The organism is Bacillus sp. FSL K6-1033 (genome assembly GCF_038630765.1).
GTDB classification, from domain to species: domain Bacteria; phylum Bacillota; class Bacilli; order Bacillales; family Bacillaceae; genus Bacillus; species Bacillus altitudinis.
On record NZ_CP152041.1, the window covers coordinates 57,672 to 288,357 of the forward strand.

Annotated in this window: 225 protein-coding genes, 18 tRNA genes, 9 rRNA genes, 1 pseudogene, 1 riboswitch and 2 other annotated features (1 of these 256 running past the window's edge); of the genes and pseudogenes, 215 read left to right on the top strand and 38 right to left on the bottom strand. The window is 42.5% G+C overall.

Going from position 1 to position 230,686, the window contains the following annotated elements:
- The first annotated feature begins 12 nt into the window (after positions 1 to 12).
- From ridA to MHH31_RS00925, 124 genes are all read left to right on the top strand, one after another.
- Positions 13 to 390, top strand: a complete 378-nt coding sequence (gene ridA, locus MHH31_RS00310) for a 2-iminobutanoate/2-iminopropanoate deaminase (protein ID WP_008341860.1) — start codon at positions 13 to 15, stop codon at positions 388 to 390.
- Between the two features lie 224 nt (positions 391 to 614).
- Positions 615 to 911 carry a septation regulator SpoVG gene (gene spoVG / locus MHH31_RS00315; protein WP_008357439.1) on the top strand — a complete coding sequence of 99 codons (297 nt, stop codon included), beginning with the start codon at positions 615 to 617 and terminating at the stop codon, positions 909 to 911.
- Positions 912 to 1,109: 198 nt separating this feature from the next.
- Positions 1,110 to 2,480, top strand: a complete 1,371-nt coding sequence (gene glmU / locus MHH31_RS00320) for a bifunctional UDP-N-acetylglucosamine diphosphorylase/glucosamine-1-phosphate N-acetyltransferase GlmU (protein WP_045035090.1) — start codon at positions 1,110 to 1,112, stop codon at positions 2,478 to 2,480.
- A gap of 22 nt (positions 2,481 to 2,502) precedes the next feature.
- Positions 2,503 to 3,456: a ribose-phosphate diphosphokinase gene (locus MHH31_RS00325; protein WP_003217907.1), complete on the top strand. Its 954-nt coding sequence runs from the start codon at positions 2,503 to 2,505 to the stop codon at positions 3,454 to 3,456.
- Positions 3,457 to 3,594: 138 nt separating this feature from the next.
- Positions 3,595 to 4,221 carry a 50S ribosomal protein L25/general stress protein Ctc gene (locus tag MHH31_RS00330; RefSeq protein ID WP_008341853.1) on the top strand — a complete coding sequence of 209 codons (627 nt, stop codon included), beginning with the start codon at positions 3,595 to 3,597 and terminating at the stop codon, positions 4,219 to 4,221.
- A gap of 140 nt (positions 4,222 to 4,361) precedes the next feature.
- Positions 4,362 to 4,928, top strand: a complete 567-nt coding sequence (gene pth / locus MHH31_RS00335; protein WP_007496201.1) for an aminoacyl-tRNA hydrolase — start codon at positions 4,362 to 4,364, stop codon at positions 4,926 to 4,928.
- Positions 4,929 to 4,983: 55 nt separating this feature from the next.
- Positions 4,984 to 5,214 (top strand): anti-sigma-F factor Fin family protein, encoded by a 231-nt coding sequence (locus tag MHH31_RS00340; protein ID WP_003217967.1) that lies wholly within the window; start codon positions 4,984 to 4,986, stop codon positions 5,212 to 5,214.
- 67 nt (positions 5,215 to 5,281) lie between these two features.
- Positions 5,282 to 8,815: a transcription-repair coupling factor gene (gene mfd / locus MHH31_RS00345; RefSeq protein ID WP_058337194.1), complete on the top strand. Its 3,534-nt coding sequence runs from the start codon at positions 5,282 to 5,284 to the stop codon at positions 8,813 to 8,815.
- 139 nt (positions 8,816 to 8,954) lie between these two features.
- Positions 8,955 to 9,491: a stage V sporulation protein T gene (gene spoVT, locus MHH31_RS00350; RefSeq protein WP_007496196.1), complete on the top strand. Its 537-nt coding sequence runs from the start codon at positions 8,955 to 8,957 to the stop codon at positions 9,489 to 9,491.
- Between the two features lie 204 nt (positions 9,492 to 9,695).
- The gene (locus MHH31_RS00355; RefSeq protein ID WP_058337195.1) at positions 9,696 to 11,288 is read left to right on the top strand and encodes a polysaccharide biosynthesis protein; all 1,593 of its coding nucleotides are present in this window, start codon (positions 9,696 to 9,698) and stop codon (positions 11,286 to 11,288) included.
- A 1-nt stretch (position 11,289) separates the two neighbouring features.
- A complete protein-coding gene (gene mazG, locus MHH31_RS00360; protein WP_058337196.1) occupies positions 11,290 to 12,774 on the top strand; it encodes a nucleoside triphosphate pyrophosphohydrolase in 1,485 nt (494 codons plus the stop codon).
- Complete coding sequence (locus MHH31_RS00365) at positions 12,771 to 13,031, top strand: RNA-binding S4 domain-containing protein (RefSeq protein WP_008341839.1); 261 nt, start codon at positions 12,771 to 12,773, stop codon at positions 13,029 to 13,031. The genes mazG and MHH31_RS00365 overlap by 4 nt, the downstream gene beginning before the upstream one ends.
- Before the next feature lie 74 nt (positions 13,032 to 13,105).
- A complete protein-coding gene (gene yabP / locus MHH31_RS00370) occupies positions 13,106 to 13,414 on the top strand; it encodes a sporulation protein YabP (RefSeq protein ID WP_007496190.1) in 309 nt (102 codons plus the stop codon).
- Positions 13,411 to 14,049: a spore cortex biosynthesis protein YabQ gene (yabQ, locus tag MHH31_RS00375; RefSeq protein ID WP_024719361.1), complete on the top strand. Its 639-nt coding sequence runs from the start codon at positions 13,411 to 13,413 to the stop codon at positions 14,047 to 14,049. The genes yabP and yabQ overlap by 4 nt, the downstream gene beginning before the upstream one ends.
- 18 nt (positions 14,050 to 14,067) lie before the next feature.
- Positions 14,068 to 14,442: a septum formation initiator family protein gene (locus tag MHH31_RS00380; RefSeq protein ID WP_007496186.1), complete on the top strand. Its 375-nt coding sequence runs from the start codon at positions 14,068 to 14,070 to the stop codon at positions 14,440 to 14,442.
- Positions 14,443 to 14,524: 82 nt separating this feature from the next.
- Complete coding sequence (locus MHH31_RS00385) at positions 14,525 to 14,923, top strand: S1 domain-containing RNA-binding protein (protein WP_003217901.1); 399 nt, start codon at positions 14,525 to 14,527, stop codon at positions 14,921 to 14,923.
- A gap of 179 nt (positions 14,924 to 15,102) precedes the next feature.
- Positions 15,103 to 15,176 (top strand) — tRNA-Met (locus tag MHH31_RS00390).
- 25 nt (positions 15,177 to 15,201) lie between these two features.
- Positions 15,202 to 15,273: transfer RNA gene (locus MHH31_RS00395), tRNA-Glu, on the top strand.
- Positions 15,274 to 15,477: 204 nt separating this feature from the next.
- Positions 15,478 to 17,961 carry a stage II sporulation protein E gene (gene spoIIE / locus MHH31_RS00400; protein ID WP_342495145.1) on the top strand — a complete coding sequence of 828 codons (2,484 nt, stop codon included), beginning with the start codon at positions 15,478 to 15,480 and terminating at the stop codon, positions 17,959 to 17,961.
- A gap of 76 nt (positions 17,962 to 18,037) precedes the next feature.
- Positions 18,038 to 18,772 carry a VWA domain-containing protein gene (locus MHH31_RS00405; RefSeq protein ID WP_008341829.1) on the top strand — a complete coding sequence of 245 codons (735 nt, stop codon included), beginning with the start codon at positions 18,038 to 18,040 and terminating at the stop codon, positions 18,770 to 18,772.
- Positions 18,756 to 19,766, top strand: a complete 1,011-nt coding sequence (locus MHH31_RS00410; RefSeq protein WP_135009440.1) for a protein kinase — start codon at positions 18,756 to 18,758, stop codon at positions 19,764 to 19,766. Before MHH31_RS00405 ends, MHH31_RS00410 begins: the two co-directional genes overlap by 17 nt.
- Positions 19,767 to 19,862: 96 nt before the next feature.
- The gene (gene tilS / locus MHH31_RS00415) at positions 19,863 to 21,266 is read left to right on the top strand and encodes a tRNA lysidine(34) synthetase TilS (protein ID WP_039170108.1); all 1,404 of its coding nucleotides are present in this window, start codon (positions 19,863 to 19,865) and stop codon (positions 21,264 to 21,266) included.
- Between the two features lie 15 nt (positions 21,267 to 21,281).
- On the top strand, positions 21,282 to 21,821 hold the full coding sequence (gene hpt, locus MHH31_RS00420) for a hypoxanthine phosphoribosyltransferase (RefSeq protein WP_007496175.1): 540 nt from the start codon (positions 21,282 to 21,284) through the stop codon (positions 21,819 to 21,821).
- Between the two features lie 95 nt (positions 21,822 to 21,916).
- Entirely contained in the window at positions 21,917 to 23,821 is a 1,905-nt protein-coding gene (gene ftsH, locus MHH31_RS00425; protein WP_024719367.1) for an ATP-dependent zinc metalloprotease FtsH, read from the top strand.
- A 164-nt stretch (positions 23,822 to 23,985) separates the two neighbouring features.
- The gene (locus MHH31_RS00430; protein WP_008341820.1) at positions 23,986 to 24,762 is read left to right on the top strand and encodes a type III pantothenate kinase; all 777 of its coding nucleotides are present in this window, start codon (positions 23,986 to 23,988) and stop codon (positions 24,760 to 24,762) included.
- A gap of 15 nt (positions 24,763 to 24,777) precedes the next feature.
- Positions 24,778 to 25,653 (top strand): Hsp33 family molecular chaperone HslO, encoded by an 876-nt coding sequence (gene hslO, locus MHH31_RS00435; RefSeq protein ID WP_007496169.1) that lies wholly within the window; start codon positions 24,778 to 24,780, stop codon positions 25,651 to 25,653.
- A 52-nt stretch (positions 25,654 to 25,705) separates the two neighbouring features.
- A complete protein-coding gene (locus MHH31_RS00440; RefSeq protein WP_025206605.1) occupies positions 25,706 to 26,608 on the top strand; it encodes a peptidyl-prolyl cis-trans isomerase in 903 nt (300 codons plus the stop codon).
- 77 nt (positions 26,609 to 26,685) lie between these two features.
- Positions 26,686 to 27,609 (top strand): cysteine synthase A, encoded by a 924-nt coding sequence (gene cysK / locus MHH31_RS00445; RefSeq protein ID WP_017359310.1) that lies wholly within the window; start codon positions 26,686 to 26,688, stop codon positions 27,607 to 27,609.
- A 124-nt stretch (positions 27,610 to 27,733) separates the two neighbouring features.
- Positions 27,734 to 29,152, top strand: a complete 1,419-nt coding sequence (locus MHH31_RS00450; protein WP_327855354.1) for an anthranilate synthase component I family protein — start codon at positions 27,734 to 27,736, stop codon at positions 29,150 to 29,152.
- A 13-nt stretch (positions 29,153 to 29,165) separates the two neighbouring features.
- Entirely contained in the window at positions 29,166 to 29,759 is a 594-nt protein-coding gene (gene pabA, locus MHH31_RS00455; RefSeq protein ID WP_008341810.1) for an aminodeoxychorismate/anthranilate synthase component II, read from the top strand.
- Positions 29,756 to 30,604 carry an aminodeoxychorismate lyase gene (gene pabC / locus MHH31_RS00460; protein WP_061417642.1) on the top strand — a complete coding sequence of 283 codons (849 nt, stop codon included), beginning with the start codon at positions 29,756 to 29,758 and terminating at the stop codon, positions 30,602 to 30,604. The genes pabA and pabC overlap by 4 nt, the downstream gene beginning before the upstream one ends.
- Before the next feature lie 9 nt (positions 30,605 to 30,613).
- Complete coding sequence (gene folP / locus MHH31_RS00465; protein WP_047946846.1) at positions 30,614 to 31,471, top strand: dihydropteroate synthase; 858 nt, start codon at positions 30,614 to 30,616, stop codon at positions 31,469 to 31,471.
- Positions 31,464 to 31,826 (top strand): dihydroneopterin aldolase, encoded by a 363-nt coding sequence (gene folB / locus MHH31_RS00470; RefSeq protein ID WP_041506531.1) that lies wholly within the window; start codon positions 31,464 to 31,466, stop codon positions 31,824 to 31,826. The genes folP and folB overlap by 8 nt, the downstream gene beginning before the upstream one ends.
- Positions 31,823 to 32,326 (top strand): 2-amino-4-hydroxy-6-hydroxymethyldihydropteridine diphosphokinase, encoded by a 504-nt coding sequence (folK, locus tag MHH31_RS00475; RefSeq protein ID WP_007496156.1) that lies wholly within the window; start codon positions 31,823 to 31,825, stop codon positions 32,324 to 32,326. Before folB ends, folK begins: the two co-directional genes overlap by 4 nt.
- Positions 32,278 to 32,511 carry a helix-turn-helix transcriptional regulator gene (locus tag MHH31_RS00480; protein ID WP_008341798.1) on the top strand — a complete coding sequence of 78 codons (234 nt, stop codon included), beginning with the start codon at positions 32,278 to 32,280 and terminating at the stop codon, positions 32,509 to 32,511. The genes folK and MHH31_RS00480 overlap by 49 nt, the downstream gene beginning before the upstream one ends.
- On the top strand, positions 32,504 to 33,505 hold the full coding sequence (gene dusB / locus MHH31_RS00485) for a tRNA dihydrouridine synthase DusB (protein ID WP_008341796.1): 1,002 nt from the start codon (positions 32,504 to 32,506) through the stop codon (positions 33,503 to 33,505). The genes MHH31_RS00480 and dusB overlap by 8 nt, the downstream gene beginning before the upstream one ends.
- A gap of 90 nt (positions 33,506 to 33,595) precedes the next feature.
- Positions 33,596 to 35,095 (top strand): lysine--tRNA ligase, encoded by a 1,500-nt coding sequence (gene lysS, locus MHH31_RS00490; protein WP_057078729.1) that lies wholly within the window; start codon positions 33,596 to 33,598, stop codon positions 35,093 to 35,095.
- A gap of 342 nt (positions 35,096 to 35,437) precedes the next feature.
- A 16S ribosomal RNA gene (locus MHH31_RS00495) occupies positions 35,438 to 36,986 on the top strand.
- Between the two features lie 182 nt (positions 36,987 to 37,168).
- Positions 37,169 to 40,099 (top strand): 23S ribosomal RNA (locus MHH31_RS00500).
- 61 nt (positions 40,100 to 40,160) lie between these two features.
- Positions 40,161 to 40,276 (top strand): 5S ribosomal RNA (rrf, locus tag MHH31_RS00505).
- Positions 40,277 to 41,058: 782 nt separating this feature from the next.
- Positions 41,059 to 41,134, top strand: a tRNA-Val gene (locus tag MHH31_RS00510).
- Between the two features lie 33 nt (positions 41,135 to 41,167).
- Positions 41,168 to 41,243, top strand: a tRNA-Thr gene (locus MHH31_RS00515).
- 37 nt (positions 41,244 to 41,280) lie between these two features.
- Positions 41,281 to 41,356 (top strand) — tRNA-Lys (locus MHH31_RS00520).
- Between the two features lie 7 nt (positions 41,357 to 41,363).
- Positions 41,364 to 41,446 (top strand) — tRNA-Leu (locus MHH31_RS00525).
- Positions 41,447 to 41,476: 30 nt separating this feature from the next.
- Positions 41,477 to 41,548: transfer RNA gene (locus tag MHH31_RS00530), tRNA-Gly, on the top strand.
- A 12-nt stretch (positions 41,549 to 41,560) separates the two neighbouring features.
- A tRNA-Leu gene (locus MHH31_RS00535) sits at positions 41,561 to 41,646 on the top strand.
- Between the two features lie 11 nt (positions 41,647 to 41,657).
- Positions 41,658 to 41,734, top strand: a tRNA-Arg gene (locus MHH31_RS00540).
- A gap of 7 nt (positions 41,735 to 41,741) precedes the next feature.
- Positions 41,742 to 41,818: transfer RNA gene (locus tag MHH31_RS00545), tRNA-Pro, on the top strand.
- 8 nt (positions 41,819 to 41,826) lie between these two features.
- A tRNA-Ala gene (locus tag MHH31_RS00550) sits at positions 41,827 to 41,902 on the top strand.
- Positions 41,903 to 42,029: 127 nt separating this feature from the next.
- A 16S ribosomal RNA gene (locus tag MHH31_RS00555) occupies positions 42,030 to 43,578 on the top strand.
- Positions 43,579 to 43,760: 182 nt separating this feature from the next.
- Positions 43,761 to 46,691 (top strand): 23S ribosomal RNA (locus MHH31_RS00560).
- Between the two features lie 61 nt (positions 46,692 to 46,752).
- Positions 46,753 to 46,868: ribosomal RNA gene (gene rrf, locus MHH31_RS00565) — 5S ribosomal RNA — on the top strand.
- The 16S, 23S and 5S rRNA genes sit together here with 9 tRNA genes alongside, the layout of an rRNA operon.
- Before the next feature lie 177 nt (positions 46,869 to 47,045).
- Positions 47,046 to 47,510, top strand: coding sequence for a CtsR family transcriptional regulator (locus MHH31_RS00570; protein ID WP_003217184.1), 465 nt, complete (start codon positions 47,046 to 47,048; stop codon positions 47,508 to 47,510).
- 14 nt (positions 47,511 to 47,524) lie between these two features.
- Positions 47,525 to 48,082, top strand: a complete 558-nt coding sequence (locus MHH31_RS00575) for a UvrB/UvrC motif-containing protein (RefSeq protein ID WP_007496258.1) — start codon at positions 47,525 to 47,527, stop codon at positions 48,080 to 48,082.
- Between the two features lie 4 nt (positions 48,083 to 48,086).
- Positions 48,087 to 49,178 carry a protein arginine kinase gene (locus tag MHH31_RS00580; protein ID WP_008345444.1) on the top strand — a complete coding sequence of 364 codons (1,092 nt, stop codon included), beginning with the start codon at positions 48,087 to 48,089 and terminating at the stop codon, positions 49,176 to 49,178.
- Positions 49,175 to 51,610, top strand: a complete 2,436-nt coding sequence (gene clpC, locus MHH31_RS00585; protein WP_007496263.1) for an ATP-dependent protease ATP-binding subunit ClpC — start codon at positions 49,175 to 49,177, stop codon at positions 51,608 to 51,610. Before MHH31_RS00580 ends, clpC begins: the two co-directional genes overlap by 4 nt.
- A gap of 93 nt (positions 51,611 to 51,703) precedes the next feature.
- Positions 51,704 to 53,083 (top strand): DNA repair protein RadA, encoded by a 1,380-nt coding sequence (gene radA, locus MHH31_RS00590; protein ID WP_017359160.1) that lies wholly within the window; start codon positions 51,704 to 51,706, stop codon positions 53,081 to 53,083.
- 2 nt (positions 53,084 to 53,085) lie between these two features.
- The gene (gene disA / locus MHH31_RS00595; RefSeq protein WP_007496267.1) at positions 53,086 to 54,165 is read left to right on the top strand and encodes a DNA integrity scanning diadenylate cyclase DisA; all 1,080 of its coding nucleotides are present in this window, start codon (positions 53,086 to 53,088) and stop codon (positions 54,163 to 54,165) included.
- A gap of 153 nt (positions 54,166 to 54,318) precedes the next feature.
- A complete protein-coding gene (locus MHH31_RS00600) occupies positions 54,319 to 55,419 on the top strand; it encodes a PIN/TRAM domain-containing protein (RefSeq protein ID WP_047946821.1) in 1,101 nt (366 codons plus the stop codon).
- 13 nt (positions 55,420 to 55,432) lie between these two features.
- A complete protein-coding gene (gene ispD, locus MHH31_RS00605) occupies positions 55,433 to 56,122 on the top strand; it encodes a 2-C-methyl-D-erythritol 4-phosphate cytidylyltransferase (RefSeq protein WP_008345432.1) in 690 nt (229 codons plus the stop codon).
- A 3-nt stretch (positions 56,123 to 56,125) separates the two neighbouring features.
- The gene (gene ispF, locus MHH31_RS00610; RefSeq protein WP_007496273.1) at positions 56,126 to 56,602 is read left to right on the top strand and encodes a 2-C-methyl-D-erythritol 2,4-cyclodiphosphate synthase; all 477 of its coding nucleotides are present in this window, start codon (positions 56,126 to 56,128) and stop codon (positions 56,600 to 56,602) included.
- A 94-nt stretch (positions 56,603 to 56,696) separates the two neighbouring features.
- Complete coding sequence (gene gltX, locus MHH31_RS00615) at positions 56,697 to 58,148, top strand: glutamate--tRNA ligase (protein WP_039169429.1); 1,452 nt, start codon at positions 56,697 to 56,699, stop codon at positions 58,146 to 58,148.
- Positions 58,149 to 58,378, top strand: a binding site (T-box leader).
- Positions 58,379 to 58,459: 81 nt separating this feature from the next.
- Complete coding sequence (cysE, locus tag MHH31_RS00620; protein ID WP_017366453.1) at positions 58,460 to 59,113, top strand: serine O-acetyltransferase; 654 nt, start codon at positions 58,460 to 58,462, stop codon at positions 59,111 to 59,113.
- Positions 59,110 to 60,510 (top strand): cysteine--tRNA ligase, encoded by a 1,401-nt coding sequence (gene cysS, locus MHH31_RS00625; protein ID WP_212357611.1) that lies wholly within the window; start codon positions 59,110 to 59,112, stop codon positions 60,508 to 60,510. Before cysE ends, cysS begins: the two co-directional genes overlap by 4 nt.
- Positions 60,511 to 60,513: 3 nt before the next feature.
- On the top strand, positions 60,514 to 60,945 hold the full coding sequence (locus tag MHH31_RS00630; RefSeq protein ID WP_008345428.1) for a Mini-ribonuclease 3: 432 nt from the start codon (positions 60,514 to 60,516) through the stop codon (positions 60,943 to 60,945).
- The gene (gene rlmB / locus MHH31_RS00635; protein ID WP_017359163.1) at positions 60,929 to 61,678 is read left to right on the top strand and encodes a 23S rRNA (guanosine(2251)-2'-O)-methyltransferase RlmB; all 750 of its coding nucleotides are present in this window, start codon (positions 60,929 to 60,931) and stop codon (positions 61,676 to 61,678) included. Before MHH31_RS00630 ends, rlmB begins: the two co-directional genes overlap by 17 nt.
- 2 nt (positions 61,679 to 61,680) lie before the next feature.
- Positions 61,681 to 62,193, top strand: coding sequence for a ribosome-dependent mRNA decay endonuclease Rae1/YacP (rae1, locus tag MHH31_RS00640; protein ID WP_007496285.1), 513 nt, complete (start codon positions 61,681 to 61,683; stop codon positions 62,191 to 62,193).
- A 63-nt stretch (positions 62,194 to 62,256) separates the two neighbouring features.
- Positions 62,257 to 62,913 carry an RNA polymerase sporulation sigma factor SigH gene (sigH, locus tag MHH31_RS00645; protein ID WP_008345424.1) on the top strand — a complete coding sequence of 219 codons (657 nt, stop codon included), beginning with the start codon at positions 62,257 to 62,259 and terminating at the stop codon, positions 62,911 to 62,913.
- Positions 62,914 to 62,989: 76 nt separating this feature from the next.
- On the top strand, positions 62,990 to 63,139 hold the full coding sequence (gene rpmG, locus MHH31_RS00650; RefSeq protein ID WP_008356502.1) for a 50S ribosomal protein L33: 150 nt from the start codon (positions 62,990 to 62,992) through the stop codon (positions 63,137 to 63,139).
- Positions 63,140 to 63,173: 34 nt separating this feature from the next.
- Positions 63,174 to 63,350 (top strand): preprotein translocase subunit SecE, encoded by a 177-nt coding sequence (secE, locus tag MHH31_RS00655; protein WP_008345422.1) that lies wholly within the window; start codon positions 63,174 to 63,176, stop codon positions 63,348 to 63,350.
- A 171-nt stretch (positions 63,351 to 63,521) separates the two neighbouring features.
- Positions 63,522 to 64,055, top strand: a complete 534-nt coding sequence (nusG, locus tag MHH31_RS00660; protein WP_003217197.1) for a transcription termination/antitermination protein NusG — start codon at positions 63,522 to 63,524, stop codon at positions 64,053 to 64,055.
- Positions 64,056 to 64,226: 171 nt separating this feature from the next.
- A complete protein-coding gene (gene rplK, locus MHH31_RS00665; protein WP_003216956.1) occupies positions 64,227 to 64,652 on the top strand; it encodes a 50S ribosomal protein L11 in 426 nt (141 codons plus the stop codon).
- Between the two features lie 99 nt (positions 64,653 to 64,751).
- Positions 64,752 to 65,450: a 50S ribosomal protein L1 gene (rplA, locus tag MHH31_RS00670; protein ID WP_017359164.1), complete on the top strand. Its 699-nt coding sequence runs from the start codon at positions 64,752 to 64,754 to the stop codon at positions 65,448 to 65,450.
- Between the two features lie 46 nt (positions 65,451 to 65,496).
- Positions 65,497 to 65,637, top strand: a sequence feature (ribosomal protein L10 leader region).
- Positions 65,638 to 65,706: 69 nt separating this feature from the next.
- Positions 65,707 to 66,207: a 50S ribosomal protein L10 gene (gene rplJ / locus MHH31_RS00675; RefSeq protein WP_003217048.1), complete on the top strand. Its 501-nt coding sequence runs from the start codon at positions 65,707 to 65,709 to the stop codon at positions 66,205 to 66,207.
- Between the two features lie 42 nt (positions 66,208 to 66,249).
- Positions 66,250 to 66,615, top strand: a complete 366-nt coding sequence (gene rplL / locus MHH31_RS00680; protein WP_008345418.1) for a 50S ribosomal protein L7/L12 — start codon at positions 66,250 to 66,252, stop codon at positions 66,613 to 66,615.
- A gap of 96 nt (positions 66,616 to 66,711) precedes the next feature.
- Positions 66,712 to 67,317, top strand: coding sequence for a class I SAM-dependent methyltransferase (locus tag MHH31_RS00685; RefSeq protein ID WP_007496296.1), 606 nt, complete (start codon positions 66,712 to 66,714; stop codon positions 67,315 to 67,317).
- A gap of 255 nt (positions 67,318 to 67,572) precedes the next feature.
- Positions 67,573 to 71,154 carry a DNA-directed RNA polymerase subunit beta gene (rpoB, locus tag MHH31_RS00690; RefSeq protein WP_024425866.1) on the top strand — a complete coding sequence of 1,194 codons (3,582 nt, stop codon included), beginning with the start codon at positions 67,573 to 67,575 and terminating at the stop codon, positions 71,152 to 71,154.
- Between the two features lie 61 nt (positions 71,155 to 71,215).
- Positions 71,216 to 74,815, top strand: coding sequence for a DNA-directed RNA polymerase subunit beta' (gene rpoC, locus MHH31_RS00695; protein WP_007496298.1), 3,600 nt, complete (start codon positions 71,216 to 71,218; stop codon positions 74,813 to 74,815).
- Positions 74,816 to 74,961: 146 nt separating this feature from the next.
- Positions 74,962 to 75,210, top strand: coding sequence for a 50S ribosomal protein L7ae-like protein (locus MHH31_RS00700; RefSeq protein WP_008345416.1), 249 nt, complete (start codon positions 74,962 to 74,964; stop codon positions 75,208 to 75,210).
- A 113-nt stretch (positions 75,211 to 75,323) separates the two neighbouring features.
- Complete coding sequence (gene rpsL / locus MHH31_RS00705) at positions 75,324 to 75,743, top strand: 30S ribosomal protein S12 (protein WP_003216962.1); 420 nt, start codon at positions 75,324 to 75,326, stop codon at positions 75,741 to 75,743.
- 121 nt (positions 75,744 to 75,864) lie between these two features.
- Positions 75,865 to 76,335, top strand: a complete 471-nt coding sequence (gene rpsG, locus MHH31_RS00710; protein ID WP_003216884.1) for a 30S ribosomal protein S7 — start codon at positions 75,865 to 75,867, stop codon at positions 76,333 to 76,335.
- Positions 76,336 to 76,389: 54 nt separating this feature from the next.
- Positions 76,390 to 78,468, top strand: coding sequence for an elongation factor G (fusA, locus tag MHH31_RS00715; protein ID WP_007496301.1), 2,079 nt, complete (start codon positions 76,390 to 76,392; stop codon positions 78,466 to 78,468).
- A 117-nt stretch (positions 78,469 to 78,585) separates the two neighbouring features.
- Positions 78,586 to 79,776 carry an elongation factor Tu gene (tuf, locus tag MHH31_RS00720; protein ID WP_007496302.1) on the top strand — a complete coding sequence of 397 codons (1,191 nt, stop codon included), beginning with the start codon at positions 78,586 to 78,588 and terminating at the stop codon, positions 79,774 to 79,776.
- 109 nt (positions 79,777 to 79,885) lie between these two features.
- Positions 79,886 to 80,845, top strand: coding sequence for an alpha/beta hydrolase (locus tag MHH31_RS00725; RefSeq protein ID WP_058337231.1), 960 nt, complete (start codon positions 79,886 to 79,888; stop codon positions 80,843 to 80,845).
- A gap of 218 nt (positions 80,846 to 81,063) precedes the next feature.
- Complete coding sequence (rpsJ, locus tag MHH31_RS00730) at positions 81,064 to 81,372, top strand: 30S ribosomal protein S10 (protein WP_003156464.1); 309 nt, start codon at positions 81,064 to 81,066, stop codon at positions 81,370 to 81,372.
- A gap of 37 nt (positions 81,373 to 81,409) precedes the next feature.
- Complete coding sequence (gene rplC / locus MHH31_RS00735; protein ID WP_007496311.1) at positions 81,410 to 82,039, top strand: 50S ribosomal protein L3; 630 nt, start codon at positions 81,410 to 81,412, stop codon at positions 82,037 to 82,039.
- 27 nt (positions 82,040 to 82,066) lie between these two features.
- The gene (gene rplD / locus MHH31_RS00740; protein WP_007496312.1) at positions 82,067 to 82,690 is read left to right on the top strand and encodes a 50S ribosomal protein L4; all 624 of its coding nucleotides are present in this window, start codon (positions 82,067 to 82,069) and stop codon (positions 82,688 to 82,690) included.
- Positions 82,690 to 82,977: a 50S ribosomal protein L23 gene (gene rplW / locus MHH31_RS00745; RefSeq protein WP_003217016.1), complete on the top strand. Its 288-nt coding sequence runs from the start codon at positions 82,690 to 82,692 to the stop codon at positions 82,975 to 82,977. Before rplD ends, rplW begins: the two co-directional genes overlap by 1 nt.
- Before the next feature lie 28 nt (positions 82,978 to 83,005).
- Complete coding sequence (gene rplB / locus MHH31_RS00750) at positions 83,006 to 83,839, top strand: 50S ribosomal protein L2 (RefSeq protein WP_007496314.1); 834 nt, start codon at positions 83,006 to 83,008, stop codon at positions 83,837 to 83,839.
- 57 nt (positions 83,840 to 83,896) lie between these two features.
- Positions 83,897 to 84,175: a 30S ribosomal protein S19 gene (gene rpsS, locus MHH31_RS00755; protein ID WP_003216920.1), complete on the top strand. Its 279-nt coding sequence runs from the start codon at positions 83,897 to 83,899 to the stop codon at positions 84,173 to 84,175.
- Between the two features lie 17 nt (positions 84,176 to 84,192).
- Positions 84,193 to 84,534, top strand: a complete 342-nt coding sequence (gene rplV, locus MHH31_RS00760; RefSeq protein ID WP_007496316.1) for a 50S ribosomal protein L22 — start codon at positions 84,193 to 84,195, stop codon at positions 84,532 to 84,534.
- A 3-nt stretch (positions 84,535 to 84,537) separates the two neighbouring features.
- Positions 84,538 to 85,194: a 30S ribosomal protein S3 gene (gene rpsC / locus MHH31_RS00765; protein WP_003217241.1), complete on the top strand. Its 657-nt coding sequence runs from the start codon at positions 84,538 to 84,540 to the stop codon at positions 85,192 to 85,194.
- Between the two features lies 1 nt (position 85,195).
- Positions 85,196 to 85,630: a 50S ribosomal protein L16 gene (gene rplP, locus MHH31_RS00770; RefSeq protein ID WP_003225801.1), complete on the top strand. Its 435-nt coding sequence runs from the start codon at positions 85,196 to 85,198 to the stop codon at positions 85,628 to 85,630.
- Complete coding sequence (rpmC, locus tag MHH31_RS00775; protein ID WP_003217155.1) at positions 85,620 to 85,820, top strand: 50S ribosomal protein L29; 201 nt, start codon at positions 85,620 to 85,622, stop codon at positions 85,818 to 85,820. Before rplP ends, rpmC begins: the two co-directional genes overlap by 11 nt.
- A 25-nt stretch (positions 85,821 to 85,845) precedes the next feature.
- Positions 85,846 to 86,109: a 30S ribosomal protein S17 gene (rpsQ, locus tag MHH31_RS00780; protein WP_003216906.1), complete on the top strand. Its 264-nt coding sequence runs from the start codon at positions 85,846 to 85,848 to the stop codon at positions 86,107 to 86,109.
- Positions 86,110 to 86,148: 39 nt separating this feature from the next.
- Positions 86,149 to 86,517 (top strand): 50S ribosomal protein L14, encoded by a 369-nt coding sequence (gene rplN, locus MHH31_RS00785; protein WP_003216882.1) that lies wholly within the window; start codon positions 86,149 to 86,151, stop codon positions 86,515 to 86,517.
- 35 nt (positions 86,518 to 86,552) lie between these two features.
- Positions 86,553 to 86,864: a 50S ribosomal protein L24 gene (gene rplX, locus MHH31_RS00790; RefSeq protein ID WP_007496325.1), complete on the top strand. Its 312-nt coding sequence runs from the start codon at positions 86,553 to 86,555 to the stop codon at positions 86,862 to 86,864.
- Positions 86,865 to 86,889: 25 nt separating this feature from the next.
- A complete protein-coding gene (gene rplE / locus MHH31_RS00795; RefSeq protein WP_003217159.1) occupies positions 86,890 to 87,429 on the top strand; it encodes a 50S ribosomal protein L5 in 540 nt (179 codons plus the stop codon).
- Between the two features lie 22 nt (positions 87,430 to 87,451).
- Complete coding sequence (rpsN, locus tag MHH31_RS00800) at positions 87,452 to 87,637, top strand: 30S ribosomal protein S14 (protein WP_008356542.1); 186 nt, start codon at positions 87,452 to 87,454, stop codon at positions 87,635 to 87,637.
- A 31-nt stretch (positions 87,638 to 87,668) separates the two neighbouring features.
- Positions 87,669 to 88,067, top strand: a complete 399-nt coding sequence (gene rpsH / locus MHH31_RS00805) for a 30S ribosomal protein S8 (protein WP_007496327.1) — start codon at positions 87,669 to 87,671, stop codon at positions 88,065 to 88,067.
- Between the two features lie 31 nt (positions 88,068 to 88,098).
- Positions 88,099 to 88,635 carry a 50S ribosomal protein L6 gene (gene rplF, locus MHH31_RS00810; protein ID WP_008345395.1) on the top strand — a complete coding sequence of 179 codons (537 nt, stop codon included), beginning with the start codon at positions 88,099 to 88,101 and terminating at the stop codon, positions 88,633 to 88,635.
- Between the two features lie 32 nt (positions 88,636 to 88,667).
- Positions 88,668 to 89,030, top strand: coding sequence for a 50S ribosomal protein L18 (rplR, locus tag MHH31_RS00815; RefSeq protein WP_003216951.1), 363 nt, complete (start codon positions 88,668 to 88,670; stop codon positions 89,028 to 89,030).
- A gap of 24 nt (positions 89,031 to 89,054) precedes the next feature.
- Entirely contained in the window at positions 89,055 to 89,555 is a 501-nt protein-coding gene (gene rpsE, locus MHH31_RS00820; protein WP_007496332.1) for a 30S ribosomal protein S5, read from the top strand.
- 13 nt (positions 89,556 to 89,568) lie between these two features.
- The gene (rpmD, locus tag MHH31_RS00825; protein ID WP_003217067.1) at positions 89,569 to 89,751 is read left to right on the top strand and encodes a 50S ribosomal protein L30; all 183 of its coding nucleotides are present in this window, start codon (positions 89,569 to 89,571) and stop codon (positions 89,749 to 89,751) included.
- Between the two features lie 30 nt (positions 89,752 to 89,781).
- Positions 89,782 to 90,222: a 50S ribosomal protein L15 gene (rplO, locus tag MHH31_RS00830; RefSeq protein WP_003216888.1), complete on the top strand. Its 441-nt coding sequence runs from the start codon at positions 89,782 to 89,784 to the stop codon at positions 90,220 to 90,222.
- A 1-nt stretch (position 90,223) separates the two neighbouring features.
- On the top strand, positions 90,224 to 91,516 hold the full coding sequence (gene secY, locus MHH31_RS00835) for a preprotein translocase subunit SecY (RefSeq protein ID WP_007496334.1): 1,293 nt from the start codon (positions 90,224 to 90,226) through the stop codon (positions 91,514 to 91,516).
- A gap of 55 nt (positions 91,517 to 91,571) precedes the next feature.
- On the top strand, positions 91,572 to 92,225 hold the full coding sequence (locus MHH31_RS00840; RefSeq protein WP_007496336.1) for an adenylate kinase: 654 nt from the start codon (positions 91,572 to 91,574) through the stop codon (positions 92,223 to 92,225).
- Entirely contained in the window at positions 92,222 to 92,968 is a 747-nt protein-coding gene (gene map / locus MHH31_RS00845) for a type I methionyl aminopeptidase (protein ID WP_017359166.1), read from the top strand. Before MHH31_RS00840 ends, map begins: the two co-directional genes overlap by 4 nt.
- 310 nt (positions 92,969 to 93,278) lie before the next feature.
- Positions 93,279 to 93,497 carry a translation initiation factor IF-1 gene (gene infA / locus MHH31_RS00850; RefSeq protein ID WP_003217190.1) on the top strand — a complete coding sequence of 73 codons (219 nt, stop codon included), beginning with the start codon at positions 93,279 to 93,281 and terminating at the stop codon, positions 93,495 to 93,497.
- Positions 93,498 to 93,528: 31 nt separating this feature from the next.
- Positions 93,529 to 93,642 carry a 50S ribosomal protein L36 gene (gene rpmJ, locus MHH31_RS00855; protein WP_003156543.1) on the top strand — a complete coding sequence of 38 codons (114 nt, stop codon included), beginning with the start codon at positions 93,529 to 93,531 and terminating at the stop codon, positions 93,640 to 93,642.
- 21 nt (positions 93,643 to 93,663) lie between these two features.
- Complete coding sequence (rpsM, locus tag MHH31_RS00860) at positions 93,664 to 94,029, top strand: 30S ribosomal protein S13 (RefSeq protein WP_003217023.1); 366 nt, start codon at positions 93,664 to 93,666, stop codon at positions 94,027 to 94,029.
- A gap of 20 nt (positions 94,030 to 94,049) precedes the next feature.
- A complete protein-coding gene (gene rpsK / locus MHH31_RS00865) occupies positions 94,050 to 94,445 on the top strand; it encodes a 30S ribosomal protein S11 (RefSeq protein ID WP_003217231.1) in 396 nt (131 codons plus the stop codon).
- Between the two features lie 175 nt (positions 94,446 to 94,620).
- Positions 94,621 to 95,565 (top strand): DNA-directed RNA polymerase subunit alpha, encoded by a 945-nt coding sequence (locus MHH31_RS00870; protein ID WP_003217009.1) that lies wholly within the window; start codon positions 94,621 to 94,623, stop codon positions 95,563 to 95,565.
- 75 nt (positions 95,566 to 95,640) lie between these two features.
- Entirely contained in the window at positions 95,641 to 96,003 is a 363-nt protein-coding gene (gene rplQ, locus MHH31_RS00875; RefSeq protein WP_003216944.1) for a 50S ribosomal protein L17, read from the top strand.
- Positions 96,004 to 96,127: 124 nt separating this feature from the next.
- The gene (locus tag MHH31_RS00880; RefSeq protein WP_342495146.1) at positions 96,128 to 96,970 is read left to right on the top strand and encodes an energy-coupling factor ABC transporter ATP-binding protein; all 843 of its coding nucleotides are present in this window, start codon (positions 96,128 to 96,130) and stop codon (positions 96,968 to 96,970) included.
- Positions 96,946 to 97,815, top strand: coding sequence for an energy-coupling factor ABC transporter ATP-binding protein (locus tag MHH31_RS00885; RefSeq protein ID WP_024718300.1), 870 nt, complete (start codon positions 96,946 to 96,948; stop codon positions 97,813 to 97,815). The genes MHH31_RS00880 and MHH31_RS00885 overlap by 25 nt, the downstream gene beginning before the upstream one ends.
- Positions 97,812 to 98,609, top strand: coding sequence for an energy-coupling factor transporter transmembrane protein EcfT (locus tag MHH31_RS00890; RefSeq protein ID WP_008345215.1), 798 nt, complete (start codon positions 97,812 to 97,814; stop codon positions 98,607 to 98,609). Before MHH31_RS00885 ends, MHH31_RS00890 begins: the two co-directional genes overlap by 4 nt.
- Positions 98,610 to 98,620: 11 nt before the next feature.
- A complete protein-coding gene (gene truA, locus MHH31_RS00895; protein WP_008345213.1) occupies positions 98,621 to 99,364 on the top strand; it encodes a tRNA pseudouridine(38-40) synthase TruA in 744 nt (247 codons plus the stop codon).
- A 164-nt stretch (positions 99,365 to 99,528) separates the two neighbouring features.
- Complete coding sequence (rplM, locus tag MHH31_RS00900) at positions 99,529 to 99,966, top strand: 50S ribosomal protein L13 (RefSeq protein ID WP_003217042.1); 438 nt, start codon at positions 99,529 to 99,531, stop codon at positions 99,964 to 99,966.
- Positions 99,967 to 99,986: 20 nt separating this feature from the next.
- A complete protein-coding gene (gene rpsI, locus MHH31_RS00905; RefSeq protein ID WP_007496354.1) occupies positions 99,987 to 100,379 on the top strand; it encodes a 30S ribosomal protein S9 in 393 nt (130 codons plus the stop codon).
- A gap of 176 nt (positions 100,380 to 100,555) precedes the next feature.
- Complete coding sequence (locus tag MHH31_RS00910; RefSeq protein WP_058337232.1) at positions 100,556 to 101,071, top strand: GNAT family N-acetyltransferase; 516 nt, start codon at positions 100,556 to 100,558, stop codon at positions 101,069 to 101,071.
- A 97-nt stretch (positions 101,072 to 101,168) separates the two neighbouring features.
- Positions 101,169 to 101,915: an amidohydrolase family protein gene (locus MHH31_RS00915; protein ID WP_144668503.1), complete on the top strand. Its 747-nt coding sequence runs from the start codon at positions 101,169 to 101,171 to the stop codon at positions 101,913 to 101,915.
- Between the two features lie 36 nt (positions 101,916 to 101,951).
- The gene (locus MHH31_RS00920) at positions 101,952 to 102,425 is read left to right on the top strand and encodes a GNAT family N-acetyltransferase (protein ID WP_342495147.1); all 474 of its coding nucleotides are present in this window, start codon (positions 101,952 to 101,954) and stop codon (positions 102,423 to 102,425) included.
- A gap of 110 nt (positions 102,426 to 102,535) precedes the next feature.
- Entirely contained in the window at positions 102,536 to 103,534 is a 999-nt protein-coding gene (locus MHH31_RS00925) for a serine hydrolase (RefSeq protein ID WP_342495148.1), read from the top strand.
- Between the two features lie 37 nt (positions 103,535 to 103,571).
- On the opposite strand, the gene MHH31_RS00930 is transcribed toward MHH31_RS00925, so the two are convergent.
- On the bottom strand, positions 103,572 to 104,141 hold the full coding sequence (locus tag MHH31_RS00930; protein ID WP_342495149.1) for a DUF4825 domain-containing protein: 570 nt from the start codon (positions 104,139 to 104,141) through the stop codon (positions 103,572 to 103,574).
- 148 nt (positions 104,142 to 104,289) lie between these two features.
- Between MHH31_RS00930 and MHH31_RS00935 the strand changes: the two genes are divergently transcribed.
- The 3 genes from MHH31_RS00935 (at position 104,290) to MHH31_RS00945 (ending at position 106,667) form a co-directional block, all read left to right on the top strand.
- Complete coding sequence (locus MHH31_RS00935; protein ID WP_035389125.1) at positions 104,290 to 104,733, top strand: YbaK family protein; 444 nt, start codon at positions 104,290 to 104,292, stop codon at positions 104,731 to 104,733.
- 58 nt (positions 104,734 to 104,791) lie between these two features.
- Positions 104,792 to 105,505, top strand: coding sequence for an N-acetylmuramoyl-L-alanine amidase CwlD (gene cwlD / locus MHH31_RS00940; RefSeq protein WP_017359175.1), 714 nt, complete (start codon positions 104,792 to 104,794; stop codon positions 105,503 to 105,505).
- Positions 105,506 to 105,608: 103 nt separating this feature from the next.
- The gene (locus tag MHH31_RS00945) at positions 105,609 to 106,667 is read left to right on the top strand and encodes an Mrp/NBP35 family ATP-binding protein (protein WP_110487782.1); all 1,059 of its coding nucleotides are present in this window, start codon (positions 105,609 to 105,611) and stop codon (positions 106,665 to 106,667) included.
- Positions 106,668 to 106,705: 38 nt separating this feature from the next.
- Here the strand turns inward: MHH31_RS00945 and gerD are convergent, their stop codons facing one another.
- Complete coding sequence (gerD, locus tag MHH31_RS00950) at positions 106,706 to 107,284, bottom strand: spore germination lipoprotein GerD (RefSeq protein ID WP_007496366.1); 579 nt, start codon at positions 107,282 to 107,284, stop codon at positions 106,706 to 106,708.
- A gap of 90 nt (positions 107,285 to 107,374) precedes the next feature.
- Here gerD and MHH31_RS00955 point away from each other — a divergent pair, with 90 nt between their 5' ends.
- Positions 107,375 to 107,977: a KinB-signaling pathway activation protein gene (locus MHH31_RS00955; RefSeq protein WP_008345196.1), complete on the top strand. Its 603-nt coding sequence runs from the start codon at positions 107,375 to 107,377 to the stop codon at positions 107,975 to 107,977.
- Here MHH31_RS00955 and pdaB read toward each other — a convergent pair.
- Positions 107,970 to 108,734 carry a polysaccharide deacetylase family sporulation protein PdaB gene (pdaB, locus tag MHH31_RS00960; protein ID WP_039170433.1) on the bottom strand — a complete coding sequence of 255 codons (765 nt, stop codon included), beginning with the start codon at positions 108,732 to 108,734 and terminating at the stop codon, positions 107,970 to 107,972. The genes MHH31_RS00955 and pdaB overlap by 8 nt on opposite strands.
- Before the next feature lie 374 nt (positions 108,735 to 109,108).
- On the opposite strand from pdaB, the gene MHH31_RS00965 reads away from it, so the two are divergent.
- From MHH31_RS00965 to MHH31_RS00995, 7 genes are all read left to right on the top strand, one after another.
- Positions 109,109 to 110,657 (top strand): 16S ribosomal RNA (locus MHH31_RS00965).
- A gap of 182 nt (positions 110,658 to 110,839) precedes the next feature.
- Positions 110,840 to 113,770 (top strand): 23S ribosomal RNA (locus MHH31_RS00970).
- A 61-nt stretch (positions 113,771 to 113,831) separates the two neighbouring features.
- A 5S ribosomal RNA gene (gene rrf / locus MHH31_RS00975) occupies positions 113,832 to 113,947 on the top strand.
- Positions 113,948 to 113,990: 43 nt separating this feature from the next.
- Positions 113,991 to 114,065: transfer RNA gene (locus MHH31_RS00980), tRNA-Asn, on the top strand.
- Position 114,066: 1 nt separating this feature from the next.
- A tRNA-Thr gene (locus tag MHH31_RS00985) sits at positions 114,067 to 114,139 on the top strand.
- Between the two features lie 364 nt (positions 114,140 to 114,503).
- A complete protein-coding gene (locus MHH31_RS00990; RefSeq protein WP_342495150.1) occupies positions 114,504 to 115,943 on the top strand; it encodes a SulP family inorganic anion transporter in 1,440 nt (479 codons plus the stop codon).
- A 61-nt stretch (positions 115,944 to 116,004) separates the two neighbouring features.
- Positions 116,005 to 116,970 carry a bile acid:sodium symporter family protein gene (locus tag MHH31_RS00995; protein WP_268413466.1) on the top strand — a complete coding sequence of 322 codons (966 nt, stop codon included), beginning with the start codon at positions 116,005 to 116,007 and terminating at the stop codon, positions 116,968 to 116,970.
- A 38-nt stretch (positions 116,971 to 117,008) separates the two neighbouring features.
- On the opposite strand, the gene MHH31_RS01000 is transcribed toward MHH31_RS00995, so the two are convergent.
- The 6 genes from MHH31_RS01000 to murQ are packed head-to-tail and all read right to left on the bottom strand — an operon-like array spanning position 117,009 to position 124,738.
- Positions 117,009 to 118,256 carry a DUF1343 domain-containing protein gene (locus tag MHH31_RS01000; RefSeq protein ID WP_342495151.1) on the bottom strand — a complete coding sequence of 416 codons (1,248 nt, stop codon included), beginning with the start codon at positions 118,254 to 118,256 and terminating at the stop codon, positions 117,009 to 117,011.
- A gap of 11 nt (positions 118,257 to 118,267) precedes the next feature.
- Positions 118,268 to 120,187: a glycoside hydrolase family 3 protein gene (locus tag MHH31_RS01005; RefSeq protein ID WP_342495152.1), complete on the bottom strand. Its 1,920-nt coding sequence runs from the start codon at positions 120,185 to 120,187 to the stop codon at positions 118,268 to 118,270.
- 13 nt (positions 120,188 to 120,200) lie between these two features.
- The gene (gene pbp4b, locus MHH31_RS01010; protein WP_168948421.1) at positions 120,201 to 121,556 is read right to left on the bottom strand and encodes a penicillin binding protein PBP4B; all 1,356 of its coding nucleotides are present in this window, start codon (positions 121,554 to 121,556) and stop codon (positions 120,201 to 120,203) included.
- Positions 121,557 to 121,568: 12 nt separating this feature from the next.
- Complete coding sequence (locus tag MHH31_RS01015; RefSeq protein ID WP_342495153.1) at positions 121,569 to 122,948, bottom strand: PTS transporter subunit EIIC; 1,380 nt, start codon at positions 122,946 to 122,948, stop codon at positions 121,569 to 121,571.
- A complete protein-coding gene (locus tag MHH31_RS01020) occupies positions 122,945 to 123,814 on the bottom strand; it encodes a MurR/RpiR family transcriptional regulator (protein WP_007498558.1) in 870 nt (289 codons plus the stop codon). Before MHH31_RS01020 ends, MHH31_RS01015 begins: the two co-directional genes overlap by 4 nt.
- Before the next feature lie 12 nt (positions 123,815 to 123,826).
- A complete protein-coding gene (gene murQ / locus MHH31_RS01025) occupies positions 123,827 to 124,738 on the bottom strand; it encodes an N-acetylmuramic acid 6-phosphate etherase (protein WP_342495154.1) in 912 nt (303 codons plus the stop codon).
- A gap of 223 nt (positions 124,739 to 124,961) precedes the next feature.
- On the opposite strand from murQ, the gene MHH31_RS01030 reads away from it, so the two are divergent.
- From MHH31_RS01030 to MHH31_RS01180, 31 genes are all read left to right on the top strand, one after another.
- Positions 124,962 to 125,036: transfer RNA gene (locus MHH31_RS01030), tRNA-Glu, on the top strand.
- 6 nt (positions 125,037 to 125,042) lie between these two features.
- A tRNA-Val gene (locus MHH31_RS01035) sits at positions 125,043 to 125,118 on the top strand.
- 3 nt (positions 125,119 to 125,121) lie between these two features.
- A tRNA-Thr gene (locus MHH31_RS01040) sits at positions 125,122 to 125,194 on the top strand.
- A 28-nt stretch (positions 125,195 to 125,222) separates the two neighbouring features.
- Positions 125,223 to 125,307: transfer RNA gene (locus MHH31_RS01045), tRNA-Tyr, on the top strand.
- 4 nt (positions 125,308 to 125,311) lie between these two features.
- Positions 125,312 to 125,383 (top strand) — tRNA-Gln (locus MHH31_RS01050).
- A 137-nt stretch (positions 125,384 to 125,520) separates the two neighbouring features.
- The gene (gene rocF, locus MHH31_RS01055) at positions 125,521 to 126,432 is read left to right on the top strand and encodes an arginase (protein WP_039170230.1); all 912 of its coding nucleotides are present in this window, start codon (positions 125,521 to 125,523) and stop codon (positions 126,430 to 126,432) included.
- 184 nt (positions 126,433 to 126,616) lie between these two features.
- Positions 126,617 to 127,180 carry an RNA polymerase sigma factor SigW gene (sigW, locus tag MHH31_RS01060; RefSeq protein WP_007498553.1) on the top strand — a complete coding sequence of 188 codons (564 nt, stop codon included), beginning with the start codon at positions 126,617 to 126,619 and terminating at the stop codon, positions 127,178 to 127,180.
- A gap of 14 nt (positions 127,181 to 127,194) precedes the next feature.
- Positions 127,195 to 127,821 (top strand): anti-sigma-W factor RsiW, encoded by a 627-nt coding sequence (rsiW, locus tag MHH31_RS01065; protein WP_008344028.1) that lies wholly within the window; start codon positions 127,195 to 127,197, stop codon positions 127,819 to 127,821.
- Between the two features lie 203 nt (positions 127,822 to 128,024).
- Positions 128,025 to 128,846 carry a diadenylate cyclase CdaA gene (gene cdaA, locus MHH31_RS01070; RefSeq protein WP_008344027.1) on the top strand — a complete coding sequence of 274 codons (822 nt, stop codon included), beginning with the start codon at positions 128,025 to 128,027 and terminating at the stop codon, positions 128,844 to 128,846.
- Positions 128,839 to 130,245, top strand: a complete 1,407-nt coding sequence (locus MHH31_RS01075; RefSeq protein WP_178929571.1) for a YbbR-like domain-containing protein — start codon at positions 128,839 to 128,841, stop codon at positions 130,243 to 130,245. Before cdaA ends, MHH31_RS01075 begins: the two co-directional genes overlap by 8 nt.
- 25 nt (positions 130,246 to 130,270) lie before the next feature.
- Entirely contained in the window at positions 130,271 to 131,617 is a 1,347-nt protein-coding gene (glmM, locus tag MHH31_RS01080; RefSeq protein ID WP_008360584.1) for a phosphoglucosamine mutase, read from the top strand.
- A gap of 576 nt (positions 131,618 to 132,193) precedes the next feature.
- A complete protein-coding gene (gene glmS, locus MHH31_RS01085) occupies positions 132,194 to 133,996 on the top strand; it encodes a glutamine--fructose-6-phosphate transaminase (isomerizing) (RefSeq protein ID WP_007498541.1) in 1,803 nt (600 codons plus the stop codon).
- 238 nt (positions 133,997 to 134,234) lie between these two features.
- Entirely contained in the window at positions 134,235 to 135,395 is a 1,161-nt protein-coding gene (locus tag MHH31_RS01090; protein ID WP_342495155.1) for a DNA cytosine methyltransferase, read from the top strand.
- Between the two features lie 19 nt (positions 135,396 to 135,414).
- A complete protein-coding gene (locus MHH31_RS01095) occupies positions 135,415 to 137,562 on the top strand; it encodes an ATP-binding protein (protein WP_342495156.1) in 2,148 nt (715 codons plus the stop codon).
- The gene (locus MHH31_RS01100) at positions 137,559 to 138,413 is read left to right on the top strand and encodes a hypothetical protein (RefSeq protein ID WP_342495157.1); all 855 of its coding nucleotides are present in this window, start codon (positions 137,559 to 137,561) and stop codon (positions 138,411 to 138,413) included. Before MHH31_RS01095 ends, MHH31_RS01100 begins: the two co-directional genes overlap by 4 nt.
- 406 nt (positions 138,414 to 138,819) lie before the next feature.
- Positions 138,820 to 139,176, top strand: a complete 357-nt coding sequence (locus MHH31_RS01105; RefSeq protein ID WP_342495158.1) for a DUF2200 domain-containing protein — start codon at positions 138,820 to 138,822, stop codon at positions 139,174 to 139,176.
- A gap of 160 nt (positions 139,177 to 139,336) precedes the next feature.
- A complete protein-coding gene (locus MHH31_RS01110) occupies positions 139,337 to 139,528 on the top strand; it encodes a PLD nuclease N-terminal domain-containing protein (protein ID WP_017358881.1) in 192 nt (63 codons plus the stop codon).
- Between the two features lie 14 nt (positions 139,529 to 139,542).
- A complete protein-coding gene (locus MHH31_RS01115; RefSeq protein WP_058336267.1) occupies positions 139,543 to 140,460 on the top strand; it encodes an ABC transporter ATP-binding protein in 918 nt (305 codons plus the stop codon).
- On the top strand, positions 140,457 to 141,221 hold the full coding sequence (locus MHH31_RS01120) for an ABC transporter permease subunit (RefSeq protein ID WP_058336268.1): 765 nt from the start codon (positions 140,457 to 140,459) through the stop codon (positions 141,219 to 141,221). Before MHH31_RS01115 ends, MHH31_RS01120 begins: the two co-directional genes overlap by 4 nt.
- A gap of 155 nt (positions 141,222 to 141,376) precedes the next feature.
- Positions 141,377 to 142,096: an ABC transporter ATP-binding protein gene (locus MHH31_RS01125; RefSeq protein WP_024719122.1), complete on the top strand. Its 720-nt coding sequence runs from the start codon at positions 141,377 to 141,379 to the stop codon at positions 142,094 to 142,096.
- Positions 142,065 to 144,530 carry an FtsX-like permease family protein gene (locus tag MHH31_RS01130; RefSeq protein WP_342495159.1) on the top strand — a complete coding sequence of 822 codons (2,466 nt, stop codon included), beginning with the start codon at positions 142,065 to 142,067 and terminating at the stop codon, positions 144,528 to 144,530. Before MHH31_RS01125 ends, MHH31_RS01130 begins: the two co-directional genes overlap by 32 nt.
- A gap of 5 nt (positions 144,531 to 144,535) precedes the next feature.
- Entirely contained in the window at positions 144,536 to 145,048 is a 513-nt protein-coding gene (locus MHH31_RS01135; protein WP_041508142.1) for a PadR family transcriptional regulator, read from the top strand.
- Between the two features lie 126 nt (positions 145,049 to 145,174).
- A complete protein-coding gene (locus MHH31_RS01140) occupies positions 145,175 to 145,573 on the top strand; it encodes a RidA family protein (RefSeq protein WP_058336270.1) in 399 nt (132 codons plus the stop codon).
- A 263-nt stretch (positions 145,574 to 145,836) separates the two neighbouring features.
- The gene (gene skfA / locus MHH31_RS01145) at positions 145,837 to 146,004 is read left to right on the top strand and encodes a sporulation killing factor (RefSeq protein WP_017366484.1); all 168 of its coding nucleotides are present in this window, start codon (positions 145,837 to 145,839) and stop codon (positions 146,002 to 146,004) included.
- A gap of 64 nt (positions 146,005 to 146,068) precedes the next feature.
- Entirely contained in the window at positions 146,069 to 147,304 is a 1,236-nt protein-coding gene (gene skfB / locus MHH31_RS01150) for a sporulation killing factor system radical SAM maturase (RefSeq protein ID WP_058336271.1), read from the top strand.
- Positions 147,297 to 148,787, top strand: coding sequence for a type II CAAX endopeptidase family protein (locus MHH31_RS01155; RefSeq protein WP_058336272.1), 1,491 nt, complete (start codon positions 147,297 to 147,299; stop codon positions 148,785 to 148,787). Before skfB ends, MHH31_RS01155 begins: the two co-directional genes overlap by 8 nt.
- Positions 148,788 to 148,804: 17 nt before the next feature.
- Complete coding sequence (locus MHH31_RS01160) at positions 148,805 to 149,527, top strand: ABC transporter ATP-binding protein (protein ID WP_039169389.1); 723 nt, start codon at positions 148,805 to 148,807, stop codon at positions 149,525 to 149,527.
- Positions 149,520 to 150,941, top strand: coding sequence for a sporulation killing factor system integral membrane protein (gene skfF, locus MHH31_RS01165; RefSeq protein ID WP_058336273.1), 1,422 nt, complete (start codon positions 149,520 to 149,522; stop codon positions 150,939 to 150,941). The genes MHH31_RS01160 and skfF overlap by 8 nt, the downstream gene beginning before the upstream one ends.
- 18 nt (positions 150,942 to 150,959) lie before the next feature.
- Positions 150,960 to 151,475 carry a HEAT repeat domain-containing protein gene (locus tag MHH31_RS01170; protein ID WP_024719127.1) on the top strand — a complete coding sequence of 172 codons (516 nt, stop codon included), beginning with the start codon at positions 150,960 to 150,962 and terminating at the stop codon, positions 151,473 to 151,475.
- A complete protein-coding gene (locus tag MHH31_RS01175) occupies positions 151,475 to 151,894 on the top strand; it encodes a TlpA disulfide reductase family protein (RefSeq protein WP_041091719.1) in 420 nt (139 codons plus the stop codon). The genes MHH31_RS01170 and MHH31_RS01175 overlap by 1 nt, the downstream gene beginning before the upstream one ends.
- 23 nt (positions 151,895 to 151,917) lie before the next feature.
- Entirely contained in the window at positions 151,918 to 152,115 is a 198-nt protein-coding gene (locus MHH31_RS01180; protein ID WP_058336274.1) for a hypothetical protein, read from the top strand.
- 119 nt (positions 152,116 to 152,234) lie between these two features.
- On the opposite strand, the gene MHH31_RS01185 is transcribed toward MHH31_RS01180, so the two are convergent.
- Positions 152,235 to 155,237: an amino acid adenylation domain-containing protein gene (locus MHH31_RS01185; protein WP_342495160.1), complete on the bottom strand. Its 3,003-nt coding sequence runs from the start codon at positions 155,235 to 155,237 to the stop codon at positions 152,235 to 152,237.
- Positions 155,238 to 155,619: 382 nt separating this feature from the next.
- On the opposite strand from MHH31_RS01185, the gene MHH31_RS01190 reads away from it, so the two are divergent.
- The 12 genes from MHH31_RS01190 (at position 155,620) to MHH31_RS01245 (ending at position 165,310) form a co-directional block, all read left to right on the top strand.
- Positions 155,620 to 156,747, top strand: coding sequence for a DUF418 domain-containing protein (locus MHH31_RS01190; RefSeq protein ID WP_058336276.1), 1,128 nt, complete (start codon positions 155,620 to 155,622; stop codon positions 156,745 to 156,747).
- A 168-nt stretch (positions 156,748 to 156,915) separates the two neighbouring features.
- Positions 156,916 to 157,287: a GntR family transcriptional regulator gene (locus MHH31_RS01195; RefSeq protein ID WP_017366490.1), complete on the top strand. Its 372-nt coding sequence runs from the start codon at positions 156,916 to 156,918 to the stop codon at positions 157,285 to 157,287.
- Positions 157,288 to 157,292: 5 nt separating this feature from the next.
- Complete coding sequence (locus MHH31_RS01200) at positions 157,293 to 158,168, top strand: ABC transporter ATP-binding protein (RefSeq protein ID WP_024719131.1); 876 nt, start codon at positions 157,293 to 157,295, stop codon at positions 158,166 to 158,168.
- Positions 158,152 to 158,757: an ABC-2 transporter permease gene (locus tag MHH31_RS01205; RefSeq protein WP_058336277.1), complete on the top strand. Its 606-nt coding sequence runs from the start codon at positions 158,152 to 158,154 to the stop codon at positions 158,755 to 158,757. Before MHH31_RS01200 ends, MHH31_RS01205 begins: the two co-directional genes overlap by 17 nt.
- Before the next feature lie 195 nt (positions 158,758 to 158,952).
- Entirely contained in the window at positions 158,953 to 159,171 is a 219-nt protein-coding gene (locus MHH31_RS01210; protein WP_017358703.1) for a helix-turn-helix transcriptional regulator, read from the top strand.
- The gene (locus MHH31_RS01215; RefSeq protein WP_058336278.1) at positions 159,168 to 159,467 is read left to right on the top strand and encodes a hypothetical protein; all 300 of its coding nucleotides are present in this window, start codon (positions 159,168 to 159,170) and stop codon (positions 159,465 to 159,467) included. The genes MHH31_RS01210 and MHH31_RS01215 overlap by 4 nt, the downstream gene beginning before the upstream one ends.
- Positions 159,468 to 159,522: 55 nt before the next feature.
- Complete coding sequence (locus MHH31_RS01220; protein WP_058336279.1) at positions 159,523 to 160,470, top strand: alpha/beta hydrolase; 948 nt, start codon at positions 159,523 to 159,525, stop codon at positions 160,468 to 160,470.
- A 93-nt stretch (positions 160,471 to 160,563) separates the two neighbouring features.
- The gene (locus tag MHH31_RS01225; protein WP_050826867.1) at positions 160,564 to 161,454 is read left to right on the top strand and encodes an AraC family transcriptional regulator; all 891 of its coding nucleotides are present in this window, start codon (positions 160,564 to 160,566) and stop codon (positions 161,452 to 161,454) included.
- A 129-nt stretch (positions 161,455 to 161,583) separates the two neighbouring features.
- Positions 161,584 to 162,216 carry a TetR/AcrR family transcriptional regulator gene (locus MHH31_RS01230; RefSeq protein ID WP_144679769.1) on the top strand — a complete coding sequence of 211 codons (633 nt, stop codon included), beginning with the start codon at positions 161,584 to 161,586 and terminating at the stop codon, positions 162,214 to 162,216.
- A 28-nt stretch (positions 162,217 to 162,244) separates the two neighbouring features.
- Complete coding sequence (locus tag MHH31_RS01235) at positions 162,245 to 162,916, top strand: hypothetical protein (RefSeq protein ID WP_045034667.1); 672 nt, start codon at positions 162,245 to 162,247, stop codon at positions 162,914 to 162,916.
- Between the two features lie 27 nt (positions 162,917 to 162,943).
- Positions 162,944 to 163,702: a DUF4097 family beta strand repeat-containing protein gene (locus MHH31_RS01240; RefSeq protein ID WP_342495161.1), complete on the top strand. Its 759-nt coding sequence runs from the start codon at positions 162,944 to 162,946 to the stop codon at positions 163,700 to 163,702.
- Positions 163,703 to 163,921: 219 nt separating this feature from the next.
- Positions 163,922 to 165,310 (top strand): amino acid permease, encoded by a 1,389-nt coding sequence (locus MHH31_RS01245; RefSeq protein ID WP_008343901.1) that lies wholly within the window; start codon positions 163,922 to 163,924, stop codon positions 165,308 to 165,310.
- 38 nt (positions 165,311 to 165,348) lie between these two features.
- On the opposite strand, the gene MHH31_RS01250 is transcribed toward MHH31_RS01245, so the two are convergent.
- The 5 genes from MHH31_RS01250 to MHH31_RS01270 all read right to left on the bottom strand — a co-directional run bounded on the left by MHH31_RS01250 (position 165,349) and on the right by MHH31_RS01270 (position 171,958).
- Positions 165,349 to 166,230, bottom strand: coding sequence for a glycerophosphodiester phosphodiesterase (locus MHH31_RS01250; protein WP_017358710.1), 882 nt, complete (start codon positions 166,228 to 166,230; stop codon positions 165,349 to 165,351).
- Positions 166,231 to 166,322: 92 nt separating this feature from the next.
- Positions 166,323 to 167,657 (bottom strand): glycerol-3-phosphate transporter, encoded by a 1,335-nt coding sequence (gene glpT / locus MHH31_RS01255; protein ID WP_342495162.1) that lies wholly within the window; start codon positions 167,655 to 167,657, stop codon positions 166,323 to 166,325.
- 218 nt (positions 167,658 to 167,875) lie between these two features.
- Positions 167,876 to 168,646: a SurA N-terminal domain-containing protein gene (locus MHH31_RS01260; RefSeq protein ID WP_008359353.1), complete on the bottom strand. Its 771-nt coding sequence runs from the start codon at positions 168,644 to 168,646 to the stop codon at positions 167,876 to 167,878.
- Positions 168,647 to 168,798: 152 nt separating this feature from the next.
- A complete protein-coding gene (locus MHH31_RS01265) occupies positions 168,799 to 170,862 on the bottom strand; it encodes a thioredoxin domain-containing protein (protein WP_342495163.1) in 2,064 nt (687 codons plus the stop codon).
- A gap of 115 nt (positions 170,863 to 170,977) precedes the next feature.
- Positions 170,978 to 171,958, bottom strand: coding sequence for a DUF4917 family protein (locus MHH31_RS01270; protein ID WP_041091708.1), 981 nt, complete (start codon positions 171,956 to 171,958; stop codon positions 170,978 to 170,980).
- A 168-nt stretch (positions 171,959 to 172,126) separates the two neighbouring features.
- Here MHH31_RS01270 and MHH31_RS01275 point away from each other — a divergent pair, with 168 nt between their 5' ends.
- The 10 genes and pseudogenes from MHH31_RS01275 (at position 172,127) to MHH31_RS01320 (ending at position 177,648) form a co-directional block, all read left to right on the top strand.
- On the top strand, positions 172,127 to 172,441 hold the full coding sequence (locus MHH31_RS01275) for a metalloregulator ArsR/SmtB family transcription factor (RefSeq protein ID WP_008343888.1): 315 nt from the start codon (positions 172,127 to 172,129) through the stop codon (positions 172,439 to 172,441).
- Between the two features lie 83 nt (positions 172,442 to 172,524).
- The gene (locus tag MHH31_RS01280) at positions 172,525 to 172,953 is read left to right on the top strand and encodes a DMT family transporter (protein ID WP_008343887.1); all 429 of its coding nucleotides are present in this window, start codon (positions 172,525 to 172,527) and stop codon (positions 172,951 to 172,953) included.
- 13 nt (positions 172,954 to 172,966) lie between these two features.
- Positions 172,967 to 173,431, top strand: a complete 465-nt coding sequence (locus MHH31_RS01285) for a DMT family transporter (RefSeq protein WP_342495164.1) — start codon at positions 172,967 to 172,969, stop codon at positions 173,429 to 173,431.
- Positions 173,432 to 173,553: 122 nt separating this feature from the next.
- The gene (locus MHH31_RS01290) at positions 173,554 to 173,814 is read left to right on the top strand and encodes a metal-sensitive transcriptional regulator (protein ID WP_003217059.1); all 261 of its coding nucleotides are present in this window, start codon (positions 173,554 to 173,556) and stop codon (positions 173,812 to 173,814) included.
- A 125-nt stretch (positions 173,815 to 173,939) separates the two neighbouring features.
- Entirely contained in the window at positions 173,940 to 174,422 is a 483-nt protein-coding gene (locus MHH31_RS01295; protein WP_008343885.1) for a DsrE/DsrF/DrsH-like family protein, read from the top strand.
- Positions 174,423 to 174,436: 14 nt separating this feature from the next.
- Positions 174,437 to 174,792 (top strand): annotated as a pseudogene (locus MHH31_RS01300) (rhodanese-like domain-containing protein).
- Positions 174,793 to 174,844: 52 nt separating this feature from the next.
- Positions 174,845 to 175,405, top strand: a complete 561-nt coding sequence (locus MHH31_RS01305) for a sulfurtransferase TusA family protein (protein WP_342495165.1) — start codon at positions 174,845 to 174,847, stop codon at positions 175,403 to 175,405.
- Positions 175,406 to 175,420: 15 nt separating this feature from the next.
- Positions 175,421 to 176,548: an MBL fold metallo-hydrolase gene (locus tag MHH31_RS01310; RefSeq protein WP_342495166.1), complete on the top strand. Its 1,128-nt coding sequence runs from the start codon at positions 175,421 to 175,423 to the stop codon at positions 176,546 to 176,548.
- A gap of 34 nt (positions 176,549 to 176,582) precedes the next feature.
- Entirely contained in the window at positions 176,583 to 176,813 is a 231-nt protein-coding gene (locus MHH31_RS01315) for a sulfurtransferase TusA family protein (RefSeq protein ID WP_008343881.1), read from the top strand.
- Positions 176,814 to 176,871: 58 nt separating this feature from the next.
- Positions 176,872 to 177,648, top strand: a complete 777-nt coding sequence (locus tag MHH31_RS01320) for a sulfite exporter TauE/SafE family protein (RefSeq protein ID WP_342495167.1) — start codon at positions 176,872 to 176,874, stop codon at positions 177,646 to 177,648.
- Between the two features lie 52 nt (positions 177,649 to 177,700).
- Here MHH31_RS01320 and MHH31_RS01325 read toward each other — a convergent pair whose 3' ends face one another.
- Positions 177,701 to 177,877 (bottom strand): hypothetical protein, encoded by a 177-nt coding sequence (locus tag MHH31_RS01325; protein ID WP_017358723.1) that lies wholly within the window; start codon positions 177,875 to 177,877, stop codon positions 177,701 to 177,703.
- Between the two features lie 308 nt (positions 177,878 to 178,185).
- Positions 178,186 to 179,619: a proline--tRNA ligase gene (gene proS / locus MHH31_RS01330; RefSeq protein ID WP_274660737.1), complete on the bottom strand. Its 1,434-nt coding sequence runs from the start codon at positions 179,617 to 179,619 to the stop codon at positions 178,186 to 178,188.
- A gap of 398 nt (positions 179,620 to 180,017) precedes the next feature.
- Positions 180,018 to 180,117, top strand: a riboswitch (purine riboswitch).
- A 77-nt stretch (positions 180,118 to 180,194) separates the two neighbouring features.
- Here proS and MHH31_RS01335 point away from each other — a divergent pair.
- Positions 180,195 to 181,367, top strand: a complete 1,173-nt coding sequence (locus tag MHH31_RS01335) for an MFS transporter (protein WP_342495168.1) — start codon at positions 180,195 to 180,197, stop codon at positions 181,365 to 181,367.
- Positions 181,368 to 181,420: 53 nt separating this feature from the next.
- On the opposite strand, the gene MHH31_RS01340 is transcribed toward MHH31_RS01335, so the two are convergent.
- Together MHH31_RS01340 and MHH31_RS01345 are read right to left on the bottom strand one after the other, a co-directional pair.
- On the bottom strand, positions 181,421 to 181,798 hold the full coding sequence (locus tag MHH31_RS01340; protein WP_045034653.1) for a hotdog domain-containing protein: 378 nt from the start codon (positions 181,796 to 181,798) through the stop codon (positions 181,421 to 181,423).
- Positions 181,799 to 181,936: 138 nt separating this feature from the next.
- Complete coding sequence (locus MHH31_RS01345) at positions 181,937 to 182,704, bottom strand: GNAT family N-acetyltransferase (RefSeq protein ID WP_342473831.1); 768 nt, start codon at positions 182,702 to 182,704, stop codon at positions 181,937 to 181,939.
- A gap of 207 nt (positions 182,705 to 182,911) precedes the next feature.
- Between MHH31_RS01345 and MHH31_RS01350 the strand changes: the two genes are divergently transcribed.
- From MHH31_RS01350 to MHH31_RS01360, 3 genes are all read left to right on the top strand, one after another.
- Positions 182,912 to 183,370 (top strand): MarR family transcriptional regulator, encoded by a 459-nt coding sequence (locus MHH31_RS01350; RefSeq protein ID WP_024719151.1) that lies wholly within the window; start codon positions 182,912 to 182,914, stop codon positions 183,368 to 183,370.
- 348 nt (positions 183,371 to 183,718) lie between these two features.
- Positions 183,719 to 184,180 carry a DUF523 domain-containing protein gene (locus MHH31_RS01355; RefSeq protein WP_342495169.1) on the top strand — a complete coding sequence of 154 codons (462 nt, stop codon included), beginning with the start codon at positions 183,719 to 183,721 and terminating at the stop codon, positions 184,178 to 184,180.
- Positions 184,181 to 184,360: 180 nt separating this feature from the next.
- Positions 184,361 to 185,188 (top strand): aldo/keto reductase, encoded by an 828-nt coding sequence (locus MHH31_RS01360; RefSeq protein ID WP_008343867.1) that lies wholly within the window; start codon positions 184,361 to 184,363, stop codon positions 185,186 to 185,188.
- Positions 185,189 to 185,434: 246 nt separating this feature from the next.
- Here MHH31_RS01360 and MHH31_RS01365 read toward each other — a convergent pair whose 3' ends face one another.
- Both MHH31_RS01365 and MHH31_RS01370 read right to left on the bottom strand, forming a co-directional pair.
- Positions 185,435 to 185,572 carry a hypothetical protein gene (locus MHH31_RS01365; RefSeq protein ID WP_156409652.1) on the bottom strand — a complete coding sequence of 46 codons (138 nt, stop codon included), beginning with the start codon at positions 185,570 to 185,572 and terminating at the stop codon, positions 185,435 to 185,437.
- 253 nt (positions 185,573 to 185,825) lie between these two features.
- On the bottom strand, positions 185,826 to 186,908 hold the full coding sequence (locus MHH31_RS01370; RefSeq protein ID WP_342495170.1) for an iron-containing alcohol dehydrogenase family protein: 1,083 nt from the start codon (positions 186,906 to 186,908) through the stop codon (positions 185,826 to 185,828).
- 199 nt (positions 186,909 to 187,107) lie between these two features.
- Here MHH31_RS01370 and MHH31_RS01375 point away from each other — a divergent pair, with 199 nt between their 5' ends.
- Both MHH31_RS01375 and MHH31_RS01380 read left to right on the top strand, forming a co-directional pair.
- Positions 187,108 to 188,076: a rhodanese-related sulfurtransferase gene (locus tag MHH31_RS01375; RefSeq protein ID WP_007498459.1), complete on the top strand. Its 969-nt coding sequence runs from the start codon at positions 187,108 to 187,110 to the stop codon at positions 188,074 to 188,076.
- Between the two features lie 343 nt (positions 188,077 to 188,419).
- Positions 188,420 to 190,039, top strand: coding sequence for an APC family permease (locus tag MHH31_RS01380; protein ID WP_024719047.1), 1,620 nt, complete (start codon positions 188,420 to 188,422; stop codon positions 190,037 to 190,039).
- 34 nt (positions 190,040 to 190,073) lie between these two features.
- Here MHH31_RS01380 and MHH31_RS01385 read toward each other — a convergent pair whose 3' ends face one another.
- Entirely contained in the window at positions 190,074 to 190,274 is a 201-nt protein-coding gene (locus tag MHH31_RS01385) for a hypothetical protein (protein ID WP_035390601.1), read from the bottom strand.
- 185 nt (positions 190,275 to 190,459) lie between these two features.
- Between MHH31_RS01385 and MHH31_RS01390 the strand changes: the two genes are divergently transcribed.
- From MHH31_RS01390 to MHH31_RS01400, 3 genes are all read left to right on the top strand, one after another.
- Positions 190,460 to 191,296 (top strand): PRD domain-containing protein, encoded by an 837-nt coding sequence (locus MHH31_RS01390; RefSeq protein ID WP_008343858.1) that lies wholly within the window; start codon positions 190,460 to 190,462, stop codon positions 191,294 to 191,296.
- Positions 191,297 to 191,533: 237 nt separating this feature from the next.
- Positions 191,534 to 193,393 carry a beta-glucoside-specific PTS transporter subunit IIABC gene (locus MHH31_RS01395; protein ID WP_008343857.1) on the top strand — a complete coding sequence of 620 codons (1,860 nt, stop codon included), beginning with the start codon at positions 191,534 to 191,536 and terminating at the stop codon, positions 193,391 to 193,393.
- A gap of 18 nt (positions 193,394 to 193,411) precedes the next feature.
- Positions 193,412 to 194,833: a glycoside hydrolase family 1 protein gene (locus tag MHH31_RS01400; protein ID WP_008343856.1), complete on the top strand. Its 1,422-nt coding sequence runs from the start codon at positions 193,412 to 193,414 to the stop codon at positions 194,831 to 194,833.
- Positions 194,834 to 194,854: 21 nt separating this feature from the next.
- Here the strand turns inward: MHH31_RS01400 and MHH31_RS01405 are convergent, their stop codons facing one another.
- Positions 194,855 to 195,172, bottom strand: coding sequence for a hypothetical protein (locus MHH31_RS01405; protein WP_342495171.1), 318 nt, complete (start codon positions 195,170 to 195,172; stop codon positions 194,855 to 194,857).
- Between the two features lie 294 nt (positions 195,173 to 195,466).
- Here MHH31_RS01405 and arr point away from each other — a divergent pair, with 294 nt between their 5' ends.
- The gene (gene arr, locus MHH31_RS01410; protein WP_041508172.1) at positions 195,467 to 195,883 is read left to right on the top strand and encodes an NAD(+)--rifampin ADP-ribosyltransferase; all 417 of its coding nucleotides are present in this window, start codon (positions 195,467 to 195,469) and stop codon (positions 195,881 to 195,883) included.
- A 61-nt stretch (positions 195,884 to 195,944) separates the two neighbouring features.
- Here arr and MHH31_RS01415 read toward each other — a convergent pair whose 3' ends face one another.
- Genes MHH31_RS01415 through MHH31_RS01440 form a run of 6 tightly spaced genes read right to left on the bottom strand, consistent with a single transcriptional unit; the run spans position 195,945 to position 203,434 of the window.
- A complete protein-coding gene (locus MHH31_RS01415) occupies positions 195,945 to 197,864 on the bottom strand; it encodes a BglG family transcription antiterminator (protein WP_342495172.1) in 1,920 nt (639 codons plus the stop codon).
- On the bottom strand, positions 197,861 to 198,745 hold the full coding sequence (locus tag MHH31_RS01420; RefSeq protein ID WP_284724758.1) for an ROK family protein: 885 nt from the start codon (positions 198,743 to 198,745) through the stop codon (positions 197,861 to 197,863). Before MHH31_RS01420 ends, MHH31_RS01415 begins: the two co-directional genes overlap by 4 nt.
- A gap of 57 nt (positions 198,746 to 198,802) precedes the next feature.
- Complete coding sequence (gene mngB, locus MHH31_RS01425; protein WP_342495173.1) at positions 198,803 to 201,466, bottom strand: mannosylglycerate hydrolase; 2,664 nt, start codon at positions 201,464 to 201,466, stop codon at positions 198,803 to 198,805.
- A 28-nt stretch (positions 201,467 to 201,494) separates the two neighbouring features.
- Positions 201,495 to 202,613, bottom strand: coding sequence for a PTS fructose transporter subunit IIC (locus tag MHH31_RS01430; RefSeq protein WP_017358746.1), 1,119 nt, complete (start codon positions 202,611 to 202,613; stop codon positions 201,495 to 201,497).
- Positions 202,614 to 202,649: 36 nt separating this feature from the next.
- Positions 202,650 to 202,979 carry a fructose PTS transporter subunit IIB gene (locus MHH31_RS01435; protein ID WP_007498438.1) on the bottom strand — a complete coding sequence of 110 codons (330 nt, stop codon included), beginning with the start codon at positions 202,977 to 202,979 and terminating at the stop codon, positions 202,650 to 202,652.
- Positions 202,976 to 203,434 (bottom strand): PTS sugar transporter subunit IIA, encoded by a 459-nt coding sequence (locus MHH31_RS01440; protein ID WP_024719036.1) that lies wholly within the window; start codon positions 203,432 to 203,434, stop codon positions 202,976 to 202,978. Before MHH31_RS01440 ends, MHH31_RS01435 begins: the two co-directional genes overlap by 4 nt.
- A 242-nt stretch (positions 203,435 to 203,676) precedes the next feature.
- On the opposite strand from MHH31_RS01440, the gene MHH31_RS01445 reads away from it, so the two are divergent.
- On the top strand, positions 203,677 to 206,343 hold the full coding sequence (locus MHH31_RS01445) for a S8 family serine peptidase (RefSeq protein WP_342495174.1): 2,667 nt from the start codon (positions 203,677 to 203,679) through the stop codon (positions 206,341 to 206,343).
- A 108-nt stretch (positions 206,344 to 206,451) separates the two neighbouring features.
- On the top strand, positions 206,452 to 206,934 hold the full coding sequence (locus tag MHH31_RS01450) for a hypothetical protein (RefSeq protein ID WP_342495175.1): 483 nt from the start codon (positions 206,452 to 206,454) through the stop codon (positions 206,932 to 206,934).
- A gap of 346 nt (positions 206,935 to 207,280) precedes the next feature.
- On the opposite strand, the gene MHH31_RS01455 is transcribed toward MHH31_RS01450, so the two are convergent.
- From MHH31_RS01455 to mmuM, 3 genes are all read right to left on the bottom strand, one after another.
- Entirely contained in the window at positions 207,281 to 207,901 is a 621-nt protein-coding gene (locus MHH31_RS01455; RefSeq protein WP_017360397.1) for a hypothetical protein, read from the bottom strand.
- Positions 207,902 to 208,013: 112 nt separating this feature from the next.
- Complete coding sequence (mmuP, locus tag MHH31_RS01460) at positions 208,014 to 209,417, bottom strand: S-methylmethionine permease (protein ID WP_138278049.1); 1,404 nt, start codon at positions 209,415 to 209,417, stop codon at positions 208,014 to 208,016.
- A 46-nt stretch (positions 209,418 to 209,463) separates the two neighbouring features.
- The gene (gene mmuM, locus MHH31_RS01465; RefSeq protein ID WP_046526612.1) at positions 209,464 to 210,402 is read right to left on the bottom strand and encodes a homocysteine S-methyltransferase; all 939 of its coding nucleotides are present in this window, start codon (positions 210,400 to 210,402) and stop codon (positions 209,464 to 209,466) included.
- A 336-nt stretch (positions 210,403 to 210,738) separates the two neighbouring features.
- Here mmuM and MHH31_RS01470 point away from each other — a divergent pair, with 336 nt between their 5' ends.
- The 4 genes from MHH31_RS01470 to MHH31_RS01485 all read left to right on the top strand — a co-directional run bounded on the left by MHH31_RS01470 (position 210,739) and on the right by MHH31_RS01485 (position 212,731).
- Positions 210,739 to 211,569 (top strand): YitT family protein, encoded by an 831-nt coding sequence (locus tag MHH31_RS01470; protein WP_025206673.1) that lies wholly within the window; start codon positions 210,739 to 210,741, stop codon positions 211,567 to 211,569.
- Positions 211,570 to 211,666: 97 nt separating this feature from the next.
- The gene (locus MHH31_RS01475; protein WP_008342169.1) at positions 211,667 to 211,984 is read left to right on the top strand and encodes a PadR family transcriptional regulator; all 318 of its coding nucleotides are present in this window, start codon (positions 211,667 to 211,669) and stop codon (positions 211,982 to 211,984) included.
- On the top strand, positions 211,977 to 212,564 hold the full coding sequence (locus tag MHH31_RS01480; RefSeq protein WP_342495176.1) for a DUF1700 domain-containing protein: 588 nt from the start codon (positions 211,977 to 211,979) through the stop codon (positions 212,562 to 212,564). Before MHH31_RS01475 ends, MHH31_RS01480 begins: the two co-directional genes overlap by 8 nt.
- Complete coding sequence (locus MHH31_RS01485) at positions 212,561 to 212,731, top strand: hypothetical protein (RefSeq protein WP_162835678.1); 171 nt, start codon at positions 212,561 to 212,563, stop codon at positions 212,729 to 212,731. Before MHH31_RS01480 ends, MHH31_RS01485 begins: the two co-directional genes overlap by 4 nt.
- A gap of 13 nt (positions 212,732 to 212,744) precedes the next feature.
- Here MHH31_RS01485 and MHH31_RS01490 read toward each other — a convergent pair whose 3' ends face one another.
- Positions 212,745 to 213,962: a multidrug effflux MFS transporter gene (locus MHH31_RS01490; RefSeq protein ID WP_342495177.1), complete on the bottom strand. Its 1,218-nt coding sequence runs from the start codon at positions 213,960 to 213,962 to the stop codon at positions 212,745 to 212,747.
- 211 nt (positions 213,963 to 214,173) lie between these two features.
- On the opposite strand from MHH31_RS01490, the gene MHH31_RS01495 reads away from it, so the two are divergent.
- Positions 214,174 to 214,710 carry a GNAT family N-acetyltransferase gene (locus MHH31_RS01495; protein WP_008342165.1) on the top strand — a complete coding sequence of 179 codons (537 nt, stop codon included), beginning with the start codon at positions 214,174 to 214,176 and terminating at the stop codon, positions 214,708 to 214,710.
- A gap of 57 nt (positions 214,711 to 214,767) precedes the next feature.
- Here MHH31_RS01495 and MHH31_RS01500 read toward each other — a convergent pair whose 3' ends face one another.
- The gene (locus MHH31_RS01500) at positions 214,768 to 214,974 is read right to left on the bottom strand and encodes a hypothetical protein (RefSeq protein WP_008342164.1); all 207 of its coding nucleotides are present in this window, start codon (positions 214,972 to 214,974) and stop codon (positions 214,768 to 214,770) included.
- A gap of 114 nt (positions 214,975 to 215,088) precedes the next feature.
- Between MHH31_RS01500 and MHH31_RS01505 the strand changes: the two genes are divergently transcribed.
- The gene (locus MHH31_RS01505) at positions 215,089 to 215,625 is read left to right on the top strand and encodes a DUF402 domain-containing protein (RefSeq protein WP_342495178.1); all 537 of its coding nucleotides are present in this window, start codon (positions 215,089 to 215,091) and stop codon (positions 215,623 to 215,625) included.
- A 37-nt stretch (positions 215,626 to 215,662) separates the two neighbouring features.
- Here MHH31_RS01505 and MHH31_RS01510 read toward each other — a convergent pair whose 3' ends face one another.
- Positions 215,663 to 217,276: a S8 family serine peptidase gene (locus MHH31_RS01510; protein ID WP_342495179.1), complete on the bottom strand. Its 1,614-nt coding sequence runs from the start codon at positions 217,274 to 217,276 to the stop codon at positions 215,663 to 215,665.
- A gap of 188 nt (positions 217,277 to 217,464) precedes the next feature.
- On the opposite strand from MHH31_RS01510, the gene MHH31_RS01515 reads away from it, so the two are divergent.
- From MHH31_RS01515 to MHH31_RS01530, 4 genes are all read left to right on the top strand, one after another.
- The gene (locus MHH31_RS01515; protein ID WP_326241381.1) at positions 217,465 to 218,949 is read left to right on the top strand and encodes an amidase; all 1,485 of its coding nucleotides are present in this window, start codon (positions 217,465 to 217,467) and stop codon (positions 218,947 to 218,949) included.
- Between the two features lie 45 nt (positions 218,950 to 218,994).
- Positions 218,995 to 219,558, top strand: coding sequence for a TetR/AcrR family transcriptional regulator (locus MHH31_RS01520; RefSeq protein ID WP_024719023.1), 564 nt, complete (start codon positions 218,995 to 218,997; stop codon positions 219,556 to 219,558).
- A gap of 80 nt (positions 219,559 to 219,638) precedes the next feature.
- Entirely contained in the window at positions 219,639 to 220,661 is a 1,023-nt protein-coding gene (locus MHH31_RS01525; protein WP_159145358.1) for a quercetin 2,3-dioxygenase, read from the top strand.
- A gap of 161 nt (positions 220,662 to 220,822) precedes the next feature.
- Positions 220,823 to 221,956, top strand: a complete 1,134-nt coding sequence (locus MHH31_RS01530) for a zinc-dependent alcohol dehydrogenase (RefSeq protein ID WP_058336307.1) — start codon at positions 220,823 to 220,825, stop codon at positions 221,954 to 221,956.
- A 21-nt stretch (positions 221,957 to 221,977) separates the two neighbouring features.
- Here the strand turns inward: MHH31_RS01530 and MHH31_RS01535 are convergent, their stop codons facing one another.
- Positions 221,978 to 222,415 (bottom strand): MarR family transcriptional regulator, encoded by a 438-nt coding sequence (locus MHH31_RS01535; protein WP_007498406.1) that lies wholly within the window; start codon positions 222,413 to 222,415, stop codon positions 221,978 to 221,980.
- A gap of 262 nt (positions 222,416 to 222,677) precedes the next feature.
- On the opposite strand from MHH31_RS01535, the gene MHH31_RS01540 reads away from it, so the two are divergent.
- From MHH31_RS01540 to MHH31_RS01555, 4 genes are all read left to right on the top strand, one after another.
- Complete coding sequence (locus MHH31_RS01540; RefSeq protein ID WP_061417791.1) at positions 222,678 to 224,186, top strand: AMP-binding protein; 1,509 nt, start codon at positions 222,678 to 222,680, stop codon at positions 224,184 to 224,186.
- 67 nt (positions 224,187 to 224,253) lie between these two features.
- Entirely contained in the window at positions 224,254 to 225,636 is a 1,383-nt protein-coding gene (locus MHH31_RS01545) for an amino acid permease (protein ID WP_019743569.1), read from the top strand.
- A gap of 100 nt (positions 225,637 to 225,736) precedes the next feature.
- Positions 225,737 to 226,102: a VOC family protein gene (locus MHH31_RS01550; protein WP_008342155.1), complete on the top strand. Its 366-nt coding sequence runs from the start codon at positions 225,737 to 225,739 to the stop codon at positions 226,100 to 226,102.
- Positions 226,103 to 226,215: 113 nt separating this feature from the next.
- The gene (locus MHH31_RS01555; RefSeq protein WP_284724771.1) at positions 226,216 to 227,076 is read left to right on the top strand and encodes an alpha/beta hydrolase; all 861 of its coding nucleotides are present in this window, start codon (positions 226,216 to 226,218) and stop codon (positions 227,074 to 227,076) included.
- 39 nt (positions 227,077 to 227,115) lie between these two features.
- Here the strand turns inward: MHH31_RS01555 and MHH31_RS01560 are convergent, their stop codons facing one another.
- Both MHH31_RS01560 and MHH31_RS01565 read right to left on the bottom strand, forming a co-directional pair.
- Entirely contained in the window at positions 227,116 to 228,543 is a 1,428-nt protein-coding gene (locus tag MHH31_RS01560) for an alanine/glycine:cation symporter family protein (RefSeq protein ID WP_017358609.1), read from the bottom strand.
- Positions 228,544 to 228,576: 33 nt separating this feature from the next.
- Complete coding sequence (locus MHH31_RS01565; protein ID WP_008342152.1) at positions 228,577 to 229,557, bottom strand: glutaminase; 981 nt, start codon at positions 229,555 to 229,557, stop codon at positions 228,577 to 228,579.
- A 517-nt stretch (positions 229,558 to 230,074) separates the two neighbouring features.
- On the opposite strand from MHH31_RS01565, the gene MHH31_RS01570 reads away from it, so the two are divergent.
- On the top strand, positions 230,075 to 230,686 hold the start of the coding sequence (locus MHH31_RS01570) for a sensor histidine kinase (protein WP_286069453.1). 675 nt of this gene lie beyond the right edge of the window; the window shows 612 of its 1,287 coding nt (coding positions 1–612); its start codon is at positions 230,075 to 230,077; its stop codon lies beyond the right edge, outside the window.

The following is a 230,686-nucleotide window of genomic DNA, read 5'->3' on the forward strand; positions in this document are numbered from 1 at the left end:
GGAGAGATTGATATGACAAAAGTTGTTCAAACCAAAAACGCGCCAGCAGCCATTGGACCTTACTCTCAAGGGATTATCGTCAATAACATGTTTTACAGCTCAGGGCAGATTCCGTTAACGCCAGCTGGAGATTTTGTGAATGGAGATATTAAAGAACAAACACATCAAGTGTTTCATAATCTTAAAGCCGTCCTTGAAGCAGCGGGTGCTTCCTTTGAAACAGTCGTGAAAGCAACGGTTTTCATTAAAGATATGGAACAATTCGCTGAAGTGAATGAAGTGTACGGTGAATACTTCCATACACATAAGCCAGCTCGTTCATGTGTAGAAGTAGCCAGACTTCCAAAAGATGCACTTGTAGAAATTGAAGTTGTGGCATTAGTGAAATAAACAGGCCATCTCTTTGGAGACCGTTTGGTTTCATTATATGTATGAAAAGGCATCGTCATGATGTCTTTTTTCACGCAACCGATGTAAGCGTCGTCATTAAAATGACAAAAAATGTATAAATATCCCGATATTTCAAAAAAAGTTTAAAAAAAGAGCAGGAGAATCACCACAATCGTTGAATACCTAATTAATGCTTTTATATTGGGAAAAGGTGGTGAACTACTGTGGAAGTTACTGACGTAAGATTACGCCGCGTGAATACCGATGGTCGCATGAGGGCGATTGCATCCATCACGCTGGACCACGAATTTGTTGTTCATGATATTCGTGTGATTGATGGAAACAATGGCTTGTTTGTTGCAATGCCTAGCAAACGTACGCCTGATGGAGAGTTTCGCGACATTGCACATCCAATTAATTCAAGCACTCGGGGTAAAATCCAAGATGCTGTTTTAAATGAGTATCATCGCTTAGGCGAAGAGGAAGAGACAATTGAATATGAAGAAGCTGGAGCTTCTTAAAGATATGTGAACCTAAAAAGACAGCTTTAAGAGAAAATGAATGTTTTCTTTTAAATGCTGTCTTTTTTGCGTTTTTTCTCTTGTTCCTTATGTCTCCCGTTCATTAGAAAATTAATGCACTTCCTCTTGTATCCTTGAAATCAGTCCTTATTTAGGATATATTTTTCTATGGATAATAGGGATATTGGAGGCCAATCAATGGATAAGCGGTTCGCAGTGATTTTAGCAGCGGGAAAAGGAACAAGAATGAAGTCAAAGTTATACAAAGTACTTCATCCAGTTTGCGGAAAGCCAATGGTCGAGCATGTGGCAGATCAAGCGTTAAAGCTATCTTTAGCCAAGCTTGTGACGATTGTCGGTCATGGAGCAGAGGACGTCAAGAAGCAGCTTGGGGACAGAAGTGAATATGCACTTCAAGAAGAACAGCTGGGAACAGCGCATGCCGTCAAACAAGCCAAATCGTTCCTCGCGCAGGAAAAGGGAACAACCATTGTCATTTGTGGAGATACACCATTATTGACAGCGGAAACAATGGAAGCCATGTTAAGCGAGCATCAAAAACAACAAGCGAAAGTGACGATTTTGACAGCACACGCGGATGATCCAACAGGTTATGGACGTATTATTCGTGATGAAACAGGTGCTGTAGTAAAAATCGTCGAGCATAAAGATGCAAATGATGCTGAACGTCAAGTGAATGAAATTAATACTGGGACCTATTGCTTTTCAAATGAAGATCTCTTCCGTGTGATTGAGCAAGTGTCAAATGAAAATGCACAAGGTGAATACTATTTGCCGGATGTCATTGAAATTTTAAAGAATGAAGGACAGACGGTTGCGGCGTATCAAACACCGCATTTTGAAGAAACACTTGGAGTCAATGATCGTATCGCTCTATCACAAGCAGAGCAATTCATGAAGCGACGTATTAATCATCAGCATATGAAGAATGGTGTAACCTTGATTGATCCTGAGAACACGTATATCTCGCCAGATGCAGTCATCGGTGAAGATACAATGATTTATCCTGGGACGGTCATCAAAGGGAATGTAAAGATTGGTGCAGATGCCACAATCGGTCCGAACACTGAAATTGTTGATAGCGTAATTGGAGATCGGACAGTCATTAAGCAGTCTGTTGTCTGTGATAGTGAAGTTGGGGTAGATGTGACAATTGGACCGTTTGCTCATATTCGCCCGTTGTCGAAAATTGGCGATGAAGTGAAGATCGGAAATTTTGTCGAAATCAAGAAAACAGTTTTCGGTGACCGAAGCAAAGCGTCTCATCTTAGCTATATTGGAGATGCAGAGGTCGGAGCGGATGTAAACCTTGGTTGTGGATCCATTACAGTTAATTATGATGGGAAGAACAAATTCTTAACGAAGATTGAAGATGGCGCATTTATTGGCTGCAATTCAAATCTCGTTGCACCAGTCACTGTCGGAAAAGGGGCATATGTTGCAGCCGGTTCAACGGTTACAGAAGATGTACCGCAGGATGCATTGTCTATTGCTAGAGCAAGACAAGTCAATAAAGAAGATTATGTGAAAAATATTCATAAAAAATAATCCAAATACCCGGAGGTTTACCATGTCTAATCGTTATGCTGATGCGAATTTAAAGATATTCTCTTTGAATTCAAACCCTGAACTTGCCAAAGAAATTGCCGATCGTATCGGAGTTGATGTAGGAAAGAGCTCTGTTAAACGTTTTAGTGACGGTGAAGTCCAAATCAATATTGAAGAAAGTATCCGTGGCTGTGATTGTTATGTTATTCAATCTACTAGTGCGCCAGTCAATGAGCACATTATGGAGCTACTCATTATGGTAGATGCACTAAAACGCGCTTCTGCGAAAACGGTCAATATTGTCATCCCTTATTACGGATATGCACGTCAAGATCGTAAGGCGAAACCTCGTGAGCCAATCACAGCGAAGCTTTTTGCGAACTTACTTGAAACAGCAGGTGCTACACGTGTCATTGCACTTGATCTTCATGCGCCGCAAATCCAAGGTTTCTTTGATATTCCAATCGATAACTTAATGGCTGTGCCAATCTTAACAAACTATTTCGAACAGAAAAACTTGAATGATATCGTTGTTGTGTCTCCTGACCACGGTGGTGTTACGCGTGCGCGCAAAATGGCGGACCGCCTGAAAGCACCAATCGCAATTATCGACAAACGTCGTCCGAAGCCGAACGTGGCTGAAGTGATGAACATCATTGGGAACATTGAAGGCAAAACGGCGATTCTCATCGATGATATCATTGATACAGCTGGTACGATTACACTTGCTGCAAATGCACTTGTGGAAAATGGAGCGGCTGAAGTCTATGCTTGTTGTACTCACCCAGTATTGTCTGGACCAGCAGTAGAACGTATTACAAACTCTAAAATTAAAGAATTAGTTGTGACAAACAGTATTCACTTAACAGATGACAAGAAAGTTGGAAAATTCATTCCGCTTTCAGTTGGGCCTTTGCTTGCAGAAGCCATCATCCGTGTACATGAAGAAGAATCTGTGAGCTACCTTTTCAGCTAATTTTCTGATTGAAAAAGGCCCTAGGCATCAGCTTGGGGTCTTTTTGCTGTGATAAATGAAAGACAAACATGTTTAAAATGATTCAGTTATGGGTATTTATGAAAGTAGTGACAAAAAAGAAATAGGATGGTGCTGAATATGGCAACTTTAAAAGCAAATAAAAGAACTGATTTCAAACGTTCCACACTGCAAAAAATCCGTCATTCAGGACACGTTCCTGGTGTCATATACGGAAAAAATACAGACAACCTTGCTGTTTCATTAGACAGTATTGATTTATTAAAGACATTACGTGATGAAGGAAAAAACACAATCATCACATTAGACGTTGGCGGTGAAACAAAATCTGTGATGGTAACAGAATTGCAAACAGATCCGTTGAAAAATGAGCTTGTCCACGCTGATTTCCAAGTGGTCGACTTACAGCGAGAAATTGACGCAGATGTACCTGTACAACTCATTGGCGAATCCAAAGGTGTAAAGGATGGCGGTGTGCTTCAGCAGCCACTATTTGAGCTATCCATTACAGCGAAACCAAAGGATATCCCGCAAAATATTGAAGCTGATATTACAAACTTAGAAGTAAATGACGTACTAACAGTTGGTGATCTGTCTGTTCAGTCTACGTATCAAATTAATAATGATCCAGAAGAAGTTGTTGCTTCGATCTTACCGCCTCAGCAATCAGAGGTTCCAGAGCCAGATAGTGAAGAGGAAACGCAAGAGCCTGAGGCCATTAAAGAAAAAGATGACAGCGAAGAATAACTGGTCAATTAGAGACGTAACCCTCCCGCGGTTACGTCTTTTGTGCTAGAATGAAAAGAATTCATACGTTTTGCATGAGGCAATCACATTGGCTCATTTTTTAGGCGTGTGCATGTGCGACAAAGGAGGTTATTGGTTTCATGATTGCGTTCGTTGGATTGGGTAATCCAGGAAAAGAATATGAAAAAACAAGACATAACGTCGGGTTTATGACAATAGATGAACTATCAAAAAAATGGGACATCCCATTAAATCAATCAAAATTCCATGGACAATATGGAACTGGGTTTGTTTCGGGGCAAAAGGTTCTACTTGTGAAGCCTCTTACATATATGAATTTATCAGGGGAATGTGTGCGTCCGCTGATGGATTACTATGATATTCCCCTTGAACATTTGAAGGTCATCTATGATGATCTTGATTTGCCAACGGGCCGAATTCGTTTGCGTACAAAAGGAAGTGCAGGCGGACATAACGGAATCAAATCGTTGATTCAGCATTTAGGTTCACCAGAGTTTGACCGATTCCGTATCGGCATCGGCCGTCCACAAAACGGCATGAAGGTCGTCGATTACGTACTAGGACGCTTCTCAGAGGAAGAACAGCCTGATATCTCATCTGCTATTCAAGCATCTGTTGAAGCTTGTGAAGCGGCTTTAACAAAGCCATTTTTAGAAGTGATGAATGATTTTAACAAGAAGGTATAAGAATGATAAGCAAAGCACATACTGATCATAAAATCTCAGCATGGGAGGATCACGTATGGCTTTGCACTATTACTGCCGGCACTGTGGTGTAAAGGTTGGCAGTCTAGATGAATCCGCTGTCCAAAGTGAAGCACTTGGATTTCATCACTTAACAAATGAGGAAAGAAACGATATGATTTCTTATAGGGAAAATGGTGATTTACATGTACAAACCATTTGTGAGGATTGCCAAGAGGCGCTCGAAAGAAATCCTGATTACCATCAGTATCATACCTTTATTCAATAAAAAGCTTTGGTGTAGATAATAGACCAAAGCGTTTTTCTGTTTTAAACAAGCAGGGAGGAGGAGCCAAATGAAAAATATACAATCATTTATCAAACAAAGTGATGATTTTCAGTCCATTTTTAATGGGCTAAAGGAAGGTTTAAAAGAACAACTGCTCGCCGGACTATCAGGCTCCGTCAGATCTTTATTTACAGCCGCCATATCAGACGAATTAAAGCGGCCGATGTTTATTGTGACACACAACTTATATCAAGCGCAGAAGGTCACAGATGATCTAGCAAGTGTGATGCCGGATCACTCGGTCCTTCTTTATCCTGTCAATGAACTCATTGCATCTGAAATTGCTGTGGCAAGCCCTGAGCTTAGAGCGCAGCGTCTTGATGTATTGAATCGTCTCGCAAATGGAGAAAATCCGATTGTCGTGACCCCAGCAGCTGCAGTGCGTAGAATGCTTCCTCCTGTTGAGCTCTGGAAGGAGAGTCAGATCCATTTAAAGGTTGGTGAAGAAATTGATTTGGAGGCGTTTTCAAAACAACTCGTGCAAATCGGTTATGACCGGACGTCCATGGTCGCTGCGCCCGGAGACTTTAGTGTGCGCGGAGGAATCATTGACATTTATGCGTTAACGGAAGACCACCCGATCCGTATTGAGCTGTTTGATACAGAAGTGGATTCTATTCGGTCCTTCCACTCTGACACGCAGCGTTCATTGGAAACACTTCAAGAAATCAAGATTGGCCCGGCGAAAGAGCTGATTGTAAGAGGGCCTGAACGAGTGAGAGCGATTGAACAGCTTGACGAAGGTCTTGCCAGTAGCTTAAAGAAATTCAACTCGGATAAACAAAAAGAACTGCTCCATCAGAATATTTCTTCTGATCGTGAGAAGCTGCTAGAAGGTATTGTGACACAAGAAATGACGAAGTATCTGTCCTATTTCTATGAAAAGCCTGCTAGTTTGCTAGATTATACATCGCAGGATACGATTATCATTCTAGATGAAATCAGCAGAATTCAGGAGATGGAAGAACAGCTTGAACAGGAAGAAGCAGATTGGACAATTAGTCTGCTGGAAGAAGGGAATATCCTGCATGATCTAGCCCTTTCCTTCCCATTTCAAGAGCTGTTCAATCAGCAATCGAGATCGATTCTGTACTATTCCTTATTTTTGAGACATGTTCAGCAGACCAATCCGCAAAATATCGTCAATGTATCTAGTAAGCAAATGCAGAATTTCCATGGGCAGATGAATGTGCTTGCAAGTGAAATTGAACGCTACAAAAAGCAGAATTATACGGTTGTCTTTTTAGGTGCGGATGAAGAGCGGACAGAGAAGCTGTCATCTGTCTTGCATGATTATGACATTGAAGCAGCTCTTGCTAAACCTGATGCTGAGCTTGTCAGCGGGCAAGTATATATTTTACAAGGTGAGCTGCAAACCGGTTTTGAACTGCCTTTATCCAAAATTGCTGTCATTACAGAGGGTGAACTTTTCAAGAAACGTGTGAAGAAGCAGGCACGTAAGCAAAAGCTGACGAACGCAGAGCGAATCAAAAGCTATTCAGAGCTGCAAGTGGGCGATTATGTGGTGCACATTAACCACGGGATCGGTAAGTATTTAGGAATTGAAACGCTTGAAATTGGCGGCATTCATAAAGATTATTTAAATATTCATTATCAAGGAAGCGACAAGCTTTATGTCCCTGTTGAACAAATTGATCAGGTGCAGAAGTATGTAGGGTCAGAAGGAAAAGAACCAAAGCTATACAAACTAGGCGGCAGCGACTGGAAACGCGTGAAGAAAAAAGTAGAATCATCTGTGCAGGACATTGCGGATGATCTGATTAAGCTGTACGCAGAACGTGAAGCAAGCAAAGGGTATGCTTTCTCGCCTGACCATGAGATGCAGCGCCAGTTTGAATCTGCATTCCCTTACCAAGAAACAGATGATCAAATTCGCTCGATTCATGAAATCAAGCAAGACATGGAGCGGGAGCGCCCGATGGATCGTCTGCTTTGTGGAGATGTGGGCTATGGAAAAACAGAGGTGGCGATTCGAGCAGCCTTCAAAGCCATTGCTGACGGGAAGCAGGTGGCACTGCTTGTACCAACAACGATCTTAGCGCAGCAGCATTTTGACACGATTATGGACAGATTCCAAGACTATCCTGTTAAAATCGCTCAGCTTAGCCGCTTCCGTACACGAAAAGAAACAACAGAAACCTTAAAAGGGCTGAAAAATGGAACGATTGATATGGTCATTGGGACGCATCGTCTTCTTTCAAAAGACATTGTGTACAAGGATTTAGGACTGTTAATTATCGATGAAGAGCAGCGCTTTGGTGTGACGCATAAAGAGAAAATTAAACAAATGAAAGCCAATATTGATGTGCTGACGTTAACGGCAACGCCAATTCCTCGTACGCTTCATATGTCGATGCTTGGCGTACGTGACTTATCTGTTATTGAAACACCACCTGAGAACCGTTTCCCAGTTCAAACCTATGTTGTCGAGTACAATGGTGCGTTAGTTAGAGAAGCCATTGAGCGAGAACTGGCAAGAGGCGGTCAAGTGTACTTCCTTTATAACCGAGTGGAGGATATTGAACGAAAAGCAGATGAAATCTCGATGCTTGTTCCAGACGCAAAAGTAAGCTACGCACACGGGAAAATGAGTGAGAACGAGCTGGAATCCGTGATGATTAATTTCCTAGAAGGTGAATCGGATGTACTCGTCAGTACAACCATTATCGAAACGGGCGTAGACATACCAAATGTGAACACGCTCATTGTTCACGATGCTGATAAAATGGGGCTTTCGCAGCTGTACCAGTTAAGAGGACGAGTTGGGCGCTCGAATCGTGTGGCCTATGCTTATTTCACTTATCGAAAAGACAAAGTGCTTTCTGAAGTAGCTGAGAAAAGACTTCAAGCTATTAAAGAATTCACCGAGCTTGGGTCAGGCTTTAAGATTGCGATGCGTGACTTAACGATTCGAGGAGCAGGAAATTTACTTGGTGCACAGCAACATGGATTTATTGATTCTGTTGGATTCGACCTTTACTCTCAAATGCTGAAAGAAGCCATTGAAGAAAGAAGAGGCGATACAACTGCTCAAGAAAAATTTGAGCCGGAAATTGATCTCCAAATTGATGCCTACATTCCAGATACTTATATTTCTGACGGCAAGCAAAAAATCGAGATGTATAAACAGTTTAGAGCGATTGGATCAATAGAAGAGCGGAAAGAGCTTCAAGATGAAATGATTGACCGATTCGGAGAATATCCGCAAGAAGTGGCTGATTTGTTCACGATTGCGACGATGAAGGTGTACGCTGTGCAGGAACGTGTCGAGTTGATCAAGATGGAGAAAGGCATTGTCAGACTCACTCTCGATGAAAAAGCAAGCAGCGACATCGATGGTCAAAAATTATTTGAGCTTGGCAGTCAATATGGACGTGATATCGGTCTTGGCATGGAAGGCAGCAAGCTGATTATTTCTGTCCAAACAAAAGGCAAGAAAACGGAGGAGTGGCTTGAAGTCGTTCTTCGTATGCTTCGAGGTCTTCAAGATGTGAAAAAAGAAACCATTCCATCTTCATAAAATTTTGTTGGTCTCTCGTGTATATTACGTTTGATGTGACAGATACTAATCTCAGGGTCAAGTGGTGAATGTTGCATAAAGTGGACGCTTTTGTTCCATTCACCCAACACATCATCAAACGAAAGAGAGGCAGCAGTGAATGAAAGCAACTGGAATTGTACGCCGCATCGATGATCTAGGTAGAGTGGTTATACCGAAGGAGATTCGCAGAACATTGCGCATCCGGGAAGGAGATCCACTTGAGATTTTTGTCGACCGCGATGGAGAAGTCATTTTGAAGAAGTATTCACCGATTAGTGAGCTAGGAGACTTTGCGAAGGAATATGCTGATGCTTTATTCGACAGTTTGGGTCATTCTATCCTCATCTGTGATCGTGATACGTATATTGCTGTATCCGGCAGTTCAAAAAAAGAGTACTTAAACAAATCCATTAGTGATTTACTTGAACGAACAATGGATCAGCGTAATTCTGTATTAGAGGACAGCAAGAAAGAAATTCAGCTTGTGGATGGTATTGATGATGATGTATCAGCTTATACCATTGCACCTATTGTTGCAAACGGAGATCCAATTGGCGCCGTCGTTTTATTTTCTAAAGAGCGTTCAATGGGAGAAGTGGAGCATAAAGCGGCAGAAACGGCAGCTGGCTTCTTAGCCCGTCAAATGGAACATTAGGTCTAATAATTCTATATCATCTTGATAAAAAGAAAGAATGCCGATGAAATCATCTGATTTTGTCGGCGTTTTTTATATGGGATGAAACAAAATAATGAATGTATCGTCTACTCCTTAGAAAGAAACGGCTTGCCAGTCACATATGATATAATGAGTGCGTTTAAATGCAGGTATATTTTTTGATTGAACATAAAGGAGTCACCCATGAAAAATGCTGTGAATCAGCCGCATTGGCTTTTCCAAGGTGCGGTGATTTTAACCATCGCAGGCTTGTTATCAAAGGTACTGAGTGCCGTATATCGTGTCCCTTTTCAAAATATCATAGGAGACACAGGTTTTTATATTTATCAGCAGGTCTATCCCTTTCTTGGCATTGCGATCATGCTCGGCACCACTGGTTTTCCTGTGATGGTGTCCAAGCTCCTGAGCGAGCATGGTGCGGAGAATCGCCGAATCATTACAAAGGTATCCTTGGTGTATATCACTTTGCTGAGCTTGGTCTTATTTCTTTGTTTATATATAGGAGCAGGCACACTTGCGAATCTCATGGCAGACAGTCAATTAATGCTTCTCATCCAGATGAGTTCGTTTGTGTTTCTATTTCTGCCGCTTACCGTGATGCTGAGGGGTGTTTTTCAGAGTGATGGGCTGATGCTCCCCACTGCGGTCTCTCAATTGGCTGAGCAGCTCATCAGAGTAGGCGTCCTGCTTGTTTTATCTTTCTATTTTGTGAGACATGGCTATTCGCTTTATGAAACAGGAGCGGGTGCGGTGTTCTCTTCTATAGCTGGAAGTGCTGCTTCACTCCTTTTGCTTCTTTTCCTTTGGCTGACCTATCGGAAGCGGTTGTCAGCGAGCAAGACATTAAAACAGGCTACACTGCGGAAAAAAGATGTGCTGAAGAGTTTGGTGCTGTATACATTGACGATTTGTGTGAGTGGATTGCTGATCCTATGGATGCAAATGATCGATGCTTTTCACTTGTATGCGCTACTGCGCAGTGAGGGACTGAGTGAAGCAGCTGCAAAGGCGGCAAAAGGCGTATATGACCGAGGTCAGCCGTTCCTGCAGCTCGGGACGGTGTTTGCAATTAGTATCGGGACGTCTCTTGTTCCGTTTTTGTCGTCGGCCTTAAGAAAAGGGCAGCATGAAGCAATTCGTGAAAAAGTACGTACATCGTTTAAGGCAACATCGGTGCTGGGGATTGGTTCAGCTGTCGGGCTTATATGTATTTTATCGTCTGTAAACATTATGCTTTTTCGTAATGACTTAGGGACAGATGCGCTGCAAATATTTTGCATATCCATTGCCTTTACATCAATGGCGATTACGCAAACCGCTTTACTTCAGGGTCTGGGACATACCGTGTACCCGGCTATTGTGGTCCTGATCAGTGTACTGGTGAAATGGGGGCTGACGCTGGCTCTTGTCCCGTTATTCGGCATTTATGGAGCCGCATGGTCGACTGTTTGTGGGTTTCTCGCCGCCGCTGCGCTCAATGCGGTGTATTTGAAGCATAAAGGGTGGATTTCAATAAGAGAGCTATTCCCAGTGAAAATTCTTTTATCAGCAGCATTCATGGCTGTCGTTTTAATTGGATATCAGGCATTGTTTTCTTGGGTCATTCCCTTTGAGAAACGTCCGTTTTCTGTTTTAGAGAGCCTGACTTCAGTTTTTATTGGTGGTTTCGCCTTTTTATATAGTATTCTTAAGCTAGACGTATTTACGGAAGAGGAATGGAGACTCATTCCATTAGGAGAAAAGATTTTATATTTTAAACAGATGAGAGGGAATTGAAATGGCAGGTAAGATTACAGTCGTTGGTCTTGGGGCAGGCGACATGGATCAGCTGACGCTCGGTGTATATAAGCAGCTGAAGCAGGCGAAAGAAGTATACATGAGAACGCAGGATCATCCACTCACCGCAGAATTGATGCAGGAAGTCCCGTCTCTGACCTTTTTTGATGAGATATATGAAAAGCATGATCAGTTTGATGCAGTGTATGAGGAAATCACAGACATTCTCTTCCGAGAGGCTGAGGAGAAAGATATTGTTTATGCAGTACCAGGTCACCCGTTTGTAGCGGAAAAGACAGTGCAGCTTCTTGTTTCACAACAGAAGGAGCGCGGGGTTGAGGTGTACGTGGCTGGTGGACAAAGCTTTTTGGATGCGACGTTTAATTCCTTACAGATTGACCCAATTGAAGGGCTGCAATTCGTTGACGCAGGGGATATGAGAGCGGATGATCTAAAGTTGACCCAGCATGTGCTGATCTGTCAAGTATATGATCAGATGACAGCCTCGAATGTGAAGCTGACCCTCATGGAAAAGCTACCTGACGATTATGAAGTCTTTATCGTAACGGCAGCTGGAAGCAGTCAGGAACAGATTACAGGTGTTCCTTTATTTGAACTTGATCGAGATGTGTCGATAAATAACTTAACGAGTGTTTATGTGCCTCCAATCCAAGATGAAAAGCTACTCTATCAACAATTTGACACTTTCCGTGAAGTCATTCGTACATTAAGAGGTCCTGGCGGCTGTCCTTGGGATCAAAAACAAACGAATGAGTCGCTCAAACCATATTTAATTGAAGAATGTTATGAGCTGCTGGAAGCCATAGATGAAGACGATCCAGATCATATGGTTGAAGAACTCGGAGATGTACTGCTTCAAGTTTTACTCCATGCTCAAATTGGTGAAGATGATGGTTACTTCTCAATGGATGACGTCATCCAGCATGTCACAGAAAAAATGATTCGACGACATCCGCATGTGTTTGGTGATACGGATGTGTCTGAAGCATCAGATGTCGTCGCCAACTGGGAAAAAATCAAGCAGCAGGAAAAACCGGAGCGTGCAGCATCTATTTTGCAATCCATTCCAACGACTCTTCCAGCTTTAACAAAAGCCTATAAGCTCCAAAAGAAAGCAGCGAAAGTGGGCTTCGATTGGACAGAAGTAGAGGATATTTGGAACAAATACGAAGAGGAAAAGCAGGAATTCCTTGTGGAAGTGGCAGAGAAAACGGATGAAGGTGCAACAAAGCAGATGAAGGATGAATTTGGGGATCTTTTATTTGTTCTCGTCAACATCGGCAGATTTTATCACCTAGAGCCTGAAACCGCCCTCTCTTCTGCAAACACAAAATTTATGCGGCGCTTTCAGCATATTGAACAAAAAGCAAAGGACATAGGGCGTTCACTAGAGGACTTGACCCTAGAAGAAATGGACGATCTGTGGAACGATGCCAAACGCATAGAAAGAGGTGAACATACATGAGACTAGATAAATTCTTAAAAGTGTCTCGTTTAATCAAAAGAAGAACATTGGCAAAAGAAGTAGCCGATCAAGGGAGAATTTCCATTAATGGCACTCAGGCGAAAGCCAGCTCTGACGTGAAAGAAGGAGACGAGCTTCAAATCCGCTTCGGCCAAAAGCTTGTGACCGTTCAAGTCAACGAGTTAAAAGACACAACGAAAAAAGAAGAAGCTGCTGGCATGTATACCGTGCTAAAAGAAGAGAAAACAGCAGAGTAGGGCTTGTTCTAAATGTCCCGCCTGTCACATACAATGCAGTAACAATGCAAGTATGAGATATGGGGGATGTATAAATGAATCAATATTATAATCAACCTCAAGGCACGAAGTTGTCATCAGAAGCCGAGCATCATGTCACAATGCGCAACAGAAAGCATTTAGATATTACCGGGGTCAAACAAGTCGAGAGCTTTGATAATGAAGAATTTCTGCTTGAGACTGTCATGGGAGTCCTCGCCATTCGCGGAGAAAATCTGCAAATGAAAAACTTAGATGTAGAAAAGGGCGTTGTGTCCATTAAAGGGCGTGTCTTTGACTTAATCTATGTAGATGAGCAGCACGGGGAGAAAGCTAAAGGATTTTTTAGCAAGCTGTTTAAATGACACTGACGGTCCAGTTTTATACGATGCTTTCGATGGCGGCGATGGGCATCTGGCTGGGCGCATCGCTGGATACGTACAAGCTGTTTGTGAACCGTGAAAAAACAGCAAAATGGCTGCTGGTCATTCACGACCTCCTTTTTTGGGTGGTGCAGGGTCTCTTATTCTTTTATGTCCTGCTGCTGACCAATGAGGGAGAATTCAGGCTTTATATTTTTCTAGCTGTTGCTTTAGGTTTCTCGATGTACCAGGCATTGATGAAACAGCTGTATATGAACATCCTCAAGTTTGTAATGAGGTGTATTTATCAGACTGTTCTCGTCCTGAAAAGGCTGATCATGTCGATGGTTTTCCAGCCCATTCGCTGGATCGTTGGTTTGATCATAAGTGCTCTTCTGTTCTTGTTCCACTCGCTCTTACGCCTTGTTCGTTTTGCGTTTCGACTCGTGTGGAAGGTGCTGTATATTGTTTGTTATCCGCTTATTTGGTTACTTAATGTAACCATTATTCATCGAATTCCCGAAAAATGGCGAACATCAATGAGGTTGTTTTTCTCAAAAGGAGCAGGAATTTTACAAGGGATCAAGAAAGTATCTCGTACCATGAAAACGAAATGGAAACAATTCTGGACAAAGTAAGAGAGGAGGCCTTCATCCTTGAACGAGAGAAAAAGAAATATCGCACAAATTCAAAATGATTATCAAAAACAAATGGAACAGCAAGCGCAGCGCCTAAAACGCAAACGCCGGGGACTCCTTAGAAGGCTTACCGTGTTTGGAGTCATTGTGCTCATGTTTGCTGTTTTGGTAACAAGTGCCCTCTGGTCGCAATCGTCTGCATTGAAAGAAAAAGAAGAGAAGAAGGTTGCGCTTGAAAAAGAATTGAAGCAATTACAAACAAAGCAGGAAGATATTTCTGATGAAATTAAAAAGCTGAAAAGCAAGGAATACGTACTCGAACTGGCACGACGGGACTATTATATGTCCAAAAAAGGCGAAAAAATCTTTGATGTGGGCAATAAGAGCGATTAGCCTTGTTGACACTTAAAATTCAGTTTATGTATAATTGAACAAATGAGATTTTTTTATAAGTCTAAGGAGGAGCACTTTTTTTATGTCGATTGAAGTTGGCAGCAAGTTACAAGGGAAAGTTACGGGCATTACAAATTTTGGAGCTTTTGTGGAGTTGCCAGGCGGTTCAACTGGTCTCGTTCATATCAGTGAGGTAGCCGATAACTATGTAAAAGATATTAATGAGCATTTAAAAGTCGGTGAACAAGTTGAAGTGAAAGTGATTAACGTTGAAAAAGACGGTAAAATCGGCTTGTCCATTAAAAAAGCAAAAGATCGTCCTCAACAACAACAATCAAGACCGAGCAGAAATGATTTCCGTCCGAAGGAATCGTTTGAGCAAAAAATGAACAAATTCTTAAAAGATAGTGAAGACCGCTTAACATCTTTAAAACGTAACACGGAATCAAAACGTGGGGGACGCGGAGCAAGAAGAGGTTAACTTGTTGCTGCTTTCTATATATCTTTCACAACAAAGCACCTGCTGTTTAGCGGGTGCTTTTTTTCAATACAAATTCAACGTTTTTTGTGATTTCGCCATTTAATTTAAAACTTTCTATTGACGGACAAGCGAATCCTTTGTATTATAGTTCTTGTGCTTCTTAGCGCATTTTATATTATGGCGGTGTAGCTCAGCTGGCTAGAGCGTACGGTTCATACCCGTGAGGTCGGGGGTTCGATCCCCTCCGCCGCTATCCTTTTAAAAAGAACAATAAGCAAGGCCCGTTGGTCAAGCGGTTAAGACACCGCCCTTTCACGGCGGTAACACGGGTTCGAATCCCGTACGGGTCATCTTCAAAACAGCTTTCTATAGGAAAGCTGTTTTTTTTGTGCTTTCGTAAAATTCTGATGAAAGACATCGACTTTCAAGAAAGTATGCCTTTTTGGCAAATAAAGCGTCGAACGTTTTATGGAAACGACAACTTCTTTTGACAAAATTTCTTTTTCACCTTCGCTATAATGACAAGCAACGAATATCAGGTGGGGGATGAAAAGATGGAAAAACTAGAAAGAAGAACTGATTTAACGGGAGCCGGGTTTGAAAGAATCAGTGCAGGGTTAAAAAAGATGAAAAACCTGTTTCTTCATCATACGCATTCTCTTTTTTTCTATAAAGGGTTTATTTATGTTGTTCTGGGCTTTTTATTGGGACGAGCCTTTATCTTATCTGAAATTATGCCGTTTGCATTGCCTTTCTTTGGGTCCATGGTGCTCATTAAAAGGGATAAAGCCATGCTTGCTTGTCTTGCTTTACTTGCTGGAGCGATGACGATATCACCTCAAAATGCATTATTCGTGTTTGCGTCATTGATCGTGTTCCTTCTCATGTCAAAGGTCGTTTCATTCATCATCAAAGACCCAGTGAAAACATTACCGGTTGTGATTGTGCTCTCAATGCTGATGACAAGGGGAGCTTTTGTATACCTCGAGCAGGGTGCGGTTCAAAGCTATGACTATGTGATGGCAGGGGTTGAAGCTGGACTTGCCTTCATTTTGACACTGATTTTTCTTCAAAGTTTGCCGATATTTACAGTCAGGAAAATCAAACACTCTTTAAAGGTTGAAGAAATTATTTGCTTTATGATATTAATCGCTTCAGTTTTAACAGGTCTGGCTGGGATCACATTTCAAGGAATGCAGGCAGAGCATATTTTGTCACGATATGTAGTGCTGAGCTTTGCCTTTATTGGAGGAGCGAGTATTGGTTGTACAGTGGGTGTTGTAACTGGATTAATTCTTGGTCTCGCCAACATCGGCAACCTTTATCAGATGAGTCTGCTTGCCTTTTCGGGCTTATTAGGCGGATTATTAAAAGAGGGGAAAAAAGCAGGAGCAGCCATCGGCTTGATTGTGGGTTCTTTACTAATCTCCCTCTACGGTGAAGGGTCAGCAGGGCTAATGACAACGCTATATGAATCACTCATCGCAGTTGCACTGTTTTTGCTCACGCCACAGTCAGTAACGTCCAAGGTGGCAAAATATATTCCTGGTACGGTAGAGCATGTACAGGAACAGCAGCAATATGCCAGAAAAGTACGAGACGTGACAGCAAAAAAGGTAGATCAATTCTCTAATGTATTTCATGCGCTGTCTGAGAGTTTTGCGACATTTTACGAATCCATTCCTGAGGAGAAGAAGCAGGAAGAGGATGTAGATCTTTTTTTAAGTACGATCACAGAACGTTCCTGTCAAACGTGCTATAAGAAAAATAAATGCTGGGTGCAGAACTTTGATACAACCTATGAACTCATGAAACAAGTTATGCATGAATCTGATGAAAAAACGTACGAGCATAACCGGAAGTTGAAAAAGAAATTCAGTCAGCACTGCTCAAAATCAAAGCATGTAGAAGAATTGATTGAAGAGGAGATAGCTTACTATAAAGCAAATCAGACCTTAAAGAAAAAGGTCCAAGACAGCAGGCGCCTTGTGGCCGAACAACTTATGGGTGTCTCACAAGTCATGGAGGATTTTTCCCGGGAAATAAAACGAGAAAGAGAGCAGCATTTTATTCAGGAAGAGCAGATGATAGAAGCACTTCAGAACTTTGGAATTGAAATTCAGCAAGTTGAAATTTATAGCTTAGAACAGGGAAATGTTGATATAGAGATGAGAATTCCCTATTGCCAAGGTCATGGGGAATGCGAAAAAATCATCGCTCCAATGCTCTCGGATATTTTAGAAGAACAAGTTTTAGTCAAAGCAGAGCAGTGTGCGGATCATCCAACAGGTTATTGTCATGTTGTATTCGGTTCTGCAAAATCGTATCGAGTGTCTACAGGTGTAGCACATGCAGCGAAAGGCGGAGGATTAGTATCTGGAGACAGCTACAGCATGATGGAGCTGGGTGCAGGTAAATATGCCGCAGCTATTAGTGATGGGATGGGAAATGGAGCAAGAGCCCATTTTGAAAGCAATGAAACGATCAAGCTGTTAGAAAAAATCTTGGCGTCTGGTATTGATGAAAAAGTAGCGATTAAAACGATTAATAGCATTTTATCTTTACGGACAACAGATGAAGTCTATTCCACATTAGACTTATCTATCATTGATTTACAGGATGCGAGCTGTAAGTTCCTCAAGATTGGCTCCACCCCAAGTTTTATTAAACGTGGTGATCAAGTGATGAAGGTACAGGCCAGCAACTTGCCTATTGGCATTATTGATGAATTTGAAGTAGAAGTGGTGAGTGAACAGATGAAGGCAGGAGATCTCCTTATCATGATGAGCGACGGTATCTTTGAAGGACCAAAGCATATCGAAAATCATGATTTGTGGGTCAAACGAAAAATGAAGAGCTTTAAAACAGAAGATCCGCAAGAGATTGCTGATTTATTAATGGAGGAGGTCATTCGCACAAGAGCAGGTCAAATCGATGACGATATGACGGTTGTCGTTATTAGGCTCGACCACAATACACCAAAATGGGCATCCATTCCGACCGGTACATTCTATCTCCAGAAACAAGAGATTTCTTGAAATATCGTATAATATGAATTTCTTCTGGCGATGATGGGGATATAAGCATTCAGTTACAATCCCAGGAGGAATGAAGATGCGAAAAGGTCACGTAAACCAAATCTTACTGATTACAGATGGCTGCTCAAATCATGGGGAAGACCCACTTGCGATTGCCGCATTGGCAAAGGAGCAAGGAATCACAGTCAATGTCATTGGCATTATGGAAGAGAACAGACACGATCATGAAGCGATGAAAGAAGTAGAGGGGATTGCTCTAGCAGGCGGAGGCATTCATCAGGTTGTCTACGTTCAGCAATTGTCTCAAACCGTACAAATGGTTACAAAAAAGGCGATGACGCAAACGTTACAAGGTGTTGTGAATAAAGAATTGCAGCAAATTCTTGGCAAAGATACTGAAATTGAAGAACTTCCCCCAGATAAGCGTGGAGAAGTGATGGAAGTTGTGGACGAGCTCGGTGAGACTGTTCATCTTCAAGTGCTTGTGCTTGTGGATACGAGTGCAAGTATGAAACCGAAGTTGCCAACGGTCAAAGAAGCACTCATCGATCTCTCTATTAGTCTAAATTCGAGAATTGGTGAAAATCAGTTTGGGATGTGTGTATTTCCCGGGAAAAACTCAGATGCAGAAATTGTGTTGAACTGGACGCCACGGTTCGATTCGTTATCATCGATTTTCCCGAAGCTGACAACAGGAGGAATTACACCGACAGGACCAGCAATTCGAGAAGCACTCCAGCATTTCAAATCAGTTCGTTCACGAAAAGGGCTGCTTGAAGCGAAGGAAGAACATGATGAATTCGGCTTCTAACATCCCATTAGGTACAATGATAAAAGGAAAGTGGCATCATCAACATTACCGCATTGTAAAAGAGCTGGGAAAAGGGGCGAACGGTGTGGTTTATCTGGCCGAATCGCCAAAGGGACAAGTGGCCCTTAAAGTGAGTGATGACAGTATGCTCATTGCATCTGAAGTCAATGTATTAAAATCCTTTTCAAAGGCTCCTGTGAAAACCATGGGGCCTTCTTTTTATGATATGGATGATGCTCTTTATCCTGGAATGTCAGAGAAACGGTCGTTTTATGTCATGGAGTATGTCAGAGGTCCATTGCTGCTTGAATTTGTGAAACAAAAAGGCGATGAATGGATCGTCGTTCTCATGATTCAACTGTTGTCTAACCTTGCTCACTTACATAAGGAAGGCTGGATCTTCGGTGACTTGAAGCCTGATAATCTCATCGTTTCAGGACCCCCAGCTACGATTCGATGTATTGATGTTGGAGGAACAACGAAGGCAGGAAGGGCGATTAAGGAATACACCGAGTTTTTTGACCGCGGCTACTGGGGCTTCGGTACAAGAAAAGCAGAACCTTCTTATGATCTATTTGCCTTAAGTATGGTCATGGTGAACTGTGCCTATAAAAAAGAATTTAAAAAAGGGGCAGAACCAGAAAAGCAGCTTTATCGAGCGATTGAAGGACATCCTTTATTAAAGCGATATGAGAGGGTGTTAAAAGCGGCTCTCCAAGGCAAATATCAATCAGCGGCAGACATGAAAAGCGCGATGTTGAAAGAAGGACAATTGCTTGCTTCAAGAAAATCACGACAGAAGAAGCCATCACAGCCAAATAGGCAAAAGCCAGCTGTTCCCCAACATCAACAGGCCGCACCTTCACGATCAAGAGCTGCTGCTGCGAAAAGAACATCAGTACGCAAAAAATCAGGCGGTCTTTTTGAAACCATTCTCATCTTATGCAGTGTGCTCGCTCTTTACTGTGCCTATGTGGTTTTATTCCTATTATAGAGCTGTAAAAAAGCAGGCTTCTTCTTTGCTTGGAGCTAATGAAAGTGATAGGATATGTATATCTTTAAATTACCTGCTCTTTGTGAGGAGGAAGTTGTGAATAGAATTGAATCTTTTTTGAAAAAACATGATGTTTTCCTTGAAAATACGACAGTCATTGTCGGGGTTTCTGGCGGACCAGATTCTATGCTCTTGCTGCATGAACTAAACAAACGTCGAAAAGGTTCCTTTCAGCTGATTGCAGCCCATGTAGATCACATGTTCAGAGGAGAAGAATCCTTTGCTGATTTGGCATTTGTTGAAGCGTACTGTAAAGAGCATGAGATCCTTTTTGAATCGGCTCGTATACAGGTCACCCAATATGCAAAAGAAAACCGCTTAAACAAACAGGCAGCTGCAAGAGAGTGCAGATATGCTTTCTTTCGTCAATTGATGGAACAGTACAACGCTCAATTTATAGCGCTTGCACATCATGGAGACGATCAAGTAGAAACAATGGTGATGAGGCTGACAAGAGGGACTGTTGGAATAGGACTCGCAGGTATGCAAGCAAAGCGCCCTTTTCAAGAAGGGTGGCTGATTCGTCCGCTGATTGGATATTCTAAGGATGATGTACTCACTGCTTGCGAAAAAGAACAAGTTCCTTATGTCATTGATCAAAGCAATCACACCGATGATTACTTGAGAAACCGGATCAGAAGACACGTTCTTCCCGTGTTAAAAGAAGAGGCACCTCATGTGCATGAAAGCTTTCAGTTTGTAAGTGACATGCTGACTGAGGATGAGCAGTACTTGCAGGCATTAACAAAGGATCAAATGCATCAAGTCATTACGAATCAAACGCCTAAGCAAATTGAGATCAAAACGAAGCCTTTGCTTGACCTGCCTTTGCCTTTACAAAGAAGAGGCATTCAACTAATATTAAACTATCTTTATGAAAACACTCAATCAGCGTTTTCAAACCAGCATATTCTAGGGACTTTGGACTGGTTATCTCATACTGATCAACCGTCTGGATCATTAGATTTGCCAAAAGGTTTACAAGCTGTCAAATCTTATGATCACTGTATGTTTACCTTTGAACGATCGCTTGTCATAGATCAGTCATATACTCATCATTTAAGAGGTGAGCTTGGCGAGGAACTTTTTCTCCCGAATGGACAGTCTATCTTGGTATCAAATCATGTTCCGGAGGATGCACGGAACGGAAACCATTTTTTCTTGCTTCAAAAAGATCATGTTCGTCTTCCTTTGATCATTCGCTCACGAAAAAACGGTGATCGAATCAAACTTAAAGGGATGAATGGATCAAAAAAGGTGAAAGATATATTTATTGATAAAAAAGTGCCTCTTGCAGAAAGAGACAGCTGGCCGATCGTCACTGACTCGGATCATCAAATCATCTGGATCCCAGGTCTGAAAAAATCCGTTTTTGAAGAAATTGATATGACAAACAGCGATCTCATTGTATTACAATATAGACAGCACGAAAATTTGTAGGGGGCAAGCAAAAGCATGAAACAAGATATTGAAAAGATTTTGATCTCAGAAGAAGAGATCCAGCTAAAAGTGAAAGAACTGGGTGCAACATTAACCAGCGATTATGATGGTAAATTTCCCCTGGCTATTGGTGTTTTGAAAGGGGCTCTTCCATTCATGGCAGACCTGATCAAACACATTGATACATATTTAGAGCTTGATTTTATGGATGTATCTAGCTACGGAAAGTCTACCGTATCTTCTGGAGAAGTGAAGATCATCAAAGATCTAGATACTTCTGTTGAAGGAAGAGATATTCTAATTATGGAAGATATCATCGACAGTGGGTTAACTTTGAGTTATCTGGTAGAGCTTTTCCGATACCGTAAAGCAAACTCCATTAAAATTGTGACATTGCTTGATAAACCAAGCGGCCGCAAAGCAGACATCAAAGCAGATTATGTTGGGTTTGAAGTACCAGATGCATTTGTTGTTGGCTATGGATTGGATTTTGCCGAACGTTACCGAAACCTCCCGTATATTGGAGTGTTAAAACCATCTGTTTACGAAGGCTAATGAGCACACGTTTACATGAGGTTATTGGTTGTGTTGGAATGATTTTCTATGATACTATTGAACATAGTTGTGCTTACTGTGGGAGGAGGTAAGGAATGAATCGGGTTTTTCGTAATACGATTTTTTATATACTTATTTTATTACTTGTGATAGGGGTTGTCAGTTGGTTAGGATCCCCTAATCAAAAGCCTGAGAACATGTCTTACAGCAAATTTTCGCAAAATTTAAGTGCGGGAAAAGTGGAGAGTATCTCCATCCAGCCTGTAAGAGGGGTTTATGAAATTCGTGGTCAATTAGATGGCGCGAAGAAAGATGAATACTTCATTACCCATGTTCCAGATGGTCAAGGTGTTGACCAGATTTACAGTGCACTGAAGAATACAGATGTAAAAGTAGAACCAGCACCTGAAACAAATGGATGGCTGCAAGTTCTGACAACCATCATTCCATTCATCATCATCTTTATCCTGTTCTTCTTCTTATTGAACCAAGCTCAAGGCGGTGGAAGCCGTGTCATGAACTTTGGTAAGAGTAAGGCAAAGCTTTACACAGAAGAGAAGAAACGTGTGAAATTTAAAGATGTTGCCGGTGCGGATGAAGAAAAACAAGAGCTCGTAGAAGTGGTTGAATTCTTAAAAGATCCACGTAAATTTGCGGAGCTTGGCGCAAGAATCCCTAAAGGGGTTTTACTAGTAGGACCTCCAGGTACAGGTAAAACATTGCTTGCGAGAGCATCTGCAGGAGAAGCAGGCGTTCCTTTCTTCAGCATCAGTGGTTCTGACTTCGTCGAGATGTTCGTCGGTGTCGGTGCATCACGTGTACGTGATTTGTTTGAAAATGCGAAAAAGAATGCACCTTGCTTAATCTTTATTGATGAGATTGATGCAGTGGGTCGTCAGCGTGGAGCAGGTCTTGGCGGTGGTCATGATGAGCGTGAACAAACGCTTAACCAGCTTCTTGTTGAAATGGATGGTTTTAGTGCCAACGAAGGGATTATCATCATTGCTGCAACGAACCGTGCAGATATCCTAGATCCTGCATTGCTACGTCCGGGACGTTTTGACCGTCAAATTACGGTTGACCGCCCAGATGTCATTGGTCGTGAAGAAGTACTGAAGGTTCATGCGAAAAACAAACCGCTTGATGATACAGTCAACTTGAAAGCCATTGCAAGCAGAACACCAGGGTTCTCTGGGGCAGATCTTGAGAACTTACTAAACGAAGCAGCACTTGTTGCTGCCCGTCAAAACAAAAAGAAAATTGATATGCGTGATATCGACGAAGCAACTGACCGTGTCATTGCTGGACCGGCTAAGAAAAGCCGTGTCATTTCGAAGAAAGAACGTAATATCGTGGCGTACCATGAAGCAGGTCATACCGTCATTGGGCTTATCCTAGACGAAGCGGATATGGTGCATAAAGTAACGATCGTTCCTCGTGGTCAGGCAGGCGGATATGCGGTCATGCTTCCAAGAGAAGACCGTTATTTCCAAACGAAGCCAGAGCTTCTTGATAAAATCGTCGGCTTGCTCGGCGGCCGTGTTGCAGAGGAAATTACGTTTGGTGAAGTAAGTACAGGCGCACACAACGACTTCCAGCGTGCAACAGGCATTGCAAGAAGAATGGTCACAGAGTTCGGTATGTCTGATAAACTTGGTCCTCTACAATTCGGTCAAGCACAAGGAGGTCAAGTATTCCTTGGCCGTGATTTCAACAACGAGCCGAATTATAGTGAAGCGATCGCTTATGAAATTGACCAAGAAGTTCAGCGCTTCATCAAAGAAAGCTACGAACGTGCGAAACAAATTCTCACTGAGAATAAAGATAAGCTAGAAATCATCGCACAAGCTCTTCTAGAAGTGGAAACATTAGATGCTGAACAAATTAAATCTCTTTACGAAACTGGAAAGCTTCCAGAGCGTGTATACGCAGATGACGAAGAGAAAAACGATGATGTGAAAGTGAACATCAAGAAAAAAGAAGAAGACGAGGAGATCTAATCTCCTTCTATAAAAAGCTGTCGGGCTCACCGGCAGCTTTTTTTTATTTCGATTCATGAATGGATCGGTTTCGAATTGTTTACAAATGGAACTCAATTCGTGTATGGTATGATAGAAAGTCGAAAAATGCTCTTTTTGAGACACTATTCAAAGTGGTGATGAAGTTGTTACTCGTGATAGATGTAGGAAACACAAATACCGTTTTAGGTGTTTATCATAATGGCGATTTGAACTACCATTGGCGGATTGAAACAAGCCGTCATAAAACAGAAGATGAATTTGGTATGGCAATCCGATCCTTATTTGACTATGTAGGGCTGATGTTTGACCAGATAGAAGGGATTATCATTTCTTCTGTTGTCCCGCCAATGATGTTTGCTCTGGAAAGAATGTGCGAAAAGTATTTTCACATTACTCCTCAAATCGTTGGGCCTGGCATGAAGACTGGATTAAACATTATGTGTGACAATCCAAAGGAAGTCGGCGCTGATCGAATTGTGAACGCAGTGGCGGCCATTCACCTGTATGGGGCACCTCTCATTGTGGTAGACTTTGGAACAGCCACAACCTACTGCTATATCAATGAACAAAAACAATACATGGGTGGGGCGATTGCACCTGGTATTACCATCTCAACAGAGGCTTTATATACAAGAGCGGCTAAGCTGCCAAGAATTGAAATTGTCCGTCCAGATCACATTGTTGGAAAAAATACCATCAGTGCGATGCAATCCGGCATCCTTTATGGATATGTTGGGCAAGTCGAGGGCATAGTGAAACGGATGAAGCAGCAAGCCAAACAAACACCGAAAGTCATTGCAACAGGCGGTTTGTCTACATTGATTGGAAATGAATCAGACTGTATTGATATTGTCGATCCGTTCCTCACATTAAAAGGACTTCAATTAATTTATGAACGCAATCGTGTCGGTGTATTATAGGAGGGTTTAATCAAAATGGATTATTTAGTTAAAGCGTTAGCATATGACGGGAAAGTCCGTGCGTATGCTGCGAACACAACAGATACAATCAACGAAGCGCAGAGAAGACACCATACGTGGCCAACTGCTTCAGCTGCTATCGGCAGAACCATGACAGCGACTGTCATGATGGGAGCCATGCTGAAAGGCGAGAATAAATTAACTGTCAAAATTGAAGGCGGTGGGCCGATCGGAGCCATCATTGCGGATGGAAACGCAAAAGGTCAGGTGCGCGGATATGTCTCAAACCCACAAGTTCACTTTGATTTAAATGAACATGGGAAGCTGGACGTTAGACGTGCTGTTGGAACATCTGGAACGTTAAGTGTTGTCAAAGATATCGGACTGAAAGACCACTTTACAGGGCAAACGGAAATTGTCTCAGGTGAAATTGGAGATGACTTTACTTATTACCTGGTCTCCTCTGAACAAGTGCCATCCTCTGTAGGTGTGGGTGTTCTTGTCAATCCAGACAACTCGATCCTTGCAGCAGGCGGTTTCATCATTCAATTGCTGCCTGGAACAGAAGATGCAGTCATCGAAAGACTCGAAAAGAGATTATCAACCATTGAACCGATCTCTAAACTGATTGAAAAAGGGATGACTCCTGAAGAAATTTTAGAAGAAGTGCTCGGTGAAAAACCTCAAATCTTAGAAACTGTACCTGTCGAATTTTCTTGTAACTGCTCAAAAGAACGGTTTGCCAACGGTATTATCAGCCTAGGGAAAGCCGAAATTGAGGATATGATTGAACAAGACGGACAAGCAGAAGCTCAATGCCATTTTTGTAACGAAACGTATGTATTTACAAAAGAAGAGCTAGAAGAGCTACGTGAAGAAATAACCCGCTAAGCTCTAAGCAGCGGGTTTTCTTTTTAGAATGGAAAGGAGACGAAAGATGAGACTGAAAGCAAGAGTGGTATGGACATTTATCCTCGTTCTGCTCATGATTAATGCCGTTGTCATTGCATATGTATTAACAAAGTCACAAATGTCGCAGGCTTCTTCAAATGGGAAGAGCGGTGAAGAAATTGCTTCTATTGGGAAAGAGAAAGTCACACGTCAAGAATGGTTAAAGAAAATGGAAGACCGCTACGGAAAGGCAACACTTGAACAAATGATTAATCAGAAGGTAGTCAATCAGCTTGCGAAAGAAAACAAGCTGGAGGTATCTTCAAAAGAGATCAATCGTGAGCTGCTGATGCTGAAAGCGGTATCTAATAATTTCTACGAAGACGGTCATACAAGTGAAAAGGAATGGAAAGAGCAGATTCGTTATCAAATTTTATTAGAACAGCTTCTAACGAGAGATGCGGTCGTTTCTGAAAAAGAAGCCAAATCCTTTTATGAAAAAAACAAAGACTTGTATCAATATGATGACTCATACCGAATTCGACACATTGTTGTGAAAACAAAAGACGAGGCACAAAGTGTATTAAAAGATTTAAAGGGCGGATCTAGTTTCGAAGCTGTAGCAGCTGAACGATCCACCGATCGATATACCTCTCCTTACGGCGGAGATCTTGGATTTGTCACAGAAGAGCAAGAAAGCATTCCAGCCCTATACATACAAGAAGCCCAAAAGCTTCAGCCGGATGAATGGACGAAAGAGCCGATCGAGATCAAAAACGGTTATGCCATCATACAATTAAAAGAAAAATTAAATGGCCGCTCCTTCTCTTATGAAGAAGTCAAAGATCAGATCAAAAGACAGATCGCCATGGAAGATCTGGGTGAAAAGGCGAATGTCAAAACCCTGTGGAAAGAAGCAAAAGTCACATGGTTTTACGATGGAGAGCAGGACTAAAAGCATTGACAAAATTTTTCGAAATTGATAATTTAATATTAATGCAATAAAATTACTCGGAGATAGAGGTGTTAGTGATGGCTCGTATTGCAAATTCAGTTTTTGAACTAATAGGAAATACACCAGTCGTTAAATTAAACCGTTTAGTAGATGAAGACAGTGCGGATGTCTACTTGAAACTTGAATATATGAACCCAGGCAGCAGTGTAAAAGATCGTATTGCGTTAGCGATGATCGAAGATGCTGAAGCAAAAGGTACATTAAAAGCTGGTGACACACTCATTGAGCCAACAAGCGGAAACACAGGAATCGGTCTTGCGATGGTCGCGGCTGCAAAAGGAATCAATGCGATTTTAGTTATGCCGGATACAATGAGTCAGGAGCGCCGCAACCTTTTACGCGCTTACGGTGCAGAACTTGTATTAACACCGGGTGCAGAAGGAATGAAAGGTGCCATCAAAAAAGCAGAAGAATTAGCAGAAGAGCACGGATACTTCATGCCTCAGCAGTTCAGCAATGAAGCCAACGCTGAGATTCACCGCCGCACAACAGGGAAAGAGATTCTTGAACAGTTTGACGGCGAACTTGATGCATTTATTGCAGGAGTTGGTACGGGTGGTACGATTACAGGTGCTGGTGAAGTCCTGAAAGAAGCCATTCCATCTATTCAGCTTTATGCGGTAGAACCAACAGATTCTCCTGTACTATCAGGCGGGAAACCAGGTCCGCATAAAATTCAAGGCATCGGAGCAGGGTTTGTTCCATCTATCTTGAACACAGAAGTATATGACGGCATTATCCAAGTGAAAAACGAAGATGCATTTGAACTTGCAAGAAAGGCAGCGAAAGAAGAAGGAATCCTTGGTGGTATATCTTCAGGAGCAGCCATTTATGCAGCGCTTCAAACAGCGAAGAAGCTTGGTAAAGGGAAAAAGGTTCTAGCGATTATTCCAAGTAACGGTGAACGTTACCTTAGTACGCCGCTTTATCAATTTGATTAAACAATACACCCCAGCATTTGCTGGGGTTTTTTTATGAATTCTGAAGATGGAAAGCAAATACTATTTTCTAATTAAAATGGATTGCATTACAATAAGATTAATGAAAATGAAAAAGGATGATAACATGACACAACGTAGGCCGATGGGCATCAAAATTCCTTTTACGAAAGATGCATTCTTGAAACGATACGAACAATTAACGGCTCATGAATCACATCACGTCCTTCTTGAAAGTGCACGTGGCGGAGAATACAGTATTGCTGGTATTCATCCGATCGCTAAAGCGAAAGGGAAGGACGGGATGACCACCATCCATTATCAGAATGAGGTGTTGTTCAAAGAGGGAGATCCTTTTAGGGCATTTGCTGATTGGTTTCAAACCCTACAAACCGAAACGAACGACGAATATCCTGACTTCCAAGGTGGAGCGATTGGATTTTTAAGCTATGATTACGCAAGATATATCGAGCATTTTAAAATGCTGTCCATCGATGATTTGAAGACGCCTGATTTGTATTTCCTCGTATTCAATGATGTCGCTGTCTTTGATCATAATAAAGACGTCCTCTGGCTGATCACTCATACAGAAGGAGACGAACCTGTCAGTGAAGTTCATCAAAGACTCGAAGAATTAAAGCAAAGCTGGACAAGCACATCAGAAGAATCAGCACATTCACCTGTCAACGTGTCTTCTTCGGAATGTGTACCTGCTGCACCTTTTACTGAAGAAGCTTTCGGGGAAGCTGTAGAAACGATTAAACAATATATCGCGAACGGTGACGTGTTCCAAGTGAACCTATCCATTAGACAAGATGAACAACTTCATACCCACCCATATCATTTATACAAAACATTACGTCACGTGAATCCATCTCCATATATGTCATATCTGCACACGCCAGATTTCCAAATTGTCTGTGGATCTCCAGAACTGCTTATTAAGAAAAAAGGCATTCAGCTCGAAACAAGACCGATCGCTGGCACAAGATCAAGAGGCAAGGATGATGCGGAAGATCAAGCGCTGGCAAAAGAACTCATTGAAGATGAAAAAGAACGCGCAGAACATGTGATGCTCGTTGATCTTGAGCGGAATGATCTTGGACGAGTGTCTACTTATGGCTCAGTCAAGGTGAACGAGTTTATGGCCATTGAGAAATATTCACACGTGATGCACATTGTATCAAATGTCCAAGGGGAGCTGCGTGATGATTGTGATGCAGTAGATGTCATGAGAGCTGTATTCCCAGGCGGCACAATTACAGGTGCGCCAAAAGTGAGAACAATGGAAATCATAGAAGAGCTTGAGCCGACAAGGCGTGGGCTTTATACTGGATCTATAGGCTGGTTTGGATTCAATCAAGATATGCATTTTAATATCGTCATTCGTACGGCTTATTGTACAGGGGGCAGAGCCTTCATGCAGTCAGGTGCAGGCATTGTCATCGATTCTGTACCAAAGCACGAATACAAAGAATCGATTAAAAAAGCCTATGCAGTGAAAAAAGCATTACAGTTGAGCAAAGAAGAGACTATTTTGAGTTAGAGGTGAGCAGAGTATGATATTAATGATTGATAATTACGATTCATTTACGTACAACCTGGTCCAGTATTTAGGTGAGCTTGGGGAAGAACTGATTGTAAAACGAAACGATCAAGTCACTATTCAAGAAATCGAAGAGCTTAAGCCAGACTTTCTGATGATTTCTCCAGGACCTTGCAGTCCGGATGAAGCAGGAATTAGTATGGAAGCGATCAAACATTTTGCTGGGAAGATTCCGATCTTCGGTGTCTGCTTAGGTCATCAATCCATTGCACAAGTATTTGGTGGAGATGTCATTCGTGCGGAGCGGTTAATGCATGGGAAAACATCAGAGATTGAACACGACGGCAAAGGTGTCTTCACGGGACTCCAAAATCCGCTCGTCGCAACGAGATATCATTCATTAATTGTTAAAGACGAGACGCTACCGGAGTGCTTTGTCAGAACAGCGAGCACAAAGGAAGGCGAACTCATGGCCATTCGCCATAAAGAACTTCCGATTGAAAGTGTTCAATTCCATCCAGAATCGATTATGACGTCCTTCGGTAAGGAAATGCTCAGAAATTTCATTGAAACCTATCGTAAAAAGGGGAATGAAGTAAACGCATGATCATTTACCTGAACGGTCAGTATATAGAGGAGAAAGACGCGACTCTTTCTCCTTTTGATCATGGTTTTCTATATGGCATCGGTGTATTCGAAACATTTACCTCTCTAGCAGGACAAGTCTTCTTGTTAGACTGGCATCTTGAAAGGCTCAATCAATCATTGCGTGACCTTTGCATCGAATCCACAATAGAGAAACCATTTGTACTCGACATCATTCATACATTATTCAATCAAAACCAAATAACGGACGGTCATGCGAGGATCCGCTTCAATGTTTCTGCGGGCAGAGGCAATGGATTTTCTGCAGACCCTTATGAGGAGCCTGTTGTTTTTGTGATGATCTCCCCATTCCGGCCTGAATCAATAGTAGATGAAAAACAGGGAATCATTCTTGATACAAGAAGAAACACACCGGAAGGTCCAAGACGGCTCAAGTCGCATCATTACATGAACAACCTGCTGGCGAAAAGAGAAGTAGGGAACGATCCGTCTGTAGAAGGGATCTTTTTAACAAAAGAAGACGATGTGGCAGAAGGAATTACGTCAAATCTATTTTGGCGAAAAAAAGATGTGATCTATACACCTTCACTTGATACCGGCATTTTAAACGGGGTTACCCGTCGATATTGTATTGAAACGCTGCAAGCTTCGGGGATCCCACTAATAGAAGGAAGATATCCACTCTCGCACTTGCTCTCAGCTGATGAGGCGTGGATGACCAATTCGGTTCAGGGAATTGTGCCTTTTAAAAATATCGGAGACACCGTCCTGCAAAACCACAACCGAACGATTTCGACCAAGCTGAGAACAGAATATACAAAAGAACGTCTAGAACATAAAGAGTAGGTGGACACAATGACACAACAATTGATAAAACAGCCTAAAATCATACAAGCCAAGCACCATACCCTTAGTTATGAAGAGAAGACATTGGTCATGGGCATTTTAAATGTCACACCGGACTCTTTTTCAGATGGAGGAAAATTCAATCAAATTGATAAAGCGCTGGCTCATGCAACGCAGCTCATAGAAGATGGGGCGCATATTATTGATATTGGCGGTGAATCGACTCGGCCGGGAGCGGCACTTGTCTCAGAGCAAGAGGAGCTTTCAAGGGTCATTCCTGTCATTGAGAAGATCACAAAAGAATTGGACATACCTATTTCTATTGATACGTATAAAGCCCATGTCGCAGATGAGGCAGTGAAAGCGGGAGCCTCAATCATTAATGATGTATGGGGGGCGAAAGCTGATCCTCAAATGGCGCATGTGGCAGCGAAGCACAACGTGCCAATCATCTTAATGCACAATCGACCAGAGCGGAATTACACCCATCTGATTTCAGATATGATCGCAGATCTGAAAGAAAGTGTTCACATTGTGAAACAAGCGGGTGTCCGTGATGACATGATTATATTAGACCCTGGTGTAGGATTTGCGAAAAATAAAACTGACAACCTCATGGTCATGAATGAACTTGAACATTTTTGCCACCTAGGGTATCCGCTGCTGCTAGCAACATCCCGCAAACGATTCATCGGTGCAGTTTTAGACCTGCCGCCTGAAGAACGTACTGAAGGAACGGGTGCAACGGTCTGTCTTGGGATTCAAAAGGGCAGCGCGATGGTCCGAGTGCACGATGTAAAAGAAATCGCAAGAATGGCAAAAATGATGGATGCCATGCTGAATAAAGGAGGCGCTTATCATCGATAAAGTATATGTAAACGGAATGGAATTTTACGGCTATCACGGTGTATTTGCAGAAGAGAATAAACTAGGCCAGCGCTTTCGTGTGGACCTAACAGCTTCACTTGATTTAAGTAAGGCAGGACAAACGGATGACCTAAATGAGACCATCAACTATGCTGAGCTCTACAACATCTGCAAAAATATTGTAGAAGGGGACCCAGTGAACCTCGTTGAAACGCTGACAGAAAGAATTACAAATCAAGTGTTAAAGGACTTTCCGACAGTTCAAGAATGTACAGTAAAAGTAATCAAACCAGATCCGCCAATTCCAGGACACTATCAGTCCGTTGCCATTGAAATGACGAGATCACGCGCATGAACAATACAGCATATATCGCTTTAGGCTCAAACATAGGAAAAAAGGAAACCTACTTAAAAGAAGCTGTCAAAAAACTTCACGAACATCCAGGTGTTCAAGTTGAATCCATTTCATCTATATATGAGACAACACCTGTAGGTTACGAGAATCAGGATGACTTCTTGAACATGGCTGTGAAGATTTCCACCTCGCTTCGTCCTGAAGAACTTCTATCACTGACTCAGAACATTGAGCAGGAGTTAGGCAGAACAAGAGAAGTGAGGTGGGGTCCACGGACAGCTGACCTTGACATTTTACTTTATAATCGTGAAAATATTGAAACAGAACAACTTGTAGTGCCGCATCCTAGAATGTACGAACGTTTATTCGTTCTTGTTCCGATGAGTGAGATTTGCCCAGAAATCGGCGAAGCCCAGATAAACGCCGTAACAGACCAAGAAGGTGTAAGCATATGGAAAAAGACATGTGGGGTAGAAGAATTCGTGCATACCGAAAGCTAAAAGGGTATACTCAGGAAGGGTTCGCCAAAAGACTGGGCATCTCTGTCTCTGTCTTAGGGGAAATTGAGCGAGGCAATCGATTACCAACAAACCAAATGGTTGGTCAAATAGCAGATGCTTTAAATATAACGGTGGAAGAACTTTCACCAATACTTGAAGAAGAAAGGAGGGGACATGATGTTTAAAATCGGAGATATCGAAATTAAAAACAAAGTAGTGCTCGCACCAATGGCTGGTGTGTGTAACTCTGCTTTCAGACTCACTGTGAAAGAGTTTGGAGCGGGCTTAGTCTGCGCTGAAATGGTCAGTGACAAAGCGATCTTGATTAATAATGCCAGAACGATGGGCATGCTGTACATTGATGAGCGTGAAAAACCGTTGAGCCTTCAGATATTTGGGGGAGAAAAGGACACGCTCGTAGAAGCGGCCAAGTTTGTAGACCAGAATACAACGGCGGACATTATTGATATTAATATGGGATGTCCTGTACCAAAGATCACGAAATGTGACGCAGGAGCGAAATGGCTGCTGGATCCAAACAAGATTTACGAAATGGTATCCGCAGTCGTAGAAGCTGTAGATAAACCTGTTACTGTGAAAATGAGAATGGGTTGGGACGAAGACCATATTTTCGCTATCGACAATGCCCGTGCTGTTGAACGAGCAGGTGGCCAAGCGGTTGCGCTTCACGGACGGACACGTGTGCAGATGTACGAAGGAACAGCGAATTGGGATATTATAAAAGAGGTCAAACAATCTGTTTCCATTCCAGTCATCGGCAATGGAGATGTCAAAACCCCTCAAGATGCAAAACGTATGCTTGATGAAACGGGTGCAGATGCTGTCATGATCGGAAGAGCCGCACTAGGAAACCCGTGGATGATTTACCGGACGGTTCATTATTTAGAAACGGGTGAACTAAAAGAAGAGCCTAATGTGCGTGAGAAAATGTCTGTGTGCAAACTTCACTTAGACAGACTCATAGACCTGAAAGGCGAGCATGTGGCTGTCAGAGAAATGAGAAAACATGCAGCATGGTACTTAAAAGGTGTCCGAGGCAATGCAGATGTAAGAAACCAAATCAATCAAAGTGAAACGAGAGCGGAGCTTGTAAAAGTTCTAGATGACTTTACGATCGAAGCCGAGGCAAAAGAGCTTCAAAGAATAAAAGTAGGATAAGACTATCTTTCTTTTTGTAGCTCACTGCTAGTGCACGTACTGGCAGTTTTTCTGCTTTTCTCTGCAAAATACATTATTGGAGTGATATAAATGAGTAATGAAGGGCTTAATAACGAAGAATTAAATGATCAATTCCAAGTAAGACGTGACAAAATGAATAAAATGAGAGAAGAGGGTATCGATCCATTCGGTGAACGATATGACCGTTCTCATCAATCCGCACAAATTATTGCTGAATATGACGAGTTTTCAAAAGAAGACTTAGAAGAAAAAGCAGCTCAAGTAACAATTGCTGGCCGTATGATGACAAAACGCGGAAAAGGGAAAGCTGGCTTTGCACACATTCAAGACTTAGAAGGACAAATTCAAATCTATGTACGTAAAGATAGTGTAGGAGAAGAAGCTTACGAATTATTCAAAAGCTCGGACCTAGGCGATATTATCGGTGTGACGGGAACCGTATTTAAAACGAATGTAGGAGAACTTTCAATTAAAGCGACTAGCTTTGAGGTTCTTACAAAAGCACTTCGCCCGCTCCCTGATAAATATCACGGACTAAAAGATGTAGAACAACGCTATCGTCAGCGTTACCTTGACCTGATTGTCAATCCAGAAAGTAAGCAGACGTTCATCATGCGAAGCAAAATCATTCAATCAATGAGAAGATACTTAGATTCAAAAGGATACCTAGAAGTTGAAACACCAACAATGCATAGCATCCCTGGTGGTGCATCAGCTCGTCCTTTCATTACTCATCACAATGCACTTGATATGCCGCTTTATATGCGTATTGCGATCGAGCTGCATTTAAAACGTCTAATTGTCGGTGGTCTAGAGAAAGTATACGAGATTGGCCGCGTATTCCGTAATGAAGGAGTCTCAACTCGTCATAACCCGGAATTTACTATGATTGAGCTGTATGAAGCATATGCAGACTATAAAGACATCATGAACCTAACGGAAAACTTGATTGCTCATATTGCCCAAGAGGTACTAGGAACAACAACGATTCAATATGGAGAAGATGAAATTGATCTAAAACCTGAATGGAAGAGACTCCATATGGTTGAAGCAGTCAAAGAAGCAACAGGTGTAGACTTCTGGCAGGAGATGTCTGTAGAAGAAGCAAAACAGCATGCTGCTGATCACGATGTTGAAATCACAAAAAACATGACAGTAGGTCATATTATCAATGAGTTCTTCGAGCAAAAAGTAGAAGAAACACTGGTTCAGCCTACCTTTATTTACGGGCACCCAGTCGAGATTTCTCCATTAGCTAAGAAAAATCCTGAAGACCCGCGCTTCACGGACCGCTTTGAGCTATTCATCGTGCGCCGCGAGCATGCAAATGCATTCACTGAACTGAATGATCCAATCGACCAAAGAGAACGCTTTGAAGCTCAATTAAAAGAACGCGAAGAAGGAAATGACGAAGCGCATCTCATGGATGACGATTTTGTTGAAGCATTAGAATATGGCATGCCGCCAACAGGCGGACTAGGAATCGGTATCGACCGATTAATCATGCTGCTAACAAATTCTCCATCAATCAGAGATGTACTGCTTTTCCCGCAAATGAGAAACCGTTAATATATCAACAAAAGCGCCATTTGATCTGTGGCGCTTTTTATTTTTCATAAAATGAAACTTTTTTCAAAAAAACTATTGCAAGAAAAGAATCCAGATGGTATATTATTATTCGTTGCCGCAAAACAGCAACGAGGTTGAAAAAAGAAAACGAAAAAAGTTCTTGACTTCAACCGAAGCGAAATGTTAAGATATTAAAGTCGCTTACGAGCGATAACGAAAATGATCTTTGAAAACTAAACAAGACAAAACGTACCTGTTAATTCGAGTTTTTATAAAAAAATCCTATGATACATCATAGGTAGTCAGTCAAACTGGCGAAAAGCAAAACTTCGGTTTTGTACTTTTTCGGAGAGTTTGATCCTGGCTCAGGACGAACGCTGGCGGCGTGCCTAATACATGCAAGTCGAGCGGACAGAAGGGAGCTTGCTCCCGGATGTTAGCGGCGGACGGGTGAGTAACACGTGGGTAACCTGCCTGTAAGACTGGGATAACTCCGGGAAACCGGAGCTAATACCGGATAGTTCCTTGAACCGCATGGTTCAAGGATGAAAGACGGTTTCGGCTGTCACTTACAGATGGACCCGCGGCGCATTAGCTAGTTGGTGAGGTAACGGCTCACCAAGGCGACGATGCGTAGCCGACCTGAGAGGGTGATCGGCCACACTGGGACTGAGACACGGCCCAGACTCCTACGGGAGGCAGCAGTAGGGAATCTTCCGCAATGGACGAAAGTCTGACGGAGCAACGCCGCGTGAGTGATGAAGGTTTTCGGATCGTAAAGCTCTGTTGTTAGGGAAGAACAAGTGCAAGAGTAACTGCTTGCACCTTGACGGTACCTAACCAGAAAGCCACGGCTAACTACGTGCCAGCAGCCGCGGTAATACGTAGGTGGCAAGCGTTGTCCGGAATTATTGGGCGTAAAGGGCTCGCAGGCGGTTTCTTAAGTCTGATGTGAAAGCCCCCGGCTCAACCGGGGAGGGTCATTGGAAACTGGGAAACTTGAGTGCAGAAGAGGAGAGTGGAATTCCACGTGTAGCGGTGAAATGCGTAGAGATGTGGAGGAACACCAGTGGCGAAGGCGACTCTCTGGTCTGTAACTGACGCTGAGGAGCGAAAGCGTGGGGAGCGAACAGGATTAGATACCCTGGTAGTCCACGCCGTAAACGATGAGTGCTAAGTGTTAGGGGGTTTCCGCCCCTTAGTGCTGCAGCTAACGCATTAAGCACTCCGCCTGGGGAGTACGGTCGCAAGACTGAAACTCAAAGGAATTGACGGGGGCCCGCACAAGCGGTGGAGCATGTGGTTTAATTCGAAGCAACGCGAAGAACCTTACCAGGTCTTGACATCCTCTGACAACCCTAGAGATAGGGCTTTCCCTTCGGGGACAGAGTGACAGGTGGTGCATGGTTGTCGTCAGCTCGTGTCGTGAGATGTTGGGTTAAGTCCCGCAACGAGCGCAACCCTTGATCTTAGTTGCCAGCATTCAGTTGGGCACTCTAAGGTGACTGCCGGTGACAAACCGGAGGAAGGTGGGGATGACGTCAAATCATCATGCCCCTTATGACCTGGGCTACACACGTGCTACAATGGACAGAACAAAGGGCTGCGAGACCGCAAGGTTTAGCCAATCCCACAAATCTGTTCTCAGTTCGGATCGCAGTCTGCAACTCGACTGCGTGAAGCTGGAATCGCTAGTAATCGCGGATCAGCATGCCGCGGTGAATACGTTCCCGGGCCTTGTACACACCGCCCGTCACACCACGAGAGTTTGCAACACCCGAAGTCGGTGAGGTAACCTTTATGGAGCCAGCCGCCGAAGGTGGGGCAGATGATTGGGGTGAAGTCGTAACAAGGTAGCCGTATCGGAAGGTGCGGCTGGATCACCTCCTTTCTAAGGATATATGGAGCAGCGTACGTTTTTCGTCTTGTTTAGTTTTGAAGGATCATTCCTTCAAACATGTCTCTAGCGAGACAGGATTGTTCTTTGAAAACTAGATAACAATAAGTAATACATTCACATTGAATGCAATGCAAAGTTCATCACACATAGTGATTCTTTCTAAAGTAAGAAATGGTTAAGTTAGAAAGGGCGCACGGTGGATGCCTTGGCACTAGGAGCCGATGAAGGACGGGACGAACACCGATATGCTTCGGGGAGCTGTAAGCAAGCTTTGATCCGGAGATTTCCGAATGGGGAAACCCACTGCTCGTAATGGAGTAGTATCCATACTTGAATACATAGAGTATGAGAAGGCATACCCGGGGAACTGAAACATCTAAGTACCCGGAGGAAGAGAAAGCAAATGCGATTCCCTGAGTAGCGGCGAGCGAAACGGGAACAGCCCAAACCAAGAGGCTTGCCTCTTGGGGTTGTAGGACACTCTATACGGAGTTACAAAGGAACGATATAAGCGAAGAGGTCTGGAAAGGCCCGCCAAAGAAGGTAACAGCCCTGTAACTGAAATGTTGTTCTCTCCAGAGTGGATCCTGAGTACGGCGGAACACGTGAAATTCCGTCGGAATCCGGGAGGACCATCTCCCAAGGCTAAATACTCCCTAGTGACCGATAGTGAACCAGTACCGTGAGGGAAAGGTGAAAAGCACCCCGGAAGGGGAGTGAAATAGATCCTGAAACCGTGTGCCTACAAGTAGTCAGAGCCCGTTAACGGGTGATGGCGTGCCTTTTGTAGAATGAACCGGCGAGTTACGATCCCGTGCAAGGTTAAGCAGAAGATGCGGAGCCGCAGCGAAAGCGAGTCTGAATAGGGCGCATGAGTACGTGGTCGTAGACCCGAAACCAGGTGATCTACCCATGTCCAGGGTGAAGTTCAGGTAACACTGAATGGAGGCCCGAACCCACGCACGTTGAAAAGTGCGGGGATGAGGTGTGGGTAGGGGTGAAATGCCAATCGAACCTGGAGATAGCTGGTTCTCTCCGAAATAGCTTTAGGGCTAGCCTCAAGGTAAGAGTCTCGGAGGTAGAGCACTGATTGGACTAGGGGCCCCTACCGGGTTACCGAATTCAGTCAAACTCCGAATGCCGATGACTTATCCTTGGGAGTCAGACTGCGAGTGATAAGATCCGTAGTCGAAAGGGAAACAGCCCAGACCGCCAGCTAAGGTCCCAAAGTATACGTTAAGTGGAAAAGGATGTGGAGTTGCTTAGACAACCAGGATGTTGGCTTAGAAGCAGCCACCATTTAAAGAGTGCGTAATAGCTCACTGGTCGAGTGACTCTGCGCCGAAAATGTACCGGGGCTAAACGTATCACCGAAGCTGCGGACTGTTCTTACGAACAGTGGTAGGAGAGCGTTCTAAGTGCAGTGAAGTCAGACCGGAAGGACTGGTGGAGCGCTTAGAAGTGAGAATGCCGGTATGAGTAGCGAAAGACGGGTGAGAATCCCGTCCACCGAATGCCTAAGGTTTCCTGAGGAAGGCTCGTCCGCTCAGGGTTAGTCGGGACCTAAGCCGAGGCCGAAAGGCGTAGGCGATGGACAACAGGTTGATATTCCTGTACCACCTCCTCACCATTTGAGCAATGGGGGGACGCAGGAGGATAGGGTAAGCGCGGTATTGGATATCCGCGTCCAAGCAGTTAGGCTGGGAAATAGGCAAATCCGTTTCCCGTGAAGGCTGAGCTGTGATGGCGAGCGAAATTTAGTAGCGAAGTTCCTGATTCCACACTGCCAAGAAAAGCCTCTAGCGAGGTGAGAGGTGCCCGTACCGCAAACCGACACAGGTAGGCGAGGAGAGAATCCTAAGGTGATCGAGAGAACTCTCGTTAAGGAACTCGGCAAAATGACCCCGTAACTTCGGGAGAAGGGGTGCTTCTTAGGGTGTTAAAGCCCCGAGAAGCCGCAGTGAATAGGCCCAGGCGACTGTTTAGCAAAAACACAGGTCTCTGCGAAGCCGTAAGGCGAAGTATAGGGGCTGACGCCTGCCCGGTGCTGGAAGGTTAAGAGGAGCGCTTAGCGTAAGCGAAGGTGCGAATTGAAGCCCCAGTAAACGGCGGCCGTAACTATAACGGTCCTAAGGTAGCGAAATTCCTTGTCGGGTAAGTTCCGACCCGCACGAAAGGCGCAACGATCTGGGCACTGTCTCAACGAGAGACTCGGTGAAATTATAGTACCTGTGAAGATGCAGGTTACCCGCGACAGGACGGAAAGACCCCGTGGAGCTTTACTGCAGCCTGATATTGAATGTTGGTACAGCTTGTACAGGATAGGTAGGAGCCTTGGAAACCGGAGCGCTAGCTTCGGTGGAGGCATCGGTGGGATACTACCCTGGCTGTATTGACCTTCTAACCCGCTGCCCTTATCGGGCAGGGAGACAGTGTCAGGTGGGCAGTTTGACTGGGGCGGTCGCCTCCTAAAATGTAACGGAGGCGCCCAAAGGTTCCCTCAGAATGGTTGGAAATCATTCGCAGAGTGTAAAGGCACAAGGGAGCTTGACTGCGAGACCTACAAGTCGAGCAGGGACGAAAGTCGGGCTTAGTGATCCGGTGGTTCCGCATGGAAGGGCCATCGCTCAACGGATAAAAGCTACCCCGGGGATAACAGGCTTATCTCCCCCAAGAGTCCACATCGACGGGGAGGTTTGGCACCTCGATGTCGGCTCATCGCATCCTGGGGCTGTAGTCGGTCCCAAGGGTTGGGCTGTTCGCCCATTAAAGCGGTACGCGAGCTGGGTTCAGAACGTCGTGAGACAGTTCGGTCCCTATCCGTCGCGGGCGCAGGAAATTTGAGAGGAGCTGTCCTTAGTACGAGAGGACCGGGATGGACGCACCGCTGGTGTACCAGTTGTTCTGCCAAGGGCATCGCTGGGTAGCTATGTGCGGACGGGATAAGTGCTGAAAGCATCTAAGCATGAAGCCCCCCTCAAGATGAGATTTCCCATTCCGCAAGGAAGTAAGATCCCTGAAAGATGATCAGGTTGATAGGTCTGAGGTGGAAGCGTGGTGACACGTGGAGCTGACAGATACTAATAGATCGAGGACTTAACCTATATTCTAATGTGAAAAATGAACATTGTTATCTAGTTTTGAGAGAACATTCTCTCCATCAGGTTTGGTGGCGATAGCGAAGAGGTCACACCCGTTCCCATACCGAACACGGAAGTTAAGCTCTTCAGCGCCGATGGTAGTTGGGGGTTTCCCCCTGTGAGAGTAGGACGCCGCCAAGCTTTTCAAAGGATCAGTTCCAGTCGGAACTGGTCTTTTTTGTGTTTTAATAAATGATATATCTATTTATATTGAAAATAGTGGTCTTTCACTACATTCTCAATAACTCATTCATTTCATCCCCTTCACTGGAATTCTAGACATTCTATAAAATTCTTATCATCCAACCTCGTCGCTCGCTCATCTTGCTAAGAGTCAACATCGAAAGAGTAAACATGTCTAAAAAGGGTCTTCTCCTCTGGCAACCATATGTAGCGAACTGCGCTTGCTGCTAGATCATTGAAACCTACATAAGAGAGCAAAGGGCATCTTGGTTTGCTAATGAGAGAGGGGAGGAAGATTTGAGTTAAGCACCACAATGTTTGATGAGGCAGGGGAACACTGAGACGAATTTTTGGAAAATGACCAGGATCAATTTAATATAAAGCAAATATACAAAATGGTTTCTCGGAAAAATAAAATAATAAAAAAATTCGTTTCTATATGCACGTTATCTGAGGATTTAAGGAATAAAACAAACATTTTTCAGCTTTAAAAGAGCTGTTTTTACATTGAAAAAGCGCTATTAATGCCCTTTTTAACAAAAAAACATAAAAAAATGAAAAAAAGACTTTTAAAATGAAGAGACAAGTGGTAAACTTCTTTAGGTGCCTTAACGAAAAGATGTGAAAAAATAGCTTTAAAATAAATTCAAAAATTATTTTAAAAAAGTCTTTACAAACAATATCTTATCGTTATATAATACTATTTGTCAGATCGAGAGGCATTCGAAACGACATGATATGGAGGATTAGCTCAGCTGGGAGAGCATCTGCCTTACAAGCAGAGGGTCGGCGGTTCGAGCCCGTCATCCTCCACCATATTTATTCTTACATAATGTTAGGATAGATAAAGCCGGTGTAGCTCAACTGGTAGAGCAACTGACTTGTAATCAGTAGGTTGGGGGTTCAAGTCCTCTTGCCGGCACCACTTTCATATGGTAAGATAGACAAGTCGCTTTAAAAGCGAGCCATTAGCTCAGTTGGTAGAGCATCTGACTTTTAATCAGAGGGTCGAAGGTTCGAGTCCTTCATGGCTCACCATTTTCATGCGGGTGTGGCGGAATTGGCAGACGCGCTAGACTTAGGATCTAGTGTCTTTATGACGTGGGGGTTCAAGTCCCTTCACCCGCATTGCCAAACAACATAAAGAAATCCTGTAATGCGGAAGTAGTTCAGTGGTAGAACACCACCTTGCCAAGGTGGGGGTCGCGGGTTCGAATCCCGTCTTCCGCTTATACCATCCACGCCGGGGTGGTGGAATTGGCAGACACACAGGACTTAAAATCCTGCGGTAGGTGACTACCGTGCCGGTTCAAGTCCGGCCCTCGGCATTATAAAATAAGCGCCCGTAGCTCAATTGGATAGAGCGTTTGACTACGGATCAAAAGGTTAGGGGTTCGACTCCTCTCGGGCGCGCCATTAAGATCGGGAAGTAGCTCAGCTTGGTAGAGCACTTGGTTTGGGACCAAGGGGTCGCAGGTTCGAATCCTGTCTTCCCGACCATCTTTTATGGGGCCTTAGCTCAGCTGGGAGAGCGCCTGCCTTGCACGCAGGAGGTCAGCGGTTCGATCCCGCTAGGCTCCACCAATATGATCTTTGAAAACTAAACAAGACAAAACGTACCTGTTAATTCGAGTTTTTATAAAAAAATCCTATGATACATCATAGGTAGTCAGTCAAACGCTGACGAAAAACAAAACTTCGGTTTTGTATTTTTTCGGAGAGTTTGATCCTGGCTCAGGACGAACGCTGGCGGCGTGCCTAATACATGCAAGTCGAGCGGACAGAAGGGAGCTTGCTCCCGGATGTTAGCGGCGGACGGGTGAGTAACACGTGGGTAACCTGCCTGTAAGACTGGGATAACTCCGGGAAACCGGAGCTAATACCGGATAGTTCCTTGAACCGCATGGTTCAAGGATGAAAGACGGTTTCGGCTGTCACTTACAGATGGACCCGCGGCGCATTAGCTAGTTGGTGAGGTAACGGCTCACCAAGGCGACGATGCGTAGCCGACCTGAGAGGGTGATCGGCCACACTGGGACTGAGACACGGCCCAGACTCCTACGGGAGGCAGCAGTAGGGAATCTTCCGCAATGGACGAAAGTCTGACGGAGCAACGCCGCGTGAGTGATGAAGGTTTTCGGATCGTAAAGCTCTGTTGTTAGGGAAGAACAAGTGCAAGAGTAACTGCTTGCACCTTGACGGTACCTAACCAGAAAGCCACGGCTAACTACGTGCCAGCAGCCGCGGTAATACGTAGGTGGCAAGCGTTGTCCGGAATTATTGGGCGTAAAGGGCTCGCAGGCGGTTTCTTAAGTCTGATGTGAAAGCCCCCGGCTCAACCGGGGAGGGTCATTGGAAACTGGGAAACTTGAGTGCAGAAGAGGAGAGTGGAATTCCACGTGTAGCGGTGAAATGCGTAGAGATGTGGAGGAACACCAGTGGCGAAGGCGACTCTCTGGTCTGTAACTGACGCTGAGGAGCGAAAGCGTGGGGAGCGAACAGGATTAGATACCCTGGTAGTCCACGCCGTAAACGATGAGTGCTAAGTGTTAGGGGGTTTCCGCCCCTTAGTGCTGCAGCTAACGCATTAAGCACTCCGCCTGGGGAGTACGGTCGCAAGACTGAAACTCAAAGGAATTGACGGGGGCCCGCACAAGCGGTGGAGCATGTGGTTTAATTCGAAGCAACGCGAAGAACCTTACCAGGTCTTGACATCCTCTGACAACCCTAGAGATAGGGCTTTCCCTTCGGGGACAGAGTGACAGGTGGTGCATGGTTGTCGTCAGCTCGTGTCGTGAGATGTTGGGTTAAGTCCCGCAACGAGCGCAACCCTTGATCTTAGTTGCCAGCATTCAGTTGGGCACTCTAAGGTGACTGCCGGTGACAAACCGGAGGAAGGTGGGGATGACGTCAAATCATCATGCCCCTTATGACCTGGGCTACACACGTGCTACAATGGACAGAACAAAGGGCTGCGAGACCGCAAGGTTTAGCCAATCCCACAAATCTGTTCTCAGTTCGGATCGCAGTCTGCAACTCGACTGCGTGAAGCTGGAATCGCTAGTAATCGCGGATCAGCATGCCGCGGTGAATACGTTCCCGGGCCTTGTACACACCGCCCGTCACACCACGAGAGTTTGCAACACCCGAAGTCGGTGAGGTAACCTTTATGGAGCCAGCCGCCGAAGGTGGGGCAGATGATTGGGGTGAAGTCGTAACAAGGTAGCCGTATCGGAAGGTGCGGCTGGATCACCTCCTTTCTAAGGATATATGGAGCAGCGTACGTTTTTCGTCTTGTTTAGTTTTGAAGGATCATTCCTTCAAACATGTCTCTAGCGAGACAGGATTGTTCTTTGAAAACTAGATAACAATAAGTAATACATTCACATTGAATGCAATGCAAAGTTCATCACACATAGTGATTCTTTCTAAAGTAAGAAATGGTTAAGTTAGAAAGGGCGCACGGTGGATGCCTTGGCACTAGGAGCCGATGAAGGACGGGACGAACACCGATATGCTTCGGGGAGCTGTAAGCAAGCTTTGATCCGGAGATTTCCGAATGGGGAAACCCACTGCTCGTAATGGAGTAGTATCCATACTTGAATACATAGAGTATGAGAAGGCATACCCGGGGAACTGAAACATCTAAGTACCCGGAGGAAGAGAAAGCAAATGCGATTCCCTGAGTAGCGGCGAGCGAAACGGGAACAGCCCAAACCAAGAGGCTTGCCTCTTGGGGTTGTAGGACACTCTATACGGAGTTACAAAGGAACGATATAAGCGAAGAGGTCTGGAAAGGCCCGCCAAAGAAGGTAACAGCCCTGTAACTGAAATGTTGTTCTCTCCAGAGTGGATCCTGAGTACGGCGGAACACGTGAAATTCCGTCGGAATCCGGGAGGACCATCTCCCAAGGCTAAATACTCCCTAGTGACCGATAGTGAACCAGTACCGTGAGGGAAAGGTGAAAAGCACCCCGGAAGGGGAGTGAAATAGATCCTGAAACCGTGTGCCTACAAGTAGTCAGAGCCCGTTAACGGGTGATGGCGTGCCTTTTGTAGAATGAACCGGCGAGTTACGATCCCGTGCAAGGTTAAGCAGAAGATGCGGAGCCGCAGCGAAAGCGAGTCTGAATAGGGCGCATGAGTACGTGGTCGTAGACCCGAAACCAGGTGATCTACCCATGTCCAGGGTGAAGTTCAGGTAACACTGAATGGAGGCCCGAACCCACGCACGTTGAAAAGTGCGGGGATGAGGTGTGGGTAGGGGTGAAATGCCAATCGAACCTGGAGATAGCTGGTTCTCTCCGAAATAGCTTTAGGGCTAGCCTCAAGGTAAGAGTCTCGGAGGTAGAGCACTGATTGGACTAGGGGCCCCTACCGGGTTACCGAATTCAGTCAAACTCCGAATGCCGATGACTTATCCTTGGGAGTCAGACTGCGAGTGATAAGATCCGTAGTCGAAAGGGAAACAGCCCAGACCGCCAGCTAAGGTCCCAAAGTATACGTTAAGTGGAAAAGGATGTGGAGTTGCTTAGACAACCAGGATGTTGGCTTAGAAGCAGCCACCATTTAAAGAGTGCGTAATAGCTCACTGGTCGAGTGACTCTGCGCCGAAAATGTACCGGGGCTAAACGTATCACCGAAGCTGCGGACTGTTCTTACGAACAGTGGTAGGAGAGCGTTCTAAGTGCAGTGAAGTCAGACCGGAAGGACTGGTGGAGCGCTTAGAAGTGAGAATGCCGGTATGAGTAGCGAAAGACGGGTGAGAATCCCGTCCACCGAATGCCTAAGGTTTCCTGAGGAAGGCTCGTCCGCTCAGGGTTAGTCGGGACCTAAGCCGAGGCCGAAAGGCGTAGGCGATGGACAACAGGTTGATATTCCTGTACCACCTCCTCACCATTTGAGCAATGGGGGGACGCAGGAGGATAGGGTAAGCGCGGTATTGGATATCCGCGTCCAAGCAGTTAGGCTGGGAAATAGGCAAATCCGTTTCCCGTGAAGGCTGAGCTGTGATGGCGAGCGAAATTTAGTAGCGAAGTTCCTGATTCCACACTGCCAAGAAAAGCCTCTAGCGAGGTGAGAGGTGCCCGTACCGCAAACCGACACAGGTAGGCGAGGAGAGAATCCTAAGGTGATCGAGAGAACTCTCGTTAAGGAACTCGGCAAAATGACCCCGTAACTTCGGGAGAAGGGGTGCTTCTTAGGGTGTTAAAGCCCCGAGAAGCCGCAGTGAATAGGCCCAGGCGACTGTTTAGCAAAAACACAGGTCTCTGCGAAGCCGTAAGGCGAAGTATAGGGGCTGACGCCTGCCCGGTGCTGGAAGGTTAAGAGGAGCGCTTAGCGTAAGCGAAGGTGCGAATTGAAGCCCCAGTAAACGGCGGCCGTAACTATAACGGTCCTAAGGTAGCGAAATTCCTTGTCGGGTAAGTTCCGACCCGCACGAAAGGCGCAACGATCTGGGCACTGTCTCAACGAGAGACTCGGTGAAATTATAGTACCTGTGAAGATGCAGGTTACCCGCGACAGGACGGAAAGACCCCGTGGAGCTTTACTGCAGCCTGATATTGAATGTTGGTACAGCTTGTACAGGATAGGTAGGAGCCTTGGAAACCGGAGCGCTAGCTTCGGTGGAGGCATCGGTGGGATACTACCCTGGCTGTATTGACCTTCTAACCCGCTGCCCTTATCGGGCAGGGAGACAGTGTCAGGTGGGCAGTTTGACTGGGGCGGTCGCCTCCTAAAATGTAACGGAGGCGCCCAAAGGTTCCCTCAGAATGGTTGGAAATCATTCGCAGAGTGTAAAGGCACAAGGGAGCTTGACTGCGAGACCTACAAGTCGAGCAGGGACGAAAGTCGGGCTTAGTGATCCGGTGGTTCCGCATGGAAGGGCCATCGCTCAACGGATAAAAGCTACCCCGGGGATAACAGGCTTATCTCCCCCAAGAGTCCACATCGACGGGGAGGTTTGGCACCTCGATGTCGGCTCATCGCATCCTGGGGCTGTAGTCGGTCCCAAGGGTTGGGCTGTTCGCCCATTAAAGCGGTACGCGAGCTGGGTTCAGAACGTCGTGAGACAGTTCGGTCCCTATCCGTCGCGGGCGCAGGAAATTTGAGAGGAGCTGTCCTTAGTACGAGAGGACCGGGATGGACGCACCGCTGGTGTACCAGTTGTTCTGCCAAGGGCATCGCTGGGTAGCTATGTGCGGACGGGATAAGTGCTGAAAGCATCTAAGCATGAAGCCCCCCTCAAGATGAGATTTCCCATTCCGCAAGGAAGTAAGATCCCTGAAAGATGATCAGGTTGATAGGTCTGAGGTGGAAGCGTGGTGACACGTGGAGCTGACAGATACTAATAGATCGAGGACTTAACCTATATTCTAATGTGAAAAATGAACATTGTTATCTAGTTTTGAGAGAACATTCTCTCCATCAGGTTTGGTGGCGATAGCGAAGAGGTCACACCCGTTCCCATACCGAACACGGAAGTTAAGCTCTTCAGCGCCGATGGTAGTTGGGGGTTTCCCCCTGTGAGAGTAGGACGCCGCCAAGCTTTTCAAAGGATCAGTTCCAATCGGAACTGGTCTTTTTTGTGTTTTTGGGACGTTTGGCACCAGATAAATGTGGAAATAATATTGTTAGTTGAGCGATTATCTTGAAAAATCGATCGAAAAAATTTATAGTAAGATTAAAGTCAAATATAGTCAAAGTCAATGGAGGAGGAGGCGGAGTGGCACAAAATATTTCTGATATCATCGAGCAGTATTTGAAGGAAGTCTTGGATCAGAATGGTCGAGAAATATTAGAAATTAAACGCAATGAAATTGCAGATAAGTTTCAATGCGTACCTTCACAAATTAACTATGTTATCAATACACGCTTTACGAGCGAAAGAGGTTATATCGTCGAAAGTAAGCGTGGCGGCGGTGGCTATATCCGAATCATTAAAGTCAAAATGAATGATGAAGTCGATTTATTGAACAACATTATTTCCCAAATATATCATCGTTTATCACAGGCTGCATCTGATCATATCATTATGCGTCTTGTTGAGAACAACATTTTATCCGAAAGAGAAGCAAAGATGATGATTAGTGTCATGGACCGTTCTGTTTTACACATTGATTTACCTGAACGAGATGAACTGCGGGCTCGGATGATGAAAGCGATGTTGAATGCTTTGAAATTAAAGTAAAGCGGGTGAAAAGATTGATTTGTCAAGAATGCAATGAGAGACCAGCCACTTTTCACTTTACGAAAGTAATAAATGGAGAAAAACAAGAAATGCACATATGTGAACAATGTGCAAAAGAAAACAGTGATTCATATGCTATGAGTGGAAACCAAGGTTTCTCGATTCACAACTTATTATCAGGCTTATTGAATATTGATCCTAGCTTTACCACAAGTGCGAATAAAGGATCATCTATTTTTCAAGAGGCAAGAGAAGTGGATCAATGTCCTAAGTGTGGCTTAACTTTTCAGCAATTCAGGAAAACAGGCCGTTTTGGCTGTGCAGAATGTTATCGAACCTTTGATCAGTATTTAAATCCTGTTTTAAGGAAAGTCCATAGTGGAAATACAGTCCATAATGGAAAAGTCCCTAAACGGATTGCCGGCAGTCTGCATGTTCGCCGGAAACTTGAGTTAATGCAGCAAGAACTGAAGCAGCTGATTGAACAGGAAGAGTTTGAAAAAGCAGCGGAAGTTCGAGATCAAATTCGTGCGTTAGAGCATGAGCAATCTCAGCAGAGGGAGGGAGATTAACGACATGTCGCTCCAGCATTTTATTCAAGACGCATTAAGTCAATGGATGAAACAGAAAGGACCAGAAAGTGACATTGTTCTAAGCAGTCGTATTCGGCTGGCACGCAATCTAGAGCATGTTCGTTTCCCAACTCAGTTTTCTCAAGAGGAGGCTGAAGCTGTTCTTCAGCAATTCGAGCAAAAGTTTGCGAGCCAGGAAGTGAAGGACATTGGAAACTTTGTTCTGATTCGAATGAATGACACGCAGCCTTTGGCTAAAAGGGTACTTGTTGAAAAGCACTTGATTAGCCCCAATTTAGCAGAATCAAGATTTGGCGGCTGTTTGCTTTCAGAAAATGAAGAAATCAGTGTCATGCTGAATGAGGAAGACCATATTCGTATTCAATGCTTGTTCCCAGGATTTCAGCTGGCTAATGCACTAAAAGCAGCTAACCAAATAGATGACTGGATTGAAGAGCAAGTGGATTATGCATTTTCTGAAAAGCGAGGATACTTAACGAGCTGTCCGACCAATGTAGGTACAGGTATTAGGGCTTCAGTCATGATGCACTTACCAGCATTAGCCCTGACAAGACAAATGAATCGCATTATTCCTGCAATTAATCAATTAGGTCTTGTGGTCAGAGGAATTTATGGTGAGGGTAGCGAAGCAATAGGGAACATCTTTCAAATTTCAAATCAAATGACACTGGGTCAATCAGAAGAAGATATTGTAGATGACTTGAATAGTGTGACGGCGCAGCTCATTGAACAAGAGCGATCTGCACGTAAGGCATTATATCAGACGTCTAAAATTGAACTTGAAGACAGAGTGTACCGTTCCTTGGGGATTTTGGCTAATTGTCGCATGATTGAATCTAAGGAAACGGCTAAGTGTTTGTCAGATGTGCGACTTGGAATTGATTTAGGTATCATTAAGGGGCTTTCAAGTAATATACTGAATGAACTCATGATTTTGACACAGCCTGGCTTCCTTCAGCAATATTCAGGAGGAGCCTTGGAACCAAATGAAAGAGATATAAAACGAGCAGCAATTATCAGAGAAAGGCTGCGCTTAGAAATGCATAGGAATGGACAGGAGGATGAAACGATATGATGTTTGGAAGATTCACTGAAAGAGCTCAAAAGGTATTAGCACTTGCACAAGAAGAAGCCATTCGCCTAGGCCATAAGAACATCGGTACAGAGCATATTTTACTTGGTCTTGTACGTGAAGGTGAGGGCATCGCCGCAAAAGCATTAGAAGCACTGGGCCTTGTTTCAGATAAAATCCAAAAAGAAGTCGAGAGCTTGATTGGAAGAGGGCAAGAGGTGTCTCAAGCTATTCCTCATTACACACCTAGAGCGAAGAAGGTTACGGAGCTTTCTATGGATGAAGCGAGAAAGCTTGGTCATTCCTATGTAGGGACAGAACATATTCTTTTAGGTCTTATTCGTGAGGGAGAGGGTGTAGCTGCCCGTGTCTTAAATAACCTCGGAGTGAGCTTAAATAAAGCACGCCAGCAAGTATTGCAGCTTCTAGGCAGCAATGAAACGGGTGCATCTGCGGCAGGATCTAATAGCAATGCCAATACACCAACTTTAGATAGCTTGGCAAGAGACTTAACGGCTATTGCGAAAGAGGACAGCTTGGACCCTGTGATTGGCCGCAGCAAAGAAATTCAGCGTGTCATTGAGGTCCTAAGTAGAAGAACAAAGAATAACCCTGTCTTGATTGGTGAGCCTGGTGTTGGTAAAACAGCGATCGCAGAAGGCCTCGCACAGCAAATTATTCACAACGAAGTGCCTGAAATTCTGCGTGATAAACGAGTCATGACACTTGATATGGGAACCGTTGTAGCGGGAACGAAATATCGTGGTGAATTCGAGGATCGTTTGAAAAAAGTCATGGACGAAATCCGTCAGGCTGGAAATATCATTCTCTTCATTGATGAGCTTCATACACTGATTGGTGCAGGTGGAGCAGAGGGTGCGATTGATGCCTCTAATATTCTAAAACCATCTTTAGCACGTGGTGAGCTTCAATGTATCGGGGCAACAACGTTAGATGAGTACCGTAAATATATTGAAAAAGATGCTGCACTTGAACGTCGATTCCAGCCAATTCAAGTGGACCAGCCATCTGTTGATGAAAGTATTCAGATTTTAAGAGGGCTTAGAGACCGTTATGAAGCACATCACCGTGTGTCTATTACAGATGAAGCCATTGAGGCGGCGGTAAAGCTTTCTGATCGTTATATCTCCGATCGTTTCCTTCCAGATAAGGCGATCGACTTAATTGATGAGGCGGGTTCAAAAGTTCGCTTACGTTCTTTCACAACACCGCCTAATCTAAAGGAACTTGAGCAAAAGCTGGATGAAGTACGCAAGGAAAAGGATGCAGCTGTTCAAAGTCAAGAATTTGAAAAAGCCGCTTCTCTTCGTGATACGGAGCAACGTTTGCGTGAAAAGGTAGAAGTGACGAAGAAATCTTGGAAAGAAAAGCAGGGACAAGAGAATTCAGAGGTTTCTGTGGATGATATCGCAATGGTTGTTTCTAGCTGGACGGGAGTACCTGTTTCAAAAATTGCTCAAACAGAAACAGATAAGCTTCTAAACATGGAACAATTGCTCCACTCTCGCGTCATTGGACAGGATGAAGCAGTTGTTGCTGTTGCAAAAGCTGTAAGACGTGCCCGTGCTGGACTAAAAGATCCGAAACGTCCGATTGGCTCCTTTATTTTCTTAGGGCCAACAGGTGTTGGTAAGACTGAGCTTGCAAGAGCACTCGCCGAGTCTATCTTCGGTGATGAAGAAGCGATGATTCGTATTGATATGTCTGAGTACATGGAAAAACACTCGACTTCAAGACTTGTTGGATCACCTCCAGGCTATGTGGGCTATGATGAGGGCGGTCAGCTGACTGAAAAAGTGAGAAGAAAGCCGTATTCTGTCGTGCTTCTAGATGAGATTGAAAAGGCGCACCCTGATGTGTTTAACATCTTACTTCAAGTGTTAGAAGATGGTCGTCTCACTGATTCTAAAGGTCGTACTGTTGACTTTAGAAATACGATTTTGATTATGACTTCAAACGTTGGAGCTAGTGAGCTGAAGCGCAATAAATATGTTGGCTTTAACGTGCAGGATGAAAGTCAAAATTACAAAGATATGAAAGGCAAAGTAATGGGTGAGCTGAAACGTGCGTTTAGACCAGAGTTCATCAACCGTATTGATGAAATCATTGTCTTCCACTCACTCGAAAAGAAACATCTAAAAGAGATTGTGTCTCTCATGTCTGATCAATTGACAAAACGACTAAAAGAGCAGGACCTTTCAATTGAATTGACGGAAGCAGCAAAAGCCAAGATTGCCGACGAAGGTGTAGATCTTGAGTATGGTGCTCGTCCGTTAAGAAGAGCGATTCAAAAGCACGTCGAGGATCGACTTTCTGAGGAATTGCTGAAAGGCAATATTGAAAAGGGCCAACATATCGTATTAGATGTAGAAGATGGAGAAATTGTCGTAAAAGCAACGGCTGCTACGAACTAATATAGTAAGAAAAAAGTGTGAGGCATACCAGAAAGTTGGATGCCTCCCTTTACTTATTTTCTGACCAGTATAAGGAGTTGTATTCTTCAATCTATGGCTAAGTCAAAATCAAAATTTATATGCCAATCGTGCGGTTATGAGTCAGCCAAATGGATGGGGAAATGTCCCGGCTGCGGCACTTGGAACAGTATGACAGAAGAGGTCGTTCGTAAAGAGCCGGCAAATCGTCGAAGTGCGTTTAATCATTCTGTTCAAACCATTCAAAAACCTTCACCTATATCTGCAATTGAAACATCCGAAGAACCCCGAATTAAAACGAATTTAGAAGAATTTAACCGAGTATTAGGAAGTGGAATTGTCAAAGGTTCACTCGTTCTTATTGGCGGTGATCCTGGGATTGGGAAGTCCACACTATTATTACAAGTTTCAGCACAGCTATCAGATCAAAATCAGAATGTGTTATACATATCTGGTGAGGAATCAATCAAACAAACGAAGCTTAGGGCGGACCGTCTCGGTATTGAAAGTGCCTCTTTACATGTTTTGGCTGAAACCGATATGGAGTATATAACGTCTGCTATACAAGAGATGAAACCCGCTTTTGTTGTGGTCGATTCAATTCAAACCGTTTATCAAAGCGATATCACGTCAGCTCCTGGATCTGTTTCTCAGGTGAGGGAATGCACTGCCCAGCTGATGAAAATTGCCAAGACGAATGGTATTCCTATTTTTATCGTTGGTCACGTGACGAAGGAGGGCTCGATTGCTGGGCCGCGCCTTTTAGAGCATATGGTAGATACAGTTCTTTATTTTGAAGGGGAGCGCCATCATACGTTTCGTATTTTACGGGCAGTGAAAAACCGTTTTGGTTCAACGAATGAATTAGGAATTTTTGAAATGAGAGAGGAAGGGCTCACAGAGGTATTAAACCCATCAGAAATCTTCTTAGAAGAGCGGTCAGCAGGTGTATCTGGATCGTGTGTTGTTGCCTCAATGGAAGGAACAAGACCTGTTCTAGTGGAGATACAAGCACTTATTTCACCGACGAGCTTTGGGAATCCACGGAGAATGGCTACTGGCCTTGATCATAACCGAGTGTCATTGCTTATGGCCGTTTTAGAAAAACGGGTAGGGCTGCTACTGCAAAACCAAGATGCCTACTTAAAGGTCGCAGGTGGTGTGAAACTTGATGAACCAGCGATAGACTTGGCTATTGCCGTTAGTATTGCATCAAGTTTTAAAGATGCAGCGCCGCATCAAGCAGATTGCTTTATAGGAGAAGTGGGTCTGACGGGAGAAGTCAGAAGAGTATCAAGAATTGAACAGCGTGTGCAGGAAGCTGCTAAACTAGGATTTAAGCGAATGTTTATTCCTCAGGCGAATATAGATGGATGGAAAAAACCGAGAGGGATTGAGTTAGTCGGTGTAGAAAATGTAGCAGAGGCACTTCGTATTTCACTAGGGGGATCATAGAAATGGAAAAAGAGAAAAAAGGAGCGAGAGAAGTCGATCTCTTAGATATTGTCCAGTTTGTGGCACCGGGGACACCCCTGCGGGCAGGGATTGAAAACGTCCTAAGAGCCAATACTGGAGGGCTCATTGTTGTTGGTTATAATGATAAAGTGAAAAGTGTGGTAGATGGAGGATTTCATATTAATTCTGCTTTCTCCCCAGCACATTTATATGAATTGGCGAAGATGGATGGGGCGATTATTTTAAGTGACTCTGGTCAAAAGATCTTGTATGCGAATACACAGCTCATGCCGGATGCAACCATTCATTCATCAGAAACAGGTATGAGACACCGAACGGCTGAACGTGTAGCAAAGCAGACAGGTTGCTTAATCATTGCCATTTCTGAACGTCGGAACGTCATTACCTTATACCAAGGGAATCGACGATATACGTTGAAAGATATTGGTTTTATTTTGACGAAGGCCAACCAAGCGATACAAACACTTGAGAAATATAAAACCATTTTAGATCACGCCATTTCTGCGTTAAGCGCCTTAGAATTTGAAGAGCTTGTGACCTTTGGTGATGTATTATCCGTGCTACATCGTTATGAAATGGTACTTAGAATCAAAAATGAAATCAATATGTATATCAAAGAGCTTGGGACAGAAGGACACTTGATCCGTCTGCAAGTCAATGAGCTGATTACAGATATGGAGCAGGAAGCGGCGTTATTTATTAAAGATTACGTGAAAGAAAAGATCAAAGATCCATATGTGCTGCTGAAACAGCTCCAAGATATGTCGAGCTTTGAACTTTTAGATGATTCCATTTTGTACAAGTTACTCGGCTATCCAGCATCTACAAATATTGACGAATATGTGTACACTAGAGGATACAGATTACTTCATAAAATCCCTAGACTGCCTATGCCAATCGTTGAAAACGTGGTCGAAGCATTTGGTGTGCTAGATCGAATTATGGAAGCAGATGTACAAGATTTGGATGAAGTAGAAGGAATTGGAGAAGTAAGAGCGAAAAAGATAAAAAAAGGATTAAAAAGACTGCAAGAAAAACATTATATCGACCGTCAGCTATAAAAAGAGAAATTTTTCTTAAATACGGTTAAAAATGGATGAATATGGGTATATTAATGATGGTTTTGTTTTCTGTTCATGATGATAGGAAACTTAAGCATATATCAATGTCAGATGAAGGTGGATTGACAGATGAAAAATAAAGGAGGTGAAGGTATGTTAAAAAGAATCGTTCAGGCGTTTTTTATCATTTTCGGTGCAGTTGTAGGGATTTTTATCATTCCAGAGTTATTTCTGCTGTTAAATTTGAAGGACATACCTTTCATAACAAATGCTTACTCTTCAGCACTAATAGGAGCCGCTGTGTTCTTTATCATTGGTAAATGGTGCACAGGCTATGTGGTTAATTGGGTGAAATGGATCGAGGATTCTCTATTGAAGGCGCCTCTTCCTGATCTTATATCTGGAAGTTTCGGTTTAGTATTTGGACTTATTCTAGCATATCTTATTGTAAACGTGATCCCGCTAAACAATATCCCATATCATATTTTTGGTACCATTATTCCGATTTTCCTGGCTTTCTTTTTAGGATACCTTGGATTTCAGGTAGGGTTTAAGAAGAAGGATGAAATGATGGGGCTGTTCTCCCGATCTGCAAAGGTCACAAAGAAAAAAGGAGCAGCTGATGATGAACCTGAAATAGAAGATAAAAAGCTGAAAATTTTAGACACAAGTGTTATCATTGATGGAAGAATCGCAGATATTTGTCAAACTGGATTCCTAGAAGGTGTGATGGTCATTCCTCAATTTGTACTCGAGGAATTACAGCATATTGCAGACTCTTCTGATGTATTAAAGAGAAATAGAGGCCGAAGAGGTCTTGATATTTTAAATCGTATCCAAAAAGAACTGGATATTAAAGTTGAAATTTACGAAGGTGACTTTGAAGATATTCAAGAGGTTGACAGCAAGCTTGTGAAACTCGCTAAGTTAACTTCAGGTGTTGTTGTGACAAATGATTTTAATTTAAATAAAGTATGCGAACTTCAAAAAGTAGCAGTGTTAAACATCAATGATCTAGCCAATGCAGTCAAACCGGTTGTGCTGCCTGGGGAAGAAATGAAGGTACAGGTCATTAAAGATGGGAAAGAGCATAACCAAGGTGTTGCTTACTTAGATGACGGTACGATGATTGTGGTCGAAGAAGGACGCAATTATATTGGAAAAGACATTGATGTGCTCGTCACGAGTGTGCTGCAAACTGCTGCTGGAAGAATGATTTTTGCGAAGCCAAAACTTCTGGAGAAGGCGCTCTAAAGGGAGAACGAACATGTATTATGAAGTAGTTATTCCGGCTGCGGGGCAGGGGAAGCGAATGAAGGCCGGCCGCAATAAACTTTTTATTGAATTGAAAAGAATGCCGGTCATCATCCACACACTGAAGGTGTTTGACGCTCATTCGCAATGCAGACGCATGATCTTAGCGATCAATGAAGAAGAGCGTCGTGACTTTGAAAGGCTACTGAAGGTACACGCTTTTCAAACGCCTGTTTCACTTGTCACTGGCGGTGAAGAACGGCAGCAAAGTGTATACGAAGGATTGAAGGCTGTGCAAGATGCGGACATCGTGCTTGTTCATGATGGCGCAAGGCCTTTTATTAAGCATACACAGATTGACTTGCTCGTTAAAGCAGCGATTGAAAAAGGCTCCGCAGTCGTAGCGGTACCAGTGAAAGACACAATCAAACGCGTTCAAGAAGGCAAAGTGGAACAAACCATTGAACGTCAGAGCTTGTGGGCAGTCCAGACCCCACAAGCTTTTCGTCATTCTATTTTAAAAGAAGCGCATGAACATGCGGAGCGGACAGGCTTTCTTGGAACAGATGACGCCAGTCTTGTGGAACAATTACACGGTGAGAGTGTGTATATTGTCCAAGGAGACTATACCAATATTAAACTGACAACACCGGATGATTTATTGGTTGCCAAGGCAATTATGGATGCGGAAAGAGGGTACTAGAACATGTTTAGAATAGGACAAGGTTTTGATGTGCATCAATTAACAGAGGGAAGACCTCTTATTATTGGCGGTGTGACGATCCCTTATGAAAAGGGTCTACTTGGGCATTCAGATGCGGATGTACTGCTTCATACTGTGGCGGATGCCTGCCTAGGTGCGATTGCAGAAGGAGATATCGGCAGACATTTCCCAGACACGGATCCGGAGTTTAAAGATGCAGACTCTTTTAAATTACTTCAACACGTGTGGGCACTTGTAAAAGAAAAAGGCTATACACTGGTGAATATCGATTGCACGATCATGGCGCAAAAGCCAAAGATGGCACCATACATTCAGCCAATGTGTGAGAAAATCGCAGAAGCCCTTGAGGCAGATGTCACACAGGTGAATGTCAAAGCAACAACAACAGAGAAACTTGGATTTACAGGAAGAGGCGAAGGAATTGCCTCTCAAGCAACCGTACTTCTTCAGAAAAAGTAAAATCCGTTTTGATGAGAATGGGTTTTGATGATAAAATACGTTTATAAAAAATTGGTGTCAGACAACATGATGCAGATGAAAGGAAGTTAAACTCATGGGAAATGAAGTGCGTGTTCGTTATGCACCGAGTCCAACTGGTCATTTACATATTGGGAATGCTAGAACGGCTCTTTTCAACTATTTGTTCGCACGCAGTCAAGGCGGCAAATTTATTATTCGAATCGAGGATACGGATCAAAAGCGTAATGTAGAAGGCGGAGAAGAAAGCCAGCTTCGCCACCTGCAATGGCTCGGGATTGATTGGGACGAGAGCATTGATAAAGATGGCGGCTACGGTCCTTACAGACAATCAGAGCGTAATGATATTTACAAAAAATATTATGACGAGCTACTAGCGAAAGATTTGGCATATAAGTGCTATTGTACGGCTGAAGAACTAGAAGAAGAGCGTGAAGCACAAATTGCCCGCAGTGAAATGCCACGATATTCTGGTAAATGCAGTCATTTATCAAAAGAAGAAGAGGACAAGCTGATTGCGGAAGGAAGAGAGCCAAGCATCCGCTTCCGAGTGCCTAAAGGAGAAATCATCAAATTTGACGATATGGTCAAAGGCGAGATTTCATTTGAAACAGACGGCATCGGTGACTTTGTTATTGTGAAGAAAGATGGTACGCCAACGTATAACTTCGCTGTAGCGGTGGATGATCATTTGATGAAAATGACTCACATTCTTCGCGGTGAGGATCACATCTCGAATACACCTAAACAAATTATGGTCTTCAATGCATTTGGCTGGGATGTTCCGCTGTTCGGACATATGACGCTGATTGTAAACGAGAACCGCAAGAAATTAAGCAAGCGTGATGAATCAATTATCCAGTTCATCGAACAGTATAAGAACTTGGGCTATTTACCAGAAGCTTTGTTTAACTTCATTGCACTGCTTGGATGGTCTCCAGTTGGTGAAGAGGAACTATTTACAAAAGAGCAGTTCATCGATATTTTCGATGTCAATCGACTTTCTAAGTCACCAGCTCTATTTGATATGCATAAACTAAAATGGGTGAATAACCAATACGTGAAAGCACTTGATCTTGATCAAGTTGTGGCACTTACTCTTCCACATCTTCAAAAGGCGGGCAAGGTAAGCGAGCAGCTGACAGAAGAAGAAAACACGTGGGTGCGCAAACTCATTTCTCTATACCACGAGCAATTGAGCTACGGAGCAGAAATTGTTGAGTTAACAGAGTTGTTCTTTAAGGAACAAATTGAGTATAATCAAGAGGCAAAGGAAGTTCTTGCAGAAGAGCAAGTACCAGAAGTGATGGCTTCGTTTGCAGGTCAGCTTGAACGTCTTGAGTCTTTCACACCTGATGAAATCAAAGCTGCCATTAAAGCGGTACAAAAAGAAACAGGGCATAAAGGTAAGAAACTATTCATGCCAATTCGTGTGGCTGTCACTGGACAAACGCATGGCCCAGAGCTTCCGCAAAGTATTGAACTACTAGGTAAAGAGACGGTATTAAACCGCATTAAACAAATATAAGGAAAATCGTTGCGAGGGAGAAGTACAATGTTATCGTCCATCACAGAAAGAGTCTTCACCGGCTGAAAGAGACTTATGGGCAGACGTTGGAAATGCACCCTCAAGACCCTTGAGGAACACGTATGTTAGTATGCAAGGGCGGTACCCTCCGTTATGGGATGAAGTTGAGAAGGCTGCGAAATGAGGGCTTTCTAAACAGAGTGGAACCGCGTTTTCAAAACGTCTCTGTCATATGGCAGAGGCGTTTTTTATTTGTCCAAAAAAGAGAGTAAGTCCTAAGAGAGATTGATGGGGAAGAACGGGGGGAGCATGTGTTTTTCAAAATGCTGAAAGAAGATATTGATACTGTGTTTGATCAAGATCCTGCTGCTAGAAGCTATCTTGAAGTAGTGCTAACCTATTCAGGGCTTCATGCGATTTGGGCTCATCGTGTTGCGCATGCATTTTACAAGCGTAAGCTGTATTTTCTTGCGCGGATCATTTCTCAGGTCAGCCGGTTTTTCACAGGGGTTGAGATTCACCCAGCAGCAACCATCGGCCGGCGGTTCTTTATTGATCACGGCATGGGCGTCGTGATTGGGGAAACATGTGAAATTGGCGATAACGTCACTGTTTTCCAAGGCGTGACATTAGGGGGAACAGGGAAAGAAAAGGGAAAGCGGCATCCAACTATTTTGGACGATGCCCTGATTGCGACTGGTGCTAAGGTGCTCGGTTCCATTACCGTAGGAAAAGGTTCCAAGATTGGTGCGGGGTCTGTTGTGTTAAAAGACGTACCAGACCATTCCACTGTTGTAGGTATACCTGGGCGAGTGGTCGTTCAAAATGGAAAGAAAATCAATCGTGATCTCAATCATCAAGATTTGCCAGATCCAGTTTCTGATCGTTTCAAAGAATTGGAGCGAGAAATGGAAAAGCTAAAACGTGAGCTGGCTTCATTGAGCAGAAAGGAAGAACAATCATGACAATCAATATTTATAATACATTGACACGTAAGAAGGAAGAGTTTGTCCCACTTGAACCAGGAAAGGTCAAAATGTATGTATGCGGACCAACCGTGTATAACTACATTCATATCGGGAATGCAAGACCGGCCATTGTATATGACACGGTACGTAAGTATTTAGAATATAGCGGCTATGATGTGAATTTCGTATCCAACTTTACTGATGTGGATGATAAACTCATCAAAGCAGCAAATGAATTAGGCGAGGATGTCCCAACGATTGCTGATCGATTTATCCAAGCATACTTTGAGGACGTCAGTGCATTAGGCTGCAAAAAAGCAGACCTTCACCCGCGAGTGACAGAAAATATGGATGATATCATTGCGTTTATCGCCACATTGATTGAAAAAGGCTACGCCTATGAAGCAGATGGTGACGTGTATTACAGCACACGCTCATTTGAAGGCTACGGAAAACTGTCTCACCAATCGATTGATGAACTAAAGACAGGTGCCCGTATTCGTGTAGGTGAGAAGAAACGAGATGCGCTGGACTTTGCTTTATGGAAGGCTGCAAAGGACCAAGAAATCTCATGGGATAGCCCATGGGGCGAAGGACGCCCAGGCTGGCATATCGAATGCTCAGCCATGGTTAAAAAATATTTAGGTGATACGATCGATATTCATGCAGGCGGACAGGATTTAACCTTCCCTCATCATGAAAATGAAATCGCTCAATCTGAGGCTTTGACAGGCAAACCTTTTGCAAAGTATTGGATGCATAACGGATATATTAATATTGAGAATGAAAAAATGTCAAAATCACTAGGCAACTTTGTGCTCGTGCATGACATTGTGAAAGAACAAGATCCTGACGTACTTCGATTCTTTATGTTGTCGGTTCACTACCGTCATCCAATTAACTACTCAATGGACTTACTAGAGAGTACAAAGAGTGCGTTTAACCGACTCAAAACGTCGTATGCTAATTTACATCATCGCCTTGAAAGCAGCACGAATATCACAGAAGATAATGCTGAATGGCTGACGAAGGTTGAAGAGCAGCGAGCGACGTTTATTTCTGAAATGAATGATGACTTCAATACGGCAAATGCGATCTCTGTTTTATTCGAACTTGCGAAACAGGCGAATTATTATATGGAAAATGATCATACTTCGGAGGAAGTGATCAAGGCATTTATCGGATTGTTCCAAGAAATCACATCCGTCCTCGGCTTCTCACTAGAAGAAAAGCACACGCTTGACGAAGAGGTAGAAGCATTAATTGAGAAGCGGAATGAAGCTAGAAGGAATCGTGACTTCGCATTGTCTGATCAAATTCGTGACCAGTTAAAGAGCATGAATATTGTATTGGAGGACACTCCTCAAGGTACGCGCTGGAAAAGAGGAGAATAGGTCATGTTGAATTTTGAAAAGCTGAAAGACGGAAAACAGTTGAACGGACTTGCACTTGCTTATATGGGTGATGCCATTTTTGAAGTATACGTGAGGCATCACCTCCTCCAAACGGGGGCGACCAAACCAAATGAGCTTCATAAACGTGCAAGTAAGATCGTTTCAGCTAAATCTCAGGCCGCTATTTTATTTGAGCTTCAGCAGAAGGGCTTTTTCACAGAAGCGGAAGAAGCGGTGCTGAAAAGAGGAAGAAATGCAAAATCAGGCACAGTGCCTAAAAACACAGACGTTCAAACGTATCGTTATAGTACAGCGTTTGAAGCGCTCATGGGTTATTTATTTATTGAGAAGCAGGACGAACGCTTAGAAGAGTTGATTAGTCAGGCGATTGAAATCGGAACGTCAGGGAGGAAGACAAATGAGTCAGCAACATGATTATGTGATTGGGAAAAATGCAGTGATTGAAACACTGAAGTCAGATCGGGAGTTATACAAGCTCTGGATGGCAGAAAACACTGTAAAAGGACAAGCCCAGCAGGTCATTGAACTCGCGAAAAAGCAAAATATCACCATTCAGTATGTTCCGAGGAAAAAGCTTGATCAGATGGTAACAGGTCAGCACCAGGGAATCGTTGCACAAGTAGCAGCATATGAATATGCAGAATTGGACGATCTGTATCAAATTGCTGAAAAGCGGAATGAACAACCATTTTTCATCATCTTAGATGAAATTGAAGATCCGCACAATTTAGGGTCGATCATGCGTACGGCCGATGCTGTTGGTGCACATGGAATCGTCATTCCAAAACGACGAGCGGTAGGCTTGACGACAACTGTTGCGAAAGCATCTACTGGAGCCATTGAACATATCCCGGTCGCAAAAGTAACCAATCTTTCCAGAGCTCTTGATGAAATGAAAGAAAGAGGAATTTGGGTCGCAGGAACAGATGCATCTGCGAAGCAGGACTACAGACAATTTGATGGCACGATGCCTCTCGCTCTTGTCATTGGCAGTGAAGGAAAAGGAATTGGCCGATTGATTAAGGAAAAATGTGATTTCTTGATTAAATTGCCAATGGCCGGGAAGGTCACTTCATTAAATGCATCAGTTGCCGCTAGTCTATTGATGTATGAAGTGTATCGAAAACGTTATCCGTTAGGAGAATAGAGATGGACATCCTCTTAGTCGATGGATACAACATGATAGGTGCATGGCCTCGTTTGCAGCACTTAAAAGAAAACAGCTTTGAAGAAGCCAGAGACGTGCTGATTCAACATTTAGCAGAATATCAAGCATATACAGGGTATCGAGTCATTGTCGTATTCGATGCCCATATGGTCAAAGGAATCGAAAAGAAGCGGACAAACCACCGAGTAGAGGTCATCTTTACAAGAGAAAATGAAACGGCTGATGAGCGGATTGAAAAACTGGCACAGGACTTGAATAACATTCGGACGCAAATTCATGTGGCGACCTCTGATTATACAGAACAATGGGCGATTTTTGGACAGGGTGCACTTCGTAAGTCAGCACGAGAGCTCTTAAGAGAGATAGAAGTGATTGAACGAAAGATTGAAACACGTGTCAAAAAGATTACTTCTGATAAACCAGCATCCAAAATTGAATTGTCAGAAGATGTATTGAAAACGTTTGAAAAATGGCGGCGGGGAAACTTGGAATAGCTTGACGATATTTCAACCATTATTGTATAATATTTCTATCTAGGTGCGGTCGGGGGGATCGAAGTGAATCTAAACAACAGCAAGGGTAAGTCCATCAGAGAGCAATTTTGCCAGTTGGAAGATGAACAAGTCATTGAAAGGGTTCATGTCGGAGATAGTGATGCGCTAGATTATTTAATAACGAAATACCGCAATTTTGTACGTGCGAAAGCAAGATCTTATTTCTTGATTGGAGCGGATCGAGAGGACATTGTCCAAGAGGGGATGATCGGACTTTATAAGTCTATCCGCGATTTCAGAGAGGACAAGCTTACTTCATTTAAGGCTTTTGCAGAATTATGTATTACCCGCCAAATTATCACCGCAATTAAAACAGCTACTCGCCAAAAACATATCCCGTTAAATTCCTATGTATCATTAGACAAGCCGATATACGATGAAGAATCGGACAGAACATTATTGGACGTCATTTCCGGTGCTAAAGCGCTTAACCCAGAAGATTTAATCATTAGCAAAGAAGAATTTGATGATATTGAAATGAAAATGGGTGAATTACTAAGCGAGCTGGAAAGAAAGGTACTTGTGCTTTATCTTGATGGCAGGTCCTATCAGGAGATTTCTGAAGATTTAAACCGTCATGTGAAATCAATTGATAACGCACTCCAAAGAGTAAAGAGAAAATTAGAGAAATATTTAGAGCTGCGCGAGATCAGTCTCTAATCAAACCTATATTGACAGCTTTTTCGACACTGTGATAAGGTACTAAGGAAATGATGTCGAGAAAATAGGTGTAAATATGAGGAAAAAGATTACTCTAGCCTGTAAAGACTGCGGAAGCCGCAATTATACGACAATGAAAAGTGTTGCTTCAGCAGCTGAAAGATTAGAAGTTAAGAAATATTGCAAGACTTGTAATTCACATAAAACACATTTAGAAACGAAGTAGGATTTGCGTTCTTTAATCTGTGGAGGTCTTTTACATGCGTATTATCAGTTTCTTAAAAAGTGTCGGGAAAGAAATGAAAAAGGTCAGCTGGCCAAAGAAAAACGAAATGGTCCGCTACACGATCACTGTTATTTTAACAGTCGTATTTTTTGCCATCTTTTTCTCTTTTCTTGATATAGGAATCTCACAATTAATCGAATTAATTCATTAATACTTGAATAATGGTCTGCTGAACGTGCTATAATAGATCATAATATGACTTGCCAAAAAACCCGTTTTACGGGTTTTTTCAATTGCTTGAAAATATTTACCGGTACTCGAGATTCGTCAAATAGACATTACGAAATGTGGGGAGGGAAGGACTAAATAGTCCTGAACGAAAATGGAAAAGAATTGGTATGTTGTGCATACGTACTCTGGCTATGAGAACAAAGTGAAAGCGAACTTGGAAAAGCGTGTTGAATCAATGGGCATGCAGGATAAAATTTTCCGCGTTGTTGTACCAGAAGAAGAAGAAACGGACATTAAAAACGGTAAGAAAAAAGTAGTGAAAAAGAAAGTATTCCCTGGATATGTGCTAGTAGAAATCGTCATGACTGACGATTCTTGGTATGTCGTTCGTAATACACCAGGTGTGACAGGATTCGTTGGATCAGCTGGATCAGGCTCTAAGCCGACAGCGTTATTACCTGGCGAAGCGGAAACCATTCTGAAGAGAATGGGACTTGAAGAGCGCAAGACAGAAATCGACTTTGAACTAAAAGAAACAGTCAAGGTCATCGATGGACCATTTGCTAACTTCACAGGCTCTATCGAAGAGATTGATTATGATAAAAGCAAAGTCAAAGTATTCGTTAATATGTTTGGTAGAGAAACTCCTGTGGAACTTGAGTTCACACAGATCGATAAATTGTAATTTAAAAGAGCTTGAAATGAGTGTATAGAAGTGGTAATATAGCAAAGGTACGTCTTGAGTTCGCTCAAGATCGCTAGCTAGTTATTTCGTCATTCATATAAAGAATGAAGTTGTTGAGTGGGAGGGGGATTCCCCTATTACCACATCACGGACTTTAAGGAGGTGTGTCTCGTGGCTAAAAAAGTAGTAAAAGTTGTTAAATTGCAAATTCCTGCTGGAAAAGCTAACCCAGCTCCACCAGTTGGACCTGCACTAGGTCAAGCCGGTGTTAATATCATGGGATTCTGTAAGGAGTTTAACGCTCGTACAGCTGACCAAGCTGGTCTTATCATTCCTGTTGAAATTTCGGTTTTTGAAGACCGTTCATTTACATTTATTACTAAAACTCCACCTGCTGCAGTATTACTTAAAAAAGCAGCTGGTATTGAGTCTGGTTCTGGTGAACCTAACCGTAATAAAGTGGCAACTGTTAAGCGTGATAAAGTACGCGAAATCGCGGAAACAAAAATGCCTGACTTAAACGCTGCTAGCGTTGAATCAGCTATGCGCATGGTTGAAGGTACTGCACGCAGTATGGGTATTGTCATCGAAGATTAATTTTTTGTCTTGTTGGGTTGCGAGTTTGGTTTTGACAAGTTCGCAACCCTTATTCGTGGGAGGTTATTCCGCTAAAACCACATAAGGAGGATTTTTATAATGGCTAAAAAAGGTAAAAAGTATGTAGAAGCTGCTAAGCTGATCGATCGTACAAAAGCGTATGATGTTGCTGAAGCTGTTTCTCTTACAAAAAAAGCAAATACAGCGAAATTTGATGCGACTGTAGAAGTTGCTTTTCGTTTGGGTGTAGACCCTCGTAAAAACGATCAACAAATCCGCGGTGCAGTTGTACTTCCTAACGGAACTGGTAAAACTCAACGCGTTCTTGTGTTCGCTAAAGGCGAAAAAGCAAAAGAAGCAGAAGCTGCTGGAGCAGACTACGTTGGAGATTCTGATTACATCACTAAAATCCAACAAGGCTGGTTCGAATTCGATGTAATCGTTGCGACACCTGACATGATGGGTGAAGTTGGTAAGATCGGTCGTGTACTTGGACCAAAAGGTCTTATGCCAAACCCTAAAACAGGAACTGTAACTTTCGAAGTAGAAAAAGCAATCAATGAAATCAAAGCTGGTAAAGTAGAATACCGCGTTGATAAAGCTGGTAACATCCACGCGCCAATCGGAAAGGTTTCTTTCGAGGACGAAAAGCTTGTTGAGAACTTTGCAACAATCTATGACACAATCCTTAAAGCAAAACCTGCAGCGGCTAAAGGTGTATACGTGAAAAACGTTTCTGTTACATCAACTATGGGCCCTGGCGTGAAAGTGGACCCATCTTCTTTCTCTGCAAAATAAATCTTGACTTATCACAACCGTTTTGATAATATCAAAATGTTGTAAAATAGAATAATCATTTATACCGTAGACAGCAGGGGCCTTATGGCTTAATTAACCCGCCGAGGTGTATATGTCACAGTCTTACGTTAACGTATGCTTGTATATACAGCCTCCATGTCTTAATGGAGGCTTTTTATATGGAGAACCGTTCGTTAGGAACGTGATGGCCTGATCGGTATAAGTGTTACACAAAGAATGTACAGGAGGTGTAACCATGAGCAATGCAATCGATACTAAAAAAGTTGTCGTTGATGAAATTACTTCTAAGTTTAAAGACAGTATGTCTACTGTAATCGTAGATTACCGCGGTCTTTCAGTTTCTGAAGTGACTGAACTTCGTAAACAGCTTCGTGATGCTGGTGTAGAATTCAAAGTTTACAAAAATACTTTGACTCGCCGTGCAGTTGAACAAGTTGAACTAACGGGTTTAAACGATTTCTTAACAGGTCCAAACGCTATCGCATTCAGTAACGAAGATGTTATCGCACCTGCGAAAATCATCAACGAATTTGCGAAAAGCCACGAAGCTTTAGAAATCAAAGCTGGTGTTATCGAAGGAAACGTAGCGACTGTAGAAGAAGTGAAGGCTCTTGCGGAACTTCCGTCTCGCGAAGGCTTACTTTCTATGTTGCTTAGCGTTCTTCAAGCTCCAGTTCGTAACCTTGCTCTTGCTACTAAAGCAGTTGCAGATCAAAAAGAAGAACAAGGCGCTTAATGCGTACTTGACGTAAAAAAACTTAAAATGGAGGAATTACAAATGGCTTTAAATATCGAAGAAATCATTGCTTCAGTTAAAGAAGCAACTGTACTTGAGTTAAACGACTTAGTAAAAGCAATCGAAGAAGAATTTGGCGTAACTGCTGCTGCTCCTGTAGCTGTAGCTGCTGGTGGCGGTGCTGCTGCTGAAGAAAAAACTGATTTTGATCTAGTACTTGCTGGTGCTGGAGACCAAAAAATCAAAGTTATCAAAGTGGTTCGTGAAATCACTGGTCTTGGCTTGAAAGAAGCTAAAGAACTTGTTGACAACACTCCAAAACCACTTAAAGAAGGTATTGCTAAAGAAGAAGCTGAAGAACTTAAAGCTAAGCTTGAAGAAGTTGGCGCTTCTGTAGAAGTTAAGTAATCTTCGCCTAATCTTTTGGGAAAGCTCGCTTTTACTGGCGGGCTTTTTCTTTTCTTATCTCCTGAAATGATTGAATCCAGAGGAGGTCCATTCACCATGAGTGACCACTATTATACGGAAAAGCCATCAGTGAAAAGCAATAAACAGACATGGGACTTCACCTTGAGAAACCGTAGCTTTACTTTTACAAGTGACAGTGGAGTGTTTTCTAAGAAAGAAGTCGACTATGGTTCGAGGCTTTTAATTGAAGCTTTTGAAGAACCTGACTTGGATGGCGACGTCTTAGATGTCGGTTGCGGTTATGGACCGATCGGCTTATCGTTAGCAAACGAAATGACAGGCCGCACCATTCATATGATTGATGTGAACGAAAGAGCAGTCGAACTTTCAAAGGAAAACGCTAAGCATAATCGCATTGATAATGTCCGCATCTATCAAAGTGATTTGTTCTCGAATGTTCATTCATCAGCTGCTTTTGCCTCTATACTGACCAATCCCCCAATACGGGCAGGGAAGAAAGTAGTACATGCGATCTTTGAAAAAAGTGCTGATCATTTATTGCCGGAAGGTGAGTTGTGGGTGGTTATTCAAAAAAAACAAGGTGGACCATCTGCGATTGAGAAATTAGAGCAGCTTTTTGGAGAAGTGACGGTCGTTATGAAAAAAAAGGGCTACTATATTATCAAAGCTAAAAAAGTTTGACGCAGTTTCCTAGCTGTGTTAACATTATAAAATGCCAATGTGTATATTTTGCTTGATAGGCTTAAAAAACAACTATTTTGTATAAATTATGCATACTTGGGAAAACTAATAAAATCGGTATTTGTTTTTGGATGTGGTTTTCTTATTTTAGAAACCCTTTTTTCTTTTGTCTTGTAAAAGTATTTCTTTACTGACATTTGAAAGACAGAAATACTTTTTACACATATAATACGCATGATTTGAGGGGTGAATCAGTTGACAGGTCAACTAGTTCAGTATGGACGACACCGCCAGCGCAGAAGCTACGCACGCATAAGCGAAGTGTTAGAATTACCAAATCTCATTGAAATTCAAACCTCTTCTTATCAGTGGTTTCTTGATGAGGGTCTTAGAGAGATGTTTCAAGATATATCCCCAATTGAGGATTTTACTGGTAACCTTTCTCTTGAATTCATTGATTACAGCCTAGGGGATCCTAAGTATCCTGTAGCAGAATCAAAAGAACGTGATGTAACTTACTCTGCTCCACTAAGAGTAAAAGTTCGTTTAATTAACAAAGAAACTGGAGAAGTAAAAGACCAGGATGTGTTTATGGGTGATTTCCCAATCATGACAGACACAGGTACTTTTATCATTAATGGTGCGGAACGTGTAATCGTTTCTCAGTTAGTACGTTCTCCAAGTGTATATTTCAGTGGTAAAGTAGACAAAAACGGTAAAAAAGGTTTTACTGCGACTGTCATTCCAAACCGTGGCGCATGGTTAGAATACGAAACTGATGCGAAGGATGTAGTCTATGTACGCATCGATCGCACACGTAAGTTGCCGGTTACGGTTCTTTTGCGTGCTCTCGGCTTCAGCTCTGATCAAGAGATTCTTGACCTCATTGGCGAGAATGAATACTTACGCAACACACTGGAAAAAGACAATACAGAGAATGCGGATAAAGCACTTCTCGAAATCTACGAGCGCCTCCGTCCTGGAGAACCGCCAACTGTTGAAAATGCGAAAAGCTTGCTAGACTCTCGCTTCTTTGATCCGAAGAGATATGACTTAGCAAATGTTGGACGCTACAAGATTAATAAGAAGCTTCATATTAAAAATAGACTATTCAATCAAAAATTGGCTGAAACGCTAGTTGATCCTGAAACAGGTGAAATCCTAGCAGAAAAAGGTCAAATTTTAGATAGAAGAGTGCTTGATAAAGTTCTTCCATACTTAGAAAACGGCATCGGATTTAGAAAGCTTTATCCAAACGGTGGCGTAGTAGAGGATGAAGTAGAACTTCAATCTATCAAGATTTATGCACCAACTGATCAAGAAGGCGAGCAAGTGATCAACGTGATTGGTAATGCATATGTAGAGGAAGCTGTGAAGAACATCACGCCTTCTGACATCATTGCTTCAATCAGTTACTTCTTTAACCTGCTTCATGGAGTAGGTGACACAGATGATATCGATCACCTTGGTAACCGTCGTCTGCGTTCTGTAGGTGAACTTCTGCAAAACCAATTCCGTATTGGTTTAAGCAGAATGGAGCGTGTTGTTCGTGAAAGAATGTCGATTCAAGACACGAACACGATCACACCTCAGCAGCTGATCAACATCCGTCCTGTGATCGCTTCTATCAAAGAGTTCTTTGGTAGCTCTCAGCTTTCTCAGTTCATGGATCAAACAAACCCGCTTGCTGAATTGACACACAAACGTCGTCTATCAGCGCTTGGACCGGGTGGTTTGACACGTGAGCGTGCAGGAATGGAAGTTCGTGACGTTCACTATTCTCACTATGGTCGTATGTGTCCGATTGAAACACCAGAGGGTCCAAACATTGGTTTGATCAACTCTCTATCTTCATTTGCGAAAGTGAACCGCTTCGGATTTATCGAAACACCTTACCGTCGGGTTGATCCTGAAACAGGTAAAGTGACGCCGAGAATCGATTACTTAACCGCTGATGAAGAGGATAACTACGTTGTAGCACAAGCGAACGCTCAGCTAGCTGATGATGGTTCGTTTATCGATGATAACATTATCGCTCGTTTCAGAGGGGAAAACACCGTTGTTCCTCGAAACCGCGTTGACTACATGGACGTTTCGCCGAAGCAGGTTGTTTCTGCAGCGACAGCATGTATCCCATTCTTAGAAAACGATGACTCTAACCGTGCTCTAATGGGAGCGAACATGCAACGTCAGGCTGTGCCTTTGATGCAGCCGGAATCACCGATTGTTGGTACAGGTATGGAGTATGTATCAGGTAAAGACTCTGGTGCTGCTGTGATCTGTCGTTACCCAGGTGTTGTAGAACGTGTTGAAGCGAAGAATATTTGGGTTCGCCGTTATGAAGACGTTGACGGACAACAAGTCAAAGGAAACCTAGACAAATACAGCTTGCTGAAATTTGTCCGCTCTAACCAAGGGACTTGCTACAACCAGCGCCCGATTGTAAGTGTTGGAGATGAAGTCGTCAAAGGAGAAATCCTTGCAGACGGTCCTTCTATGGAAAAAGGTGAATTGGCTCTAGGACGTAACGTCATGGTCGGCTTCATGACTTGGGACGGTTACAACTATGAGGATGCGATCATTATGAGTGAGCGCCTTGTAAAAGATGACGTCTACACTTCTATTCATATTGAAGAATATGAATCAGAAGCTCGTGATACAAAGCTTGGACCAGAAGAAATTACTCGTGATATTCCAAACGTTGGGGAAGATGCTTTACGCAACCTTGACGAGCGTGGAATCATCCGTATTGGTGCAGAAGTAAAAGACGGAGATCTTCTTGTCGGGAAAGTAACGCCTAAAGGTGTAACAGAACTAACAGCTGAAGAACGTCTATTACATGCAATCTTCGGTGAAAAGGCTCGTGAAGTACGTGATACGTCTCTACGTGTACCACACGGCGGCGGCGGAATCATCCACGATGTCAAAGTCTTTAACCGTGAAGATGGAGATGAATTACCACCAGGTGTTAACCAGTTAGTCCGTGTATACATCGTTCAGAAGCGTAAAATTTCTGAAGGTGACAAAATGGCCGGACGACATGGTAACAAAGGTGTTATCTCTAAGATTCTTCCAGAAGAAGATATGCCGTATCTTCCAGATGGAACACCGATTGATATCATGTTAAACCCTCTAGGGGTACCATCTCGTATGAACATCGGTCAGGTACTTGAGCTTCATATGGGTATGGCTGCACGTTACCTAGGCATCCACATTGCGTCACCAGTATTTGATGGTGCGCGTGAGGAAGATGTTTGGGAAACGCTTGAAGAAGCAGGTATGTCCCGTGATGCGAAAACAGTCCTTTATGACGGTCGAACTGGTGAACCATTCGATAACCGTGTATCAGTCGGAATCATGTACATGATCAAACTGGCTCACATGGTTGACGATAAACTTCACGCTCGTTCAACTGGACCATACTCACTTGTTACGCAGCAGCCACTGGGCGGTAAAGCACAGTTTGGTGGACAGCGTTTCGGAGAGATGGAAGTATGGGCACTTGAAGCTTACGGTGCAGCATATACACTTCAAGAAATCTTAACTGTAAAATCGGATGACGTTGTGGGTCGTGTGAAAACATACGAAGCGATCGTCAAAGGGGATAACGTACCTGAACCAGGTGTCCCTGAATCATTCAAAGTATTAATTAAAGAACTTCAAAGTTTAGGTATGGATGTGAAAATCCTATCTGGCGATGAAGAAGAGATAGAAATGAGAGATTTAGAAGACGATGAGGAAACGAAGAAAGCAGACGGATTAGCGTTATCTAATGACGAAGATGCTGCAGACCTCGCACCTGTCGATCTTGAACGTGACGCAGTCACAAAAGAATAGCAGAAACGATTAGAGCAAGTGACTAGGGTATAACCCGAAGATTAAAAGGGAGGTAGGCCCCTTGCTAGATGTGAACAATTTTGAGTATATGAACATCGGTCTCGCATCACCTGATAAAATCCGTTCTTGGTCTTTTGGTGAAGTGAAAAAGCCTGAAACGATTAACTATCGTACACTGAAACCGGAAAAAGATGGTCTCTTTTGTGAACGTATCTTCGGACCGCAAAAAGACTGGGAATGTCATTGTGGAAAGTATAAACGCGTTCGTTATAAGGGTGTTGTATGTGACCGTTGTGGTGTAGAAGTAACACGGGCAAAAGTCCGTCGTGAGAGAATGGGGCATATCGAACTGGCTGCCCCAGTTTCCCACATTTGGTATTTCAAAGGTATCCCAAGCCGTATGGGTCTTGTTCTAGATATGTCACCACGTGCGTTAGAAGAAGTGATTTACTTCGCTTCTTACGTCGTGACTGATCCGGGCAACACACCGCTTGAGAAGAAGCAACTTCTTTCTGAGAAAGAATTCCGTGCTTATTTAGATAAATACGGTAACACCTTCCAAGCAGCTATGGGTGCAGAAGCAATTAACAAACTTCTTCAAGATATCGATCTTGTGAAAGAAGTAGATACACTCAAAGAAGAGCTGAAAACAGCTCAAGGACAGCGTCGTACACGTGCGATCAAACGCCTTGAAGTGTTGGAAGCTTTCCGTAACTCAGGAAACAAACCGTCTTGGATGATCCTTGATGTACTTCCGGTTATTCCACCAGAATTACGTCCAATGGTTCAGCTTGATGGCGGACGTTTTGCTACTTCTGACTTGAACGACCTTTATCGTCGTGTCATCAACCGTAACAATCGTCTGAAACGTTTATTAGATCTTGGCGCGCCAAGCATCATCGTTCAGAACGAGAAGCGTATGCTTCAAGAAGCTGTCGATGCCTTGATTGATAATGGACGTAGAGGCCGACCAGTAACAGGACCAGGAAATAGACCATTGAAATCTCTTTCTCACATGCTGAAAGGGAAACAAGGGCGTTTCCGTCAAAACTTGCTTGGTAAACGTGTTGACTATTCTGGACGTTCCGTTATCGTCGTTGGACCACATTTGAAAATGTATCAGTGTGGACTTCCGAAAGAAATGGCTCTTGAACTATTCAAACCATTCGTGATGAAGGAGCTTGTTGAAAAAGGATTAGCTCACAACATTAAGAGCGCGAAACGTAAGATTGAGCGCGTGCAGCCGGAAGTTTGGGATGTTTTAGAATCAGTGATTCGTGAGCATCCAGTCTTACTAAACCGTGCACCAACTCTTCACAGACTTGGTATTCAAGCGTTTGAACCTACACTTGTGGAAGGACGCGCAATTCGTCTGCATCCACTTGTATGTACTGCCTACAACGCTGACTTTGATGGTGACCAAATGGCGGTTCACGTACCATTATCTGCTGAAGCTCAAGCTGAAGCTCGTATCTTAATGCTTGCTGCTCAAAACATTTTGAACCCGAAAGATGGAAAACCTGTTGTTACGCCATCTCAGGATATGGTGCTAGGTAACTACTACCTTACACTTGAGCGTAAAGGTGCTATCGGAGAAGGTATGGTCTTCAAAGATACGAACGAAGCCCTTCTAGCTTATCAAAATGGGTATGTGCATCTTCATACACGTGTAGCTGTTGCAGCTAACTCGTTGAAGAATGTGACATTCACTGATGAACAGCGTTCTAAATTGTTGATTACAACAGTTGGAAAACTAATCTTTAACGAAATCTTACCGGAATCATTCCCTTACATGAATGAGCCGACAAAGAGCAATATTGAAGAAAAAACGCCTGACCGCTTCTTCCTTGAAAAAGGTGAGGATGTCAAAGCTGCGATTGAGAAACAAGAAATCAATGCGCCGTTCAAAAAAGGTATTTTAGGTAAAATCATTGCTGAAATCTTTAAGAGATTCCATATCACTGAAACATCTAAAATGCTTGACCGCATGAAAAATCTTGGTTTCAAATACTCTACTAAAGCGGGTATTACGGTTGGGGTGTCTGATATCGTCGTATTAGATGATAAACAGAAGATCCTCGAAGAAGCGCAAGCAAAAGTAGATAACGTCATGAAGCAATTCAGACGTGGTTTGATTACTGAAGAAGAGCGTTACGAGAGAGTCATTTCGATCTGGAGTTCTTCTAAAGATGTCATCCAAGGTAAACTGATGAAGTCCCTTGATGAAGTCAACCCTATCTACATGATGAGTGACTCTGGAGCGCGTGGTAACGCATCTAACTTCACTCAGCTGGCTGGTATGCGTGGTCTGATGGCCAACCCGGCTGGACGTATCATTGAACTTCCGATCAAATCTAGTTTCCGTGAAGGTTTAACCGTATTGGAATACTTTATTTCCACTCACGGAGCGCGTAAAGGTCTTGCCGATACAGCTCTTAAAACAGCTGACTCAGGTTACCTCACGCGTCGTCTCGTTGACGTTGCGCAGGATGTTATCATCCGTGAAACAGATTGCGGTACAGACCGTGGAATCTTGGCGAAGTCCATTAAAGAAGGAAATGAAATTATTGAGAAACTTGAAGAACGTCTGATCGGACGTTTTGCAAGAAAACCAATTGTTCATCCTGAAACGGGCGAAGTCATTGTTGGCGAAAACGAACTAATTGATGAAGATAAAGCACTTGAAGTAGTTGAAGCAGGAATCGAGGAAGTATGGATCCGTTCTGCATTTACATGTAACACGCCTCATGGTGTATGTAAACGATGCTACGGCCGTAACCTTGCAACTGGTACTGACGTTGAAGTCGGTGAAGCAGTTGGAATCATCGCTGCACAATCGATCGGTGAGCCAGGAACACAGCTTACAATGCGTACGTTCCACACCGGTGGGGTAGCAGGAGACGATATCACTCAAGGTTTACCTCGTATCCAAGAGTTATTTGAAGCGCGTAATCCGAAAGGGCAGGCAACCATTTCTGAAATTGATGGTGTCGTTGCTGAAATTAACGATGTTCGTGACAAGCAACAGGAAATTGTGGTTCAAGGCGAAGTTGAAACTCGCTCTTACACAGCTCCTTACAATGCACGTCTGAAAGTTGTTGAAGGTGACAAAGTCACTCGTGGTCAAGTACTGACAGAAGGTTCAATCGATCCGAAAGAACTTCTTAAAGTGACTGACATGACAGCTGTTCAAGAATATCTGCTTCATGAAGTACAAAAAGTATACCGTATGCAAGGGGTAGAAATCGGAGATAAGCACGTAGAAGTAATGGTTCGCCAAATGCTTCGTAAAGTGCGTGTCGCTGATGCAGGGGATACAGATGTATTACCAGGCACACTTCTTGATGTACACCAATTCACAGAAGCGAACAAAAAAGTACTATTCGAAGGCAAACGTCCTGCAACAGGCCGTCCAGTTCTTCTTGGTATTACAAAAGCATCGCTTGAAACAGACTCATTCTTGTCTGCAGCATCCTTCCAAGAAACGACTCGTGTCCTAACAGATGCGGCGATCAAAGGAAAACGTGATGAACTGCTTGGCTTGAAAGAGAATGTCATCATCGGTAAACTTGTTCCTGCTGGAACTGGAATGCCAAACTACCGTAAAGTTAAGCCGGTTTCACAAGTGCAGCCGTCTGACGATATGGTTCCTGTAGAGTAATCTTTCTCTTAAGATTTCTATAAAAATCATCAAAAAATGGTGAAGGATGTCAAGATTATCTGTCAAACGATATTGACATCCTTCTGCCATGATGATAATATAACCAAGGTGCTCAAAATAAAACCTGTTACTTTGGAGGATATTCGATGTCTTATGATAAAGTATCACAGGCTCAATCCATTATTATTGGTACGAAGCAAACAGTAAAAGCTCTGAAACGAGATTCAGTGAAGGAAATCGTCGTAGCGAAAGATGCTGATCCTGCTTTAACCGCTAGTGTAATGAAACTAGCGCAAGAGAAGGGTGTAGACATTTTAGTGGTAGATTCCATGAAAAAGCTCGGCAAGGCCTGCGGAATTGAAGTTGGGGCAGCAGCTGTTGCCATTATGTTATAGCGTACTTGTTTTGTTTTTGCATGCTTAAAATGCAAAAGCATTGTTTTTTGCCTTTTGATGAACCACCTGGGTATGTGGGTTATAAAAAAAGTAATGAAGGGAGGAATAACAACATGCCTACAATTAATCAGCTAATACGCAAAGGACGCGTGAGTAAAGTTGAAAACTCAAAGTCTCCTGCACTTAACAAAGGATACAACAGTTTCAAAAAAGAGCACACTAACGTAACATCTCCACAGAAGCGCGGGGTTTGTACTCGTGTCGGTACAATGACACCGAAAAAACCAAACTCAGCACTACGTAAATATGCTCGTGTACGTTTGTCTAACCTGATTGAGGTAACAGCTTACATTCCTGGTATCGGACATAACCTACAAGAGCACAGTGTAGTACTTATCCGTGGCGGACGTGTAAAAGACTTACCGGGTGTACGTTACCACATCGTTCGTGGTGCGCTTGATACTGCCGGAGTTGACGGTCGTATGCAAGGACGTTCTAAATACGGAACAAAACGCCCTAAACAAAGCAAATAATATAAACAAACATAAGGGTTTTTAGAAGTTGAGTTCAGATCGGTGGAGTCAGGCAGCTGACAATGAAATTGAGATGAAAGACAGATAGAAATCCTTTTAAAAGAGAAGGGAGGCTATTCAGATGCCACGTAAAGGTCCTGTAGCAAAAAGAGACGTTTTGCCAGATCCAATTTACAATTCTAAACTTGTATCTCGTTTGATCAACAAAATGATGATCGACGGTAAAAGAGGAAAGTCACAAACTATTCTCTACAAGTCATTTGATATCATCAAAGAACGTACTGGTAATGAAGCGATGGAGGTTTTCGAACAAGCCTTGAAAAACATCATGCCAGTTCTTGAAGTTAAAGCACGTCGTGTAGGTGGAGCTAACTACCAAGTTCCTGTAGAAGTTCGCCCAGATCGTCGTACGACTTTAGGTCTTCGCTGGTTAGTAAACTACGCTCGTCTTCGTGGAGAAAAAACGATGGAAGAGCGTCTTGCTAACGAAATCCTTGACGCAGCTAACAACACTGGTGCTGCTGTTAAGAAACGTGAAGATACACACAAAATGGCAGAAGCGAACAAAGCATTCGCTCACTACCGCTGGTAGGATTTATACCAAACTAAAAAAACTATTCCCTAATAAGGAAGGAGAAATTACCCAATGGCAAGAGAGTTCTCCTTAGACAAAACTCGTAATATTGGTATCATGGCTCACATCGATGCCGGTAAAACGACAACGACTGAGCGTATCTTGTACTACACTGGTCGTATCCATAAAATTGGTGAAACTCACGAAGGAGCTTCACAAATGGACTGGATGGAGCAGGAGCAAGAACGTGGTATTACAATCACTTCTGCTGCTACTACAGCACAATGGAAAGGTTACCGTGTAAACATCATTGATACACCAGGACACGTAGACTTCACTGTTGAAGTTGAACGTTCTTTGCGTGTACTTGATGGTGCGGTTGCTGTTCTTGATGCACAATCAGGTGTAGAGCCTCAAACTGAAACAGTTTGGCGCCAAGCAACAACTTACGGAGTACCTCGTATCGTATTCGTTAACAAAATGGATAAAACCGGTGCGGACTTCCTTTACTCTGTAAGCACATTAAGAGATCGTCTTCAAGCGAACGCTCATGCAATTCAATTGCCGATCGGCGCTGAAGATCAATTCGAAGGAATCATCGACCTTGTAGAAAACGTAGCATACTTCTACGAAGATGACCTTGGAACTCGCTCTGATGCACAAGAAATCCCTGCTGAGTATAAAGACAAAGCTGAAGAGCTTCGCAGCAGCTTGATTGAAGCTGTCGCTGAGCTTGATGAAGAGCTTATGGAAAAATACCTTGAGGGTGAAGAAATCACAATTCCTGAATTGAAAGCTGCAATCCGTAAAGGAACTTTGAATGTTGAATTCTACCCAGTTCTTGTTGGATCTGCTTTCAAAAACAAAGGTGTTCAGCTTGTACTTGACGCTGTGCTTGACTACCTTCCTGCACCAACTGATGTTGCTGCAATCAAAGGTACATTGCCAGATACAAATGAAGAGGTTGTACGTGAGTCTACTGATGACGCACCATTCGCAGCTCTTGCATTTAAAGTTATGACTGACCCTTATGTTGGGAAACTAACTTTCTTCCGCGTATACTCTGGAACACTTGATTCTGGTTCTTACGTGAAGAACTCTTCTAAGAACAAGCGTGAGCGTGTTGGACGTATCCTTCAAATGCACGCAAACAGCCGTGAAGAAATCTCTACTGTATATGCAGGGGATATCGCAGCAGCTGTTGGTCTTAAAGATACATCTACTGGTGATACTCTTTGTGACGAGAAAAATCTTGTTATCCTTGAGTCTATGGAATTCCCAGAGCCAGTTATCGATGTAGCTATCGAGCCTAAATCTAAGGCTGACCAAGATAAAATGGGTATCGCTTTAGCTAAACTAGCTGAAGAGGATCCAACATTCCGTACACAAACAAACACTGAAACTGGTCAAACGATCATCTCTGGTATGGGTGAGCTTCACCTTGATATCATTGTTGACCGTATGAAGCGTGAGTTCAAGGTTGAAGCTAACGTAGGAGCTCCTCAAGTTGCGTACCGTGAAACATTCCGTTCTAGTGCAAAAGTTGAAGGTAAATTCGTACGTCAGTCTGGTGGACGCGGTCAGTTCGGACACGTTTGGATCGAATTCGAACCAAACGAAGAAGGCGCAGGCTTCGAATTCACAAATGCAATCGTCGGTGGGGTTGTTCCACGTGAATACATTCCAGCAATTCAAGCAGGTCTTGAAGATTCACTAGAAAATGGTGTATTAGCTGGATTCCCATTAATCGACATCAAAGCAAAATTATTCGATGGATCTTACCACGATGTTGACTCTAACGAAATGGCGTTTAAAATTGCTGCATCTATGGCATTGAAAAATGCTGTCAGCAAATGTAACCCAGTTCTACTTGAGCCAATGATGAAAGTAGAAGTCGTTATCCCAGAAGAATACATGGGAGACATCATGGGTGATATCACATCTCGTCGTGGACGTGTAGAAGGTATGGAAGCTCGCGGTAACGCTCAAGTTGTTCGCGCTATGGTTCCACTTTCTGAAATGTTCGGATATGCAACTGCACTCCGTTCTAACACACAAGGACGCGGTACTTTCACTATGCACATGGATCACTACGAAGAAGTGCCTAAGAGCATCAGTGAAGAAATCATCAAAAAAAATAAAGGTGAATAATTGATTTTGCCTTTAAACTAAAGTATAACTACTATTGAAGATCAGAAAGTGGGAGGTAACTCTTCACTTTCTATCACTCATACCAAATACAATGAACCTTTAAGGAGGATTTTTAGAATGGCTAAAGAAAAATTCGACCGTTCCAAATCGCATGCTAACATTGGTACAATTGGACACGTTGACCATGGTAAAACAACTCTAACTGCTGCTATCTCAACAGTTCTTCATAAGAAATCTGGTAAAGGTACAGCTATGGCTTATGACCAGATCGATGGTGCTCCAGAAGAGCGCGAGCGTGGAATCACAATCTCAACTGCACACGTTGAGTATGAAACTGAAACTCGTCACTATGCACACGTAGACTGCCCAGGACACGCTGACTATGTTAAAAACATGATCACTGGTGCTGCTCAAATGGACGGCGCGATCTTAGTAGTATCTGCTGCTGATGGTCCAATGCCACAAACACGTGAGCACATCCTACTTTCTCGTAACGTAGGTGTTCCTTACATCGTAGTATTCCTTAACAAATGTGACATGGTTGACGATGAAGAGTTACTTGAACTTGTTGAAATGGAAGTTCGTGACCTTCTTTCTGACTATGACTTCCCTGGTGACGATGTACCAGTTATCAAAGGTTCTGCTCTTAAAGCTCTTGAAGGTGATGCTGATTACGAAGCAAAAATCTTCGAACTTATGGATGCGGTTGATGAGTACATCCCAACTCCAGAGCGTGACACTGAGAAGCCATTCATGATGCCAGTTGAGGACGTATTCTCAATCACTGGTCGTGGAACAGTTGCTACTGGTCGTGTTGAGCGTGGACAAGTTAAAGTCGGTGACGAAGTTGAAATCATCGGTCTTCAAGAAGAAAACGGTAAAACAACTGTTACAGGTGTTGAAATGTTCCGTAAACTTCTTGACTATGCTGAAGCTGGTGACAACATCGGTGCACTACTTCGTGGTGTATCTCGTGAAGATATCCAACGTGGTCAAGTACTTGCTAAACCAGGTACAATCACTCCACATAGCCGTTTCAAAGCTGAAGTTTATGTACTTTCTAAAGAAGAGGGTGGACGTCATACTCCATTCTTCACTAACTACCGTCCGCAGTTCTACTTCCGTACAACTGACGTAACTGGTATCGTACATCTTCCAGAAGGTACTGAAATGGTAATGCCTGGCGATAACACTGAGATGGAAGTTGAACTTATCTCTACTATCGCTATCGAAGAAGGAACTCGTTTCTCTATCCGTGAGGGTGGACGTACTGTAGGTTCTGGCGTCGTTTCTACTATCATTAAGTAATAACAGTTAAAAGAGACTCCTTGCAAAAGGGTCTCTTTTTTTTGCTTTTCCAGTGCATAACGGCTACTATAAGCTATAGAATCTAAATGGAACCGAGAGGATCACTGGAATGGCGAAGACAATGTTGAAAAAGTGGCCGATTGGCGGGCTTGATCAATGGATTATGATAAAAGAAGATCAAGCAGAAAAAACAAAACCTGTTTTATTATTTTTACACGGTGGCCCAGGCTCAGCTCAAATGAGTTATATCGATTCCTTTCATAAGGAACTTGATCAAGACTTCACTGTTGTTCATTGGGACCAGCGCGGTGCAGGACTGTCTTATCAAAAAAACATTCCTGAGTCTTCTATGACCATTGGGCAATTCGTAGAGGATACGATTGAGCTTACAGAAAAACTGCTTTCTTATAATGATCAAACGAAAATATACATTGCGGGTTATTCATGGGGATCATTAATTGCGATACAAGCTGTACATAAACGACCAGATTTGTATCATGCCTATTATGGAATTAGTCAGGTGGTTGATGTATTAAAAGAGGATATTGTATCGTACGAACTTCTTCTAAAAAAATATCAAGGCAAGCATTTCTTCACTAGATGTCTAAGATTGCTGACACCACCCCCTTGGAAACGCACCTCTGCTCATGCTTTGTTCTCTCTATACAAAGAGTTCGCAAAAGTAGGGCTCACGCATAGGTGGAAGCCACTTTTTCAAATGCTGTATGCATTTCTTGTTAGTAAGCATTATCAGCTAAAAGATAAGTGGAAATTCCTTATGGGACAGAAGTATAGCCAGGATTTGCTGTGGGACGAGCTGATGAACGAAAGCATTCAATACCGAGTTTCTTCTATATTAATACCCTGCTACTTTATCATCGGGGAACATGACTTGATTACACCAGCTGCTGTATCAAAACCATATGTTGATCAACTTACAGCACCAATAAAAGAGTGGTTTACTTTTAAAGAATCTGCGCATTCTCCGCATATTGAAGAGCCAGAAGAATTTATTCGTATCGTCAGGAAGACAGCTACACATCATCTTCAGGGAAAGCTTGATTTATAGGCTGAACCCCTGTATAATATGAAAAGTGTGCAAATCATAAATTTATCCGATTTATTATTGCAACACGCAGGCCAATTTGGTACAATAGTGCATGTTGGTCTTTGACTGCGATGAAGTGAGAGGTTGCTGACACACCCGGCCGCTTTGCCATGGCAAGGTGATCAGGTTTTTCTCACGGAGAACTGTCTAACGTAAGTAGGCGAAAAGGAGGGAAAATAATGGCAAAACAAAAAATTCGTATTCGTTTAAAAGCATATGATCATAGAATTCTTGATCAATCTGCTGAGAAGATTGTTGAAACGGCTAAGCGTTCTGGTGCTAGTGTATCTGGTCCAATTCCGCTTCCAACTGAAAAATCAGTTTACACAATCCTTCGTGCGGTGCATAAGTACAAAGATTCTCGTGAGCAATTTGAGATGCGTACTCACAAACGTCTAATCGACATCGTGAATCCAACTCCGCAAACAGTTGATGCACTTATGCGTTTAGATTTACCATCCGGTGTAGATATCGAAATCAAACTTTAATTCAAATAGAAAACACATATTATAGGAGGTGTGACGAATGACCAAAGGAATCTTAGGTAGAAAAATTGGTATGACGCAAGTATTCGCAGAAAACGGTGATCTTATCCCTGTAACTGTTGTTGAGGCTGCTGCTAACGTTGTTCTTCAGAAGAAGACTACTGACACGGATGGCTATGAAGCAATCCAAATCGGTTTTGACGACAAACGTGAGAAGCTTTCTAACAAACCAGAGAAAGGCCACGTTGCTAAAGCGGAAACTGCTCCTAAGCGCTTCGTAAAAGAATTACGCGGTGTGGAGTTAGATGCGTATGAAGTTGGTCAGGAAGTCAAAGTTGATATTTTCGCAAATGGAGATATCGTAGATGTAACAGGAACATCAAAAGGTAAAGGATTCCAAGGGGCTATCAAACGCCACGGACAATCACGCGGACCAATGACTCACGGTTCACGTTACCACCGTCGTCCTGGTTCAATGGGACCTGTTGATCCAAACCGAGTATTCAAAGGTAAACTTCTTCCAGGACGTATGGGCGGAGAGCAAATCACTGTCCAAAATCTTGAGATCGTTAAAGTTGATGCGGAACGCAATCTTCTTTTGATCAAAGGTAACGTACCAGGAGCTAAAAAATCTCTAGTAACTGTAAAGAGTGCAGTTAAAACTAAATAACTCTCTTAGGAAAGGAGGAAACAAGTCATGCCAAAAGTAGCATTATTTAACCAAAACGGTTCTACTAACGGTGAAATCGAATTAAACGCTTCTGTGTTTGGAATTGAGCCAAACGAAAGCGTAGTATTCGATGCTATTCTTATGCAAAGAGCTTCCTTACGTCAAGGAACTCACAAAGTAAAAACTCGTTCTGAAGTACGTGGCGGAGGTCGTAAACCTTGGAGACAGAAGGGTACAGGTCGTGCTCGTCAAGGTTCTATCCGTTCACCACAATGGCGCGGAGGCGGTATCGTATTCGGTCCAACACCACGCAGCTATTCTTATAAATTACCTAAAAAAGTTCGCCGCTTGGCTATCAAGTCAGTATTGTCTTCTAAAGTAATCGACAACAACATCATCGTTCTTGAGGATCTTACTCTTGATGCAGTGAAAACGAAAGAATTCGCAGGCATCCTTAAAGGGTTATCTGTTGAGAAGAAAGCGTTGATCGTCACTGCGGATGCAAACGAAACAGTTGCTTTATCTGCTCGTAACATCCCTGGAGTAACAGTTGTTGAAGCTAACGGTATCAACGTTCTTGACGTTGTCAACCACGACAAACTTCTGATCACTAAAGCAGCGGTTGAAAAAGTAGAGGAGGGACTTGCATAATGAAAGATCCTCGTGATGTTCTAAAGCGCCCTATCATTACTGAACGTTCTGCTGATCTAATGACAGAGAAGAAGTACACGTTCGAAGTTGATGTCAGAGCTAACAAGACAGAAGTGAAAGACGCTGTTGAAGAAATCTTTGGAGTGAAAGTTGAGAAAGTCAACGTTCAAAACTACAAAGGTAAATCAAAACGCGTTGGACGCTACACTGGTATGACTAGCCGTCGCAGAAAAGCGATCGTGAAATTAACTGCTGACAGCAAAGAAATCGAAATTTTTGAAGCGTAAATCTTAAAAAGAAGGAGGGAAATTCAAAATGGCGATTAAAAAGTATAAACCAACCAGTAATGGTCGTCGTGGCATGACTACTTCAGATTTTGCTGAAATCACGACTGACAAACCAGAAAAATCGTTGCTTGCACCGCTTCACAGAAAAGGCGGACGTAACAACCAAGGTAGATTGACTGTTCGTCATCAAGGTGGCGGTCACAAACGTCAATACCGTATCATCGACTTTAAGCGTGATAAAGACGGTATACCTGGACGCGTTGCTACAATCGAGTATGATCCAAACCGTTCAGCGAACATCGCTCTTGTAAACTATGCAGATGGTGAGAAACGTTACATTCTTGCTCCGAAAGGAATCCAAGTTGGTACTGAAGTTACTTCTGGACCAGAAGCTGACATCAAACCAGGTAATGCTCTTCCACTTATCAACATCCCAGTTGGTACAGTTGTGCATAACATTGAATTAAAACCAGGTAAAGGTGGACAATTAGTTCGTTCTGCTGGTACTTCTGCTCAAGTTCTAGGTAAAGAAGGTAAATACGTTCTTGTACGTTTGAACTCTGGTGAAGTACGCATGATCCTTTCTGCTTGCCGTGCGACTATCGGTCAAGTTGGAAACGAACAACACGAACTAATCAACATCGGTAAAGCTGGACGTTCTCGCTGGAAAGGCGTACGCCCAACAGTTCGTGGTTCTGTAATGAACCCTAACGATCACCCACACGGCGGTGGTGAAGGACGCGCTCCAATCGGACGTAAATCACCAATGTCTCCATGGGGTAAACCGACTCTTGGATTCAAGACTCGTAAGAAAACCAACAAGTCTGATAAATTCATTGTACGTCGTCGTAAAAACAAGTAACGGGGTTGTCTACGGTTCATTTAGGACCGTAGTTCAATCACGAAGGGAGGTTCCACAATGGCTCGCAGCTTAAAAAAAGGACCATTTGTTGATGATCATTTGATGGCTAAAGTCGAGAAATTGAATGAAACTGACAAAAAGCAAGTCGTAAAAACTTGGTCTCGTCGTTCTACAATTTTCCCACAATTCATCGGTCACACAATCGCTGTCTATGACGGACGCAAACATGTACCTGTTTTCATTTCTGAAGATATGGTAGGTCACAAATTGGGCGAATTCGCACCAAGCCGTACTTACAAAGGTCATGCTAGTGACGATAAAAAAACAAGACGCTAATGAGAGGAGGCTTTTAAATGCAAGCTAAAGCTGTCGCAAGAACAGTCCGTATTGCTCCTCGTAAAGCACGTCTAGTAATGGACCTGATCCGAGGTAAGCAAGTAGGAGAAGCAGTTTCTATCTTAAACCTTACACCTAAGGCTGCTTCACCAATTATTGAAAAAGTATTAAAATCTGCTATCGCAAATGCTGAGCACAACTACGAGTTGGACGCTAACAGCCTAGTGATTACTCAAGCATTCGTTGACGAAGGTCCAACACTTAAGAGATTCCGTCCACGTGCTATGGGTCGTGCGAGCGCAATTAACAAACGTACTAGCCACATTACAATCGTTGTATCAGAAAAGAAGGAGGGATAATCCGTGGGTCAAAAGGTAAATCCAGTAGGTCTTCGTATTGGCGTCATTCGTGATTGGGAATCTAAATGGTTCGCAGGAAAAGATTACGCTGACTTCTTACATGAAGACTTGAAAATCCGTGAATTCATCAGCAAGCGTTTGTCTGACGCGTCTGTTTCTAAAGTAGAAATCGAACGTGCTGCAAACCGCGTAAATATCACAATCCACACGGCTAAACCAGGTATGGTAATTGGTAAAGGCGGATCTGAAGTTGAAGCACTTCGTAAAGCTCTTAACAGCCTAACTGGCAAACGTGTACACATCAACATTCTTGAAATCAAGAGAGCAGATCTTGATGCTCAGCTAGTTGCTGAAAACATCGCTCGTCAACTTGAAAATCGTATTTCATTCCGTCGTGCACAAAAACAAACAATCCAACGCACAATGCGTGCTGGAGCACAAGGAATCAAAACAATGGTTTCTGGTCGTCTTGGCGGTGCAGATATTGCTCGTTCTGAATATTACAGTGAAGGTACTGTTCCATTGCACACACTTCGTGCTGACATCGACTATGCTACTGCTGAAGCTGATACTACTTATGGTAAGCTTGGCGTAAAAGTATGGATCTATCGTGGAGAAGTCCTTCCAACTAAGAAGAATACTGCGGAAGGAGGAAAATAATATGTTATTGCCAAAACGCGTGAAGTATCGCAGAGAACATCGTGGAAAAATGCGTGGTCGTGCAAAAGGCGGCACTGAAGTACATTTCGGTGAGTTCGGTATCCAAGCTCTTGAAGCTTCTTGGATCACTAACCGTCAAATCGAAGCTGCTCGTATTGCTATGACTCGTTACATGAAACGTGGCGGTAAAGTTTGGATCAAAATTTTCCCTTCTAAGCCATACACAGCTAAACCTCTAGAGGTCCGCATGGGTTCCGGTAAAGGTGCTCCAGAAGGCTGGGTAGCTGTAGTAAAACCGGGCAAAGTTTTATTTGAAATTTCTGGTGTGTCTGAAGAAGTTGCTCGTGAAGCTCTTCGTCTTGCATCTCACAAATTGCCAATTAAAACGAAGTTCGTAAAACGTGAAGAAATTGGTGGTGAATCAAATGAAAGCTAATGAAATTCGTGACCTTACCACTGCTGAAATTGAACAAAAAGTAAAGTCTCTTAAAGAAGAACTTTTCAATCTTCGTTTCCAATTAGCGACTGGGCAGCTTGAAAACACTGCTCGCATTCGTGAAGTGCGTAAATCAATCGCACGCATGAAAACTGTGATTCGTCAAAGAGAAATCGCTGCTAATAAATAATAATTAGAGGGGAGGCCCCGCAAACATGAGCGAACGTAACCAACGTAAAGTGTATCAAGGTCGTGTTGTTTCTGACAAAATGGATAAAACCATCACTGTTGTAGTTGAAACATACAAAAAGCATTCACTTTATGGCAAACGTGTAAGATACTCTAAAAAGTTCAAAGCACATGATGAAAACAACCAAGCAAAAATCGGAGACATCGTAAAGGTCATGGAAACTCGTCCATTATCTGCGACTAAACGCTTTCGTCTAGTTGAAGTTGTCGAAGAAGCTGTTATTATCTAATAAAGTTCGGATTTCTTTTTCCGAAGGGAGGTAACATTAATGATTCAACAGGAGACTCGTTTAAAAGTAGCTGACAACTCTGGCGCACGCGAAGTACTAACGATTAAAGTTCTTGGTGGCTCTGGACGTAAAACGGCTAACATCGGTGATGTCATTGTTTGTACGGTTAAACAAGCAACACCAGGAGGCGTTGTCAAAAAAGGTGAAGTTGTGAAAGCAGTTATCGTTCGTACTAAGAGCGGAGCTCGCAGAAACGATGGATCTTACATCAGTTTTGATGAAAATGCATGTGTCATCATCCGTGACGACAAGAGCCCACGTGGAACTCGTATCTTCGGACCAGTAGCACGTGAACTTCGTGAAAACAACTATATGAAAATTGTTTCTTTAGCACCAGAAGTACTTTAATGAATACAATCCGCGACTCAAGGAGGTGCGATTAAATGCATGTTAAAAAGGGCGATAAAGTAGTGGTTATCTCTGGTAAAGATAAAGGTAAACAAGGTGTCATCCTTGCTGCTTTCCCTAAAAAGGACCGTGTTTTAGTAGAAGGTATTAACCTTGTGAAAAAACACTCTAAACCAACTCAAGCTAACCCTCAAGGCGGAATTTCTGAACAAGAAGCGCCGATCCACGTATCAAACGTAATGCCGCTTGATCCTAAAACGGGTGAAGTGACACGTATTGGATATAAAGTTGAGGACGGAAAGAAAGTCCGTGTAGCGAAAAAATCTGGGCAAGTTCTAGATAAATAGTAAATAAGGAAGGGAGGTCTTTCTCATGAACCGCCTTAAAGAAAAGTATGTAAAAGAAATTACACCTGCATTAGTTTCTAAGTTTGAATACAAATCAGTAATGCAAGTGCCAAAAATCGAAAAAATCGTGATCAACATGGGTGTTGGTGACGCCGTTCAAAACGCTAAAGCAATCGATACTGCTGTTGAAGAATTAACGTTTATCGCTGGTCAAAAACCTGTCGTTACTCGTGCGAAGAAGTCTATTGCTGGATTCCGTCTACGTGAAGGAATGCCAATCGGTGCGAAAGTAACACTTCGCGGAGAGCGCATGTACGATTTCCTTGATAAACTTATTTCTGTATCTTTACCACGTGTACGTGACTTCCGCGGGATTTCTAAGAAATCTTTCGACGGTCGTGGAAACTACACGCTTGGTATTAAAGAACAGTTAATCTTCCCAGAAATTGATTACGATAAAGTAACAAAAGTCCGCGGTATGGATATCGTTATCGTTACGACTGCCAACACGGATGAAGAAGCACGTGAGTTATTAACTCAAGTAGGTATGCCGTTCCAGAAATAATCAATGAAAGGGAGGCGAAATCGTGGCTAAAAAGTCTATGATTGCGAAACAACAACGCAAACAAAAGTTTAAAGTTCAAGAGTATACGCGCTGCGAACGTTGTGGACGTCCACATTCAGTAATTCGCAAGTTTAAACTTTGCCGTATTTGTTTCCGCGAACTTGCATATAAAGGACAAATTCCTGGCGTTAAAAAAGCCAGCTGGTAATCCCCATAAATGGGAAGGAGGTTATTAAATAATGGTTATGACAGATCCGATTGCAGATTTGCTGACTCGTATTCGCAATGCGAACATGGTACGTCATGAGAAGCTAGAAGTACCGGCTTCAAAAATCAAAAGAGAAATTGCTGAAATCTTAAAGCGTGAAGGTTTTATCCGTGACGTTGAGTACGTCGAAGACAGCAAACAAGGAATTATCCGTTTGTTCCTTAAATACGGCCAAAACAACGAACGTGTTATCACTGGTCTTAAAAGAATCAGTAAACCTGGTTTACGCGTATATGCGAAATCAAATGAAGTACCACGTGTACTTAACGGACTTGGAATCGCAATTATTTCTACATCACAAGGTGTTTTATCGGACAAAGAAGCCCGTGCTAAACAAGCTGGTGGAGAAGTACTTGCTTACGTATGGTAAAAAAAGTTTAAGATGAATGGAGGTGCTTGGTATGTCTCGTATAGGTAAAAAGCTAATCGAGATCCCTTCAGGAGTAACTGTGACAAACAACGATAACACAGTGACAGTAAAGGGACCAAAAGGTGAACTAACTCGTGCATTTCACCCTGATATGGAAATTAAAATTGAGGACAACGTCTTAACTGTAAGCCGTCCGTCTGAAAATAAAGAACACCGTGCATTACATGGTACAACACGTAGCTTAATTGCAAACATGGTTGAAGGTGTATCTAAAGGTTTCGAAAGAGGTTTAGAACTAATCGGTGTCGGTTACCGTGCAGCTAAATCTGGAAACAAACTTGTTCTTAACGTTGGATACTCTCACCCAGTTGAAATCGTTCCTGAGGCTGGAGTTGAAGTAGAAGTTCCATCTCAAACGAAAGTAATCGTTAAAGGTATCGATAAAGAGCGTGTAGGAGCTCTAGCTTCTAACATCCGCGCTGTCCGTGCTCCAGAGCCTTACAAAGGTAAAGGAATTCGTTACGAAGGTGAATTCGTTCGCCGTAAAGAAGGAAAAACTGGTAAGTAAGATCGCTTAATGTGAAGAAAGGAGTGACTCGGATGATTACGAAAACTAGCAAAAACGCTACTCGTCTTAAAAGACACGCTCGTGTTCGTGCGAAACTTTCAGGTACTGCTGAAAGACCTCGCCTTAACGTTTTCCGTTCTAACAAGAACATCTACGCTCAAGTAATTGATGATGTTAACGGTGTAACACTTGTAAGTGCTTCTACTCTTGATAAAGAGTTAAAGATCGAGAATAGTTCTGACGCTGCAGCTGCTACTAAAGTTGGCGAACTTGTTGCAAAACGTGCTGTTGAAAAAGGCATCTCTAACGTGGTATTTGACCGCGGAGGATACTTATATCATGGACGTGTAAAAGCTCTAGCTGAAGCTGCTCGTGAGGCTGGACTTAAATTTTAATAAAAGAAGGAGGGACACATCCGAATGAGTCGTATTGACCCAAGCAAATTAGAGTTAGAAGAACGCTTAGTTACGGTTAACCGGGTAGCGAAAGTTGTTAAAGGTGGACGTCGTTTCCGTTTTGCAGCTTTAGTTGTTGTCGGTGACAAAAACGGTCATGTAGGATTCGGTACTGGTAAAGCACAAGAAGTACCAGAAGCGATCCGCAAAGCTGTTGAAGACGCGAAAAAGAATTTAATTGAAGTACCAATGGTTGGAACTACAATTCCACATGAAATCATCGGTCGATTCGGTGCAGGAAACGTTCTATTGAAGCCTGCTTCAGAAGGTACAGGAGTTATCGCTGGAGGCCCAGTGCGTGCGGTACTTGAGCTTGCTGGTCTAGCTGATATCCTTTCTAAATCTCTAGGTTCTAATACACCGATCAACATGATCCGCGCAACACTTCAAGGTTTAAGTGAACTTAAACGTGCTGAAGATGTAGCGAAGCTTCGTGGAAAATCTGTAGAAGACCTGTTAGGATAAGGAGGGAACAATAATGGCAAATAAATTAGAAATTACCCTCAAACGCAGTGTAATCGGTCGCCCGGAAGATCAGCGTGTCACTGTTCGTACTCTTGGTCTAAAGAAAACAAACCAAACAGTCGTACATGAAGACAATGCAGCGATCCGCGGCATGATTAACAAGGTGTCTCATTTAGTTTCTGTTAAAGAACAATAAAACATTTTTAATCGATAAGGAGGTGCCCAAATGAAACTTCATGAATTGAAGCCTTCAGAAGGTTCACGTAAAGTACGCAACCGTGTTGGTCGTGGTATTGGATCAGGTAACGGTAAAACTTCTGGTAAAGGTCATAAAGGTCAAAACGCTCGTTCTGGCGGCGGTGTACGCCCTGGATTCGAAGGTGGTCAAATGCCTTTATTCCAACGCCTTCCAAAACGTGGTTTTACAAACATCAACCGTAAAGATTACGCGGTAATCAACTTAGACAGATTAAACAGTTTTGACGAAGGAACGGAAGTCACTCCTGAACTTCTTCTAGAGACTGGTGCAATAAGCAAGTTAAAAGCAGGAGTAAAAATTCTTGGCAACGGTAAATTAGAAAAAAAATTAACTGTAAAAGCCAATAAATTCTCTGCTTCTGCTAAAGAAGCGATTGAAGCTGCTGGCGGTACAGCCGAGGTGATCTAACTTGTTTAAGACAATCTCCAATTTTATGCGCGTGAAAGATATACGGAATAAGATTATATTTACACTTTTAATGTTAGTCGTCTTTCGTATAGGTGCTTTCATCCCTGTGCCTAATGTGAACGCCGAAGTTCTCCAGGCACAGGATCAAATGAGTGTTTTCGGAATCCTCAACACGTTTGGGGGCGGGGCACTTTTCCAATTCTCCATTCTTGCAATGGGGATTATGCCGTATATCACTGCTTCGATCATCATCCAGCTCTTGCAGATGGATGTTGTACCGAAGTTTACTGAGTGGTCAAAGCAAGGAGAGGTTGGCCGCCGAAAATTAGCACAATTCACAAGGTATTTTACAATTGTTCTAGGATTTATCCAGGCGTTAGGAATGTCATATGGATTTAACAATATGGCAGGAGGCATGCTGATTGAAAACCCAGGTGTTTCAACGTATCTCTTAATTGCGGTCGTACTCACTGCGGGAACAGCATTTTTAATGTGGTTGGGAGAGCAGATTACTGCTCACGGTGTTGGTAACGGTATTTCGATTATTATCTTTGCCGGTATCATCGCAGGTATCCCTCAAACATTAAAGCAAGTGTACGCTCAGCAATTTGTAGGTGGAGATGGACAGCTGTTCATGCAAATCCTGAAAATTGCCCTTATTGTGATTGCTATTCTTGTCATTGTTATCGGTGTTATTTACATTCAAATGGCAGTGAGAAAGATTGCGATTCAGTATTCAAAGGGAACTGGCCGTGCACAAATGTCTGCTAGTCAAGCAACGCACCTTCCATTGAAAGTGAATCCAGCAGGGGTGATTCCAGTCATCTTTGCCGTTTCGTTCATTATTACTCCGCAGACGATCGCATCGTTCTTCGGAACAAATAATGTGACAACCTGGATAACTAACAACTTTGACTATACTAAGCCAATCGGTATGACGATTTATGTAGCACTGATTGTTGCTTTCACATATTTTTATGCCTTTGTCCAAGTAAACCCTGAACAAATGGCTGAAAATCTGCAAAAGCAGGGTGGCTATATCCCGGGAGTTCGTCCAGGGAAAATGACTCAAGATAGAATTACGAGCATTTTGTACCGACTCACGTTTGTGGGCGCCATTTTCTTAGCCGTGATTTCAATACTTCCTATCTTTTTCATTCAATTCGCTGGATTACCTTCCGCTGCACAAATTGGCGGCACAAGTCTTCTCATTGTTGTAGGTGTTGCACTTGAAACAATGAAACAGCTTGAAAGCCAATTAGTGAAACGAAACTACCGTGGATTTATGAAATAAAACAGAGGGCTGGGCTCCTGCCCAACCTCTCTAAGTAAGGAAGGGGAAATCCGAAATGAACTTAGTCTTAATGGGGCTTCCGGGTGCTGGTAAAGGCACTCAGGCAGAACGAATTGTTGATGATTATGGGATCCCTCATATCTCAACAGGAGATATGTTCCGTGCTGCTATGAAAGAGGAGACACAACTTGGACTCGAAGCAAAATCCTTTATCGATAAAGGAGAGCTTGTTCCTGATGAGGTCACAATCGGTATTGTTAGAGAAAGACTTGGCAAGAATGATTGTGAACAAGGTTTTCTTCTGGACGGATTTCCGCGAACAGTCGCTCAGGCTGAAGCTTTAGAAGACATTCTAAAGGACCTTGGCAGAACGATTGATTATGTCATTAATATTAAAGTCGATAAAGATGCTTTGATGGAGCGTCTGACTGGCCGAAGAATTTGCAAAGATTGCGGAGCAACATATCATTTAGTATTCAATCCACCTGCGAAAGAAAATGTTTGTGACAAGTGTGGAGGCGAGCTTTATCAACGTGCAGATGATAATGCAGAAACCGTTTCGACAAGACTTGAAGTGAACTTAAAGCAGACTGAACCTTTACTGAACTTCTATTCAGAAAAAGGATATCTTGCAAACATTGATGGTGCGAAGCACATTAACGATGTTTACGCTGATATCAAGGACCTGCTTGGGGGATTAAATAAATGATTATCTGTAAAACTCCTCGCGAGCTTGAGATTATGAGAGAAGCTGGACGCATTGTCGCACTGACTCATGAAGAGCTGAAGAAACATATAAAACCAGGTATTTCGACAAAAGAATTGGATCAAATTGCCGAACGTTTTATTACAAAGCAGGGTGCAATCCCATCTTTTAAAGGGTATAATGGTTTTCGCGGGAGCATTTGCGTTTCGGTGAATGAAGAACTCGTTCACGGTATTCCTGGTAAACGGGTTTTACGTGATGGAGACATCATTAGTATCGATATCGGCGCAAAGTTAAATGGCTATCATGGTGACTCTGCTTGGACTTATCCAGTTGGGGTAATCAGTGATGAGGACCGCAAACTACTGGAAGTCACAGAGGAATCTCTATATAAGGGCTTACAGGAAGCAAAGCCAGGTGAACGTCTGTCAAACATTTCCCATGCCATACAAACGTATGTTGAAGATGAGAATTTCTCAGTTGTTAGAGAATATGTTGGACATGGGGTCGGACAGGATCTTCATGAGGACCCTCAAATTCCTCATTATGGTCCGCCGAACAAAGGCCCACGGCTCAAACCTGGAATGGTGTTGGCCATCGAACCGATGGTGAACGCAGGCAGCCGATATGTGAAAACACTGGCTGATAACTGGACGGTTGTAACGGTTGATGGGAAAAAGTGTGCTCACTTTGAGCATACGATTGCGATTACAGATACAGGTTTTGATATACTGACTAAGATTTAGGTCTTCACTGAAGCCTTTCAGGCCCAAATCGGGCAGGTTGTCTGTATAGTCCAAGGAAAGAACAAGATCAGTATACAGTTGTCATCGGCGTGTTCGATGGCTGCCATGTACTAATCGCAGACGGAGAAAAGCGTAAATTCATTCTCCTAAGAAAAAATATCAATCATTTAACCTTTTATGATTGCGTATCTCCGGAAGTTCAGAACAGTATATTCAAAACAGGTCGGGTGATAGATGGACAATTGAGAACATCTCATTTGGACATTTATCAGAGAGCAAGTTACTGATTTGAAGAAGGGAGAACACTTGAATGGCGAAAGACGATGTAATTGAAGTGGAAGGTACTGTAGCAGAAACTTTGCCAAATGCAATGTTCAAAGTTGAACTAGAGAATGGTCATACAGTTTTGGCTCATGTATCAGGAAAAATCCGTATGCACTTCATTCGCATTTTACCTGGAGACAAAGTTACGGTAGAATTATCTCCATATGACTTAACTCGTGGTAGAATTACGTACCGTTACAAATAAAGCAACTCCGGAAGAAGGAGGTTGGAAACACATGAAAGTGAGACCATCTGTTAAACCTATCTGTGAAAAATGTAAAGTGATTCGCAGAAAAGGAAAAGTAATGGTGATCTGTGAAAACCCAAAACATAAACAAAAACAAGGCTAATAACAAGGAGGTGCCCAAATCATGGCTCGTATTGCTGGTGTAGATATTCCACGTGATAAGCGTGTTGTCATTTCTTTAACATATGTTTTTGGAATTGGTCGTACGACGGCTCAACAAGTCCTTAAAGAAGCAGGTGTTTCTGAAGACACTCGCGTTCGCGATCTAACTGAAGACGAACTAGGTAAAATCCGTGATATCATTGACAAACTTAAAGTAGAAGGTGACCTTCGTCGTGAAGTTTCACTTAACATTAAACGTCTAATTGAAATCGGAAGCTACCGCGGAATCCGTCATCGTAGAGGACTTCCTGTTCGTGGACAAAACACAAAAAACAACGCGCGTACTCGTAAAGGTCCGCGTCGTACTGTAGCTAACAAGAAAAAATAAGTAAAGGAGGTAGTTAAAGAATGGCTGCTGCTCGTAAACAAAATACGCGTAAACGTCGCGTGAAAAAGAATATTGAAGCTGGAATCGCTCATATCCGTTCCACTTTCAACAACACGATTGTAACGATTACTGATGTTCATGGAAACGCAATTTCTTGGTCAAGTGCTGGTGCATTAGGATTCAGAGGTTCTCGTAAATCTACTCCTTTCGCTGCACAAATGGCTGCTGAAACTGCTGCTAAAGGTTCTATCGAACATGGTCTTAAAACACTTGAAGTAACTGTTAAAGGTCCTGGTTCTGGTCGTGAAGCTGCAATTCGTGCGCTTCAAGCTGCAGGTCTTGAAGTTACTGCAATCAGAGACGTAACTCCAGTTCCTCATAACGGATGCCGTCCACCAAAACGTCGCCGCGTGTAATTTGTTTGTATAGATTTTGTGTCCCTGTCAATAATGGGTTATGATACAGTTATTTATGAGACGAATACACGACTCGTTGCCTGAGCACATACGGGACTAAACAATGAGGAATTTCGGATGGAATCTCATATGATTCTATTCGAGGTTTCGACGTTTTGAAGGAGGGTTTTATTAGATGATCGAAATTGAAAAACCAAAAATCGAAACGGTTGAAATCAGCGACGATGCCAAGTATGGCAAGTTTGTCGTAGAGCCACTTGAGCGTGGATATGGTACCACTTTAGGGAACTCCCTTCGTCGTATCCTTTTATCCTCACTTCCTGGTGCAGCTGTAACATCGATCCAGATAGATGGTGTCTTACACGAATTCTCAACGATCGAAGGCGTGGTTGAAGATGTTACAACGATTATCTTAAACATTAAAAAGCTTGCACTCAAAATCTACTCTGAAGAAGAGAAGACGCTTGAAATTGATGTACAAGATGAAGGAACTGTAACAGCTGCTGATATTACACACGACAGCGATATTGAAATCTTAAATCCAGATCTCCACATCGCAACTCTTGGCAAAAATGCGAGCTTCCGTGTTCGTTTGACTGCACAAAGAGGTCGCGGGTATAATCCTGCTGATGCAAACAAAAGAGACGATCAGCCTATCGGCGTGATTCCGATCGACTCAATCTATACACCTGTATCTCGTGTAACTTATCAAGTGGAGAACACCCGTGTTGGGCAAATCACAAACTATGATAAATTAACACTAGATGTATGGACTGATGGAAGCACAGGACCGAAAGAAGCGATCGCTCTAGGTTCTAAGATTTTAACTGAACACCTAAATATTTTCGTTGGGTTAACTGACGAAGCTCAGCATGCAGAAATCATGGTTGAAAAAGAAGAAGACCAAAAAGAAAAAGTGCTTGAAATGACAATTGAAGAGCTTGATCTTTCTGTTCGTTCTTACAACTGTTTGAAGCGTGCGGGTATTAACACTGTTCAAGAGCTTGCTAACAAGACAGAAGAGGATATGATGAAAGTTCGTAACCTTGGACGTAAATCTCTTGAAGAAGTGAAAGCGAAACTAGAAGAACTTGGACTGGGTCTTCGTAAAGACGATTGACTAGTTTCATTGTGAACTAGGATTTTCGTGTGTTTTTTATTCATACAGCATCTCTAATTAAGGAGGGGACATCACATGGCATACAGAAAGCTAGGACGCACTAGTGCACAACGTAAAGCAATGCTTCGTGACCTAACGACTGATTTGATCATCAACGAACGCATCGAAACAACTGAAACACGTGCGAAAGAACTTCGCTCTGTAGTTGAAAAAATGATCACTCTTGGCAAACGCGGAGATCTTCATGCTCGCCGTCAAGCTGCAGCTTACATTCGTAACGAAGTAGCTAACGCTGAAACAAACCAAGATGCACTTCAAAAATTATTCGCTGACGTTGCAACTCGCTACGAAGATCGCCAAGGTGGATACACTCGTATCATGAAGCTTGGACCTCGTCGCGGCGATGGCGCACCAATGGCTGTCATTGAATTAGTTTAATCACATATCGTGTATCTAAGAAAGGGCGGGACAGTTCATAACTGGATCTATGCCCTTTTTTAGATACTACGGCTTTTTAGCAATAGGCAAAGTAGAGGTTGAGCTGAGAGGAGGTCCGGTAGAGATGGAGAAGACATTAATTGACGTAAAAGACATTGTATTTCGTTATCACAAAGATGCGGACAAGCCCGCTTTAGACCAAGTGTCATTGCATGTGAATCAAAATGAATGGCTTGCCATTGTTGGCCACAACGGTTCAGGTAAATCCACACTTGCCCGTGTACTGAATGGGCTCATTTTACCGGATGCAGGAACGGTCAAGGTTGGTGAGATTGAGCTGAAAGAAGAAAGTCTTTGGGATATTCGCAAAAAGGTCGGCATGGTCTTTCAAAACCCAGACAACCAATTCGTTGGCTCAACGGTTCGTGATGATGTGGCTTTTGGTTTAGAAAATAACGGGGTTGAGCGGGAATTGATGATAGAGCGTGTAGATTGGGCTGTCAAACAGGTCAATATGCAGGAGTTTCTTGATCAAGAGCCGCACCATCTATCAGGCGGGCAAAAACAGAGAGTAGCAATCGCAGGTGTACTTGCCGCAAGCCCTGACATCATGATCTTGGATGAAGCAACATCAATGCTTGATCCGATTGGCCGTGAAGAAGTGTTAGAAACCGTCAGACTGCTGAAGGAACAAGGAACAGTCACGGTCATTTCCATCACACATGATTTAGACGAGGCTGCGAAGGCAGACCGCGTTATTGTGATGAATGGCGGGAAGAAATTTGCCGAGGGAACACCAGAGGAAGTATTTGAACTAGATGAACAGCTGGTTCAGATTGGACTTGATCTGCCATTTTCCTACCGGTTGAGTAAGCAATTGAAGCAGCAAGGTGTGCCGCTTGCAAATGCCCATTTGACACAAGAAGGATTGGTGAAAGAGCTATGGACATTACGATCAAAGAATTAGAGCATCGTTATCAAATGAAAACGCCGTTTGAGCGTCTCGCTTTGTATGATGTCAATGCTTCCATCAAAGAAGGCAGCTATGTGGCTGTCATCGGTCATACGGGTTCTGGCAAGTCGACATTGCTGCAGCACTTAAATGGACTGCTCAAGCCAACAAAAGGGAGCATTGCGCTTGGAGATACGGTCTTACAAGCCAATAAAAAACAGAAGGATATGAAACCCCTTCGAAAAAAGGTCGGCATCGTGTTTCAGTTTCCTGAACATCAGCTCTTTGAGGAGACGATTCTAAAGGATATCTGCTTTGGTCCGATGAATTTCGGTGTTCCAAAAGAAAAGGCAGAAGCCAAGGCTAAAGAAATGCTGAAGCTTGTAGGCCTTCCTGAATCCTTGTTATCTCGATCACCCTTTGAATTAAGCGGTGGTCAAATGAGACGTGTGGCGATTGCAGGTGTTCTAGCGATGGAGCCAGAAGTGCTTGTGCTTGATGAGCCGACTGCGGGATTAGATCCACGCGGACGTAAAGAAATCATGGACATGTTCTATGAGCTTCATCAAAAAGCCAACCTGACGACGATCCTTGTGACACACAGTATGGAAGATGCCGCTCATTATGCGGATCAAATGATTGTGATGCACAAAGGAACAGTAAAGGCGACAGGTACGCCGAGGGAGCTATTTGCCAATCGTACCGACATGTCTTCTTTCGGACTGGACCTCCCGGAAACGATCAAATTCCAGCAGGCTGTCGAAGAAAAGCTGGGGATGACGTTTCCAAGACCGCTTCTGACCATGGATGAAATGGCAGAAGCCTTAACAGCTTTATATCAGGAGGACACGACATCATGATGGATAGTATGATTATCGGCAAATATGTGCCAGGTACATCCTTTGTCCATCGTCTTGATCCAAGGACAAAGCTGTTATCAATTTTCTTTTTTGTCTTTATTGTCTTTTTTGCGAATAACTACATCACTTACGGGCTTTTAGGGGTCTTTACGATCCTTGTGGTGATGGTGTCTCAGGTGCCGCTGTACTTTATTCTCAAAGGAATGAAACCCATCCTTTGGATTGTTCTGTTTACCTTTATTCTGCATATCTTCATGACAAAGGATGGCGCTTTGCTCTTTCACTTTGGTTTTCTGAATATTTATGAAGAAGGTCTAAAACAGGGGATTTTCATTTCACTCCGTTTTGTCTATCTCATCATGATGACAACACTTCTGACGTTGACCACAACGCCTATCGAAGTGACAGACGGTATGGAGAAGCTGCTGCATCCTTTCCGTAAAATCAAGCTACCTGTTCATGAACTTGCTCTTATGATGTCAATTTCTCTTCGATTTATTCCTACTTTACTCGAAGAAACAGACAAAATCATGAAAGCCCAAATGGCAAGAGGTGTTGATTTTACAAGCGGACCCGTGAAAGATCGTTTAAAAGCGATTGTTCCGTTGCTTGTCCCGCTTTTCGTCAGTGCGTTTAAGCGTGCGGAGGAATTGGCGACCGCTATGGAAGCGAGAGGCTACCGCGGGGGAGAAGGGCGTACGAAATACCGTCAGCTTGTCTGGGGCATGAAAGACACGTTCACGCTGCTTCTATTCATCCTGTTAACAGCACTCCTTGTGCTGCTTAGAAATTAGGTGATGCCTAGATGAAAGTAAAATGTACCGTATCATACGATGGGACACATTTTAAAGGGTATCAAGTGCAACCAGGACAGCGTACTATACAAACGGAGATTGAATCTGCTCTTGCTAGAATGCATAAACAAGATGAACTGATTCCGATTGTGGCTTCTGGCCGGACAGACAGTGGCGTTCACGCAAAGGGGCAGGTCATCCATTTTGACACCCCGCTTGCCATCCCGATGGAAAGATGGCCTTTTGCCCTCAATAGCCTCCTGCCTGATGACATCAGGGTTCTAAAGGCTGAGGAAGTGGATGAATCGTTTCATGCACGTTTTAGTGTCGTTTCGAAGGAGTACCGTTATAAGGTCTCAACGGAAACGCACCAAAATGTGTTCACGAGACAGTATGCCTGCCACTTTCCTTACCGGCTGGATGCAGACAAAATGAGAGAAGCTGCTGGACACCTCATTGGCATACACGATTTCACAAGCTTTTGTGCGGCCAATACAGAGGTTCAAGACAAGGTGAGGGAGATTTACACCCTTGAGTGGAAAAACGTCTCAGACGGGCTTGAAATGCGTGTGAGAGGGAATGGTTTTTTATATAACATGGTGCGAATTATAGCCGGCACGTTACTTGAAATTGGTTCTGGTAAATTTCACCCTGAGGAGATAAAAGCCATGCTTGCCGCCCGAAATCGCGAAGCGGCAGGCAAGACTGCGCCCAGTCACGGACTGTATTTATGGGAAGTTTTCTATGACAACTAAACCAGGTGTAACATGTTCTTGACACAGGAAGCAGAAAGTTATAAGATATCATATGGTATGTATTTCAACCCCACAAATAAGCCCCGGAAGACTTATCTGTGTTTTGAAATAGAACGTAGCATTTGATTCAGGAAAATTCATTGATTTATTTAGGAGGGAAACTCATGCGTACAACACCAATGGCGAACGCAAGCACAATTGAGCGCAAATGGCTAGTGGTTGATGCGGCAGGCAAGACTCTAGGTCGTCTTTCTACTGAAGTAGCATCACTTTTGCGCGGTAAGCACAAACCAACTTATACACCACACGTTGATACAGGTGATCACGTGATCATCATCAATGCTGAGAAAATCGAATTAACTGGTAAGAAATTGACGGACAAAATTTACTACCGTCATACGATGCACCCAGGTGGTTTGAAACAAAGAACTGCTCTTGAGATGCGTACAAACTACCCTGAAAAAATGTTGGAGCTTGCTATCAAAGGTATGCTTCCAAAGGGTCCACTAGGTCGTCAAATGTTCAAAAAATTAAATGTGTACCGTGGTTCTGAGCATCCACATCAAGCACAACAACCTGAAGTTTACGAACTTCGCGGTTAATTATAAGGGAGGTTAACAATTTGGCACAGGTTCAATATTACGGTACAGGTCGTCGTAAAAGTTCTGTAGCGCGCGTTCGCTTAGTTCCAGGTGAAGGCCGTATCGTCGTTAATAATCGTGAAATTACTGAATACATTCCATTCGCTGCTTTAATCGAAGACGTGAAACAGCCTTTGAACATCACAGAAACAGCTAACAGCTACGATGTTCTTGTAAATGTTCACGGTGGTGGATTCTCTGGTCAAGCTGGAGCAATTCGTCACGGTATCTCTCGTGCTCTTCTAGAAGTAGATCCTGAGTACCGTACACCACTTAAACGTGCTGGACTTCTTACTCGTGACTCTCGTATGAAAGAGCGTAAGAAATACGGTCTTAAAGGCGCACGTCGCGCACCTCAGTTCTCAAAACGTTAATCAATTTTATATTGTATGGACGTTTTACAAGGGTTTGTACAGACAAACCCTATATGAAAAGCATCAGCATCCTGCTGGTGCTTTTTTATTTGTGTTTTTTTCTGTCTGGAAACATATAAAATAGGATCATAGTCAGGTTTCTGTTTAAAAAATGATGTTAAAGGGGGATGGCATTTATGAATCTAACAACAGAAAGATGTCTCATTCGACCGTTTATTGAGGATGATTGGCAGGATGTCTATGCATATACATCTGATCTAGCGGTGATGAAGTATATGCCAGAAGGTGTTTTTTCTAGAGAAGAGGCGCAGCAATTTGTCAAAAATAATCGTCTTGAGACGGGCAAGAATTTTGCTGTTCTATTAAAAGAAGATCATACATGCATCGGGCATATCGTATTTCACCCTTACTTTGGTGAGTACACATATGAAATTGGCTGGGTCTTCAATTCTGCATATCAAAACAAAGGCTATGCATCAGAAGCTGCTTTTGCTGTCCTACATCATGGTTTTCACACAATGAATTTACATCGAATCATTGCCACTTGTCAGCCAGAAAATGTGCCGTCATGGAGAGTGATGGAGAAAATGGGGATGAGGAGAGAGGGATATTTTAAAAAATGTATACCACAAGGAAATGAGTGGTGGGATGAGTTTTATTATGCCATCTTACGAGAGGAATGGAAAACTTGATAAGTTTTCATGATATGAAGTAATTCGTCATTCCAAATATCCCTTGGCTTTCTCTATTGATATAATCAGGTCAAATAAGTAGAAGAGGGGTGCGGGCATGAGGATCTTTGATGCACATTTTCATATCATTGATTTTGATTTTCCCATTCAAGAAAACCAAGGATATACACCGCCGAGTTATGTGGTGAATGATTATAGGAGAGAGACGGCTGATTTAGGGATTGTAGGTGGAGCGATTGTATCAGGGTCATTTCAGGGCTTTGATCAAGGCTATTTGTTGAAAGCAATAGATGAAATGGGACCGGCTTTTTGCGGTGTGACTCAATTACCTTTTACCGCAGCCGATGATGAGATTGTTCAATTGAATCAACAAGGGGTAAAAGCTTTGCGTTTTAATGTGAAGCGGGGCGGTTCGGAGGATATTTCAAAGCTCGACTATTTTGCGAGAAGGGTGTATGAGCTGGCTGGGTGGCATAGTGAGATTTACATAGACGCTAAGCATCTCCCTGACATCTCATCAACGCTTGAACAGCTGCCGGCCGTTTCCATTGATCATCTAGGCTTATCTGAAGAAGGCTTGCCGCATTTGCTCAAGCTGGTTGAAAAAGGTGTTCGTGTGAAAGCGACTGGCTTTGGGCGTGTTGATTTAAAGGTTGAACATGCATTGACGTCTATTTATCAAACGAATCCTGATGCACTGATGTTTGGTACAGACCTGCCCTCTACAAGGGCGAAACGGCCATTTGAATACGGTGATGTTGAATTGATTCAACAGATGTTTGATGAGGAAGCGGTGGATAAAATTTTATATGAGAACGCTATCAATTGGTATTTTGGCAAATGAATAAAGGCTTCCATTCCGTGATAGGAGGGGTGTTCATTGAATCTGAACCAATTGACATTTAGAGAAGCCATCCAAGGAGACCTCGACAACATCGTTTTGATGCTTTCAGATGACAAATTAGGGCAAAAGAGAGAACGCTACTCTCGTCCATTAAGAGAAAGCTACCTCAATGCCTTTCATTCGATCGAAGCGGATCCCAATATTGAACTAATCGTCGCTTGTGATTGGGAAGAGGTAGTCGGTTTTCTCCAATTAACAATGACTCCATTTCTAACGTATCAAGGAGGATGGCGAGCTTCAATAGAAGGAGTTCGTACAGCCTCGACTCATAGAGGAAGAGGAATTGGCACATTGTTGATCAAGCGGGCTATTCAACGCGCAAGTGACCGCGGGTGTCATATGATTCAGCTGACAACTGACAAACAGAGGCCAGAAGCACGCCGTCTTTACGAAAAGTTGGGATTTGAAGCTACACATGATGGGATGAAACTGCATCTTCTTCGTAAATAAACACACCAAGAAGCAAAGGTATTCACAGCCCTTTGCTTTTTTGTTCCTTTGTTTCAAATATTTGTTATATTGGAGACGAGAATCTATAGTGGTTTGGAAAGGAGAAACATTTGAAGAAAACAAAAGAGGATCTTTTGGCATTTGTCACGAAAAACAAAAAGGACGTATCAGTAACAATTATTGAAAATGAAGATGTGGTATTAGATTGGAATGGTGATCAAAAAACACCACTTGCAAGTACGATGAAATTAATTGTTTTGTTTCATTTTGTTAAAGCTGTATCCAGCGGTGACATCAAGCTAGATGAAAAAGTGGCATTGTCTGATATAGAGCGGTTTTATATTGATAGAACCGATGGCGGTGCTCACACATACTGGCTAGAGGTCAACGATTTTTCTGAGCATGCAACTTTATTAGATGTTGCCAAAGGGATGATGCAATTTAGTTCGAATGCTTGTACTGATTATTTGATTGACCTGCTGGGCTTAGAGAAGATCAATGATCAGATGAAACAAGCAGGTCTTACAGAACATGATGAACTCATGCCGCTGACACCCAAGGTGTTGTGGCCAGCCTATGTATCTGATCATGAGCAGGATGCATTAAAGCAAATAAGCGATGTAACTGATAAACAATACAAATCTCTGATGATTGAGATTTTTCATATCATGAAAAATGACCCGGAGCATAAAAAGGCGTTAGAAGAAAAATTGATGAAAAAGAACTTGTTAAGCTTGCGTATTCAATCTTTACTGACGCAAAAGATGACAAGGTCTACAACGAATCAATATGCACATTTTATGAAACGTCTACAGGATGAGCTGTTAACAACAGAAGAAAAGCGTCTTTTTAGCCAAATTGTGCTGAGAGAAATATTGAAGACGGAAACAGATCAATATATTTGGTATAAAGGTGGATCGACGTTGTTTGTTGTCACTGCTGCCTTATATCGAAAAACGGATACATCAACTATATCGATTTCTCTATTCATCAATGACCTGAAAGCGGAGAATTCTCACTGGATGGGGGAAGTGTTCGATGAATTTATACTTACCGTAGTAGCAGATCAAAACTTTCGACAACGATTGATTCAAGCTTTTACTACATAATTATCAAAAAACAGAGGGTGACGCCCCTCTGTTTTTATTATTTCTTGATGGGAAACGCTTTGTATACATCTTGACGTTTATCTTTTGACTTCACAACTCCATCAACCAGTTCCTTTTGCCAAAGCGCTGTATCGTCTTTGTACACTTTAAAAGAATGAGGCAGCTTTTTTTCTAGCTGTTTTCTTTTAAACGTGACGGATGGCTCGTCTTTAGCGTTCATCTTGAGTGTCACTTGCTCCACGTTATCGATAAGAATAAAAAGTGCCAATGCATTATATAAGTAGTTTTTTTCAATGGTATCCTTCTTATCAAACCAAAATGTATCAAACTGTTCTTCTGTATCATTGGTATTTTCTTTCACGCCGTATGTCACTTTTAGCACTTTTTCATCTACGATTTCATACTCGCGAATCACGTTACCTGGAAGATCTGATAAAATAGCGCCGACTGCTCCGTTGTCTCCAATATAAGAATTTTTGTGCTTAGAAAGCTGTTTTAAGGAAATGTCTTCTATTCCTTTGATGTCACTCTCTTTCTCGCTGGCTTGACTACTGCAAGCGGATAGAATGACTGTTATTAGTAGTAGGATATACATCCACTTTTTCATTTATTTTGCCCCTTTATCATTCTTTCTATATAAAAAACCATTTTATCACAAGAACCCATTTCCACCACTTATTTCATCATTTCCATTTACTGAACTGCATGTTTTGTTCAAACCAACGAACAATACAAAGAAAAAAGGAGTTCAGTCCATGGCAGAAGTTCTTTCATTTTATCAATTGAAAACAAAACGAGATGTCACGCTTGAAAAGAAACTGTTGCGTACATTGTCTCTTCAACAGGTGACGGTCGCTTCCGAGAAATTCACGAGGAAGCTGTTCCCATTTGCAGATGATCCAGCTGGGATTATGAGTGATGGCTGTATCGATTTCGCCATTGAGGCTTTTTTAGCAGGTGGGAGATACGGTGAGTCGAGTAAGTATGGTGAATCCTTCGATGATATAAAAAAGCGGTCAGTTCATGAAGAAGATGAGCTGGTTGAGGAGCTAGCAGGGTGTTTGCAATCGTGGGGGAATATGTTCCGAATGGAGCGTAAGATGTCGTGTCTGTATCCATTTGCGAAAGAATTTTTAAGTAAGTGGTGGCAGGAAGGCTTTCGGGAATCAGAAAAAAGGCATAAGCTTCGACTGCACTAAGCATATTTCCAGCCCTTGTCCCATATCTATAAAATAATGGTGTATGGGAGGGACAGGGATGAAAAGAAAGCTGAAATGGACAGGGTTTTTAATCGGGTTTATTGTCCTCTTATTCTTATTCAGATTTCAGTTTCTAAATGATGATTCGTGGAAATCGTGGAACTTGCCTTTGAGCGGCAAGATCATCTATTTAGATCCGGGTCACGGCGGTCCAGATGGCGGGGCCGTAGGAGGAGAGCTGCTCGAAAAAGAGATTGCACTGGATGTGTCCATGAAGATAAGAGACTATTTGCAGGAGCAGGGAGCACTTGTTCTCATGACCCGGGAAGATGACTCTGATTTATCATCAAAGAATACAAAAGGTTATGCCCGGAAGAAAGCGGAGGATTTGAGAAACCGTGTGAAAGTCATCAATGAGTCTGAAGCGGATCTCTATTTAAGCATTCATTTAAATGCGATCCCATCGAACAAATGGAGCGGGGCACAGACGTTCTTTTACGGAAAGTATGAAGAGAATGAAAAAGCAGCGAAGTTCATTCAAGATGAATTGCGCAACAACCTTGAAAACACAGATCGCAAGGCGAAGCGAATCAATGGGATTTATTTAATGCAAAATGTCACGAAGCCAGGAGCGCTTGTCGAAATCGGATTTTTATCGAATCCAAAAGAGGCTGGTCAGCTGGCGACTCCTAAATATCAGGATCAAATTGCTGCTTCGATTTATAAAGGCATTTTAAGATATTTAACAGAGCAAAAAGAGCCGCCTGAATAAGGGGCTTTTTCCTGTTTATCGCAGGCAAAGAGGACAGACATTGTAAGGATATGTATGATATACTTGGATTGTAAACGAATTCAATAAAGGGTGAGGTTCTGCTATGATCGGACAAGATGATGTGAGAAAACTAGTTGGGAAGATGGACGAACCTTTCCTTCATATACCGCTTGGTGAGCTGGATGCCATCAAGGAAATCAGCCTAAAGCCTGAAAAAGAGCATGTGAGCTTAAAAGTGGCGATTGCCAAAACAGGCACTGCTGAGCAGATGAAGCTGCAGCAAGACATCGTACAAGCTTTAAAAGCAGCCGGCGCGAACACTGTAGGACTTCGTTTTGAAGAACTGCCTCAAGAAACGCTTGAAAGGTTTATGCCGTCACAGGATGAGGAAGAAAATTTGCTCAACTCTAAAAATCCACCTGTGTTCTTAGCGATTGCGAGTGGAAAAGGCGGAGTTGGGAAATCAACCGTTTCCGTTAACCTGGCTGTGGCACTGGCTCGTCTAGGGAAAAAAGTGGGACTGATCGATGCTGATATTTACGGCTTTAGCGTACCGGATATGATGGGAATCACCGTCAGACCGACAGTTAAAGGGGAAAAGATTATTCCTGTGGAACGCTTTGGCGTCAAAGTGATTTCAATGGGCTTTTTTGTTGAAGAAAACGCACCGGTCATTTGGAGAGGACCGATGCTTGGTAAAATGCTAAATAACTTCTTCCACGAAGTAGAGTGGGGAGAATTAGATTACTTACTATTAGACCTTCCGCCTGGAACAGGTGATGTGGCACTTGATATTCATACGATGCTTCCGAGCTGTAAAGAAATCATTGTGACGACACCGCATCCAACAGCGGCTTTCGTTGCTGCTAGAGCAGGCGCAATGGCACTGCAAACAGATCACGAGGTGCTAGGGGTCGTTGAGAATATGAGTTACTATGAAAGCAAAAAAACAGGTGAGAAGGAATATGTCTTTGGAAAGGGCGGCGGGGATAAGCTGGCGGAGGAGCTGCGTGTATCAGTTCTTGGTCAAATCCCTTTAAGACAGCCTGATTGGAATGAGGACGATTTTGCACCTTCTGTCTATGATGCGAGTCATCCGACAGGGGAAGTGTATCAACACATTGCCAATAAAGTCATTGAACAATTAACAGTGAAAGCATAATGAAAGCCCGAGTGGACCTTGTGCCACTCGGGTGATGTTTAACTGCCGCTTCCTTGTGAACCGGAATCATTGCTGCTTTCAGAGACTGCTTTTTTTAGCTCATCTTCGAATTTCTTCTTATAGAGAGGGCTGCTTAATGTTTCTGTAATAACTTTCTCTAAGTGCTTTCGGAACTCTTTGCTTTTGACCAGTTCACCGTATTTCTTTTCCATTTCAGGATCCTTGAGAATATCCATCATCATTTGTTGATAGTCAGGGTCCTTCATCAATTGTTTTAACATCTTTTCATGCTGTTGCTGCATGGATTTTGCGAAAGTCTCGGCAAATTTAGAATCCTCAAAGACCTTCTTCCAGAACTCTTTGCCTTTATCAGAAGTCAGTGTTTTCTCTATTGTTTTTTTCACAGTTTGTTCATCCATTACCAAAGCTTCATTCATTGCCTCGTCATTTAATAACTGTTGAATGGCCTTTTTACCGTCATCTGTTTTCAAAATATCGACGACCATTTTTTTCGTTTCGTCATAGTCCATATTAGATGAGGATTGGGTTTTGGGAGCACAAGCTGTTAGAGATAAAAGAAGAAAACAGCTCATTATACGCAAGATGCCTTTTGACATACTGTGGCTCCTTTCGTTACATGTCTTACTTTTAATATGAATGTTTCACATGAATTTATACATAACAAAAATAGGGGTTGGGTCATTTCAATGAAAAGTCGGGATTTAGTTCGTTTTTTCTTCTCTGTGCTGGCTGTTGGAGCGGTCATTACAAGCGTGGTAGGTTTTGCGCTGGAGTGGGGGAAATATCAGAAGCTGTTTGTATCGTTTGAGATTTTAGAGATTGCGTCTGTGTTATTTTGGTTTATTGGTGTGGGGATGATCTTTAGTGTAATCAGTCAAATGGGGTTTGTTGTCTTTTTGACAGTGCACCGGTTTGCGCTGGAGATTTTCAGGTCGCATTCTTTATGGAATACCATTCAGTTATTCCTTGTGATTTTCGTGCTGTTTGATTTAGCTTATTTGCGGTTTTTGTTTTTCGGGGAGAATGAATCATTTCTTCCATACTTGTGGCTGCCTGTTTTTATCGGTGTGTTTGCATTGATCGTGTCTTATTTTAAACAGCAGCAGTCCTCTAAGAAAACATTTATTTCTGCAATGTTTCTCATGGTCGTGATCACGTCGTTAGAATGGTTTCCGGCGCTTAGAGTCAATGAAGAGGACTGGCTATATTTAATGCTATTCCCGCTATTAGGTTGTAATGCGTTTCAGTTATTAGCTATGCCGCGGTTTTCAAAAGCAAAAGCTACTTAACCTCAGTTGACTTTGTTTTTGTATTAGAGATAAGCTCGCCAACCGTGACGTTTCTTAAATTTTGATCTTTTAAGTGTTTTAAAATAGCTGGTAAGGCTTGAGCGGTTTGGGTGGCTGAATCTGAGGCGTGAAGGAGAATGATGTCTCCGCTTTTCATTCGATCATTTACATTATGAACAATCTGGTCGACGCCTGGGTTCAGCCAATCTTGAGAATTGATGCTGTAATGGACAACGGTATAGCCATACTGTGTTGCAATTTTCAATACCGTTTCATTAAATTGCCCAGTTGGGGGTCTTAATAATTGAATGTCTTCCAGTCCAAGCTTTTGGAATGTATTTTGTGCACGGACAAGATCTCGCTTAATTTCGTTTTCTTCAAGCTGGCTATAATTTTTATATGCATAGCCAAGGCTGCCGATTTGATGGCCGTCCTCTTTAATCCTTTTCACAATATCCGGGTGACGCTCAGCCCAAGAAGCAGACAGAAAGAAAGTGGCGTTCTTTATATCGTACTCTCGGAGGACATTTAAAATAGGAACAGCCTTCTCGTCTCCCCAGCCAATATTAAACGTAAGGGATGCGTGTTTTGATGAGGTCTCTCCTTTATAAATTGCTCGGGGTCCTTGTTCTGTTTTAAATACCGACAGCGGCGGTGCCTTTTGTACATAAAAGAAGGTTGCAGCTGCAAGGGCTGCTACAAGAATAATGACTACTTGCTTCAGCCGTTTAATAGGCAACACATATAATCGACTCAATTCAAACACTCCTGCCTTGTCCGAGATTGTTACTTGATTGTATGCAGGACAAGGGTTTAACATGCACGATAAAACTATTTTAAAAAAAGTTCTGAAAAGGCGTTGACCAACAGAATGTTTTCGTGATATATTATTAATCGTCGCTGACACACAGTGACAAACACAAACGCTTCGGGAAATAAACTTGAAAAAAGTTATTGACATAAGATGAAGCGAAATGTTATATTATTAAAGCCGCTAAGAACGGCGAAGATGATCTTTGAAAACTAAACAAGACAAAACGTACCTGTTAATTCGAGTTTTTATAAAAAATCCTATGATACATCATAGGTAGTCAGTCAAACTGGCGAAAAGCAAAACTTCGGTTTTGTACTTTTTCGGAGAGTTTGATCCTGGCTCAGGACGAACGCTGGCGGCGTGCCTAATACATGCAAGTCGAGCGGACAGAAGGGAGCTTGCTCCCGGATGTTAGCGGCGGACGGGTGAGTAACACGTGGGTAACCTGCCTGTAAGACTGGGATAACTCCGGGAAACCGGAGCTAATACCGGATAGTTCCTTGAACCGCATGGTTCAAGGATGAAAGACGGTTTCGGCTGTCACTTACAGATGGACCCGCGGCGCATTAGCTAGTTGGTGAGGTAACGGCTCACCAAGGCGACGATGCGTAGCCGACCTGAGAGGGTGATCGGCCACACTGGGACTGAGACACGGCCCAGACTCCTACGGGAGGCAGCAGTAGGGAATCTTCCGCAATGGACGAAAGTCTGACGGAGCAACGCCGCGTGAGTGATGAAGGTTTTCGGATCGTAAAGCTCTGTTGTTAGGGAAGAACAAGTGCAAGAGTAACTGCTTGCACCTTGACGGTACCTAACCAGAAAGCCACGGCTAACTACGTGCCAGCAGCCGCGGTAATACGTAGGTGGCAAGCGTTGTCCGGAATTATTGGGCGTAAAGGGCTCGCAGGCGGTTTCTTAAGTCTGATGTGAAAGCCCCCGGCTCAACCGGGGAGGGTCATTGGAAACTGGGAAACTTGAGTGCAGAAGAGGAGAGTGGAATTCCACGTGTAGCGGTGAAATGCGTAGAGATGTGGAGGAACACCAGTGGCGAAGGCGACTCTCTGGTCTGTAACTGACGCTGAGGAGCGAAAGCGTGGGGAGCGAACAGGATTAGATACCCTGGTAGTCCACGCCGTAAACGATGAGTGCTAAGTGTTAGGGGGTTTCCGCCCCTTAGTGCTGCAGCTAACGCATTAAGCACTCCGCCTGGGGAGTACGGTCGCAAGACTGAAACTCAAAGGAATTGACGGGGGCCCGCACAAGCGGTGGAGCATGTGGTTTAATTCGAAGCAACGCGAAGAACCTTACCAGGTCTTGACATCCTCTGACAACCCTAGAGATAGGGCTTTCCCTTCGGGGACAGAGTGACAGGTGGTGCATGGTTGTCGTCAGCTCGTGTCGTGAGATGTTGGGTTAAGTCCCGCAACGAGCGCAACCCTTGATCTTAGTTGCCAGCATTTAGTTGGGCACTCTAAGGTGACTGCCGGTGACAAACCGGAGGAAGGTGGGGATGACGTCAAATCATCATGCCCCTTATGACCTGGGCTACACACGTGCTACAATGGACAGAACAAAGGGCTGCGAGACCGCAAGGTTTAGCCAATCCCACAAATCTGTTCTCAGTTCGGATCGCAGTCTGCAACTCGACTGCGTGAAGCTGGAATCGCTAGTAATCGCGGATCAGCATGCCGCGGTGAATACGTTCCCGGGCCTTGTACACACCGCCCGTCACACCACGAGAGTTTGCAACACCCGAAGTCGGTGAGGTAACCTTTATGGAGCCAGCCGCCGAAGGTGGGGCAGATGATTGGGGTGAAGTCGTAACAAGGTAGCCGTATCGGAAGGTGCGGCTGGATCACCTCCTTTCTAAGGATATATGGAGCAGCGTACGTTTTTCGTCTTGTTTAGTTTTGAAGGATCATTCCTTCAAACATGTCTCTAGCGAGACAGGATTGTTCTTTGAAAACTAGATAACAATAAGTAATACATTCACATTGAATGCAATGCAAAGTTCATCACACATAGTGATTCTTTCTAAAGTAAGAAATGGTTAAGTTAGAAAGGGCGCACGGTGGATGCCTTGGCACTAGGAGCCGATGAAGGACGGGACGAACACCGATATGCTTCGGGGAGCTGTAAGCAAGCTTTGATCCGGAGATTTCCGAATGGGGAAACCCACTGCTCGTAATGGAGTAGTATCCATACTTGAATACATAGAGTATGAGAAGGCATACCCGGGGAACTGAAACATCTAAGTACCCGGAGGAAGAGAAAGCAAATGCGATTCCCTGAGTAGCGGCGAGCGAAACGGGAACAGCCCAAACCAAGAGGCTTGCCTCTTGGGGTTGTAGGACACTCTATACGGAGTTACAAAGGAACGATATAAGCGAAGAGGTCTGGAAAGGCCCGCCAAAGAAGGTAACAGCCCTGTAACTGAAATGTTGTTCTCTCCAGAGTGGATCCTGAGTACGGCGGAACACGTGAAATTCCGTCGGAATCCGGGAGGACCATCTCCCAAGGCTAAATACTCCCTAGTGACCGATAGTGAACCAGTACCGTGAGGGAAAGGTGAAAAGCACCCCGGAAGGGGAGTGAAATAGATCCTGAAACCGTGTGCCTACAAGTAGTCAGAGCCCGTTAACGGGTGATGGCGTGCCTTTTGTAGAATGAACCGGCGAGTTACGATCCCGTGCAAGGTTAAGCAGAAGATGCGGAGCCGCAGCGAAAGCGAGTCTGAATAGGGCGCATGAGTACGTGGTCGTAGACCCGAAACCAGGTGATCTACCCATGTCCAGGGTGAAGTTCAGGTAACACTGAATGGAGGCCCGAACCCACGCACGTTGAAAAGTGCGGGGATGAGGTGTGGGTAGGGGTGAAATGCCAATCGAACCTGGAGATAGCTGGTTCTCTCCGAAATAGCTTTAGGGCTAGCCTCAAGGTAAGAGTCTCGGAGGTAGAGCACTGATTGGACTAGGGGCCCCTACCGGGTTACCGAATTCAGTCAAACTCCGAATGCCGATGACTTATCCTTGGGAGTCAGACTGCGAGTGATAAGATCCGTAGTCGAAAGGGAAACAGCCCAGACCGCCAGCTAAGGTCCCAAAGTATACGTTAAGTGGAAAAGGATGTGGAGTTGCTTAGACAACCAGGATGTTGGCTTAGAAGCAGCCACCATTTAAAGAGTGCGTAATAGCTCACTGGTCGAGTGACTCTGCGCCGAAAATGTACCGGGGCTAAACGTATCACCGAAGCTGCGGACTGTTCTTACGAACAGTGGTAGGAGAGCGTTCTAAGTGCAGTGAAGTCAGACCGGAAGGACTGGTGGAGCGCTTAGAAGTGAGAATGCCGGTATGAGTAGCGAAAGACGGGTGAGAATCCCGTCCACCGAATGCCTAAGGTTTCCTGAGGAAGGCTCGTCCGCTCAGGGTTAGTCGGGACCTAAGCCGAGGCCGAAAGGCGTAGGCGATGGACAACAGGTTGATATTCCTGTACCACCTCCTCACCATTTGAGCAATGGGGGGACGCAGGAGGATAGGGTAAGCGCGGTATTGGATATCCGCGTCCAAGCAGTTAGGCTGGGAAATAGGCAAATCCGTTTCCCGTGAAGGCTGAGCTGTGATGGCGAGCGAAATTTAGTAGCGAAGTTCCTGATTCCACACTGCCAAGAAAAGCCTCTAGCGAGGTGAGAGGTGCCCGTACCGCAAACCGACACAGGTAGGCGAGGAGAGAATCCTAAGGTGATCGAGAGAACTCTCGTTAAGGAACTCGGCAAAATGACCCCGTAACTTCGGGAGAAGGGGTGCTTCTTAGGGTGTTAAAGCCCCGAGAAGCCGCAGTGAATAGGCCCAGGCGACTGTTTAGCAAAAACACAGGTCTCTGCGAAGCCGTAAGGCGAAGTATAGGGGCTGACGCCTGCCCGGTGCTGGAAGGTTAAGAGGAGCGCTTAGCGTAAGCGAAGGTGCGAATTGAAGCCCCAGTAAACGGCGGCCGTAACTATAACGGTCCTAAGGTAGCGAAATTCCTTGTCGGGTAAGTTCCGACCCGCACGAAAGGCGCAACGATCTGGGCACTGTCTCAACGAGAGACTCGGTGAAATTATAGTACCTGTGAAGATGCAGGTTACCCGCGACAGGACGGAAAGACCCCGTGGAGCTTTACTGCAGCCTGATATTGAATGTTGGTACAGCTTGTACAGGATAGGTAGGAGCCTTGGAAACCGGAGCGCTAGCTTCGGTGGAGGCATCGGTGGGATACTACCCTGGCTGTATTGACCTTCTAACCCGCTGCCCTTATCGGGCAGGGAGACAGTGTCAGGTGGGCAGTTTGACTGGGGCGGTCGCCTCCTAAAATGTAACGGAGGCGCCCAAAGGTTCCCTCAGAATGGTTGGAAATCATTCGCAGAGTGTAAAGGCACAAGGGAGCTTGACTGCGAGACCTACAAGTCGAGCAGGGACGAAAGTCGGGCTTAGTGATCCGGTGGTTCCGCATGGAAGGGCCATCGCTCAACGGATAAAAGCTACCCCGGGGATAACAGGCTTATCTCCCCCAAGAGTCCACATCGACGGGGAGGTTTGGCACCTCGATGTCGGCTCATCGCATCCTGGGGCTGTAGTCGGTCCCAAGGGTTGGGCTGTTCGCCCATTAAAGCGGTACGCGAGCTGGGTTCAGAACGTCGTGAGACAGTTCGGTCCCTATCCGTCGCGGGCGCAGGAAATTTGAGAGGAGCTGTCCTTAGTACGAGAGGACCGGGATGGACGCACCGCTGGTGTACCAGTTGTTCTGCCAAGGGCATCGCTGGGTAGCTATGTGCGGACGGGATAAGTGCTGAAAGCATCTAAGCATGAAGCCCCCCTCAAGATGAGATTTCCCATTCCGCAAGGAAGTAAGATCCCTGAAAGATGATCAGGTTGATAGGTCTGAGGTGGAAGCGTGGTGACACGTGGAGCTGACAGATACTAATAGATCGAGGACTTAACCTATATTCTAATGTGAAAAATGAACATTGTTATCTAGTTTTGAGAGAACATTCTCTCCATCAGGTTTGGTGGCGATAGCGAAGAGGTCACACCCGTTCCCATACCGAACACGGAAGTTAAGCTCTTCAGCGCCGATGGTAGTTGGGGGTTTCCCCCTGTGAGAGTAGGACGCCGCCAAGCTTTTTGTTTATATCCTTCCAATGGAAGAAGTTACTTTATCCATTCCGCAGTAGCTCAGTGGTAGAGCTATCGGCTGTTAACCGATCGGTCGTAGGTTCGAGTCCTACCTGCGGAGCCATGCTTCCATAGCTCAGTAGGTAGAGCACTTCCATGGTAAGGAAGAGGTCAGCGGTTCGAGCCCGCTTGGAAGCTTTCCTCTATATGATAATGGTAAATGTTAAGGTTTCTCGTTGATGAGAAGGCTTTTTTTGTTTGTTTTAAAATAAGTTGACGTTCATTGATCTTGGTTCGGCTCATGAAAATAGAAAATGACTCGAGCGATTTTGATGGAAGCTTTGCCTTAGCTTTCTATATACTCCTTTCTATTTGTTCTTGATTCTTCGGCGTATTTCTTTTATCACTTACTAAAGTGATGACTTCCTCTCTTACAAAAGACTCTGTACGTTCCTCTTTTTCCCCGAAATTGAATGGTTATTGTTTTTTCCTTTCTGTATCTCCGGTTTTTATTCGCTTACTTTTTCCTTGTACGGTATGTATATAAAAAGGAGTAGATGGTTTGAAAGATTTATTTGTAAAGCAAGAATGGTTTGGACATGTGCGTCAGGATGTGCTAGCGGGTATTTTAGTGGCCTTGGCTTTGATTCCTGAGGCGATTGCGTTTTCGATTATTGCGGGCGTTGATCCTAAGGTCGGTTTATATGCTTCGTTTTGTATTGCGATTGTGATTTCGTTTGTTGGTGGACGACCAGGTATGATCTCTGCCGCTACTGGGGCTATGGCGCTGGTCATGGTCAATTTGATTGCAGATCATGGATTGCAGTATTTGTTCGCAGCTACGATTTTAACAGGCTTGATTCAAATTGTGTTTGGATTGTGCCGTGTTTCTCGTCTGATGAAATTTATTCCGAGGTCTGTGATGGTTGGTTTTGTTAATGCATTGGCAATTATGATCTTCATGGCACAGCTGCCGCATTTCGTTGGGGAATCCATGGCTATGTATGTCATGACAGGTGGAGCATTGTTGATCATTTATGTATTGCCGATGGTCACAAAAGTTATTCCCTCTCCACTTATTGCAATTATTGTGATGACGATGATTGCTGTATTTGGGCATATTGATGTCAGAACGGTTGGGGACATGGGAGAGCTTCCTAGCTCTTTGCCAAATTTTCTTATTCCCAATGTACCGTTTAGCTGGGAAACACTTGCTATCATTTTTCCTTATTCCTTAGCACTTGCGATGGTTGGTTTACTTGAATCTTTATTAACAGCGCAGATTGTAGATGATATGACGGAAACGTCTAGTCGTAAAAATAAGGAAGCGAGAGGCCAAGGAATTGCCAATGTGGTGGCAGGATTTTTTGGCGGTATGGCTGGCTGTGCGATGATTGGTCAATCTGTGATTAATACAAAGGCAGGGGGACGAGGCAGGCTTTCCACCTTTGTGGCTGGTGCATTTTTAATGGTATTGATTTTTGTGCTCGGTGATGTGGTTGTTCAAATTCCGATGGCTGCTCTTGTGGCTGTCATGATCATGGTTTCTATTGGTACCTTTGATTGGAGTTCATTCCAGCAGCTGAAAAAGAACCCAAAAACAGATTCTCTTGTGATGCTTGTCACGGTCGTGACGGTGGTGTTCACTCATGATTTATCCAAGGGTGTTTTTGCAGGGGTGCTGCTTAGTGCCGTATTCTTTGTGGCTAAAATATCAAAACTCCATATTACCTCTACAGAAAGCCAAGCTGGTACATGGGTTTATCGAATTAAGGGTCAAATTTTCTTTGCTTCCGTGACTGAATTGATTCAAGCCTTCCATCATGGAAACGACCTGAAAACGGTTGTGATTGATTTGTCTGAAGCGCGTATATGGGACGAATCAGGTGTGGCCGCGATTGAACGTGTGAAGGAAAAATATCGTACAGCTGGTGTAGAGGTGGACGTAGTTGGAATGGATACGTCTAGTCAAAAACTTATGAAACAAGTGATCGGATCTTAAAAAGACTTTTCTGTTTGTTACAATAGAACAAGGAAGAAAGTGAAGGATGGAGGTGGCCGGCATGCTTGTCCGTTTGAATCAGGTGCTCGGCCGGATGATGCCGCTCATTACGCCTGTCAGCGTGCTACTTGGTGTATTATTGGCGGCGTATTTAAAAGATTTCACCTTTTTGGTGCCTTGGGTGTTTGCTGTGATGACATTTTCAGGGAGCTTGTCATCTACTTTTTCAGCTTTAAAGCATACGGTGATGCATCCATTGCCTTTGATTTTATCGTTTGTGATTTTGCATGTGCTGATGCCCCTTTATGCATGGTCGGCGGGGCATTTGATATTTGCAGGCGATTCTATGACGATCACCGGTTTGACGCTTGCGATGGTGATTCCGACAGGTGTGTCTAGTTTAATATGGGCGGCAATGTATAAAGGGAATGTGGGGTTAACGTTATCTATCATATTAATTGATACATTGCTATCGCCATTGATTGTGCCAGTAAGCTTGTCAATCTTCGTTGGTACACAGGTCCATATGGACATGATGGCGATCATGAAAGGACTATTCGGTATGGTGGTGTTGCCCTCTATTTTAGGGATGCTCGTTCGTCAGTATGCAAAGCCATCGGTGACAAAAGCAATGAGTCAGACCTTGGCTCCTTTTTCAAAATTAGGCTTGTTTGTTGTCGTATCGATTAACAGTTCTGTTGTCGCCCCATATTTGCGTGAACTGGATGCGGCGTTTTTTAGCAAAGCAGCGACTGTCTTTTTCATTGCGATGAGTGGGTATGCGTTTGCGTGGTTGATTGGAAAGGCGATGAAATGTACCCAAGGAGAAATTGTGGCGATTGTGTATACGGGCGGTATGCGGAACATTAGCGCGGGTGCTGTGCTTGCCATTAGCTTTTTCCCGCCTGCTGTTGCTGTTCCTGTTGTGATTGGCATGCTGTTTCAGCAAGTGCTTGCAGCCTTGTTTGGCTTTTTACTTCATCGTTTCGAGCTGAAAGTACCTGCTGTGACTAAGTCTTTATCATGAAAAAACCTCCATCCTTTAAGGTGGAGGCTTTTTTGCGATTAATAGATGAGGTATTTCTTCCGTTTCTTTTCGAATGTCTTTAGGTCATGGTGGTATTGTTTCATGATGTGTTTGATAGAAGTGCCTTTATTGATTTCTTCTTTGATCCAGCTATTCCCGATGAGTTTATCAAAGCTGCCTGTTTGTAGGAATTGAAAGTCATTAGGATACAAGTCATGAATTGCTTTGATGATGGATAGACCTGTTTTGACTGCTTCGAATGATTTTCGGTCTGTGACATAAAGCTGTACCCCGTGAGACAAAGTCCCGGCATGTTTTGAAAAGGTAGGGGTAAATGAGACAGGTCTAAATTGAACGCCTTTTAGTTTTAACCCATTTAAATGATCTGCTAGCTCGTTGCTATTGATATATGGAGCGCCAATGAGTTCGAACGGTTTTGTCGTTCCTCTGCCTTCAGAAACGTTTGTGCCTTCGATTAATCCTGTTGCTGGGTAAACAAAGGTACTATCAACGGTCGGCATGTTAGGTGAAGGGAGGACGAACGGCAGCTTCGTGTCATCGAACGTCATGGATCGTTTCCAATGTTTCATTTTGATCACTTTTACATCAGCGTTGATATGAAACTCTTTATTAAACATGTATGCAAGTTCTCCAGTCGTCATCCCATGTCTTAATGGGATGGGATAGAGACCTACAAAAGAGGCGTGTTCTGGCTCTAATACGGGTCCTTCTACTTTTAGCCCGCCTATTGGGTTTGGACGATCTAAGACAACAAATGGAATGTTGTTTTCCTTAGCTGCTTCCATTGCATAGGCCATCGTGTAAATATAGGTGTAATAACGAGCACCAACGTCTTGAATATCAAATAGCAGGACATCTACATTTTTGAGCATTTCAGGAGTTGGCTTTCTTGTTTTTCCATAAAGAGAGTAAACAGGCAGGCCTGTTTTTTCGTCAGTATACGATTCGACGCCTTCTCCTGCTTGTGCACCACCGCGCACGCCATGTTCAGGCCCATACAAGGCAGTCAGTTTAATATTGGGGTGTTCAAATAGCAGATCGACACTGCTTTTCATGTTTGCATCAATGCCTGTAGGATTTGTAATAAGCCCTACTTTTTTCCCTTTAAGCCAAGAGAGGTTACTTGAGAGTAATGTTTCGATACCTGTTTTGACTGTTGCTTTTTTTCCTTTTGTATCTGTTCGTTCTGAATCTGCGGGGGAGGCGGCGGTCAATGTGCTGATCATGAGAATGCTAGCGAGTATCAAGCTTGCTGTCTTTTTCAAGAGAATCCCTCCTATTTGATCTGTTTTCCTTTTAAATTGAGTCCATAGCCAAATGGGTAAAGGGTTTGATTAGGATGAGTGACTGATGGGATAGCGACGGGTAATTTCCCTTTAGGTGAGGCCGCTCCAAAAATCACTTCTAGTCCCGCAGGAATATTCGGTTGATTGAATTGTCCGTTTGAGTACCCTTTAAAACCGTACACAGCCAGTAAGGCGTCGGCTTCCTCGAAATTTGCAGCATCATATGGGTTTCGGAGACTCATGATGACCAATTTTTTGTTTTGTGCTGCTGCTTCTTTCATGACAGCACGAGGGAAGGCCGTTGCCCATTTTTTCGGATCCTGTACACCGTCATCAATGACGCCATCATTCACAGCTGGGTCATTTTGGACAACGTAAGAGCCGGTAATGACATAGTCAGCATTTTGAATGAGTTTGGCTGTTTCTTTGGAGAAGCTCTTATCTGCAAATGCGTATGATTGGATTTGTACAGGTTTGATCTTTTTCTGTTTGATCAGAGATTCAATTGTAACGGACATTGCTTTTGTTTGATCTTCGTACGGTGCCATGAGCACGATTTTGTCATTCTTTTTAGGCTTAAAAGGCAAGGTTTTGTCGTTGTTTTTAAGGAGAGTGATTCCTTCACGTGCCATTTTTTGTTCTGCTTTTCGGTGCGACTTTTGACCAACGAGCTGTGTTGCTTTTTTGATTTTCTTCTCAAGGCTTACTGGTTTATTGGCGGAAATGATGCCGCGTGTGATCTTTAATTGAAGGATTTTTTCGACAGATTGATTGATCTGAGATATCGGAATTTCTTTTGTGAGAACTGCTCTTTTTAAAGCATTGAACACATTCTCTAGGTTTTTTTCTGTCTTTAAGGACGTGACAGGTGCTGGCATGAGGGCAATGTCGACGCCTGCTTTAATAGCCATTACCACAGCTTCTTCCTGTCCGAAGTTATCTGCAATCGCTTTCATATTGAGGGCGTCTGTTACAACCACTCCTTGAAAGCCCATGTCTTCTTTTAATAAGTTTGTGATGACTTTTTTTGATAAGGTTGCTGGAACCATAATGTCCTCGCCATCTTTTTTGCTTTTATACGTTGTGTCATCAATGGCTGGGAATTGAACATGAGCGGTCATGACCATATCTGCCCCTGCGTTGATTGCTTGTTGAAATGGATACAGCTCCACCTTTTTAAGACGATCTAGATTATGTTCTACAAGCGGAAGACCGTAGTGACTATCAACAGCTGTATCACCATGTCCCGGGAAATGCTTTAATGTGGAAATGGTCTTTTCCTTTTGAAGTCCTTTCATGGTTTGCAGACCAAGTTTCGTGACAAGTTCAGGGTCAGAGCTAAAGGAACGGACACCAATGACGGGGTTATTCGGGTTATTATTTACATCAAGAACAGGAGAGAAATTTGTATTGATACCTAGAGCGTTTAATTCTTTGCCGATGATTTTTCCAGTGTCATAAGCATTTTTCTTACTTCGAGAGGCACCAATCGACATATTTCCTGGGAAATGTGTTCCCTTTTGTAGTCTTGTGACGATTCCGCCTTCTTGATCAATGGAAATGAGTAAAGGAATGTTGGGTGATGCTTGTTGAAATTCATGTGTGAGTTTGACGGTTTGTTTCGTATCAACGACATTTTCTGCAAATAAGATGACACCGCCTAAATGATATTTCTCTACAAGGTGAGAAACTTCTTTATTCATTTTTGTGAAGCCTGTAGGAGCGGATTCACCTTCTGCTTGCCAATTGCGAAAGTCTGGCATGAGCATTTGGCCAATTTTTTCATCCAAGGACATGTCCTGAACCATTTGTTTGGCAGTTGGGAGAGGGGCGGAGCTCACCTTTTCCGTTGGAATGGAAGAGGTGAGCAGGGCCAAAACGAGTGCAGCGGGGAACAGAGCTTTTAACATCGAATTCCTCCTTTTACTTAAAAGATTCGTAGATTGCAGTCATGATGCTTCCATAAGTACCAGTTGGGAAAAGGTCACCTTCAAATTGATTTGGGTTGACTTCAGGTGAAACGACGGGTGAATGTTTTTTATTTGTCAGCAAGACGACGCCTAGATTGTGTTTTGGATCAATCAAAGTCATCGTTCCGGTCCAGCCTGTGTGTCCATACGCTTCTTTACTTGCGTATTTCCCAAACATCCATTCCATGTCAGTATTGCCGTTTTTCCGCCAGCCTAGCCCGTAAGTTGGGTTCGTGTCTGATGATTCCGTAAAGAGATCGATAGAAGCTTGGTCAAAGATGGTTGTTTTCCCATAGCCTCCTTTATTGAGCATCAGCTGAAGCAGTACGGCCATATCTGATGTATTAGAGAAAAGTCCAGCATGTCCGGAGACACCTGCCATTGAGTAATAGGCTTTCTCATCGTGGACTTCACCTAGCAAGGTATACCTGCGAATGTTTTCAAAATCGATGACACCATCGCGTGTATTGCCTAGACGCTCGGTTGCTGCAAAATGCTTTGGCTTGAATCCCTTTTTCAGCGGATTGAACATGGTATGTTTTAGACCAAGCGGTCGATAAATCGTCGACTCTACATATTGATCAAGTGGCATACCGGTTTTTTTCTCAATGATCATGCCTAACAGCATGTAATCAATATCACTATAAATATGCTGAGTGCCTGGCTTGTATTGCAGAGGCACCTTTGGTAGCCATTTCATGGTTGTTTGTCTATCTTGAGAGAAAAAAGAGCCCGCTTGCTCTTTGCTATAAAATAAAACACTGGAAGGCAGTCCGGCAGAATGGGTGAGAAGATCCTTGACTCGAAGCTGATCTTTGCCGGTTACCTTTGCATCTGGTTCATCTTGAAAGTCAGGCAGGATGGTTTGTATTTTTTCATTTACATCTAGTTTTTGTTCATATACTAACTTTTGCAGGGCATAGTTGGTGGCATACATTTTTGTGTTGGATGCCAAATCGAACAGTGTGTTCTTTTTCATTTTCTTATAGAATTTGAGTTCTGTTGTCCCTTTATATTTTTGTCTATAGCCATAGGCTTTTTGATGGATGATCTGACCATCCTTGATAATGATGAGTGCTGCCCCCGGGAACCCTGCTTTGATATCGTTTTGAATCATGTGATCAACCTTCCTAAGCTGCCTAGAAGAAAAACCTACTTGTTCCGGTCGTTTTGCTTTTTTTAAGACGGGATATTCTTCAGGTGCTGTTTTAGACAAAGACGATACAGGATGGGAGCTAGTTGCAAATGTTTGTACTGGTAACCCTAGGAGCATGAACAGAGTTGTGATGATGAGAAAATATTTCTTCAAGAGCTAGACCTCCTATTGCTTATTTTCCTCGAATTCAACAGCCATATCATCATGAAATCCAAATAAGTATGTGAAGATAAATCCAGCGACATATGCAATGAAGAGACCTATTAAGTAAAGCAGCATTTGATGTGTGTGAACGATAAAGGTTAATGGGAGACCTGATACCCCGATTGCTTTAGTGGCGATTTGGAAATAGGCTTGAAATGCTCCGCCGATTCCAGCGCCGAGACAAGCAGTGAGGAAGGGTCTTCCGAGCGGGAGTGTGACACCGAAAATGAGCGGTTCTCCAATTCCAAGCATTCCTGAAGGAAGTCCGCCTGCAATGGCTCTTTTCAGCTTTTTCTTTTTTGTTTTCATATAAATGGCAAAGGCAGCACCGACCTGTCCTGCGCCTCCCATAGCGAGGATTGGCAGAAGCGGGTCATCTCCAATTGAATTAATCAGTTCCATATGAATAGGTGTTAGGCCTTGGTGAAGTCCAGTGACAACAAGAGGAAGGAAGGTCGCACCAAGAACAAATCCGGCAAAAATACCGCCAATGTTTAATAGATAAGTAAGTCCAGAGGTGATGGCATCAGATATAAATCCGCCGACTGGCATGAAGATAACGTACGTGAAAATGCCTGTAATGAGTAGTGTGATGGTTGGTGTGACGATGATATCGAGTGATTGCGGGACGAAGCGTCTGATCTGGGTCTCAACAAGTGCCATAAAAATAGCTGCAAGAAGAACACCGATAAGTCCGCCTCTACCTGGTAGAATATTAGTGCCAAATAACATAATATCAGCGGCAGCTGGGTTAATGATGAGAATACCTGCTAATGCGCCTAATGCAGGAGAGCCACCAAATTCTTTTGCGGCGTTTGTTCCTACTAATATACCGAGATAAGCAAACAATCCTGAGCCTATAACGGTTAGAATAATCGCAGCTTGAGATTTTTCATCGAGCCAGCCTGCTTGCACGACCGCTTTTGTAATACCCGTTATAAGACCCGATGCAACGAGTGCTGGAATAATGGGAATGAAAATGCTGGCGATCCGCCGTAAGAACAGCTTGAATGGTGTCCGGTTCTTTTGTGAAATGGCTTGTTTGTTTTTCTGTGCTTCGTTGTTTAAGTCATATGAACCTGAGGCATTGAGCAGCTGTTCAAACGCACTTGATACTTGGTTGACAACACCTGTGCCTAAAATGATTTGCAGTGTTTCCGCTTCGACGACGCCAATGACGCCATCGAGTTCTTTGATCGCGGTGGTTTGCACTTTTTCACGATCAATGGGTGTAATTCGGAGACGTGTCATACAATGTGTGTGGGAAGAAATGTTTTCAGAACCACCACAGAGTGAAAGGATTTCTTTCGCCAACTGCTGATATTTTTTTTGATGACTCATGTTGAATCCCCCTTTGTTTTTCGTTTCATGGAGCGGATGGCATGCCTTGTTTTGTCAATATATTGTGCTGTCTGTTCATATTGACGGGAGGCTAAACTGAGGAACAAGACATCGATTAAATAGAGCTGTGCCATTCTAGAGGAAGTGGCAGCACTGCGAAAAGGTGCTTCATTGGAACCGGACGTTGATAGATGGACATCACACAATGCAGAAACGCTTGTATGCCCTGGATGCGTTAAAGCAATGGTTTTCACTTCATTTTCTTTTGCGAGCTGAAGGGCTTGGATGATGTCTAACGTTTCTCCTGAAAAGGATATACCGAACACAATGTCATTCTTTCCAGCATTTGCGATGACCGTAGATGCGATGTGCATGTCAGTAAAGGCTGTAGCTGCATAATTGATTCTGAGAAATTTCTGCTGGGCATCAGCTGCGACGATGCCAGATGCACCCACACCGATAAAATGGATTTGGTTTGCATTCAGCAGCAGTTGAACAGCTTTTTCTAAAGCTTCTACATTTAAAATAGAGGCTGTATCTTTGATCGATTGAATGGTGTTTCCTGCTGTCTTTTGAATAATGGATTGAAGTGGTTCATCTTGTTCGATATCCCGGTAGCCTTGTTTATCAGTGTGCATTAAGTCTCCAGCGATCCGCATTTTCAAATCGTGATAGCCATCCAGCCCGAGAGACTTACAGAGGCGGATGACGGCAGAGCTGCTTGCGCCGGCAGCCTGACTGATTTCATGCACTGTGCTTTTAATGACTTTGTCAGGATGGGCAAGGATATAGTCTGCAATGATTTTTTCAGATTGGGGAAGCTTTGATTTCATTGTGTGTAGTAGGGTGAGTCCGCCTGCTGACATGAGTTTCCTCCTTTAAGATTGATGACGTAAGATTGCTTTGTCGATGTGACCATCTGCTTTGTTGAGCAGGTCTTTGGCTGTCTTTTTATCTGTTTTGGTTTGGAGCATGACGATGGCTGTTTTAACTTCTAAATCGGCTGCTTCAAGGGCTTTTACGGCTTGTTCGTAGGAAGCATTGGTCACATGCTGAATGATGGTGATGGCGCGTTCTTTCAGTTTATGATTGCTTACTTTTACATCTACCATCAGGTTTTCATATACTTTGCCTTGTCTGATCATGACAGAGGTGGAAAGCATATTTAAAATCATTTTATGAGCGGATGCGGCTTTCATTCGTGTTGACCCAGTGATGGCTTCTGCTCCTACGACGACTTCAATGGCGCAGTCTGCTAGTTCGCTAATCTCTGCTTGTTCATTGCAGCTGAGGGCTACTGTTTTTGCTCCAATGGTTCTAGCATAGTTTAAAGCGCCAATGATATAGGGTGTTCTACCGCTCGCCGCGATGCCGACAACCGTATCTTTTGATGTCAGGTGAATGTGTTCTAAATCTTTTTGACTAGCTTCTTCACTGTCTTCCACATCTTCTGCTGCATGTGAAAAGGCAGAGTCTCCACCGGCCATGATGCCTACGATAACATCAGGTGAAATGCTATAGGTAGGTGGACATTCGACCGCATCCATTACCCCAATTCTGCCGCTTGTTCCAGCGCCTAGATAAATGAGTCTGCCCCCATTCGAGATGGATTCAAAGGCCAAGTCACTTGCTGTCTTTACGTCTGGAAGGACACGGTTGACGGCTTGAGCGACCTTCATATCTTCCGCATTTATCATTTGGAGTATTTCTAGCGGACTTGCTTGTGAAATTCTCATGGTGTTAGGGTTTCTTGATTCTGTTGTCAAAGAACGCAGTTGAGATGGCTGCATGTGACATACCTCCTTATTTCTTCATTTTCAGTATATTGAGTATGAAATGAAATTTCAATATTATATTTAAATACTGAAATTATATTTCAGTCGAAATGTTGTTGTGCTGATGAGGGTTGAATAGTTAGAAAATAAAAAAAATAAAAATCCCCTTTACAAAAGGGGTACAACCTGTATATAATAACTTTTGTCAGCTTCACGGAAACAGTAAACTTGACAAACTGGCCCGTTGGTCAAGCGGTTAAGACACCGCCCTTTCACGGCGGTAACACGGGTTCGAATCCCGTACGGGTCACCATCATGTGGAGGATTAGCTCAGCTGGGAGAGCATCTGCCTTACAAGCAGAGGGTCGGCGGTTCGAGCCCGTCATCCTCCACCATATGCCGGTGTAGCTCAACTGGTAGAGCAACTGACTTGTAATCAGTAGGTTGGGGGTTCAAGTCCTCTTGCCGGCACTGTTTTTCTTTTATCAATTCCATATGTGGAGGGGTAGCGAAGTGGCTAAACGCGGCGGACTGTAAATCCGCTCCCTCCGGGTTCGGCGGTTCGAATCCGCCCCCCTCCACCATTTTTGGGCTATAGCCAAGCGGTAAGGCAACGGACTTTGACTCCGTCATGCGTTGGTTCGAATCCAGCTAGCCCAGTTAAGACACCTTTTTTAAAAAGGTGTCTTTTTTTTATTTTGACGATTGGAATGTATAACTATTCAAAATATTGTTGAGTTGAGTCAGAAGGCACCGAGAAAGTAAAATATAAGCATGAACGGAAAGGGGATGTACATATGGGAGATCAAAAGAAGGTCACAATTGTTGGGGTGCCGATGGATCTCGGTCAAATGAGAAGGGGCGTCGATATGGGGCCGAGTGCCATTCGCTGTGCTGGTGTAAAAGAAAAATTGGAATCGCTTTCATTTGATGTCGAAGATCTAGGGGATATTCCCGTTGAGCAAAGGGATGATGAGAAAGGTCTCTATACAAGTGAAAAACTGAAAAACTTAACGGAGAATGCTGGCGCAAACCAGCTTCTTGCTGAAAAGGTTAGCAGTATTGTGCAGTCAGGTTCGTTTCCGCTGATTTTAGGCGGGGATCATAGCATTGCAATTGGTACACTAGCCGGTGTAGCCAAGCATTATGAAAATTTGGGTGTCATTTGGTATGATGCACACGGTGATTTAAATACAGAGGAAACCTCTCCTTCTGGAAATATTCATGGGATGCCGCTCGCTGTCAGTCTCGGCTTTGGGCATGCTGATTTAATCAATATTGGCGGTTATACACCTAAAGTAAAGCCTGAGAATGTGATCTTGATCGGTGCTCGTTCTTTAGATGAAGGAGAGCGGGCATTGATTAGAGAAAAAGGCATTAAAGTGTATACGATGCATGAAATCGATCGATTAGGGATGACGAGAGTAATGGAGGAAGCCATTGCCTATTTAAAAGAAAGAACAGATGGTGTTCATTTGTCGCTTGATTTAGACGGCCTTGATCCAGCGGAGTGCCCTGGCGTGGGAACGCCGGTTGCTGGCGGCATCAGTTATAGAGAGAGTCATCTTGCAATGGAGCTTTTAGAGGAAGCAGGGATTTTGACTTCTGCTGAGTTTGTTGAGGTGAATCCGGTATTAGATGAGAAAAATAAAACAGCAGAAGCGGCAGTTGCATTAATTGGTTCTTTAATGGGTGAAAAGCTATTATAGAGCGGGACTTGTTCCCGTTCTTTTTTAATTTTGGGGAAATTTAAGGATATGTTAAGGTTTTTACCGGCTGATAAGCGTAACATGCTGTCAAAAATTTGTTACACTATTTTTTAGAGGAGAATGAAACCTTTTGGAACGAGGTTCGTATACATAAAGACCGGTGAAGGCAGAGGTTGAATATACTATGGAAACAATGATTAAAAAGAGAATTAAGCAAGTGAAAAAAGGCGACCAGAACGCATTTGCAGATATCGTAGACCTGTATAAAGACAAAATTTATCAGCTGTGCTATCGTATGCTTGGGAATGCACATGAAGCAGAAGATATTGCGCAGGAGGCGTTTATCCGTGCCTATGTGAATATTGAGAGCTTTGATGTGAATCGTAAGTTTTCCACGTGGCTGTACCGCATTGCAACCAACCTGACCATCGACCGTATTCGTAAAAAAAAGCCGGATTATTATTTAGATGCAGAGGTGGCAGGGACAGAAGGACTGAATATGTATTCTCAAATTGCGGCTGACGGCATTTTGCCAGAGGACGAGGTGGTGTCACTTGAATTATCGAGCACCATTCAGCAAAAAATTTTAAGATTACCCGATAAATATCGCTCGGTCATCGTATTAAAGTATATTGATGAACTCTCGTTAAAAGAAATTAGTGAGATTCTGAATATACCAGTTGGTACGGTGAAAACGAGAATACACAGGGGTAGAGAGGCTCTCCGGAAACAGTTGAGAGACCTTTGAGTGAGGTGATTTTGATGAGCTGTCAGGAAAAAATCGTCCTGCTTATGCATCAGTATTTAGACGGGGACATAGAGCCCGAAGATGAAAAAGAATTAAAGAGCCATCTGCAATCGTGTGAGGAATGCCGTACTCATTTTCAACAAATTGAGAAATCCATCGCGCTCGTGCAGAGTACATCTCATATAGAAGCACCATCTGATTTCACTGCAAAGGTGATGGCAGGTCTTCCAAAGGAGAAAAAGCGTGTGTCGATTCAAAGATGGATCAAAGCTCATCCGCTAATGGTCGCTGCTGCCCTCTTTGTCATATTGATGGGAGGCAGTCTGTTTACTAGCTGGAATACGGATCATAATTTCAGTGTGTCAAAGCAGCCGAATCTCGTGGTTGAAAATGATACAGTGACGGTACCTAAAGGGGAAACCGTCAAAGGTGATGTCACTGTGAAAAATGGCAAGCTGATTGTAGAAGGCAAGGTTGATGGAAACGTAACAGTCGTCAATGGAGAACAGCTGACTGCTTCTGCCGGACAAGTCACTGGTCAAATCAATGAAATTAATGAAGTGTTTGATTGGGTTTGGTACAAAATGAAGTCTACAGCACAAGACGTGATGCGGGTCATTGGGCCAGAGGAGCAAAAGTAAATCAAACAGTTTGAGAGCAGTCTCTAAGGGACTGCTCTTTTTCTATTGATGGACAGACTTGAATGCCAGCCAGATATGGCAACTATTTTCCTTGCTGAAACAAAATGTGGTATAATAGCCACGCTATGTACTTACACATAGGCTCTTTTTTTATAAAAAATAAATCGAACGAAGAATAACTGAAAATTCTGGAGGACGAGGAAATGGCTTTAGGGGATATTCCTTTTTTGCAGTACCTCGGTAATGCTGTTGATATTCTCGTTGTTTGGTATGTGATATATAAATTAATGATGGTCATCCGCGGAACAAAAGCGGTTCAGCTTTTAAAGGGAATTGTCGTCATTGTTCTCGTCAGGATGGGGAGTGCGTATCTCGGTCTTAACACACTTCAATGGCTGATGGATCAAGCGATTACGTGGGGGTTCCTTGCGATCATTATTATTTTTCAGCCAGAGCTAAGGAGAGCGCTTGAGCAGCTTGGGCGCGGCCGTTTCTTCTCTAGAAGCGGAACACCTGTAGAGGAACAGCAGCAGAAAACGATCGAGGCAATTACAAAAGCAATTAACTATATGGCAAAAAGAAGAATAGGCGCGCTGTTAACGATTGAGCGCGATACTGGAATGAATGATTACATAGAGACCGGAATTCCTTTAAATGCAAAGGTGAGTTCTGAGCTGCTGATTAATATCTTCATTCCGAATACACCGCTTCATGACGGCGCTGTGATTATGAAGCGTGATGAGATTGCAGCTGCAGCGTGTTATTTACCGCTGTCTGAAAGTCCTTTTATTTCTAAGGAGCTCGGTACACGTCACCGCGCGGCAGTTGGTATTAGTGAAGTAACGGACAGTTTAACCGTCATTGTCTCCGAGGAGACAGGCGGCATTAGTGTCGCAAGAAATGGTGATCTCCATCGAGAATTGACAGAAGAAGCGCTTGAAGAAATGCTGATTGCTGAGTTTAGTAAGAACAGCAAAGATGCTTCCTCGACCAAATGGTATTGGAGGGGCAAGAAAAATGGATAAGATTTTGAATAATCGCTGGGCCGTTAAGTTTCTTGCATTGGTCTTCGCTTTATTGCTGTATGGTGCAGTCAATTCAGCGCAAGCGCCCACGCCGAAAAAAATCGGTGAATCCTTTTTCCCAACATCGACAACAGACGAAGCAACCTTAACGGACATACCTGTTAAAGCATATTATGACGACGAAAAGTATGTAGTCACTGGTGTGCCGCAGACAGTCAATGTCACGATTAAAGGATCAACTAGTGCTGTGAAAACAGCAAGACAAACGAAAAATTTTGAAATTTACGCAGATATGCAAAACCTGACGACAGGTACACATAAAGTCGAATTGAAGGCAAGAGATGTATCGAAAGGAATCACGTTAACGATTAATCCGTCTGTGACGACTGTGACGATACAAGAAAAAACGACAGCTGAGTTCCCTGTTGAAACGGAATTTTATAATCAAAATAAAATCAAAGACGGCTATTCACCAGAGCAGCCTATTGTGAATCCGAAAAATGTCACGGTTACTGGCTCGAAAGATGTGATCGACAAAATTTCTGTCATTAAAGCATTTGTGAACTTAGAGGATGTCGATCAGCAAATTGAGAAAGAAGCGAAGCTCACTGTGTATGATAGCAGCGGGAATGAGCTACCAGTCGAAGTGAGTCCGTCTGTGGTAGATATTACGGTCCCGATTACGAGTCCAAGCAAGAAAGTTCCGTTTAAGATTGAGCGGACGGGCAGCTTGCCAGATGGGATCAGTATCTCAAGCATCGAGACAAGCCCAAGTGAGGTTACAGTCTACGGTTCTCAAAAGGTGTTGGATGCGCTTGATTTTATTGACGGTGTTAAGCTCGACCTAAGCAAGATTAAAGATGATACAGAGATTGATGCCGACATTCCACTGCCAGATGGTGTGAAAAAGGTATCACCTGAAACTGTTAAAATCAAAGTGAAGGTTGCAACAGCTGAAGAAAAAAAGATCGATAATGTCCCAATTTCTGTCGTGGGTCTGAGCAAGGATCTTAGCTCTGCATTTGTGAGTCCGTCTTCTGGGCGTCTCACACTAACAGCAAAAGGTTCAAAGAGTGCAATTGATAAACTAAAGGCTTCAGATATTGAAGCCTATATCAATGTCGGGGACTTAAACGAAGGAACACATGAGGTCAAAGTACAAGTGAATGGCCCTCAAAATGTGACGTGGACATTATCTAGATCGAAGGTCAAAGTGAAACTGACTTCTACTGATACAGAAGATCAGCCGGCTTCTACGAATGATCGGAAAGATCAATCATCCAATGATGATCAGGAAGAGAAGAGTCAAAAGGAATCAACACAAGATAAAGCAAAAAAAGAATCAAGTCAAAGACAGCGGGTCAAAGAAGATAACAAAGAGGACGCAGCGTCCTCTTGAATGGTAAAAAAGGAGCGATTGAAACATGGGCAAGTACTTTGGAACTGATGGTGTAAGGGGTGTGGCTAATAGCGAATTAACGCCAGAGCTCGCATTTAAAATTGGGAGATTTGGCGGCTATGTGCTCACGAAGGATAAAGAACGTCCAAAGGTACTCGTTGGACGAGACACGCGTGTATCTGGTCATATGTTAGAAGGAGCACTCGTAGCAGGCTTACTGTCAATTGGGGCTGAAGTCATGCGTTTAGGTGTGATCTCAACACCTGGTGTGTCTTATTTAACGAAGGCAATGGATGCAGAAGCAGGTGTCATGATTTCAGCTTCGCATAACCCAGTTCAAGACAACGGAATTAAATTTTTTGGCGGTGACGGCTTTAAGCTGTCTGATGAACAGGAGAATGAAATCGAGCAGCTGATGGATCAGCCGGTCGATCAATTGCCACGCCCAGTTGGAGCGGATCTTGGAACAGTAAATGACTACTTTGAAGGCGGTCAGAAATACTTGCAATTCTTGAAACAGACAGCAGACGAGGATTTCACAGGTATTCACGTAGCGCTTGACTGTGCACATGGTGCAACCTCTTCTCTTGCAACACATTTATTTGCGGATTTAGATGCGGATGTGTCAACAATGGGAACATCACCAAACGGATTGAACATCAACGATGGCGTAGGTTCTACTCATCCAGAGGCACTTTCTGCTTTTGTGAAAGAAAAAGGAGCGGATATTGGTCTTGCGTTTGATGGTGATGGCGACCGCTTAATTGCAGTTGATGAAAAAGGTGATATTGTAGACGGCGATCAAATTATGTACATATGCGCACGTTATTTAAAGGGTGAAGGCCGATTGAAGGATGACACGGTCGTGTCAACGGTCATGAGTAACCTAGGTTTCTATAAAGCGCTTGAGAAGCAAGGCATTAAGAGCATTCAAACCGCTGTTGGTGACCGCTATGTGGTCGAGGCGATGAAAAAGGATGGCTATAATGTCGGAGGCGAGCAGTCAGGCCACTTGATCTTCCTTGATTATAATACGACAGGTGATGGCATGCTTTCTGCGATCATGCTGGTGAATACACTAAAAGCAACAGGAAAAACATTGTCAGAGCTTGCAGCTGAAATGGAGAAATTCCCGCAACTTCTAGTGAATGTGAAGGTATCTGATAAGTATAAAGTGGAAGAAAATGAAAAAGTAAAAGCTGTGATCCAAGAGGTTGAAAAAGAGATGAACGGTGACGGACGTATCCTTGTGCGTCCATCAGGAACAGAGCCGCTTGTACGTGTCATGGCAGAGGCGAAAACAAAAGAGCTGTGTGATGAATACGTGGCTCGCATTACGGCTGTTGTCAAAGAAGAAATGGGTATTGAGTAATTGATCAAAGCAAATCGCTAAGCAGCGGTTTGCTTTTTTTCGAATAAACGTCATAAGAGGAAAGTTCTATACGAATGATATAAGCGAGGGCAATTTGCTGCTTGCTTTCATACATAAGAGAGCACATCAAAGGTAGAACGTGACAAGCCTCATCGCATATAGTGTAGGGAGGTCTTACTTTCTAACATGATGGGGATCACCCGCTAAATTGTGATTGACGGAGGTCAGACCTTATAGTACAATCATCCTTGTGTTACTGGATTTTTATTCTAGCAGGAAAGGCAGGGTAGATGTTCAGCCACTCTTATAATTATAGCGCCCGAACTAAGCGATCGAACGACAGATGCTTAGTTGACGAGGATGGAGGTTATCGAATTTTTCGGCGGATGCCTCCCGGCTGATCAAATATAGAGATCACAGCCGTAAGTGTTTCTTTAAAGCAAAGAGGTGACTCTTTGTACAAAGGGAATACACATGATCTCCCAAATTAAACATGTAGAGAGGGACGAAGAAATGTCCCTTCTATTTTAGTAGGCTTTCTTTGTCCCTTTCACATGATCGGGAGGAAGAATATTTATGTGTGGAATCGTAGGTTATATTGGTCAGAATGATGCGAAGGAAATCTTATTAAAAGGTTTAGAGAAGCTTGAGTACCGTGGGTATGACTCAGCAGGTATCGCTGTGGCAAACGAAGATGGCGTGCATGTGTTCAAAGAAAAAGGACGTATCGCTGAACTTCGTGAAGTTGTTGATGCAAACGTGGCATCTTCAGCAGGAATTGGACATACACGCTGGGCAACACACGGTGTACCAAGCCATCTAAATGCGCATCCGCATCAAAGTGCTTCTGGCCGTTTTACGCTTGTTCATAACGGTGTCATCGAGAACTATGTACAATTGACACGCGAATATTTACAAGACGTCACACTAAAAAGCGACACAGATACAGAGGTTGTTGTTCAAGTCATCGAACAATTTGTGAACAGAGGTCTTGATACAGAGGAAGCTTTCCGTCAAACGCTTCTTCAACTAAAAGGCTCTTACGCAATTGCTCTTTTCGATAACGAAAACAAAGAAACAATCTATGTGGCGAAAAACAAAAGCCCGTTATTGGTTGGTTTCGGCGAAGATTTCAACGTTGTGGCTTCTGACGCAATGGCGATGCTTCAAGTAACAAACGAATATGCGGAATTAATGGATAAAGAAATGGTCATTGTCACAAAAGACGAGGTGATCATCAAAAACCTTGACGGTGATATCATGACACGTCCTTCTTATATCGCTGAGCTAGATGCAAGCGACATCGAGAAAGGCACATATCCTCACTACATGTTAAAAGAAACGGATGAACAGCCGCTAGTGATGCGCAAAATCATCCAAGAATATCAAGACGAAAACGGCAAGCTGTCAGTCGCTGGCGATATCGCAAGCGCAGTAGCAGAAGCAGACCGCATTTACATCGTGGCTTGCGGAACGAGCTACCATGCTGGACTTGTCGGTAAACAATACATTGAAGACTGGGCAAAAGTACCTGTAGAAGTCCATGTAGCAAGTGAATTCTCTTACAACATGCCGCTTCTATCGAAAAAGCCGTTGTTCATCTTCCTTTCTCAATCTGGTGAGACTGCGGACAGCCGTGCTGTACTTGTTCAAGTCAAAGAACTTGGTCATAAAGCATTAACGATCACAAACGTACCAGGATCTACGCTTTCTCGTGAAGCGGACTTCACATTGCTTCTTCATGCAGGACCAGAAATCGCAGTGGCTTCAACAAAAGCCTACACAGCACAAATCGCTGTTCTTGCGATCCTTGCATCTGTTGCAGCTGAATTAAATGGTCAATCTCTTGACTTTGATCTTGTGAAAGAGCTTGGGATTGTAGCAAACGCAATGGAAGCCCTAGTCGATCAAAAGGATGAAATGGAACAAATCGCTCGTGACTTCTTCACAGTGACACGTAACGCATTCTTTATCGGAAGAGGACTTGACTACTATGTGTGCCTTGAAGGTTCACTCAAACTAAAAGAGATCTCTTACATCCAAGCAGAAGGCTTTGCTGGCGGAGAACTGAAACACGGCACGATTGCTTTAATTGAAGAAGGCACACCGGTCATTGCCCTTGCAACACAAGAGCACGTAAACCTCAGCATTCGCGGTAACGTCAAAGAAGTCGTTGCACGCGGCGCAAACCCATGTGTCATCTCACTAAAAGGCCTAGAAGACGAAGGCGACCGTTTCGTCCTTCCAGCTGTACATCCAGCACTTGCACCACTTGCATCTGTTGTGCCATTACAGCTAATCGCTTACTACGCAGCCCTTCACCGCGGGTGTGATGTGGATAAACCACGTAACCTTGCGAAGAGTGTAACGGTGGAGTAGACAAGAGATAGGTCAATTTTCATTTAAATTTAGAAAAATATTGTAATGAGACACTACTTTCGTTATTATTATCTGAAGTAGTGTCTTTTTTTATCGAATTTACTGTTTTTATCATATATAAATTGAATATATCCTCTTCAAATGTATTTTATTATGAGATATAAAAAAACAAATAGAATAATCAATTGGTGAATAAATCTGGTCAAATTAATTTTAAGTGTTAATTGGAGGCTGTTAGATGATTAGGGTTGTAGATTTGTTTTCAGGGGCAGGCGGACTGACATTGGGCTTTAAAACAAAGATTTCAAATAATAAATTTAAAAAGTCCAATGATTTTGACATTTTATTTGCTAACGAGATTAATAAAAATGCTTCTGATGCTTTCTTGTTGAATTTCCCGAGTATACCGATGTTAAATTGCAGTATAACTGATATTAATGAAAAATTTTTGAAAGAAAAAAATATAGATTACACGAATGTAGATTTAGTGATAGGTGGTCCACCATGTCAGTCTTTTAGTACAGTTGGGAAGAGACAATATGATGAACGTGCAAAAATGTATCAAGAATATAGACGTGTATTAACATTTATTAAACCAAAAGTATTTCTCTTTGAGAATGTTACGGGTCTTTTAACAATGAAAAATGATGAAAACCTACCTGTTATGGAAGATATTAAAAAATCATTTAGTGATTTTTCCGATTTTGAAATGGATTTATCCTATGAGATAAAAGATAGTGTCTTGAATGCAAAACATTTTGGTATTCCACAGAATAGAGAAAGAGTATTTTTAATTGGGATTAGAAAAGATTTAGATATTAAGTTTGAGTGGGAATTTCCTTCTCCTGAGTCTGACAATGATTTTTTGACTTTAGAAGATGCTATAGGAGACTTGCCATTTCTAAATAATGGTGAGAAAAAAAATGTCTATGAAAAAGCCCCTTATACTAACTATCAAATTTTGATGAGAAATAATTGTAATTATTTAATGGATCATATAAATGCTACTAATGGGGATAAGATATTAACTATTATGAGGATGGTTATCCCAGGAGAAGGAAGAAACTATATAAATAACTTAGTTGAAACAGGAGTCTTGGAGAAAAAATACTATCTGACATCTGGCTATACTAATACATACGGTAAATTATGGTGGGATAAACCATGTTCTACTATTACAAATAATTTATCTACCCCATCATCTTTAAGATGTATACACCCAATACAAAATAGAGCTTTAACACCAAGAGAAGGAGCGAGGATACAATCCTTTCCTGATACTTTCCAATTTGTGGGTAGCAAAGAAAGTATTAATAGTCAAATTGGCAATGCAGTACCACCTTTATTAGCCAGTGCCATTGCACAAAAGTTGAAGGAATTCTTTGATAAAAATTTTTGAAACACATAGGGAGTAAGTTATGAAGAGTAATAGTAATGAAATATATTTTAATTTTTCTTATTATGCTTTAAATCTTTTAGGAAAACAAATGTACACTAATAAATGGAGTGCTATTTCTGAGCTAGTCGCGAATGGTTTGGATGCAGGGGCAAATACTGTTCGAATTTATATTAATTCTATTGATAAAGCAAACTCAACGATTGAGATCTTTGATAATGGTAGCGGTATGAGTTACTCTGATTTGCTTAATAAATATGCATTAATAGGCAGAAACAAGAGAGAAGAAGGTCAAAATATATCGGAAAAAATTAAAGGTAGAAAAGGTGTAGGAAAGCTTGCTGGATTATATCTTTCTAAAAAATACTATATTGTTACAAAAAAAGATGGAGTTGAGTCATCATGGGTTTTGGATTCAACAAATGTAAAAAATTCTGATATTCCTAAATTAAATAATGTTAATAATAGGGATGTAACAATAGATAATGAGGATTATTGGAGCAATTATAAACAAGGAACTCTTATAAAATTAACAAATGTGGACCTAAGGAATTTTGCTGAAGGAAAATTAGAAGGCTTAAAGAATAGAATTGCCGATTATTATCTTTTAGATGAATTAGGGGCAAAAATTGAAATAGCTTATATAACTGAATTAAATGAATCCATAGTTTATCAAACTGTAAAAAAAGAAGTGGCTTTTAGAAATTTTTATGGGTTCTTTGAGACTAAACCAGGACTAAAAAGTTACGAGTTGAGAAAAAATATACCTATTAAATTAGGTAATATAAAAGTTGGGAATTTATCAGATCAAGAAATAGAAGCTCTAAATAAAAAAGAGAGACAAGTGCTTATTTTAACACCAGATAAAATTTCTGAAAAACAAAAAATATTGATATCTGGTGAGAAGGAATTTATGGGTCTACATGGAGAAAAAATTAGAAGACCTTATGAACTGAAAGGTTGGATTGGTATCCATGCAACAATAAAAAAGACTGAAGCAGACAAAAATGACTCTCGATTTATGAAGAATGGTGTTTATACATCTAATAGACTTAAACTTTACATAAGGGATAAATTGGCTATCGATAATTTCTTGGAGTTATTGGGGCTTAGTCAAGCATTTAAAAGTTATATAGAAGGAGAAATTTCCTTTGATATTCTTGATGATGACTTATTACCAGATATATCTACAACTAGCCGAGAAGGTCTATCAGCTGATAGTGATAGAGTACACCTACTTATTGATATCCTTAAACCTATAGTAAATAGATTGATTAGAGAAAGGATATCAATCTCAGATATTTTAAAAAAAGAGGCTAATGATCTTTCAAAGATAAAATTTGAAAAGGAAAAAAAAGAGAAAGAAGCAGAAAGAAAGGCTAGAGAAGAAGAGAGACTTGCTAAAGAGGCTGAAATTGAGGCTCGTTTGCAAGTTGAAAATAAATTCAAAAAATTAGACTTAGAGTATGTAGGGCTGAAAAGAGAAAATACAAGTTTAAAAAATCAAAATAATATGAAAGATATATTATTGAGTGAAAGTGATCCTAAAAGACAGAAAGTATTGGTTCATGAATTAACAATTATTAGTAATGAATTAATATATACTATTGAAGATTTATCCAGCCAATTTTCTAATTCAAAAGAGTGGGTACGAATATTACCTTATATGAAAGGTTTAAAAAAATATTCTGATAAGTTAACTACAATTAAAAAACAATTCTTAAGATTGAACAATTATGACATTATAGGTAAACAAACTATAGAATTAAAAAGTTATATTCGAAGCTATTTAGAGACTGTTAGTTTATCAAGAGGAAAAATAGAAATTAAAATAGGCAGTATTCCTTTTATGGCTAAAGTGGAAATTTTTGATTTGGGTGTATTATTGGATAATTTTATAAATAATGCAGCGGAAAGAAATGCAAGTTTTATTAAGGTGGAATTCCATGACCATTCCAGTGAGTTACATATTATTTCGGATACAGGACCAATCGAAATTTTGCCTAGTGAAGATATATTTAAATTAGGTGTTACTAGTAAGAAAAATGGAACTGGTATTGGAATGTTTTTAGTTAAAGAAATTTGTGAAGAGTTTGGTTGGAATATTTCAGTAAGTACCTATGAGAATATTGTGGATTTTACAATTAAATTAGAGGTGAAACCAAAATGAGGAGAATTGTAGAGGTCATTTGGTTAGAAGATAGACTACGGGATCGAGGACATGAAAGAAGATTGAGTTTTGTGAAATCGGCTATTGAGAATAAGGGATATGAAAGTAATATTGAACAAGTTAGTAATCTTGAAGATGCTAAAGAAATACTCTTAAATAAGAATAGGCGAGTAGATTTTTTTATTTCTGACTATAATTTAGGTGATAATGAGACAGGATTAGATTATCTAATTGAGGTTAGAAATAAAGAATTATTCAAACAATTTTTTGTTTTATATTCAAACAATGATTATGATCAAATTCGAGAGGATATAATTGCTAAACTTAAAGAGACTAGAGTTCAATTATTTTCTAATTTTACTTTTATTTCATTGGCAAGTTCAGTGACAGTAGAAAAAGATTTTGAAAATGCCGTAAAAATAAGCCTTAGTCGATGGGATGAGTTAAATGCAATACGGGGTCTTTATATGTGTGAACATGCTGAATTAGAGTGGTTATTAAGAGTTAAACTTAAAGCAGTTGAAAATGACAACAGAACGTACAAAGAGTTATTTTACGAATTGAAAAAAAGCACAACTCACAATTATATGAGGTTACATAGGGAAATTTTTGAAGAATGGGAGAATGAAATTAGTTTAAGAAATTTGTTAGCCCATACATCGGAAGAATACGATACTAGTAGAGGTTTTTGTATAAAATCTACAGTAGACAAAAGCTTCGTTATTTACGAAGATGAGTTGGATGAAAAAAGGGCTCATTTAAAGGGATTAAAAGAAAAGATATTGTTTTTAATTGAGGGTCCTAATCGCTCTTATCCGTCTTCTTATGTTCGGGAACCTATTCGAAATTAGGTGAACGTAAGAGATTTTAATCTCAAAATACTCCTAAACATGAATTATACCCTAAATTTATATTACAATTTGAAAATGGATATGATTCAAATAGGCTCTTTGATTGTGGATCTAAATCTCAACTTCTTAAAAAAATTTTCATTGTTTTCAATAATATTTACTCGAGAATTATTCCTTTTTATGAACCAACCTATTTGTTAAGCTTAGAGGGCTTCACAAAAAGATGTAGAAATAAAAGGATTAATATCTAAAGTTAAATAAGTTGTATTGATAACTATACTTTTACGTACTATGTTCATTAAAGTTTTAATGCCAAACTGTTGTAGAAATAAATGGAATATACATGGTATGCAATGATTGAAACGCTCCTTGCTGAGGTCAATACAGGTTAAAAGAGAGTAGACACATGACCAAACCTAAAATCTACACAATGAGTTTCGCAAAAGTCTATCCTATCTACATCGCAAAGGCAGAGAGAAAGGGAAAAACGAAGGCTGAGGTTGATACGATTATTTGTTGGTTAACAGGGTACAGTCCAGAAGAGTTGCAGGAACAGTTGGATAAGCAGATAGACGTTGAAGCCTTTTTTGCTGAGGCTCCTGAGCTTCATCCTTCCCGCAGTTTAATTAAAGGAGTCATCTGTGGTGTTAGAGTAGAGGACATTGAGGAAGAAACGATGAAAAACATTCGGTATCTAGATAAGTTGATTGATGAGTTAGCGAAAGGAAAGACGATGGAGAAGATTTTGCGAGGTTCGTCATGATCATCACAATCAAGCCCAGTGAATAACCTTCACTGGGCTTTTTTATATTTAAAGATCATTCGATCGATAAAAATAAAATCTGTTTGAACGAATCCTCTTTTCATGTCGTCAAAAGAAGTAATACCAAAACAAATTGATGTTTGAAAAGGGAGTGGCGTGGATGGATATGAAGCTGATTTTACCTCTTATTTTGCTGCAAGCGATTTTAATGGTGATTGGTTTGTTTGATTTGCTGAAAAGAGATCCATCGAGGATTAGGGGAGAAGTGAAGTGGGTTTGGGCTTTGGTCATTGTGTTTGTGGCGAGTGCCGGTCCTATTGCGTATTTCATTTTTGGTCGTAAACAATCTTAGTAGGAGGGATTCGCTTGAATATGTTGGAGTGTCATGGGCTGACGAAATCGTATGGACGGCATGAAGTGTTAAAAGATGTCTCGTTTTCTGTTGGGGAGGTTGGATGTGTTGGCTTTTTAGGAGCCAATGGAGCGGGGAAGACAACGACGATCCGGATTTTGACGGGGCTTGCTCGTCCTACGTCTGGCGTTGTGAAGGTGGCAGGTTTTGATGCCACAAAGGACATGGATCAAATCAGTCAGGTGATTGGGTACTGTCCGCAGCATCCTGCATTTTATCAGGACATGACGGGGCAGGAATGGATGCATTGGGTTGGCGGGTTATTTCATTTAGAGAAACACACCATTCGTTCCAAAACAGAGGAGCTGTTGAAGCTTTGCCGGGTGTATGAGGCGAAGGATCGTGCCATTGGCAGCTACAGCGGAGGGATGAAGCAGAGACTTGCCATTGCGCAGGCATTGATCAACAGCCCGAAGGTCCTCATACTAGATGAACCAGTGTCGGCACTTGATCCTATGGGGAGAAAAGACGTCCTGACTTTGATTGAGCGTCTAAAGCATGAGATGCTGATCTTTATGTCGACCCATATTTTAGATGACATTGAACGAGTGGCGGATCATATTATCATGATCAACAGCGGCAAAATTGAGATGTCCTCTTCGATGAAACAGCTCAAAGAAGACTATATCCAGCCCGTGATTGAATTTCAATTAGAACAACAGAATACGAAACTAATGGCTTTGTTAAAAGAACGGGATTGGGTGGAGGAATGCATGGAGACAGGAGACGCTTATCAGGTGCGAGTCAACAATCAACAAACGGCATTGAAGGAGCTGCCGGCTCTCATCACTGAAACTGGCGGTGTTCTTCTCCATTATCGACTATCTAAGCTGACGCTTGAAGATATTTTTATGAAGGTTGTGACGGCATGATGATGTTGAAAAAGGAATTTAGGGAGTTATTCACTAGTTATAAAATGTTGTTTTTGCCGATCATTTTTACGATTTTAATGATCACACAGCCTATTACACTCAAAATGCTGCCAGATCTTTTGTCGAAATCAGCGAATTTACCTGAAGGGTCTACATTTTATATACCAGAGCCTAGTGCTGGAGAAGCTTTAGCCAGTGCATTGAGTAAATTTGATTCGCTCGGCGTGTTTATCCTGATTATGATCGTGATGGGGACGATTGCTGGAGAGCGTGCCTCTGGGGTGACGGCGATGATTATGGTGAAACCGATCAGTCGAATGAGTTATTATGCCTCAAAAATATGTGCCTATGCCTGTTTAACTTTGTTTAGTTTGATAGTGTCGGTGCTTGCTTCCGTATATTATGTGGACATTCAATTTGGGCATGTGGCTTGGGGCGATGTGTTAAAAGGAACGCTTTTGTATTATCCAAACCTACTGCTTATTGTGGTGTCGACCATTTGTGCATCGGCATTCTTTAAGCGCTCAGTGACTGCGGGCGGCGTTTCCCTTTTGATCAACCTCATCCTGTTTACCGTTCCTTCGTTTTATGAGGATACATTAGGGAAGTTTGCACCTAAAGGCGTCACAAGTGCGGCTGAGGAGATGATTCATAGAGGGACTTATTCGGATCAGGCACTTACAAGCTTTCTAGGTGTATCGGTATTGATTGGTTTCTTTTTTCTCATCGGATGGTTTCTTTTTAGAAAACAAGAATTATAGCATGATGTACCCTTTGGATATGAAAATCTAAAGGGTTTTTTATATATTTAGTAAGTAAAAAATAAGATGTAAATACATATTATCATAATTTAAATGTTGAAATGATATATACTTAGTATATAATTACTCCGTAAAGGGATGGGAGGAGTTTGCAGATGATTCAGATCAAGCATGTGAAGAAGGAGTTCATTCAAGGCCAGGAGCGGACTGAGGTGCTGAGGGGCGTTGATTTGACGGTAGAAGAAGGGGAGTTTGTAGCGGTGATGGGACCGAGTGGTTCTGGAAAAAGTACATTACTTCAGCTGTTAGGCGGGCTTGATCTGCCTACTGATGGAGAGATTTTGATAGATGAGCATCAGTTAAGTGAGATGAATGAGAAAGAGAGAACGATTTTTCGCAGAAAACAGATTGGGTTTGTGTTTCAAAATTATCAGCTGCTGCCTACATTAACTGTCGAAGAAAATGTGGCGTTTCCGCTGCATGCAGATGGACGTTTAACAAAGGAGAATCAACAGACGGTTGTAGAGCTGTTAGAGGCTGTTGGCTTGAATGGGCTTGGGCGGAAACGGGCTAGTTTGCTGAGCGGCGGGCAGCAGCAGCGTGTAGCGATTGCAAGAGCTCTAGTCAATCAGCCGTCAGTGCTGTTAGCAGATGAGCCGACGGGGAACTTGGACCGGCATAGAGCGGAGGATATTTTGGCGTTAATGTGCAAGTTCAATCGAGAAAGCAAGCAGACGATTATCATGGTGACGCATGATATTTTCGCAGCGGGGTTTGCGGATCGAATCATCCTTTTTAAAGACGGTGTCATTGATCAAGTGATTTCTAGAAAGGATGATGATTATGCTCAGTATGTGGCGAATTTCATGGCGTAACATGCTTCAGCATAAAAAGCGGTTCGCCATTTCTGTCTTAGGCATCATGGTGGGGATCGCTTTTGTCACGTCGATGCTCATTGCCGATCGAACGACAAATGATGTGTTTCATTACTATGAGCAAATGTATGTCGCTGATGCAGATTATTGGGTGTTGAGCGATGATCATACATATGATGAGGAACAGATCTCCACCATTTTAAAGCATCCTGATGTGACAGGATCATTATTAGCGCTGGATAAACAGACGTTTTTTGAGGTAGAAGGTGATCACTCTCTTAACCAACGGGCGGTGCGAATTACCGGAGTACAAGATCAAACGAGCTCTTTACTAAAGCTGCCTGTGATTGAAGGGCGTTTGGATAATCAGGGGTTGGTCATTCCAGATGTTGTGGCGAAGCTGAAGAATAAAAAAGTGGGAGATACCATTCGTTTTTCTGATTTGGGCGAAGCGAAGGTATCTGCCATTGTGGAATATACACAGCTGCTTTCAAGTCCGAGTGACTGGAAGAGTGCAGAATCATCGAGCTTTCGTGTGATGGCGCCGCTTGATTTATTGAGAGACTGGACGGGACTCGATCATCAGCTTTCTTATATGAGATTTCAGACGAATGATGGCGGAGAGCAGCTCTTTCAATCTTTACAGAAAGAGTTCAAGGATGCCGATGTTTTTGTCCAGCCTGTGGTGGCGGATGACCGGCAAAGTAATGACATTGGCGGGTTGTACACGTTCTTTTACCTCATCGCAGGGCTGTCGATGTTTATGAGCGGTTTTATCGTGTTTAATATGATTTATACGAGTGTGATGGAACGCAAAAAAGAATTTGCGATTATGAAGAGCTTCGGTTATACACAGGGCTCTGTTTCTAAGCTGATGTTAATTGAGGTTTTGATCTTGGCATGTATTGGAACCGTCATTGGGGTGCCGATTGGCGTTTGGCTTGGGGATGTGTTCATGCAAACACTGCTTGGTGTGTTTGCTTTTGATATGGTGTATTCGTTAGATTGGCAAGTGCCTGTTGTAATAGCAGTGATCATTGGTATTGTGTTCCCTGTGCTGTTTTCGTTATTTCCGATCTATCATGCAGGGAAAACGTCTGTGCTGCTGACTTTAAAATCCACCACCCAAACTTCTGCACCGAAGAAACAATCGGTCATTAGAGCGGCGATAGGGATAGGCTTGCTTTCATTTGTATGGGTGGATCATCCGGCTGCTTATCTTGCCATTTTAGCCAGCATGGTTCTGTTATTCCCATTTTTTCTGCTCTTTTTGAACCGGTTGTTGGCGCCTCTTTTGAAGCTTGTTTTTGGCTATCCAGGTCATCTATCAGCGCAGCATGTCACGCAGCAACTGAATCGAAATGCTAATACGGCGGCGATTCTAGCTGTTGGGATTGCTGTGATCTTGCTTTTAAGTGCGGTCATTGAATCGGCTCCAGATGGCTACGAAAAAGAGATTCGTCAAACGTATGGAGGCGATCTCAGGGTTACTTCTGAAGCCCCATGGACGAAAGCGGATCAAGAAAAGCTGTCATCCTATGAGGCTGTTGAGCGGGTGGAACCGATGATGGAAGCGGCTCCTTTGACATGGGAAACGGCTGATGGAGAGAAAAGACAATTTTCTCTGATCGGCGTAGAGGAAAAGGGCCCGTCTTTTATAGAAGATGACAATAAAGGCGATTTGTATCAACATTTAGCAGAAAAGCCCTCTATCGTGTTAGGAGAGCGTGCGTTTGATGAATGGGGTGGGCGTATTGGAGAGAGTGTGTATCTCAATGCACCTTCTGGCCGGCAGCAGTTACAAGTCATTGATGTGGTCAAGACTTCTCATCATTCGGGTTATGTGGCATTTGTCGATCAGACATTTTTACAAGAGGATTTAGGGTGGACGCAGCCCCTTGATCTACTGCTTACGTTAAAAGACAAAGGGGCCGGTGAGTCTTTACGAGATCAGTTATGGGAAGACTTTGGGCAGCAGCTTTCAAAGGTGAAAACAGTAGAGGATGAGATTGAATCAACGACATCGGCTTTAACTGGTATGAACGAGTTAATTTCTATGATGCTCATTTTCATTATGGGGCTCGCGAGCATTGGAACAGCCAATACACTGCTGATGAATACGCTTGAACGTACATCTGAGATTGGCACCATGCGGGCGCTTGGGCTGACAAAGCAGCAGGTGAGAAAAATGATCGTCGGAGAAGGTGTACTCATTGGGTTATCAGGTGTGATTGGCGGCATTTTATTTGGTGTGATTCTTCTATATGTCTCAAGCCAATCTGATTGGCTCGGTGGATTTGTTTCATTCCAATTGCCGCTTGTGCATCTACTGCTGGCAGTGATCGCAGGAATTGCGCTCAGTTTAGTGGCTTCGTGGATTTCTAGTGCGACAGCGAGTAAAATAGAGATGATATCATCTCTCAAAGAAGGTTAAATCATATGTCAGTGAAATACGGAATATTAACATCGCTCTGTCAGCAGCAACATCATGGATATGAATTAAAGCTAGAGCTGGAGTCATTGCTCGGAATAAAAGGAAAAATCAACCCGGGTCAAATCTACACGACGCTTGATCGGTTAATTCGTGATCAATTGGTGACAGCAGTGGGAATAGATGACCAAGATCGAAAGCTGTACGACGTGACGGAAGAAGGCAGACAAGAGCTGGAATCATGGCTGTTGGCACCTGTTCCGTATCATGCTGTAAAGGATGATTTTCACTTTAAATGGGGCTGTGCACGGAAAATCAGATTTCATCAAGAAAAAGAAATGCTTCAGCAGCAGAAAGCCGTCATCATGAAAGATGTGATGGAACTCACGAAGCTGAAAACAGAATGTCTTGTGCAAGGTGATGAGAGTCGGTACTTATTGATTTCTGGCACGCTGCTTCATTTAGAGGCGGATTTGAATTGGATTCATCAAATTGAGCATCGGAGCGGAGCATCATTTTAGAGAGGTCTTTCTTTTGAAGAAAGGTCTTTTTTTTGGCTTCGTTCGGAGCATACGCAGATAGGATGGGAAGAAAGTTTGGTATGATAGGTGTAAATTGATTGTATTTTCAGAAAAGGGGTTTGATCAATGAAAACATCACGTAATCCTGAGACCATTCACGCGCCAGTTGCACCGTACATCCATCAAATAGAGACAACAGGGCCGCAGCGTTGGTTAACCTTATCAGGACAAGTGGGGATGGAAGTCGATGGGACCATCCCAGCGAGCCCGATGGAACAGCTCGAGCTAGCGTTAGAGAATATAAAACGTAATGTAGAAGCGGCAGATATGAAAGTAGAAGATATAACGAAGCTTGTGTTTTATTTGGTAGGTGAGTTTGATGCTGAGAGTAGAAAACGAATCATGGTTCAGTTTTTAGGAGACCACCTCCCTTGTATGACGATGATTTATGTGGTGGCTTTGGCTTCACCTGCTTTAAAGGTCGAGGTGGATGCATGGGCTTGTCGGGATATGGATTCGGTTTAAGAGTTGGCTTAATGATGGTCTTGATGAGGTAGATAATGAAAAATTTTTGCATAAGGGAAGTATGGGATAAAAGATTGGATTTTCATATCCAATCTTTTTTATATTTAGTTCTCTCTAATTTATTGATATAAATACCTTTTAAGTATTTTTTTAGAATATTTTACATGATTCCCCTTACTTCGACATTTTTCATATGGTAATATCAGGGTGCATAGCGATTGGGTCTATTGACACTATGCAAATTTCTAGAGGAGGTTTTACTTATGACAAGAAACCAAAAAGAATGGGAATCTGTGAGTAAAAAAAGCCTTAAGCGTCCAGGTGGTACTTCAATTGTTAAGGCAGCTGGATGTATGGGGTGCTGGGCCTCAAAGAGTATTGCAATGACACGAGTTTGTGCACTACCACATCCTGCAATGAGAGCTATTTAATGAATAACATAGGGAGTTAAGCATATATTGCTAGCTCCTTATTCTATAAAAGGGGTGTCTATTTATGTCAAGTAATCAACTAACAGAATACGATTTACCTGAACTAGCGATTCATTTGCAGCCTCATGGCGCAGTCATGATAGATAGAAAATCAATGTATTACTTTAGATTAAGTGGAAGAGGGGCTCAGCTTGCATTTTTATTATCTAAGAATAAAGACGTGAGCAAAACTGCTCGTATCTGGGAAATCGTTAAAAAGGAAAAGCTAACAGCTGATCAATTGCGTGAAGAATTGAGTGCTCATCCTTTTACAGAAGCTTGGACACAGGGGTTATTGGATCAACCTATTCAATTTACAGGATCTTTACAGTCCTATTTGCCCATTAGCTGTACTCTCCAATTAACAAACGCTTGTAACTTAGGTTGTTCCTTTTGCTATGCTAGTTCCGGTAAGCCCTATCCTGAAGAGTTAACATGTTCCCAGTGGATTAATGTGATGCAAAAACTAGCTGCGCAAGGTGTGGCTGATGTGACTTTAACAGGGGGCGAAGCCAAGCTCATAAAGGGTTTTAAAGAAATTGTGATGGTTGCGAGTTCATTATTTACGAACGTAAACGTTTTTAGCAATGGCTTAAACTGGAGACAAGAAGAAGTGGAATTACTCAGTCATCTAGGAAATGTATCTGTACAAATTAGTATTGACGGTACGAGCGACACTCACAATTCCTTAAGGGGAAGGAAAGGTGCTTTTCAGGAAAGTATGGAAACCATCCAGCGGTTAACAGAAGTGAATGTTCCTGTAATTGTTGCAATGACCATCAATGAAATGAACGCTGATCAAGTAGCGGAGGTTGTTGATCATTGTGCAAAAGCAAATGCCTCTATTTTCCGTGCTGGTAAGACATTATCCGTAGGACGTGCTACAAAGAATTTTAAAGCGCTAGAAACTTCATTTGAACATCGTGTTCAAAGCCAGTTACAGCAGGCACGTTCTAAGTGGGGACACCATTTGAATATAATTGATTGGGAGCATGAAGAGAGTTCTTTTACAACTGATTTTTGTACACCGGGTTATTTGGCTTGGTATATAAGGGCAGACGGTTATGTGACACCTTGTCAAATAGAGGATATTCCTTTAGGTCATATTCTAACTGATTCTTTTTCTGATATTGGTTCACCAACACGTCTATTGAAATTGAAATGTGAAGCGAAAAACTGTAAATGTATAGGGAAAGTTGAACTATCCGAGCCAGATCTCCCCTTTGAAAATGAAAAGAGAGCAGGCATCACTCATGAATAGTATGACTTTTATTTTGTGGTCAGGTCTTGGAGTGATAGGGCTCTTCCTGTTTGCGAAGTATAGAGTGTCAACAATAGAATCAAACCTTTTAGATAAAATTGAGGCAAGAAAAGTGGGTATCGATTTTATTAGAGAGTTTGTGGGCATAGACGTGGAATCTTGGGAGGTATATTCAGTCTATTGGTATGATCATGAAACAGTGAATAAGTTACATCATTTAGGTTTACTTAAAAAAAATCGACATATACTTCATGAAATGGGATTGGTTGAGTCTTGGCGTGTTCGTTTTGTTCACCAAAACCAATCATTCGTGATAGGAGTAAACGCTAAACGGGAAGTGACCTTTTTTTATGCAGATGTAAGGCAAACTTCATTATCTAAAAAAGACGGTCAGATTTCACTAGAAGGTTTAAAAGATAAATTAACTTGTTCTTCAAAGGGATTATGGGCTAAGACAAAACCAACTGGTTCTGGTTCAAAAGAAGAGGATTTTCGTGAAATTAAAACATATTGGTATCTCGCTGAAAAGGAAGATATCCGACTTAAGGTAACAGTTGAAATGCAATCTGGTGTGATCACATATATCGGCACAGATACAGAGATTTTAACGGATCAGATGAATAAAGTAATAAGAGATGAACAAGTTGAGTCTACTTTTGGTCTCTCAGGTATGTTAGGGTCAGCTGCTGCGATGATCATGGCTATATTAGTTTTAGTCTTAATGAATGTTCAAATTAACCTCACATTAAGTTTTATGCTGGGTTTCATGATTGTACTAGTGCAATCTCTCACAATTAAGGAGGATATACAGTTAACGATAGTAAATGCTTACGATGCTAGGATGAGTGTTCAAACTGTTAAATTACTTGGTATACTCTCTACTTTGTTTGCAGGATTATTGACAGGATTTGTAGTATTTATATGTTCATTGGCAGGAGGCGCTCTTGCGAATGAATTAGAAATGAAATTTTTAGATGAAATCGTTGGACAAACTTTTATTGGTCTTAGCGCTGGGTTAATTAGTCTAGGCATCACATCACTGGTCTTTTACCTGTTAGAGAGAATGAATAAATTAAGTATTTCTCCGGAACTATCGAATAGAAGTATGTTTTTATCTGGATTTACTTTAAGACAAGGGCTTAATATGAGTCTACAAAGTTCTATTGGGGAAGAAGTAATATACCGACTCTTAATGATTTCTCTTATATTTTGGTTTAGTGGGAATGCGATATTGTCCATTTTAATATCATCTTTTTTATGGGCAATTATGCATCAGGTTACTGGTTATGATCCAAGATGGATTCGCTGGGCGCATCTTTTTGTTTTTGGATGTTTTCTTGGTTTTCTTTTTATGCATTATGGATTTATTTGTGTACTGGCGGCACATTTTATTCACAATTTTGTGCTCGTTTGTATGCCCTTATGGCAATTTAAACTTCAAAGATATCTACATACCAAAAAGCCTCAGCATACATCACTCTAATAAAAGGGAGAGATTTGATGCCATTCATGGAGGTTCAGAATGTAAGCAAACGATATAGCAATGGTGATGGGATAGAGGGTCTTTCATTTTCCATTGAAGCAGGGGAGGTTGTAGCGCTGCTTGGGCCTAATGGTGCGGGGAAGACGACAACCATTCGATGTTTAACAGGTCTCTATCAACCTGATCAAGGGGAAATACTCATAGAGGGATTTCCCCCTGGTCATTCCCATGTCCAAAAACAAGTAGCTCTTATTCCAGATCAGCCATATTTGTACCCAGATTTAACGGTTGCTGAACATGTTCAATTCCGTGCGAGGGGCTATCATAAAGGTTTAAAACAGATCAAAGAGAAGGTATTTGAGGCGTTGAAAGAAGTACATATCGAAATGAAGATGAACGAATTGTGCGGAAGGCTTTCAAGGGGTCAAAAACAGCGTGTCGTCTTAGCAGGGGCCATTGTGCAAGATGCCTCCCTTTTTATTTTAGATGAGCCGACCGTTGGGTTAGACATCCCTTCGAAACAATGGTTGTCAGATTGGCTGATACAGAAGAGCCTTCAAGGAGGTTCGGTTCTTGTGTCCACTCATAGCCTAGAGTTTGTTCTTGATACGGCTAGCAGGGTGATATTGATTCGAGATGGTGCCATCATGAAAAGTATCGCTGTTCCTAAGCGGCAGGAAGAACAAATGAAGTGGAGGACAGAAGTCATTCAACTTCTAGGGGAGTGGTCTAGTGAATAACACGCTTTCCCTTTTATGGATGAAATCCCAAAGGCGCTTGCTCAGTAAAAATCAAGAAAAGAAAATGCCCTTTCTGATCTTGCTACTTATGATGGCTGCCATCGGTTTTCAGCTGAGCGCAGTCTCAAGTATGGGCGATTGGAATGCAAGTACAGCTGGATGGATCATTGTCGTTTTATTTGTTCTTTATACTGGCTTTGGCTTGTTTTCGAATAGGCTGCCTAGTCAGATGAACGATATCATGTGGTTGTATGGAAGTGGTGCTTCCTTATGGACAGTTGTGATGAGTGTATGGGTATATCACATTCTTTGGCGATGTGCTTTTCTCATTGTTTCTGCTGTGATGGCTGATATCCTCCTTCTTTGTTTAACGCAGCAGTACTTTTTTCTACTTGGTAAATCACTCCTGTTAACAGCGCTGTTATGTATGATCGAAACATGGATGATTGCGGTATCTTGTGCAAGAACCATTCAAGTATATAAGCGAGTGCTCTTCATTGGTTTTATACTGATATTTGGTTGTCTTTCATTGCTCACTTTGAATCAATTGATATTGAAACAGTCGTCTATGATGGAGATATCTGCTTCTTTGATGTATCAAGTCGGACGCATGATAGAGGAGTTTTCATTCATTTCTGTATTGATATTACTTGGAGTGATGATTTTATCTTTCATGATGATGTACAGGTCGAGTCATCGTATAGAGATGATGGAGTCGTTAGTCAAAGAGGCGGCATTTTGGGAGGAATTTGAGGGGAAACAGGTTCATGCAAATCCAATAAGTCCAAAGAAAAGCAAGACGTGGTGGGGGCTTTCAACATTAACGGGCATCTGGGCTTTCCTTTGGCTAGAAATATTGATGATCAAAAAGTATGCTACCTTCCACCTGTTATCTACCATGCTGTTGATCGGTACTTACTATGTCGTCAGTTCTTATTTTTCAGATTGGTTGACTCTATTCTTTCTGGTCATTGGTGCATCTGTCCTGTTCAGTTCATATTACGCTGGGATTGTAAGACACGGGCAAACGGGAGTACTGTATCTTTTTCCGGGTGCTTTATATCAAAAGATTCTTCTATTAGAAGTGTTTCAAACCTTTTGGTTGTATGGTGTCTACTTGATTTCTCTTATCTTGTTAGAGATTCATGATGTATTGTATTGGGCCATTTATGGGGTAGGGGTTTATATTTGGTTTTTGACCATACGGCTCTTTGCCTTTACGCAGCCTTTGAGACGAGAAGCGAGTCTTTCTTTGGGCATCTATTATCGATCATTGCTCATCGGATCTGTCATAAGTGCTGCGGTCATCATTGGGATTCATCTGTTCACTGATGGCTGGTTTACAACGATGACATGTGTATTTGCTGGATGTGTATGTTATGTGATGTGTTATCGATGCCGTGGGACTCATTAAAAAGAGGAGTTGATTGTCATGAAACCAGAAGATAAGCTATCCCAATCGGTTCAACGTTTAGTCAATACCAATGAAGTAACGATCGTTCAAGCCATGGGGGAGTTAAGGAAATCAGGAAAAGAGGCAGTGCCAGTGCTTGTTGAAGCCTTAAAAGAAGAGGGTTCTTTGCGGAATATTGCAGCAGCGGTTCTTGGTGAATTTGGAGCAGATGCAGGGGACGCAGCAGAAGCTCTTGCCAAACTGTTAGAAAGTGAAGAAGAGGAGACAAGAATGGCGGCTGCGATCTCACTCATGAGAATTGGTCAGCCTAGTTTACCATTTCTTCTGCCTTTGGCAAAACGCTATAAGGGTCCTACTTGTTTTTGGGCGTCGTGGTGTATCTCTTGGATTGACCCATCAAAAATCGAAAAAAATATGTACGAGTGCCTAAAACAGGAACAAGAGAATCCATCAGGAAATGTGGCCCCTTTTGCCGCAGAAGAGGCACTAGGAAAAATCATCGCTTTTCAATTAAAAGAAAAGGGGGATGAGTAGTGGAAACGCAAATACTTAAATGGCCTGAGCACCTTTCTTGGATTCATTCTTCACATCAGCGGTATTTACCTGAAGGGCATACTCAGCTTCTTTATTTTTGGTCAGTTAACTGTCCGCATTGTGAAGAATTAACCGATCACATTCTACATAGTGTGGATCAGTTGAGTATCCATTTAACCTGTGTCCATGTTCCATATACGGAAGAAGAAAAATCGATAGAGGTTGTTTCGAAATATGCGGAGGAAAAGAATCTCATTGCTCCCATTGTGTTGGATCAAGATTATGAGATTGTCACAAAATATAAAATACAAGGATTACCAAGTTTTTGCCTCATAGATAAAGAGGGACAATTAATTGATCGGAAAATGGGAGATACAGGCTGGGAAAAAATATTAAAAAAACTAGAAAAACGATCATAATTAGAGTTATGGAGGAGAGCGTTTTGTTTCAATCAAACCAAGAATTAAAAAAAACGGTGGTCTTTTATGCAGGTGTGGGAGCTGTTTTGCTGATTCTCATGATGTTGACAAGGCTGCCGGTTTCTGCAGACTGGGAGTTGCCGTTGATTTTGTTTGGATTGGGGATTTTGTTTTATGTGAAGCGTGTGCTTTTTAAAGAAGAAAAAGATCATAAGGCATAAGTTTTCTACCGAGGTGATCTAGAAATGTACAGTTGATGAAAGGTAAGTAATAAAAGGTTGGATGTTGAATCCAACCTTTTATTACTTCCTGTATTGAGTTTAAAAACAAGGGAATGCTTTTATATTCTCAGAGCAGTGTTTGAATCAAATTTTAAAAATCCAATGTCCTCCATGTATTTGAAATAGCGTTTGATTAAATGATCATCCATAGGGGGATAGGTCATTCCATGTGCTTGGAGAACCGTTTGAGTATTTATTGAGTCAAAGTGCGCCATGTTTTCGTATAGTTCCCAGACTGTTTTGTCTTGTTCTACCTTTTCAGTGAGCATTGGAAGAAATGGCGTAAGGGCGTTGTCTGCGTTTTGATCGCTTGCTTGAATGAGAGCTTCTACCCAAGCGTTATATGCTTTCTTTTCTAATGGATAGCCTATTTCTTCTATTATTTTTTGGAAAAACTCACTTAATTCCATGCTTTCTTCTTGAGGTGGAACGAGGTGATAGGCTTTGCCGAAGTTGGCTGGATCCTTGCATATGGTTGTAATGGCTTTTGAAACAAAGTCGACGGGTACGAATTCTTTTCGTTGATTCGGTAGCTCACCGTAAGCCTTTAATTGGATGCATCCTTTGATTAGTCTCGCCATGTAATCCTCTGTATTATGAACGCCTGTTTGACTGTCGCCCATGATGAAGCCGGGGCGAAGGACTGTGATCGGCACGCCACGTTTTTTTGCTTCCCACATGATTTTTTCTGCCACCCATTTACTTTGAGAGTACCCAATGTCCTTTTCTACAATAGGAAGATAAGCATCGATGGATGTATCTTCAAAAAGAACGGTCGTGCCATCTAGATACCCGGCAGGTCCGAATATGGCAATGGTCGATAAGAAATGAACAGGCTTTACCTGTTCTGTGCAGGCGAGTTTGATGATATTTTCTGTGCCGGTGACATTTGTATCCTTGTGCATGTGATAGGGCTGAACGTAATTGACTTTTGCTCCATTATGATAGATGGCATCAATGGTTTGGGCGAGTTGTTGAAATTCCTCTGTTGAGAGCCCTAGTTGAGGCTTGTCCAAGTAACCTACAATCGGTTTTAATTGTTTCAGATAATGTTCGTCCCATAGGTGATATTTCTCCATATTTACTTGTATTCTCTGTCTTGCGTGCTGTTTGTCTCTTGCTCTGATCACACAATAGATTTGGATGGAGGGATTCATTCGAACAAGCTCTTTAATGAGATAAGCGCCTAGAAAGCCGGTTGCTCCTGTTAATAACACGGCATTCTGCTTAAAGGATTTAGAATCGAATAGGTGCTTTGGCTGAATCTTTTCATCTAAAAATCCCTCTGATGTGAGCTGTTGTTTCGGCTCAGGTGTTTGATTTTGTAGCATACGATGAACTTGTTGAATCGTAGGATGTTCATAAAGGGTGCTGGCAGGTAGTTCAACGTGTAATGTTTCCTGCATACGCATTAAGGTTTTGGCGGCAAGGATGGAGTTTCCTCCTAAGTCGAAGAAGTGATCGTTTGTGCCAATGGGCTCTACCTTTAATAGGTCTGTCCATATTTCACAGAGTGCTTCTTCGGTTTGATTGGTTGGTGCGACATATTCAGTTTGCAGTTTGGGTCTGTCGAAATGATGTCTTGGTAGTGCTTTTCGATCGACTTTTCCATTTGTGGTCGTAGGGAAGTTTGTCAATAGAACATAATGTGCAGGGCGCATGAAATCAGGGAATGTTTTCTTTGCATAAGTTTGAATGGTATATAGATCCCATGTCTTTTTGTTGGACGGAATGATGTATGCAATGATGCGTTTATCCCCAGGTGTAACCTCTGTGGCTGTCACCAAACAAGATTTAACGCTTGGGTGCTGGATCAGCACATGTTCAATCTCGCTAAGCTCAATACGAAAGCCTCTAATTTTGACTTGGTCATCCTTTCTACCAATATATTCAATAAGACCATCAGGTTGTTGTCGAACTAGATCCCCTGTTTTGTAATAGGTTCTTCCATCCCGTTTAATGAAACGTTCCTTTGTCAGGTTTTCCCTTCGCCAGTAGCCTAATGCTAGTCCATCTCCTGAAGTGATGAGTTCCCCTATTTGTCCTTGAGAGACAGATTCACCTTGTTCATTTGTGATGTCAATGACGGTTCCTGCTACAGGTCTGCCAATCGGTATACTGACTAGCTCATCCCATGTGTTTGGCAGTTGAAAAGTTGTTGTGAAAATTGTATTTTCTGTCGGGCCATAGCCATTAATGATGGTCGTATTTGGGAGCTCTTTTAATGCTTGTTGAACGATTTGAGGAGACATGACATCTCCACCAGATACGATGTATTTAAGCGATTTGACATCGTTTAGGTGTGACTCCATCATCAAGTTGAACAATCCAGTAGTTAAAAAAAGAATGGATACATCATAATTTTTAATGGTTTGACTGACGAGTTCAGGAGTCAGTTTTCCAGAAGGAGGAATAGCGAGTGTCGCTCCATTTAATAATGCGGACCATATTTCAAATGTAGAGGAATCAAAAGAGATAGTAGATAGTAAAGCCAACGTATCAGAAGAATCAATGGACAGAAAGGAAGGGTTATGCGTTAGGTGCATGATACATCTATGTGTAATGACAACACCTTTTGGTTTTCCTGTTGTGCCAGAGGTATACATGATGTATGCAGCATTAGAAGATTTGACATCAAAGGACGGGTTTGACGTTGATTGTGTAAGGATGAGATGTTTTTCTTTATCTAAGTAGATAGTAGGAATAGGCAAGGGGGTCAGGCTTGGAGTGACATGTGATGTTGTGAGTAAAAAGGATAGTTCGGCATCTTCAATCATAAATTGAATACGTTCACTAGGGTAATTTATATCTATAGGCACATAAACGGCGCCTATTTTGGTGATAGCCAGAATAGAGACAATCAATTGTGGTGATCTTTCTAAGGCTAGACCGATATGAGAAGCTTTCGTTACGCCCATTTTGATAAGATAATTGGCATACTGGTTACTTTGTTTCTCAAGTTCAGCATATGTGATGTTACGATGGTGGCACGCTAAAGCTGTATGATGCGGTGTGCGAGTGGCGTGGTGTCTAACGATATCAGATAAATTTTGATCATTCATGATGATATTCCCCCTCTAGAATTTGATAGATTAGGAATGTTATTCCTAAATCCACCCAAAGTGTATATGAAGAAATATTCAATGTCAATGAAGGGTATATTCACAATAAAATGTAAAATTTATATAATAATTGAAATAATATGAAGATATATTGTGCTATTTAGAGATAAAATGTCAGGGACCCTCGGATTTTTCCTTGAATGAGCGTTTTGTTGATCAAGATGAGGTGAAAATAGGGGGAAATTGAATCATAAGATAGGTTGGATTCACTGATGGGATGACAGATCACTTTTTTAGGGAAATATATATACGTATTTCAAAAGAATTTGGTAAAATATATAGGTATATCTTAAATTTGTTATATGTTTAAGGAGCTGTCGTGTTGAAGGAATCTAGGGTTGAGTTTATTGATAGTTTACGTGGTTTTAGTTTATTAGGTATTTTGATTGTGAATATGCTTAATTTTCAATATGATTATGATTTTGAGAAGATGTTTGATCCGAGCATATGGGGACAGGAGTTTGGGGTATATGTGACGGAGATCTTGTTCCAGGGGTCATTTTATCCGATTTTCTCCTTTTTGTTTGGGTATTCTTTTATCAAACTGATTGAATCTACAAAGGCCAAGGGGCTGAATACGAATGCCATCGTCGTTCGCCGCGGCTTTGGTCTTATTGTGCTTGGGATGCTGCATTACATATTCATTTGGAATGGTGATATTCTCTTATATTATGGAGCATGTACGTTTTTCTTGATGATGTTTTTGAGCAGCCGGATCAAAACAATGCTGATTTGGTCAGGTGTGTTAGGTGCTTTGTCATTAGTGGTTTTACCATATCTGATGACCTTTGTTTATGGAAATGATGATTTGTTAACGGATGTGTATGCGAAGGGTGCATACGGTGATATTTTATTGAGCCGGGTGACGATTGAAGACGATATGATGATTGTGACCATTATTATGGCGATCGTGACCATTACGTTGATGCCGATCTTAGGTTTTCTATTCGGTACGATCATGGTGGGGCCATTTGCACTGCTTGGCATGGCCATTGGGAAAAAAGGTCATCTGACAGAAGAAGATCGAGGAATGGCGTATCGTAAAGGCTGGATCTGGATGATTTTGATCGGGCTCGCTTTAAAATGTGCGACGTTTATTGATGCCCCTTGGAGTGAAATGGTGATGACGTTAGGAGCCTATGTCCTGACGATCGGTTATATTCAAGCTTTTATTGTCTTTTACTATTCAAAGGTTGCACAAGGATTGAAACGTCTGCTTGCAGGACTGGGCCGATTGTCTTTATCAAACTATTTGGCTCAATCTATTATTTGTACAACGATTTTCTATTCTTACGGACTTGGTTTATTTGGACAAATGGGCTCAATGTTTGGATTGCTGCTTGCTGTCGGACTTTACACAGCACAGCTCTTCATCAGCTATCTCTATTTGAAAAAATGGAGAAGAGGGCCTGTGGAATGGCTTATGGGAAAATGGGTATATTGGAGATAAATTGATTTGTTGAGGAACCGCATGGCTGAAGAGCTATGCGGTTTTTTAGTTGCATTCAAAAAAGTTCATAAAAGGAGTTGAATATTTTTTCAGTGTGTATATAATGTATATATAGTGTATATACAATATTTCATTGCGAATACCAGTACAGAAAAAAGAGGTTTTTATATGCAAATTACGATTTCTAACCATTCTAAGGAGCCTATCTATGAGCAAATTACGACGCAAATCAAATCGTTGATCTTAACGGGTGAGCTTGCAGAAGGTGCAGCCCTGCCGTCTATCCGAAAGCTGGCGAAGGATTTACAAATCAGCGTCATCACAACAAAACGTGCATATGAAGAGTTAGAGAAGGCAGGATTTATTTATTCGATTGTCGGTAAGGGATCATTTGTTGCCGAGCAAAACCTAGAGGTCATGAGAGAGAAAAAATTGAAGGTGATTGAGGAACAGCTTGGAGCGGTTGTTACAAACGGCAAGGAATTAGGCTTATCTTTTGATGAATTGCAGCAGTTATTAAAGTTCTTGTATGAGGAGTGAGATGAGTGGAGCATGTGATTGAATTCAAAGGAGTATCAAAACGGTTCAAAGACTTTTCTGTGCAGAATCTTGATTTACAGGTCAAAAAGGGCTTTGTTACTGGGTTTATTGGAGAAAATGGAGCCGGTAAGTCGACCACGATTAAAATGATCATGAATTTGTTAAAACCAGATTCTGGTGAGGTTAAAATTTTTGGATTAGATTATCGCACCCATGAAAAAGAGATTAAGGAACGAATTGGCTTTGTTTACGATGCTAACGTTTTTTTCCCAGGATTGAATTTAAAAGACATCAAACGAATTGTGGCACCTGCCTATAAACGCTGGGATGATAGGCTATTTTATCAATATATTGAACAGTTTGGTCTGCCGCTGAATAAAGCGATTAAAACATTTTCAAAAGGGATGCAGATGAAGGCATCGCTTGCGATTGCGCTGTCGCACCATGCAGAGCTGATTATCATGGATGAACCAACTGCTGGTTTAGATCCGGTATTTAGAAGAGAGCTGCTCGGCACGTTACAAGAATTGATGATTGATGGAAACCGAACGATTTTTTTCTCAACGCATATGACGACTGATTTAGATCGCATCGCGGATTATATTGCGTTTATACAAAATGGAAGATTGGTCTTTCAACAGTCGATTCATGAGGTGGCGGAGAATTATGCGCTGGTGAAGGGGAGCCTGGATTTGCTGGATCGAGACACAGAAAAGGCGTTTATCCATATTCAGCGTACGGCAGCCGGATTTGAAGCATTAACAGATCGGATTGATGAGGTGAAACTTATTTTTGGGGATGCTGTTGTGATTGAACCGGCGTCGCTTGAGGATATCATGTTTTATTTGAAAGGCGGGGTTGCGCATGTTTCATTTAATTAAGCGTGATGTGATTTTGCAAAAGAAGCAGTTACTTATTTTTATTCCGTTTATCTTATTTTTCATTTTCATGGATGTCCATCCAGTATTAACGTTTCTAGTCGCTAGTGTCTTCATTCCATTTAACACATATGCTTATGATGAGAAGGCAGAAACGAATATTCTATTAAATTCCTTGCCCTATACACGTAAAGAAATTATCGCATCACGTTATCTTGGCGCCATTTTCTATATGAGTATTGCGATCGTGCTGACAAGTGCTGCATTATTTGTGTTTGGGAAGCTGTTTTCGCTGTCAGATATTGCGATTGGTAGCGGGCTATTTTTATTGTTTGCGGCGTGCACATTTCCATTGTTTTATATCTTAAAGCCTGGCTATATCACAACGGCAGTGATTATTGGCTTTATCATTTTATCTGCTATGGGGCCACCTGTTGTGATCTATTTAGCAGAGCAATTCAGTGGGATCACTGATTTTATAATGAATTTATCAATCCCTATTTTATACACTGGGTCCGTTGTGCTGATTATGCTTATTTACTTGCTGTCTTGGGGGCTCTCTACTGCGATTTATCAGAGGAAAGTGTTTTAATTCAGCTAGAATACAAACAAATCATAATAAAGAATCATCCATTTTGAGGAAGTCCTTTTCAAAATGGATGATTCTTATTTTTTTGATTCATATGAAATTGACATCCAGTAGAAAACAGGTTATTGTTATTTAACATAATGTTAATTATTTTTAACATAATGTTAAATAAAACATCCTTTAAGAAAGGAATCTGAAATGGAAATTAAAAATAGAATGAAAGTATTACGGGCAGAAAAAGACTGGACACAAAAGGATTTGGCAGAGAAGTTAGGTGTGACTCGTCAAACTGTGGCAGCGATTGAAAATGGTAAATATTCTTTGTCTTTAAAACTAGCATTTCAAATTGCGAGAACATTTGAAGTTGATTTATATGACGTTTTTCAAGAGGTCGACAAGGAGGAACAACAGCGATGATGACAACAATCATACTTTATTCTCTGATTATCCTTTCTATCTTAAGTACGGTCTTTCAATTTAAGAAAAGCCGTGAATATAAACAGGATGAACGGGGCCAATTTATTTTAGCGAAAGCCGGAAGTTTTTCAATTGTAGGTGTGGCATTAGCCTATATATTGGCTGCTGTCATTCAAGCTTTTGTTCATGAATTATCATCTCCAACGGAATGGTTTTATATAGCGATTACGTTTATGTATGTATCAAGTGTTTGCGCAAATACCATTGGCATTATCTATTGTGAAAGAAAATACTAATCTTTTATCTGCGGATGCAAGCTAGGGTACTTCATCATGAAGGGAAGAAAAAATAATGAAAAAATTACTGAAAATAATGCTGATTGCTCTATGTACCATTCTGACTGTCTTGGTTGTATTTGTAGCCAGTGTTTATGTTGTTAATCTAATTAGTAAGGAAAGAGAACAGGGGAAAATAGAAGCTTATGGGCAAAAGGTCTTGGTGGATGGGAAGCAGATGAATGTGCTCATTCAAGGCGATGGGAAAGAAACGATTGTCCTTCTCCCAGGCTATGGAACTGCTTCACCCGTGCTGGATTTTGAACCGTTAGTCAAGGAGTTATCGCCAGATTATAGAGTCGTTGTGATTGAACCGTTTGGTTATGGTTTAAGTGACGACACAGATAAAGTAAGGACAAGTCAAAACATTGTGGATGAGATTCATGAATGTTTGCAGAAACTCAACATTAAAAAATATACGCTGATGGGTCATTCGATTTCTGGCATCTATGGATTAGAATATGTGAATCAATACGAAAAAGAAGTCCAAGCCTTTGTTGGAATTGATAGTAGTTTTCCTAAGCAGGAGGATGCAGATGAATTACCAGTCTCCAGCTTACAGCTGCTTCATCAATCCGGATTTTACAGATTGATAGTGAAAATGAATCCAGATCAACTAGTGATGCCTAAAGTAGATGATCAAACGAAAGCTCAGATTAAAATGCTGACTTTCCGAAATTTCTTGGATGAAAGCCAAGCTAGTGAGGCAGAAAACTTTAGAAACAATTTTAAAAACGCTCAACGCCTACATTTCCCTAAGAAGCTCCCTGTTGCTTTCTATCTAGCGGATCAAACGGAGAAAGAAACACCAAACTGGAAACCAATGCATGAAGAGCTGCTGAAAAATGTAGACCACGGAAAAGTCGTTACTTTCAAAGGCGGCCATTATTTGCATCATACGAAATCAAAAGAAATCGCAGATGATGTGAGGGAGTTTCTATCGAACAACGAGCGCTCACGTTAGCGTTTTTCCTCCTCAGCTGGACAGATGAAACATCGCAATTTTGATCAAAACGAGTGAACTGATTTGTTTTATGATCAAGAAGAGGTGAGGGAGATGATGTATAGTCGGGTGACGCAAGAGGTGATTTCTTATTTGGAGTCGCATTTGATGGATGAGCTGTCGCTGAGACAGGTGCATGAGAAAGTAGGATATTCACATTTTCATTTGCTGCGTGTATTTAAACGAGAAACCGGGCTGTCGATGGGGGAATATGTGCGGAAACGAAGATTAGCTACGGCTGCACAGCTTCTTTTGTATACGGATCAGGGGATTTTAGACATCGCTTTTTCGTTACAATTCCAATCGCAGGAAGCCTTTACGCGTGCTTTTAAGCATCTTTATTCTTTACCTCCCGGAATGTACAGGTCCATGATGAGAGACATGCAAATGAAAAAGGAGGAAGATTCGATGACAATACATGAAGCAGTACCTGGCTGGGGTTTGAGTGGTTCACATCCGCATATGTATGAGATGGGTGTTGATACAGCAGAGTTTCATACGGGAAAGCAATCAGGTGTTTTATCATCTAAAGAAGGCGTACAAGAAGGACAGTTTGCGACGATGATGCAGGGGTTTCAAGCAAAAGAGTATGTAGGCAAGCGGTTGAAGCTCTCTGCTTTCTTGAAAACAGAGAATGTATCTTCAGCAGGAATTTGGATGCGGGTAGATGACGGAAAGGGTGATACGGTGCAGTTTGATAATATGCAGAATCGACCTGTGACAGATTCTACGGAATGGAATCAATATGCGATCGTATTAGATGTTCCTACGCGCAGTGAATCCATTCATTTTGGAGTGCTACTCAGCGGTCATGGAACAGTCTGGGCTGACGGTTTTCGATTTGAGGAAGTGGATGAGAAAACACCTACAACGAATATGGTGGAGGCTTCGGCTCTGCCAGATGTGCCGATGAATTTGCATTTTGAGCTTGAGAAGACCGTGTGAGCGGTCTTTTTTTGTTGTATACAAATCTGCATGAACCGTTTATAATGAAAAATATAATTAAACATACCGACGGTCGGTATGTAAAAGGAGGCGTTTGAACTGGCGCGAAATAAGTATCCAGAAAAGACGATGCAGCAAATTTTGGACGTGTCGACAAAGTTGTTTCAGGAAAAGGGATTTGAAAAGACAAGTTTGCAAGATATTATCCATGAATTGAATATGTCTAAAGGGGCTATATATCATCATTTTAAATCGAAGGATGAAATATTACGCGGCGTGATGGATCGGCAGTTTCGTTATGCAACCGAGAAGCTTGAGGAGTTAATTGAGCATACGGAGGCAGTTCATGCGAAAGAGAAGCTGCAGCTTATCCTGGAGCAGCTTGTGGCAGACCCGCAGTCTCATTCGATTGATGGGATCTTGGTTGATCAGATGAAAAATCCGCAATTTGTGATTGAAGGCATGAAGACAGGTGTCAATCAGGATGCTTTGAGAATCAAACAGTTAATCATTGAAGGGATTGAGGATGGTTCGATGGAAACTGCGTTTCCTGGTGAAGTGGCAGAAGTATTTTTGCTTCTTGTGAATATATGGTTGAATCCCACCTTGTTTGTCCGCAATCATGAAGAAACGGTCCAGCGTTTGTGTTTTTTAAAGCAGATGATGAAGGGTCTTGGCGTGGATATTGTGAGTGATCTATTTATTCAAAAGGTGACAGCGCACTATGCTGAAATTGGCGGGTATGATCTGCCCGAAAAGTAAAGAATGCCAACTGATAGGAGGATGACGTATGATTCATTTTATGAAGGTTGAGCTAAGAAAAGGCCACATGAAGCAGTATATTCAAGCTAGTTTCATCGCGAGTATTGTGCTGCTAGTATTCATCTATTTTATTGCGTTTGCTGCAAAAATTGAACGCGAACCGGGTTTTCAGCAATATACGAATATTTATTTGTTAACGAGTACAGTATGGATGATCTTTTTTTCTATCATCACAGCTATGCTGTATTGGCGTGTAGGCAAGACTGTTTATCAGGAACGCACATCCAATTCAGTGAGATTCCTTTCTCATATGATATGGATGGTGTGCCTTTCAACGTTTGCGATGATGTGCAGTATCATTCCTTCGTTTGTTGTGTTTAGTGTGACTGAATTGTTTTTCCCTATTGTTCACGATACGCTGACGGCAGGTTCTCTGTTTCAATTGATGAAAACATTCTTTATGTTGATTGTTTGCGTTCAAGCGATTGGCATGATGGCGATGAGAATAGGCTTGAGCAAAAAATCTGTTTTGATGACCGTCCTGACTGCAATTGTTTTATGTGCTGTTTTAGGAAATGTATCACTCGCCATTTATGGCAATGATCAAATGAATCTCATCCTGTCAGGAGTGATGATTGCAGCAGTCCTCATTGTGATCTTGGAATTGTGGAGCCGCATCGGCCGGCTGCAAACGAGGTAATTCATGATGGGAAAAGGATGGAGACATGTGAAGCATACGGTTCAAATTGAAGAAGCAATAACGGAACTTTCGTTAAACTGGCTGGTGGGAGATGTTCGCCTTTATCACCATGATCATCCTTATTTATTGATGAAGCAGACCACCAATCACGTATTCCCCCATCGGTATTTACTGCATCATCAAGTGCAGGAAGGCAGGCTAGTCATTCAAGATAAAAGAAAACGAGCGATCAGCTTGGGGCTTCATCTTCATCAAACGAATTTGGAGATTTACCTCCCTCAGGCACAGTTACAGTCCTTGTCTATTCATTGTAAAGGAGCAAATCTATTCTTGGATGGACTGAAGGTGAAGAAGGCTGACTGCCAATTGATTTCTGGAAAGTCCATGTTTACGGGAGAAATCAAGCATCTGAGCTTGCAGACAGTGGGTGGATTTATCTCTAGTCAACAGCTCAACACGCAGACAATGAGCCTGCGTACTACTTCGTCAAAAGTGGAGATGGTAGGTGCTTTTTCAGATATTGATCTGAATTTAATAGGCAGAAGGGTACAGATACATTCAAAGGCCATGTTGCATTCGCTCAAATCGACGTCAACTGGATCATCTGTCAAAGTGGCAATTCCGGAAAATGATGGATTTATTTGTTATGTGAAGAAAAGATCAGGTACTTTTCACAATGACTTTCCTTGTGTTGATGATCAGGAGAGAATGGTTTATAAAAATGGAGGGAAAAGCTTTGAGGTCGATATAAGGGGAGGTTCTTTTCTATTAAGTGATGGTCATTGAAGCGATGATGATCCTCTGATTCGATATATCAATATAAAATAATTTGAATATATTTTTATGTCAGAATATTTTGTTAATAGTGTTTTCCTCAAAAAAACAATTGTTTTTTAAGGGTAGATTTATTATGATAATATACATCGAAAGATTGAAGATTTTGAATCAGAATGAAAATTCTGATTTTTTATTTTTTATGTTGTTTGTTGATGAGGGGGAATAGAAGTGGCTCAAAAGGAATTAAAGAGAGGGTTAAGTGCTCGTCATATTCAAATGATTGCGCTTGGCGGCACAATTGGTGTTGGCTTATTTATGGGGTCAGCTAAAGCCATTCAATGGACAGGTCCATCGGTTCTTCTCGCGTACGCAGTGTGTGGTATTTTTATCTTTTTTATTATGCGTGCGATGGGAGAAATGTTGTATCTTGAACCGAGTACGGGATCGTTTGCTACATTTGGGCATCAATATATTCATCCGCTTGCGGGGTATATGACAGCTTGGAGTAACTGGTTTCAGTGGGTCATTGTTGGAATGTCTGAGATTATCGCCGTAGGTGCTTATATGAAATATTGGTTCCCGGAGTTACCGGCGTGGATTCCCGGATTAATCGCCATGATCATTTTAGGTGCGGCCAACTTGATTTCGGTTAAGTCATTCGGTGAGTTTGAATTCTGGTTTGCGATGATCAAGATTGTGACGATTATTTTAATGATCATTGCAGGTTTAGGCATTATTTTCTTTGGGTTTGGCAATGGTGGAACAGCGATTGGTTTGTCTAACCTTTGGGCGCACGGCGGGTTCTTTACAGGTGGATTTAGCGGTTTCTTGTTTGCATTGTCCCTAGTGATTGCTGCCTATCAAGGGGTAGAGCTCATTGGGATTACTGCAGGTGAGGCGCAAAATCCGCAAAAGACGCTGACAAATGCCATCAAAAGCATCATCTGGCGTATTTTAATTTTCTATATCGGTGCGATCTTTGTCATCGTAACGGTGTATCCGTGGGATCAGCTGAATACGCTCGGCAGTCCATTTGTGGCGACGTTTGCGAAAATTGGAATTACGGCAGCAGCAGGTATTATTAACTTTGTTGTCATTACAGCAGCGATGTCCGGCTGTAATAGTGGAATCTTCAGTGCGGGACGTATGCTTTATACATTAGGTGTGAATGGACAGGCACCTGCTTTCTTCACAAAAATTTCGAAGAATGGTGTACCGTATTTTGGGACATTTGCTGTGCTGATTGGTTTAGCGGTTGGGGTGGTCTTAAATTATGTTTCTCCGCCAAACATTTTCGTTTATGTGTATAGTGCGAGTGTCCTTCCTGGTATGGTGCCTTGGTTTGTGATTTTAATTAGTCACATTGGCTTCAGAAAGGCGAAGGGGGCAGCGCTTGATCAGCATCCGTTTAAGCTGCCGCTTGCGCCATTTTCTAACTATTTGACAATCGGATTCTTGCTGATGGTGCTTGTGTTTATGCTGATTAATCAGGATACACGAATTTCTCTCATTGTGGCAATTGGGTTCTTGATTTTAGTGGCGCTTAGCTTTTTTGTATTTGGAATTGGTAAACGAAAACCGATTGAAACAGCTTCTTCTGATCAAACGGTGAAATAATCAAAAGCCTTGCGGAACAACCGCAAGGCTTTTGTCGTTTACAGAGAAGCTTTGACACGCTGAAAGACATCTGGAAAGTTGGTGAAAAGACCGGTGACGCCGTATTGTAGAAGACGTGTCATGTCTGCTTCGCTGTTTACCGTATATGGGTGAAGGAGGAGTCCGTGGCTTCTGACCTGCTGTACATTTTCAAGTGTCAAAGCTCTAAAATTTGGTCCGACCCCCACTGCATACGATTTGATGAAGTCGAGCTGATCATCTGTAATAGACGTCATTTGCGCTCTATCTAATAGCTGTACTTTTGGAAGCCTAGGGGCGAGTTTCTGCAATTTTAATAGACTTTCTTGGCTGAAAGATTGGATGATGACCTGCCCTTTTCTCGTATGTTTTCCAAGAAGATGATGTTTCTTTAAGACGGCCAATAGTTTTTCTTCCATTTGCGGATAGATGTCTGGTTTTTTGGTTTCAATATAATAATTTTCTCGTTTACCGAAGTAGCGTAATACCTCATCTAATGTGAGGACTTGCTGTCCAATAAAGTGGGCATTTTGTTTGTCGGGGTTGGCTTCGTTAAACCATGCACCGGCATCAAGCTGTTTGATTTCGGCAAGTGTGAGGTCTTTGACCCAGCCTGTTCCGTTTGTCGTCCGGTCAACCGTTTCATCGTGCATGACGATGAGGTGTCCATCCTTTGTCATTTGAAGGTCGAGTTCGAGGTAATCTGCATTCATCTTTGTGGCGAGCTTGTAGGAAGCTAGGGTATGCTCTGGGGCATACCCTGATGCTCCGCGGTGTGCAACGGTTAAAATGCGATCTGGAGATAAAAGATGTTCATGTGCCGATATGGTGGTCGGCACCCAACCAAAAGACAGTAAAGCAAAAGAGAGTAACACGAAAGCAAGTAATCTACTTTTCTTCATATTTTATCCTCCTTTTACGGTAACTGCCTCCATCATAAGAAATAGATGTAAAGGGCATGTTGGGCGGAGATGAATCTTTTATGTGATTTTCATTAAGCTTGCACTACGCGCTTTCCTGTATTCCATGTCATGGCGAGGAACACAATTGCAAGGATACAAGAACCAACTAGTAAAATGAAACCTCCTGTCCAGTCATAGTGATCGACGACGACACCCATCATGGCATTAGCGAAAGCAGAGCCGCCAATATATCCAAAGAATCCTGTCAACCCGGCAGCAGTGCCAGCGGCTTTTTTCGGAGCGAGATCAATGGCTTGCAGTCCAATGAGCATGACGGGTCCGTAAATTAAAAACCCGATGCTGATGAGGGCAATGTTATCAACCATTGGATTGCCAGCAGGGTTTAACCAGTACACAAGAACCGCAATTAATACGCCAATCATAAAGAGTACGCCAGCAGGTGCGCGGCGGCTTCTAAAGAAGCGGTCACTAATCCATCCGCACAATAATGTACCAGGGATGCCTGCATATTCATAAAGGAAATAAGACCAGCGTGAATGCTCTGGTGAGAATCCTTTTGCTTCTGTTAAATAGGTAGGTGCCCAGTCTACGACCCCGTAACGGACAAAGTACACAAAGACGTTGGCAATGGCGATATACCAAAGGAATTTATTGTTGAGTACATATTTAAATAAAATCTCTTTTACGGTTAATTCTTTTTCTTGATCTTCATATTGTTGTGCCGGATAGTCATTTCGGTATTCTTCGATTGGCGGAAGACCAGCGGATTGCGGGGTGTCCCGTACGAGAAGAATGATGACGAAGGAGACGATAATGGCGATGATGGCAGGGAAGAAAAAGATACTTTTCCACGTCGCAAACAGAACAATTCCTAATGTGATAAGCGGTGCAAGAATTCCCCCACCGATATTGTGAGCGACGTTCCAAATGGACATTTTTGTTCCACGTTCACTCACCGAAAACCAATGCGCCATCGTTCGTCCGCATGGCGGCCACCCCATTCCTTGAAACCAGCCGTTTAAGAACATGAATAAAAACATGATCCATACACTGGATGTCACCCATGGAAATGAGACAAATAGAATATTGATAAGAGCTGATAGAAAGAGTCCAGCGGCTAAAAAGTATCTTGGGTTACACCGGTCTGAGATCATCCCCATAATGAATTTACTAAAGCCATAAGCGATTGAAACAGCCGCCAGTACAAAGCCTAATTCACTTTTTGTGAACCCCTCTTCCTGTAAATAAGGGATGGCAAATGCGAAATTTTTGCGCAGCAAATAGTAGCCCGCATATCCGATAAAGATTCCCAAAAAGACTTGCAGCCGCAACCGTTTATAGGTTTCGTCTGTTTTGGCATCATCGAGCCTGTCGATATGCGGAGCTGGTTTAAACCATTTGAACATAAACATCCTCCTCTTGTAGATATGACTGAAACAAAAGTACGAGGTCTGTCTTTGATCTTGTACTTTTTCAGAGACAAAAGAATTGATAACGCTTTCTTTTGTACTCCCATCATATCGGATGGAGAAGATGTTTATGATGAGGCTTTTGTCATTATTTTGGAAGAACGGTTCATGAAGTGATGAAAAAAATCCGCACAATGGCGGATTTTTAATAGTGGTTAAATTGATACATCAATTTTTGCAGATTTCTTTAGTTGATCAATTTCTTTTTGTACTTCTTTTTGCTTTTCTTGAGATTCTAACTGCTTTTTGATTTGTGATTTGACGTCTTTGAAATCAGGTGCTTTTTGTTTTTGTTTTTTCATTTGTTCGGCGTATTGGTCATAGTACGCTTTGACGTCTTTTTCAGACACAGAGGCTGATTTAATTTCTTTGTCGACATATTGGCTGTATTTGATGCTGTCGGCAATATCACTTTTCAGCTGATCCATTGTCAGTCCGCTCTTTTTGAGTGCTTCTTCAAATTGAGCATTGTCTTTAAATTGTTTCTTTTCTTCTTTTAGCTGCTTATCGACTTGCTTGTCAGAGGCTTTATAGCCCTTCTTCTCAGCATCTTGCAGGATGAGCTCTTGACCTACTAGCGCATCAATGGTTTGCTTCTTGACAGCTTTTGCGCCTTCTTTAGATGTTGGGTCTTGTCCTGACTGCTGAAGTTGACCTTGAATGGTCGATAGGGCGCTATTGTATTCACTTCCTGTGATTTTATCTTTGTTGACGGTCGCAACGACCTTTTGATCATCAATTTTTTGTGCGTCTAATTTCTTTTGCATCTCTTCCATTTGCTTTTGCTGCTCTTTTTGGTCAGCCTGTGTTGTTTCCTTGCTTTTGGCTGAATCGTTTTGCTTATCCTGTTTCGCATCGTTTGATGAGCAGGCTGCAAGCCCCACTGATAACAGACAAGCAATGAGTGTATATGATACTTTTTTCAATTATTTTCTCTCCCTTCGGTATGAGAACATCTAGTGCGCATTCTAACCGTTTTAGAGGAAAAATAAAACCGTATAGACGAATTGTTAGCGGATTGACATGTTTTTTATCTGTTTGTCCTCATTTTGTCTTCTCATAGTCATCATATGACAGCTCAAGTTTGGAATAATTGTTCCATCGCTTCGTCGAGATTGGTGATCGGCTGGCGGCAGCTGTAGTTTTCACAAATATAGACCGTCGTGCTGTCGTTGATCGTTTTGTAATCTTTTGCAAAAGGTGCGAGCCTTGCTAATTCTTGCCCTGTTTCGGCAGTTAAAATGAGATCAAATGGCATGAATCGTTTTTGCAATGCTTGTAGAAGCTGTTCTTTTTGCGGATCGCCCTTTTTCCCGAGAATAATGATTTCTCGTTTTACGGCATATTGGCTTAATAGTCCTTTTAAAAAGGCGGTATGTCCGCTTGGATAGGAAGAGACATCGACGTAAAAGGCGCTGAACATCTTCTCTAGTGTTTCGATCCAGTCTTGACGTCCGATCATTCTGCTTAGTTTCAGAAGCTGTTGGAATGCAGTGCTGTTACCAGACGGCATGGCCCCGTCGTATACTTCTTTTTCACGAACAATAAGCGCTTCTGCATCTGAGCCTGAGAAGAAAAAGCCCCCGATTTGCTCATCCCAAAACAGTTCAAACATATTTTCAGCAACGGCTCTTGCTTTTGTCAGCCAATCTAGGTCAAAGGTCGCTTCGTATAAAGACATATACGCTGTTAGCATGTGCGCATAATCCTCGATAAAGCCTAGATGCTTTACGTCCCCTTCTCTGAAGCGGACCATGAGGCGTCCCTGTTGGATGAGGTGTGTTTCGAGAAAAGACATCGCCTGTTTTGCCATGCGTATGGCCTCTTTTTCATGAAAGACACTCCCTGCTTTGGCAAGTGCGGAAATCATCAGCGCATTCCACGAGGTGAGTACCTTGTCATCGATTAGCGGTGCAGGCCGCTGCTGTCTTACAGTGAGTAAGATGTGTCGAGCGGATTGCAGTTTGGAATGAAGGGTTTTGTCGTCGATTGAAAAAGCTGCTTTGATGTCATCAAATGAGGTGGAAATAGTATGAGGGATGTTCTGTCCTTCAAAGTTCCCTTCCTCTGTGATGTGGTAGACCGCACAAAATAAAGTGCCGAGGTCATCGCCTAAATGGGTCATGATCTCCTTTTTTGTCCAAACGTAATATTGCCCTTCCTTTCCTTCTGAATCGGCATCGATTGCCGAATAAAAAGAGCCATCACGATTCATCATGTCTCGTTTGATAAATTGAATGAGGTCTTGGACAAGCTTTTCGTACTCAGGGTGTTGAGTGATTTGATAGGCTTCGGTGTAGGCATCTATCAGCAAGGCGTTATCATACAGCATCTTTTCAAAATGCGGCACAAGCCATTTTTCATCGGTTGAATACCGAGTAAATCCAGAACCAATATGATCATAAATACCGCCGTTTGCCATACCGTTTAACGTTTTTGTGACAGCATATAACGCATTTTCTTGCCCTGTCCATTCAAAATAACGCATGAGAAACGTGAGCATATGAGGCGCAGGAAATTTAGGCGCAGAACCGAAGCCGCCATACAGCGTATCAAAGCTGCTCATGAGCTGATAATAGGCTTTGTGAATCGACTCCTGAGTGAGCGTATTTTCTGTCTGCCCTGCTGCCTTGATCCGCAAATTATTTGTTGCCTTTTCTGCCAATGATTCAATATGATCTCGGTCGTTGTGATACGCATCCAGCAATTGCGTCAGTGCTTCAATGAAGCCAGGACGGCCGTAAGCACTTCTTTTTGGAAAGTATGTCCCCGCATAAAAAGGCTTTTGATCAGGCGTGACAAACACGTTGAGCGGCCAGCCGCCTTGCCCAGTCATCATCTGACAAACGGACATATACATCGAGTCAATGTCTGGACGCTCCTCACGATCGACTTTGATTGAAATGAAATGCTCGTTTAGGATGTCGGCGACTTGTTGATCTTCAAAGCTTTCGTGTGCCATGACGTGGCACCAGTGGCAAGTGGCATAGCCAATGCTGACAAGCACCGGTTTATTTTCACGTTTCGCTTTGTCGAATGCTTCTTGCCCCCACGGATACCAGTGTACTGGGTTGTGGGCGTGTTGAAGGAGGTAGGGTGATTTTTCCGTGATGAGTGGGTTGGGTGTTTGGTTGTTTGGCATGGGAGATCACCTACTTTCTATTTCTTTATAAAGGTATGTTTATATTCATCACAAAAGATTTGCATCATCTATGTCTTTTTTCAATTGTGTTACACTTGAAAACTATCTACCCGAACTAAAGGTTGGCTAAAAATTCAACTGATTTATCAAAACTGTTTGAGTTAAAAAAATGTATTTTCTTTTTAGGGAAGTACGCTCTAATTCTTTCAGAAATTGACTCTTTTTTATCTAATTCATAAATACCATACGCGATAACTTCAACTTTAGATTTGTTAATTGCATCTACTATATGTTTGTCCGCAGAATCACTTAAATCATGTCCATAAATAGTTAGATGTCCGTCTATTTCTGATAGTGCTTCGTGACAAAACCTTAAATATTTATTTGACTGAATTTGCTCTAACTTATCTTCCCAATTGCCCTCTGAAACATAGAGCGGTATATTATTATTTTCCATAGAATCAATGACTGCATCAATTAGGTATTTCTGATTATTTTTTTTAACTTTTTCAATTAAGTCTACCTTATTAACAAAAATGTGTAGTCCGCCATGTAAATAATATAAGTTTAAGGAATTGGTATTTTTTGAAGGTGCAAAATTTAAGAAATCTAATCCATTCAATCTGAAAAAATCATTGATTGCCCTTTCTTTTTTAGACAATTTAATATGTAACCAATAAGGTATAAGATCATAATTAGTTGTGAAGATACTCTTTTTAAATATATTAAACGTATGATTAGCTCCGATTTTACTATATAACTGTCTATCAAAATTATTGGGGTGAACATTTGCAACTCCATTTATTAATGCCTGTTTAACATTTTCATAACTGTACGAAAGTTCTTCATTATTATGATTGAATATTTCATTTATACTTATAGCTCGCTTTAAGTTCTCTAAGACATACTCAAAGTTTGTTGTTTCTAATTCACTAAATAATAATCTATCTTGTTTTTTGAGTGACTCCTTTTGGTTATCATATAGTGATTTATAATTAAAGTCCTGCCAAATGCCAATTGAAAAACCATTCCCAATAAGTAAGTGATCAGTTTTTATTCTTTTAGTTTCGTATAAATCTTGAAAGCTTTCAATCATCGATAACTCTCCTCTTCTTTGGAGCCATTTTTATTATTATTGTAACAGAAGCATTTCACTTATTCCCAAAAATTTCATATAAAGCTCTTATGAATAATTTTCTGGTTTAATTTCTTCCAAAACAGCATTACTTGACATATCGGTATTTCTAGATATACAATGTCTGCCATGGAACCTATTGATGTGTTTAAGGCATTATCGAATGAAACAAGGTTGAATATTTTAAAGTGGCTCAAGGAACCAGAGAAGCATTTTCCTAAGCAAGGCGCTCATTTACCGAAGGAGGTTAGTTATAAGGGGGGCGTTTGTGTTGGGGATATTCAAGAAAAGGCGCAAATTTCTCAATCAACGGTCTCTAGCTACTTACATTTGATGCAAAAGGCTGGTCTGCTTGAATCGGTACGGCATGGACAATGGACATACTATAGACGAAATGAAGAATTTATCCAACAGATCGGACAATATATGAAAACAGAGATCTAAAGGATGTGTGATTTCTGTTTTTTTCTATTCTATATATCTGTTTATCTAGATATATAAATATATGAATAAAAGGAGATTTGATGATGCGTTTAATTTTTTATGTGCTTGCACTATTAGCGGGTGCGGCACTTAGTTTTGAAGGAGCCATCTATGCGGAGCTTGGGAAGTCGATCGGACAGTTAGAAACGAGTTTTTATAACTTTTTTGTCGGTTCAATTATTATGGGGCTATTGTGGCTCTTTTTTGGCAAAGGTGACCTTTCCTATACGTTGAAGGCACCAAAATGGTCGCTACTTGGCGGAGCGATGGGGGTTGTGTATTTAACGTCTATTGTGGTGAGTGTTCCATTCGTTGGTGTGGGGGTAACGATGGTCGCTGTCATTATTGGTCAGCTGTTGATGAGTATGGTGATTGAGCATTTTGGCTGGCTTGGGAGTCAGAGAACGAGAGTAAACAAAGAGAAGGTATTTGCGGTCATTTCGATGATCATTGCCCTTATTCTTATTCATTAGGAGGAAAGTCGATATGGCATTATTGTTAATTTTATTTACTTTAATCGGAGGCATTACGTTAAGTGCGCAATCTTCCATAAACGGTACGTTTAGCAGGAGAGCGGGTACGATTGAAACGACCTTTTTGACCTTTTTAACGGGTACGATGTTTTTAATCATTCTGATTTTATTCTTTGGGAGCGGCCATCTGTTGAATCTCTTGCATGCGCCGAAGTGGCAGTTGAGTGCGGCTTTTCTTGGAACGGCTTATTTAATTCTGACAGTGATCGCTGTTCCGAAAATCGGTGTCATTGCTGCGAATATTGCGGGGATTGCTGGGCAGCTTGTCATTGGAATGGTCATTGATCATTTTGGCTGGTTCCATAGCTTGGTGATTTCACTTGATCTCAAACGCATATTGGCATTGTTCTTTATGCTGATCGCTCTTTATTTTATTTACAAAGGAAATAAGCGCTCTCGAGAGGAAGCGAGTGCTTAAAGAAAACGTGCTGCTGCGACATTTGCTCTCAGCAGCTCTTTTATACTGATTCATCATGTTTGACTAAATACCTATCAGGGTATACTATCTGATCATAGGGAAAAGAGAAAGGAGTGTTAAACGTGGAGTATAATCAGCAGATGAAGAACCGTCTTCGCCGGATTGAGGGACAGATTAAAGGGGTTCTTGCGATGATGGAGCAGGGAAAGGATTGCCGTGAGGTGGTGACGCAGCTATCTGCATCACGCAATGCCATTGATCGGGCGATGGGTGTGATTGTGAGTACAAACCTTGAACAATGTGTCCGTGAAAGTCTTGAGCAAGGCAAGGATACAGAGGGGCTTGTCAAAGAAGCGGTTGAGCTCTTGGTGAAAAGCCGGTAAGAAATTCCTCAGCCTTTGGAGGTTGACGAATTTTTTTACTTGTTATAATATACCCTTACCGGTATGTGTATATATTTTTTGTTTTTAGTATACCCCTATGGGTAATTGATATAAGGAGGAGCATGATGGAAGAACAAAAGAAACGAACGACAATTGTTTTATTTAGTGGAGATTATGATAAAGCGATGGCCGCTTATATTATTGCAAATGGCGCAGCAGCTTATGATCACGAGGTGACTATTTTTCATACTTTTTGGGGGCTGAATGCCTTGCGTAAGGAAGAGATGGTGCCACTGAAGAAGGGATTTTTAGAAAAAATGTTTGGCAAAATGATGCCGCGCGGCGCTGATCGAATGGGGCTGTCAAAGATGAATTTTGCAGGAATGGGACCGAAGATGATCAAGCATGTGATCAACAAACACAATGCCATGACCCTGCCGCAGCTCATTGATATGGCGAAGGAACAAGAGATCAACCTCGTGGCATGTACGATGACGATGGATCTCTTAGGGCTGCAGGAGAATGAATTATTAGCAGACATTCAATATGCCGGTGTGGCAGCGTATTTAGCAGAGGCAGAAATCGGGAATGTGAACTTATTTATCTAGGGGGGTGTCCATACATGATTCAAATGCTTTTGCTCATCATTGTGATCGCTTTGCTTGTGAGCCGTTTTCTTCCCGTACGGGGTGTGAAACAAATGGACGCAGCTCATCTGAAACCTAAATTGCATAGTCGGCATCAACAGCTGATAGACGTGCGATCACCTTTAGAGTTTCAAACAAATCATATAAAAGGATTTCAAAATATCCCCTTATTCCAGTTAAAGGAACGAGCGCATGAGCTTGAGAAAGACAAAGAAGTGTATGTGATCTGCCAAAGCGGGATGAGAAGTATGCAGGCGGCTAAATTGTTAAAAAACAGGGATTTACCCACATTACGAATATCAAGGGTGGCATGAATGCTTGGCGATTATAGGTATAAATAGGCTTTAAAATATACCCCCACCCCTATAAAAGGAGGAAAAACAATGCAGCAACCAACAGCAATTCTAGATGCAAAAGGATTGGCATGCCCAATGCCCATTGTCAAAACGAAAAAACAAATGAATGAGCTCTTGCCAGGAGATGTGCTTGAAGTGCAAGCAACCGATAAAGGGTCTACAGCGGATTTAGCAGCTTGGTCAAAAAGCGCCGGTCATGAATTTTTAGGAACAAAAGTAGAAGGACAGGTGCTTCATCATTTGATTCGTAAAGGCGGAGCGAAACAGGAGGAGGAGCAGTCAACGATTTCGGAAATGTCGTTGAACATGTTTCAACAGAAGGTAAAAGAAGATCAGTCATTGTTTATTTTAGATGTACGAGAGCCAGATGAATACGAAGCGGGTCATATTCCAGGAGCTGTTCACATCCCTCTCGGTGAGGTGGAACAACGTGCTGAAGAATTGAACCGAGAGACGCTCATTTACCTCATCTGTCATTCAGGTAGAAGAAGTGAATTAGCCGCACAAAAGTTAAAAGAAAAAGGATTCCATCAATTGATCAATGTAGTGCCAGGCATGAACAGCTGGACAGGAGAGATTGAAAAATAGGAGCTGAATGAACCAATGACTGTAAAAGCAATGACAACAGAACAGTTAACAAAAAAGATTATCAACAAAGAGCCGATCTTTTTGTTGGATGTACGAAACGAATCAGATGTGCAGGACTGGAAAATTGAAGGGAAAGCCGTTGAATATTTAAATGTGCCTTACTTTGAGCTTCTTGATGGCGTAGAGGATATGGTGGAGAATATACCGGATGACCTAGATGTACTGGTCGTTTGTGCGAAAGAGGGCTCTTCTATTATGGTGGCAGAGATGCTGTCAGAGGCAGGCAGAACGGTCCATTATTTGCAAGGCGGCATGAAGGCATGGAGTGAGCATTTAGAGCCAGTGAAGATCGGTGATTTAACTGGCGGTGGAGAGTTGTACCAATTTGTGCGAATGGGCAAGGGGTGCTTGTCCTATATGATCATGTCGAATGGGGAAGCTGCGATTATTGATGCGGCTAGAATGACGGAGGTCTATACGCAATTTGCTAAAAAACATCAAGTCACGGTGACGCATGTGTTTGATACGCACCTTCATGCGGACCATATATCTGGCGGGAAAAAGCTGTCTGAACTGACTGGTGCTATCTATTGGCTACCGCCAAAAGACGCCGAAGAGGTGACATTTGATTACAATCACCTTGAAGAAGGACAGCGTGTGACGATTGGAGCGACGGAGATTGATATTCATGCCCTTTATTCACCGGGCCATACGATTGGTTCAACCTCTTTTATCGTAGACGGCCGTTACCTCCTTTCAGGTGATATTTTGTTCATTGATTCGATCGGAAGACCTGATCTAGCCGGTATGGCGGAGGACTGGGTAGGTGATTTGAGAGAAACCCTTTATACACGATATACGGCGCTTTCGGCAGAATTTATTGTGCTGCCTGCACATTTTATGATCGTGGATGAGCTGAATGAAGACGGGAGCGTTTGGAAGGAGCTAGGCGCTTTGTTTGAAGAAAATCACGGACTCAACATTGAAGATGAAGACGTATTTAGACAAATGGTCACGCAGGATCTCCCTGCACAGCCAAACGCTTATCAAGACATTCGGTCTACCAATATGGGGAAGCTGCATCCAGACGAGGAAGCGCAGCGAGACATGGAAATTGGTCCAAACCGTTGTGCGATTCGATAATGTTCAATAAAATAAAGAAGCGAGGGATGATCAGATGACATCAGATCACATTTTAGACGTAACCGGGCTTGCATGCCCGATGCCAATTATTCGGACGAAGAAAAAAATGAACGACTTGGCAGAAGGTCAAGTATTAGAAATACATGCAACAGATAAAGGAGCTAAAGCTGATTTGGCTGCATGGGCTAAGTCAAGCGGACATGAATTGATCACGCAGACGGATGAAGGGCATGTGCTGAAGTTCTGGGTGAGAAAAGGGTCCTAAAGGGGAGAGGGGTATCTATGAGGGAGCCCCTTTTCCTTTTGCAAAGGAGGAGACCAGCGTGGATTTTGCATTTTTCATTACTTTATTTATCATCGGATTTATTGGTTCCTTCTTATCAGGAATGGTCGGAATAGGAGGATCGGTGATCAACTATCCCATGCTGCTTTATATCCCGCCTCTTGTCGGAGTGATGGCATTATCGGCACACGAGGTTTCAGGGATTGGTGCCATTCAAGTCCTATTTTCGACACTCGGCGGTGTGCTGGCGTATCGAAAAAGCGGATTTTTACATCGACCATTGATTTTATATATGGGGAGCAGTATATTGGCAGGGAGTTTATTAGGCAGCTATTTATCACATTTCCTTCCAGAGAAAGGCATCAATGTAGTCTATGGTCTGCTTGCCATTGTCGCTGTTATTTTAATGCTTTTTCCGAAAAAAGGTCAGCAGGCAGAAGCGGATGGAGAGGTGACCTTTCATAAAGGACTGGCGGCTGGTATTGCCTTTGTGATCGGAAGTGTATCGGGTGTATTAGGTGCAGGCGGTGCCTTTATTTTAGTGCCGGTGATGCTATCGATTCTCAAAATCCCTGTGCGGATGACGATTGCCTCGTCTCTGGCGATTACGTTTCTCTCTGCAATCGGCGCATCGGCTGGGAAAGTGCTGACTGGTCAAGTCATGTTCTTGCCTGCGCTTATCTTAATGGTAGCCAGTTTGATGGCCGCGCCGATTGGGGCGAAAATTGGCCAGAAAATCAATGCCGTTTATTTGCAATGGGCGCTTGCCGTGATGATTACAGCCACAGCGATCAAAATCTGGGTGGATTTATTATAAGAAAAAGACCAACAACTGAGAGCAAGGGCTCTTTTCCATGTGTTGGTCTTTTTTATTTCATGTCATCGTGCTCGATATATGTTTCAAGTGCAGGGTGGTACTCTTTTTGATAATGAAGATTGGGGCATGTTTTCACGACTTTGCCTTGCAAGGCATTGGACTTCGAGACATCTAATGCTGTTTTACATTTTGGACAGCGTTCGTTAAAAATTGAGAGCCAGCGCTTCATAGATCACCACTCCAGTTAAAGTCTTAAAAACCGATTATATTAATATGAATTATAGGGGATTGTGTGAAGGAGGTCAATGGATATTTGGCTCTTTTTAACAAAAAAGAAGCATCGTATAAGATGCTTCAGCGTGTAGACAAATCCTCGCATTCTTTGTCAGCCCTGCATGCTGGCGCTCATGATTTTTAATTTCGCTTCGCTCAAGTGTTCTTCCTTCCTAGAGTCCGAAGTCTTTCCGTCACGCTGAAAAGAAGACAAAGGGCTAAAATAAAGTTCATTTTAGCCCTTGTCAACAATTTGAAGCATGATTAGTAGGCTTTTGCCCAGAACACCATATCAGAAGCAGGTTTCCCGCAGCAGACACATGTGTCAGAAACGGATTCTTGTTCAAACGGGATACAGCGTGATGTCGCTCCTGTTCTCTCTTTGATGTCGTTTTCGCAGTCTTCATCACCGCACCACATGGCTTTGATCAACCTGTTTTCTTCGGTAAGAAGCTGCTCGATGTCTTCGATTGTGTGGGCGTTTGATGTTTTTTCATGTAATCGTTCTTTTGCTTTTTCGTACATCGTCTGTTGAATGTCTTCAAGCGTGGACGTGATGGTTTGTTCAAGTGCATCTAACGTGACGGCTTGCTTTTCACCTGTGTCTCGTCTTGCGAGCATGACCTGGCCTTTTTCCATATCCTTTGGTCCAACTTCTACGCGTAATGGGATGCCCTGCATTTCACATTCGTTGAATTTCCAGCCAGGCTGTTTATCACTTGCATCGATGTCAGCGCGTGCGATGCGGGCGAGTCGATCCTTTAATTCATAGGCATGATCGAGGACACCTTCTTTATGGGAAGCAATTGGCACAACACGTACTTGGGTTGGCGCAATGTTTGGCGGCAGGACAAGTCCTCTGTCATCGCCATGCACCATGATCATAGCGCCAATGATTCTTGTGGTGAAGCCCCATGATGTTTGCTGGACATGCTCTAATTTTCCTTCTCGATTTAAAAATTCAATGCCAAACGCCTTGGCAAATCCGTTGCCGAAGAAGTGAGAAGTGGCGGTTTGCAGGGCTTTTCCGTCATGCATCAAGCTTTCAACCGTATAGGTGAAGCGAGCGCCAGCGAATTTTTCTTTCTCTGTTTTTCTTCCTTTAATGACAGGGATCGCTAGAAGCTCTTCACAAATAGACGCATAGACATGGAGCATTTTTTCTGTTTCTTCAATCGCTTCTTGCTCAGTCTCGTGACAAGTGTGCCCTTCCTGCCAGAGGAATTCAAGGGTTCTAAGGAATGGACGTGTTGTCTTTTCCCAGCGGACGACATTGGCCCATTGGTTATATAGCTTCGGTAAATCACGATAGGAGTGAATGATGTTTTTATAATGCTCGGCGAACAGCACTTCAGAGGTTGGTCTGACGCAGAGTCTTTCTTGTAATTCCGAATCACCGCCATGAGTCACCCACGCCACTTCAGGAGCAAAGCCTTCGATATGATCCTTTTCTTGCTGGAGAAGGCTTTCTGGGATAAAGAGCGGCATATAGACATTCTCGTGACCCGTTTCTTTGATTTGACGATCAAGTTCGTCGCGAATATTCTCCCAAATTTTAAAACCGTATGGCTGAATAATCATACTGCCTCTAACGCTTGAATAATCGACGAGACGCGCCTTTGTGACAACATCTGTATACCACTGGGCAAAGTCGTCTTCCATGCTTGTAATTTTCTCAACAAATTGTTTCTTTGACATTGCAGGTTCCTCCTTTTTAAAAACAAAAAAGCTGTACTTTAAGTTAGGGACCATTCCTGGTGGTACCACCCTAATTTAAAGCACAGCTTTACACTCGATCATGATAACGGTATGAACCGCTGTATGAAACAGAACTAAATCGGCAGGTTCACTTGAAGATGTCAGTAGGAACTTCTCAGCACCGTTCCCTCTCTGGTAAAGATCGATTCAAGCTACTATTCCAGATCTACGTTGATCCTTGTTCGTTGATTTTTCATCAGTTTACCTGTAAATGGGGGAGAAAGCAAGTTGGTCCGCAAGTTCATTTCATGCCTTTCTGAGGTCGTTTATGTCGAAGAGCCATTGGCAAACATTTTCTATTTTTGCAGCTTGCACGTTATGGAAGGCTATGCTAATATATTTGAAGAAAAAAATAGACTTGTATAACCTCAATAATATGGTTTGAGGGTTTCTACCAGGATCCGATAAATCCTGATTACAAAAGCGCGCTTTCCTTTTTTGTAATCAGGGTTTTTTTGTTTGTCTGCACCCTGTATCAAAAGTGAAAGCCATGATATAGAGAAGGGATGTTAGACATGAACTGGAGAGTTTATTTATTAGCTGTTTCTACTTTTGCGGTTGGATTAGTTGAGCTTGTGGTCGGGGGCATTTTGCCAAGTTTAGCAGAGGATCTCAATGTGTCTCTTGCGACAGCTGGGCAGCTGATCACGGTATTTGCGATTGTGTATGCTATTTCAGCACCGGTGCTACTGACCGTCACAGCCAAAATCGAACGAAAGCGTCTGTATTTAATCGCATTATTGGTCTTTACATTAGGCAATGTATTCACATATTTTAGTTCTACCTTTGCCCTTGTCATGATCTCAAGGGTCTTGATTGCCATGAGTACAGCGCTTGTTGTGGTGCTATCATTGACGATTACCGCCAAGCTGGTGGAACCGGCGCATCGAGCGAAAGCATTAGGTCTGATTTTTATTGGGATTAGCTCATCACTTGTTCTCGGTGTACCGATCGGTATTTTTATTACAGAGAGCTTTGGCTGGAGAGTGATGTTTTTAGGAATCAGTATTCTGTCAGCGATATCGATGGTGCTCATTTATTTTCTATTGAAGAAAATGCCTGTTGAAAAAGTCACACCGCTTAAAGAACAAATTCGTTCTTTAGGGCATCCGAAAATTTTCAGTGCGCATTTGATTAGCTTGTTCATGCTTGCTGGTCATTATATGCTGTATTCTTATTTCACGCCATTTCTGATGGAAGCTCTGCATATGACTCCGTTTTGGATTAGTATTTGTTATTTGGTCTTCGGGCTTGCGTCGATTGGCGGGAATGGGTTTGGCGGCTGGCTGAGTGACAAACTAGGATCAGGAAAAGCCATTTTGCTGGTGACAATCGCGTTTGCCATTGTGATGTTTATCCTTCCTTATACAGCAGGAGTGTTTATGCTCTTTATGGTGATGGTTGTCCTATGGGGTGCTCTTAGCTGGGCACTGACACCTGCTTTGCAGAGCTATTTGATTCAAACAGACCCTGTGACGTCTGATATTCAGCAGAGTTTGAATACATCCGCTTTGCAAATTGGGATTTCCATTGGATCAGCCGTGGGTGGCGTCATGTTTACAATGACCGGTTCATCCGTTGACTTGGCTAAATTCGGCGCTATTTTTGTGCTGATTGCCTTTAGCTGTGCAGTGATTTCATTAAAGAGACCGCCGCTTTATATGGATCGAGGGCATCACGCTGAATAGAAGAGAATAAGAACGTTTTCGTGTTAGTTAGCTGCCTCATCATAGGCAGCTTTTTATTTTTTGAAAACCACACCTTCGCTTTTACCAGTAATGACTTCTTCTCCATGCTGATTGATATAACGGGAAAAAAGGTGGACACGATGGTATTTTTCAAGGGGTTCTACCTTGGTGACGGCCATCTGACAGGTAATCGTGTCACCTGTATAAACAGGGCGTATGAAGGTACATGTCATCTCTTGACCGATAAAATGAAACTGACCGCCAAGTTTCGTGGCTAGACTTGCTGTGAGAAAACCGTGTACCATGAGCCTTCCTTGATCATCTAGCTCGGTATGATGTTTGCCAAGATCACCTGTCATGTTTCCAAATTGAATCACATCTTCATGCGTATAGGTTTTGCTTGTTTGAAATTGATCGCCTGGTCGAACCATCTGTTTTTTCAGCTCCTTTTTTTAAATGTACCAAAGGAGTGAATGAATGTACATTCATTTTTGTGGTGAGATGTTGGAAGCAAAGAAGAGACAGGATGCCTTTCTTTGCCCTTGATAAGTCAGGAAAAATGTCATCGTCTATTCAAAAACTACCATTTCTCCAATTGGTTGAAATCCGGCACGCTGATAGATATGTTTGCCGTCATTTGAGGCTTGTAACATCACACACTTTTGTTTGTTATCTGTCTGGGTCAGAAGGTAATGAAACATGTCACTGCCAAGTCCTCTTCCGCGGTGTTCTGCCTTTGTGATGACATCATAAATACCGTAGCTGTCTGCTGTTTCGATCAATAAGCCCGTTGTGACCGGTTTGTTGTGTTCATATCCAACGAACATGCGGGTACTCGGGTGTAATCGTTCAATCGAAAAGCGCTGGAAATAGCTGTTTAAAGAGATTGCCTCAGGTGATCCTTCGAAAAGTTCGGTAAATAAATGTTGATAATCGAGAAAAGTTTGATCGTCAGTCACTTCCTTGATCGTAAGCGATTGAGAGGTCCTTTGATCGATGTCGTTTGTATGTTCAAGCATCATGATGGTATTGCGTTCCACTTCTTGAAGCCCATATTTCTGCATGATATTCGACCAATCGGGGTGGAGCAGGCTTTGAGTGATCCATGTGCTGAATGTTAGTTGCTGTTGCTGCATTTGTTCGATGGCAGCTTCCACTTTTTGTTGATCTTGTATGTGCGCTGAAATGGGTAATAACAAATTGAACGTGTCAGTTGATATATGCGTGTTTGATAGAACGAAATCTTCCGTTGATAGGAACGATCCGTTTACAACAGAAGAAAACAAATTTATTTTTTCTTCTAACTGGCGAATGGCCATTTGCTGCTCTGTTTTCATTCTCTCACCTTCTTTTTTTGATTGAGGGTTACCTATCATAAATAATAGCAAAGAAAAGGAAATTGTGCGGTCTCTTGTAATCTAGTAAAAAAGGTCTCTTATTTATCAGGTCTGATGACCCATTCTTTTCCTCATCCCCACATTTCTTTTGACTCCTTTATTGATTATTAGTACCATTTTATTAACCAGTTAAGAGTGGAGGTTCAGATGGAAACAAACGAGCAGATTGTCTTAAAAGCGATTCAAGATTTGATTATGCATAGGGAAAAGAAACGGAACGATCCAACAGATCCACTGATTACCACGACTGATACACTCAAGCAAGATTGGACACTTACACAGCTTCATATTTTATCTATGATTCAAGCAAACCCTAATGAATCCAATAATACATTTCTTTCACAACAACTAAAACTATCAAAACCAGCTATTACAAAGGCTGTGAAAAAGCTCATCGAAAAAGGCATGGTCGACTATTGCCACCGGCAAGGTGACAAGAAATCCGTCTATTATTCACTGACAGAGGAAGGCACACAGCTTGCGGCACTGCATGATGAGCTTCATGAACAGGCAGTCTCCTCCTATTTAGAATTCCTCCATGAATTTAATGAAGACGAACTACAGGTTATTGAGCGCTTCTTAAAGGCTTGGAAGGAAAAGATATAAATAACGGGCCGAAAGCTTTCTATAAACTAGATGCTTTCGGTTTTTTTATGGTAAAATTAACATATATTGACGTTATTCGTGATGATGATTGAGGGAGGGAACCGTGTTGGTGGAAGAGATGATGGAAAATTTTAAAAAATCTATTTTTATCATGCCGTTCGTCGGATTGTTTGTCAGCTTGCTATTATTTGTTTATTTTTTTGGAGTGACAGGAGTTGAAGGGTCCATTTGGGCGGCTGTTTTGTATTGTGCTCTGCCCTTTCTGATGTACACGATACTCTGTTTGCCTTTATGGATTTATTTTAAAGTCAGCAAAAAACGTTCAATACATAGAAATGAGGAACATACATGATCGTTGTTAGCGCTTGTCTTGCGGGATTAAAGGTCCGTTATAATGGCAGCCATCGATTAGATCAACGTATCGAGGAGCTTGTGCAGGAAGGAAAGGCGGTAACAGTTTGCCCTGAGCTGCTTGGCGGTTTCTCTACACCAAGACCTCCCGCTGAAATTATTGGTGGAGATGGTCATGATGTCTTACGGGGACAGGCTGCTGTTGTTGATGTTCATGGAACAGATGTGACAGAGATGTATGTAAATGGTGCACAAGCCACGCTTAAGCAGGTTCAGACTCTTGGCGCAACATCCGTCGTGTTAAAAGAGTACAGCCCTTCTTGCGGAAGCCGGATGATCTATCGGGGAGAGTTTAACGGGAAGACAAAGGCTGGGAACGGTGTGACGTCTGCCTTGCTGAAACAGCATGGGATTCAAGTATTCTCTGAGGAGGATGATTGGACCTCGCTGTTTGTATAGGGATAAGTAGAAATCTATTTAATTAAAAAACAAATATATTTACATAAAAATTTTGTGTTGTTAGTATGTGGAAAATGAAATTAGATCATAGTAGCCCTTGCATGGTCTATTTTCATGCATGATCTTTCGCACATTCGGGTATAGTGCATGGTAAGCAAAAATGAAGCGGAGGTTTGTTTGATGAGTGGATTAACAGATACAGTCACATTAGCAAACGGAGTGAAAATGCCGAAGCTTGGCTTTGGTGTATGGCAAGTAAAAGATGGGGATGAGGCTGTAAATGCAGTCAAAGACGCACTAGAAGCGGGCTATCGCAGTATAGATACAGCAGCGGCCTATCAAAATGAAGAAGGTGTTGGCAAAGCCATTCAGCAATCAGGCATCTCTCGCGATGATCTGTTCATTACGACAAAAGTGTGGAATAGTGATCAAGGATATGAGTCAACGCTTGAAGCCTTTGAAACGAGTATGAACAAACTTGGTCTGGATGTATTGGATCTTTATTTAATCCATTGGCCGGTTGAAGGCAAATATAAAGAAACGTGGAAGGCGCTAGAAAAGCTGTATAAGGATGGCCGCGTGAAAGCCATTGGCGTATGTAACTTCCATCAGCACCATTTAGAAGATTTATTAGAAGAGGCAGAAGTGGTACCAATGGTCAATCAAATTGAGCTGCATCCGAAGCTGACGCAGGAGCCTTTACGTGACTACTGCAAGGCAAAAGGCATTCATGTAGAAGCATGGTCGCCATTAGGCAGCGGGAAACTTCTTAACCATCCGGTGCTTCAAGATATTGCGAAAAAACATGAGAAGTCAGTGGCGCAAGTCATTCTTCGATGGGACTTGCAGCATGGCATTATCACCATTCCGAAATCTGTGACGAAGAGCCGAATCATCGAAAACACAAACGTATTTGATTTCGAGTTGTCCGCCCATGAAATGAGTGTCATTGATCAGCTCAATGAAGATGAGCGCACGGGTCCAGACCCAGATAACTTCGATTTTTAATATAAGAAAAGGGTAAGGTAATATGATTCCCTATAGTAGAAAGAGAAGTACACGAAACGCAAACTGCAGCTGCAAGAGCTGATGATACTAACCAGTTCTCACATAAAGCTGGGCTTTATACAGTTTCAATAACCCTCACACTATATGCAAAGAAAGATAAGATGTATGCAAGATGAAATTACAACTAAGCTAAAAACCCGTAAGCTAACTGTTTAGTTGGCTTACGGGTTTTTCTAAACTTATCATTTATTTTTTATTGTTCAATTGTTCTTTTAACAGTTCTATGATGGTGTCGTTTTGTTGCTCCATGTTTTTTATTCTTTTCTCGATCATAGACCCAGAAATACACACCACAATTAAAATGGCCATACCCACAAATAACAATCAAATTCCCTCCTATCACAATATGTTGAATTGTCTTGTGTCTTATTAAACTGAAATCATTCGAATCTTTTCAATACCGTACCATTATTTGAAAATACTTACTATTAATAAAGCGCGTCCATGATTTCAAAAGACATTAAACAACCTAAGCCCATATAAATATATAGGACTTAGGCTGCTAAGGGTCTTTTTAATTCTGTCTAGTTGAAATGGATTACTTCGAGATGCCTGTGCTTTTTATTTGCCGGTATGTTCAGACCGTTTTTTGAGGCTGATAGGTCTCAATGATTTGAATGGCGTCGACAATTTGCTCTTTCGTATAGTCTCCAATCAAACAAAAGGTTTCATCTGTACGTGCAGCATGGTTTGCCACTGTATGTGCTGCTTCCTCTAGCTGAGCTGTGATGCCAAGCTCACGCATCGTTCTAGGTAATCCGAGTCTTTGATAAAGCTCAAGTAATTCTTCTACTTCCGTCATACGGTTTTCTGCGGCAAGCTGAACGAGAATGCCATAGGCCACTTTTTGTCCATGTAACACATGATGTGTTTCATCAATAAATGTTAATCCATTATGAACGGCATGGGCTCCTGCCATTCTGCCATAACGTCCTCCATAGCCGCCGACTGTTCCGGCTAACGTAATGATCGTATCTGTTACATCTGCAAAGGCTTGAGAAAGCTGACCTGTTTTTAAACTGCTAACGGCTTCTTCACTATGAGTCAGAAGAATGTCACGAACGTACACTGCCTGCTTTAATGCAGCATGTACCATGAGCGGCAAGGTGCCTTTTGTGTTACGAATAATGGCTTCCGCTTCATACCATTTTGCCAGCGTATCCCCAATTCCGCTTTGGAGATAGGAAAGAGGAGATGAAAGCAAAAAAGTATGATCAATTAACGTGAGATAGCTGGACCGCTTATGATAGTCGACCCTCATGAAATTTCCCTTGTCATCATAAATGACGCTGAGCGGTGTAGAAGCCGCACATGTCCCAGGAATCGTCGGCACCATGATCACTTCAATTTGGAGAGCGTCGGCAACAGACTTCGCTGTATCTAAAATCGTGCCGCCACCGATCCCGATGATCACGTCTGAACTCTTGAGTTCTTCCGCAATTCGTGTGATCGCATTTGGTGAACTGTAACCTTTATGCTGAACAACAGGCCACTCGGATGGAAGCTTTGTGTACTGTGAAAAGGCTTGATATGAGTCATATCCTGTCACTATAGCTGGTGACTGAAAGGGAGTAACAAGTGTTTCGATTTCATGATAAATCCCCTTTTGAGAAATAAACTGGTTAGGACCGCTTCTGACGATCTCTTCTGGCTGGATCATTGACTTATGCTCCTTTACGAAATCATATAGTTCTTAAATCATCTCATTTTACAGAAAGTTCTGTCAAATAATCGTACAATATGAGACCATAGACCCTTCCGTTTTATGGAATTGAACTGCTGACATTGCCTTAAGGTATGTATTTCCTGTATGATATAAAATGGTATGTTTTGATTAAATTTAAGAGGTGTTTATATATATGGAAAAACAATATCGTGTATTACTTTACTATCAATATGTCCCCATTGAGGATCCAGAAACGTTTACAGCAGAGCATCTAGCATTCTGTAAGGAACTTGGTTTGTTAGGTCGTATTCTTGTTTCATCTGAAGGCATAAACGGAACCGTTTCTGGTACGATTGAGCAGACGGACAAGTACATGCAAGCATTGAAAGAAGATCCACGCTTTGCGTCCATGCCAATTAAAATTGACGAAGCAGATGGTCATGCGTTTAAGAAAATGCACGTCCGTCACCGAAATGAATTGGTGAATTTAAGTCTTGAAGATGATGTGAATCCGCTAGAATTAACGGGGAAACATCTCAGCCCAGTTGAATTTTACGAGCAAATGCAATCACCTGATACGGTCGTGATTGATGCACGTAATGATTATGAGTTTGATGTCGGTCACTTCAGAGGTGCTGTGCGCCCTGACATTGAGACATTCCGTGAATTACCTGAGTGGATTCGTGACAACAAAGAGATTCTTGAAGGGAAAAAAATTCTGACGTATTGCACAGGCGGCGTACGCTGTGAGAAATTCTCAGGATGGTTAAAGCGTGAAGGCTTTGAAGATGTATCCCAGCTTGACGGTGGAATTGTCACGTACGGAAAAGACCCGGAAGTTCAAGGAAAGCTATGGGACGGTCAATGTTATGTGTTTGATAACCGCCTAACGGTTCCAGTCAATCAAACAGAGCACGTCGTGGTAGGAAAAGATTTCTTCACTGGCGAACCTTGCGAGCGTTATGTGAACTGTGCGAACCCTGCATGTAACCGCAAAATGATTGCAACAGAAGAAAGCGAGCATAAATATATGCGCAGCTGCAGCCATGAATGCCGCACAAGCGAACGTAACCTTTATGTGAAACAGCACAATTTATCTGAAGAAGAAGTTCAAGAAAGACTAGCTGTCATTGAAAAAGAACAAGCAATCTCACAAGGATAAGAGGGTTTCCCTTTTATCCTTTTTTCTTTGAATGATACGTGTTCAGAGGGAAGAGGAAGTCATTTCCTCTTTCTTTTTTGTTTTGTTTTTTTCAAAATAAGGGTAAAGGTAGTTAATCAGTCTAATAGATTGAACTGTTGAAAAAGCGCTTTCTTTTGAAATAAGCATGTTCGACTATTTCAGAAAATGGAGAATTGAGAGATAATATAACAGGCAAAAAAATGAACAAAGATAAAAGTTCAGATCAGAAAGTATTTGCCAATGGAATGAATGGTGAGCTGCTATAAAAGGAAGGCGCTTGCTCGACACATGCTCTGTATTTTAATCGAAAGGTGTTATGAACATGAATCATTTGCATCGTAGGATGGGAACTTTCGCTTTAATGATGGTAGGTCTTGGCTCAATCATTGGTTCAGGATGGCTCTTTGGTGCGTGGCGGGCTGCTCAAATCGCCGGCCCTGCTGCTATTTTGTCATGGTTGATCGGGATGGTTGTTATTTTATTTATCGCATTGTCTTATAGTGAACTCGGGTCGATGTTTCCAGAGGCAGGCGGAATGGTCAAATATACGCAATATTCACACGGCTCTTTTATTGGATTTATCGCCGCTTGGGCAAACTGGATCGCCATTGTATCAGTGATTCCTGTTGAGGCAGTGGCCTCCGTTCAATACATGAGCTCATGGCCTTGGGAGTGGGCAAAGTGGACAAGCCATTTGGTCACAAAAGGGGTTTTGACGACTGAGGGGCTCATGGTGGCAAGTGTGCTGCTGGTGATTTATTTTCTGCTCAATTATTGGACAGTTGGGTTGTTTTCAAAGGCGAATACATTCATTACGGTTTTTAAAATCGTCATTCCAGGATTAACAATTGGTGCGCTCTTATTCGTAGGTTTTCATAGTGAGAATTTTACTTCTGGAACAAGTATTGCGCCGAACGGCTGGGCGAGTGTGCTGACAGCTGTCGCAACATCAGGGATTGTGTTTGCTTTTAATGGCTTCCAAAGCCCGATTAATATGGCAGGAGAAGCGAAAAATCCAGGGCGTTCGATTCCAATCGCCATTGTTGGATCGATTTTGATTGCAACGGTCATTTATGTGCTGCTGCAAATCGCTTTTATTGGCGCTGTCGATCCATCAATGATTGTGAATGGCTGGGGGCATTTGAATTTCAACTCGCCATTTGCTGACCTTGCCATTGCGCTAGGGATCAACTGGCTTGTCCTTATTTTATATGCAGATGCGTTCGTTTCTCCTTCTGGAACAGGGATTACGTATACGGCGACGACGTCTCGTATGATTTATGGGATGGAAAAAAACAAGTACATGCCGAGTGTACTTGGTCGTCTGCACCCAATTTATGGTGTGCCTCGTCCAGCGATGTTTTTTAACTTAGGCGTATCGTTTATCTTTCTGTTTTTGTTTAGAGGATGGGGGGTTCTCGCTGAAATTATCTCTGTGGCGACCCTGATTTCCTATTTGACAGGACCTGTGACAGTGATGACGCTGAGAAAGACGGGCACAGATTTATATCGTCCATTGCGAATTAAAGGACTCAGCATCATTGCCCCGCTCGGTTTTGTCTTTGCATCATTGACACTGTACTGGGCGAGATGGCCGCTGACGGGTCAGGTGCTGTTCATTATTCTCATCGGTCTGCCAATCTATTTTTACTATCAAGCAAAAGCGAAGTGGAAGGGCTTTGGTCGTCACTTTAAAGCAGGTGCTTGGATGGTTGTGTATTTGCTTGTGATGATGACGATTTCTTGTCTCGGTAGTGATAAATTTGGCGGGTATAACGTCATTCATTATGGCTGGGATATGGCACTCATTGCAGTTGTGGCGTTGTTATTTTATATGTGGGCACTCAAAAGTGGATTTGAAACAGAGTTTTTAGAAGATGCGAAAAAAATCAATGATGAACTGCGTGCTTCTCAGAAAGAAGCCGCCTCATCTAAGGAATAACGGAAGGGCTGCCTGAATACTGAGGGCAGCCTTTTTATTTGGATAGATGATGCATGACATGCTGCTTTAGCCAAGTGGTAACGCCGTGTAGAACGGTGGCTGTCACAAGACAGATAAGCGCATATCTCCATAGCTGATCTAAGCCTTGTCCACTAAGCCAAAAAACAATACCTAGAATAAAGAGAGTCAGAATGAACATGAATAAAAAAGATGCTGACCAGAAAAAAGCCTTCACCGAAGGTCACCTCCTCGGGGTATTGTATGCAGGCCGAGGGAGGATCAGACCAGCAAGAAAGAAGTGGAAATATCGTGAAATCTATTTCAAAAGTCAGATAAAAACGCCAAGTGATTTGACAGTTGTGTTAAGATGAGAGCATATTTTGAGTGTAGATGGCTGGTTATAGACGGAGGTGTTTGGAGATGCAGATTCAAAAGGTTCTAAACAATAATGTCATTAGTGTGATAGATGAACAAGGAAAAGAAATCGTCGTCATGGGCAGAGGCATCGCTTTTCAAAGACGTCCCGGCGACCCGGTGGACGAGGCGTTAATTGATAAAGTGTTCCGCCTAGAAGATCATTCCGTACATGAGCGGATGAAAATGTTGCTTCAAGAGGTTCCATATGATGTCGTCAAGGTGACCGAGGAAATGATCCAATACGCACATACAAAGCTGAACCGAAGATTAAACGAAAGTCTGCATGTATCGCTGGCAGACCATATTCATTACGCAATCGAACGATTAAAGAAAAACCACTTGATTGAGAATTCGCTGATTTGGGAGATTAAACGTTTATACAAAGATGAGTTTCTCGTGGCGAAGGAATGCCTTGAGATGATTGAAGATCGTCTTCATATTGAACTGCCTGAAGATGAAGCGGGCTTTATTGCCATGCATATCATTAATGCAGAGCTCAATGAAGACATGAATACAACGGTCAATATCACAAAAGAAGTGAATGCCATACTGACCATTGTGAAATATCACTTGAACATGGAATTTGATGAAGACTCGCTCAACTTTTATCGTTTTCTCACACATTTACGCTTTTTCGTACAGCGTCTCATCAACGAAACGTTACTCGTCAGTGAAGATCAAGATTTATATCAGCTGATTAAAGTGAAATATCCGAAGGCGTACGAATGCGCAAAGAAAATCGCGGAATATGTGTATCAAACATATCATCGCGATCTAACATCAGAGGAGATGCTCTATCTATCGATTCATTTGAATCGACTCATCAAACGAGAAAAATAAAGATAGAATTTTAAAAGAAAGCGTTGACATCATAAAAAGTTTAGTGGTACTATTTGCTCATAAACATAAAAGAATACGGTTTCACAATGATCGTCTTAGAGGATTGTGACTGTTCGGCAGGCAAAACCTAAACGTTCACTGAAAAAGCGCAATAGCAAGTTGCGACTATTTTTGGTGCCCGTTTAGGTTTTTATTTTGCCTAAAAACGTATTTTTTTGAAAAAAAGGGGGTTTTTGTATGAGTCATCGTCAATTAGCAGAAGACATTATCAAACATATCGGGACAGAGAAAAATGTTCATTCATTGGTTCACTGTGCCACAAGACTTCGCTTCACATTAAATGACAGATCAAAAGCAGATAAAGCGGCCATTGAAAAATTAAATGGTGTGGTGACTGTCATGGAAAGCGGCGGCCAGTTTCAGGTGGTCATTGGCAACACCGTACCAGAGGTATATCGAGAGATTGGGGAGTTTACGAATCTATTAGAGGATTCCACTTCTTCATCTGCAAGATCAAGTGAAGAAAGTACAAGTCTTTTCGGAAAATTCGTCGACATTGTTTCTGGAATTTTCACACCGCTTCTAGGTGTCATGGCGGGTGCCGGTATTTTAAAAGGACTTCTAGGCATCTGTATCAATGCAAAATGGTTATCACCTGAAGATACGTCGTATCAAATTTTATTTGCCGCATCAGACAGCTTGTTCTACTTCCTGCCGCTGCTGCTCGCATTCACTTCTGCTAGGAAGTTTAAAGCGAATCCATTTGTCGCTGTGACGATTGCAGGTGCACTGATCTACCCGACTATTCAAGAGCTCACAAAAGGCGGCGGAGATGTGTCGTTCTTCGGCATTCCGGTTGTCTTAATGTCTTATACATCAACGGTTATCCCAATTATTTTGGCAGTGTTTGTGATGGGATATATCGAACGTTTCTTTAACAAAGTCATTCATGAAAGTGTGAAAAACTTTATTACACCACTGATTTTACTGGTCACGGTCGTTCCACTGACACTGATCGTATTTGGACCATTTGGTGTGTATGCAGGGAATGGAATTGCAGCCGTCCTGCTGAAAGTATTCTCCTTTAGCCCTACACTTGCTGGTGCTTTAATTGCGATGGCATGGCAGGTTCTTGTCATCTTCGGTATCCATTGGGGGCTTGTGCCAGTCATTTTAAATAATATTGCGGTTCATGGAAAAGATCATATTAAGCCGGCCACTGCGCCAGCTGTATTTTCACAAGCCGGTGCTTCCATCGGTGTTATGCTGAAAACAAAGAACAAAAAGCTGAAATCATTAGCTGGATCGACAGCGGTTTCTGCTGTATTTGGAATTACAGAACCTGCTGTATATGGCGTCACACTTCGTTTGAAAAAACCATTTATTGCAGCGGTTATCTCTGCCGGTGTCGGTGGTGCCATTATCGGTTATTCACAAAGTATTGCGATCGCGTCAGGTCTTCCGAGTTTACTGACACTTCCGATCTTCTATGGTCAAGGATTTACAGGATTCTTAATCGGAATTTCCGTTTCATTTGTCCTTTCAATCGTCTTAACCTATTTGATTGGATTCAAAGACCCTGTGGATGAAGAAGATGCTCCTGCAGCTAGTTCTGCACCAGCATCTGAAAATGAACATGGTGTCAAAGCAGCTCATGTGAAAAGTCCTTTATCTGGCGAAGTCATCAAGCTAGAAGAGGTGCAGGATAAAGCCTTCTCATCTGGCGCATTAGGTAAGGGTGCAGCCATTATTCCATCAGAAGGCAAGCTGTTTGCACCAGTAACTGGAGTCGTGACAACGGTATTCCCAACAGGACATGCATACGGTCTCACCTCTGAAAGCGGAGCAGAAGTACTCATTCATATTGGACTGGATACTGTACAACTTGGGGGCCGTCATTTTACGCCGAAGGTTGAGCAGGGCCAAACCATTACAGAAGGTGAACTGCTTGCGGAGTTTGATATTGAGGCCATTCAAGCAGCAGGTCTTTCTGTCACAACACCTGTGATTATTACCAATTCCGGTGAATTTAGCGATATCATTGAGACAGAAGAAAAACAAGTGACACCAGGACAATCATTTTTACACTTAGTTTAAGAAAGGGAGGACATAATCATGAGATATTCAACACTAGCACCATTTCCAAAAGACTTTTTCTGGGGCGGATCGACTTCCGCCTATCAAGTAGAAGGTGCATGGAACGAGGATGGCAAGGGACCTTCAGTCATTGATATGAGAGAAAGCTATCCTGAAGGAACAACTGATTTTAAGGTAGCCAGCGATCACTATCATCGATATAAAGAGGACGTGAAGATGTTTGCAGAAATGGGCTTGAAGGCTTATCGTTTCTCCATTGCATGGACACGTATCATTCCAGATGGAGATGGGGAGATCAATCAAAAGGGAATTGACTTCTACCATTCTCTCATTGATGAATTGCGCCGCTATGACATTGAACCAATTGTGACGATGTATCACTTTGATTTACCTCATGCGCTTCAAGTGAAAGGCGGCTGGTCAAATCGTTCGACAGTCGATGCGTTTGAACGTTATGCGGAGGTTTTGTTCCAGGAGTATGGCGAGAAGGTAAAATATTGGCTGACCATTAATGAACAAAACATGATGATCTTACATGGATCAGCTTTAGGTACACTGGATCCAAACTTAGAAAATCCGAAAAAAGAACTATATCAGCAGAACCACCATATGCTTGTGGCACAGGCGAAAGCCATGACGCTTTGTCATCGTTTGCTGCCTGAGGCAAAAATCGGACCAGCGCCAAACATCGCCCTTATTTACCCGGCATCTCCAAAACCTGAGGATGTCATTGCTGCGGCTAATTACAATGCGATCCGCAACTGGCTATATCTTGATATGGCGGTATTCGGTCGTTATAACAACCTTGCATGGGCATACATGAAGGAAAAAGACATTCTTCCTGTGATTGAAGAGGGAGATATGGATATTTTGAAAAGTGCAAAACCAGACTTCATTGCCTTTAACTACTACACATCTCAAACGGTTGAAGCGAGTAAAGGAGATGGCAATGATGAATTTGCCCGTGGCGGAGATCAGCATTTAAAATCCGGTGAAGATGGCGTCTACAAAGGCGGCAACAACCCGTTCTTAAGTAAAAATGCATTTGGCTGGGAGATTGACCCTACCGGTTTCCGATCAACGATGCGTGAGATTTACGACCGCTATCAGCTGCCTCTTATTATTACGGAAAACGGGCTAGGCGCTTTTGACAAGTTAGAAGCGGATGGATCGATTCAGGATGATTATCGAATTGATTATTTAGAAAAACATATTGAACAAATCAAATGGGCGATCACTGACGGTGTTGAGGTATTCGGGTACTGCCCGTGGTCAGCCATCGATTTAATCAGTACACACCAAGGCTGCTCAAAACGTTACGGTTTTATCTACGTCAACCGTGATGAATTTGACCTAAAAGACCTGAAGAGAATTCGGAAAAAGAGCTCTTATTGGTATGAAACATTGATCGAGCAAAATGGAGAGAACATCGGGAAGTAACAATATCACACTAAAAAACCCCTAATTTTTAGGGGTTTTTTTCTCTTCATGACTTGTAACTATATCAACTGGATGTATCAAGTTTTCATCATCATTATCCTCATCAGTGTAAGGCATAATAAGTGAATCCAACTCTTCTTTATCATTGACTAAAGCAACGTAAGTTGTATAATCCTCTAAATCTGATGGAAACAATTCAGCTTGACCAACATTACTTTTCAATGCTTGGTCAATAGCACTCTTTAATTCAATTAAACCCTCACGATTACCAATAATATAAGAATCCATATGCCAACTTTTTTGAGCATATATATGACAATTCTTATCTCTATCTTTCATTCTCTCATTACATCCTTCCTGAAGAATTTAATTGATTATGTGCCAACACGCCAACCACATAAAACGTCAAACGTCTCTTTGGCTTTTATGGCGTCTAACAGCTTTTTATCTCTTTCAAGAAGACTGCTTTGTATGTATTCTTGCTGTTATTTTAACTTACTGGAGTTTATAAATCACATCGTACTCTCTACTATCATTATACCCCGAATTTAATCTCATTTATAGACTGTTTTCCGCCCGCATCAGCCCGTATACTGTTATACGCAAGTCAAAAACGATAAGGGATGTGGCTGTATGAATGACAAGAAAGATGTTTTAGATCCTGGGCCGTTTTTTCATGGGACGAAAGCGGAATTGAAGATTGGGGACCTGCTTGAACCGTTGCATTTATCCAACTATCAGGATAAACAATCGAACCACATCTATTTTACTGGAACATTAAACGCAGCCAAATGGGGAGCTGAATTAGCCCGGTCTGATGCAAAAGAGAGAATTTATGTTGTAGAACCGACAGGCGAGTTTGAAGACGATCCGAATTTGACTGACAAAAAATTTCCCGGTAACCCGACCCGTTCCTATCGATCGAAATCCCCTTTGAAAATTGTCGCAGAATTAGGTGCTTGGGAAAGACATTCCGATGAAGAAATCAACCATATGCTGACGTCGTTGAAAAAGTTAAGGGAAGAAGGAAAAAATGTCATATACGATTGATTCGTATGTGAGGAATAGATGAATAAAAGGCCGCCCGATTTCACTTGGGCGGCCTTTTGTGCTATTGAAACAGGACATGCATTAGCTCATCAAATGTCCTTGCATGTGTCAAGGAGTGAAGGCGGTCAGGACTGTCTAATAAATCGACAGCTTGTTCAAAAAATTGATTCATGCAGGCAGCGTCATCTTTCTGAATGGCTAACAAGAAAATCAGAGATACTTGATCGCCCTGCCAATCAATTGGCTGTTTCAATCGTGCAATTGCCACGCAGGAGGTGCCTTCATTTGTGATGAGCGGGTGAGGCATTGCAATCCCCTTGCCAAGATAGGTCGATGACATTTGCTCCCGCTCCAGCACGGAGGAACGAAAAGAAGATGAAACAAGCTGATGCGCCTCCAGCCGGCTGCAAAGCGTATCTAATACCTCTTCTTTGCTTGAAAGGTTCACATCCAACAAGGTCAATCGTTCTTGGAAAAAAGCCATCAGCTCCTGCGAAGGGGAACCATGTCCGTTTAACAAGTGAATGACCTCACTTACACGCTGGACATCATGATGTTCAAAAAAAGCATTCACTTGAATGATTGGTTTCCCCTTTGGTGCGAGAGGTACGGTTGTAATAATCACATCACATGGCAAAGTCGTGCTAAAAGCGTAATCCTGATAAGAATAAAGCTCAACAATCTCAAGCTCATGTTGAAAGGCCGCCTTCAATTTAATTTCAAGTAGCCGTGCCGTTCCTAGTCCAGATCCGCATACAATAATGGCCCTCTTTTTCTGCGAGGTGTCATGATGACTTCTTTCAAATGAAGCAGCAATATGTAAGGCAACATATGCCGCTTCATCTTCATTTGGCGTCCGCACCAGCTGTAAGGCATTGAGCCCGCTGACGGCCAAATCAAACGGATAAGGGTAAGATGTTTTGATCTCATGCAAAAGCGGATTTTGTAAAGACACGCCGTATTGAATTCGATTTAATAATGGCTTCATATGCAGCATCAAATCTTGACGCAGGATATCGTCATCTACAAAACGATGACCGCTTGTTTTTTCAATGTGCTGGAGAAATCGTGTCACCGCCTGACGTACTTCTTCTGTCGTTTGGTGCTCATCAATTTCTTTCCACGTTTGATTCGCTAAGAGATGCATCACCAAGTAATCTGTTTCATCCTCTGATAAGGTGACATGAAACGTGTCGCTTATTTGATGAGTGATCTTTTGAGCGATTCTTGTTAACACTGGCGGTCTTTGTGTGTGAGTGGTACTGGCGGGTATCCGCTGTTTTTTTTGCGTTTGTTGAATGGCAATCGCTAAGTGAATCACTAAATTCTTTAGGGCAATATCTTTAATGAGCAGTGATTCTTGATATAGATTTGTCAGCACAATGGATCGAATGGTTTCAAGTGAAATGTCAGGGAAATGAAGCTGTTCCCGCTCAGTTATATGAGATAGGGCGGGTTCTTCTTCAAGCAGTAAGTCTGCGTAGCACGTCCTTTTTTGCAATTCGTCTCCGTCTACTTTTAAGCCAAATCCAGGCTTTGAGACAAGGGTCATACCGTAACGGGCTAACAGCTCCCGTCCTTTTTTTAAATCACTGCTGACCGTCATACGGCTGATGAACAATTCTTCTGCTAATTGATCAATTTTTAAGTAGTCTGATTGAAGCAATAGTTTTCTCATCATAAATCGTATGCGCTCTTCTGGCATGACGGGAACGAGAGAGCGAGCAGGAAGCTTTTGCTGATGGAGCCAAAGCAGGAAAGCGTCTTGGTCACTTGTTAAGAGCGTATACCCTTTCCCGCGGATGGTCTTGATCATGGCTCCAGCTTGCGTTAACAGCTCATTTGCTTCTTTGATTAAATTGCGGATGGAGCGGTCAGATAAGCGAAAAGAGGCAGTGAGCTCCTCCAGCTTCACGAACCCTTTCGTTTCAAATAGCCGCTGAATGAGCTGGTAGGTTCGAGTATCTGCCGTCATCATCATTGCGCCGCTCCTTGTTCCTTTAAGGCATCAGCTCCAAGGGCGATGGCTCCCATTAAACCAGATAATCCGTCAAAGGAAGGCTTTGTGACGATTTCATTTAATGGCTTTGGTAATTGTAAGTAACCATGAAGGCGCTTGTCTGTTTCTTCAAGGATGAGCGGCAGCAAGGCCGGCTGTTTCATGACACCTCCACCAAAAATAATGCGTTCTGGTGACAGGGTGAGTAATAAATTTGCGGTCATTTGCCCGAGATAATAAGCTTGAAGTGACCAGGCAGGGTGTTCCTCTGGCAGCATTTGTGCCAATGTATGATAACGGCCTTCTATGGCAGGTCCAGATGCCAATCCCTCTAAACAATCATGATGGATCGGGCAGCAGCCCCCATAGGTGTCATGAGGGTGGCGCTGAACGGTGATATGTCCCATTTCTGGATGAAGCAGTCCGTGAATGAGGCGGTTTTCAATATAGGCACCGCCACCGATTCCCGTCCCAACCGTGATATAGATCAAGGAATTTGGTCTGTCTGTTTCCATTGAAAAACGAGCTTCACCGAGCGCCGCACAGTTCACATCCGTATCAAGCTTCATAGGGAGACCGAGTGCTTGTTTTAAGGTTGAGAGTAATGGAAATTGGCGCCAAGCTGTTTTGGGTGTTTCGAGAATCGTTCCATAGCTGGGGCTGTGTTCTTTTACATCGACAGGTCCGAATGCGCCTATGCCAATCGCATCAACTGGATGCTCTGTAAAGTATTCGATCACATGCCGGCATGTTTCTTCTGGGTTCCCTGTTGCAAAGGAAGTCATATGTTCAATCGTTCCGTCTGTTGTTCCGTAGCCGCAGACAAATTTTGTACCGCCTGCTTCGATGCCTCCAATTCGCATGATCAATGCCCTCCATTAAAGAGAGGCGGAATCCAAATGGATCCCGCCCCTACATGTTCATTTTTTCTTTACAATGTAGGTTTGTACCTGACAAGGTGTGAGCGGTTCAATGTGTAATGATCCATGTTGTGCTTTCAGTATATGTCCTTCAGGTGTTTCGCCTAAATTCGCTGTTTCTCCATGTTGTAGAGATGAACTATTGATTGAAGCGGCTGTTTGACGTGTTAAATATGGATTGAAGAGACGAATGACAATGCCTGTCCCATGCTCTTCTTTTTTCAAAGCGCTTAGAACGGCCCCGTCTGTCTCAATGTCAAGCAGGCTATAAGTAGATTGTAAGTCTTCTTTTTCATCTCGGAAAGAGAAAATTAAACGACCGTTTAAAAAGTCTGCCCGCTCGTAGCACTGAACCGGGGTGGTGTAACGTTTAGCAAGCTGAGCCAAGTGTCCTTCACTCACCGCTTCTTGGCTATAGTGCATGCCAAAGGAGAATGATAGCGATCCTTGAAGCTGGGCATCAGGTGTTTCCACGATTTTTTCTCCAGAAGCCCGGCCGGGACGGTAAAGAAGGTTTTCTTTCCCCATTTTTCCGAAACAGCGGAAGAGTGTATACGCGATCGTTGTGTAGTCTTCTCCTGTGATCTGGTATTCTCTCACGCAGTCCGTCAACAGCGCGACACCGTATGCTTCATCACGAAGTGCAGTAAAGGATTGCATCGGTTCAATGGTGATCGGTTTTTCTTCCCAATGTTCATTGCTCCACCATTCAAGCTCTTGCGTGAGCTCAGTTGGGCGTTCGATGGTTCCAAACTGCTGATCGCTCAATGATACTTTTGATGCGATACCTGTATCAAAGAGGACACGCAGACGATGATCTAACGCATGATTGTCGACATCGACATGAAAACGGATGACAGGCTCATCTTTGTTTAATGCCACCTTCGCTGTAATCGGGAGAGAAGTCGTGACTGCTTGCTGAGAGCGCTCTTCTAAGTCATATGGAACCGTGAGAGTAAGCTGGATGGTGAGCTCTTCTTGCAAGCCGCTTTTAGACACTGTGATGTCTGTCGAAGAAAGATCCTTGGATGACACATACAGATCCTCGCGCGGCGGGGAATAGTTGTAGGAATCCCCATCATCTCCGTTGTCTTCAAAGATCATTTGCTCAGAGAACGTTCGTCCAGTCTGTTTATCCGTAATTTCTAATGACCCATTGTCATTTGCTGTAATGTGGTAAAACGTATTTTCAATGACACGGCCTTCTGTTTTTTCCAAAATGGATTCACTAGATTCATCGAAAACCATGCTGACTTGTGTATAACCAACGGATGGCAAGTCGACTGCTTCAATGAGTAAAACAGCTTTCCATACTTGCTTTGGCATGTACACTTCTTTGCTTGGGTTAAGTGAAATCTGCTGTGCTAAGACATAATCTGTCACATCGGTTTTGCTTTTGACTGTGTAGTGAAGAGTTCGTCCATCAGCGTCTTTTAGTGTAAATGGACGTTCTGTGATAAAGGTTTCGACTTCAATGACTTCAGAGCGCTTTGAAGGCAGTGTGTTAAATAAAGTGAACGTGATTTCTTGCTCAGTTTGAAGCCGGATGGCGATGAGACGCATGTGTAAGTCCACAAGATTCTCGGCGATTTCCTTTGCCTGTTTATAGCGGAAGAAGACATCTTGATTCGTCGTATCACTGTTACAGCCACCAATGCTGTCATGCGCTGCATTTTCAAACATGAGGTACCAAATATCACGTACCGTGTCATGCGGATAGTCATGTCCGAGTGAATAGCTGATTGTAAGGATCGGCTCCATCACATTGACAAGATAGTTTTCAATTTGGTTGTTTAAGATTTTCAAATCTGCTCTTGTTGAAAAAATGGACTTATGAATTCGCATATGCTTGGCATGAATGAGTTCTCCTTCTAATGTCTCAAAAGAAGTCCGCTCTTTTTTCACTGCTGCAATGTAGTCTTCTAAACTGCTGATTTGATAGTTATGCTCGTCTATTTCATTGGCTTTTTCTAATAAGTCAGGCAGGTTTTTACGAATAGGCGCTTGGTCAAAGCCATTTGGGAAATAGACATTCTTTGTCGTGGCTTTTGCTTGCAGCGCCCCGATTTTTTCAGAAAGAAAGGCTTGCAGGTCTTCATCTTTTTCAGGAATATTTCCTCCGTAGTAGTAGCCGAATGGCAGATTCACTGCAAACACTTCACTGCCATCCGCCCCGCGCCAATTAAATTCTGTGTGATTCGTCATATGATCAGAAACGCCGCGCCAAAAGGCTGTATCGACAATTCCAAAGCCTTGATAAATTTGAGGCATTTGTGCAGATTGACCGAAGGAATCAGGGACATAACCGACCTTCATGACATGTCCAAACTGCTGACAGCGCTCAATCCCATATTGCAGATTCCGTACAATCGATTCCCCAGAAATAACGAGCTGATCCGTTTGTGTATACCACGGACCGATGATGAGGCGTTTTGCTGTGACGAGCTGTTTGATTCGATTTTCATCCTCTGGGCGCCATTTCAAGTAATCATCTAGCAAGGATGCTTGTGCATCGAGCATGAAGTAATGGAACCGTTCATCTGTTTCGAGGGTGTCCAATATGTCCATTACGCTTTTCATTAAGTAGATACGGGAGCGGGAGGTGGTAAAATACCATTCCCGGTCCCAGTGAGTATGTGGAATCACATGTACATTGACAGTCATTGTGTAACGACACCTTTCTTTGTTCAAATTATCCTTCTAGCACAAGGTCAAAATCATCTTCTTCTTTCTGCTTCTGATCATGTTCTGGCTTTTGGGGTTCTTTTTTCTCAGAGAAGTTCACAAGTAGGTTGGCGCCAATTCCAATAACAAGTGCGCCAGTTAGTGCGCCGATTAAATACGCCCACCAGTTTCCTACTGAGAAGAATCCGTATAGTCCACCAATTGGCGGCATGATGTCATGGACACCTAATAAGGCAGCAACCCCGCTTCCTGCAGCACAAGCGACGACATTCAGCGGAATCAATTTCAAAGGATTGACGAGTGTAAAGGGAATGGCTCCTTCTGTAATCCCGATAATCCCCATCACAAGGCCGCCTCGTCCGGCTTCTCTGAAGGTAGGAGAGAAGTTGCGTTTTCGAATCAATGTCGCAAGCCCGTATCCTAGCGGCGGAATGACAATCGCGATATTGACGAGAATGGCAGGAAGATAGACACCTGATAGGAAGAGCGCGTTACCAGCCATCCAAGCTGATTTATTCACTGGTCCGCCAAGATCAAAGCCAATCATTGCACCTAGAATGAGAGCAAGTGCGAGTGTGCTCGTTCCATCTGCGACCATGCCTTTGATCCATTCAATTAATGCGGTGTTCAAAGCTCCTAATGGACCGCCTAGCAGAACGGACATGAGAAGTCCGGTTAAGCCAACAGTAATGAGCGGTAAGATGAGCAGAGGGACGAGTCCAGCTGCGGAGCCTTGAATTTGAATTTTTCTTTTCACAAAGAGAGCGACATATCCGGCAAAGAAACCTGCAATGACGGCCCCGATAAAACCAGCATTTGTTGAGCTGGCAAGAGCTCCGCCGATAAAGCCGGCCGCAAGACCAGATTTATCCGCAATCGAATAGGCAATAAAGCCAGCGAGCAGTACGTTCATTAAGCCAATGCCTGTCCAGCCAACCTGTTCCATCAAATAGGCACCATGTAAAATGCCGCCTGCATCTTTATAGGCGTTTAAATCTGACACACCAAAACCTAACCCGACTAGTTTGGCTAAACCAACGATAAGTGAAGCTCCGATGATCACCGGAAGAATATAAGAAATACCGGTCATGAGGTGGCCTTCAATGACTTTTAATTTTGCTTTCATTCTGCTTTGCTCCTTTCTATATGGCATTGCTCTTTTTTATTGGGATTCAGATTTTTTCTTTTCAACCAGCGCAACGGCTTTTGTGATGATTTGCTCGGCATTTTTTAGGGCGCGTCCGATTTCGACACGAACAGTAGGAATACCTGAGAAGCGTTCAGCGTCGTTAATGTGCTGATTGGAGGCAATGATGCAAAGGTCTGCCTGCTTGGCTTCCTCTGCTGTAATGCCATTCACCTGTCCCATAATTCCTTGTTGTTCGATTTTAATCTCGTGTCCAAGCTGTTTACCTGCATTCTCTAATGCTTTTGCTGCCATTGGTGTATGAGCTAACCCTGCTGGGCATGAAGTGACACCGACAATTTTCATTGTGTAATCCCCTCTTTCAATTGTTGTTCAATGACTTCGTAATAATAGTCTGCTGTTTGACCGGGTTGAATCTTTTCGATGAAAGCAGGCTCCATTAAACTTGTGGCAATGCCAGACAGTAATTTGAGGTGTGTGACATTGGCCTCTTCAAGTGGAACGAGCAGTGTAAATAAATAACTTGTTGGCAAATCGTCGAAGCTTCCCCATTCAATGGGTTGTTCAAGTTCTAAAAAGAGAAGTGAAGCCGTTTGAACAGCAGAGCTTTTTGTATGAGGAATCGCAAAACCTTGCTGAAGTCCTGTTGAGACTTCGTCTTCGCGTTTCAACAAATCTGTTAATAACCCTGACTGATCGTTTGTAATGTGAAGGTCTTCAGCTTTCTCGGAAATGTATTGTAAAATCTCATTCTTTGATCGACCGTTTACTTGTGTAAAAACATGATCTTTTTGGAACAAGCTGATCCCTTCTCTCTTGTTTGTTAAGCGCTTACAATTTGATTGTAATGTACTTTTCGATATGGTTAAATAGCATCATTTTCCGTTTGAAATGGCAAAAAGTTTATGAAGCGAACAGACTAGTCATCTGAATATCTCAAATCCTAGCTTAAAACGAGTTTAATTATGTCAAAAATAGATTCTACTAAAAAGGATTCTGTGATATTCTTCCAAGGTATTGTAAAAGATAAGGGGGTCTTTTCATGTTTAAAAAGCAGGTCAAATCCTGTGTGGTTGTACTCATGGCCATCATTCTATGTATGGCTGCATTACCTGGGTACGAGGCATCAGCAGTTAGTAAAGGCACAAGCGTCAATGAAGCCATTGGGTTAAAAAATGGTGAAGTCATTTCAGGTACATTACAGAATGAAAAAGAAGAGTCATGGTACCAAATTACGCCATCTGCAGATGATGTGGCAAAACATACACATATGCAAATTTCTGTCAAAAGCAAACAAGTGTTATCTGTATCGGTCTACCCAAGTAAGGATAGAGCGATAAAGGATGACACTTATTCGAGATATCGTGTGGACACAGCAAGTGGAGAGACAGAAATCAACTTCCCGCATGCATGGTCAGGTCCTTACTATGTCAAAGTGCTATATTTAGGTTCAGAGGAAGACAGCCGTGATGAGGAAGAGGATGCAGCATATACAATCGGGTATAAAGGTGCGAATCTTCCGCCATCTGAACCGATTTTCCCTGAAGAAGAAGAGCCAACGATCATCATTATTGAGAAAAAGCATGGACGTGAAATTCTTCAATCCATTCGTACGATCGAAGACAAACGATTCAATGAAACAGCCGATGGTCAGAAGCTTACACGTCTGCTACAAAAAACAAAGCCGTTTCTCAAATCTAAACTCATCAACAATCAAAAAAAGCAGCAAACGGTGTACAATCATTTGCTGACATTAAAATCATTGCTGAATGACGTAGAGAAAAATGGTGCATTCAGCGGTCATATCGTCACAGAGAAAGAGCAACAGGCGATCCGTACCCTTTTTGATATGCTCAAAGAGGCAAGTCCAGCCTATTTAAAAAAGGAATTAGAAGCAGTGGGGCAAAAAGTAGGAATCGATCAGCTTGAAGGAAAATCGATCGGTTATGTATTAGAGAAACAAAAGCTTGTTCCAGAAGAAAAGGTCAACACAAACAAAATCATCTTTAAATTAAAGGATGGACAAACGCTTCAATCCGCAAAAAAGAAAATGAAAAGCTACGGAATTCAAGAAAACCGTGTGACATCTCAGTCAGTAAATCCTTTATTTAAAGGAATGTATGTTTATGATGTACCGGCAGGGAAAGAATCAGCTGGCAAAACGCTTAAAGCAGGCAAAGCTGTGATCAAAAGCACGGCGAGAAAGCTTTCTAGTATGCCGAATGTTGAATTTGCAGAGCCTGTACAAACGTATCGTGCGCTCAGCAATGACGCGCAGTATGGTTACCAGTGGCCGCTGAAAAACAGTGCCCAAAACAGTGGGAAAAAAGGCGCTGATGTGAAGTTTGAACAAATGAATACATTGATTGGTACAAGCAAAATGAAGCAAACGTTAATCGCTGTTGTGGATACAGGTGTCGACAGCCGTTTGTCCGATTTAAGCGGAACGGTTCGTACAGACTTAGGTGCCAATCTGATCGGCCGAAATAAAGATGCAATTGATGACAATGGCCACGGTACCCATGTGGCAGGTATCATTGCAGCAAAAGCCGATAATCATTACTCCATGGCAGGGCTGAATCAACATACAGGAATCATCCCAGTCAAAGTGCTGGATGCGTATGGATATGGAGATACAGAGCATATTGCTCTTGGCATTAAACATGCAGTGGACAAAGGTGCAAAGGTCATTAACATGAGCCTTGGCGGCTACTACAGCAAGGTCATTGAATATGCGATGAACTATGCTGCACAAAAAAACGTATTAGTGGTAGTGGCGAGCGGAAACGATGGCATTCCAGAAATGGGTTATCCTGCGACTTCCAAGTACGCCATGGCAGTTGGTGCAAGCAATCGCATGGATATTGCCGCTGAATTCTCAAGCTATGGGAAAGGATTAAGCATGTCTGCACCAGGGTCTGATATCCCAAGCTTAATGCCCGATGGGAATGTTTCATACCTGAGCGGGACATCAATGGCTACACCGTATGTTGCAGCAGCAGCAGGATTACTGCTTTCTAAAAATCCAACCCTGAAACCAAATCAAGTGAGAAATATTTTACAAAATACAGCGGATGATATTTCATTTAAAGCTGTTGATGGAACAGATGACATTTTCTATGATGAATATGACGAGCCTGTTGTTGATCCGAAAATTCCGGGTATCGACTGGATGACAGGACATGGCAGACTCAATGCTTTTGCCGCGTTAAGTGCTGTTGAATTAAACGCATCAGTTAACAAAGTAGAAGATCAGCATCAAAAGGTGACAGGAAAGGCGAAAGCCGGCGCTGCCATTTCTGTGTATAGAGGCAAAACCCTGCTTGGAAAAGGCACGGCAAGCAAAAAAGGAACCTTTAGTGTGAAGATCAAGCATCAAAACAAAAATAAAGTGCTTCACATCAAGGTGTCAAAAGGAAAGGCTGCGACTTCCCTCAAAACGGTCGTGAAAAAGGGCAAAGCGCCAGCTAAGCCAAAGGTGAATCGAGTAACAGTGAAAAGTAAAACGGTCAAAGGAACTGCGGGTGCAGGCTTGACAATCAAGGTGAAGAACAAATCAAAGAAAGTCATTCAAACGGTCAAAACCAATAGCAAAGGCGCGTTTACGGCTAAAATCAAGCCGCAAAAAGCCAAAACCGTCTTGTATGTGACGGCTTCAGATGTGAGAAAAAGAGAAAGTAAAGCAGTGAAAGTTGTTGTGAAAAAATAGTCTTGTAGCTTCCCTTTTGAATAAAAAGGGAAGTTTTTTGTTTTTTGCTGGAAAAATGACAATAACTGTCGATAGTAATATAGTAGGAAAAAAAAGGAGGATTTATCGATGAAAAAAATCATGTTTGCTTGCTTTCTATCATTGCTTCTCGTTTTCCCAAGCTTTGCACATGCAGAGGAAACAGGAGCAGTACCAGCATCCGTACAAGTAACAGGCGTCACAGCAGCAGACGGTGGTATGGTCAATTACGGTTCTGGCAGTAAATATCGTGTAGGTTCATATTATCCAGCTACTTTTAAAGGAACATTAAAGGACACAAGTGGTCAACTCATGGCGAATCAGCCAATTCAGCTTTATTTTGAAGCAGCAATCAAATCATATGCTCAAACAGCGACAGGTACAACAGACGAGAATGGACAATTTTCACTAACGATTCAAGTGCCTGCAGGTGCAGGCTACCGTACATACAATAATGCAGGCTGGTCTACACATTACTACGATATCGTTCCAGTGACTTTCACTTCAAACGACATCACGCTATCTTCAAATGTGACAAGTGTGTACCATTTGGCATATACATCACGTTACTAATCTGCTAGAAGATGCGACTTGGCGCAAGCCCTGTCGTTTTCATAGAAAAAAAGGATGTCAGCTAGTGACATCCTTTTCTTTTTGTTAGCAAACCTGCTGGGCGGCAACCGAAAGAGTCGATAAACAAACACTCATGAGCCGTTTCTCCCAGATTCGATCGAGCATTGAGCTTTACATCTTGAGCTTTGATGGATAAGAACTTTGAATACTTGAGCTTTCAGCTTTGAACGTTCAGCTTTGAGCTTTTATCATGGATCATCCTAAGATGATCATCAGATGAGGAGGGAATGACCTTTCCCTCGGAGGTGTTTAGTCCTATCGATTTTCGGCTCACTAACAAAATCGACTAGTCGATCTGTATTTTTGTCAAGGTATTGCTTTCTGATAAGGAGAAATCCACTTCCATTTGGAAATCTTCAATCTCTTTCGAAAGCTGTTCAATCTTCACTCGAAGACGAAGAGGGTCAATGATCGCCGCCTCATTTTCAGCTAGGAATGACTTGACGATCTCTTGGTTGGCAGCGGCTTGTGTTTTTCCGTCTTTCCCAAATAGTGTTTCTAAATGTTGATCCAGTCTCTTTTTCACATCTTCATTGATTTGTTCTGACCGGTCAACCAGCTCTGTGTAGACCTTTTTTAATTTTCGTAAATAACGAATATCGTAATCTATGGATGTCTTGCGTTCAATGGCTTCTGCTACGGTCATGCTAACACCCGCCACCTCAATCGTTGTCGTAGCATTCGACACAACGATGGCTGATTTAATGGCATTTCGGCGTTTGATTAATGCTTGAATCGATTGGTCATCTGCTTTTGCCTTTTTTTCTACTTCTTCTTGATTTTGAAATCCGTTCTGTATATGTTTCCCGATGACCAAGCCACCGAGTACAGCTTCATCAATCGTTCGGTTGATTCTTTTATCTAACATTTTCAGTTCACTTAATGCTCTTGTAATGGTCATTTCCATATTAACGACAGCTCCCTTGATTCATCCTGAAAATCATAGATTCCTATCATATACCAAAATGTCTTTGTTTTGCTAGTGATATCCTTTTTTGGAACAAACAAAAAACCTGGTGCTATACACCAGGTTTTTCTCGTTTTTTCTGAATCCATGTTGTCATGTAATAGGCAGCATAGCAGAGTGCGATAAAAGGGATACCGCATATAAGAGCAATACGCTGATTTGGATCAAAAGCAATGCCGATCACAGATGCAAGGCATAGGAGGAAGGCAGCAATCGGAACCACCGGATAGAGCGGGGTTCGGAAAGATAAATCATGAAGCTGCCCGCCATCCTGTAAGAATTTTTTGCGAAACATGAACTGTGAAGCTGCAATTCCCATCCATACAACAACAACGGCAAGTCCAGAGATTGAAACAAGAACCAGATACACCGTTTCAGGTGCGATGACACTCGATAGCAAAGAGAGAATGCCCCCAATCATACTCAAAATGAGTGCATTCAAAGGAATTCCCTTTGACGTCAATTTTGCCAGCTTTTTAGGTAATGTTCGTTCTTCAGAAAGGGACCATAGCATGCGAGATGAGGCGTATAGCCCTGAGTTTGCAGCAGATAAAATCGCTGTCAGAATGACAAAATTCATGAAATCTGCCGCATAAGGAATACCGATGCGGTCAAAGACCACAACGAAAGGACTTTTGATCACCCCGGCTTCTTCTACTGGAATTAAGCCGGCTAAGACCACGATCGTTCCGACGAAAAACAGGACAAGACGTAGCACAGTCGTGCGAATCGCCCGGGGAATGGTCTCATCTGGATTGACACTTTCGCCCGCAGCAATCCCAATTAGCTCAGTACCCGAAAAAGCAAAATTAACAGCCAGCATGGTCATTAAAATCGGTAAAAAGCCGTTTGGGAAGAGACCCCCATCTCCAGTGAAGTTAGAGAAGAACGGAGCGGCCTCACCGCCTTTTAGTGGAATCAATCCAAACATTGCCGCTCCGCCAAGAATAATAAAGAGAATAATAGCCATGACTTTAATGCTAGAAAACCAAAATTCCGATTCTGCAAAAAACTTAACTGTAAAAGCATTGAGTAAAAAGATGAGAAGCGCAAAAACACCGCTCCACATCCAAACCGATGTGTCCGGGAACCAGCGCTGCATTAAAAGACCTGCCGCTGTAAATTCTGAACCAAGTGCCACGGTCCATGTCAGCCAATAAAGCCAAGCCACTGTATAGCCAGTGCCGGGCCCAATGTATTTTGTTGCATATGTGTGAAAAGCGCCTGTAACCGGCATTGCGACAGACAGTTCACCTAAACAGAGCATCACGAGGTACACAATTAATGCCCCAACCAGATAAGCCAAAATCGTTCCCGCAGGTCCGGCCTGATTGATCGTATATCCTGAGCTTAAAAAGAGTCCTGTGCCAATCACGCCGCCTAAAGAAAGCATGAACAGGTGACGGCTTGTCATTTTTCGTTGATATTGTTGTGACTGATCTTTTTCTTGTTCCATGTCTTCCCGCCCTTTTGCTTAAAAGTATGTGTGTTGAGTCATGATGCTACGATGTTGCCTGTTTTAAGATATCGGTAATATCCTCTGGTGTCGTCCGGCAGCAGCCGCCGATGATTTGTGCGCCGTCTTTATACCATTGCTGCGCACATTCACCAAATGTATGGTGAGACGTATCGCCGCTCCAAACCTTTTCTTCAGGATCATATAATTCCCCTGAGTTCGGATACACGACAATCGGTTTGCTCGTCCCTTTTTTCATCTCCTGAATGAGAGAAGACATATATTGCGGCGGTGTACAGTTTACGCCAACAGCAGCGATCTGCTCATATGGCTCAAGTGCTTGTACACAGTCTCTAAGTAAATCTCCTTCACTAATGTGCTGACCATCCTTTGCACTAAATGTAATCCACGCATATACACCGCTGAACTCATCCTGCAGCAGTTTAGCGATAGCGATTGCTTCAATGAGACAAGGGATGGTTTCACAAGCGAGAATATCTGCACCAGCCTCTACCAATGCTTGAATTCTTGGTCTGTGAAAATCAATGAGCGCCTGTTCTGTGAGTCCGTAATTTCCCTTATATTCTGAACCGTCAGACAAATAAGCGCCGAAGGGCCCCACAGATCCAGCGACGAATGGTTTTGTCCGCTCTTTACGATGTGTCTCATCCTGCCAAAACTGCTCGCATGCTTCTTTTGCTAACGTGACAGATCGTTTCATTAATTCGATGGCATCTTCTTTTGTATAGCCTTTTTCAGCAAAGCCATCAATTGTCGTTTGGTAGCTGGCTGTTGTTGCACAGTCAGCACCTGCTTGGAAGTAGTCCAAGTGTACTTGCTGAATCAATTCTGGCTGTTCAATGAGGATTTTGGCTGACCATAAACTGTCGTTTAAATCACAGCCCTTTCGTTCAAGCTCCGTTGCAAGTGCACCATCTAAAATCAAAGGTGTGTGAGCCTGTAAACGGCTTTGAATAGGATTCATATAAATCAAACAGCCTCCTTTGTCGATCGGAAATAATGGATATGATATGAGGCAGTAGTTTAAATGACTAAAGTGTTTTTGTCAAGGAGAGGAATAAGCATCATACGACGGAAAAACCCTGAAAACATGCGGGTTTGAGTGCATAAACATACAGTTGAAATAATAGAAAACCAAGTCATTGACAGCCTCTAAAAAGAGATATATATTATGGAAAGGTTCATTTCAGAAAGCTTCATCAAAAGGCGCCGTCTTTTGATTTTTATTTTGTCCAACGACTGTCTTCTTTCGTGCAGAAAGAGGGTTTTTTATATGCTTAAAAAAGGAGGAAAGAAGAAATTGAAAAAATGTGTAAAAGATATTGCAATGATTCTAGTTGGTTCTTTTTTATTTGCTGCAGCTGTGAACATGTTTGTCATTCCACTTGAGTTTGGTGAAGGCGGCGTAACGGGGCTGTCCATCATTTTCTACTATATGTTTGAGATTGCGCCGTGGCTGACAAACCTTGTGTTGAATGCGATTTTATTACTTGTGGGGTATAAATACTTGGACAAGAAGACCACGATCTACACAGTGGTAGCTGTCGCAAGTAACTCTCTATTTTTACATTTGACCACTACATGGGTGGTGAATGTCCATGAATTGATCATTGGTTCTATTTTCGCAGGGATCATCATTGGTATTGGCATTGGTCTTGTTTTAAGAGCGGGCGGTACAACAGCGGGATCTGCCATTCTTGGGCGAATTGCGAATAAGTATCTAGACTGGAACGTGAGCTACGCCATCTTGTTCTTTGATCTGATCGTTGTTTTTGCTTCTTACTTTATTATTGGTGCGGAAAAATTAATGTTTACGATTGTGATGCTGTATGTGGCGACTAAGGTGATGGATTTCGTCATAGAAGGGCTTAACACGAAAAAAGCAGTCACGATTATTTCTTCATGCAAAGATGATATTGCAGAAGAAATCAATCACACCTTGGATCGAGGCGTGACCATTTTAAACGGTCGCGGTCATTATTCGAAGGAATCGAAGGAAATTCTCTATGCGGTTATTCAAAAGCAAGAGCTTATGCGTTTAAAGAAAATCATTAAGAAAATTGATCGAGACGCATTCGTTGTTGTCCATGACGTGCGGGATGTGTTTGGAGAGGGATTTGTGAATATATAAAAAACGAAAAGACCCAAAAGGGTCTTTTTTTATATTTTATACCTCTTGTCACATCATACTATGTATTGTATAGTATAAATGGTTAGGAGTTGTAATCATGAATGCACAATTAAAAAAAGGTTTACTTGAATTCTGTGTACTGGCGGTATTAAAGAAAGGCGATTCCTATGGTTATCAAATGATTAAAGATATGTCCCATTGTATTGAGATTTCAGAATCGACATTATATCCGATATTAAAGCGGTTAGAGCAAAACAATTATGTGGAGACCTATTCACAGGAACATAACAGTCGATTAAGAAAATACTACCGGATGACAAAGAACGGACGGGAGCATATCGCGCAATTTTTAGCGGAATGGGATCAAGTGATGGCGATTTACGACTTTATTTCTGGAGGACAGGGCAATGAATAAAAAAGAATTTTTAGCTAGCTTAGAGAAGCACCTGCATCGTCTAGGCGAAAAAGAAAGTGATCGGTTCATCGAGTATTACGATGAAATGATCGAGGATTATCAGGAAGATGGCTACAGTGAACAGGAAGCAGTTCATCAAGTCGGTCAGCCTGCCATCATCGCTGAAGGAATTTTGAAGGAACAAGGAATCAAAACCATTCAGGTGCCGACGTTTGGAGAAAAAGCAACAAGGCTCTCCATCCTCATTTTAGGCTTTCCGTTATGGGGCAGCATTCTAGCAACAGTCTTCCTGCTGATTCTTTCTGTGTATATGGTGATTTGGTGCGTTCCACTCGTGACAGGTACAATGACGCTAGTTGGTTTGCTCGGTGGTTTTTGGAGTATCATTGGTTCTCCATTTATTTTTCATGATGGTTTGCATGTGGTGGTGACGCAGATCGGAGTTGGTATTCTTCTATTAGGTGTCGGATTATTAAGCGGCATAGCCACGGCGTATTTAACAAAGCTATTTGTGCAAGGGACTGTTCAAACCACTAAGGCATTCATGGGAATGTTTAAAAAGAAGGTCGTGAGAGTATGAACGTGAATGATTTAAAAAAGCAATGCATCAAATGGGGGATCATCTTCACCGTTGCCGGAGGAATTGTCATGGCAATTGGTTTTGGACTTTCAGGCTTTGACCTAGATGCATATCAAAACAATGACCAGAACAATGTGTTCCGCACGATCAATTGGAGCAAGCCATAAATGAAAGACCCGCTTATGCGGGTCTTTTTTTCGCTCTGGCAACAAAGAAAAAATAACAGCAAAGTGCGCCAAGGTCACAGAGCATAATAATCAGCCCCATGGGAAAGGCAGTCTGGCTTCCAGCTAAGCCGACAAGGGGTGTCATGCATGCGCCAAGAAGCATTTGTGCCACGCCGATGAGGGCAGCGGCACTTCCAGCATGCGCACCGTGATGCTGCATCGCAAGAGAAGGAGCAGACGTGCCGACAATCCCAACGCTTGAGACCACAAAAAAGAGCGGAATAAGAATGCCATATAATCCTGCATCAATAGAGATCATCAAACACAAGGTGACGCCTCCTAAAGCAGCTGTCAGCAGCCCAATGCGAAGGACTTTCTCCTCACCAATTTTCGCAGCAACGCGGGCAAATACTTGTCCGGCTGTGATGATGCCAAGACTATTCACCGCAAAGGCAGCGCTGAAGCCCTGCGGAGAAAGGTTGAAAATCTCCTGCAATACAAACGGTGATCCAGAGATATACGCAAACATGGCGGCGAAGACAAGTCCTTGTGAGAGAGCATATCCGACAAAGAGTCGATCGCTCGCTAGAATTTTCATCGCACCTAGGATCTGTTTGAAGCCTCCAGTCTGTCTACGTTCCACAGGTAAGCTTTCTTTCAATGAAAACATCGATCTTAGAAGCATGAGCGCCCCAAGGATTCCTAGCAGAACAAACACACCCTGCCACGTCGTGAACCGTAACATTTGTCCGCCCACGATCGGTGCCGCTGCTGGAGCCACTCCGTTGACTAACATGAGCAAAGCAAAGAATTTCGTCATTTCTGAGCCTTCATAATGATCTCGTACGATGGCTCGTGCAATGACAATGCCTGCTGATCCAGCAAGTCCTTGAATCAGCCTTAAAAGAATGAATGTCCAAATTGAAGTGACCACTGTGCATAAAAGAGAGGCCGCAATAAAAATGATTAATCCAACCATCAGCGGCTTTCTTCTGCCGACTGTATCACTGATTGGACCTGCAATCAGCTGTCCAAGCGCAAGTCCAATCAAACAAGCCATGAGACTTAACTGAGACAGCGCCGTGCTTGCTCCAAAGTCACGGGCGATATTAGGTAAAGCAGGTAAATACATATCCATTGCCAGCGGTGCAAGGGCTGTTAAAGAGCCAAGAAGCGCGGCAAGGAGGAATCGATTTTTTTTCGATTCTTGGGGATAAGATAAAGAATTCATATGATGCCACTCCTTGTATACGTCCTCAAATCAGCATAATGAATCAAGCTTTCCATTTCAATCAAAATTTTCAAAGAAAATTTCGTGCAAAATAATTGATCTTTAAAAGAAGACTCTTTACATTGAATGAGTAGAGAAAAGAATCAGATCATCGGCATGCAGTGATTGCATGATACGTATATCCATTCATAGACAAACAGGAGGTGCTGGCATGGAGCAACAAGAGTTGATCATTCGTCAAGCAGTGAGTGAAGATCATGAGGCGATCACACATGTGCTGATCAAATCATACGCACAGTATGAGCCTCAATTTACAGAGGAAGGCTGGCAAAACTATTCTGCAGCACTGCGGGCGGCTGTAGATAACCCAAACATGGAGTTGATGCTTGTGGCCGAGCTTGAGGGCAAGGTCGTGGGGACCCTTCAAATGTTCCGATCATCAGAACAGGCATATGACAAGCCTGAGATGGGGATTACTTCAGCGATTGTCCGGTTTTTAGGGGTAGATCCTGATGTGAGAGGAAAAGGCATTGCAGAGTCATTGTTGCGTAAAAGTATAGAACTGACGCAATCGTGGGGCGAGAACGTCCTGTACCTTCATACGTCGGATAAAATGCAGGCCGCCATTCGTTTATATGAAAGAATGGGCTTTGAACGGGCACTTGATAAAGAATTTGTGAATCAAAATGGGACGCATGTGAAGAGCTATCAGTATGTGATCAAAAAAGAACAGCCGGCTGGCTCATAACACGCTGTATAAGAAGAGGAAGAGCATGTCCTGCATGGACGGGGCTCTTCCTCTTTCTCATGATACCCATACGTTCAGTGCCATATATGAAAAGCACCATGAGATTAATCCGAACATGACAAAGAATTTCAACACATGTTCATAAGGGGTCAGCTTTCGATCTCTTTTCGTTTTCACAAGCCGCCAGTAAAGGGCATAGCCACAAAAAACCAAGATGATTTGTCCGAGTTCTGCTACGGTTTCGATGATTGTGATTCCGTTCATTTGTTTTCACCTCACCATATGTCTTCCATAGGCAGCAGCAGTGAACCTTTATTTCTTCAAAAGAAAGCAGTGTATACTAGAATAAGAAGTAGATGCAGAAGGGGTTGTGACCGATTGTTTCCGCTATATGCAAATTCTTGGGATGACGTCATTGAGAGAAAAATCAAATACGATGATCAGGTTGTGGAACATACGTGTCAGCTGTTAGACGCACAGGAGCAGCAAGTCGTGTTGTTTCATAAAATTCAAGAACCATTTACAATGGTTGCTGGTGATGGCACTGTCACGATTCCAAAAGGGAGTTATACGACCGCCTATTATTGGACGGACCGGCCTTACAATGTCTATTTTTGGCGGGATGATCAAGGCAATGAACTTGGCTCTTATTTGAATATCGTCAGACATACATGGTTTGAAGAACGGGTGGTGATATTTGAAGATTTATTGATTGATCTACTCGTTCTTCCGAATGGTGATTTCTTTGTTTTGGATGAAGATGAACTGCCGGAGAGTTTAGCTTTCTTTGAGCAGGGCTCGGTTCATCGAGCACTCCGTGATGTCATCCATTCGTTAGCGCACATCCTCGATCAAGTGAGGCTGGATGCGAAAGGGAAGTATCATCACACCCTCTTTCAGAAGATGTTGAAATAGAAAAAACGATTCCTTGCTGAAAGGAATCGTTTTTTTATCAAACCTTGATCCGGTTTAGTCGTTTTTGTAAAGCAGTTTTTGTTTTAGATGCTTTTAGTTGTTTGACCGCACTTTGAGCGGTTGCTTTTGTTTTCTTTGTTCGTTTGGCTTCGGCTTTTTTGACTTTTTGTTTGGCATCTGTCACTTTCTTTTGATAGGCGACTTGTTTTTTGACTTTGTCGAGCCGGTTTTGCAGGCTTGTTTTTTCTTTGCCTTTGGATAGCTTTTTAATGGCCGTTTGGGCACTTTTAATCGAGCCTTGGGTTTTATTTTTTTCAGCTGATTTGACCTTCGCTCGTGCGTCACGAATATCAATGGCTGTTTGGACTTTTTTGACTCGGTCAGTGAGTGCGGTTTTTTGCTTGCTGGCAGTGAGTCTGCCAATTTTCGTTTTGGCTTGATCAACATCTGTCTGTTTTTTAGATGTTTCGGCTGTCTTGACTGCGCTTGTAGCAGTCTTTAAAAAGGTTGACTGCGGCACATATTGCACGCGGCCATAGCCGAATTGTGGATCTTTTCCTTTTGCGCCAAGATCCACTGTATAGCTGCGCAATAAAGTACGGAGCTGAACATTTGTTTTCTTAGGATGTAGCTGTTTTAACAGCGCAAGCATTCCTGTGACATGTGGTGCCGCTTGTGATGTACCCGTTGCATACCAATATTCATTTTTCAAATAGGTACTGATGACGTTCTCGCCGGGAGCGGAAAATTCAATTCCTTTCCCCGTATTAGAGATGGAGGCGAGTTTGTCTTTGTCAGTCGTTGCGGAAACAGCAATGACGCTATTGTATGCGGCAGGATAACTAATACCATTCTTCTTTCCATCATTTCCACTTGCAGCAACGACCAGCAGTCCTTTTTTGTATGCTTCATCAACTGCTGAACGTAAAATCGGAATGTTATCTTCAAAACCTAGACTTAGGTTGATGATGTCCATCTTATTGCTAATTGCCCAATCAATGCCTCGGAGCAGACTGTATAAGTCGCCTTCTCCTTTTTTATCTAATACTTTTACAGCATACAGCTTCACACCAGAAGCGACACCGACCGTACCGTAATCATTATTGAGCGCCCCAATTGTACCGGCGACATGTGTTCCATGTCCTTCATCATCTTTGTAAGAAGACGTGTAATCGACGAATGATTTACCGCCGGCTACCTTTAAATCTTCATGTGGGAAAATACCAGTATCGAGAACGGCTACTTTCACATCTTTTCCTGTCACGCCTTCTTTGATTGCTTGCTTTACATTGAGCTTCTGCAAGTTATAAGATTTTTGTACCAAAGCATCCTGACCACTAGCAGCAGCCGTTTTTTTCACGGTAGAAGCAGCGAGTTTGACCCTAACGTTTTTTGAAACATAAGCGATGTTTGGGTCTTTTTTAAGTGAGGTGACAGCTTGCTCATCTGCTGTCACTGCTACAGCTGGAAGATGTATGTATTGAGCGTTCACTTTTTCACTTTCTTGAATAGCCGTCTGTTTTCCTTTTTGATTTTTATAGACGATGATGACATCTGTTTCTTTTGGTGGTGCAGCTGCCTGCGAATGGAAGGGCAAAGCAGTTGTCAAAGCAAGAAGAAACGCGATGACCACGACGATTTTCTTTTTCAAGGCAATGGCTCCTTGCATATGAGGTGACCTCCGTCTTTTTTTCTTTATTATATCGGAGAAATAAGATAGATGGTTAGAAGAATCATAGTCTAGAAAGAAAGTTTTTTTCACACGTATCCCGAAATTGAATTTCATAGAATTCTAGTAGACAATAGAGAGATCATAATATGAGAAAGAAGGACATGCCGATGAATGTAAAAGAGTATATGACGTATGATGCGACGGGACTGGCGTCACTTGTGCAGAAAAAGCAGGTCACACCCGAAGAGCTTGTACAAGCTGCATTTACTAGATTGGAAGAAGTGAATCCAGTACTAAATGCGGTGATTCAGACTAGACGAGATCAAGTGTTCAAAGACATGAAGTCACTAGATGCGGATCAGCCTTTTGCTGGTGTTCCGTTTGTGTTGAAAAATATATCGCAGGGGCTGGAGCATGAACCTTTGACGGCGGGTGCTTTGCTGTTAAAGGATGTAAAGGCACAAACAGATTCCCACTTTGTCCGTCGATTGAAGCAGGCTGGGCTCCTCATGATCGGTCATACGAATACACCTGAATTCGGATTGAGAAATGTGACAGAACCCTTTTTATATGGTCCGACGAGAAACCCTTGGAATGCTGACTATTCTCCGGGCGGTTCAAGCGGCGGGACGGCAGCAGCTGTGGCAAGCGGCATCGTACCTGCGGGTGGAGCGAGTGATGGCGGAGGGTCTATTCGGATTCCGGCATCCTTTACTGGTTTATTTGGACTCAAGCCAACAAGGGGGAGAACACCGGTCGGCCCGGGTGCAGGAAGGCAGTGGCAAGGAGCTTCCATTGACTTTACACTCACAAAAACAGTTCGAGACAGTGCAGCCCTTCTTGATTTGCTTCAAGTCATTCAGCCAGAGGCTGCGTTCCAAACGCCATTATATGACGGCAGCTATCAGGAGGATTTGGTGAAACGAACCTCTTCTATGCGAATTGCTTACAGTGTAGACTCTCCAGTAGGCACGAAGGTGAGTGAGGAAGCAAAGCAGGCAGTCTTGAACACTGTGAAATGGCTGAGTGAACAAGGGCATCAAATAGAAGAAGTGAAGCCGGACATTGATGGTGTCCATCTGATGCAGCAATATTACGTCATGAACAGCGGTGAAATGTCTGCCTTATTTACCTCTCTGGCTCGTTCATTCGGGCGTCCGGTGAAGCCGGAGGAGACAGATATTGTGGCATGGGTACTGGCGGAAGCAGGAAAAAATGTGACGGCTGCTGCTTATACAGAAAGTCTTGATGCATGGGATATGGCCGCTGCAAAAATGGCCGCATTTCATCAAACCTACGATCTATATGTGACCCCAGCTACTGCCTATTCGGCTCCAAAGGTTGGCGAGCTGATGCATAACGATCAAGAAATTGATGCATTGTTACGTGTGTCATCCCTTTCAATGCAAGCACAGCAGGATCTGATTTATGAAATGTTCCTCAAGAGTTTGACCTACACACCATTTACACAGCTGGCTAACCTAACCGGCCAGCCATCTATGAGTGTGCCAGTTCATCTCACAGAAGCAGGCATGCCTTTAGGCGTACAGGTGACAGCACCGAAAGGAAAAGAGGACTGGCTGCTCAGACTGGCGTCAGAAATAGAATCATCCTCATTATGGAAAGGAACGCATCCATTACTGAATCAATAATACAATGGCATTGACGTTGGTCTATGGAGGAAAGGAGTGTCACACGTGAGTACGAAGGACAAAATCATTCAAACGGCCGCACTTCTTTTACGTAAACAGGGGTATCATGCGACAGGGTTGAATCAAATCATTAGAGAGAGCGGCACGCCGAAAGGATCTCTTTATTATTACTTTCCAAATGGAAAAGAAGAGCTAGCCATAGCAGCCGTTGAATATATTAGTCAAAGGGTCATCGATCAAATTGAAGAAAGTTTTGCCTATTCTGATGACCCATATGTCGCCGTCGATCATTTTATGACAAATATCATTCGGGGTTTTATGGAGCAAGAAAGTGAAAGAGGGATACCGATTGTCTTACTGGCGGCAGAGTCAAAACCTGAACATACAAAACTTCATGCTGCATGTAAACAAGAAATGATTCGCTGGCAAGAGCTTGTCAAAGAAAAGTTGATGAATAGCGGATATGATGAAACAAAAGCGGATGAGCGGGCATCTCTCCTTCATTCAATGGTCATCGGCGGATTATCAATGACTACTGCATTAAAGCAAACGACACCTTTAGAGCACGTAAAATGTTACCTTAGACACTTATTTATGCGAGAAGAGTAAAATCTCTCGCATATTGCCTATCTATTATATCAATTGGTCTATATAATAAAGATAGTCAATTAGTCATGAGGAGTGATGGGATGTCGGAGCAACCACAATCGATCAAGCAATCCGAAGATACCTCTTTTTATACCGTGTCAGGTTCGGGGGAGCTGTATGGTTTGGAAAATCAGCTTGTACATGTGCTGGCAGAAGCAAATCAAACAAATCAACTGTTTGAGCTCGTCTTAATCACAGGTGGGAAAGGTGCTTACTTTCCGCTGCATTGTCATGAGACGCTATTTGAAACCATCTTTGTGCTGGAAGGGAAGCTGGAAGTGATACTGGACGGTAAAAAGTATATGGTGACGGCCTGTGATTATATTCATATACCGCCCAAAACAATTCATGGCTATAGAATGCATAGTCACAAAACAAGATTTATTTCTTATGCACTGGGCGGGCAAATGACAGATGTCTATCAGCAAATCGGAAAGAGGCTGTTGCAGAATGAATGGCCGATGACTGATCACCCATTTGATGCAGACAGCTTTCATCAGGCTGAAAAAGAAAGCGATATCATGTTGATGCACGGCATTAGGGAGCTATCCAATACAACCAAGCCAGCTGTTTTGTTTCATAGTCAGCTCCCGCGCGCAGTGCAGCCATATGTGCTGGAGGCTGGTGAAGGAAAGCAATACATGGTCGAAGGTCAGCTTCATGAGCTGATTGCGACAACAGAAACAACAGGAGGCGGATTCAGTTATTTTGTGATTGAAGGGACAAAGGGAAAAGGCTTACGTCCGCATTATCATGAAGTGCATACAGAAGCACTTTATTGTGTTGAAGGCAGAATGAATCTTCAGTTAAACGGAGAAAATATTTGCTTGATGCCGGGGGATTTTGCTTATATTCCTCCGAATACCGTTCACTCGTATGAATTAGTGTCTCATTCAAATAAATTTTTGGTTTTGCTGCTGCCTGGCTATATTGAGCAAGTGTTTGAACAATTTGAAGAAGCACAAAGTCCAGGTATGTGCCCTTATTTTATACAGGAAGGGAACATGATGGAGGGTGGGGAGACCTCTGCTCAGTATGATTTGGTGTTTGTCGAAGAAAAATAGCTGTGTAACGCGTTACACATATTGAAGTAAACAACCTGCTGAATAAATCGGCGGGTTATTTTGTTTTCCCTTATGGAACAGCATCCCTATTCATATGCATGAACCATCCATTCAAGGTGAAGCTATAGAAATGATGACTTGAACTAAAGGAGGAAATGCAGATGAGAGCTGTCACCTATCAAGGGAAAAGCCGCATTGCGGTAAAGGAAGTAGCTGCACCATCTATACAAGATCGTGAAGATGTCATCGTTCGGATAACATCTACAGCAATTTGTGGGTCAGATTTACATTTATATCAAGGGAATTTCCCGCTTCCTATTGGCTATGTGATTGGGCATGAACCGATGGGGGTGGTAGAGGAAGTCGGGCCGGATGTCACTGCGGTGAAAAAGGGAGATCGTGTCGTCATTCCATTTACCGTGGCGTGTGGTCAATGTCAGTATTGCCATCACCATTTAGAAAGTCAATGCGATCACTCAAATCCCCATTATGATTCAGGCGGACTTTTTGGATACAGTGAGAAATATGGGAATTACCCCGGAGGACAGGCTGAATATTTACGTGTGCCCTTTGGAAACTATACACCATTTAAGGTGCCGGATGATTGTGAGTTAGAGGATGAACAATTGCTGTTTTTATCAGATGTTCTGCCAACTGCTTATTGGAGTGTAGAACACGCAGGTGTAAAAAAGGGGGATACGGTCATTGTGCTAGGATGTGGACCTGTTGGGTTAATGGCACAGCAATTTGCTTGGCAAAAGGGCGCAGAGCGGGTCATTGCTGTTGATTACATAGACTATCGCCTTCACCATGCAAAACGAATGAGCGGCGTAGAAGTATTTGATTTTACAGAAGACCCTGACATGGGAGAAACCCTAAAAGAGCTCACAAAAGGTGGGGCGGATGTTGTCATTGATTGTGTGGGGATGGATGGGAAAAAGTCACCGCTTGAAAAGATTGAACAGAAGCTCAAGCTGCAAGGCGGAACGATAGGGCCCATTCAAATTGCCACAAAAGCCGTGAGGAAATGCGGGACTGTTCAGCTGACGGGTGTGTATGGAGGTCTTTACAATATGTTCCCATTGGGTGCTTTTTTCGCAAGAAACGTCACGCTGAAAATGGGACAGGCGCCAGCGAGAGGGTACATGTCAAAGCTTTATCAAAAAGTGACAACCGGGGAAATTGATCCTAGAGCGATCATCACACATCAAATACCGCTAGATGACGCAGCTCATGCGTATCACATATTCAATGAAAAACAAGATGATTGTATAAAAGTCATCTTAAAGCCATAAAAAGAAGGCTTAGGATATTTCCTAAGCCTTTAATGTGCGCTCGTCCATCATTTTTTCGATTAATTCAAAAAATGTTTTTTTATCTTCTTCTGATAGGTGATTGAACAGTTGATTGACAAGCAGCTGACGATTGTCGATCATTTGTCTGGCGATTTGTTCACCTGATTCAGAGAGTGTAATCCATACCGTACGGCGGTCATTGTTATTTCTAGAGCGGATAATCAGCCCTTCATCTTCTAAGTGATTGAGAGCGGTTGTTGTTGCGGAGGGAGATAATGAAACTTCCTGCAGAATATTTTTCACAGTACATGATTGATGGCGGTAGATGATGCGTAAAATAAACCCTTTTACATTCGTGACGTTTTTCGGGATATTCTCTTCATCTATTCGTTTCGTCGCCTTTAAATACTTTGTCAGTGCATGGTCTAACAAACTTGCCTCTAGCTCGAAATGTTGCATTCTCCATACCTCTTTTCCTATTGCATTCGCATTTTCCGATCAATTACTAGGTCTATCTTATCATAATAAGCATCATCATTTAAACCAAAATGGAAGACGGCTATAAAATTACCTATATTATCAATTAATAAAAGGAACAATTCCAAAATGAAATGATTTTACTTTCACCTCTTTTTATTTTAGAATGTGAATGAGATAAAATCTGCCAATCCAATTCTCTGGAAATTGGCTATTGGACATCAAACGTTTGGAGATGAAGATATTGAATACTTTACAGGCATTACTAAACGACAGAATGGAACGCTCTTCACAAATTGAAGCGGTAACTGGCGGAGGTGTGTCTTATACATTTGAAGAATATGCAAAACGCATTGATCAGCTGGCACATTACTTACACCGTAAAGGAATTCGAAAAGGTGACCGGGTGTGCTTTATTTGTCAAAACCATCATCACTTTTCTACGATTATGCTGGCAGCCATTAAAGCAGGTGCAGTCGCCGTACCGCTTAGCTGGCAGCTTACCTCTTTTGAGCTAGAAGGTATCTTGAAAAAAGCAGAGCCAAAGGCTTTATTTTTTGACCGTGAATTCCGTGACATCATTGCGGCAGTGAATGTGTCTTTAGAAGATTGTCTCATGGTGGAATCTGGTGTCAATGCGAAAACAACACAGCTGTTTGAAGACATATTGGCGTCTAATGATGGAAGTGATCTTGCTGAAGAGGTATCAGAAGAAGATTTGGCCATGATTTTATTCACCTCAGGTACAACAGGCAATCCAAAAGGCTGTATGGTCGGACATGGACGAATCTATCAATTTTTAACACGACGTGGGAATCGAGGATTTGATCTGAAAGGAAAACGGTACTTGGCAAGTCATCCGCTGTATCATATGAGTTCTATTAATCACTTGATTGCAGCTGCAATTGAAGGGTATACGTTAGTCTTCTTACATGATGCAACACCGAAACGCATTTTAGAAACGATTGAGAAAGAAAGAATTACGTTTATGATGGCTTTCCCATCAGCTTATACGTACATGCTAGAAGAAATGAAGCGCGGTTCGTACGATCTCTCATCTTTTGAAATTGCGATTTCTGGTGGTACGAAGGTACCGGTACGCTTAATTAAAGATTACAAAGAAGTAGGCATTCAGATGATGCATGGCTATGGAAGTACAGAAGCGTGGGTTGTGAGTGCGTGGCATCCAGCGATGGGCGAGGATAAGATGGGCTCTGCTGGTAAAGTGGATCCGGATGTAGAAGTCAAAATCGTGCATCCTGAGACAGAAGAGGCGCTCCCAGCTGGAGAAATTGGCGAGGTCGTCATGAGAAGCCCATTTTATTTCTTAGGCTACTATCATCAACCTGAAGCGACAGAGAAAGTGCTCAAAGATGGCTGGTTCCATATGGGGGATGCAGGCTATCTGGATGAAGACGGTTTTCTTTACATCACAGGGAGATACAAAGATGTGATTCTATACGGTGGGGATAATATTTATCCTGACCAAGTGGAAGAGGTCATTGATCAAATTCCAGGTGTAATTGAATCTGCTGTCATTGGGGTACCAGATGACTTATATGGTGAAGTACCAAGTGCGTATATCGTAAAAGACGAATCTGTCGATTTCTGCGAAGAAGATGTGGTGAATTACTGCAAGGAACGTTTAGCAGATTACAAAGTGCCATCCATTCATTTCACGCAGGATCTGCCAAAAAATAAACTTGGTAAAATCATGAAGAAAGATTTACGTGAATTGGTTGTGAATGCGTAGGACCTATTCTGCTATAATGAAATTTGAATGATTTTTTTGTTTTTCTAACGTTTTGGAGGGAAAGGGTTTGCGACATATACTTCGTAAGAAACACATTCACGATTTGTTAGAACAGAGCAGACAGCAAAAGGTAAAGAAAACACTGGGCGGGCTCGATCTCACGCTCCTTGGCATAGGGGCTGTGATTGGGACGGGGGTCATGGTGTTAACCGGAATTACAGCAGCTAAGGATGCAGGACCGGCTGTTATTTTCTCCTTTGCGATCGCAGCGATTGTGTGCAGTTTAGCAGCACTTTGTTATGCAGAAATGGCTTCCGCGCTGCCTGTGTTCGGCAGTGCGTACATTTATTCATATACCACAATGGGTGAACTCGTAGGTCATCTCATGGGGTGGACGTTATTATCTGTTTATATGCTGACTGCTTCAGCTGTAGCGAGTGGCTGGTCGAGTTATTTTAACAGCCTGCTGGAGGGGTTTGGAATCTCAATTCCACATCAATTTTTAGCTGGTCCAGAACAAGGCGGATATATGAATTTGCCAGCAATTATCATTGCTTTACTCATTGCGTGGATCCTATCTAGAGGAACAAAAGAAAGTAAAAAATTCAATAATATCATGGTGTTTGTGAAACTTGGCATTATTGTTCTTTTCATTGTAGTAGGTGGTTTTTATGTAGAGCCAGCCAATTGGCAGCCGTTCATGCCGTTTGGTACGGAAGGGATTATTGCTGGAGCCGCTGCTGTGTTTTTTGCCTTTTTAGGGTTCGATGCCATTTCAGCTTCTGCAGAAGAGGTGAAAAATCCACAGCGGAACCTGCCAATTGGTATCATTGGTTCATTGCTCATTTGTACGATCATTTATATTGTCGTTTGTTTGGTCATGACAGGCATGGTGCACTATACGAAGTTGAATGTGACAGAGGCAATGTCTTATGTATTGCAAAGTGTCCATCAACATAGCGTGGCTGGTATTATTTCTGTCGGTGCTGTGATTGGATTGATGGCTGTGATTTTCGCCAATAATTATGCGGCAACTCGAATTGCTTTTGCGATGGGGCGGGACGGGCTCTTGCCTAAAGTGTTTTCAAAAACAAACAAAAGTGATACACCTGTTGCAAGTATATGGGTGATTGGCGGGATGACAGCTGTTATTTCAGGGTTTATTGATTTGAAGGATCTGTCCAACCTAGCCAATATCGGTGCATTATTAACGTTTGCGATGGTGAGCTTATCCGTACTCATTTTGAGAAAGACACATAAACAGCTGGAAAGGGGATTCCGGGTTCCGTTTGTACCGGTTTTGCCAATTATCTCGATGGGCTGTTGTGTGTTTCTGATGCTCAATTTACCAGGCCGGACATGGCTGTACTTCGGGGTTTGGCTGATTATCGGTGTCGTCATGTACGCAGCGTATTCTAACAAACACAGTGAATTAGCGAAATCTGCTTGAGAAAAAGGTGCAAATCCGTTGACGATTTGTGCCTTTTTTCATACGATTTGGGATAAGCTATATAAGAGATAATGAACGGAACAAGAGGAGGATGAGGGAAATGATCAGCGTTAGTCCATATATTGTCGTAGAAGACGTCAAAGAATCTCTTCAATATTATCAAGGAATTTTTGGCGGAGATATTCGTATCTTAAATGAACATCAAGACCGTGTATTGCATGCTGAGCTGCACCTTGGAGAATCACTGCTCCACTTTTCAGATACATTTGGCCGCACACCAAAACCAGAGAATCTTCGATTGATCATGCAGTTTGACAATGAGGAAGAGTTAAAGGCTGTATACGAGGCGCTTGAAGCTGACGGAGATGTCCTTGTGGAATTACAGGATACGTTTTTTGGCGCACTTCATGGACAAGTACAAGATCGGAAGAATGGTCTGATATGGGTGCTGAATTATATGAAATAAATAAAGACCTTCACCCTTGTGAAGGTTTTTTTGTGAGTGTTTTTATTTTCTGAAAAATGGAAAATATGCTATGTTGGAAGAATGATAAGACATGGGGAAAGGGTGGAAAAGGAATGGATCAAGTTGAGTTTCAATATATTCAAACAAACGGCATAAAGCTCCATACGGCAATGGCTGGTCCTGAAGATGGCCCACTGCTGGTTCTGCTGCATGGATTTCCTGAGTTTTGGTATGGTTGGAAAAATCAAATCCTCTCCCTGGCTGAGGCGGGGTATCGTGTCGTTGTTCCTGATCAAAGGGGATACCATCTGAGTGACAAACCAGAAGGAGTCGAATCATACGTCTTAGACAAATTAAGAGATGATATCGTGGGATTAATTAAGGCGCTGAGCCCAAATCAAAAGGCTATTGTCGGCGGACATGATTGGGGCGGAGCGGTTGCTTGGCACCTTGCTTCAACCCGTTCTCAATATGTAGAGAAATTAATCATCGTCAACATGCCGCATCCTCGTGTGATGATGAAGGTCCTTCCGTTTTATCCGCCGCAGTGGAAGAAGAGCTCTTATATCGCGTTCTTTCAGCTTCCAAATGTACCGGAGGCAGCGCTTCAAGAAAATCACTTTCAAAGACTGGATGAAGCCATTGGACTGTCTGCTAGACCTCATCTGTTCACGAAGGAAGATGTCTCAAGCTATAAGCTGGCATGGACGCAGCCTGGAGCCATTACGTCCATGTTGAATTGGTATCGAGCGATTAAAAAAGGCGGCTTTGAAAAACCGATTTCCAAACGAATTCTCGTGCCTGTCCGCATGATCTGGGGAATGGAGGACAAGTTTCTAAGCAGAAAGCTCGCAAAAGAAACGATCAAGATTTGCCCAAATGGACAGCTGATTTTTGTCGATGATGCGACTCATTGGATCAATCATGAAAAACCAGATGTCGTGAACAAGCTCATTCTCGAATTTTTAGCATAAAGGAAAAAGCTCTGATCATATGACCAGAGCTTTTTTGTTTTATCCGATTTGATTCTTTTTCAAGGAAACAGGTTCGTCGTCCCAGCATTCAATCTCTTCATTGTTTGGAACGGCATTTTTATAGAAAACAGGATCTTTGCCTTCTTTTTTCTGTCGCATGTAATCCTTCAGTGCTGCAAAGGCGACTTTGGACAACATGGTAATGGCAATGAGGTTGACGATGACCATGAGACCCATGAATAAGTCAGCTAGACCCCAAACGAGAGGAACAGTGGCAACAGCTCCGAATAGAACCATGCCAATGACAGCAACACGATAGATGTTGAGCCAAATTTTATTCGCTCCCAAGAACTCAATGTTCGTTTCACCATAGTAATAGTTACCAATTAACGTACTAAAAGCGAATAAGAAAATCATAATGGCTAGGAATCCAGAAGCCCAAGGTCCAATGTGCTGGCTTAATGAAGCCTGAGTTAGCTCAATTCCTTCCAGATTGGTTGTTTTATACGCATCAGAGAACAAGACGAGAAAGGCTGTACTTGTACAAATAATTAATGTATCTGTTAACACACCAAATGCTTGGATTAATCCTTGTTTGACTGGGTGGCTCGTGACAGCAGTTGCTGCTGCGTTAGGGGCACTACCCATACCGGCTTCGTTTGAGAAGAGACCGCGTTTAATCCCTTGTAACAATGCTCCACCTAATGTACCGCCGGCAAACTGCTCAAATCCGAAAGCATGCTTCACAATCGTACTGATGACACCTGGTAGTTCAGTGATATTTGTGATAATGACAAAGAAAGCAATCCCGATGTAAGCAACGGCAAGAAAAACGACAATATATTCAGATGCTTTTGCAATCGCTTTGATTCCTTTGAAAATAATGAACGCAAAAATAACAGCCATAACGATTCCGACAGTTAAACGATCTAGGCCAAAAGAGTTTTTAAAAGCGACGGTGATTGTATTTGATTGCACTGCGTTAAAGACAATCCCAAAAGAGATCGTGATTAGGATGGCAAATAAAATCCCCATCCAGCGCTTATTTAACCCTTTTTCCATGTAATAAGCAGGTCCACCGCGGAATCCTGTTTTATCTTTGACTTTATACACCTGAGCTAGTGTACTTTCAACAAAGCTTGAAGCAGAACCGATAATTGCTACGATCCACATCCAGAAGATTGCGCCAGGTCCACCGATCGCAATAGCGATGGCAATCCCTGTGATATTCCCTGTTCCGACACGTGCTGCCATACTGATGGCAAAAGCTTGGAACGGTGAGATTCCCTCTTTTTCTTTTCTTCCTTCTTTTAGAACACGCAGCATTTCTTTGAGCATTCTGACTTGCAGGAAGCGTGATCTATATGTGAAGTAGACCCCTACTCCAAGTAACAGAGCAATGATTAGATAAGTCCAAATAAAATCATTTGTAGTTGTTAAATAAGATAGCAAAGCTTTTTCGTTCATAACATCACCTCTTCGAATTCATCACTGTTCTTTTTAAAAAATACTGAGATCCCACTCTTTGGCAAGTTTCTTCAGCATCATGACACCGGTAATACTATTTCCACAATCGTCAATGGCAGGACCATAAATGCCGATACCGCAGCCTGTCTGAAATGGGAATTCTCTTCTTGCGCTTGGCGGAACGCAAGCCATGATTCCTCCAGACACACCACTTTTGGCTGGAACGCCTACGAAAGCGGCAAAATTACCAGACGCATTGTACATGCCGCATGTCAGCATCAATGCCTTTGTTAGTCTTGCGATATCTTTTGGGATGACTTGGACTTGTTTAAAGGGATGGTAGCCATCACTTGAAATAATCAGTCCAATCAAGGCGATGTCCTCTGTTGTGACCTCAATGGAACATTGCTTTAAATACACTTCTAACGTGTCCTCGACATCTGATTCTAAGTAATTGGTTTCTTTTAAATAATAAGCAAGTGCCCGGTTGCGGTGGGCAGTTGCCCATTCTGATTGATAAACCTCTTCATTAACAGAAGGACGCTTCCCTATTAAGTTTTCGATTAAATCGAAAATATATGCTAGCTTTTCTGTAGAAGTCTTTCCAGGAAGGATGGAGGATACGGTAATAGCTCCAGCATTAATCATTGGATTAAAGGGCTTCCCTGGTTTATGCATCTCAAGGCGGTAGATGGAATTAAATGCATCACCAGTTGGCTCTACATCTACCCGATCCAAGACGTACGGAACGCCTCTTCCTAAACAGGCAGCTATAAAGCTGATGACTTTTGAGATACTTTGCAGGGTAAAGGGAACGTCCCAATCACCATAACGTACAGATGATCCATCTGGGCCTATCACGCTGATACCAAGTTGAGAGGAATTTACTTTTCCGAGTGCTGGAATGTAGCCAGCGTTCTGCCCGTTTTTGTAATACGGACGTATTTCTTCTGCCCATTGATCAACAGAAGACTGGCATGCGTGTTGTGTATTATTAGAAATTGCTGTTTTCATACGATTCCTCCAATCAAAAATCAAAAAGTACCCTATTGAATTGGCGGATGACAAAAAATGCGATCAAATAGGCACGAAAACATGTTACACATCTTCAAAGAACTTGTCATGCGCTGCTTGTACCACTCCTTTACACCTAAATATATGTTCAAATGAAGGCTTTGGCGGCGAAACAACAAAAAGGGTTTTTAGTGAAAATTCAGAAAACGCTTACATATAGTTTCACTAAAATTGTTCATTCAATTTATCTTGGAAACTACACAATCTGACGAAAATCTACAGAAAAACTTACAAATAAAAATCAGTCTGCATGTAATTGTCTAAACAATTCCCATTATTGTAGACAATCTCCAAATCGTAGAATGGCTGAAAGGTCACCTTGCCTTCTCGGAGAATAGTCATAAAAAATGATTTTGAAGAGAGAAGTAGCCGTGAAAATAATTTTTTTGCTCATTGTGAAGCAAAGAGTCTCCTTGTATACTGTGGCTATGTAAACAGGGGAAGGGATGTCAGTCATTTGAGTTTAAACCAGCTTGTCAAAAAAGACGCATTTATTTTGATTTTTATGATCGTCATTGTGCCGCTTGCGGGAGAGCTGAAGTTTTATCCTGTGAATGAAACATTTCGTATTAGTTTTGGGGCACCTGCGTTTTTCTTTTGCTTATTACTTTTAAGAAAATCAAGACCATTGCTGCCAGGGTTTTTAACAGGCGCAGCCATTGTCCTATTTCGAGTAGGTTTAGATCTTATTCAGCAAAAAGCTGATCTGGCTCTGTCATTTTATCAGCAGTTTCCGAGCTTCTTTTTTTACTTTACTTATGCTTTTCTTTTCTTTGTTGTCCGTACAGGACGTTTCAAGCAGCGTTCCATTTTTATTGGGCTGATCGGACTGATGATTGAACTGCTGGCTGATTTTGTTGAGCTGTTTGTACAATTTTTAGTGTTTGATACAACCATGACTTTCTCAAAGCTGAGTGATATGATCCTCATTGCATTTGCTCACAGCTTCGTGGTCATCAGCTTTTTTAATATGATGAGGCTGTATGAGGCACAATCAAGAGAGAAACAAATCATGAAGCAAAATGAGCATATGATGATGGTCATTTCAAATTTATATGAGGAAACAGTT

What these genes read in the sequence shown, in the direction of transcription:
- ridA (WP_008341860.1), top strand. Translation starts at nt 13, where the DNA reads ATGACAAAAGTTGTTCAAACCAAAAACGCGCCAGCAGCCATTGGACCT.
- glmU (WP_045035090.1), top strand. Translation starts at nt 1,110, where the DNA reads ATGGATAAGCGGTTCGCAGTGATTTTAGCAGCGGGAAAAGGAACAAGA.
- MHH31_RS00325 (WP_003217907.1), top strand. Translation starts at nt 2,503, where the DNA reads ATGTCTAATCGTTATGCTGATGCGAATTTAAAGATATTCTCTTTGAAT.
- MHH31_RS00330 (WP_008341853.1), top strand. Translation starts at nt 3,595, where the DNA reads ATGGCAACTTTAAAAGCAAATAAAAGAACTGATTTCAAACGTTCCACA.
- pth (WP_007496201.1), top strand. Translation starts at nt 4,362, where the DNA reads ATGATTGCGTTCGTTGGATTGGGTAATCCAGGAAAAGAATATGAAAAA.
- MHH31_RS00340 (WP_003217967.1), top strand. Translation starts at nt 4,984, where the DNA reads ATGGCTTTGCACTATTACTGCCGGCACTGTGGTGTAAAGGTTGGCAGT.
- mfd (WP_058337194.1), top strand. Translation starts at nt 5,282, where the DNA reads ATGAAAAATATACAATCATTTATCAAACAAAGTGATGATTTTCAGTCC.
- spoVT (WP_007496196.1), top strand. Translation starts at nt 8,955, where the DNA reads ATGAAAGCAACTGGAATTGTACGCCGCATCGATGATCTAGGTAGAGTG.
- MHH31_RS00355 (WP_058337195.1), top strand. Translation starts at nt 9,696, where the DNA reads ATGAAAAATGCTGTGAATCAGCCGCATTGGCTTTTCCAAGGTGCGGTG.
- mazG (WP_058337196.1), top strand. Translation starts at nt 11,290, where the DNA reads ATGGCAGGTAAGATTACAGTCGTTGGTCTTGGGGCAGGCGACATGGAT.
- MHH31_RS00365 (WP_008341839.1), top strand. Translation starts at nt 12,771, where the DNA reads ATGAGACTAGATAAATTCTTAAAAGTGTCTCGTTTAATCAAAAGAAGA.
- yabP (WP_007496190.1), top strand. Translation starts at nt 13,106, where the DNA reads ATGAATCAATATTATAATCAACCTCAAGGCACGAAGTTGTCATCAGAA.
- yabQ (WP_024719361.1), top strand. Translation starts at nt 13,411, where the DNA reads ATGACACTGACGGTCCAGTTTTATACGATGCTTTCGATGGCGGCGATG.
- MHH31_RS00385 (WP_003217901.1), top strand. Translation starts at nt 14,525, where the DNA reads ATGTCGATTGAAGTTGGCAGCAAGTTACAAGGGAAAGTTACGGGCATT.
- spoIIE (WP_342495145.1), top strand. Translation starts at nt 15,478, where the DNA reads ATGGAAAAACTAGAAAGAAGAACTGATTTAACGGGAGCCGGGTTTGAA.
- MHH31_RS00405 (WP_008341829.1), top strand. Translation starts at nt 18,038, where the DNA reads ATGCGAAAAGGTCACGTAAACCAAATCTTACTGATTACAGATGGCTGC.
- MHH31_RS00410 (WP_135009440.1), top strand. Translation starts at nt 18,756, where the DNA reads ATGAATTCGGCTTCTAACATCCCATTAGGTACAATGATAAAAGGAAAG.
- hpt (WP_007496175.1), top strand. Translation starts at nt 21,282, where the DNA reads ATGAAACAAGATATTGAAAAGATTTTGATCTCAGAAGAAGAGATCCAG.
- ftsH (WP_024719367.1), top strand. Translation starts at nt 21,917, where the DNA reads ATGAATCGGGTTTTTCGTAATACGATTTTTTATATACTTATTTTATTA.
- hslO (WP_007496169.1), top strand. Translation starts at nt 24,778, where the DNA reads ATGGATTATTTAGTTAAAGCGTTAGCATATGACGGGAAAGTCCGTGCG.
- cysK (WP_017359310.1), top strand. Translation starts at nt 26,686, where the DNA reads ATGGCTCGTATTGCAAATTCAGTTTTTGAACTAATAGGAAATACACCA.
- MHH31_RS00450 (WP_327855354.1), top strand. Translation starts at nt 27,734, where the DNA reads ATGACACAACGTAGGCCGATGGGCATCAAAATTCCTTTTACGAAAGAT.
- pabA (WP_008341810.1), top strand. Translation starts at nt 29,166, where the DNA reads ATGATATTAATGATTGATAATTACGATTCATTTACGTACAACCTGGTC.
- pabC (WP_061417642.1), top strand. Translation starts at nt 29,756, where the DNA reads ATGATCATTTACCTGAACGGTCAGTATATAGAGGAGAAAGACGCGACT.
- folP (WP_047946846.1), top strand. Translation starts at nt 30,614, where the DNA reads ATGACACAACAATTGATAAAACAGCCTAAAATCATACAAGCCAAGCAC.
- folK (WP_007496156.1), top strand. Translation starts at nt 31,823, where the DNA reads ATGAACAATACAGCATATATCGCTTTAGGCTCAAACATAGGAAAAAAG.
- MHH31_RS00480 (WP_008341798.1), top strand. Translation starts at nt 32,278, where the DNA reads ATGGAAAAAGACATGTGGGGTAGAAGAATTCGTGCATACCGAAAGCTA.
- dusB (WP_008341796.1), top strand. Translation starts at nt 32,504, where the DNA reads ATGTTTAAAATCGGAGATATCGAAATTAAAAACAAAGTAGTGCTCGCA.
- lysS (WP_057078729.1), top strand. Translation starts at nt 33,596, where the DNA reads ATGAGTAATGAAGGGCTTAATAACGAAGAATTAAATGATCAATTCCAA.
- MHH31_RS00580 (WP_008345444.1), top strand. Translation starts at nt 48,087, where the DNA reads ATGTCGCTCCAGCATTTTATTCAAGACGCATTAAGTCAATGGATGAAA.
- clpC (WP_007496263.1), top strand. Translation starts at nt 49,175, where the DNA reads ATGATGTTTGGAAGATTCACTGAAAGAGCTCAAAAGGTATTAGCACTT.
- radA (WP_017359160.1), top strand. Translation starts at nt 51,704, where the DNA reads ATGGCTAAGTCAAAATCAAAATTTATATGCCAATCGTGCGGTTATGAG.
- disA (WP_007496267.1), top strand. Translation starts at nt 53,086, where the DNA reads ATGGAAAAAGAGAAAAAAGGAGCGAGAGAAGTCGATCTCTTAGATATT.
- MHH31_RS00600 (WP_047946821.1), top strand. Translation starts at nt 54,319, where the DNA reads ATGTTAAAAAGAATCGTTCAGGCGTTTTTTATCATTTTCGGTGCAGTT.
- ispD (WP_008345432.1), top strand. Translation starts at nt 55,433, where the DNA reads ATGTATTATGAAGTAGTTATTCCGGCTGCGGGGCAGGGGAAGCGAATG.
- ispF (WP_007496273.1), top strand. Translation starts at nt 56,126, where the DNA reads ATGTTTAGAATAGGACAAGGTTTTGATGTGCATCAATTAACAGAGGGA.
- gltX (WP_039169429.1), top strand. Translation starts at nt 56,697, where the DNA reads ATGGGAAATGAAGTGCGTGTTCGTTATGCACCGAGTCCAACTGGTCAT.
- cysS (WP_212357611.1), top strand. Translation starts at nt 59,110, where the DNA reads ATGACAATCAATATTTATAATACATTGACACGTAAGAAGGAAGAGTTT.
- MHH31_RS00630 (WP_008345428.1), top strand. Translation starts at nt 60,514, where the DNA reads ATGTTGAATTTTGAAAAGCTGAAAGACGGAAAACAGTTGAACGGACTT.
- rlmB (WP_017359163.1), top strand. Translation starts at nt 60,929, where the DNA reads ATGAGTCAGCAACATGATTATGTGATTGGGAAAAATGCAGTGATTGAA.
- rae1 (WP_007496285.1), top strand. Translation starts at nt 61,681, where the DNA reads ATGGACATCCTCTTAGTCGATGGATACAACATGATAGGTGCATGGCCT.
- rpmG (WP_008356502.1), top strand. Translation starts at nt 62,990, where the DNA reads ATGAGGAAAAAGATTACTCTAGCCTGTAAAGACTGCGGAAGCCGCAAT.
- secE (WP_008345422.1), top strand. Translation starts at nt 63,174, where the DNA reads ATGCGTATTATCAGTTTCTTAAAAAGTGTCGGGAAAGAAATGAAAAAG.
- nusG (WP_003217197.1), top strand. Translation starts at nt 63,522, where the DNA reads ATGGAAAAGAATTGGTATGTTGTGCATACGTACTCTGGCTATGAGAAC.
- rplA (WP_017359164.1), top strand. Translation starts at nt 64,752, where the DNA reads ATGGCTAAAAAAGGTAAAAAGTATGTAGAAGCTGCTAAGCTGATCGAT.
- rplJ (WP_003217048.1), top strand. Translation starts at nt 65,707, where the DNA reads ATGAGCAATGCAATCGATACTAAAAAAGTTGTCGTTGATGAAATTACT.
- rplL (WP_008345418.1), top strand. Translation starts at nt 66,250, where the DNA reads ATGGCTTTAAATATCGAAGAAATCATTGCTTCAGTTAAAGAAGCAACT.
- MHH31_RS00685 (WP_007496296.1), top strand. Translation starts at nt 66,712, where the DNA reads ATGAGTGACCACTATTATACGGAAAAGCCATCAGTGAAAAGCAATAAA.
- MHH31_RS00700 (WP_008345416.1), top strand. Translation starts at nt 74,962, where the DNA reads ATGTCTTATGATAAAGTATCACAGGCTCAATCCATTATTATTGGTACG.
- rpsL (WP_003216962.1), top strand. Translation starts at nt 75,324, where the DNA reads ATGCCTACAATTAATCAGCTAATACGCAAAGGACGCGTGAGTAAAGTT.
- rpsG (WP_003216884.1), top strand. Translation starts at nt 75,865, where the DNA reads ATGCCACGTAAAGGTCCTGTAGCAAAAAGAGACGTTTTGCCAGATCCA.
- fusA (WP_007496301.1), top strand. Translation starts at nt 76,390, where the DNA reads ATGGCAAGAGAGTTCTCCTTAGACAAAACTCGTAATATTGGTATCATG.
- tuf (WP_007496302.1), top strand. Translation starts at nt 78,586, where the DNA reads ATGGCTAAAGAAAAATTCGACCGTTCCAAATCGCATGCTAACATTGGT.
- MHH31_RS00725 (WP_058337231.1), top strand. Translation starts at nt 79,886, where the DNA reads ATGGCGAAGACAATGTTGAAAAAGTGGCCGATTGGCGGGCTTGATCAA.
- rpsJ (WP_003156464.1), top strand. Translation starts at nt 81,064, where the DNA reads ATGGCAAAACAAAAAATTCGTATTCGTTTAAAAGCATATGATCATAGA.
- rplC (WP_007496311.1), top strand. Translation starts at nt 81,410, where the DNA reads ATGACCAAAGGAATCTTAGGTAGAAAAATTGGTATGACGCAAGTATTC.
- rplD (WP_007496312.1), top strand. Translation starts at nt 82,067, where the DNA reads ATGCCAAAAGTAGCATTATTTAACCAAAACGGTTCTACTAACGGTGAA.
- rplW (WP_003217016.1), top strand. Translation starts at nt 82,690, where the DNA reads ATGAAAGATCCTCGTGATGTTCTAAAGCGCCCTATCATTACTGAACGT.
- rplB (WP_007496314.1), top strand. Translation starts at nt 83,006, where the DNA reads ATGGCGATTAAAAAGTATAAACCAACCAGTAATGGTCGTCGTGGCATG.
- rpsS (WP_003216920.1), top strand. Translation starts at nt 83,897, where the DNA reads ATGGCTCGCAGCTTAAAAAAAGGACCATTTGTTGATGATCATTTGATG.
- rplV (WP_007496316.1), top strand. Translation starts at nt 84,193, where the DNA reads ATGCAAGCTAAAGCTGTCGCAAGAACAGTCCGTATTGCTCCTCGTAAA.
- rplP (WP_003225801.1), top strand. Translation starts at nt 85,196, where the DNA reads ATGTTATTGCCAAAACGCGTGAAGTATCGCAGAGAACATCGTGGAAAA.
- rpmC (WP_003217155.1), top strand. Translation starts at nt 85,620, where the DNA reads ATGAAAGCTAATGAAATTCGTGACCTTACCACTGCTGAAATTGAACAA.
- rpsQ (WP_003216906.1), top strand. Translation starts at nt 85,846, where the DNA reads ATGAGCGAACGTAACCAACGTAAAGTGTATCAAGGTCGTGTTGTTTCT.
- rplN (WP_003216882.1), top strand. Translation starts at nt 86,149, where the DNA reads ATGATTCAACAGGAGACTCGTTTAAAAGTAGCTGACAACTCTGGCGCA.
- rplX (WP_007496325.1), top strand. Translation starts at nt 86,553, where the DNA reads ATGCATGTTAAAAAGGGCGATAAAGTAGTGGTTATCTCTGGTAAAGAT.
- rplE (WP_003217159.1), top strand. Translation starts at nt 86,890, where the DNA reads ATGAACCGCCTTAAAGAAAAGTATGTAAAAGAAATTACACCTGCATTA.
- rpsH (WP_007496327.1), top strand. Translation starts at nt 87,669, where the DNA reads ATGGTTATGACAGATCCGATTGCAGATTTGCTGACTCGTATTCGCAAT.
- rplF (WP_008345395.1), top strand. Translation starts at nt 88,099, where the DNA reads ATGTCTCGTATAGGTAAAAAGCTAATCGAGATCCCTTCAGGAGTAACT.
- rplR (WP_003216951.1), top strand. Translation starts at nt 88,668, where the DNA reads ATGATTACGAAAACTAGCAAAAACGCTACTCGTCTTAAAAGACACGCT.
- rpsE (WP_007496332.1), top strand. Translation starts at nt 89,055, where the DNA reads ATGAGTCGTATTGACCCAAGCAAATTAGAGTTAGAAGAACGCTTAGTT.
- rpmD (WP_003217067.1), top strand. Translation starts at nt 89,569, where the DNA reads ATGGCAAATAAATTAGAAATTACCCTCAAACGCAGTGTAATCGGTCGC.
- rplO (WP_003216888.1), top strand. Translation starts at nt 89,782, where the DNA reads ATGAAACTTCATGAATTGAAGCCTTCAGAAGGTTCACGTAAAGTACGC.
- MHH31_RS00840 (WP_007496336.1), top strand. Translation starts at nt 91,572, where the DNA reads ATGAACTTAGTCTTAATGGGGCTTCCGGGTGCTGGTAAAGGCACTCAG.
- map (WP_017359166.1), top strand. Translation starts at nt 92,222, where the DNA reads ATGATTATCTGTAAAACTCCTCGCGAGCTTGAGATTATGAGAGAAGCT.
- infA (WP_003217190.1), top strand. Translation starts at nt 93,279, where the DNA reads ATGGCGAAAGACGATGTAATTGAAGTGGAAGGTACTGTAGCAGAAACT.
- rpmJ (WP_003156543.1), top strand. Translation starts at nt 93,529, where the DNA reads ATGAAAGTGAGACCATCTGTTAAACCTATCTGTGAAAAATGTAAAGTG.
- rpsM (WP_003217023.1), top strand. Translation starts at nt 93,664, where the DNA reads ATGGCTCGTATTGCTGGTGTAGATATTCCACGTGATAAGCGTGTTGTC.
- rpsK (WP_003217231.1), top strand. Translation starts at nt 94,050, where the DNA reads ATGGCTGCTGCTCGTAAACAAAATACGCGTAAACGTCGCGTGAAAAAG.
- MHH31_RS00870 (WP_003217009.1), top strand. Translation starts at nt 94,621, where the DNA reads ATGATCGAAATTGAAAAACCAAAAATCGAAACGGTTGAAATCAGCGAC.
- rplQ (WP_003216944.1), top strand. Translation starts at nt 95,641, where the DNA reads ATGGCATACAGAAAGCTAGGACGCACTAGTGCACAACGTAAAGCAATG.
- MHH31_RS00880 (WP_342495146.1), top strand. Translation starts at nt 96,128, where the DNA reads ATGGAGAAGACATTAATTGACGTAAAAGACATTGTATTTCGTTATCAC.
- MHH31_RS00885 (WP_024718300.1), top strand. Translation starts at nt 96,946, where the DNA reads ATGGACATTACGATCAAAGAATTAGAGCATCGTTATCAAATGAAAACG.
- MHH31_RS00890 (WP_008345215.1), top strand. Translation starts at nt 97,812, where the DNA reads ATGATGGATAGTATGATTATCGGCAAATATGTGCCAGGTACATCCTTT.
- truA (WP_008345213.1), top strand. Translation starts at nt 98,621, where the DNA reads ATGAAAGTAAAATGTACCGTATCATACGATGGGACACATTTTAAAGGG.
- rplM (WP_003217042.1), top strand. Translation starts at nt 99,529, where the DNA reads ATGCGTACAACACCAATGGCGAACGCAAGCACAATTGAGCGCAAATGG.
- MHH31_RS00910 (WP_058337232.1), top strand. Translation starts at nt 100,556, where the DNA reads ATGAATCTAACAACAGAAAGATGTCTCATTCGACCGTTTATTGAGGAT.
- MHH31_RS00915 (WP_144668503.1), top strand. Translation starts at nt 101,169, where the DNA reads ATGAGGATCTTTGATGCACATTTTCATATCATTGATTTTGATTTTCCC.
- MHH31_RS00930 (WP_342495149.1), bottom strand. Translation starts at nt 104,141, where the DNA reads ATGAAAAAGTGGATGTATATCCTACTACTAATAACAGTCATTCTATCC.
- MHH31_RS00935 (WP_035389125.1), top strand. Translation starts at nt 104,290, where the DNA reads ATGGCAGAAGTTCTTTCATTTTATCAATTGAAAACAAAACGAGATGTC.
- cwlD (WP_017359175.1), top strand. Translation starts at nt 104,792, where the DNA reads ATGAAAAGAAAGCTGAAATGGACAGGGTTTTTAATCGGGTTTATTGTC.
- MHH31_RS00945 (WP_110487782.1), top strand. Translation starts at nt 105,609, where the DNA reads ATGATCGGACAAGATGATGTGAGAAAACTAGTTGGGAAGATGGACGAA.
- gerD (WP_007496366.1), bottom strand. Translation starts at nt 107,284, where the DNA reads ATGTCAAAAGGCATCTTGCGTATAATGAGCTGTTTTCTTCTTTTATCT.
- MHH31_RS00955 (WP_008345196.1), top strand. Translation starts at nt 107,375, where the DNA reads ATGAAAAGTCGGGATTTAGTTCGTTTTTTCTTCTCTGTGCTGGCTGTT.
- MHH31_RS00995 (WP_268413466.1), top strand. Translation starts at nt 116,005, where the DNA reads ATGCTTGTCCGTTTGAATCAGGTGCTCGGCCGGATGATGCCGCTCATT.
- MHH31_RS01005 (WP_342495152.1), bottom strand. Translation starts at nt 120,187, where the DNA reads ATGTTAAAAGCTCTGTTCCCCGCTGCACTCGTTTTGGCCCTGCTCACC.
- MHH31_RS01015 (WP_342495153.1), bottom strand. Translation starts at nt 122,948, where the DNA reads ATGAGTCATCAAAAAAAATATCAGCAGTTGGCGAAAGAAATCCTTTCA.
- MHH31_RS01020 (WP_007498558.1), bottom strand. Translation starts at nt 123,814, where the DNA reads ATGTCAGCAGGCGGACTCACCCTACTACACACAATGAAATCAAAGCTT.
- murQ (WP_342495154.1), bottom strand. Translation starts at nt 124,738, where the DNA reads ATGCAGCCATCTCAACTGCGTTCTTTGACAACAGAATCAAGAAACCCT.
- rocF (WP_039170230.1), top strand. Translation starts at nt 125,521, where the DNA reads ATGGGAGATCAAAAGAAGGTCACAATTGTTGGGGTGCCGATGGATCTC.
- sigW (WP_007498553.1), top strand. Translation starts at nt 126,617, where the DNA reads ATGGAAACAATGATTAAAAAGAGAATTAAGCAAGTGAAAAAAGGCGAC.
- rsiW (WP_008344028.1), top strand. Translation starts at nt 127,195, where the DNA reads ATGAGCTGTCAGGAAAAAATCGTCCTGCTTATGCATCAGTATTTAGAC.
- cdaA (WP_008344027.1), top strand. Translation starts at nt 128,025, where the DNA reads ATGGCTTTAGGGGATATTCCTTTTTTGCAGTACCTCGGTAATGCTGTT.
- MHH31_RS01075 (WP_178929571.1), top strand. Translation starts at nt 128,839, where the DNA reads ATGGATAAGATTTTGAATAATCGCTGGGCCGTTAAGTTTCTTGCATTG.
- glmM (WP_008360584.1), top strand. Translation starts at nt 130,271, where the DNA reads ATGGGCAAGTACTTTGGAACTGATGGTGTAAGGGGTGTGGCTAATAGC.
- glmS (WP_007498541.1), top strand. Translation starts at nt 132,194, where the DNA reads ATGTGTGGAATCGTAGGTTATATTGGTCAGAATGATGCGAAGGAAATC.
- MHH31_RS01090 (WP_342495155.1), top strand. Translation starts at nt 134,235, where the DNA reads ATGATTAGGGTTGTAGATTTGTTTTCAGGGGCAGGCGGACTGACATTG.
- MHH31_RS01095 (WP_342495156.1), top strand. Translation starts at nt 135,415, where the DNA reads ATGAAGAGTAATAGTAATGAAATATATTTTAATTTTTCTTATTATGCT.
- MHH31_RS01100 (WP_342495157.1), top strand. Translation starts at nt 137,559, where the DNA reads ATGAGGAGAATTGTAGAGGTCATTTGGTTAGAAGATAGACTACGGGAT.
- MHH31_RS01105 (WP_342495158.1), top strand. Translation starts at nt 138,820, where the DNA reads ATGACCAAACCTAAAATCTACACAATGAGTTTCGCAAAAGTCTATCCT.
- MHH31_RS01110 (WP_017358881.1), top strand. Translation starts at nt 139,337, where the DNA reads ATGGATATGAAGCTGATTTTACCTCTTATTTTGCTGCAAGCGATTTTA.
- MHH31_RS01120 (WP_058336268.1), top strand. Translation starts at nt 140,457, where the DNA reads ATGATGATGTTGAAAAAGGAATTTAGGGAGTTATTCACTAGTTATAAA.
- MHH31_RS01125 (WP_024719122.1), top strand. Translation starts at nt 141,377, where the DNA reads ATGATTCAGATCAAGCATGTGAAGAAGGAGTTCATTCAAGGCCAGGAG.
- MHH31_RS01130 (WP_342495159.1), top strand. Translation starts at nt 142,065, where the DNA reads ATGCTCAGTATGTGGCGAATTTCATGGCGTAACATGCTTCAGCATAAA.
- MHH31_RS01135 (WP_041508142.1), top strand. Translation starts at nt 144,536, where the DNA reads ATGTCAGTGAAATACGGAATATTAACATCGCTCTGTCAGCAGCAACAT.
- MHH31_RS01140 (WP_058336270.1), top strand. Translation starts at nt 145,175, where the DNA reads ATGAAAACATCACGTAATCCTGAGACCATTCACGCGCCAGTTGCACCG.
- skfA (WP_017366484.1), top strand. Translation starts at nt 145,837, where the DNA reads ATGACAAGAAACCAAAAAGAATGGGAATCTGTGAGTAAAAAAAGCCTT.
- skfB (WP_058336271.1), top strand. Translation starts at nt 146,069, where the DNA reads ATGTCAAGTAATCAACTAACAGAATACGATTTACCTGAACTAGCGATT.
- MHH31_RS01155 (WP_058336272.1), top strand. Translation starts at nt 147,297, where the DNA reads ATGAATAGTATGACTTTTATTTTGTGGTCAGGTCTTGGAGTGATAGGG.
- MHH31_RS01160 (WP_039169389.1), top strand. Translation starts at nt 148,805, where the DNA reads ATGCCATTCATGGAGGTTCAGAATGTAAGCAAACGATATAGCAATGGT.
- MHH31_RS01170 (WP_024719127.1), top strand. Translation starts at nt 150,960, where the DNA reads ATGAAACCAGAAGATAAGCTATCCCAATCGGTTCAACGTTTAGTCAAT.
- MHH31_RS01185 (WP_342495160.1), bottom strand. Translation starts at nt 155,237, where the DNA reads ATGAATGATCAAAATTTATCTGATATCGTTAGACACCACGCCACTCGC.
- MHH31_RS01195 (WP_017366490.1), top strand. Translation starts at nt 156,916, where the DNA reads ATGCAAATTACGATTTCTAACCATTCTAAGGAGCCTATCTATGAGCAA.
- MHH31_RS01205 (WP_058336277.1), top strand. Translation starts at nt 158,152, where the DNA reads ATGTTTCATTTAATTAAGCGTGATGTGATTTTGCAAAAGAAGCAGTTA.
- MHH31_RS01210 (WP_017358703.1), top strand. Translation starts at nt 158,953, where the DNA reads ATGGAAATTAAAAATAGAATGAAAGTATTACGGGCAGAAAAAGACTGG.
- MHH31_RS01215 (WP_058336278.1), top strand. Translation starts at nt 159,168, where the DNA reads ATGATGACAACAATCATACTTTATTCTCTGATTATCCTTTCTATCTTA.
- MHH31_RS01220 (WP_058336279.1), top strand. Translation starts at nt 159,523, where the DNA reads ATGAAAAAATTACTGAAAATAATGCTGATTGCTCTATGTACCATTCTG.
- MHH31_RS01225 (WP_050826867.1), top strand. Translation starts at nt 160,564, where the DNA reads ATGATGTATAGTCGGGTGACGCAAGAGGTGATTTCTTATTTGGAGTCG.
- MHH31_RS01230 (WP_144679769.1), top strand. Translation starts at nt 161,584, where the DNA reads ATGCAGCAAATTTTGGACGTGTCGACAAAGTTGTTTCAGGAAAAGGGA.
- MHH31_RS01235 (WP_045034667.1), top strand. Translation starts at nt 162,245, where the DNA reads ATGATTCATTTTATGAAGGTTGAGCTAAGAAAAGGCCACATGAAGCAG.
- MHH31_RS01250 (WP_017358710.1), bottom strand. Translation starts at nt 166,230, where the DNA reads ATGAAGAAAAGTAGATTACTTGCTTTCGTGTTACTCTCTTTTGCTTTA.
- glpT (WP_342495162.1), bottom strand. Translation starts at nt 167,657, where the DNA reads ATGTTCAAATGGTTTAAACCAGCTCCGCATATCGACAGGCTCGATGAT.
- MHH31_RS01265 (WP_342495163.1), bottom strand. Translation starts at nt 170,862, where the DNA reads ATGCCAAACAACCAAACACCCAACCCACTCATCACGGAAAAATCACCC.
- MHH31_RS01270 (WP_041091708.1), bottom strand. Translation starts at nt 171,958, where the DNA reads ATGATTGAAAGCTTTCAAGATTTATACGAAACTAAAAGAATAAAAACT.
- MHH31_RS01275 (WP_008343888.1), top strand. Translation starts at nt 172,127, where the DNA reads ATGGAACCTATTGATGTGTTTAAGGCATTATCGAATGAAACAAGGTTG.
- MHH31_RS01280 (WP_008343887.1), top strand. Translation starts at nt 172,525, where the DNA reads ATGCGTTTAATTTTTTATGTGCTTGCACTATTAGCGGGTGCGGCACTT.
- MHH31_RS01285 (WP_342495164.1), top strand. Translation starts at nt 172,967, where the DNA reads ATGGCATTATTGTTAATTTTATTTACTTTAATCGGAGGCATTACGTTA.
- MHH31_RS01295 (WP_008343885.1), top strand. Translation starts at nt 173,940, where the DNA reads ATGGAAGAACAAAAGAAACGAACGACAATTGTTTTATTTAGTGGAGAT.
- MHH31_RS01305 (WP_342495165.1), top strand. Translation starts at nt 174,845, where the DNA reads ATGCAGCAACCAACAGCAATTCTAGATGCAAAAGGATTGGCATGCCCA.
- MHH31_RS01310 (WP_342495166.1), top strand. Translation starts at nt 175,421, where the DNA reads ATGACTGTAAAAGCAATGACAACAGAACAGTTAACAAAAAAGATTATC.
- MHH31_RS01315 (WP_008343881.1), top strand. Translation starts at nt 176,583, where the DNA reads ATGACATCAGATCACATTTTAGACGTAACCGGGCTTGCATGCCCGATG.
- MHH31_RS01325 (WP_017358723.1), bottom strand. Translation starts at nt 177,877, where the DNA reads ATGAAGCGCTGGCTCTCAATTTTTAACGAACGCTGTCCAAAATGTAAA.
- proS (WP_274660737.1), bottom strand. Translation starts at nt 179,619, where the DNA reads ATGTCAAAGAAACAATTTGTTGAGAAAATTACAAGCATGGAAGACGAC.
- MHH31_RS01335 (WP_342495168.1), top strand. Translation starts at nt 180,195, where the DNA reads ATGAACTGGAGAGTTTATTTATTAGCTGTTTCTACTTTTGCGGTTGGA.
- MHH31_RS01340 (WP_045034653.1), bottom strand. Translation starts at nt 181,798, where the DNA reads ATGGTTCGACCAGGCGATCAATTTCAAACAAGCAAAACCTATACGCAT.
- MHH31_RS01345 (WP_342473831.1), bottom strand. Translation starts at nt 182,704, where the DNA reads ATGAAAACAGAGCAGCAAATGGCCATTCGCCAGTTAGAAGAAAAAATA.
- MHH31_RS01350 (WP_024719151.1), top strand. Translation starts at nt 182,912, where the DNA reads ATGGAAACAAACGAGCAGATTGTCTTAAAAGCGATTCAAGATTTGATT.
- MHH31_RS01355 (WP_342495169.1), top strand. Translation starts at nt 183,719, where the DNA reads ATGATCGTTGTTAGCGCTTGTCTTGCGGGATTAAAGGTCCGTTATAAT.
- MHH31_RS01360 (WP_008343867.1), top strand. Translation starts at nt 184,361, where the DNA reads ATGAGTGGATTAACAGATACAGTCACATTAGCAAACGGAGTGAAAATG.
- MHH31_RS01370 (WP_342495170.1), bottom strand. Translation starts at nt 186,908, where the DNA reads ATGATCCAGCCAGAAGAGATCGTCAGAAGCGGTCCTAACCAGTTTATT.
- MHH31_RS01375 (WP_007498459.1), top strand. Translation starts at nt 187,108, where the DNA reads ATGGAAAAACAATATCGTGTATTACTTTACTATCAATATGTCCCCATT.
- MHH31_RS01380 (WP_024719047.1), top strand. Translation starts at nt 188,420, where the DNA reads ATGAATCATTTGCATCGTAGGATGGGAACTTTCGCTTTAATGATGGTA.
- MHH31_RS01390 (WP_008343858.1), top strand. Translation starts at nt 190,460, where the DNA reads ATGCAGATTCAAAAGGTTCTAAACAATAATGTCATTAGTGTGATAGAT.
- MHH31_RS01395 (WP_008343857.1), top strand. Translation starts at nt 191,534, where the DNA reads ATGAGTCATCGTCAATTAGCAGAAGACATTATCAAACATATCGGGACA.
- MHH31_RS01400 (WP_008343856.1), top strand. Translation starts at nt 193,412, where the DNA reads ATGAGATATTCAACACTAGCACCATTTCCAAAAGACTTTTTCTGGGGC.
- MHH31_RS01405 (WP_342495171.1), bottom strand. Translation starts at nt 195,172, where the DNA reads ATGAAAGATAGAGATAAGAATTGTCATATATATGCTCAAAAAAGTTGG.
- arr (WP_041508172.1), top strand. Translation starts at nt 195,467, where the DNA reads ATGAATGACAAGAAAGATGTTTTAGATCCTGGGCCGTTTTTTCATGGG.
- MHH31_RS01415 (WP_342495172.1), bottom strand. Translation starts at nt 197,864, where the DNA reads ATGATGATGACGGCAGATACTCGAACCTACCAGCTCATTCAGCGGCTA.
- MHH31_RS01420 (WP_284724758.1), bottom strand. Translation starts at nt 198,745, where the DNA reads ATGCGAATTGGAGGCATCGAAGCAGGCGGTACAAAATTTGTCTGCGGC.
- mngB (WP_342495173.1), bottom strand. Translation starts at nt 201,466, where the DNA reads ATGACTGTCAATGTACATGTGATTCCACATACTCACTGGGACCGGGAA.
- MHH31_RS01430 (WP_017358746.1), bottom strand. Translation starts at nt 202,613, where the DNA reads ATGAAAGCAAAATTAAAAGTCATTGAAGGCCACCTCATGACCGGTATT.
- MHH31_RS01435 (WP_007498438.1), bottom strand. Translation starts at nt 202,979, where the DNA reads ATGAAAATTGTCGGTGTCACTTCATGCCCAGCAGGGTTAGCTCATACA.
- MHH31_RS01445 (WP_342495174.1), top strand. Translation starts at nt 203,677, where the DNA reads ATGTTTAAAAAGCAGGTCAAATCCTGTGTGGTTGTACTCATGGCCATC.
- MHH31_RS01450 (WP_342495175.1), top strand. Translation starts at nt 206,452, where the DNA reads ATGAAAAAAATCATGTTTGCTTGCTTTCTATCATTGCTTCTCGTTTTC.
- MHH31_RS01455 (WP_017360397.1), bottom strand. Translation starts at nt 207,901, where the DNA reads ATGGAAATGACCATTACAAGAGCATTAAGTGAACTGAAAATGTTAGAT.
- mmuP (WP_138278049.1), bottom strand. Translation starts at nt 209,417, where the DNA reads ATGGAACAAGAAAAAGATCAGTCACAACAATATCAACGAAAAATGACA.
- mmuM (WP_046526612.1), bottom strand. Translation starts at nt 210,402, where the DNA reads ATGAATCCTATTCAAAGCCGTTTACAGGCTCACACACCTTTGATTTTA.
- MHH31_RS01475 (WP_008342169.1), top strand. Translation starts at nt 211,667, where the DNA reads ATGAATGCACAATTAAAAAAAGGTTTACTTGAATTCTGTGTACTGGCG.
- MHH31_RS01480 (WP_342495176.1), top strand. Translation starts at nt 211,977, where the DNA reads ATGAATAAAAAAGAATTTTTAGCTAGCTTAGAGAAGCACCTGCATCGT.
- MHH31_RS01485 (WP_162835678.1), top strand. Translation starts at nt 212,561, where the DNA reads ATGAACGTGAATGATTTAAAAAAGCAATGCATCAAATGGGGGATCATC.
- MHH31_RS01490 (WP_342495177.1), bottom strand. Translation starts at nt 213,962, where the DNA reads ATGAATTCTTTATCTTATCCCCAAGAATCGAAAAAAAATCGATTCCTC.
- MHH31_RS01495 (WP_008342165.1), top strand. Translation starts at nt 214,174, where the DNA reads ATGGAGCAACAAGAGTTGATCATTCGTCAAGCAGTGAGTGAAGATCAT.
- MHH31_RS01500 (WP_008342164.1), bottom strand. Translation starts at nt 214,974, where the DNA reads ATGAACGGAATCACAATCATCGAAACCGTAGCAGAACTCGGACAAATC.
- MHH31_RS01515 (WP_326241381.1), top strand. Translation starts at nt 217,465, where the DNA reads ATGAATGTAAAAGAGTATATGACGTATGATGCGACGGGACTGGCGTCA.
- MHH31_RS01525 (WP_159145358.1), top strand. Translation starts at nt 219,639, where the DNA reads ATGTCGGAGCAACCACAATCGATCAAGCAATCCGAAGATACCTCTTTT.
- MHH31_RS01530 (WP_058336307.1), top strand. Translation starts at nt 220,823, where the DNA reads ATGAGAGCTGTCACCTATCAAGGGAAAAGCCGCATTGCGGTAAAGGAA.
- MHH31_RS01535 (WP_007498406.1), bottom strand. Translation starts at nt 222,415, where the DNA reads ATGCAACATTTCGAGCTAGAGGCAAGTTTGTTAGACCATGCACTGACA.
- MHH31_RS01550 (WP_008342155.1), top strand. Translation starts at nt 225,737, where the DNA reads ATGATCAGCGTTAGTCCATATATTGTCGTAGAAGACGTCAAAGAATCT.
- MHH31_RS01555 (WP_284724771.1), top strand. Translation starts at nt 226,216, where the DNA reads ATGGATCAAGTTGAGTTTCAATATATTCAAACAAACGGCATAAAGCTC.
- MHH31_RS01560 (WP_017358609.1), bottom strand. Translation starts at nt 228,543, where the DNA reads ATGAACGAAAAAGCTTTGCTATCTTATTTAACAACTACAAATGATTTT.
- MHH31_RS01565 (WP_008342152.1), bottom strand. Translation starts at nt 229,557, where the DNA reads ATGAAAACAGCAATTTCTAATAATACACAACACGCATGCCAGTCTTCT.